This is a genomic window from Uruburuella testudinis (assembly GCF_022870865.1).
Classification (GTDB): Bacteria; Pseudomonadota; Gammaproteobacteria; order Burkholderiales; family Neisseriaceae; genus Neisseria; species Neisseria testudinis.
The window spans coordinates 2,125,317-2,356,002 of record NZ_CP091508.1; the positions used below are offsets into that span (position 1 = coordinate 2,125,317).

General features: G+C 53.5%; 192 protein-coding genes, 4 tRNA genes, 3 rRNA genes, 1 other RNA gene and 3 pseudogenes (1 of these 203 running past the window's edge). 86 read left to right on the top strand and 117 right to left on the bottom strand.

The genetic code is table 11. The features are described 5' to 3' along the window. Positions 1-47: 47 nt before the first annotated feature. Positions 48-548: a DUF1841 family protein gene (locus LVJ83_RS09790; protein WP_244784315.1), complete on the bottom strand. Its 501-nt coding sequence runs from the start codon at positions 546-548 to the stop codon at positions 48-50. 385 nt (positions 549-933) lie between these two features. Between LVJ83_RS09790 and ssrA the strand changes: the two genes are divergently transcribed. Next, positions 934-1,295: a transfer-messenger RNA gene (gene ssrA, locus LVJ83_RS09795) on the top strand. A 109-nt stretch (positions 1,296-1,404) separates the two neighbouring features. On the opposite strand, the gene LVJ83_RS09800 is transcribed toward ssrA, so the two are convergent. From LVJ83_RS09800 to LVJ83_RS09815, 4 genes are all read right to left on the bottom strand, one after another. Further along, positions 1,405-1,689, bottom strand: a complete 285-nt coding sequence (locus tag LVJ83_RS09800) for a hypothetical protein (protein ID WP_244784316.1) — start codon at positions 1,687-1,689, stop codon at positions 1,405-1,407. 50 nt (positions 1,690-1,739) lie between these two features. Beyond that, on the bottom strand, positions 1,740-2,033 hold the full coding sequence (locus LVJ83_RS09805; RefSeq protein WP_244784317.1) for a type II toxin-antitoxin system RelE family toxin: 294 nt from the start codon (positions 2,031-2,033) through the stop codon (positions 1,740-1,742). After that, positions 2,023-2,265 (bottom strand): type II toxin-antitoxin system Phd/YefM family antitoxin, encoded by a 243-nt coding sequence (locus LVJ83_RS09810; protein ID WP_244784318.1) that lies wholly within the window; start codon positions 2,263-2,265, stop codon positions 2,023-2,025. The genes LVJ83_RS09805 and LVJ83_RS09810 overlap by 11 nt, the downstream gene beginning before the upstream one ends. A 109-nt stretch (positions 2,266-2,374) precedes the next feature. Next, entirely contained in the window at positions 2,375-6,877 is a 4,503-nt protein-coding gene (locus LVJ83_RS09815; RefSeq protein ID WP_244784319.1) for an ADP-ribosyltransferase-containing protein, read from the bottom strand. A gap of 302 nt (positions 6,878-7,179) precedes the next feature. Between LVJ83_RS09815 and LVJ83_RS09820 the strand changes: the two are divergent. Both LVJ83_RS09820 and adhP read left to right on the top strand, forming a co-directional pair. After that, a pseudogene (locus LVJ83_RS09820) lies at positions 7,180-7,777 on the top strand (IS5 family transposase). A 422-nt stretch (positions 7,778-8,199) separates the two neighbouring features. Further along, positions 8,200-9,234 carry an alcohol dehydrogenase AdhP gene (gene adhP / locus LVJ83_RS09825; RefSeq protein WP_244784320.1) on the top strand — a complete coding sequence of 345 codons (1,035 nt, stop codon included), beginning with the start codon at positions 8,200-8,202 and terminating at the stop codon, positions 9,232-9,234. Between the two features lie 284 nt (positions 9,235-9,518). Here the strand turns inward: adhP and LVJ83_RS09830 are convergent, their stop codons facing one another. Then, entirely contained in the window at positions 9,519-10,385 is an 867-nt protein-coding gene (locus LVJ83_RS09830; RefSeq protein ID WP_244784321.1) for a phosphoribosylaminoimidazolesuccinocarboxamide synthase, read from the bottom strand. Between the two features lie 495 nt (positions 10,386-10,880). Here LVJ83_RS09830 and LVJ83_RS09835 point away from each other — a divergent pair, with 495 nt between their 5' ends. The 3 genes from LVJ83_RS09835 to LVJ83_RS09845 are packed head-to-tail and all read left to right on the top strand — an operon-like array spanning position 10,881 to position 12,562. Beyond that, positions 10,881-11,240 carry a hypothetical protein gene (locus LVJ83_RS09835; protein ID WP_244784322.1) on the top strand — a complete coding sequence of 120 codons (360 nt, stop codon included), beginning with the start codon at positions 10,881-10,883 and terminating at the stop codon, positions 11,238-11,240. Beyond that, positions 11,233-12,273: a hypothetical protein gene (locus tag LVJ83_RS09840; protein WP_244784323.1), complete on the top strand. Its 1,041-nt coding sequence runs from the start codon at positions 11,233-11,235 to the stop codon at positions 12,271-12,273. The genes LVJ83_RS09835 and LVJ83_RS09840 overlap by 8 nt, the downstream gene beginning before the upstream one ends. 4 nt (positions 12,274-12,277) lie before the next feature. Beyond that, a complete protein-coding gene (locus tag LVJ83_RS09845; protein WP_244784324.1) occupies positions 12,278-12,562 on the top strand; it encodes a hypothetical protein in 285 nt (94 codons plus the stop codon). Between the two features lie 90 nt (positions 12,563-12,652). On the opposite strand, the gene LVJ83_RS09850 is transcribed toward LVJ83_RS09845, so the two are convergent. Further along, positions 12,653-12,808 carry a hypothetical protein gene (locus tag LVJ83_RS09850; RefSeq protein ID WP_244784325.1) on the bottom strand — a complete coding sequence of 52 codons (156 nt, stop codon included), beginning with the start codon at positions 12,806-12,808 and terminating at the stop codon, positions 12,653-12,655. Positions 12,809-12,928: 120 nt separating this feature from the next. Between LVJ83_RS09850 and LVJ83_RS09855 the strand changes: the two are divergent. After that, positions 12,929-13,786, top strand: a pseudogene (locus LVJ83_RS09855) (IS982 family transposase); the annotation flags it as partial. 795 nt (positions 13,787-14,581) lie between these two features. After that, positions 14,582-15,916, top strand: coding sequence for a sodium-dependent transporter (locus tag LVJ83_RS09860; protein ID WP_244784326.1), 1,335 nt, complete (start codon positions 14,582-14,584; stop codon positions 15,914-15,916). A 357-nt stretch (positions 15,917-16,273) separates the two neighbouring features. Here the strand turns inward: LVJ83_RS09860 and LVJ83_RS09865 are convergent, their stop codons facing one another. Then, complete coding sequence (locus LVJ83_RS09865; RefSeq protein WP_244784327.1) at positions 16,274-16,519, bottom strand: hypothetical protein; 246 nt, start codon at positions 16,517-16,519, stop codon at positions 16,274-16,276. Between the two features lie 201 nt (positions 16,520-16,720). Here LVJ83_RS09865 and LVJ83_RS09870 point away from each other — a divergent pair, with 201 nt between their 5' ends. Beyond that, complete coding sequence (locus LVJ83_RS09870) at positions 16,721-17,104, top strand: isochorismatase family protein (protein ID WP_244784328.1); 384 nt, start codon at positions 16,721-16,723, stop codon at positions 17,102-17,104. Between the two features lie 507 nt (positions 17,105-17,611). On the opposite strand, the gene pta is transcribed toward LVJ83_RS09870, so the two are convergent. Continuing rightward, positions 17,612-19,120 (bottom strand): phosphate acetyltransferase, encoded by a 1,509-nt coding sequence (gene pta / locus LVJ83_RS09875; RefSeq protein WP_244784329.1) that lies wholly within the window; start codon positions 19,118-19,120, stop codon positions 17,612-17,614. A 528-nt stretch (positions 19,121-19,648) separates the two neighbouring features. Continuing rightward, positions 19,649-20,443, bottom strand: coding sequence for a Cof-type HAD-IIB family hydrolase (locus LVJ83_RS09880; protein ID WP_244784330.1), 795 nt, complete (start codon positions 20,441-20,443; stop codon positions 19,649-19,651). Positions 20,444-20,793: 350 nt separating this feature from the next. Here LVJ83_RS09880 and nhaA point away from each other — a divergent pair, with 350 nt between their 5' ends. Further along, positions 20,794-21,945 carry a Na+/H+ antiporter NhaA gene (gene nhaA / locus LVJ83_RS09885; RefSeq protein ID WP_244784331.1) on the top strand — a complete coding sequence of 384 codons (1,152 nt, stop codon included), beginning with the start codon at positions 20,794-20,796 and terminating at the stop codon, positions 21,943-21,945. Between the two features lie 159 nt (positions 21,946-22,104). Here the strand turns inward: nhaA and LVJ83_RS09890 are convergent, their stop codons facing one another. The 8 genes from LVJ83_RS09890 to ribF all read right to left on the bottom strand — a co-directional run bounded on the left by LVJ83_RS09890 (position 22,105) and on the right by ribF (position 32,818). Continuing rightward, positions 22,105-23,634: a helicase HerA-like domain-containing protein gene (locus LVJ83_RS09890; protein WP_244784332.1), complete on the bottom strand. Its 1,530-nt coding sequence runs from the start codon at positions 23,632-23,634 to the stop codon at positions 22,105-22,107. Between the two features lie 115 nt (positions 23,635-23,749). Continuing rightward, positions 23,750-24,127: an SMU1112c/YaeR family gloxylase I-like metalloprotein gene (gene gloA2, locus LVJ83_RS09895; protein ID WP_244784333.1), complete on the bottom strand. Its 378-nt coding sequence runs from the start codon at positions 24,125-24,127 to the stop codon at positions 23,750-23,752. Between the two features lie 306 nt (positions 24,128-24,433). Further along, positions 24,434-26,089 carry an electron transfer flavoprotein-ubiquinone oxidoreductase gene (locus LVJ83_RS09900; RefSeq protein ID WP_244784334.1) on the bottom strand — a complete coding sequence of 552 codons (1,656 nt, stop codon included), beginning with the start codon at positions 26,087-26,089 and terminating at the stop codon, positions 24,434-24,436. Positions 26,090-26,396: 307 nt separating this feature from the next. Continuing rightward, positions 26,397-26,882 carry a dihydrofolate reductase gene (locus LVJ83_RS09905; RefSeq protein ID WP_244784335.1) on the bottom strand — a complete coding sequence of 162 codons (486 nt, stop codon included), beginning with the start codon at positions 26,880-26,882 and terminating at the stop codon, positions 26,397-26,399. A gap of 262 nt (positions 26,883-27,144) precedes the next feature. Next, a complete protein-coding gene (ispH, locus tag LVJ83_RS09910) occupies positions 27,145-28,083 on the bottom strand; it encodes a 4-hydroxy-3-methylbut-2-enyl diphosphate reductase (protein WP_244784336.1) in 939 nt (312 codons plus the stop codon). A gap of 55 nt (positions 28,084-28,138) precedes the next feature. Continuing rightward, positions 28,139-28,630 carry a signal peptidase II gene (lspA, locus tag LVJ83_RS09915; protein ID WP_244784337.1) on the bottom strand — a complete coding sequence of 164 codons (492 nt, stop codon included), beginning with the start codon at positions 28,628-28,630 and terminating at the stop codon, positions 28,139-28,141. Positions 28,631-28,933: 303 nt separating this feature from the next. Further along, on the bottom strand, positions 28,934-31,714 hold the full coding sequence (gene ileS / locus LVJ83_RS09920; protein ID WP_244784338.1) for an isoleucine--tRNA ligase: 2,781 nt from the start codon (positions 31,712-31,714) through the stop codon (positions 28,934-28,936). A gap of 174 nt (positions 31,715-31,888) precedes the next feature. Next, positions 31,889-32,818 (bottom strand): bifunctional riboflavin kinase/FAD synthetase, encoded by a 930-nt coding sequence (gene ribF / locus LVJ83_RS09925; protein WP_244784339.1) that lies wholly within the window; start codon positions 32,816-32,818, stop codon positions 31,889-31,891. A 277-nt stretch (positions 32,819-33,095) separates the two neighbouring features. Here ribF and LVJ83_RS09930 point away from each other — a divergent pair, with 277 nt between their 5' ends. After that, positions 33,096-33,842, top strand: a complete 747-nt coding sequence (locus LVJ83_RS09930; RefSeq protein ID WP_244784340.1) for an amino acid ABC transporter permease — start codon at positions 33,096-33,098, stop codon at positions 33,840-33,842. 490 nt (positions 33,843-34,332) lie between these two features. Here the strand turns inward: LVJ83_RS09930 and LVJ83_RS09935 are convergent, their stop codons facing one another. The 3 genes from LVJ83_RS09935 to LVJ83_RS09945 are packed head-to-tail and all read right to left on the bottom strand — an operon-like array spanning position 34,333 to position 38,907. Beyond that, positions 34,333-35,724 carry a TolC family protein gene (locus LVJ83_RS09935; protein ID WP_244784341.1) on the bottom strand — a complete coding sequence of 464 codons (1,392 nt, stop codon included), beginning with the start codon at positions 35,722-35,724 and terminating at the stop codon, positions 34,333-34,335. A 56-nt stretch (positions 35,725-35,780) separates the two neighbouring features. Continuing rightward, positions 35,781-37,718 (bottom strand): MacB family efflux pump subunit, encoded by a 1,938-nt coding sequence (locus LVJ83_RS09940; RefSeq protein ID WP_244784342.1) that lies wholly within the window; start codon positions 37,716-37,718, stop codon positions 35,781-35,783. Between the two features lie 13 nt (positions 37,719-37,731). Next, positions 37,732-38,907, bottom strand: coding sequence for an efflux RND transporter periplasmic adaptor subunit (locus LVJ83_RS09945; RefSeq protein WP_244784343.1), 1,176 nt, complete (start codon positions 38,905-38,907; stop codon positions 37,732-37,734). A gap of 416 nt (positions 38,908-39,323) precedes the next feature. Here LVJ83_RS09945 and LVJ83_RS09950 point away from each other — a divergent pair, with 416 nt between their 5' ends. From LVJ83_RS09950 to LVJ83_RS09960, 3 genes are all read left to right on the top strand, one after another. Beyond that, entirely contained in the window at positions 39,324-39,728 is a 405-nt protein-coding gene (locus LVJ83_RS09950; RefSeq protein ID WP_244784344.1) for a type IV pilin protein, read from the top strand. Positions 39,729-39,810: 82 nt separating this feature from the next. Continuing rightward, positions 39,811-40,281 carry a type IV pilin protein gene (locus tag LVJ83_RS09955; protein ID WP_244784345.1) on the top strand — a complete coding sequence of 157 codons (471 nt, stop codon included), beginning with the start codon at positions 39,811-39,813 and terminating at the stop codon, positions 40,279-40,281. Positions 40,282-40,668: 387 nt separating this feature from the next. After that, positions 40,669-41,559: an EamA family transporter gene (locus tag LVJ83_RS09960; protein ID WP_244784346.1), complete on the top strand. Its 891-nt coding sequence runs from the start codon at positions 40,669-40,671 to the stop codon at positions 41,557-41,559. Positions 41,560-41,611: 52 nt separating this feature from the next. Here LVJ83_RS09960 and LVJ83_RS09965 read toward each other — a convergent pair whose 3' ends face one another. The 6 genes from LVJ83_RS09965 to puuE all read right to left on the bottom strand — a co-directional run bounded on the left by LVJ83_RS09965 (position 41,612) and on the right by puuE (position 46,457). Next, a complete protein-coding gene (locus LVJ83_RS09965; protein ID WP_244784347.1) occupies positions 41,612-42,118 on the bottom strand; it encodes an ureidoglycolate lyase in 507 nt (168 codons plus the stop codon). A 95-nt stretch (positions 42,119-42,213) separates the two neighbouring features. Continuing rightward, the gene (locus LVJ83_RS09970; RefSeq protein ID WP_244784348.1) at positions 42,214-42,822 is read right to left on the bottom strand and encodes a LysE family translocator; all 609 of its coding nucleotides are present in this window, start codon (positions 42,820-42,822) and stop codon (positions 42,214-42,216) included. After that, complete coding sequence (gene alc, locus LVJ83_RS09975; RefSeq protein WP_244784349.1) at positions 42,819-43,862, bottom strand: allantoicase; 1,044 nt, start codon at positions 43,860-43,862, stop codon at positions 42,819-42,821. Before alc ends, LVJ83_RS09970 begins: the two co-directional genes overlap by 4 nt. 229 nt (positions 43,863-44,091) lie before the next feature. Further along, a complete protein-coding gene (locus tag LVJ83_RS09980; RefSeq protein WP_244784350.1) occupies positions 44,092-44,694 on the bottom strand; it encodes a DapH/DapD/GlmU-related protein in 603 nt (200 codons plus the stop codon). Between the two features lie 114 nt (positions 44,695-44,808). Continuing rightward, the gene (uraD, locus tag LVJ83_RS09985) at positions 44,809-45,324 is read right to left on the bottom strand and encodes a 2-oxo-4-hydroxy-4-carboxy-5-ureidoimidazoline decarboxylase (protein ID WP_244784351.1); all 516 of its coding nucleotides are present in this window, start codon (positions 45,322-45,324) and stop codon (positions 44,809-44,811) included. Positions 45,325-45,533: 209 nt separating this feature from the next. Continuing rightward, entirely contained in the window at positions 45,534-46,457 is a 924-nt protein-coding gene (puuE, locus tag LVJ83_RS09990; protein WP_244784352.1) for an allantoinase PuuE, read from the bottom strand. A 209-nt stretch (positions 46,458-46,666) separates the two neighbouring features. Here puuE and uraH point away from each other — a divergent pair, with 209 nt between their 5' ends. Then, the gene (gene uraH, locus LVJ83_RS09995; protein ID WP_244784353.1) at positions 46,667-47,020 is read left to right on the top strand and encodes a hydroxyisourate hydrolase; all 354 of its coding nucleotides are present in this window, start codon (positions 46,667-46,669) and stop codon (positions 47,018-47,020) included. Positions 47,021-47,311: 291 nt separating this feature from the next. Further along, positions 47,312-48,523 carry a urate hydroxylase PuuD gene (locus tag LVJ83_RS10000; RefSeq protein WP_244784354.1) on the top strand — a complete coding sequence of 404 codons (1,212 nt, stop codon included), beginning with the start codon at positions 47,312-47,314 and terminating at the stop codon, positions 48,521-48,523. A gap of 494 nt (positions 48,524-49,017) precedes the next feature. Here LVJ83_RS10000 and LVJ83_RS10005 read toward each other — a convergent pair whose 3' ends face one another. After that, a complete protein-coding gene (locus tag LVJ83_RS10005; protein ID WP_244784355.1) occupies positions 49,018-50,010 on the bottom strand; it encodes a Fe(3+) ABC transporter substrate-binding protein in 993 nt (330 codons plus the stop codon). Between the two features lie 398 nt (positions 50,011-50,408). Between LVJ83_RS10005 and LVJ83_RS10010 the strand changes: the two genes are divergently transcribed. From LVJ83_RS10010 to rng, 5 genes are all read left to right on the top strand, one after another. Then, positions 50,409-52,019, top strand: coding sequence for an ABC transporter permease (locus tag LVJ83_RS10010; protein ID WP_244784356.1), 1,611 nt, complete (start codon positions 50,409-50,411; stop codon positions 52,017-52,019). After that, a complete protein-coding gene (locus LVJ83_RS10015) occupies positions 52,016-53,056 on the top strand; it encodes an ABC transporter ATP-binding protein (RefSeq protein WP_244784357.1) in 1,041 nt (346 codons plus the stop codon). The genes LVJ83_RS10010 and LVJ83_RS10015 overlap by 4 nt, the downstream gene beginning before the upstream one ends. Before the next feature lie 69 nt (positions 53,057-53,125). Next, a complete protein-coding gene (locus tag LVJ83_RS10020; protein ID WP_244784358.1) occupies positions 53,126-53,974 on the top strand; it encodes an SDR family NAD(P)-dependent oxidoreductase in 849 nt (282 codons plus the stop codon). A 190-nt stretch (positions 53,975-54,164) separates the two neighbouring features. Next, positions 54,165-54,770 (top strand): Maf family protein, encoded by a 606-nt coding sequence (locus tag LVJ83_RS10025; RefSeq protein ID WP_244784359.1) that lies wholly within the window; start codon positions 54,165-54,167, stop codon positions 54,768-54,770. A gap of 480 nt (positions 54,771-55,250) precedes the next feature. Further along, positions 55,251-56,744: a ribonuclease G gene (rng, locus tag LVJ83_RS10030; protein WP_244784360.1), complete on the top strand. Its 1,494-nt coding sequence runs from the start codon at positions 55,251-55,253 to the stop codon at positions 56,742-56,744. An 80-nt stretch (positions 56,745-56,824) separates the two neighbouring features. On the opposite strand, the gene LVJ83_RS10035 is transcribed toward rng, so the two are convergent. The 5 genes from LVJ83_RS10035 to LVJ83_RS10055 form a co-directional block, all read right to left on the bottom strand. Then, positions 56,825-59,002, bottom strand: a complete 2,178-nt coding sequence (locus LVJ83_RS10035; RefSeq protein WP_244784361.1) for a malate synthase G — start codon at positions 59,000-59,002, stop codon at positions 56,825-56,827. Between the two features lie 229 nt (positions 59,003-59,231). Further along, a complete protein-coding gene (gene glcF, locus LVJ83_RS10040) occupies positions 59,232-60,455 on the bottom strand; it encodes a glycolate oxidase subunit GlcF (RefSeq protein ID WP_244784362.1) in 1,224 nt (407 codons plus the stop codon). Between the two features lie 79 nt (positions 60,456-60,534). Beyond that, positions 60,535-61,617 (bottom strand): glycolate oxidase subunit GlcE, encoded by a 1,083-nt coding sequence (glcE, locus tag LVJ83_RS10045; RefSeq protein WP_244784363.1) that lies wholly within the window; start codon positions 61,615-61,617, stop codon positions 60,535-60,537. Beyond that, positions 61,602-61,922, bottom strand: coding sequence for a DUF817 family protein (locus tag LVJ83_RS10050; protein WP_280515236.1), 321 nt, complete (start codon positions 61,920-61,922; stop codon positions 61,602-61,604). Before LVJ83_RS10050 ends, glcE begins: the two co-directional genes overlap by 16 nt. A gap of 206 nt (positions 61,923-62,128) precedes the next feature. Then, on the bottom strand, positions 62,129-63,613 hold the full coding sequence (locus tag LVJ83_RS10055; RefSeq protein ID WP_244784365.1) for an FAD-linked oxidase C-terminal domain-containing protein: 1,485 nt from the start codon (positions 63,611-63,613) through the stop codon (positions 62,129-62,131). Positions 63,614-63,807: 194 nt separating this feature from the next. On the opposite strand from LVJ83_RS10055, the gene tkt reads away from it, so the two are divergent. Together tkt and LVJ83_RS10065 are read left to right on the top strand one after the other, a co-directional pair. Beyond that, positions 63,808-65,793, top strand: a complete 1,986-nt coding sequence (tkt, locus tag LVJ83_RS10060) for a transketolase (RefSeq protein ID WP_244784366.1) — start codon at positions 63,808-63,810, stop codon at positions 65,791-65,793. A 258-nt stretch (positions 65,794-66,051) separates the two neighbouring features. After that, positions 66,052-66,615 carry a DUF2062 domain-containing protein gene (locus LVJ83_RS10065; RefSeq protein WP_244784367.1) on the top strand — a complete coding sequence of 188 codons (564 nt, stop codon included), beginning with the start codon at positions 66,052-66,054 and terminating at the stop codon, positions 66,613-66,615. Between the two features lie 437 nt (positions 66,616-67,052). Here the strand turns inward: LVJ83_RS10065 and LVJ83_RS10070 are convergent, their stop codons facing one another. Continuing rightward, a complete protein-coding gene (locus tag LVJ83_RS10070; RefSeq protein ID WP_244784368.1) occupies positions 67,053-67,916 on the bottom strand; it encodes an alpha/beta hydrolase family protein in 864 nt (287 codons plus the stop codon). Between the two features lie 215 nt (positions 67,917-68,131). On the opposite strand from LVJ83_RS10070, the gene LVJ83_RS10075 reads away from it, so the two are divergent. Further along, the gene (locus LVJ83_RS10075; RefSeq protein ID WP_244784369.1) at positions 68,132-68,302 is read left to right on the top strand and encodes a hypothetical protein; all 171 of its coding nucleotides are present in this window, start codon (positions 68,132-68,134) and stop codon (positions 68,300-68,302) included. Positions 68,303-68,469: 167 nt separating this feature from the next. Here the strand turns inward: LVJ83_RS10075 and LVJ83_RS10080 are convergent, their stop codons facing one another. The 7 genes from LVJ83_RS10080 to nirK all read right to left on the bottom strand — a co-directional run bounded on the left by LVJ83_RS10080 (position 68,470) and on the right by nirK (position 75,899). Further along, positions 68,470-69,048, bottom strand: a complete 579-nt coding sequence (locus LVJ83_RS10080; protein ID WP_244784370.1) for an SCP2 domain-containing protein — start codon at positions 69,046-69,048, stop codon at positions 68,470-68,472. Between the two features lie 29 nt (positions 69,049-69,077). After that, positions 69,078-69,857 carry a Rossmann-fold NAD(P)-binding domain-containing protein gene (locus LVJ83_RS10085; RefSeq protein ID WP_244784371.1) on the bottom strand — a complete coding sequence of 260 codons (780 nt, stop codon included), beginning with the start codon at positions 69,855-69,857 and terminating at the stop codon, positions 69,078-69,080. Then, complete coding sequence (locus LVJ83_RS10090) at positions 69,854-70,456, bottom strand: LOG family protein (protein WP_244784372.1); 603 nt, start codon at positions 70,454-70,456, stop codon at positions 69,854-69,856. Before LVJ83_RS10090 ends, LVJ83_RS10085 begins: the two co-directional genes overlap by 4 nt. Before the next feature lie 170 nt (positions 70,457-70,626). Beyond that, the gene (gene pheA / locus LVJ83_RS10095) at positions 70,627-71,709 is read right to left on the bottom strand and encodes a prephenate dehydratase (protein ID WP_425316000.1); all 1,083 of its coding nucleotides are present in this window, start codon (positions 71,707-71,709) and stop codon (positions 70,627-70,629) included. 131 nt (positions 71,710-71,840) lie between these two features. Beyond that, positions 71,841-73,070 carry a multidrug effflux MFS transporter gene (locus LVJ83_RS10100; protein WP_244787735.1) on the bottom strand — a complete coding sequence of 410 codons (1,230 nt, stop codon included), beginning with the start codon at positions 73,068-73,070 and terminating at the stop codon, positions 71,841-71,843. Between the two features lie 314 nt (positions 73,071-73,384). Continuing rightward, complete coding sequence (locus LVJ83_RS10105) at positions 73,385-74,140, bottom strand: formylglycine-generating enzyme family protein (RefSeq protein WP_244784374.1); 756 nt, start codon at positions 74,138-74,140, stop codon at positions 73,385-73,387. 265 nt (positions 74,141-74,405) lie between these two features. Then, on the bottom strand, positions 74,406-75,899 hold the full coding sequence (gene nirK / locus LVJ83_RS10110; RefSeq protein WP_244784375.1) for a copper-containing nitrite reductase: 1,494 nt from the start codon (positions 75,897-75,899) through the stop codon (positions 74,406-74,408). 383 nt (positions 75,900-76,282) lie between these two features. Here nirK and LVJ83_RS10115 point away from each other — a divergent pair, with 383 nt between their 5' ends. Together LVJ83_RS10115 and LVJ83_RS10120 are read left to right on the top strand one after the other, a co-directional pair. Beyond that, positions 76,283-78,526, top strand: a complete 2,244-nt coding sequence (locus tag LVJ83_RS10115) for a nitric-oxide reductase large subunit (RefSeq protein ID WP_244784376.1) — start codon at positions 76,283-76,285, stop codon at positions 78,524-78,526. A 312-nt stretch (positions 78,527-78,838) separates the two neighbouring features. Beyond that, on the top strand, positions 78,839-79,738 hold the full coding sequence (locus LVJ83_RS10120; RefSeq protein ID WP_244784377.1) for a mechanosensitive ion channel family protein: 900 nt from the start codon (positions 78,839-78,841) through the stop codon (positions 79,736-79,738). Positions 79,739-79,894: 156 nt separating this feature from the next. Here the strand turns inward: LVJ83_RS10120 and trhA are convergent, their stop codons facing one another. From trhA to LVJ83_RS10135, 3 genes are all read right to left on the bottom strand, one after another. Then, positions 79,895-80,521 (bottom strand): PAQR family membrane homeostasis protein TrhA, encoded by a 627-nt coding sequence (gene trhA / locus LVJ83_RS10125; protein ID WP_244784378.1) that lies wholly within the window; start codon positions 80,519-80,521, stop codon positions 79,895-79,897. A gap of 482 nt (positions 80,522-81,003) precedes the next feature. After that, on the bottom strand, positions 81,004-82,491 hold the full coding sequence (locus tag LVJ83_RS10130; protein WP_244784379.1) for a nucleobase:cation symporter-2 family protein: 1,488 nt from the start codon (positions 82,489-82,491) through the stop codon (positions 81,004-81,006). Between the two features lie 547 nt (positions 82,492-83,038). Further along, on the bottom strand, positions 83,039-84,358 hold the full coding sequence (locus tag LVJ83_RS10135; RefSeq protein ID WP_244784380.1) for a DUF445 domain-containing protein: 1,320 nt from the start codon (positions 84,356-84,358) through the stop codon (positions 83,039-83,041). A 618-nt stretch (positions 84,359-84,976) separates the two neighbouring features. Between LVJ83_RS10135 and LVJ83_RS10140 the strand changes: the two genes are divergently transcribed. Beyond that, on the top strand, positions 84,977-86,086 hold the full coding sequence (locus LVJ83_RS10140; protein WP_244784381.1) for an endonuclease/exonuclease/phosphatase family protein: 1,110 nt from the start codon (positions 84,977-84,979) through the stop codon (positions 86,084-86,086). 635 nt (positions 86,087-86,721) lie between these two features. Here the strand turns inward: LVJ83_RS10140 and LVJ83_RS10145 are convergent. The 5 genes from LVJ83_RS10145 to LVJ83_RS10165 all read right to left on the bottom strand — a co-directional run bounded on the left by LVJ83_RS10145 (position 86,722) and on the right by LVJ83_RS10165 (position 89,659). Beyond that, entirely contained in the window at positions 86,722-87,234 is a 513-nt protein-coding gene (locus tag LVJ83_RS10145; RefSeq protein ID WP_244784382.1) for a TPM domain-containing protein, read from the bottom strand. Positions 87,235-87,236: 2 nt separating this feature from the next. Continuing rightward, entirely contained in the window at positions 87,237-88,127 is an 891-nt protein-coding gene (locus LVJ83_RS10150) for a TPM domain-containing protein (protein ID WP_244784383.1), read from the bottom strand. A 164-nt stretch (positions 88,128-88,291) separates the two neighbouring features. Continuing rightward, positions 88,292-88,615: a YnfA family protein gene (locus LVJ83_RS10155; RefSeq protein ID WP_244784384.1), complete on the bottom strand. Its 324-nt coding sequence runs from the start codon at positions 88,613-88,615 to the stop codon at positions 88,292-88,294. 72 nt (positions 88,616-88,687) lie between these two features. Continuing rightward, complete coding sequence (locus LVJ83_RS10160) at positions 88,688-89,278, bottom strand: LemA family protein (RefSeq protein ID WP_244784385.1); 591 nt, start codon at positions 89,276-89,278, stop codon at positions 88,688-88,690. Between the two features lie 228 nt (positions 89,279-89,506). Next, positions 89,507-89,659 carry a hypothetical protein gene (locus tag LVJ83_RS10165; RefSeq protein WP_244784386.1) on the bottom strand — a complete coding sequence of 51 codons (153 nt, stop codon included), beginning with the start codon at positions 89,657-89,659 and terminating at the stop codon, positions 89,507-89,509. A 309-nt stretch (positions 89,660-89,968) separates the two neighbouring features. Between LVJ83_RS10165 and rfbD the strand changes: the two genes are divergently transcribed. From rfbD to LVJ83_RS10210, 9 genes are all read left to right on the top strand, one after another. Further along, positions 89,969-90,838 (top strand): dTDP-4-dehydrorhamnose reductase, encoded by an 870-nt coding sequence (rfbD, locus tag LVJ83_RS10170; RefSeq protein WP_244784387.1) that lies wholly within the window; start codon positions 89,969-89,971, stop codon positions 90,836-90,838. 719 nt (positions 90,839-91,557) lie between these two features. After that, on the top strand, positions 91,558-92,682 hold the full coding sequence (locus LVJ83_RS10175; protein WP_244784388.1) for an ABC transporter ATP-binding protein: 1,125 nt from the start codon (positions 91,558-91,560) through the stop codon (positions 92,680-92,682). Between the two features lie 12 nt (positions 92,683-92,694). Then, positions 92,695-93,672, top strand: a complete 978-nt coding sequence (locus LVJ83_RS10180; RefSeq protein WP_244784389.1) for an ABC transporter permease subunit — start codon at positions 92,695-92,697, stop codon at positions 93,670-93,672. Further along, complete coding sequence (locus tag LVJ83_RS10185; protein ID WP_244784390.1) at positions 93,673-94,566, top strand: ABC transporter permease subunit; 894 nt, start codon at positions 93,673-93,675, stop codon at positions 94,564-94,566. It abuts the gene before it with no gap. Positions 94,567-94,711: 145 nt separating this feature from the next. Beyond that, a complete protein-coding gene (locus tag LVJ83_RS10190; RefSeq protein WP_244784391.1) occupies positions 94,712-96,016 on the top strand; it encodes an NAD(P)/FAD-dependent oxidoreductase in 1,305 nt (434 codons plus the stop codon). Positions 96,017-96,184: 168 nt separating this feature from the next. Further along, the gene (locus tag LVJ83_RS10195; protein WP_244784392.1) at positions 96,185-96,949 is read left to right on the top strand and encodes a BUD32 family EKC/KEOPS complex subunit; all 765 of its coding nucleotides are present in this window, start codon (positions 96,185-96,187) and stop codon (positions 96,947-96,949) included. 183 nt (positions 96,950-97,132) lie between these two features. Continuing rightward, positions 97,133-97,339, top strand: a complete 207-nt coding sequence (locus tag LVJ83_RS10200) for a dioxygenase (RefSeq protein ID WP_244784393.1) — start codon at positions 97,133-97,135, stop codon at positions 97,337-97,339. Continuing rightward, the gene (locus tag LVJ83_RS10205) at positions 97,336-97,722 is read left to right on the top strand and encodes a VanZ family protein (protein WP_244784394.1); all 387 of its coding nucleotides are present in this window, start codon (positions 97,336-97,338) and stop codon (positions 97,720-97,722) included. The genes LVJ83_RS10200 and LVJ83_RS10205 overlap by 4 nt, the downstream gene beginning before the upstream one ends. Positions 97,723-97,955: 233 nt before the next feature. Beyond that, positions 97,956-99,263 carry an aminopeptidase P N-terminal domain-containing protein gene (locus LVJ83_RS10210; protein ID WP_244784395.1) on the top strand — a complete coding sequence of 436 codons (1,308 nt, stop codon included), beginning with the start codon at positions 97,956-97,958 and terminating at the stop codon, positions 99,261-99,263. Positions 99,264-99,844: 581 nt separating this feature from the next. Here the strand turns inward: LVJ83_RS10210 and LVJ83_RS10215 are convergent. Continuing rightward, positions 99,845-100,714 carry a LysR family transcriptional regulator gene (locus LVJ83_RS10215; RefSeq protein WP_244784396.1) on the bottom strand — a complete coding sequence of 290 codons (870 nt, stop codon included), beginning with the start codon at positions 100,712-100,714 and terminating at the stop codon, positions 99,845-99,847. Between the two features lie 228 nt (positions 100,715-100,942). On the opposite strand from LVJ83_RS10215, the gene LVJ83_RS10220 reads away from it, so the two are divergent. The 3 genes from LVJ83_RS10220 (at position 100,943) to LVJ83_RS10230 (ending at position 104,260) form a co-directional block, all read left to right on the top strand. Continuing rightward, entirely contained in the window at positions 100,943-102,040 is a 1,098-nt protein-coding gene (locus tag LVJ83_RS10220) for an SMP-30/gluconolactonase/LRE family protein (protein WP_244784397.1), read from the top strand. Positions 102,041-102,228: 188 nt separating this feature from the next. Further along, entirely contained in the window at positions 102,229-103,242 is a 1,014-nt protein-coding gene (locus LVJ83_RS10225; protein WP_244784398.1) for an NAD(P)H-dependent flavin oxidoreductase, read from the top strand. Between the two features lie 94 nt (positions 103,243-103,336). Next, on the top strand, positions 103,337-104,260 hold the full coding sequence (locus LVJ83_RS10230) for an alpha/beta hydrolase (RefSeq protein ID WP_034616210.1): 924 nt from the start codon (positions 103,337-103,339) through the stop codon (positions 104,258-104,260). A gap of 74 nt (positions 104,261-104,334) precedes the next feature. Here LVJ83_RS10230 and LVJ83_RS10235 read toward each other — a convergent pair whose 3' ends face one another. Together LVJ83_RS10235 and LVJ83_RS10240 are read right to left on the bottom strand one after the other, a co-directional pair. Next, positions 104,335-105,048, bottom strand: coding sequence for a pirin family protein (locus LVJ83_RS10235; RefSeq protein ID WP_244784400.1), 714 nt, complete (start codon positions 105,046-105,048; stop codon positions 104,335-104,337). A gap of 146 nt (positions 105,049-105,194) precedes the next feature. Continuing rightward, positions 105,195-105,524: a DMT family transporter gene (locus LVJ83_RS10240; RefSeq protein WP_425316001.1), complete on the bottom strand. Its 330-nt coding sequence runs from the start codon at positions 105,522-105,524 to the stop codon at positions 105,195-105,197. 185 nt (positions 105,525-105,709) lie between these two features. Here LVJ83_RS10240 and LVJ83_RS10245 point away from each other — a divergent pair, with 185 nt between their 5' ends. The 6 genes from LVJ83_RS10245 (at position 105,710) to LVJ83_RS10270 (ending at position 109,407) form a co-directional block, all read left to right on the top strand. Next, positions 105,710-106,141 carry a MarR family winged helix-turn-helix transcriptional regulator gene (locus tag LVJ83_RS10245; RefSeq protein ID WP_244784404.1) on the top strand — a complete coding sequence of 144 codons (432 nt, stop codon included), beginning with the start codon at positions 105,710-105,712 and terminating at the stop codon, positions 106,139-106,141. Between the two features lie 33 nt (positions 106,142-106,174). Next, positions 106,175-106,498, top strand: coding sequence for a DMT family transporter (locus tag LVJ83_RS10250; RefSeq protein ID WP_034616198.1), 324 nt, complete (start codon positions 106,175-106,177; stop codon positions 106,496-106,498). A 330-nt stretch (positions 106,499-106,828) separates the two neighbouring features. Continuing rightward, positions 106,829-107,146 (top strand): ArsR/SmtB family transcription factor, encoded by a 318-nt coding sequence (locus LVJ83_RS10255; protein ID WP_244784406.1) that lies wholly within the window; start codon positions 106,829-106,831, stop codon positions 107,144-107,146. Between the two features lie 92 nt (positions 107,147-107,238). Beyond that, positions 107,239-107,925, top strand: a complete 687-nt coding sequence (locus LVJ83_RS10260; protein ID WP_244784408.1) for a DsbA family oxidoreductase — start codon at positions 107,239-107,241, stop codon at positions 107,923-107,925. Further along, entirely contained in the window at positions 107,916-108,593 is a 678-nt protein-coding gene (locus LVJ83_RS10265) for an alpha/beta hydrolase (protein WP_034616188.1), read from the top strand. Before LVJ83_RS10260 ends, LVJ83_RS10265 begins: the two co-directional genes overlap by 10 nt. A gap of 157 nt (positions 108,594-108,750) precedes the next feature. Then, on the top strand, positions 108,751-109,407 hold the full coding sequence (locus LVJ83_RS10270; protein ID WP_244784410.1) for an FMN-binding negative transcriptional regulator: 657 nt from the start codon (positions 108,751-108,753) through the stop codon (positions 109,405-109,407). 173 nt (positions 109,408-109,580) lie between these two features. Here the strand turns inward: LVJ83_RS10270 and LVJ83_RS10275 are convergent, their stop codons facing one another. Further along, complete coding sequence (locus LVJ83_RS10275) at positions 109,581-110,489, bottom strand: LysR family transcriptional regulator (RefSeq protein WP_034616183.1); 909 nt, start codon at positions 110,487-110,489, stop codon at positions 109,581-109,583. Positions 110,490-110,595: 106 nt separating this feature from the next. Between LVJ83_RS10275 and LVJ83_RS10280 the strand changes: the two genes are divergently transcribed. The 3 genes from LVJ83_RS10280 (at position 110,596) to LVJ83_RS10290 (ending at position 113,780) form a co-directional block, all read left to right on the top strand. Continuing rightward, entirely contained in the window at positions 110,596-111,417 is an 822-nt protein-coding gene (locus LVJ83_RS10280; RefSeq protein ID WP_034616180.1) for an SDR family NAD(P)-dependent oxidoreductase, read from the top strand. Positions 111,418-111,479: 62 nt separating this feature from the next. Continuing rightward, positions 111,480-112,325 carry an SDR family NAD(P)-dependent oxidoreductase gene (locus LVJ83_RS10285; RefSeq protein ID WP_244784412.1) on the top strand — a complete coding sequence of 282 codons (846 nt, stop codon included), beginning with the start codon at positions 111,480-111,482 and terminating at the stop codon, positions 112,323-112,325. Between the two features lie 39 nt (positions 112,326-112,364). Then, the gene (locus LVJ83_RS10290; protein WP_244784414.1) at positions 112,365-113,780 is read left to right on the top strand and encodes an aldehyde dehydrogenase family protein; all 1,416 of its coding nucleotides are present in this window, start codon (positions 112,365-112,367) and stop codon (positions 113,778-113,780) included. A gap of 101 nt (positions 113,781-113,881) precedes the next feature. On the opposite strand, the gene LVJ83_RS10295 is transcribed toward LVJ83_RS10290, so the two are convergent. Beyond that, entirely contained in the window at positions 113,882-114,808 is a 927-nt protein-coding gene (locus LVJ83_RS10295) for a LysR family transcriptional regulator (RefSeq protein ID WP_244784416.1), read from the bottom strand. A 136-nt stretch (positions 114,809-114,944) separates the two neighbouring features. Here LVJ83_RS10295 and LVJ83_RS10300 point away from each other — a divergent pair, with 136 nt between their 5' ends. Then, the gene (locus tag LVJ83_RS10300; protein ID WP_200883617.1) at positions 114,945-116,120 is read left to right on the top strand and encodes a mandelate racemase/muconate lactonizing enzyme family protein; all 1,176 of its coding nucleotides are present in this window, start codon (positions 114,945-114,947) and stop codon (positions 116,118-116,120) included. An 86-nt stretch (positions 116,121-116,206) separates the two neighbouring features. Here the strand turns inward: LVJ83_RS10300 and LVJ83_RS10305 are convergent, their stop codons facing one another. The 3 genes from LVJ83_RS10305 to LVJ83_RS10315 are packed head-to-tail and all read right to left on the bottom strand — an operon-like array spanning position 116,207 to position 118,536. Further along, positions 116,207-116,788: an NAD(P)H-dependent oxidoreductase gene (locus tag LVJ83_RS10305; RefSeq protein WP_034616161.1), complete on the bottom strand. Its 582-nt coding sequence runs from the start codon at positions 116,786-116,788 to the stop codon at positions 116,207-116,209. Between the two features lie 6 nt (positions 116,789-116,794). Further along, positions 116,795-117,451, bottom strand: coding sequence for a nitroreductase family protein (locus LVJ83_RS10310; RefSeq protein WP_034616460.1), 657 nt, complete (start codon positions 117,449-117,451; stop codon positions 116,795-116,797). 20 nt (positions 117,452-117,471) lie between these two features. Then, positions 117,472-118,536, bottom strand: a complete 1,065-nt coding sequence (locus tag LVJ83_RS10315; protein ID WP_244784418.1) for an alpha/beta hydrolase — start codon at positions 118,534-118,536, stop codon at positions 117,472-117,474. 118 nt (positions 118,537-118,654) lie between these two features. Here LVJ83_RS10315 and LVJ83_RS10320 point away from each other — a divergent pair, with 118 nt between their 5' ends. Then, entirely contained in the window at positions 118,655-119,545 is an 891-nt protein-coding gene (locus tag LVJ83_RS10320) for a LysR family transcriptional regulator (RefSeq protein ID WP_244784420.1), read from the top strand. A 594-nt stretch (positions 119,546-120,139) separates the two neighbouring features. On the opposite strand, the gene LVJ83_RS10325 is transcribed toward LVJ83_RS10320, so the two are convergent. Beyond that, complete coding sequence (locus LVJ83_RS10325; RefSeq protein WP_244784422.1) at positions 120,140-121,969, bottom strand: monovalent cation:proton antiporter-2 (CPA2) family protein; 1,830 nt, start codon at positions 121,967-121,969, stop codon at positions 120,140-120,142. Positions 121,970-122,251: 282 nt separating this feature from the next. Beyond that, positions 122,252-122,572 (bottom strand): thioredoxin family protein, encoded by a 321-nt coding sequence (locus LVJ83_RS10330; RefSeq protein ID WP_244784424.1) that lies wholly within the window; start codon positions 122,570-122,572, stop codon positions 122,252-122,254. 292 nt (positions 122,573-122,864) lie between these two features. On the opposite strand from LVJ83_RS10330, the gene LVJ83_RS10335 reads away from it, so the two are divergent. Continuing rightward, the gene (locus LVJ83_RS10335) at positions 122,865-124,109 is read left to right on the top strand and encodes a mechanosensitive ion channel family protein (RefSeq protein ID WP_244784426.1); all 1,245 of its coding nucleotides are present in this window, start codon (positions 122,865-122,867) and stop codon (positions 124,107-124,109) included. A gap of 367 nt (positions 124,110-124,476) precedes the next feature. Here the strand turns inward: LVJ83_RS10335 and LVJ83_RS10340 are convergent, their stop codons facing one another. From LVJ83_RS10340 to LVJ83_RS10355, 4 genes are all read right to left on the bottom strand, one after another. Beyond that, on the bottom strand, positions 124,477-124,770 hold the full coding sequence (locus tag LVJ83_RS10340; protein ID WP_244784428.1) for a DUF3861 domain-containing protein: 294 nt from the start codon (positions 124,768-124,770) through the stop codon (positions 124,477-124,479). 124 nt (positions 124,771-124,894) lie between these two features. After that, positions 124,895-125,620, bottom strand: coding sequence for an amino acid ABC transporter ATP-binding protein (locus LVJ83_RS10345; protein WP_244784430.1), 726 nt, complete (start codon positions 125,618-125,620; stop codon positions 124,895-124,897). Positions 125,621-125,654: 34 nt separating this feature from the next. After that, positions 125,655-126,434, bottom strand: coding sequence for a 16S rRNA (adenine(1518)-N(6)/adenine(1519)-N(6))-dimethyltransferase RsmA (gene rsmA / locus LVJ83_RS10350; RefSeq protein ID WP_244784431.1), 780 nt, complete (start codon positions 126,432-126,434; stop codon positions 125,655-125,657). A gap of 77 nt (positions 126,435-126,511) precedes the next feature. Further along, positions 126,512-126,925, bottom strand: a complete 414-nt coding sequence (locus tag LVJ83_RS10355; protein ID WP_244784433.1) for a YqaA family protein — start codon at positions 126,923-126,925, stop codon at positions 126,512-126,514. 237 nt (positions 126,926-127,162) lie between these two features. On the opposite strand from LVJ83_RS10355, the gene LVJ83_RS10360 reads away from it, so the two are divergent. Beyond that, on the top strand, positions 127,163-128,152 hold the full coding sequence (locus LVJ83_RS10360) for an ABC transporter substrate-binding protein (protein ID WP_244784435.1): 990 nt from the start codon (positions 127,163-127,165) through the stop codon (positions 128,150-128,152). 775 nt (positions 128,153-128,927) lie between these two features. Here LVJ83_RS10360 and LVJ83_RS10365 read toward each other — a convergent pair. Continuing rightward, positions 128,928-129,398: a c-type cytochrome gene (locus LVJ83_RS10365; RefSeq protein WP_244787737.1), complete on the bottom strand. Its 471-nt coding sequence runs from the start codon at positions 129,396-129,398 to the stop codon at positions 128,928-128,930. Between the two features lie 104 nt (positions 129,399-129,502). Between LVJ83_RS10365 and LVJ83_RS10370 the strand changes: the two genes are divergently transcribed. The 6 genes and pseudogenes from LVJ83_RS10370 to hflX all read left to right on the top strand — a co-directional run bounded on the left by LVJ83_RS10370 (position 129,503) and on the right by hflX (position 135,520). Next, on the top strand, positions 129,503-130,330 hold the full coding sequence (locus LVJ83_RS10370; RefSeq protein WP_244784437.1) for an SDR family oxidoreductase: 828 nt from the start codon (positions 129,503-129,505) through the stop codon (positions 130,328-130,330). Positions 130,331-130,658: 328 nt separating this feature from the next. Then, positions 130,659-131,126 (top strand): Fur family transcriptional regulator, encoded by a 468-nt coding sequence (locus tag LVJ83_RS10375; RefSeq protein WP_244784439.1) that lies wholly within the window; start codon positions 130,659-130,661, stop codon positions 131,124-131,126. After that, positions 131,117-132,040 carry a CobW family GTP-binding protein gene (locus LVJ83_RS10380; RefSeq protein ID WP_244784440.1) on the top strand — a complete coding sequence of 308 codons (924 nt, stop codon included), beginning with the start codon at positions 131,117-131,119 and terminating at the stop codon, positions 132,038-132,040. The genes LVJ83_RS10375 and LVJ83_RS10380 overlap by 10 nt, the downstream gene beginning before the upstream one ends. A 340-nt stretch (positions 132,041-132,380) precedes the next feature. Further along, complete coding sequence (locus LVJ83_RS10385) at positions 132,381-132,710, top strand: YegP family protein (protein WP_244784442.1); 330 nt, start codon at positions 132,381-132,383, stop codon at positions 132,708-132,710. A 540-nt stretch (positions 132,711-133,250) separates the two neighbouring features. Then, a pseudogene (locus LVJ83_RS10390) lies at positions 133,251-133,991 on the top strand (phosphatidylserine decarboxylase); the annotation flags it as partial. A gap of 413 nt (positions 133,992-134,404) precedes the next feature. Beyond that, positions 134,405-135,520, top strand: coding sequence for a GTPase HflX (hflX, locus tag LVJ83_RS10395; protein ID WP_244787741.1), 1,116 nt, complete (start codon positions 134,405-134,407; stop codon positions 135,518-135,520). 497 nt (positions 135,521-136,017) lie between these two features. Here hflX and LVJ83_RS10400 read toward each other — a convergent pair whose 3' ends face one another. Beyond that, complete coding sequence (locus tag LVJ83_RS10400) at positions 136,018-137,058, bottom strand: zinc-dependent alcohol dehydrogenase family protein (protein ID WP_244784444.1); 1,041 nt, start codon at positions 137,056-137,058, stop codon at positions 136,018-136,020. 403 nt (positions 137,059-137,461) lie between these two features. Between LVJ83_RS10400 and mutY the strand changes: the two genes are divergently transcribed. Continuing rightward, entirely contained in the window at positions 137,462-138,511 is a 1,050-nt protein-coding gene (gene mutY / locus LVJ83_RS10405; RefSeq protein WP_244784446.1) for an A/G-specific adenine glycosylase, read from the top strand. A 68-nt stretch (positions 138,512-138,579) separates the two neighbouring features. Here the strand turns inward: mutY and grxB are convergent, their stop codons facing one another. After that, positions 138,580-139,227 carry a glutaredoxin 2 gene (gene grxB, locus LVJ83_RS10410; protein WP_244784448.1) on the bottom strand — a complete coding sequence of 216 codons (648 nt, stop codon included), beginning with the start codon at positions 139,225-139,227 and terminating at the stop codon, positions 138,580-138,582. Between the two features lie 166 nt (positions 139,228-139,393). Here grxB and LVJ83_RS10415 point away from each other — a divergent pair, with 166 nt between their 5' ends. The 4 genes from LVJ83_RS10415 to LVJ83_RS10430 all read left to right on the top strand — a co-directional run bounded on the left by LVJ83_RS10415 (position 139,394) and on the right by LVJ83_RS10430 (position 144,600). Continuing rightward, positions 139,394-141,607, top strand: coding sequence for a RelA/SpoT family protein (locus LVJ83_RS10415; RefSeq protein WP_244784450.1), 2,214 nt, complete (start codon positions 139,394-139,396; stop codon positions 141,605-141,607). A gap of 168 nt (positions 141,608-141,775) precedes the next feature. Then, positions 141,776-143,278, top strand: a complete 1,503-nt coding sequence (locus tag LVJ83_RS10420) for a hypothetical protein (RefSeq protein WP_244784452.1) — start codon at positions 141,776-141,778, stop codon at positions 143,276-143,278. A 165-nt stretch (positions 143,279-143,443) separates the two neighbouring features. Continuing rightward, the gene (locus tag LVJ83_RS10425) at positions 143,444-143,794 is read left to right on the top strand and encodes a helix-turn-helix domain-containing protein (protein ID WP_244784454.1); all 351 of its coding nucleotides are present in this window, start codon (positions 143,444-143,446) and stop codon (positions 143,792-143,794) included. Further along, a complete protein-coding gene (locus LVJ83_RS10430) occupies positions 143,779-144,600 on the top strand; it encodes an IS3 family transposase (protein WP_244787743.1) in 822 nt (273 codons plus the stop codon). Before LVJ83_RS10425 ends, LVJ83_RS10430 begins: the two co-directional genes overlap by 16 nt. Positions 144,601-144,691: 91 nt before the next feature. Here LVJ83_RS10430 and LVJ83_RS10435 read toward each other — a convergent pair whose 3' ends face one another. Further along, entirely contained in the window at positions 144,692-145,792 is a 1,101-nt protein-coding gene (locus LVJ83_RS10435) for a glycerol dehydrogenase (RefSeq protein ID WP_244784455.1), read from the bottom strand. A 537-nt stretch (positions 145,793-146,329) separates the two neighbouring features. Here LVJ83_RS10435 and LVJ83_RS10440 point away from each other — a divergent pair. After that, complete coding sequence (locus tag LVJ83_RS10440) at positions 146,330-146,605, top strand: hypothetical protein (protein ID WP_244784457.1); 276 nt, start codon at positions 146,330-146,332, stop codon at positions 146,603-146,605. Then, complete coding sequence (locus tag LVJ83_RS10445) at positions 146,602-147,024, top strand: DUF4124 domain-containing protein (RefSeq protein ID WP_342345072.1); 423 nt, start codon at positions 146,602-146,604, stop codon at positions 147,022-147,024. Before LVJ83_RS10440 ends, LVJ83_RS10445 begins: the two co-directional genes overlap by 4 nt. A 570-nt stretch (positions 147,025-147,594) precedes the next feature. On the opposite strand, the gene mpl is transcribed toward LVJ83_RS10445, so the two are convergent. The 4 genes from mpl to rluD form a co-directional block, all read right to left on the bottom strand. Continuing rightward, positions 147,595-148,971 carry a UDP-N-acetylmuramate:L-alanyl-gamma-D-glutamyl-meso-diaminopimelate ligase gene (gene mpl / locus LVJ83_RS10450; protein ID WP_244784459.1) on the bottom strand — a complete coding sequence of 459 codons (1,377 nt, stop codon included), beginning with the start codon at positions 148,969-148,971 and terminating at the stop codon, positions 147,595-147,597. A gap of 108 nt (positions 148,972-149,079) precedes the next feature. After that, the gene (gene brnQ / locus LVJ83_RS10455) at positions 149,080-150,423 is read right to left on the bottom strand and encodes a branched-chain amino acid transport system II carrier protein (RefSeq protein WP_244784460.1); all 1,344 of its coding nucleotides are present in this window, start codon (positions 150,421-150,423) and stop codon (positions 149,080-149,082) included. 399 nt (positions 150,424-150,822) lie between these two features. Next, on the bottom strand, positions 150,823-151,620 hold the full coding sequence (gene pgeF / locus LVJ83_RS10460) for a peptidoglycan editing factor PgeF (RefSeq protein ID WP_244784463.1): 798 nt from the start codon (positions 151,618-151,620) through the stop codon (positions 150,823-150,825). A 415-nt stretch (positions 151,621-152,035) separates the two neighbouring features. Next, the gene (gene rluD, locus LVJ83_RS10465) at positions 152,036-153,157 is read right to left on the bottom strand and encodes a 23S rRNA pseudouridine(1911/1915/1917) synthase RluD (protein WP_244784465.1); all 1,122 of its coding nucleotides are present in this window, start codon (positions 153,155-153,157) and stop codon (positions 152,036-152,038) included. On the opposite strand from rluD, the gene LVJ83_RS10470 reads away from it, so the two are divergent. Beyond that, the gene (locus tag LVJ83_RS10470; protein WP_244784467.1) at positions 153,156-153,959 is read left to right on the top strand and encodes an outer membrane protein assembly factor BamD; all 804 of its coding nucleotides are present in this window, start codon (positions 153,156-153,158) and stop codon (positions 153,957-153,959) included. The two genes, rluD and LVJ83_RS10470, sit on opposite strands and share 2 nt — an antisense overlap. An 81-nt stretch (positions 153,960-154,040) precedes the next feature. On the opposite strand, the gene LVJ83_RS10475 is transcribed toward LVJ83_RS10470, so the two are convergent. The 8 genes from LVJ83_RS10475 to LVJ83_RS10510 all read right to left on the bottom strand — a co-directional run bounded on the left by LVJ83_RS10475 (position 154,041) and on the right by LVJ83_RS10510 (position 161,334). Beyond that, a complete protein-coding gene (locus LVJ83_RS10475; protein WP_244784469.1) occupies positions 154,041-154,580 on the bottom strand; it encodes an IS630 family transposase in 540 nt (179 codons plus the stop codon). Continuing rightward, positions 154,561-154,878, bottom strand: coding sequence for an IS630 transposase-related protein (locus LVJ83_RS10480; protein WP_244784471.1), 318 nt, complete (start codon positions 154,876-154,878; stop codon positions 154,561-154,563). Before LVJ83_RS10480 ends, LVJ83_RS10475 begins: the two co-directional genes overlap by 20 nt. A 464-nt stretch (positions 154,879-155,342) precedes the next feature. Further along, complete coding sequence (locus tag LVJ83_RS10485; RefSeq protein WP_244784473.1) at positions 155,343-155,633, bottom strand: ComEA family DNA-binding protein; 291 nt, start codon at positions 155,631-155,633, stop codon at positions 155,343-155,345. 245 nt (positions 155,634-155,878) lie between these two features. After that, positions 155,879-155,991: ribosomal RNA gene (gene rrf / locus LVJ83_RS10490) — 5S ribosomal RNA — on the bottom strand. 187 nt (positions 155,992-156,178) lie between these two features. Then, positions 156,179-159,072 (bottom strand): 23S ribosomal RNA (locus LVJ83_RS10495). A gap of 457 nt (positions 159,073-159,529) precedes the next feature. Next, positions 159,530-159,605 (bottom strand) — tRNA-Ala (locus LVJ83_RS10500). A gap of 29 nt (positions 159,606-159,634) precedes the next feature. Then, a tRNA-Ile gene (locus LVJ83_RS10505) sits at positions 159,635-159,711 on the bottom strand. An 82-nt stretch (positions 159,712-159,793) separates the two neighbouring features. After that, positions 159,794-161,334, bottom strand: a 16S ribosomal RNA gene (locus LVJ83_RS10510). The 16S, 23S and 5S rRNA genes sit together here with 2 tRNA genes alongside, the layout of an rRNA operon. Before the next feature lie 485 nt (positions 161,335-161,819). On the opposite strand from LVJ83_RS10510, the gene hemB reads away from it, so the two are divergent. Beyond that, a complete protein-coding gene (gene hemB / locus LVJ83_RS10515; protein WP_244784475.1) occupies positions 161,820-162,821 on the top strand; it encodes a porphobilinogen synthase in 1,002 nt (333 codons plus the stop codon). 126 nt (positions 162,822-162,947) lie between these two features. Here hemB and LVJ83_RS10520 read toward each other — a convergent pair whose 3' ends face one another. From LVJ83_RS10520 to LVJ83_RS10560, 9 genes are all read right to left on the bottom strand, one after another. After that, a complete protein-coding gene (locus LVJ83_RS10520; protein WP_244784477.1) occupies positions 162,948-164,033 on the bottom strand; it encodes a pseudouridine synthase in 1,086 nt (361 codons plus the stop codon). Between the two features lie 109 nt (positions 164,034-164,142). Further along, the gene (gene scpB, locus LVJ83_RS10525; RefSeq protein WP_244784479.1) at positions 164,143-164,778 is read right to left on the bottom strand and encodes an SMC-Scp complex subunit ScpB; all 636 of its coding nucleotides are present in this window, start codon (positions 164,776-164,778) and stop codon (positions 164,143-164,145) included. Positions 164,779-164,811: 33 nt separating this feature from the next. Beyond that, the gene (locus LVJ83_RS10530) at positions 164,812-165,147 is read right to left on the bottom strand and encodes a hypothetical protein (RefSeq protein ID WP_244784480.1); all 336 of its coding nucleotides are present in this window, start codon (positions 165,145-165,147) and stop codon (positions 164,812-164,814) included. A gap of 317 nt (positions 165,148-165,464) precedes the next feature. Further along, entirely contained in the window at positions 165,465-166,388 is a 924-nt protein-coding gene (ylqF, locus tag LVJ83_RS10535) for a ribosome biogenesis GTPase YlqF (RefSeq protein WP_244784482.1), read from the bottom strand. A gap of 692 nt (positions 166,389-167,080) precedes the next feature. Continuing rightward, a complete protein-coding gene (gene rapZ / locus LVJ83_RS10540; RefSeq protein WP_244784484.1) occupies positions 167,081-167,935 on the bottom strand; it encodes an RNase adapter RapZ in 855 nt (284 codons plus the stop codon). Further along, positions 167,916-168,878, bottom strand: coding sequence for an HPr(Ser) kinase/phosphatase (gene hprK / locus LVJ83_RS10545; RefSeq protein ID WP_244784486.1), 963 nt, complete (start codon positions 168,876-168,878; stop codon positions 167,916-167,918). Before hprK ends, rapZ begins: the two co-directional genes overlap by 20 nt. 3 nt (positions 168,879-168,881) lie before the next feature. Then, positions 168,882-169,331, bottom strand: coding sequence for a PTS IIA-like nitrogen regulatory protein PtsN (gene ptsN, locus LVJ83_RS10550; protein ID WP_244784487.1), 450 nt, complete (start codon positions 169,329-169,331; stop codon positions 168,882-168,884). A 253-nt stretch (positions 169,332-169,584) separates the two neighbouring features. Beyond that, positions 169,585-170,487 carry a 4-hydroxybenzoate octaprenyltransferase gene (ubiA, locus tag LVJ83_RS10555; protein WP_244784489.1) on the bottom strand — a complete coding sequence of 301 codons (903 nt, stop codon included), beginning with the start codon at positions 170,485-170,487 and terminating at the stop codon, positions 169,585-169,587. Positions 170,488-170,674: 187 nt separating this feature from the next. Continuing rightward, complete coding sequence (locus tag LVJ83_RS10560; RefSeq protein WP_244784490.1) at positions 170,675-171,193, bottom strand: chorismate--pyruvate lyase family protein; 519 nt, start codon at positions 171,191-171,193, stop codon at positions 170,675-170,677. 360 nt (positions 171,194-171,553) lie between these two features. Here LVJ83_RS10560 and LVJ83_RS10565 point away from each other — a divergent pair, with 360 nt between their 5' ends. From LVJ83_RS10565 to ykgO, 3 genes are all read left to right on the top strand, one after another. After that, complete coding sequence (locus LVJ83_RS10565; protein WP_244784492.1) at positions 171,554-172,018, top strand: SixA phosphatase family protein; 465 nt, start codon at positions 171,554-171,556, stop codon at positions 172,016-172,018. A 142-nt stretch (positions 172,019-172,160) separates the two neighbouring features. Beyond that, positions 172,161-172,436, top strand: a complete 276-nt coding sequence (locus LVJ83_RS10570; RefSeq protein WP_244784494.1) for a type B 50S ribosomal protein L31 — start codon at positions 172,161-172,163, stop codon at positions 172,434-172,436. Continuing rightward, positions 172,436-172,561, top strand: coding sequence for a type B 50S ribosomal protein L36 (gene ykgO, locus LVJ83_RS10575; protein WP_002222621.1), 126 nt, complete (start codon positions 172,436-172,438; stop codon positions 172,559-172,561). The genes LVJ83_RS10570 and ykgO overlap by 1 nt, the downstream gene beginning before the upstream one ends. Positions 172,562-172,704: 143 nt before the next feature. Here ykgO and greB read toward each other — a convergent pair whose 3' ends face one another. Then, positions 172,705-173,208 carry a transcription elongation factor GreB gene (gene greB, locus LVJ83_RS10580; protein ID WP_244784496.1) on the bottom strand — a complete coding sequence of 168 codons (504 nt, stop codon included), beginning with the start codon at positions 173,206-173,208 and terminating at the stop codon, positions 172,705-172,707. A gap of 531 nt (positions 173,209-173,739) precedes the next feature. Continuing rightward, positions 173,740-175,122 (bottom strand): nucleobase:cation symporter-2 family protein, encoded by a 1,383-nt coding sequence (locus LVJ83_RS10585; RefSeq protein WP_280515213.1) that lies wholly within the window; start codon positions 175,120-175,122, stop codon positions 173,740-173,742. 249 nt (positions 175,123-175,371) lie between these two features. Here LVJ83_RS10585 and dapA point away from each other — a divergent pair, with 249 nt between their 5' ends. The 8 genes from dapA (at position 175,372) to LVJ83_RS10625 (ending at position 186,518) form a co-directional block, all read left to right on the top strand. After that, positions 175,372-176,247, top strand: coding sequence for a 4-hydroxy-tetrahydrodipicolinate synthase (gene dapA, locus LVJ83_RS10590; RefSeq protein ID WP_244784498.1), 876 nt, complete (start codon positions 175,372-175,374; stop codon positions 176,245-176,247). 17 nt (positions 176,248-176,264) lie between these two features. Then, on the top strand, positions 176,265-177,395 hold the full coding sequence (gene bamC / locus LVJ83_RS10595) for an outer membrane protein assembly factor BamC (RefSeq protein ID WP_244784500.1): 1,131 nt from the start codon (positions 176,265-176,267) through the stop codon (positions 177,393-177,395). A 216-nt stretch (positions 177,396-177,611) separates the two neighbouring features. Next, entirely contained in the window at positions 177,612-178,976 is a 1,365-nt protein-coding gene (locus LVJ83_RS10600) for a sodium-dependent transporter (protein ID WP_244784502.1), read from the top strand. Between the two features lie 237 nt (positions 178,977-179,213). Then, positions 179,214-181,616: a DNA translocase FtsK gene (locus tag LVJ83_RS10605; RefSeq protein ID WP_244784504.1), complete on the top strand. Its 2,403-nt coding sequence runs from the start codon at positions 179,214-179,216 to the stop codon at positions 181,614-181,616. A gap of 54 nt (positions 181,617-181,670) precedes the next feature. Beyond that, positions 181,671-181,907 carry a hypothetical protein gene (locus tag LVJ83_RS10610; protein WP_244784506.1) on the top strand — a complete coding sequence of 79 codons (237 nt, stop codon included), beginning with the start codon at positions 181,671-181,673 and terminating at the stop codon, positions 181,905-181,907. Between the two features lie 475 nt (positions 181,908-182,382). After that, positions 182,383-183,393, top strand: coding sequence for a ferrochelatase (hemH, locus tag LVJ83_RS10615; RefSeq protein ID WP_244784508.1), 1,011 nt, complete (start codon positions 182,383-182,385; stop codon positions 183,391-183,393). A gap of 915 nt (positions 183,394-184,308) precedes the next feature. Beyond that, the gene (locus LVJ83_RS10620) at positions 184,309-185,637 is read left to right on the top strand and encodes a sugar porter family MFS transporter (protein WP_244784509.1); all 1,329 of its coding nucleotides are present in this window, start codon (positions 184,309-184,311) and stop codon (positions 185,635-185,637) included. Further along, positions 185,637-186,518, top strand: coding sequence for a carbohydrate kinase family protein (locus tag LVJ83_RS10625; RefSeq protein WP_244784511.1), 882 nt, complete (start codon positions 185,637-185,639; stop codon positions 186,516-186,518). Before LVJ83_RS10620 ends, LVJ83_RS10625 begins: the two co-directional genes overlap by 1 nt. Positions 186,519-187,024: 506 nt before the next feature. Here the strand turns inward: LVJ83_RS10625 and LVJ83_RS10630 are convergent. The 10 genes from LVJ83_RS10630 to wrbA all read right to left on the bottom strand — a co-directional run bounded on the left by LVJ83_RS10630 (position 187,025) and on the right by wrbA (position 196,296). Beyond that, positions 187,025-187,945 (bottom strand): MetQ/NlpA family ABC transporter substrate-binding protein, encoded by a 921-nt coding sequence (locus LVJ83_RS10630; protein WP_244784513.1) that lies wholly within the window; start codon positions 187,943-187,945, stop codon positions 187,025-187,027. A gap of 71 nt (positions 187,946-188,016) precedes the next feature. Then, complete coding sequence (locus tag LVJ83_RS10635; protein ID WP_244784514.1) at positions 188,017-188,703, bottom strand: methionine ABC transporter permease; 687 nt, start codon at positions 188,701-188,703, stop codon at positions 188,017-188,019. Position 188,704: 1 nt separating this feature from the next. Next, positions 188,705-189,442: a methionine ABC transporter ATP-binding protein gene (locus tag LVJ83_RS10640; RefSeq protein ID WP_244784516.1), complete on the bottom strand. Its 738-nt coding sequence runs from the start codon at positions 189,440-189,442 to the stop codon at positions 188,705-188,707. 256 nt (positions 189,443-189,698) lie between these two features. Further along, on the bottom strand, positions 189,699-190,625 hold the full coding sequence (locus LVJ83_RS10645; RefSeq protein ID WP_244784518.1) for a metal ABC transporter solute-binding protein, Zn/Mn family: 927 nt from the start codon (positions 190,623-190,625) through the stop codon (positions 189,699-189,701). A 234-nt stretch (positions 190,626-190,859) separates the two neighbouring features. Then, positions 190,860-191,735, bottom strand: coding sequence for a metal ABC transporter permease (locus tag LVJ83_RS10650; RefSeq protein WP_244787749.1), 876 nt, complete (start codon positions 191,733-191,735; stop codon positions 190,860-190,862). 51 nt (positions 191,736-191,786) lie between these two features. Further along, on the bottom strand, positions 191,787-192,512 hold the full coding sequence (locus LVJ83_RS10655; protein WP_244784520.1) for a metal ABC transporter ATP-binding protein: 726 nt from the start codon (positions 192,510-192,512) through the stop codon (positions 191,787-191,789). A 1-nt stretch (position 192,513) separates the two neighbouring features. Then, the gene (locus LVJ83_RS10660; RefSeq protein ID WP_244784522.1) at positions 192,514-192,672 is read right to left on the bottom strand and encodes a hypothetical protein; all 159 of its coding nucleotides are present in this window, start codon (positions 192,670-192,672) and stop codon (positions 192,514-192,516) included. 264 nt (positions 192,673-192,936) lie between these two features. Next, complete coding sequence (locus tag LVJ83_RS10665; RefSeq protein ID WP_244784524.1) at positions 192,937-194,454, bottom strand: catalase; 1,518 nt, start codon at positions 194,452-194,454, stop codon at positions 192,937-192,939. A 394-nt stretch (positions 194,455-194,848) separates the two neighbouring features. Beyond that, positions 194,849-195,580, bottom strand: coding sequence for an oxygen-insensitive NADPH nitroreductase (gene nfsA, locus LVJ83_RS10670; RefSeq protein ID WP_244784525.1), 732 nt, complete (start codon positions 195,578-195,580; stop codon positions 194,849-194,851). Between the two features lie 113 nt (positions 195,581-195,693). Then, the gene (gene wrbA, locus LVJ83_RS10675; protein ID WP_244784527.1) at positions 195,694-196,296 is read right to left on the bottom strand and encodes an NAD(P)H:quinone oxidoreductase; all 603 of its coding nucleotides are present in this window, start codon (positions 196,294-196,296) and stop codon (positions 195,694-195,696) included. Positions 196,297-196,344: 48 nt separating this feature from the next. Between wrbA and LVJ83_RS10680 the strand changes: the two genes are divergently transcribed. Next, complete coding sequence (locus LVJ83_RS10680) at positions 196,345-197,601, top strand: YihY family inner membrane protein (RefSeq protein ID WP_244784529.1); 1,257 nt, start codon at positions 196,345-196,347, stop codon at positions 197,599-197,601. A 425-nt stretch (positions 197,602-198,026) separates the two neighbouring features. Here the strand turns inward: LVJ83_RS10680 and LVJ83_RS10685 are convergent, their stop codons facing one another. Beyond that, positions 198,027-199,754: a potassium/proton antiporter gene (locus tag LVJ83_RS10685; RefSeq protein WP_244784530.1), complete on the bottom strand. Its 1,728-nt coding sequence runs from the start codon at positions 199,752-199,754 to the stop codon at positions 198,027-198,029. A gap of 256 nt (positions 199,755-200,010) precedes the next feature. On the opposite strand from LVJ83_RS10685, the gene LVJ83_RS10690 reads away from it, so the two are divergent. The 3 genes from LVJ83_RS10690 (at position 200,011) to rpoH (ending at position 203,782) form a co-directional block, all read left to right on the top strand. Further along, on the top strand, positions 200,011-200,886 hold the full coding sequence (locus tag LVJ83_RS10690) for a DUF808 domain-containing protein (protein ID WP_244784532.1): 876 nt from the start codon (positions 200,011-200,013) through the stop codon (positions 200,884-200,886). A gap of 196 nt (positions 200,887-201,082) precedes the next feature. Continuing rightward, positions 201,083-202,621 carry an apolipoprotein N-acyltransferase gene (lnt, locus tag LVJ83_RS10695; RefSeq protein ID WP_244784533.1) on the top strand — a complete coding sequence of 513 codons (1,539 nt, stop codon included), beginning with the start codon at positions 201,083-201,085 and terminating at the stop codon, positions 202,619-202,621. Positions 202,622-202,921: 300 nt separating this feature from the next. Next, complete coding sequence (gene rpoH, locus LVJ83_RS10700; RefSeq protein ID WP_244787751.1) at positions 202,922-203,782, top strand: RNA polymerase sigma factor RpoH; 861 nt, start codon at positions 202,922-202,924, stop codon at positions 203,780-203,782. A 566-nt stretch (positions 203,783-204,348) separates the two neighbouring features. Here rpoH and serC read toward each other — a convergent pair. Both serC and LVJ83_RS10710 read right to left on the bottom strand, forming a co-directional pair. Next, positions 204,349-205,455, bottom strand: coding sequence for a phosphoserine transaminase (gene serC, locus LVJ83_RS10705; protein WP_244784535.1), 1,107 nt, complete (start codon positions 205,453-205,455; stop codon positions 204,349-204,351). 256 nt (positions 205,456-205,711) lie between these two features. Next, positions 205,712-205,918, bottom strand: coding sequence for a hypothetical protein (locus tag LVJ83_RS10710; protein WP_244784536.1), 207 nt, complete (start codon positions 205,916-205,918; stop codon positions 205,712-205,714). Positions 205,919-205,940: 22 nt separating this feature from the next. On the opposite strand from LVJ83_RS10710, the gene rimP reads away from it, so the two are divergent. From rimP to infB, 3 genes are all read left to right on the top strand, one after another. Continuing rightward, positions 205,941-206,372 (top strand): ribosome maturation factor RimP, encoded by a 432-nt coding sequence (gene rimP, locus LVJ83_RS10715; protein ID WP_244784538.1) that lies wholly within the window; start codon positions 205,941-205,943, stop codon positions 206,370-206,372. Positions 206,373-206,470: 98 nt separating this feature from the next. Further along, positions 206,471-207,982, top strand: a complete 1,512-nt coding sequence (gene nusA / locus LVJ83_RS10720) for a transcription termination factor NusA (protein ID WP_244784540.1) — start codon at positions 206,471-206,473, stop codon at positions 207,980-207,982. After that, on the top strand, positions 207,979-210,747 hold the full coding sequence (gene infB / locus LVJ83_RS10725) for a translation initiation factor IF-2 (protein ID WP_244784542.1): 2,769 nt from the start codon (positions 207,979-207,981) through the stop codon (positions 210,745-210,747). Before nusA ends, infB begins: the two co-directional genes overlap by 4 nt. A gap of 165 nt (positions 210,748-210,912) precedes the next feature. Here infB and LVJ83_RS10730 read toward each other — a convergent pair whose 3' ends face one another. Genes LVJ83_RS10730 through LVJ83_RS10740 form a run of 3 tightly spaced genes read right to left on the bottom strand, consistent with a single transcriptional unit; the run spans position 210,913 to position 217,805 of the window. Beyond that, positions 210,913-216,345, bottom strand: a complete 5,433-nt coding sequence (locus LVJ83_RS10730; RefSeq protein ID WP_244784544.1) for an Ig-like domain-containing protein — start codon at positions 216,343-216,345, stop codon at positions 210,913-210,915. After that, positions 216,330-216,875 (bottom strand): hypothetical protein, encoded by a 546-nt coding sequence (locus tag LVJ83_RS10735; protein WP_244784546.1) that lies wholly within the window; start codon positions 216,873-216,875, stop codon positions 216,330-216,332. The genes LVJ83_RS10730 and LVJ83_RS10735 overlap by 16 nt, the downstream gene beginning before the upstream one ends. Before the next feature lie 36 nt (positions 216,876-216,911). Continuing rightward, positions 216,912-217,805, bottom strand: a complete 894-nt coding sequence (locus LVJ83_RS10740; protein WP_244784547.1) for an OmpA family protein — start codon at positions 217,803-217,805, stop codon at positions 216,912-216,914. 445 nt (positions 217,806-218,250) lie between these two features. On the opposite strand from LVJ83_RS10740, the gene LVJ83_RS10745 reads away from it, so the two are divergent. Then, positions 218,251-218,817: a hypothetical protein gene (locus LVJ83_RS10745; protein ID WP_244784549.1), complete on the top strand. Its 567-nt coding sequence runs from the start codon at positions 218,251-218,253 to the stop codon at positions 218,815-218,817. A 59-nt stretch (positions 218,818-218,876) separates the two neighbouring features. Here the strand turns inward: LVJ83_RS10745 and LVJ83_RS10750 are convergent, their stop codons facing one another. The 11 genes from LVJ83_RS10750 to aspS form a co-directional block, all read right to left on the bottom strand. Continuing rightward, a complete protein-coding gene (locus LVJ83_RS10750; protein WP_244784551.1) occupies positions 218,877-220,106 on the bottom strand; it encodes an HlyD family type I secretion periplasmic adaptor subunit in 1,230 nt (409 codons plus the stop codon). Positions 220,107-220,175: 69 nt separating this feature from the next. Next, on the bottom strand, positions 220,176-222,347 hold the full coding sequence (locus tag LVJ83_RS10755) for a type I secretion system permease/ATPase (protein ID WP_244784553.1): 2,172 nt from the start codon (positions 222,345-222,347) through the stop codon (positions 220,176-220,178). 37 nt (positions 222,348-222,384) lie between these two features. Then, positions 222,385-223,578 carry a TolC family protein gene (locus LVJ83_RS10760; RefSeq protein WP_425316032.1) on the bottom strand — a complete coding sequence of 398 codons (1,194 nt, stop codon included), beginning with the start codon at positions 223,576-223,578 and terminating at the stop codon, positions 222,385-222,387. 459 nt (positions 223,579-224,037) lie between these two features. Further along, entirely contained in the window at positions 224,038-224,610 is a 573-nt protein-coding gene (locus tag LVJ83_RS10765; protein WP_244784557.1) for a 50S ribosomal protein L25/general stress protein Ctc, read from the bottom strand. A 66-nt stretch (positions 224,611-224,676) separates the two neighbouring features. After that, a complete protein-coding gene (locus LVJ83_RS10770) occupies positions 224,677-225,663 on the bottom strand; it encodes a ribose-phosphate pyrophosphokinase (protein WP_244784559.1) in 987 nt (328 codons plus the stop codon). A 189-nt stretch (positions 225,664-225,852) separates the two neighbouring features. Beyond that, positions 225,853-225,928, bottom strand: a tRNA-Gln gene (locus tag LVJ83_RS10775). An 8-nt stretch (positions 225,929-225,936) separates the two neighbouring features. Beyond that, positions 225,937-226,012 (bottom strand) — tRNA-Gln (locus tag LVJ83_RS10780). A 12-nt stretch (positions 226,013-226,024) separates the two neighbouring features. Further along, a complete protein-coding gene (gene ispE / locus LVJ83_RS10785) occupies positions 226,025-226,873 on the bottom strand; it encodes a 4-(cytidine 5'-diphospho)-2-C-methyl-D-erythritol kinase (protein WP_244784561.1) in 849 nt (282 codons plus the stop codon). 6 nt (positions 226,874-226,879) lie between these two features. Next, complete coding sequence (locus LVJ83_RS10790) at positions 226,880-227,479, bottom strand: outer membrane lipoprotein LolB (RefSeq protein WP_425316002.1); 600 nt, start codon at positions 227,477-227,479, stop codon at positions 226,880-226,882. Positions 227,480-227,582: 103 nt separating this feature from the next. Further along, complete coding sequence (locus tag LVJ83_RS10795; protein ID WP_244784563.1) at positions 227,583-229,436, bottom strand: tetratricopeptide repeat protein; 1,854 nt, start codon at positions 229,434-229,436, stop codon at positions 227,583-227,585. A gap of 632 nt (positions 229,437-230,068) precedes the next feature. Then, positions 230,069-230,686, bottom strand: partial view of an aspartate--tRNA ligase gene (gene aspS / locus LVJ83_RS10800; RefSeq protein WP_244784564.1) — the 3' portion only. The gene runs 1,194 nt beyond the window's last position; the window shows 618 of its 1,812 coding nt (coding positions 1,195-1,812); its start codon lies beyond the right edge, outside the window; its stop codon occupies positions 230,069-230,071.

Consider the following 230,686-nt stretch of genomic DNA (forward strand, 5'->3'; position numbering starts at 1 on the left):
GATAATGCGTTTTCAGACGGCCTTGATTCCATGCAACACAGCCCGGCTCAACGCCCGCTGATTTTATCCGACAAACCCACTTCATGCGGATTGATGCGGGCATGCTCTTCCTGCCCCAAGCCCAACGGTTTGCGCAGGCGCGTCATATAGGCATTCACATCCAAGCCCTTGCCGGAGCGCTGCGCCGCCCAAATGGTTTCCGCCAACGCCTCAATCATGTCATGCTCCGCAGCCGTCCAGTCGTCATTGTGTTGCGCACACAGCTGCTGATAAATCGCCCGAATGCCCGGCGGCTGGTCGATGCCCACCTGCTCCTGTATCGAAAGATGCAGCGACATATGCAAAAAAGGATTGCTCTCCCCTTCTTCAGGCGTCCAGGTTTTATCAAGATAATCTTCAATACGCTCAAGATAACGGTGGTATTCAGGGTGCGCCTCGATAATACGCAACGCTTTTTGCTGCAAGCCGTTCAGCTGCAACGGCAACAGACGCTGCTGCCATACCTCGGCAAAAAAGCGGCGCACATCATGTGTGTTTACATCATACATAGTCTTCAATCCGTGTGTATTCCGCCGCCATTATAGCCCAATCGCTCAAGGCCGTCTGAAAACGACACCTCAAGCCACCCCAAGGTGGCCTGATGGTGTCATTGTATGAGGGGATTTTTGCTCCTGAAAATGCAGATGCCGGGCAAAAAGCACCCGACAATCGAATGGTCAGGACACCCTAGGGTGTCCTGACCATTCATATATCATCATCTTTTTTGCGTTAAAAGCACATCTGCTGCGTTAAAAAGCCTCGCAAGATGTCCAATCTTGCTGCGTTTTTTGCCTTGCATCTGCACTTTTATCACAAAAAATCTGAATAATTCTGAATTGTTAGGACACCCTAGCAATCGCACGGCAAAGCGCGTATAATCAAAAATTCCTATCTGGGGGCGACTTGGTTTCGACGGGGGTTGCGAAGCAGATGCGGGCATACCGGGGTCTCAGATTCCCGTAAAACACTGAATTTAAATAGTCGCAAACGACGAAACTTACGCACTGGCCGCTTAAGGCCTGCCGTTGCAGCAGTTGGCCGATGGGCTGCGTAGGGTAAAACCTACAGCAACGTCAATTACATTGGCTGGTTTCGTGTCGGGTTACTTGGCACGGAATAAGATTTAAGGTAACTGGTTTCCAAACAGCCTGTCTGCCGGCGGAATGGAAACAAGATTTCAAATAGACACGACTAAGTATGTAGAACGCTTTGTAGAGGACTTTCGGACGGGGGTTCAATTCCCCCCGCCTCCACCAGTTACAAATTTAAATTCAAATAGTTGCAGAATTTAATACAGAAAATGGCACGTTATTGGCACATTTTCTTTAAAAAATCCCGCTTTAAGGTGGGATTTTTTTATTGTCATCAACGGCATACATGCGGTTGCCGTAGGTCGGTCACCACCCACCCTTTTGACAAGACCTTGCCGCATAGGCGCCGAGCAACGCCAAATGGCCGATCCATGCGCACCACTTCATCGCTCAATGTGTGCGGCACCACTGCGCAAGCGGCCAAGCAGTCGTCATCACGCTGTATCAGCTGTTGGTTGGCAATCAGCTGATTCACCATAGCCACCAGCTTCACCAGCTCGTTGCGCGCTTTTTCCAGCGTTTCTACCTGCCCCGGTTCATAAGGATTTGCATGCGCCATAAAACACCCCTGTTGATTAAACAGGGGTATTGTGGCGGTTTTTTAATCGGTTACTTATCCTTCGCCCGCGCCAAGGCCTGTACATACACCGTGCTTTTATCACGTCTGCCCACCGCCACCACCGTTACCGTAATCAGGCCGTCATCCACCGTGTAAACCAAACGGTAACCGGCTTGGCGCAATTTGATTTTGTAAGCATTCCTCATGCCGTGCAAGGCCGCAGACGGCATATGCGGGTTTTCCAAGCGTTCTGCCAACCTGCGTTTGAACAAGGTTTTGATGCTGTTGTCGAGCTTGTCCCATTCCCGCCGCGCAGAGGGCAGAAAAGCCAATTCATAAGTCATCCAGAGACACCTTCACTGCCTGTTCATCTGAACGCTCCAGCGCCAGCTTTACATCTTCCAAATCTTCCATATACTCCAGCAGCGCCTGATAACGCTCAGCAGAAATCAGATAGGCTTCAGGCTTGTTGTGGTTCAGCACCGCCACGGCACCATCTGCCTGCGCCATTATGGCTGCATAATTGCGCTTAAGCTCTGTCACGCTTACAGCATAATCTGCCAATACTGCTTCCATGATTATTCCTCCTTAAAAGATATTTAATATTACATCAAATTCAGCACCATATCCAACATCTATTTAAATAATGGCCGTCTGAATCTTTTTTCAGACGGCCTGCCTTTACTTAATCCCCCCGCTTGTCATACAGCCGCTGTAAGGCTTCGCGCCGCTTGTCCACCCGCTTAAACAGCACGCCCTTGGCAATATCCGATTGCGTCTTGATATAGCCCGAAGTAAAGCGCAACATCGCATCGCGCTCCTCCCCCATCGCCGCCCGTTCCTCGCGGGTATAGTCGCGCCACATCACCACGGTATTGGCCTTCTTGCCCTTGCTGCCGTAGTCGTGGCGCATTTCCCAGCCCTCTGCCTCATACTTGGCCTGCCGTGAACGCGCCACTTCTTTAAACAGGCCGCGCCCTTTCAGATGCTGGCCTTTGACCGTATTGCCCAAGCTGCCGCGCATGGCACGGCCAAGCTCTTTGTTCAGTATATCCAGCGCCGTATCGCCCGTCATATACTTCTGATACAGACGCGGCAAGTAAGTATCCTTAAAGCGCTCGCGGCTCGCCTCACTCAACATCTGTAGCGCCACCAAATCATCACTCTGCTGTGTTAACACCTCGCGCATTGCCCCCGCCAATTCCTGCAATTCAGGCGATATTTCCAGCCCCGGCGGCAATTCTTTTTCCAACACGTCTGAAAGCAGTTTGCGCTCCTCTGCCGTCAGCTTCACGCCCGCATCGGCCATTTCCTTCGCCGTGCGCCCGGCTACATTCAACTGCGCCCGGTAATCGCGCATCATCTGTTTAAACTCAAGCGGCGATGTATCGGCCAGCTTGATTTTGGCAAATACCGGTTTCAGCAATTCGGCCATTTTGTTGTAGGCCTTCACACCCCCCTGCAATTCATCCTGTTCGTTAAGCCAGCGGCGCTCTTGTGGGGATAAGCCGGCGCCGCGGCTGAGTTTGGCGCCGCTTTCGTATGTGGGATTGCTTTTCCGGTAGCCCTGCAAATTCTTTTCTGTTAGAATCTTTTTCATACCCGTGGGCTGCAAGAGACGCCCGGGCAATAAAAGCCCGGAACGACTTGCCAGCAGACGGGTTTTTTCTTTGTCGATATACTGCAATTTGCCATCATCACGCCAATTGGCAAAGGTCGTCAGCGGATTGTATTTACCGCTGCTATACGGTTTGGTAGTCGTGTCTGCCTCCATATCATAAGCATTTACCAATACATGCGCTTCCAGCGTATCCGCTTTCGGCTCGAGAATAATCCGTACCACATTACCGGCCACCGTTTCAGGCGCAACAAACACCAAACGGCCTTGTTCTGTCACGCTGTCAAAAACCATAGACGGATTATCCAGCCATTCAGGCACTTTCTTCCATGCGGCAGCATCCATGTTTTTATGTTTGTCGGCGTTCACCTTGCTGTTTACCAACACCACCGGCTTATCACCATAACCCAGCATATCCAACAAATCCGAGCGGTCAAGTACGCGCACTTGGTCGCGGAATGTTTTCCCTGCAAATAAATCATCAATACGCCGCTCATATTTAGCCTGCGTATCCTCGCTGCGGCTATATCGTGCTTCCCCACTAAGGCCGTCTGAAACCCCACTGTCTACCTGCTCCAGCGTCTTCATCCAACCGTAAATATCCGCATCGCTGATGCTGTTGCGCTGCACCCCCATCACCTTGGCCAGAACACTGCGCAAATGGTTGGCCAAGCGGGCAAGATAACCGCCCAAGCCTTGCCGCATCGCCGCCGGCACTTTCACGCCGTTGCGCGCTTCAAATGCCGCATAGTCGCCCGTTTGGTGCGCCGCAAACAAATCAGCCGCCGCCTCTTCCACCGCCGCCAGCTTGTTTCGGGCTGCGCCGTCTTTCTGACCTTGGCGCTGTTTCATGATGTTGTCGGCGGCCTGCTTGATGACCGCATTGCCGTTATAAGCGGCCGCAAACAGTTGCCGCCACTTGGCGAAGCCGTCGACATCAATACGCTGATGCCCCAGCTCATGCCAAGCCACAAATTGCGCCGTGCGCTTGTTTGGCAGGGCTTCGGCAATCAGGGTAATCTTCTGCGTTTGCGGATCATACCAGCCCTGCGCATCGGCCAAATCCTGCGCATTGTCAGGCCGTGCCGCATCATCACGCGCCACAATCTCGATATGGCGCAGGTTGTTTTTGCCCACCGCCTGCGCTACCGCTTGGCGGGTTTGCTTGATTTGCTCACGGCTTGCGCGTAAAGTATCAGATGTATCAGGCGCTCCCATTCCGTCACGAGAACGTATAGGGTCGGAACTGCGTAGGTTAGGCTGCGTCGCACCCCGCACCTTTTCCACCGCCTGATTCTCAAAATCATTAAATGCCGTCAGCAGCCAAGTATTACTGCCCTCGCGCTTTGTCAGTTGAACGGTATTACCGTCTTTCTTGACTTCCAGCCTTACCGATTTTCCGCTTTCAATTCTGCGTGTTGTTTTACCCTCTGCAATCGTTTCAACCGCATCACGGGTAAGCATCTGAATCACTTCATCATAGCTCATGCCGTCAACGGCCATACGCTTGTCGACAATATGCGACAAACCCATTGCACCTTTTGTTTTGCCATTTGCCAAACGATTGCCGGTATCTCCCCACACAAAATCCACCCAGCCAATATCATTACGGTACATCGCCCGTTTCACATCGGCACGTTCGGTCATGGCGCGGTTCATCGCTTCGCGGCCGCGGCGGATATTGGCCGCTGTGTCTTTCATGGCGCTGCGTGAATAGCGGATATCGTTGTTGTTGCGGCTGAAATCACCTTTGTTTCCTGTTGCAGATTTGATTTGATTGCGCAAACCCACCACATAATGTGTGCTGCCGTCATCTTGCTGGGCAATGATACCGCTTGCCCCCACTGCCTTTTCCAAAGCAAGGTAAGCATTCTCGATTTCCACGCCGCTGTTAATCAGGTTGCCGACAAAATCAACATCATTGCTTGATCCGTCAAGCTCCATTTCCACCGCTTCATTCAGCACGGCATTGTAGCCGTCATAGTCCACATCGCCGTAATTGCTAAGAAAATCCCTACCCTTAGGGTCTAGCACTTTCAACACCGCTTTCACATTGGCTTTTGTCAGCGTCCATTTATCTGCGCTCAGCTCGTGCTGAATATTCAGGTAAACGGCCATCGACTTTCCCGAACCCTGTTGGTAGTTTTCAGTGAATAGCGCATCATCGGTAAAGTAAAAGCCCTGCCCGTCTGCTGTGCCTTGTGTTCCCACATAATCGTAAGAAAACTCGCTGAAATCGTTCGGTGTGCCGTGATACACCACCAGCGGTTCACCCGTGCGCGGATTAAGCACTTTCGGAAATTTCTTGCCGCGCTTCAGACTTTCCCAATCGCCAAACCAAGCCTTAAATTCAGGCGTGCGCACTTGCACCCATTGCTCATAGGCCAGTTCGGTTTCGCCGTGCTCTTTGGCATATGCATACATCCGCTCACCGCCGTTTTCTTTAGCGGTTGCCTCAAAGCTGCTTGTGCTCTCGCCGCCCTCTGCCAGGCTGCCGCCACGGCTGAACATGACCGAGTGATAAAGCGCTTCTTGCTCTTCATTGCTCAGCTCTTCGCCGTCATCCAAATAATCAGGCTCATCGAGGCCGTCTGAATCTTCATTTAATCCGTCTTGCTCTTCAGCGCTTCCCGCGTCTTCGCCAGCGCCTGTTTCATCACCGCTGCTGCCTGCGGGTTGTTGTCGAGCTTGCGAATCAGGCTCATCAGGCCGCTTTGCCGATTCGGCTGCTTGGCCGAATAATCCGCTTTGGCCGGGCGCTTCGTTTTGTTGTCGGTAGTCATGTTCTGCCTTTCTTAAAAGTTGTTGCCTGTCGGGTGCGCTATTGTCGCCAAACACATCGGCCTGATTGGGGCTGCCTTGGGCGCCCAGCAAATCGTAATAGTGCTTCAACAGTGTGGCAATCGCCTTGGCGCTGCGTTTATGCTCATCCAAAAACGCCACCAAGTCACGGGCAACGGGGCTTAAATCATCTTCAAACATGCCCTGTTGCGCCAAATAATCGGCCACGCTGCCGCCGCTCTCGCGGATTTCGTTCAGCTTTTCCACCGCCGCCACAATATCGGCGGCAATATCGGCATCATGCATATCGCCCGATGCGATGTGGCCGCGTGCTTTGGCAATGGTCGGTGCGGCCTGCATCATGGCGTTTACCATATTGCGGGCGCCTTGGTCGGTGCTTTCCACCATGCGGCTTAAGGCCGGGCTGTTGCCGTAGGCGCGGTAAAGCATGGCATTGTGCAAGCGGCGGATTCCGTCTTGGCTCAACAAGCCTTGTGCATCCACCATCTGCGCCTGCACCGTGGTCGGCATCTGCCCTACAAACTGGCGGATAAAACCGCGGTTGGCCGGGGTGTTGAGTTCGCCGCTTTCAGACGGCGTGAAGCTGCCGAAATCGGGCAGGCGGTCGGCATCTGCCCGCGCTTGCTCCAGCGCGCTCATGCCCAAGCCGCCACCCTCATTTGAGGCCACCGCCGCCTTGGCAATGTCCACATCTTCATCCAGCTTGCGAATCAATACCGGCTTATCCATCGCTGCCACTTGTGCGGGGTCGAGGCCGAATTGTGACATCTGCGATAAAGAAATTACCGTCTTGATTGTGCGTATCGGCAACCACCGCCAAGTGTACCGGGGCTGAAACAAAGGCCGTCTGAATGTTCAGACGGCCTTTGTTTCCCGCAATGGCTGGCCAGCTATTTTTCACCGGTCATCTGTTCCCACAAATTGCCAGCGTCTTCGCCCACGTTTGAGGTATTTTTCGTCTAAGCTGATTTCGAACATAGAGATTAGGGCATATCCCCAATCTCATTTTCTCTTCATCAATGATAAAATATCGCCTATATTTTTGATAATTTATTGGCTGATATAAACAAATGACCAGAAGAGCACTAACAGACAACCTTTGGAACCAGCTGCAAACAACCATGCGCGAACATGGCTGCCATCGTTGGGAAAATGATCGGGAAGTCATGGAAGCAATATTATGGAAGCTTCGCACAGGCGCGCCCTGGCGTGATATTCCTGAAACATTTTGCCCATGGGAAACAGCATATAACCGCTTTAACTGCTGGTCTAAAAATGGATTGTGGAACAATTTTTTCTGGATTACGAAAAGAAATTGATGAAGAATGGGTATTCGCCGACGGAAGCTATGTACGGTGTCATCAGCATGCACGTGGAGAGCTGGGCATGGTGAAGAAAGAGCAATTAGACGAAATCACGGCAGAGCAACTGCAAAAATACATTTATCAGTTGATGCGGATAGATATCCGTTCGATTTTAAAATCACTGGGGGTGAAATCCGCGACAGTCAAATTGCAAGCAGACTGATTGAGATGGTGGCGGCAGGAAATTATTTTATTGCGAATAAAGCTATATGATTCACGAGCGATGGGAGAAAAAAATAAGGCAGTCAATTTCAAGCTGATGCTGTATCTGGCATGTACCATTATTCACGCTAAATTAAATTGAGGATACGCTTTAACAGATCCCACCCACACCAGTTACAAATTTAAATTCAAATGGTTACAGAATTTAAATCAGAAAGAGTACATTTTCCTTCATCCCGCCGCGTGTGCGGGATTTTTTATTCTCCACATATCTGCCCCTCTATACTGGTTCACAAAATAAGCTGATAAAGCCGCATACCGGCACGCCCCGTGTCTGCGTAGCATCTTCAGCTTGCCACCCTGATCAACTTACGCTTCTGAACCGGTGCGACACACCGATTATATGTTACTGCATAACATTAATGCCTTCTTTTGATTTGCCTTTTACTTTTACTATTTTCAATTGGAGCAAGTATTTTAATTGGCTATACTGTAAAAGCAATATGCTATTCATTGCATAGCTTCAGTTTATCAACATCCATAAATATTATAAGGAGTAGTGATATGAAAGCAGCAGTCGTGAATCAAGCCTGTACGGGCGTGGAAGTGGTTGAAAAAGACATTCCCGAAGTCGGCGCCGGCGAGGCGCTGGTCGAAGTTGAATATTGCGGTGTATGCCACACCGATTTGCACGTGGCCGCCGGTGATTACGGCAAGCAGCCGGGGCGTATTCTCGGCCATGAGGGCATTGGTGTGGTGAAAGAAGTAGCACCGGATGTAACCAGCCTGAAAGTGGGCGACCGCGTGAGTATTGCTTGGCTGTTTGAGAGCTGCGGCCATTGCGAATATTGCAACAGCGGCCGTGAAACCCTTTGCCGCACGGTAAAAAATGCGGGCTACACCGTTGATGGCGGCATGGCCGAATATTGTCTGGTAACTGCCGATTATGCGGTCAAAGTGCCCGAAGGCCTTGATCCGGCTCAGGCCAGCTCGATTACCTGCGCAGGCGTGACCACTTACAAAGCCACCAAAGTTTCCGGCGTGCGCGCCGGCCAATGGATTGCCATGTATGGCGCCGGCGGTTTGGGCAATCTGGCGGTGCAATACGCAGCGAAAGTGTTCAACGCCCGCGTTATCGCCATCGACATCAACGATGACAAACTGGCTTTGGCCAAGGAGGTCGGCGCAGAAGTAACCATCAATGCTGCCAATGAAAATGCAGCCGAGCGCATTAAAGAAATCACCGACGGCGGCGCTCATGCGGCCGTGGTTACTGCCGTATCGAAAGATGCGTTTAACAGCGCCATCGATTGCGTGCGTGCCGGCGGCCGTGTTGTAGCCGTGGGCTTGCCGGTGGAAACCATGGATCTTTCTATTCCGCGCACCGTTTTAGACGGCATCGAAGTGGTCGGCTCGCTGGTGGGCACCCGTCAGGATTTGGCCGAAGCTTTCGATTTCGGCGCCCGCGGCTTGGTGGTGCCGGTGGTACAAACCCGTGCGCTGGATGAAGTGGGCGACATTTTTGAAGAAATGTATGCTGGTAAAATCCAGGGGCGTATGGTATTGGATATGAAAAAATCCTGCGGCCACAATCATTAATGGTTTCAAGCGATAACTGGGCAACAGGCATTTGTGGCGGTATGGTTCTGAAGCAGCTGTTTGGTAAAATGCTTCAATATCCCACGCCAGCAATGCTTGATGCTTGACGATATCAAACAAAGGCCGTCTGAAAGCTGATGATGCTTTCAGACGGCCTTTGTTTGATGGTTTTACTGCCCGCCAGGGTGTGCTGACCATTCAGAATAACTCAGATTTTTTGTGATAAAAGTGCAGACACCAGGCAAAAAGCACCCGTCAATCGAATAGCTAGGGCACTCTAGAAATCATGATTTCCCGGTCAGCAAATCCAGCGCTTCCTGATATTTTTCCACAGTTTTCCGAATCACTTCGGCAGGCACTTTGGGGGCGGGAGCCTGCTTGTTCCAGCCGCTTTGTTCCAGCCAATCGCGCACGAATTGCTTGTCGAAAGATGGCGGGTTGGTGCCGACCCGATATTGGTCTGCCGGCCAAAAACGGCTTGAATCGGGAGTCAACACTTCATCCATCAAGGTTAAAGTGCCGTTTTCATCAAGGCCGAACTCGAATTTGGTATCGCAAATAATGATGCCGCGGGTTTGGGCATAGGCGGCTGCTTCCGTGTAAAGCTCAATTGCTTTGGCACGCACTTCTTCGGCCAAATCCCGGCCGATAATCCGGCTGCATTGTTCAAAGCTGATGTTTTCATCGTGATCGCCCACCGCAGCTTTGGTAGAGGGAGTAAAAATCACTTCCGGCAGCTGTTGCGCTTCCTGCATGCCTTCGGGCAGGCTGATACCGCACACGGTGCCGGTTTGCCGATAATCTTTCCAGCCGCTGCCGGCCAGATAGCCGCGCACGATGGCTTCTACTTTAACCGGCGTGAGCTTTTTGGCCACGACCGCGCGCTTTGCAAGCACTTCAGCTTCCTGCGGCGGCAGCACGTCATCAACGCTGTCGCCGGTAAAGTGGTTGGGCATGATGTGGTTGAGCTTCTGAAACCAGAAATTGGAAATTTGGGTAAGTATTTCGCCCTTGCCGGGAATCGGGTCGTCAAGAATCACATCAAACGCCGACAAACGGTCTGAAGCAACCATCAGCATGCGTTTATCGTCGATTTCGTATAAATCACGAACTTTTCCAGAATAGATTTTTTTCAGGCTGATGTCAGACATAATCGCTCTCTCGGCTCAATCGCAAAGCGTTTATTTTAACCGAATTCCATTGAAATGGGCAGATTGTTAGAAGATTCGGCAAGTTTATCTGCCGGCAAGTTCAAAGTATTGGCCATATACTTTTCCTGTGTATTTTTTGGATTTTATGCAGCATCAAGCCGCCTTTATACCCATGCACAAAAATAGCCTAACGGCGTTGGCTCGCCTCAGCTCGAAGAAAAGCGGTTTCGTTGAGGCACTAAGGTATTAAGTCCACCGGCTCACGCTCTTGTTCGCTTACTTGATGAATCAGTATGACTGAGCGCTTGGTAAAATACTTTTTCAGCACAAATACCCAATCACTCAACCATTCCGGCGCAAACCGGAATAGCGTTAACCGAACGATTTCTGCTGCTTTAGCAGAAATTTTGCAAACGCTTCTTACTGGCTGCGGAAAATGCGGCTGCTGTTTTCCCGTCCCGGCTGTAGTGTTTCACGTGGTTGCTGCATCCGTTGTTGTTGCATGCGCTGGCGGTTTTGGTTTTGCAACTGTTCGCGGCGCTGTTGGCTCTGGCGTTGCATTTGCTCGCGACGCTGCTCATTTTGCCGTTGCATTTGCTCACGGCGCTGTTCACCCTGACGCTGTATTTGCTCGCGGCGCTGCTCGTTTTGACAGCGGGTTTGTTCGTTGCGCTGATTGTTTTGGTGCTGCTGCTCGGCACGCCGGCGTTCGCGCAACTGCTCGCGGCGTTCATCGGCTTGGCGTTGCTGTTCAAAGCGCCGGCGCTGCTGCATCTGCTCGCGTTGGCGCTCATTTTGGCGGCGCAACTCTTCCGCACGACGGCGGTTTTGGTCGCGCTGCTGGTTATTGAGTGATGGTGTATTTGATATTGCTTCCGAGAGCGGCCAAAAAGCGGCTAAATCAATTAGAAAAGATTTAGCGGGTGCACATAGAGCTTTAGAAGCTGTTGATATTCAGTCAATGCTGGCTGATGTTGAGGCTCGAAGAGATGCAAAAGGCACGCTAACCGATTTTGCGCTTACATTCTCCTCTGATGAGGCATATCAAAAAATGTTTGTGGAGGCTGCTGATATTTATGTTTTAGAAAGAGATGAAAATGGTAAAGTTATTTCTAATAGCATAGATAAAAATGGAAAAGATGTCTCTAAATACCACAAATTAACCGATGAGGAAAAACAAAACCTGCAAGCCGGAGCAGGCGGAAAAATTACTGTATTCAATAATGGTATTTTTACCGACATTAATTCTGCTGCCCAATATGCCGACCAACATAATCAAGATGCACAATATTTTATTTATTTCCCGCAAACCAGTAATGCTTTTGCCGAAATGATGGTGGCCGGATATATGAAATTTATGGAAAATGATTTGATGGGTTTAACCAATGCCACACAGGAAACCAAAGCCATTATGGCTCAATATGGGCAGGAAGGCGTACACTTCGACGGCCATAGCCGCGGTGCGATGACAACGGGTAATGCTTTGGAATCGTTAGCCAAAGATCAGTCCCTGTTAAGTCGCCTACCCAGCTTGACGGTGCACTTTGTCGGCCCCGCCTATAACTCAAGCAAAGCAGATAGATTGCTTTCTACCCTGCAAGGCCGCGAAAATATGTCGCCCACGCAAGCTGCAGCTGCTGAATTAAAGTATCAGTCACATAAATATGATCCTGTTGGCGGCATTATCGGTGGAAATAGGCCGACAGGCGGTAATGCAGAAAATGGAAAACAATGGTATCAGGAATGGATAGGATTAGGTGGTTCTGCAACGGTGCATAGTTGTTATGGAAAAGGAGGCAGATTATGTAAAGAAAAAGATTATTGGTCAAATTCAAGCAATAAACTTCCAGAATGGAAACCTACTAGTTTTAACAAAGAAAAAGAGTAATAATATGCGTAATTATTTAATAATGTCTTTTGTAAGTTTTTTAATCGCTGGTTGTGGCACATATCCATGGGAACATGATTATTGGAAATTAAATAATCAATCAGTCCCATATCCAAAATTAAAGTCTGATATGTTAAGCTGCGGTTTTGCTAATACAGCAAATAACACAAGCATATCAGATAATACATACATTAAAAACGCTAAATGCATGGAAAAAAAAGGTTATTTATTTAATGGCAAGCGCACTTGTGATAAAAGTGTTTATAAAGATTTACCCGCATGTAAATAATAAAATAGGCCATCTGAAACTGAATTACTAATCATTTCAGACGGCCTCATTCTTTAACAATCCAGCCAAATCAGCAGCAACAGCCGCGCATTAAATGCCGCCAACACCCTGATTACCGGCGCCCTCGGCGGCCAAACCGATATACAGGTTGCCGCCAACACCCTGTCGCCGTATGCCGCAGCCGCCATCGGCAACACCTTCGGCCACGGAGAAAACCCAAACGAAGCCGCACAAATGGTCGGCCACTTCCTCTTGGGCGCCACCTTAAGCTACGTGAGTTCGGGATAAGAAAATTCCAAAAAAGAGAAGCCGACTTGTAGTAAGCTGCTGTTTGCACACAAACAAAAAACCACAAGAAGGCCTCTCATGGATTATCTTACCGAACTTTTCTGTCTCGTGGACGATTTTTGCAAAACATTCGAACCGAAATTTAATCAACAACGCATTTCACACCAAGCAAACAAAAAAATCCGACAGCGCAAAGCCTCCGTCAGCACAGCAGAAATCATGACCGTTTGGATTGATTTCCACCAAATCCGCTATCGCCATTTCAAAACCTATTATCTCTTCCAAATCAAACGCATGCTCAGCCAGGCATTTCCCAATATGCCCTCCTACAACCGCTTTGTCGAATTGGCACAACGCACCATCATCCCCTTTTCCGCCTTTCTCAAAACACAAATGGGCCAATGCAGCGGCATCAGCTTTGTCGACTCCACCGCTTTAGCCGTTTGCCATAACCGCCGCATCCCGACCCACCGTGTTTTTGCAGGCAGCGCCCGGCGCGGTAAAAGCAGTATGGGTTGGTTCTACGGCTTCAAACTCCATGCCCTTATCAACCATCAAGGCGCACTTGTCGATGTCCGGTTAACCCCGGGTAACGTCAACGACCGCCATGCTTGGAAAGATATGGCGGCCTCATTGTGGAGCATTGTTGTCGGCGATAAGGGCTATTTGGGTAAGGAGCTGACTCAATGGCTGCAAAGCGAATATGGCATTCATTTGGTAACGGGGAAGAAAAAGAATATGAAACAACAGGATAAAACACCTTTTGAGCCGGGGTTGCTGCAAAAGCGCGGTGTGATCGAGTCGGTATTTGATGAGTTGAAAAACCTTTGCCAAATAGAACATACACGGCACCGTTCTTATACAGGTTTCTTGCTGAATTTGATTTCGGACTTGGTTGCGTATTGCTTGATGCCGTTTAAGCCGGGGGTAAAAATCAATGTCGCCGGCTTGCCCGCTAGGGGGGTAGGAAACGTGCTGGATTATCCCGAACTCACGTTAAATAATGCAAAAAAGCCCTGCTGTTTCCGGCAGGGCTTGGTGCTTATTTCCAGCTTTCCAAATTCAGCAACCGTTTGGCCGCCGGTGGTGAGGCGGGGTCTTCAAGATAGGCTGTCATGGCTTCATGGGAAGTGCAGGCAATCAGGTATTTATCCTGTTCTTCATCGCTTCAGCCTGAAAAATACTGCCTGTTCTTCAGGTGTGAGCAGGTTGTCCCACTCGTCTTGCCAAATATCGGCGAAGTTTTCCGTAGTCATGACCATCCTTTCAAGCTTTTAATACCCCAGTCTTCAGCCTTCTCAACTGCATCAGAATCAACATAGCGTATCCGACTTCCTTCGATTGACCATACAAAGCATTATTTGATCCATTTCAGTATATCGGTAAAAGAAATATCGGTAAAAGAGCAAGCCGGCTTGCGTGGTTATTGCATTCCTACAAAATTTTTATGAAAGTTTTTATATCAAGATAATGCCGTCTGAAAACAATATAAATACACAAAATTACTTTATATTGCATTTTTACACTATAAATAATGCCCGATTCAACACAAAGCGCTTATTTAACATTACTCGCTTATCCGCCGGCTTGCTTGTTTTCGCGCCATCAATATTACAATTTTCCTGCATGTTTGCTACAATCTGCCACGATTATTTATGCTCCGCCGGCCTGTGTATCGGCGGTTTTGTCATTTTCACCGCCTGAAACTGTCGGCTTTTATGTGATTGGTTTATGAAATCTGCTTCGTGGTCTTCTAAAATCGGCTTTATCCTTTCTGCTGCCGGTTCGGCCATCGGCCTGGGGGCCATTTGGAAATTTCCCTACACCGCCGGCACCAACGGCGGTGCGGTATTTTTTATCTTATTTTTACTGTTCACTTTATTAATTGGCTTGCCGGTGCTGCTGGCAGAATTTTATATCGGCAGAAAGAGCGGCAGAAATGCGGTTGACGCATTTAAAGTGCTGGCTCCGGGGAGCATGTGGCCATGGGTAGGCCGCATGGGCGTGGCGGCATGTTTTGTGTTGTTGTCTTTCTACAGCGTGGTAGGCGGCTGGGTGCTGGCTTATGTGGTACATGCGTTCAGCGGTGCAGTGCATCCGCATGCTGATTTCGGGCAATTGTTTGCCGACACCATTGCGAATCCCGTTGGCGCCGTTTTATATCAGGCTTTATTTATGCTGGTTACGGTGGCGGTGGTGCAAGGCGGTATTGCCAACGGCATTGAAAAAGCCAGCCGCTATCTGATGCCGGCACTGTTTGTGCTGTTTATCCTGCTGGTAGTACGTTCGCTCACTTTACCGGGCGCTATGGCGGGAGTATCGTTTTTACTCAAGCCGCAATGGCAATATCTCAACCCTCAAACTATGCTGATTGCACTCGGGCAGGCTTTTTTCGCGCTCAGTATCGGTGTGTCGGCAATGATTACTTATTCGGCTTATCTCGGTGACGACCAAGATGTTTTCCGCTCGGCCAACAGCGTGATGTGGCTGAATTTGCTGGTTTCACTGCTGGCAGGGCTGGTGATTTTTCCGGCGGTATTTGCTTTCGGCTTTGCGCCGGATCAAGGGCCCGGATTGATTTTTGTGGTCTTACCGGCAGTATTCCAGCATATTCCGTTTGGGCAGGTGTTGTTTGCCGTATTTATGCTGCTGGTGCTGTTTGCCACGCTCACTTCTGCTTTTGCCATGCTGGAAACGGTGATTGCGGCGGCCATCCACAATCATGAAGCCCGCCGCCGGCCGGCTGTGCGGCTGGTTGGGTTGGCCATTTTTATTGTCGGCATTCCTTCCGCACTTTCGTTTGGCATAGGAAAAGATTGGACAATCTTCGGTAAAACCGTATTTGACCTGTGGGATTATCTGATTACTGCTTGGATTATGCCTGTGGGTGCACTGTGCGTGGCGGTGTTTGTGGCATGGGTGCAGCAAAAAGATGCCGTGCTCGGGCATATGCGGCGCGGCAGCAATGTGTCTGCATCCATACCGCAGCTGTGGTATATGGCTTTGCGCTATCTGGCGCCGATTGCCATTTTATTGGTGTTTGCCAACACGCTCGGTTGGATTTAGGCTCTGTTGATATTTATATACATTCAAGACTTTGATCTATAAAAGGTTTTTTAGCTAAAACAAACACCTTTCTCTATTCAAGCCATTATTCCGATTGAGGCCGTCTGAATACCGTATATCGTTCAGACGGCCTGATTTCATCGATATAAACCACAAACATCATTATGCTTTCTTCATTTAATTCCACAAATCATAATGACTGGAATTAATAAATATTCACAAATGATATTGTTCTATTATTTAGAAATAATGATTAGTACAATATCCGTCCTGCTGATAAGATACCGATTATCTATAATAAAAGCCGATTATCAAAGCGCTTATACAAACGGATTATCCCATTACGTCATACTCAGCTTAAAAAGCGCCTGAATCCAATACCGCAGATTGTGCACTCATACCGCGCAATGCCGGATTTTGCAGCCGATAAACCAAAACCTTAGCATCTGCGAAACCTGCCTTGCTTGGCACAATGCCCTGCCCGGATTGATTCAAGATTCCCAAAATAATACCGACACAAGGGATTGCACCATGACCATTATTGCCGTTGACCTCCAACCCCAGTGCAGGTTTTCCTGCCATGCCGCCAACGACACGCTCCACGTCCACCAGCCGGAACAGATTGTGGCAGAATTAAACCGCCAGGCCGGCTTTGCCCGACAACGGCTTTTAATCAGTAATATTTCATCCACCCGGCACACGCTGTGCGGTGGTTTTGAGCATAGCAGCCCTGTTTCGGGCCGGCATTATTCCATTTTTCATTCGGCAGCCGGATGGGTAAACCAGGCCGAGCAATGCCGCGGCTTGCATTTTCTACCCGGCTTGCCCTGCCCTGCCGACTATCATCACGAAATCGAAACAGAAGGCGATGAAAATTACAGCGCCTGCTTTCACGATATCGGTCAAAGCCGCAGCACCGGTCTGCTCGAATGGCTGTTTGCCCAAAACACCGGCACCATCATCATCGGCGGCTTGGCAACCGAACATGCCGTGCGCAAAACTGCCTGTCAGCTGAAATGGTATGGCGACGGTTGGAATGTTATCGTCAACCTGGCCGCCTGTCGCGGCTACACACCGGAAGGCATCATCCATGCTGTATACAGCATGCGCCAGGCGGGCGTGATTGTAATCAACAACAGCAGCGAACTGCCCGCCGTTATCGCGTCGCCTGCCGCCATCGTGATATAAATGGCAAAGTGAAGTAACAAATTGGTGTGATAAACATCTTTTCAAAAAACAGCCTACCCGCGTTGGTTTGCCTTGTTATACCCAGTCACCAAGTAAGCGAACAAGGTGTCGAGCCGAAAACAATATACACGCATAGGGCCGGTTGACTTAGCGCTCAGCGCCTTAGGGTATCCTAGGGTGTCCGGACCATTCAGAATTATTCAGATTTTTTGTGATAAAAGCACAGATTCAAAGCAAAAAACGCAGCAAGATTGGGCATCTTGCGAGGCTTTTTAACGCAGCAGATGTGCTTTTAGCGCAAAAAAGATGATGATATATGACACATCAGGACACCCTAGCAAAACCGCTCCTCTTCAAGTTCAGGCGAATCAATGCCATTAGGTTATTTTGGTGAATGGGTATAAATTGGACAGTTGTGTTTTCAGCATGCCAATCATTCAATTTAAAGGCCGTCTGAAACCCTTTTGATGAAAAGGTTTCAGACGGCCTTGATGGTGTTTGGCCTGTTTAAGCCATTTGCACAGCCTGAATGGCAGTCAGCGCAATGGTGTAGACGATATCGTCTACCAAAGCACCGCGTGACAAATCATTTACCGGTTTGCGCAAGCCTTGCAGCATCGGGCCGACGCTCAACACATTGGCATTACGCTGCACCGCTTTATACGTGCAATTGCCGGTATTCAAATCAGGGAACACCAACACGGTTGCCTGGCCGGCCACTTTGCTGTCGGGTGCTTTGGATTTGCCGACACTGGGCACGGTTGCCGCATCATATTGCAGCGGGCCGTCAACCGCCAGATCAGGTCGTTTTTGCTGCACCAGCGCCGTAGCCTGTGCCACTTTTTCCACGGCCGGACCGCTGCCTGAAGTGCCGGTTGAGTAAGAAATCATCGCCACTTTCGGTTCGATACCGAACGCTTTGGCCGAATCAGCCGATTGAATGGCAATATCAGCCAATTGTTCGGCGGTCGGCTCGGGATTCACGGCGCAATCGCCGTATACCAGCACCTGATTGGGCAGCAGCATGAAAAACACGCTCGACACCAGGCTGGCACCCGGGGCGGTTTTAATCAATTGCAATGCCGGGCGGATGGTATTGGCGGTGGTGTGAACGGCGCCGGACACCAAGCCGTCGACATCGTTTTGCGCCATCATCATGGTGCCCAATACTACGGTGTCTTGCAGCTGCTCGCGCGCCTGCTCGGGTGTCAGGCCTTTGCTTTTGCGCAATTCGCACATCGGCGCCACATATTGCTCGACCAAGTCGGCCGGATCAATGATTTCCAGCGAATCGGGCAAAACAATATGGCGCTCTTTGGCAACCGCTTCCACTTCAGCACGCGGTGCCAGCAACACGCAGCGGGCAATGCCTTTTTCGTGGCAGATGGCGGCCGCCTGCACAGTGCGCGGTTCTGCGCCTTCGGGCAATACGATACGCTTGTTGGCATTGCGGGCAGCATCCATCATATTCACACGGAATTGTGCCGGCGACATACGGCCGCCCGGTTTTTTCAGCAGCAAATCGGTGTTGGTGATTTTTTTGCTGGAGCCGAAATACACCAAGCCGGTTTTCTCGGCGATGGTGGCGCCGGCGCCGCTATCGGCACCATCCAATACAAAGCCCACCGCTGTTCCGGGAGAGTTGACATAAGCCTGTTTGGCCAGATTCAAACGATTGGATACATGCTCGACATCATCGGTGTCGGTATAAACGGCAAATACTACGCTGGCATCAAATGATAATGCGACATCCAGATTTTTAGCAGACAGAATCACGCGTTCGGGATCGGGCTTGGCACCTTTGATTACCACGTTTTCTGCATTCAGAGCGGCCACACAGGTTACCAGCGAATCGAGCCAATCGTCGCTTTTGCCGGCGCATACCAATTTTTCGGCCTCACCCGCTTCATCAAACGCGCGAAATACTGCCGAACGGGGCAATGCGCCCGCTACGGCCTGAGTTACCGCCCAACCGTCTGCCTGAGTAGAAACAGGTACTACTAATACATTAGCCATAATTTATCCTTTAATAAACCGGGTGGAAAGATTTTTCTCATTATATCATTGCTGAATAGACATTTTACACTAGGGCATCCTAACCATTCATATATCATTATCTTTTTTGCGCTAAAAGCACATCTGCTGCGTTAAAAAGCCTCGCAAGATGCCCAATCTTGCTGTGTTTTTTGCCTGGCATCTGTATTTTTATCACAAAAAATCTAAGTAATTCTGAATGGTTGGGATGCCCTAGGGCATCCTAACCATTCGATTGACAGGTGCTTTTTGCCTGAATATTGCCGCACGATAAGCGGCGAACAACCACTAAGCTTTGCCTAATCAACCTTGCAAGCGCCGTTGCGGGCGTTTGCAGAATTTGAATATACAATAGAATGCGCGGTTTGTTGCTTTTTCAGCAGAAAATATTGATTTCTATCTTAATAAATCAAATCATGAGGCCGTCTGAAACAAACACAGCAATATTTCAGACGGCCTCATCTTACTCAATCATCAAACAGGGCTTTGGGCTGTGTGCAATGCAATGTTTCAATCAATCACACCCAGCGCTTTCAAGCCGTTGAGTACGCCGTCTTCTTCCACCGTCGGGCATTCATAATCGGCAACCGCTTTCAATGCGGGATGGCCATTGCCCATGGCCACGCCGAAGCCCACGCTCTGCATCATTTCGATATCGTTCAAGCCGTCGCCGAAAGCCATAACATCTTTCATATCGATACCGAGCTTGGCGACAGCAGTGCTGATTCCGCGCGCTTTTGAGCCTTGTTTATCCAGCATGTCTACCGAGCGCTCGTGCCAACGCACGGTTTTATAACCGTGCCGGTGCGCTTCGGCATTCACTTGATCATCTTGCGCCGGCGGGTAAAATGCCAGCATTTGATACACTTCATGCTGCCGGTAATAATCCTTGTCGATCGGGTGTTCGGGCAAAATCTTAGACATTGCTTCTTCCACATAATCCAAAGACTCCGATACGGCAATGGTTTGCTCTGAAACAAACGCATAAGGAATCTGGCAATTTTCTAAAAAAACGCACATTTCGGCGATTTTTTCCCGCTCTAACGGGTGTTTCTCCAATACTTCGCCACGATAGCGGATATATTGGCCGTTGATGGTTACCAGCAAGTCCATCCCCGCTTCCTCAATAACCTGCCACACTTTTTCAGGTATCGCAGCAGGCGTGCGGCCGGTGGCGATGGCGGTGATGATGCCCTTGGCTTTCAATGCCCGCATGGCTTCTGCAACTGATGGGCGCAGGGTGTCGGTATGTTTGCGGTAAAGGGTGTCGTCGATATCGAAAAATATGATTTTCGGGTTATGCATAAATCTCTTTCATGGTTGAGCGGCAAATAAAATGCAGACAAACCATCAGATGCACTGCTGCTTAAACGGCATGCCGGCATCTGTGTTTGTGCAATACACAGCTTTCATTATAGCGCCATACAATTTCGTCTTCATCAAACCGGCCATTGATTTGACGTAAATTCAATCGAAATCAATTTCCGCGCCGGCAACCCGCATTCAGCTTTGCAAACAAACCGTTAACTTTTATCGTCGGCAGCAATGCCTTAATTTGGGCGGAGTGGCGGGGCGTTGCATTGTTGGAACCTTCAAATTTTGATAATATTCAAAAGCTAACATGCACCCACAAGACCATAGATAAGGATAATTTAATGAATGTAGTGATACAAAAATTCGGCGCTTTTTTCCGTGCCGAACCCGCAGCCGGTATCGTGCTGATGATTGCCGCACTTTTAGGTATCATCGTGGCCAATTCCCCTTTGTCGGGGAAATATTTCGATATACTCGGCAGCTATGTGGCCGGCATGAGCATATCGCATTGGGTAAACGACGGGCTGATGGCGGTATTTTTTCTGTTTGTCGGCCTTGAAGTCAAACGCGAGCTGCTGCAAGGAGAATTAGACACCAATGCCAAACGGCTGCTGCCCGGCCTGGCCGCTTTTGCCGGCCTGGTGGTGCCAGCGCTGATTTATCTGCTGTTTAACAGCGGCGATGCAGAAGCCTCGAAAGGCTGGGCGATACCTGCCGCCACCGATATTGCCTTTGCGCTGGGCGTGCTGGCGCTTTTGGGCAGCCGCGTGCCGCTGTCGTTAAAAATATTTTTGACGGCGCTGGCGATTATGGACGATTTGGCGGCCATTGTGATTATTGCGCTTTTCTATACCGCCAATCTGGCGCCGATTTATCTGCTGCTGGCGGCGGTGGTGCTGGCGGCGCTGTTTATGATGAACAAACGCGGCGTGCTCAAAAGCTGGCCTTATCTGCTGGCCGGCCTGCTGTTGTGGTTTTTGGTATTAAAATCCGGCATTCACGCCACCTTAGCCGGTGTGTTGCTGGCATTTGCCATTCCGCTGCGTACACCTGAAGCAGCCGGCGAACCGCTACTGCTGAAATGGGAACATGCCCTGGCAAACTGGGTGGCTTTTTTGGTGGTGCCGATCTTCGGCTTTGCCAATGCCGGCGTGTCGTTTGCCGGCTTCAGCATGGATGTGTTTACCCAACCGGTGGTGCTCGGCATTGCGCTCGGCCTGTTTTTAGGCAAGCAAATCGGTATTTTCGGCCTGGTGTGGGGTGCAGTAAAACTGGGCTGGGCATCGTTGCCTGAAGGCGCCGGCTGGTTGCAGGTTTACGGCACAGCGCTGTTGTGCGGTATCGGCTTTACCATGAGCCTGTTTATCAGCCTGCTGGCCTTTACCAGCCCCGAACTGCAAGATTACAGCAAAGTCGGCGTATTTTTAGGCTCGGCGCTGGCCGGTATACTCGGCTATTTGGTGCTGCGTTTCGCACCTGCGGCAAAAGCCTGAAACTGCCTGTGATATCCATTCACACAAACAACCTGACTGCCGGCCCGCCTTATTCACTTGCTTTTGTGAATGAGCATGATTCATCATGAAAGATTTGCCGGCAAATACAAAGGCCGTCTGAAACATTTTTTCAGACGGCCTTTGTATCAATGGAGTTATCTATTTCAGCATATTCTTAATCACGCCCATCACACTGCGCGAAATGGCGCGGGTAACCTGTTTGTTGATCTGATCGCCGACAGAATCGGCCAAATCATAAGCCATGCCTTGATTGGCTTTTTTGCGGCCGCCAAACAACCCGCCGAGAAAACCGCCGACCAAGCCTGATTGGGCGCTGTCCTCGGCTTTCTCGGCATTTTGCGGTTTTCCGCCGGCGGTTGCCGCTGTATCGGCTTCAGCCGCTTCGGCGGCTTGTTGCGCTTCCAAGTCATTCAAGGCTTCAAAAGCAGAATAATTGTCGACCATATCTTTATAATGGCGGTAGAGAATATCGCTTTGGAATTTGCTGTCGCGTTCGGCTGCGGGAAGCGGTGTGAGGTCGGATTGCGGCGGCAGCACCAAAGCCCGCTCCACCGGCGCAGGCATGCCTTTTTCATCTAAAAACGAAACCAGCGCCTCCCCCACGCCTAATTCTGCAATGGCTTCAACCACATTGACCGCCGGGTTGCTGCGAAATGTTTCGGCAGCGGCTTTCACGGCTTTCTGATCGCGCGGGGTAAAGGCGCGCAAGGCATGCTGCACCCGATTGCCGAGCTGGCCCAAAATGCTGTCGGGCAAATCAAGCGGATTTTGGGTCACAAAATATACGCCCACACCTTTTGAGCGGATCAGGCGCACCACTTGCTCGATTTGTTCGATCAAGGCTTTGGGGGCATTATCAAACAACAAGTGCGCTTCATCAAAAAACATCACAAATTTGGGTTGTTCGGGGTCGCCCACTTCAGGCAGCATTTGAAACAGCTCCGCCAGCATCCACAGCAAAAAAGCGCTATACATGCGCGGGCTGCGCATCAGCTTTTCCGAATTGAGGATATTAATCACGCCCTTGCCGGCCTCAGTCTGCATCCAGTCGTCGAGATTCAGTGCCGGCTCGCCAAACAAATCGGCGGCGCCCTCGTTTTCCAACGTGAGCAACTGCCGCTGAATGGCGCCCACACTGGCGGCGGATACATTGCCGTATTGGCTGCGGTATTCGGCGGCATGCTCGGCCACATGCTTGAGCAGGCCGCGCAAGTCTTTCAAATCAATCAGGTGCCAGCCGTTATCATCGGCCACGCGGAACACCAAATTCAACAAGCCCTCTTGCGTGTTGTTGAGATTCATCAGCCGCGCCAACAGCATCGGCCCCATTTCGGAAATGGTTACCCGCAGCGGAATACCACTTTGGCCGAACACATCCCAAAAGCGCACCGGAAAGCCTTGCAGCCAGCCGCCGCCCAAACCGAATTCGGCAATACGCTCGCCGATTTTGCCGCTGTCGGCACCGGCATTGGCCATGCCCGACAAATCACCTTTCACATCGGCCAGAAACACCGGCACGCCCTCATTGCTGAAAGCTTCGGCCATACGGCGCAGGGTAACGGTTTTACCGGTGCCGGTGGCGCCGGCAATCAGGCCGTGGCGGTTGGCCATTTTGCCCTGAATCTCAAGGGTGCGCCCGCCCGCGCGGGCAATTGGAAAAGTAGGCATGCTGGGTTCCTTTGCTGGGTTGATGTTGGGATGCGGTATTGTACTGACGAATTAAAATACTGTGCAAACAATGGTGTGGGAAAGGCCGTCTGAAAGGTAGAAATGCCACAACCGGCTATTCCTGATAAAACTCCAGCGGCAAATTATCGGGATCGCGGGTAAAGAAAAACGGCTTGCCGGTGAATTCATCGATGCGGATAGCCTCGCATATCAGCCCTTTTTGCTCAAGCAAACTTTTTTGAGCGGCCACATCTGCCACCGCAAATGCCAAATGGCGCAATCCGCAGGCTTCAGGCCGGCTCGGGCGTGCCGGCGGTTGGGGAAAAGAAAACAATTCCAGCACATAATGGCCGCCAATACCCAAATCAAGCTTCCATGACTCGCGCTCGGCACGGTAATGCTCGGCCAATACGGTCAAACCGAGTATTTCGGTGTAAAACTGTTTGGATGCTGCATAATTCGAACAAATAATGGCAATATGGTGGATACGCATTAAACAAGCCGTCTGAATAATAAAAAAGTATGATACCCGGCCCCAAATACCCAACCCAAAGCGCAAACAATTGCTGCCCGGCTTAATTATTTATGGCGGCGTGTCAGCTTAGTTCTGCCGCCACGGATAATCAGTTAATGCCCATTCACAAAAATAATCTAACGGTGTTAGGGTGTCCTGACAATTCAGAATTATTCTGAATTGTCAGGACACCCTAGCTCGCCTTGCTATACCTGTGTATTGTCTTCGCCTCGCCGCCTTGTTCGCTGACTTTTGTGAAGGGGCATAACTGCCTTTTTGCGGCCTTTACATCGCGCCGTAATTCGGCCCGCTGCCGCCTTCGGGGCACACCCAGTTGATGTTTTGGGTGGGGTCTTTGATATCGCAGGTTTTACAGTGCACGCAGTTTTGCGCATTAATCTGCAATTGCGGCCTGCCCTCAGCTTCAACGATTTCATATACCGCCGCCGGACAATAGCGCGTTTCGGGCGAAGCATATTCGCTTAGATTGATATCGAGCATGGTTTGCGGGTTGGCCAGCTTCAAATGGCCGGGCTGGCTTTCTTCATGGCTTAAATTGGCGAGAAACACGCTGCTCAAACGGTCGAAAGTGAGCACATTATCGGGCTTCGGGTAATCTATCGGCCGCCAGCCGGCCGCTTTGCGCAAAGCGCTGTGGTCACTGCCGTGGTGTTTGACGGTCCACGGTGCTTTGCCTTTGAGCACATATTGCTCCAACGCCGTATACGCCATCGCCGGCAGCAGCCCCCATTTAAACGCGGGGCGGATATTGCGCACTTCATGCAGCTCTTGATACAGCCAGCTGCGCTCAAACAAATCTTGGTAAAGCACGGCTTCGGGATTACCGGCCAACGATTCGGCATCATCGGCCAACACGCCGAATACCGCTTCGGCCGCCAACATGCCCGATTTCATGGCGGTGTGGATGCCTTTAATCCGCGGCACATTCAAAAAGCCCGCGCTGTCGCCCGCCAACACGCCGCCCCCAAACGAGAGCTTGGGCAGGCTTTGCAAACCGCCTTCGCTGAGCGCGCGCGCGCCGTAAGCGATACGGCGGCCGCCTTCAAAGGTTTGACGGATGTGCGGATGGGTTTTGAAACGTTGAAACTCTTCAAACGGCGAAAGATACGGGTTTTGGTAATCCAGCCCCACCACAAAGCCCACCGCCACCTGGTTGTTGTCGAGGTGGTAGATAAACGAACCGCCGTAGGTTTTGCTGTCGAGCGGCCAGCCGGTGCTGTGCACCACCAGGCCGGGGCGGCAGCGGCCTTCGGGCACTTCCCAAATTTCTTTGATGCCCAGGCCGTAAGTTTGCGGCTGGCTGTTGCGGTCAAGCGCAAATTGCTTGATAACCTGCTTGGTCAGCGAGCCGCGGCAGCCTTCGGCAAAAATGGTTTGCTGCGCCCACAATTCCATGCCGGGCTGGTAATTGTCGCCGGGCGTACCGTCGCTGTTTAAGCCCATATCGCCGGTGGCAATGCCTTTTACCGATCCGTCTTCATGATACAGCACTTCGGCGGCGGCAAATCCGGGGTAAATTTCCACACCCAGGTTTTCGGCCTGCTCGGCCAGCCAGCGGGTAAGCTGCCCGAGGCTGATGATGTAGTTGCCGTGGTTTTGAAAGCTGGGCGGCGTCATCAGCTTCACGGCTTTTTGCCGGGTCAGGTATAACACGCTGTCTTCGGTTACGCTGCGGCTAAGCGGTGCACCCTGAGCCTGCCAGTCGGGCAGAAGCTCGGTCAGCGCTTTGGGATCGATAACGGCGCCGGACAAAATATGCGCGCCCACTTCGGAGCCTTTTTCCACCACGCACACGCTGGTTTCGCGCTCGGCTTTGGCAGCGAGCTGCTTTAATTTGATGGCGGCGGCAAGCCCTGCCGGGCCGGCACCGACGATAACGACATCATATTGCATGCTGTCGCGCTGAATGGTTTCGGTCATGGTTGGTTCCTGAATATTTATTGTCATATGCATATTATTTACAGCAAAACCGCACTATCGTTTTCAGACGGCCTGATAAAGGTTCGGCGCTTCAAAAATGCGCCGTTATTATTGATATCCGTTTATGGTGGCTTTTGGTGCCGATTATACAGTAGAGACGGGGTGCTGAAAAATACCGCCCAAATCTGTTGCTTTGGCTGTAGGCCCCGGCTTTTGCCCGGCTGCTTTATCGGTATTTTCGGGCAGGCTTTCGCCACCGGCGGCCGGGTTGCAGGCCACCGCTTGAGGCCGTCTGAACATATTCTGCTTATTTGCGTACATAGTGCACAAACGCATATGCGGTGCCGTTGCTGCTGATATGTGCTTCCCGCCCGGCTTCCTGCCAGGCATCCCGCGTGATGGTCGGGAAAAAGGCATCGCCGGGCACCATCAGTTTCACTTCGGTAATCCGCAAATCGGTAGCCAGCGGCATGGTTTCGGCATAAATCTGCGCACCGCCCATAATGATGACTTCGCGCGCATCGCTGCACATTTTCAAGGCCGTCTGAATACTGTCGGCCGGCTCTGCGCCTTCGGCCGCATAATCGGGGCGGCGGCTGATCACAATATTGCGCCGTCCGGGCAGCGGCTTGCGCGGCAGCGATTCCCAAGTTTTCCGCCCCATCAACACCGGCTTTTCCAGCGTATAGCGTTTGAAAAACGCAAAATCTTCAGGAATATGCCAAGGCATTTGGTTGTCGGCACCGATACAGCCATTTTCGGCTACGGCGGCAATCAAGGTAATTTTTTGCATAATGTATTCTGTTGGTTGGGGTAAGTATGTTTTCAGACGGCCACTGCCACCTGCGCCTGTAACCGCTATGGCTGTTCGACTTCATTATCTTGCTTCGTCGGTTTGCTTTGCCTGCACCGCTTCGTGTGATGATTCATCCCCATTCACAACAATCACCCAACGGCGTGGACGCGCCATCTTGTTCGCTGACGGTTGTGAATGAGCTGAACAGCGATAATAAAAACATCAGGCCGTCTGAAACTTTTCAGACGGCCTGATGTTTTTATTCTTTACGCAAAGCCTTGGGCAACACAAACACGATGCTCTCTTCTGCGCCCTCGCCTTCGCGCACGGTATCGAAGCCCCAGGCATCAATGGCGGCAATCACTTCCTGCACCAACACTTCCGGCGCCGATGCACCTGCGGTCACGCCCACTTTGCGTTTGCCTGCAAACCACTCCGGCTGCAAATAGCCGGCATTGTCGACCATATAAGCATCCACCCCGCGCAAGGCGGCCACTTCGCGCAGGCGGTTGCTGTTGGAAGAATTGGGCGAGCCGACCACAATCACGATATCGCACTCTTTGGCCAATTCTTTCACCGCCTCCTGGCGGTTGGTGGTGGCATAGCAGATGTCTTCTTTATGCGGGCTGCGGATATTGGGAAAACGCGCTTTCAGGGCTTCGATAATGTCGCGGGTTTCGTCTACAGAAAGCGTGGTCTGGCTGACATGCGAGAGCTTGTCGGGGTCGGCCACTTGCAGCCCGGCCACATCGGCCACGGTTTCCACCAGCAGCATTGCGCCGTCTGAAAGCTGCCCCATCGTGCCTTCTACCTCCGGGTGGCCTTTGTGGCCGATCATGATGATTTGATAGCCTTGGGTATTGAGCCGTGCCACTTCTTTGTGCACTTTGGTAACCAGCGGGCAAGTGGCGTCAAACACTTGAAAACCGCGTTCGGCAGCTTCTTCCTGCACCGCTTTGGAAACGCCGTGTGCCGAATAAACCAGCGTGGCGCCGGGCGGCACATCGGCCAGATCTTCGATAAACACCGCGCCTTTTTCGCGCAGGTTATCCACCACAAATTTGTTGTGCACCACTTCATGGCGCACATAAATCGGCGCGCCAAACTCTTCCAGCGCGCGCTCGACGATGCTGATGGCGCGGTCGACACCGGCGCAAAAGCCGCGCGGATTGGCCAGCATAATGGTTTTACTGTTCATAATTTATCGTTTGATTCATCGTGTTGTGTGTTGTTGTGTGCGCGAAAAACCCTATTCAGACGGCCTTGTCTTTCTTATGCTTGAAGCCGTCAACCACCAGCAATACCGCGCCCACGCAGATAAAGCTGTCGGCCACGTTAAACGCGGGATAATACCAATTCTGCCAGTAAAACAATAGAAAATCCACCACATGGCCGTGCAGCATGCGGTCGATCACATTGCCGATGGCGCCGCCGATAATCATTGCTGCGCCGGTTTTGCCCCAGCAGCCGAAATCATCTTTCGCAATCGCACGCGCCAAATAAAAACAAATCACTGCCGCCAGCGCCAAAAAGAAATATTTCTGCCAGCCGCCGGCATCGGCCAAAAAGCTGAACGCCGCACCGGTGTTGTACACCAGCGTTAAATCAAAGAAATCGGGAATAATATTCAAGCGCTCGGCAAAGGCAAAGTTTTTCAACACCGCCACTTTGGTGATTTGATCAAGCACAATCGCGGCCAGCGCCAGCAGCCAGAATTTGGTTTTGGAAGTGTTTCGAATGCTCATAAACGTTCAGACGGCCTCTTATCAGTTAAGCGGTGCATTTTACCTGATTCGCACCGGCATGGGGCGGATACCCGTTTAAAAAAACCGCCTCACCGCATCGGCTTGCCTGTGCCCGAAGTGAACCGGCTCCATATGCGTACTGTTTTCAGCACGCCGCCTGGTCGGCTGACTTTTGTGGATGAGATTACTTTTGCGAACGAGTATGATGTTTCAATAGAAGCATAACTTTTTAATGAATATTGATTCCGGCATAAAAAGGCCGTCTGAAAGCCCTATCTTTCAGACGGCCTCATGATGATCCGCTCAAGCGTAATGACGGGTTTCACCTGAGCCGTCAACATTGTCGGCGCAGCGGGCGCAAACGGTCGGGTGTCCGGCAACCGAACCGACGTCGTCGGTGTAGTGCCAGCAGCGCTCGCATTTTTTGCCGCCGCTCACGGTGGCGGTGACGGCCAATTCGTCTCCTTTGACAACGCTTGCTTTGGAAACCAGCAGGGCAAAGCGCAATTCCTCGCCCAGCGCTTTGAGGTAGCCGGCCAAATCTTCGGGCGCGGCAATGTCCACTTCGGCCTGCAAAGACGACCCGACTGATTTGTCGGCACGCAAGGGCTCGATGGCGGCGGTAACGGCTTCGCGCACTTCGCGCACGGCCTGCCATTTTTTCACCAATTCGGCTTCGCTTTTCTCATTCATCGACGGGAATTCGTGCCAAGTGTGGAACAACACGCTGTCTTCTTCGCCGCCGCCGATGAGATCCCACGCTTCTTCGCCGGTGAAGCAGAGAATCGGCGAAATCAGCAGCACCAGGCTGCGGGTGATGTGGTAAAGCGCGGTTTGGGCGCTGCGGCGGGCGGGGCTGTCGGCTTTGGTGGTGTAGAGGCGGTCTTTGAGAATATCAAGGTAAAACGCACCTAAATCTTCCGAACAAAATGCCACGATGTCTTTAACTGCAAAGTGGAAGGCATAGCGCGGGTAGTAATCGCCGGCCAGGCGCTCTTGCAATTGGCGAGCCAACACCAACGCATAGCGGTCGATTTCTACCATCTGCTCTTGCGGCACGGCATGTTCGATGGGCGAGAAATCGCTCAAGTTGGCAAACAGAAAGCTCAGGGTGTTGCGGATGCGGCGATAGCTTTCGGTTACGCGTTTTAAAATTTCTTTAGAAATCGCCAATTCGCCGCTGTAATCGGTAGAAGCGGTCCACAAGCGCAGAATATCGGCGCCAAATTCGTTATACACTTCTTGCGGTGCCACCACGTTGCCGAGCGATTTCGACATTTTGCGGCCGTTTTGATCGACCACGAAACCGTGGGTGAGCAATTGCTTGTAGGGTGCGCGGCCGACTGCGGCGCAGCCGATCAGCATTGATGATTGGAACCAGCCGCGATGCTGGTCGCTGCCTTCGAGATACAAATCGGCAGGCCAAGCCAGCTCTTCGCGCTGTTTCAATACGGAAAAGTGGGTGCTGCCGGAATCAAACCACACATCCAGCGTGTCGTTGAGCTTTTCATAATCGGCGGCTTCGCTGCCCAGCAATTCTTCGGCATTGAGCGCAAACCAGGCTTCAATGCCTTTTTCTTCGATGCGTTTGGCCACTTGTTCGAGCAATTCGGCGCTGTTCGGGTGTAATTCGCCGGTTTCTTTGTGCGCGAAAAACGTCATCGGCGTGCCCCAATAGCGTTGGCGGCTCACTACCCAATCGGGGCGGCCTTCAATCATCGCTTCGAGGCGGGCGCGCCCCCAGGCGGGGAAGAATTCAGTGTCGTTCACGGCTTTCATGGCATTGTTGCGCAAGGTTTTGCCATCGGTGCCGGGTTTGTCCATGCCGATAAACCATTGGCCGGTGGCGCGGTAAATCAGCGGGGTTTTGTGGCGCCAGCAATGGGCGTAGCTGTGTTCGATTTTGGTGAAAGACAGCAGTTTGCCCGCCTCTTCCAGCCAATCGGTAATCACGGGGTTGGCTTCCCACACGGTCAGGCCGGCCACACGCGGCACATCGCTGCGGTAGCGGCCTTCGCTGTTTACCGGGTTATCCAGCTCGATGCCGTATTTGAGGCAGACGAAATAGTCTTCCAGGCCGTGCGCGGGCGCGGTGTGTACCAAGCCGGTGCCGGCCTCGGTGGTCACGTGTTCGCCGTTGAGCATGGGAATATCGCGCTCGAGGAAAGGATGGTGCAGATGCAGATTTTCCAATTTGCCGCCATCGGTTTCGGCCAACACGGCCGCACCCTCGAAACCGTAGCGTTTGAGCGCTTCTTCGGCCAAATCTTTGGCCAATACCAACTTGCCTTTGGGGGTGTCGATCAATTGATACACCAGCTCTTCGCCGGCGCTGACCGCCTGGCTGGCGGGCAATGTCCACGGGGTCGTGGTCCAAATCACGGCGAAAGCATCGCCGCTGATTTCGCTCAAACCGAATGCTTCGGCCAAGGCGGCATTGTCTTGAAACAAATAGGCCACATCGATGGCGGACGAAACTTTATCTTTATATTCCACTTCGGCTTCGGCCAGCGAAGAGCCGCAATCCAAGCAGAATTGCACCGGTTTTTCACCGCGGTAGAGATAGCCGGCCTTGTAGATTTCGCCGAGCGCGCGCACAGTATCGGCTTCGGTTTTGAAATCCATGGTGAGGTAGGGATGATCCCAGTCGCCCATCACGCCCAAGCGGATAAAGTCTTTTTTCTGGCGCGCAATCTGCTCTTTGGCATACTCGCGGCACAATTCGCGGAACCGCGCGGCGGGAATGTCTTTGCCGTGCAGCTTTTCCACCATCAGTTCGATGGGCAGGCCGTGGCAGTCCCAACCGGGCACATAAGGCGCATCGAAGCCGGCCAGCGTTTTGCTGCGCAGAATGATGTCTTTCAGAATTTTGTTGGCGGCATGACCGATATGAATGTCGCCGTTGGCATAGGGCGGGCCGTCGTGCAAAATGAATTTCGGCCGGCCTTTGGCGATTTCACGCAGCTTTTGGTAGCGTTTGAGCTCATACCAGCTTTTCAGCCAGCCGCCTTCACGCTTGGCCAAGTTGCCGCGCATGGGAAACGGGCTTTCGAGCAGGTTTACGGTTTTGCTGTAATCGGTCATGTTGTTTTTCTCGTGCTTCGTTGGTATGGTTTCAGACGGCCTGGTTATAGATAAAGGCCGTCTGAAATATTGTATTATCTTTAATTGGTATATTGTAGCGGAATCGGGCTTATTTTATAAGGCTTTTTAAGACTTTCAGACGGCCTTTATCTATAACCAGGCCGTCTGAAAGATTTACGCCTCCGCCCAATTGCGCGCGGCATCCATATCTGCCCAAATCTGCTGCTTGAGCGCTTCGATGCTGTCGAATTTTTCTTCATCGCGCAATTTGTGCAAAAAGCGTACACGGATACGCTGCCCGTATAAATCCCCATCAAAATCAAACAGGTGCACTTCCAACTTCTGCCTGCGCGTGGCCGATACGGTGGGATTGAAGCCGAAGCTGGCCACGCCGCGTTTGCGGCCGAATGCGCCCTCTGCTTCCACCACAAACACACCGCTTAACGCATAGTGGTGCTGTGCCAATTGCACATTGGCAGTCGGGCAGCCGATGGTGCGCCCCAGTTTGGCACCGTGTTTCACATGGCCGCTGAGCAGATAATCATGACCGAGCAGCTTTTGTGCATAGGCCAAATTGCCGTCTGAAAGCGCTTGACGGATGGCGGTGCTGCTGGCGCGGATGTTTTCCACCATCACCGAAGGCGTGCGCTCGGTTATCATACCGCGGTGGTTTTGCAGCATCTCGAAATCGCCCTCGCGCCCGGCGCCGAAACGGAAATCGTCGCCAATCAGCAGATATTGGGTATTAAGATGTTTACACAACAAGCGCTCGATAAATTCCTGCGCGGCAATATCGGCAAACGCCTGATTGAAACGCAGCACCCACACTGCATCCAGGCAGCCGGTGTCGCGCAGAAGCTGTAATTTGCTGCGTAAGGGGCTTAAGCGGTAGGGCTGCTCGCGACCAAACTTGCGGGCGAAAAATTCCTGCGGCTGCGGTTCGAACACCACCGCCACCGCCGCCAGGCCGCGGCTTTTGGCCTCTTGTTGCAAACGTTGCAAAATATGGCGGTGGCCGAGATGCACACCGTCGAAATTGCCGATGGTTACCGCGGCGCCTTGCGGAAAATGGGGGGCTTGCGTTTGCCCGAACCAAACTTTCATGAGCAGTTTGTCTGTATTTTTAGAATAATGGCGCATTGTAAACGCAATCGGCAGGCGGCGAAACCTTTAGGGCTCTGATGTATCGTTTATGTGGGGATTTTTGTGCCTGAAAATACCCAACCGCTGCAATCTGCAGCAACAGGCCGTCTGAAACGCCGTATTTTCAGACGGCCTGCCCGCGCCAGATTGTAAATAAAAATTTCATCAAGTGTGTTTTATTGTAAAATACGCAGTTTTCCCCAACTGCCTTTCCGCCAACTTTTTTCAAGAGCCGCACATGGATTTTCGTTTCGACATCATTTATGAATACCGCCAAATGTTTTTCTACGGCGCACTCACCACCCTGGGGCTGACGGTGGCTGCCACGCTGGGCGGCACCGTGTTGGGATTGTTCGGCGCGCTGGCACGCATTATCCGCTTTGAAAAAGGCAACGCATTTACCCATGCGCTGGCCTGGCTGCTGCGTACCGCTTCGTTGGTTTATGTTACCTTGTTCCGCGGCACGCCCTTGTTTGTGCAGATTTTCATCTGGTATTTCATTTGGGCGGTGGCGCTGATCAACCCGGCCGACGGCTGGCTGATCAGCGGTGATCTGGCGGTGGAGCTGCGCCGCAACTACGGCGCTCTAATCGCCGGCACACTGGCGCTGACGGTTAACGCCGGTGCTTATATCACCGAAATCGTCCGCGCCGGCATTCAGTCGATCGACCGTGGCCAAATCGAAGCCGCCCGCTCGCTCGGCCTCACCTATCCGCAGGCCATGCGCCATGTGATTCTGCCGCAGGCCTTCCGCCGTATGCTGCCGCCGCTGGCCAACGAGTTTATTACGCTGCTGAAAGACAGCTCGCTGCTCTCCGCCATCGCCGTGGCCGAGCTGGCCTATGTGCAGCGCACCATTTCCGGCCGCTATTCGATTTATGAAGAGCCGCTCTACACCATCGCACTGATTTACCTGGCCATGACCATGTGCCTGAGCTGGCTGTTTTCATGGCTGGAAAAACGCTACAACACCGCGCAACGTTAAGGTGTTCTGATGTGTCGTTTATGAGGGCATTTTTGTTTCTGGAAATGCAGATGCCAGGCACAAGCACCCATAAATCGACACATCACAGAGCTCTCTAATAGAGCACTCTAATGCCGTCTGAACAATAACAGGCCGTCTGAAAAATGTTTCAGACGGCCTGTTATTGTTCAGATTTGATAAATCATCCCCATTCATAAAAACCAACTGGGTCGAATACTTGTATCCGACAAATGGTTTGATATTCTTGTGATTTCAAATGATTTCAGCCGTCTGAAAGCGTCGGCTTCAAGCATCCGACCAGCAGGGTATCGCGCGGGTTCTGCTCACAAAAACCCTAAGTGTGCAAAGGCCGTCTGAAAGAAAATGTTTTCAGACGGCCTTGTTTGCAGCAGTGGTTTTTATTTTTATGTAAACAGCAGCTTGCTACAAATCAGCGGCTCTTGTTGGCATTTTTACCCCGAACTCACGTTAAGTTATTTTTGCGAATGGATCAATCGGTTTTCGGCGTATAGCGCCCGGCCATGGCTTTATAGACCATATTTTCATAACGCAACGCTTCGTAGCGCTGGTTGAGCACGGTTTGGGCGGAGCTGTATTCGCTGTTGAGCGCTTCGAGCCAGTCTTTCAGCTCGTTTTTACCGTATTGGTAGCGCACTCGGTAGTAGCGGCTGTTTTTCTGATCGAGCGTATAGCGGGTTTGCACATTGGCCAGGGTTTCTTGCGCGCGCCGGTATTGCAGATAATTGGTGTTCACTTCATTCAGCGCGGTGGTTAAGGCTTGCTCAAAGCTTAATTTGGCGCTGTCGAAATTGGCTTCGGCGTTTTTGTCTTCCCACTTCAGCGTCTGCCAATTAAGAAACGGCAGGTTGATTTGCGCGGAACCGCCCAACAAGGGGATATCAAACGCGGTTCGTGCTTTGTTTGAAGACGTACTCAAGCTGGCGCCCAAGGTGATGCCGGGATACCAGCTGCGTTTTTGTGCATCCACGCTGCGCAAGGCCGATTGCAGGCGGTATTCGGCGGCGCGCAAATCGGGGCGGTTGGCCAGCACCGAAATCGGCACGTTGAGATCAACCCCTTTTACCGGCAATAAACGGTATCCGCCGGGGTCCGCGGCCATCGCCTCATCCGGTTTGAGGTTGAGCAGGTTGCGCAGGGTCTGTATCAGCGCATCGCGGCTGTTTTGCAGTGAAAGCAAGTTGTTTTGTGCGGCCAGCAGTGATTGGCCGGCTTGGGTTGGCTCGACGGACGATACTTTGCCGTAGCGGTATTTGGCCTGTGCGATGCGGTCGATTTCCTGATACTGCTTGATAGATTTTTCAGTTAAATCAATGGCTTCATTGATATAGGCAATATTGAAATAAGCATCGGCCACATTGTTGATCAGGGTCAGGCGGGTGTTGGCCAAATCTTGGCGGGTGGCCTGATATTCCCACACTTGCGCATCGGCTTGGGCGTTGAGTTTTTGCCACAAATCCAGCTCGTAGCTCAAACCGAGCTGGCTGCTGAAGGTGTTGTTGCTGTGCCCGCTTTTCAGATTTTGTGAAGTGGAGGCACCCAACGAGCCGTTAAAATTCGGCACCAGATTGGCGCCCAGAATATTGGCTTGATAGAGTGCTTTGTTGACATTAATGGCGGCTTGGCGCAAATCTGTGTTGTTGGTCAGCGCCTGGGTAATCAATGCGTTTAATTCGCTGCTTTGGTAAATCTGCCACCAGTCGCCGTTAATATCATAACGTTCGGCAGTTTCGGTGGCCGGCATCACTTGGCCGGTGGCTTCCAGGCTGAGGCTTGCATCGGCTTGATGGTTGACCGCACAGCCGCTCAATACGGCAACCGCAGCCAAGCTTGAGGCCGTCTGAAAAAAAGAAGTTGCTTTCATTTGGTTTCCTGAATTTTTTCAGACGGCCTAAAATCCGGCAGGCCGTCTGAAAACGTTTAATCGTGTGCCAATGCATCAATCGGGTTCAGTTGCGAAGCGCGTTTGGCCGGCATAAAGCCGAAAGCTACGCCGATAACGGTTGAGCAGGCCACGGCCGCAACAATCGATAAGGTCGAAAACGACATGGCAAAGCTGCTGGCAAAAGCATTAAACAGCAAGCTGATGGCATACGACAGCAACACACCCACCAGGCCGCCGATCAGGCAGATCAACACCGCTTCAATCAAAAACTGCTGCAAGATGTTGAGCTGGCGTGCGCCAATCGCCATACGCACGCCGATTTCTTTGGTGCGCTCAGTCACCGACACCAGCATGATGTTCATCACGCCGATACCGCCTACAATCAATGAAATCAAGGCAATACAGGAAATCAGCAGGGTCATGGTGTCGGTGGTGCTTTCAATGGTTTGCTTGATGCTGTCGGTGTTGCGCATAAAGAAATCTTCGCTGCCGTGGCGGGCAATCAGCAGGTCTTTTAAATTTTGCTCGGCCACTTGCGAACCGACATCGTCTTTTACTTTTACGGTAATCGAGCTGATATAGCGCTCGCCGGTAATTTTCTGCATCACGGTGGTGTAAGGCGCCCAAAGCTGCAATTGGTCGCTGCTGCCGAAGCCGCTGTTATCGGTTACCGTAATGCCGATAACCTGCAACGGCCGTTTTTGAAATAAAATGGTTTGCCCCAAGGGGTTGGTGCCTTGGCCGAAAAGCTGCTTTTGGGTGTTTTCATCAATCACCACCACTTGCGCCGCATTTTTGACATCGGCCGCATCGTAAAACCGCCCTTCTTTCAGCTTGATACCGCGCACATCAAAATATTGGTCGCCGGCGCCGTAAAGCTGGGCGGTCAGGTCGGTGCTGCGGTAAGTGAGCGTGCCGCTGCCCGAAGTCATCGGGGTGGCGCTCTCCACATAGCTTTGTTTGGAAATCACTTCGGCATCGTTGATGGTGAGCGTTTTGATGCGGCCGGAACGCCGGTCGCCAAAGCCCCGCCCGGGGTAGATGCTGATGGTGTTGGTGCCCATTGCATTGATGTCTTCCAGAATTTTTTCTTGCGAACCGCGCCCCAATGCCACCACCGACACCACCGATGCGATGCCGATAATAATGCCGAGCATGGTCAACAGCGAGCGCATTTTGTGTGCCAAAATCGCCTGCACCGACATTCGGAACGATTCCAACGCCTGATCTTTATAAAAAGACCAGGAAATATGCTCTTGAATGCTTTCTACCCGGCTGGGCTTGATTTCGGTGTTTTTACTGCTGTCGGCAATGATTTCGCCATCGCGCAGCTCAATCACCCGGTTGGCATTGGCGGCAATGCCCGGGTCGTGGGTGACCAAAATCACGGTATGCCCCTGTGCATGCAAATCATGAATAATCTGCATCACATTGGCACCGCTTTCGGTATCGAGCGCACCGGTCGGCTCGTCGGCAAGAATGATTTCGCCGCCGTTCATCAGTGCGCGGGCAATACTTACCCGCTGCTGCTGGCCGCCTGAAAGCTCGCTGGGTTTGTTGGCTTCTTTGCCCGCCAAGCCCAAATCGTGCAGCAGCTGATCGGCGCGTTTCACACGCTCGTCATGCTCCACGCCGGCATAAACCGAGGGCAGCGCCACATTGTCGCGGGCATTCAGGGCGCTGAGCAGATTATAGCGCTGAAAGATAAAGCCGAAACGTTTGCGGCGCAAACCGGCCAGCTCATCGGCTTCCATTGCTGCGGTTTCGGTGCCGTCGATCCGGTAGGAGCCGGAAGTGGCGGTGTCGAGGCAGCCGAGGATGTTCATCAGCGTGGACTTGCCCGAGCCGGATTGGCCGATAATGGCCACAAAATCGCCTTTTTCGATGGTGAGGCTGATGTCTTTCAACACATGCACCCGGCTGTCGCCGCTGCCGAAATAGCGGTTGATGTTTTTACATTCGATTAAACTCATGATGCGGCCTTGTCTACATCGGCGGGCGGCCCATGCCGCGGCCTACTGAATTGCTGGCGGCTCCGGCGGCCAATTCGGAAACAATCACTTTTTCCCCTTCGCTCAAGCCTGATTTGACTTCGGTAGACATGCCGTCGCTCAAGCCGGTGGTAACGGTTTTTTCGGTTACGGCGTTTTTCTCACCCAAAACACGCACATATTTTTTGCCGCCCTGCTGCTTGATGGCCAGCGTGGGCACCGACAACACTTTCTCCGCTTGGTTAATCACAATGGTATTTTCGGTGGTCATGCCGATATAGAGCGATTGGTCTTCATTCGGCACAAAAGCACGGGCATAGTAATAAATGGCCGATTCGGTGGTGTCGGTGCTGGTGGTGTAGCTGCCTTTCGACATGGTGGTCAGCCCCGGATCGATAGAATCAAGCGTGGTTTCGCGCACTCGGTCGGGTTGCGACAAGGTGGTGAAGCTGACCGGCAAACCGGCTTTCACTTTATTGGCATCGCCCTCGGCAATCTGCATCTTATTCAGCATTTGGCTCAAGTCGGCAATCTGCACGATGGTCGGCGTGGTTTGGTTGGCGTTTACGGTTTGCCCCTGCTCCACCACAATCGATACCACGGTGCCGTCCATCGGCGCGGTGATGCGGGTGTAGCCCAAATCAGCCTCGGCCGTGTTGATGGCGATTTGGGTTTGTTTGATAGAAGATTTCAACTGCGCCACCGAAGCCTTGGCCGACGCTAATGTGTTTTCCGCATCTTCCAGCTCTTGTTTCGAAGTGGCATCTGCGGCCCACAAGGCTTGTTCGCGCTTGTGTTTGATGTCGGCCGATTTCAGGGCGATTTGCGCTGAAACCAGCTGCGCCTGATAGGTTTCCAGTTGTGCTTTATTGGTATTGAGCGTATTTACCTGCGTGGTGGAATCAATATCGGCAATCATATCGCCCTGCTTGACCTGCTGGCCGATTTTCACATACAGCTTTTTAATCTGACCGGAAGCCTGCGCGCCCACGTCTACCAGCTGGGCGGCGGAAATCTCGCCGGTGGCGCTCACAGTTTGGCGTATATCGCTGCGTGTTACCGGCTCGGTAAGATAAGTGACTTCGTTTTTCGGCTTCAACCACCACCATAAACCCAAAGCCACGGCAAGCACCAGCAGCAGGATGATTATCCACTTAATCGCTTTTTTCATGATATTCGAAATACCTTATTATGTTTTCAATCCGTTTACCGTCTTTTTTTCAGACGGCCTGTGTTGTTAAATATTAAATAGTTGTACCGCAAAACGAGCGGAAGTGTACTGCAATTCAATGGCACCGCCAAGCGGCAAACCTTGAAACAAAACGCATAAGCAATTGTTATCAAAGCATATTCAAGCTTTAACTTTTACATGAAATTGGCAATCGGTTAACAATTTCCACCGCAGACCATCAGCAATCTTACAGGCAGCTTGGGCACAAGTGCGTTTTATCGCAAAATCCAACCTCTCGAAACATCCGGCACGCGGAGCGCCGGAATTAGGCTACAATGCCGCCCTTATTATTGATTTTGGCTGCGGTGGGGGGGGGCACCAAGATACCCTAACGCTGCCGTATCCCGCAAACGTTCATGAAACATCTCCAACAAGGCTTCACTTTGGCCGAATTAATGATTGTGGTGCTGGTGCTGGCTATTTTGGCCACCATCGCCTACCCCAGTTACGACACCTACATACGCAACGCCCGTATGGAAAACGCCCGTGCCGATTTGCTGGCCAACGCCCAAATGTTGGAGCGCTTTTATGCACAAAACCACACCTTTCCCACCCACAGCGCCGATAACGATTTTCAATTGAAAACCAACGAATATTTCGACATCGCCCTAATTCCCCAAAGCGCCTCTGCCGCCGCACGCGGCTATACGCTGCAAGCCACGCCCAACGAGCGCAACCGCAACGAAGCCCACACCTTGCGCTTGGACGATAACGGCGTGCTGACTGTCTGCAATGCAAACAACCATTGCCAAACCAAATAATACCCAATTCAAATCTGCTTTACACCGAATATTGTTGCCGTCATAATTCCGCATGATATCAACATAAAACAACGGGGATCATATGTTTCAACCACTATTCAGGCAGCAAGGCTTTACTTTGCTGCAACTGCTGCTTGCCGTCGCTCTGTTGGCCATTCTCGCCACCGCCGCTTGGCCGGCTTATGAAAAGCATATCCGCCGCACCGAATTACAGGCGGCGCGCACGGCTTTATTGGAAAACGCCCATTTTATGGAACGTTTTTACCAGCAGCACCGCTCTTTCAAACAAACCTCCACCACCTGGCCCGCACTGCCCGTCGGCGCTACCGATGCCTTCTGCATCCGCCCGCAAGGCCTTGCCCGCGGTGCGCTGGACGGAAAATTCACCTTAAAAGCCGTAGCCTTTAATCAAAACCGGGAACCGCGCACCATCAAAATCAACGAAGCCCTAACCACCATCATCTGCGAAACCACCACCAGCAGTTGCGATGACGACAATAGCTACTTTACAGGCGGCAGCACCGTGGATAAAAAATGCACGGTATTCAGATAAATCGATAGCCGTTCAGCTTCATCATTCTGCTTCGTTCTCCCGCCTGAGCTCGAAGAGGAGCGGTTTTGCCAGGGTGTCCTGATGTGTCGATTTACGGGTGCTTTTTGCCCTTCATAAATCGACACATCAGGATCCTAGGGCATTGAAACGCCAAACTCACCGGCTCCGCGTTTGTGGCCGTCTGAAAGCCAACGGCTGCACATCACCGGTTGTCTGCCATCCCTATCCAAAAAAAACAGCCCGCCTACATAATCTCATTTGCCGGCTTATGTTCAAATGGTTATCAACAGACTCCCGTTTCCGCTCATGCAAACGCGCCCCAAGCGTATTTGTTTGCCCGCCGCAGCAAACACAGGCACAATCACAACACTTTACCAAGGAAAAACCATGAACCTGAAAGACAGCCTGCTGGCGCTGACCGTGATTGCGGTGTGGGGCGTTAATTTCTTTTTTATGAAAATCGCGCTCGATGAAGTGTCGCCCATGGTATTGGGCATGCTGCGTTTTGCCTTGATTTTGCTGCCGGCGGTTTTTCTGCTCAAACGCCCGGCCGTGCCGTGGTATTGGCTGGCGGCTTATGGTGCCACCATCAGTTTCGGCCAATTCAGCCTGATGTTTACTGCATTATCGTTGGGCATGCCCACCGGTTTGGCGGCGCTGCTGCTGCAAGGTCAGGTGTTTTTTACCGTATTTCTGGCTGCCGTTTTTTTCCGCGAGCCGGTGCAGCCCAACCATTTGCTGGGCATTGTGGGCGCAGCAGCAGGCTTGCTGCTGATCGGCGTAGGGCAATATCGGGGTTCGGTGCCGCTGCTGGCGATGTGGCCGGTTTTAGGTGCGGCGGCCTGCTGGGCCGCGGGCAATATCGTGGTGAAATACATCGGCAGAGTAAATGCGCTGTCGCTGGTGGTGTGGGGCAATATTTCGGCGCTGCTGCTGTTTGGCGTGTGCGCATTTTGGTTTTACGGCGCAGAAGGCGTGCAGGCACAATTAGCGGGATTGAGTTGGCGCGGTATCGCCGGGGTGGTGTTTCTGGCTTATGTGGCCAGCTTGGTCGGCTATGCCGGCTGGGGCGGGCTGCTTTCACGCTATCCGGCCGCCCAAATCACACCCTTAGCCTTGCTCGTGCCCGTGGTGGCCTTGCTGGTTGCCCGGGTGTGGCTCAATGAAGAGATGAACGGCTGGCATTGGAGCGGTGTTATCGTAGTGATGGCGGCTTTGCTGATACATGTGTTCGGCGGCAGATATCGAGGCCGTCTGAAAACCGGTTTGCCGAAATAGGACTCACTCTTTAAACGGGTATTTTGCATGGAGCCGCCGGGCAGCAACAGAATTATTCCGGCAAACCGGCAATCTGCCAGCTTTGTTCGAAAAAAACTTCATCGCAATTGGCCGCCGTGCCCGCCCTGTCGACCACAATAAATTCCCCGCGTGTACCAAAGCTCATCAACGGATGGTGCCAAGTGCCCAAATGATAATTCACGCCCTGATGCCCTGCCGCATAAAATGCACGCATCTTGGTGGTGTCGGGCCGGCCGTTTGCTCCATCAGGTGCCACCACCACGATAAACGGTGTGCGGTTAAACGGAATCCACGCCTGCGAACCGAGCGGATGGCGCTCCAGCATGGCAATTTTGAGCGGCGCGTGAAAGGCATCGCCGCGCGCCAGACTGATCACCGGCCGGCCGTCGGCACCGTCGATCTGCACATCGGCCAAGCGGTGGTAGCGTTCGGTGGTGCCGTTGTTGATGTGAAACCAATGGCTGCCTTCGATTTCAAGCACATCGCCAAAGGGCGCAAATGCCGCCTTGGTCAGTGGTTCGATATGTAAAACATTCATTTTTTTCCTTTTCATTCCAGGCCATCTGAAACCCCTTCGTAAAAGCAAGCTGACAACAAAGCGGCAATGTTTGTGTGAATGGATTTCAGACGGCCTTATCCCAGCGCCCGATACAGCAGCCACAGCGCAATCGCCACCAACATGCTGCCGAACACGCGGCCTTGTGTCTGCACCGCGGCATCGGAAGCGAATTTTTCTGCAATCCACGCCCCGCCGTAAGCCCAAGTAAAATGGGTCAGCAGATTAAGCGCCAGCAAAGCCGCACTCAATGAAAGCACCTGATACGGCAACGGCTCATCGGGGTTGAGAAATTGCGAATACATGGTCAGAATGATGGTGATGCCTTTCACATTCAGCGCCTGCGAAATCACGCCGTCAATAAAGCGCAAAGGCTTTGCCGCCTGCTTTTTCGCCACATGGGTGCGCCGCAGCATTTTGATGCCCAGCCACGCCACATAAGCCGCACCGGCCAGTTGCACCGCCAGCATCACCGCAGGATAGCGCTGCACCACCGCCGCCAGCCCGAAGCCGGCCAACAGCGCATAAGCGCTATAGACCAAATCCAGCCCGAGTATAAACGGCACCGACTGCCGGAAACCGTTGGCCGCACCGCAAACCGCACACAACACATTACCCGGCCCGGCGCTGAACACCAGCGGAAACACCACGCCCAGCCACAATAAAAATTCCGCCCACGAGCTCATGCTTCAGACGGCCTGCCCCAGATACGCAAACGGCTCACGCCGCCGTCGGGATGGATGTTTAATTTCACGTGCGTTACCGCGCCGATATCGTTTAAATCGGCTTGCCCGTAAAAATGCTGTTTGTCCATTTCGGTTTTTTGCTGCGGCAGCAAAGTCTGCCAAAACATCGCCTGCGTGGGCAGCGATTCATCGGTGCCGAAAGTGACATCGGCGGCCTGAATACTGATGCTGTCGGGATAATTGCCTTTAAAATGGGCAGTATCCACCTCGATTTTTTCCACCTGTGTGCGGCAGCCCAATTCGATGATGCACCATTCGTTGCCCGGCACGCGGCGGCGGGCGGTTTCCCAGCCGTCGCCCATATTTACCCCGCGCCCCGGCATATTCAGGCGGAACGGCACGCCGTAATGCGCATTGCTCACCGCCACGATGCGCCCGCCGTTGGCCACGGCGGAAGTTTCGTAAAGCTCATCCTGCGGCAAAGCGCGCCAATCCACTTTCGGCAAACCATACACGCGCAGCCGCGCCACGCCGCCATCGGGATAAATATTCAGGCGCACATGCGTCCACTCGCGGTTATCGTCGACCGCCGTAAAGCAATGCGAATCGCCCTGCAAAGCCACCGACGGCACAATGGTCTGCCATTTTGTGTTTTCAGACGGCATGCCCTCGCAACGGCAGGCTTCCAGCGAAGCGGCGGGCGGAAAATTGCCGGTAAAATGGCTGGTATCGATGTCTACGCCGCGAATCACACCCGGCAGGCCGAGTTTCACCACCGCATAGTCATAACCTTCATAACGCTTGCGGCGCGTTTCCCAACCGTCCATCCATTTACCGTGATCGTCAAACTTGCCCACCACAAACACCGGCGGCGCACTTTGCAACATGCGCTCGGCGGCGGCAAACCATTGGTCGGAGCAATTCAATACTTCCGCACCGAAATCGGCGGCGGCCAGATTCACAAAACGGGTGGCGAAATCGGGCAGCTCAACTGCTTTGGCCTGCACGATGTGGCCGTCGGGCAAATACGTTTGCGACATGACATTTCCTTTTGATGATGCGCCGGCCATACCGGCAAATAAACAGATCAAGATAAGCTTTCGGCCTGCGTGGGCTTAATCACAACCCAACGAAGCCGGCCGACTTGAAATCCGCGTCGAATCAAGCTGCCAAGGCTTTCTGGTCATTCGGCTTACAGGTGCTGCTGCCCCTGAAAGCGCATCGGCTGTGTTAAAAAATAATGATATGAATTGTAGAATATTCCAACAGCTATAGCGGATTTTGCTCCACCAAAGCCAAGCGGGCAACAACGGCACCTGCCGCCAGCAAAGTGCCCGGCGATAACACGGCATTGGCGCCGATGCGGGCATCATCACCCACCAAGGCGCCGAATTTTTCACAATGGGTTGCTATTTTTTCTCCGCGATAAGTCACACTAATCTTTTTATCGCTTCGCTCGTTGTAATGATTGGCCGTGATGGCGCCGGCTTCAAAATTCGCTCGGCTGCCGATAATGCTGTCGCCGATAAAATTCAAATGCGCCACCGCGCTGCCGGGCATCAAAATGCTGCTTTTCACTTCGCAAGCAATGCCCACTTTAGCGCCTTCCCCCAAATAAACACCGCCGCGAATATAGCTGTTGGCGCCTACCAAACAGCCTGCGCCGATAATGGCGGGTGCCTTGATAACAGCATGGCGGCCGATGCGGGCCAAATGATGCACTGCCACGCCCTCTTGCACCCGATAGCCTTCATCCAGCCTATCCAACAACGGATACAGCGTGTGCGCCAAGGCCGCAGTCACTTCCCACGGCAGTGCGTTGAGCTCGAGCGGGAAGTCGGCAGGAACCCGGATAAAATCAGCAATCATCATTTTCTGCACCCTGTTTACCGTTGGTTTCAGACGGCCTGATATAAGCGTTAAACTGAATCATCATACAAAGCAGCAAATCCAATACAGCACCAACAGTATGATTAAATTAAACGGTTATATTTGAACCAAATCCTGCAAGCGCAGTAAGCCGATGCGGTAAATCTGGCGCAAACTTTCCTGCTGCTCTTGCGCCGGCGTCAAGCCGATGCGGCGGCGGAATTCGGCAATAATGCTTTGGCGGTCGTGACCGCGCACGGCAAGAATAAACGGAAAGCCGAATTTTTCACCATAGCGCGCGTTTAAATCGGTGAGCTCGGCAAACTCTTGCGGCGAACACTGATTCAGCCCGGCGCCGGCCTGCTCCTGCGTAGATTCGGCTGTGAGCGCGCCGGCCACCGCCAGCTTGCCGCCCAATTCGGGGTGGGCGCGAATCAGCTTCAATTGTGCCGCTTCGCCTGCCGCTTCGATTTGCGCCACCATTGCGGCGTGCAGCGCCGCCACATCGGCAAACGGCCGTGCCGCCGCGGTCTGTTCGGCCACCCACGGCGAATGTTCGAAAATCGCGCCGAGTGCGGTGGTAAAATCGGCGCGGTGCATGTGATTCAGCTCAGATAATAAAATTTTGTTCATTGCGCTTCCGGCAGATGGTTTTCAGACGGCCTTATTATCGACATATAGTGGAATAAAGCAAGCAGTGATACAAGTCAACAAGCCGCAAACAATACAGCTGATAGAAACGGCAATTTAATCACTGTATTTTTTCAAATCAATCCGACTGTTTTAAAAGAGCACTGAATATTCATTTCACTATTATGCCATAAGGCCGTCTGAAACTTTGATTAACCTTGATACGGATGTGTTTGCAGCCAATGACGGGCAATCTGCGCCCGCGTCGGCACCCACACACGCTCATGGCTTTGAATATAATCCAAAAACTTCACCAGCCCCAAAAAGCGCCCGGGGCGGCCGATCAAGCGGCAGTGCAGCCCCACATTCAACATTTTCGGGCAGGTTTCGCCTTCGGCATACAACACGTCAAAGGCATCTTTCAGATAATGGAAAAAATCATTGCCGTTCACAAAACCATGGCCGTTGGCAAAGCGCATATCGTTGCTGTCGAGCGTGTAGGGAATCACCAATTGCGGGTGAATGCTGCCGTCGCTTTTTTCAACCGACTGCCAAAAAGGCAGATCATCGCCGTAATAATCAGAATGATATAAAAACTGCCCTTCTTCCGCCACCAGCCGCGCCGTATTGGGGCTGTCGCGGCCGGTATACCAACCCTCGGGATGGCGGCCCAACAGCTTGGTAAACAGCGCCACGCATTGCTGCATATGGGCGCGCTCTTCTTCTTCGGGTTTGTTTTGATAATGAATCCAGCGGTAGCCGTGGCAGGCCAGCTCGTGGCCGCCGTCGATAAAGGCCTGCGCCACTTCGGGATGCCGCTCCAACGCCATGCCCACGCCGAAAATCGTGAGCGGCAGGCCGCGCCGTTCAAATTCGTTCAAAATACGCCACACACCGGCGCGCGAGCCGTATTCGTAAACCGATTCCATGCTCATGTGGCGGTCGGGATAGGCCGCCGCGCCGATGATTTCAGACAAAAACTGCTCCGAGGCCGCATCGCCGTGGAGCACGCAGTTTTCGCCGCCTTCTTCGTAGTTCAACACAAACTGCACGGCAATTTTGGCCTCGCCCGGCCATTGCGCATGCACGGGATGGCGGCCGTAGCCGACCAAATCGCGGGGGTAATTCGAATTCATCTGCCTACTTTCAGACGGCCAAGCCGCCAAATAAATTGTTGACAATTATGCGCAACAGCATGCAGAATTGTCAACATCAAAATAATGCCGCATTGCCGATTACATCAGCACAAAAGCCTGATGACACTTTATCATGTAAACTATATCAGGCCTTAAGCCAACAATTTTTAACGCGGCCGCTCAAAAACACAACCCCTCAGGACATCATCATGGGCAAACTTTCCACTCACGTTTTAGACACCATGCACGGCAAACCCGCGCAAGGCGTGCTCATCCGCCTCTACCGGCTCGACAACGGCAGCCGCGAGCTGCTGAAAACCGCCGCCACCAACGCCGACGGCCGTTGCGACGAGCCGCTGCTGCAAGGCGAAACCATGCAAAAAGGGCGCTACGAGCTGGTTTTTGCCGCCGGCGCTTATTTTGCCGCACTCGGTATCCACGGCGGCGAACCGCGCTTTTTAGATGAAATTCCCATCCGCTTCGGCATTGCCTCTGCCGATGAAAACTACCATGTGCCGCTGGTGATGACACCGTGGACATACGCCACCTACCGCGGCAGTTGAAGCGGCTGCGTTCAGACGGCCTGAATTGCCCGGGCCGTCTGAATGCGTTTGCGCCCTTTATATATATATAGTGAAATAAAAAGAAGTGATACAAAACAGCAAGCCGCAGCAACGCCGTCGCACTTTTTGATTCATTTCACCATATCTGTTCAAAAATAACCCAACCGCACAGCCCCGCCCAAAAGCATGCCCACTATTCAGTTTGCGGGCGCACAATCTTCGCTCTGCTACGGTTATTTTGAACAGGCATCAACCCTTATTGCTTGAAACCCCGAATAAAAAGGACACATCATGAGTGCCTATCTGATGGATTTGACCAACCTGCTGTTGCGCTGGCTGCACGTAATTGCCGCCATTGCCTGGGTGGGCGAATCGATTTATTTTGTTATGCTCGACAACAGCCTGAAAAAACCGCAAGCCGAAGCCGACCGCAGCAAAGGCGTGGCGGGCGAAATGTGGGCGGTGCACGGCGGCGGCTTTTACCACAACCAAAAATACCAGACCAGCCCCGAAAAGCTGCCCGACGATTTGCATTGGTCGTTTTGGAAATCCTACACCACCTGGCTCTCCGGCTTCGCCCTTTTCTGCGCGATGTATCTGAGCAATCCGGCCATGAACTTAGTCAACCCTTCGGCCGGCTGGGCTTGGGCGGCCAAAATGAGCAGCGGAGAAGCGGTGTTTATGGCTTTGCTGTTTTTATTCGGCGGCTGGCTGGTTTACAACCGGCTGTGCAAGCTCATCAGCCCCAATATGACCCGCGACGGCCTGCTGAGTGTGGCGGTGGCAGTGATGATGGTGGCAGTCAGCTTTCTGGCCACGCATATTTTCGCCGGCAAAGCCGCGTTTCTGATTATCGGCGCGGTGATGGCTACCTGCATGAGCGCCAATGTGTTTTTCTGGATTATTCCCGGCCAGCGGCGCATGGTGGCGGCCATGAAAGCCGGCGAAGCACCCAACCCGCTCGACGGCAAACGCGGCAAACAGCGCTCGGTGCACAACACTTATTTCACCCTGCCGGTGGTGTTTCTGATGCTTTCCAACCACTATGCCGTGACCTACGGCGCTGAATGGTCGTGGCTGATTGCGGTGTTGTTTATTTTTGCCGGCGCCGCCATCCGCCAATTTTTTGTGGTGATGCACCAAGGTAAAAAGCAATACGGCTATTGGGCGTTCGGCATCGTGTGCCTGCTGCTCGCCGCCCTGCTGGCCGCCCCTAAAAAACCTGCCGAATCGCCGGGCGCCACCGAGGGCAGCCCCGCAGTCAGCATCGAACAGGTTTTGGCGATTTCCCAACAGCGCTGCGCCGTCTGCCATGCCGCCCAACCCGACCGCCAATTCGGCTTCGCCGCCCCGCCCTTGGGCATGAAGTTGGAAACCGCCGAAGAAATCCGCATGGCGGCCGACAAATTCAAACAACGCGTGGCCAACCACACCATGCCCATCGGCAACCTGACCGGCATGACCGAAGAAGAGCGGGCGCTGATTGCACGCTGGCAGCCATAAGCATTGCCGTTGCGAAAGGCCGTCTGAAACCGCACGTTCACAGCGTTCAGACGGCCTTAATCTATCGGCAAACGTTTAACCAGCGCCGCCGTCAACCAACACCTTCGGCATCGCTGTTCGTGGTATTGGTGAGCAACATGGTCGCGCGGGCTCTGTCTACGGAAAAATACACAATACCCATTCACAAAAATAAGCCAACCACATTGGCTCGCCTTGCCGCCGCGTTTTTTATTCATTTCACGATAAGTGATAACGGCTGTATCTGCCAACACTAGGGTGCCCGGACAATTCGATTTACGGGTGTATTTTGCCCCTGAAAATGCATCTGCTGCGTTAAAAAGCCTCACAAGATGTGCAAATCTTGCTGCGTTTTTTGCCTGGCATCTGCATTTTCAGGAACAAAAATCCCCTCATAAACAACACATCAGGACACCCTAAAACAGGCCGTCTGAAAATATTTCAGACGGCCTGTTGCTGCATCACACTCACAACGATTAGCGGTAACCTGCCTTGCGCATCAGCATCACGGCACGCTTCTGGTTGCTGCCGGCCACGGAAACGTTAATCACGTCTTGCTTGAAGCTGCCCCATTTGGCCACTTTCGGATCAGGCTTGATTTTCGGGTTGGCCGGATATTCATGATTGAGGTCGGCAAACAGATTCTGCGCCTCGCTGCCGCTGAGCCATTCGATGAATTTTTGCGCTTCTGCCGGGTGTTTGCTGAACTTGGCCACACCGGCGCCCGATACGTTTACATGGGTGCCTTTGGCTTTTTGATCGGCAAAGAAAATACCGATGGGCAGATTGGGCTGTTTGTCCATCAGGCGGCCATAATAATAGGTGTTGGCAATGCCCACATCGCAACGGCCGGCGCCGATGGCTTCCAGCATGGCGGTATCGTTGGCAAACGGCGCCACTGCCAAGTTGTTGACCCAGCCTTTCACGATTTGCTCGGTTTTTGCTGCGCCCTGGTTGGCAATCATGGTGCCCACCAGCGATTGGTTATACACATTGCCGGATGTACGCAGGCACAGGCGGCCTTTCCATTTCGGATCGGCCAAATCGGCATAAGTGGAAAGCTCGGCCGGCTTCACTTTATCGGTGTTGTAAAAAATGGTGCGGGCGCGCACAGATAAGCCGTACCACTGGTTTTTCGGGTCGCGCAGGTGGGCGGGAATATTGGCCTTGAGGGTGGCCGACTGAATCGGGCGCAGCAAGCCCATTTGGGTGGCCTGCCATAAATTGCCGCCGTCAACGGTAATCAAGACATCGGCCGGGGTGTTGCTGCCCTCGGCTTTCATTTTTTCCATCAGCGGGCCGGCTTTATCGCTGACCAGCTTGATTTTGGTGCCGGTTTTCTTTTCATACTCGGCCACAATCGGCTTGAGCAGATTGTCGGCACGCGAAGAATACACCACCAGCTCATCGGCAAACACAGGCGCCGCCATCATCACGGCCACAGATGCGGCCAAGGTTTTTTTCATCATTTTGTTTTCCTTTGCAATCGGGTTTCGGATACTGCCTGACACGCGGATTCTAAACCAACAATCTTATAATAACAATATAAATTATCATTTACTTTGAAATAGCGTGTATTCTTTCTTGCCATCATCTGCAATCAAAACGATAATAAGCGCTTTAATCGATTGATGTGCAGGGGGCGTTAGGGTGTCCCGACTATTCGATTCAGAGTGCATTTTGCCCCAAAAGCGCATCTGCTGCGTTAAAAATCCTCGCAAGATGTTTATCTTGCTGCGTTTTTTCTTTGCATCTGCATTTTTAGGAACAAAAATCCCCCTCGTAAACGAATGGTCAGGACACCCCGGGCAACAAACCAAATTTGCCAGCCAAAACCGCACCCCTTACCGACAGGCCGTCTGAACCCATGAATGTTGCTTTTTCCGCCTTTCCCGCCCGCATGTGGCTGCTGTTGTGCATTGCCCTGGTGCTGGTTCCGCTTACTGTCATCATGGCGGCCTTAGGTGATTTCGACGCCGAAATCTGGGCGTTTCTGCTCGAATTCCAATTGCCCGAGCTGATCAAAAATACTTTGCTGCTGGCGGCCGGTGTGGGTGTCGGCGTGGCTTTTTTGGGCACATCCGCGGCCTGGCTCACCACCATGCACGAGTTTCCGCTGCGGCGTTTTTTCTTTTGGGCGATGATGCTGCCGCTGGCAGTGCCCGCTTATGTATTGGCCTTTACCCAGCTTGGTTTGTTTGACTATACCGGCCCCATCAATACTTGGTTGCGCACACATTACGGCATAGAGCATGCCTTGCCGGAAGTGCGCAACGGCTTCGGGCTGACCGCAGTGATGAGCCTCACGTTTTACCCGTATGTGTATCTGCTGGCGCGCAATGCGTTTGCGGGCATGGGGCAACGGGCGCTGGAAGCAGGCGCTTCGCTGGGCTTGTCGCCCGGGCAGGCGTTTTTCAAAGTGGCGTTGCCGATGGCGCGGCCGTGGATTGCCGGCGGCACGGTATTGGCGCTGATGGAAACGCTGGCCGACTTCGGCACGGTATCGGTGTTCGGCTACGACACTTTCACCACCGCCATTTATCAGGCCTGGTTTGACTTTTTCTCACTCGAAACCGCCAAACAATTGGCCGCGCTGCTGGTGACGGCGGTGTTTGTGCTGTTGGCGCTGGAACAACTCAGCCGCGGCCGCCGCCGTTACCATCAGGCCGGCAAAGCGCAGCGGCAGCGGCGCAAACCGCTTTCAGGCCGTCTGAAATGGCTGGCAACGGCTTATTGCGGCCTGATTTTAGCGGCAGCATTTTTTATTCCGCTGCTGCAATTATTGTGGTGGGCTTACGATACTTGGCACGACGGTTTCAACACTTCATTGTGGCTGCAAGCCTGGCATTCGTTTGCCGCCTCGCTGCTGGCCGCGCTGCTGGTGGCCGCCGCGGCTCTGCTGCTGGCACTGGCCAAACGCGCCGACAAAAGCCGTTTTGCCGCCGTGGCCGCGCGCATCGCCACGCTGGGCTACGCCATTCCCGGCACGGTATTGGCGGTGGGCGTGTTTGTGCCGGTGGCGTGGCTGGATAATGTGCTCATCGAATCGCTGCACCTGCCCGAAGGCACCACCGGCATATTGAAAGGCACGCTGGCGGTGATGCTGGCAGCGTATTTAATCCGTTTTCTGGCGGTGGGTTATGCGGCAATAGAAGCCGGATTGGAGCGCATCAGCCCGGCCCAGGCCGAAGCGGCGCGCTCGTTGGGCTGCACCGGCTCCGGCGTATTGCGGCGTGTGTATCTGCCGCTCTTGAAAGGCGCGCTGGGCACGGCGGTGTTGATGGCGTTTGTCGACATGATGAAAGAAATGCCCATCACGCTGATGACGCGCCCGTATGACTGGGACACGCTGGCCGTGCGCGTGTATGCCTTTACGGCTGAAGGCCAATACGCCAACGCCGCCCTGCCCGCCTTATTGATTGTACTCACCGGCCTGGTGCCTGTGATTTTGTTTTCGCGCTCGGAGCCGAACCGATGATTTTAGAAATAAACAATGTTCATCTCTCTTTTGATACGGCGGCCATTCTGCAAGGTCTCAACCTCACCCTGCAACAAGGTGAAACCGCCTGCCTGCTCGGTCATTCCGGCTGCGGCAAAACCACCGCCCTGCGCGCCATTGCCGGATTTGAGCAGCCCGACAGCGGCCTGATTGCGCTGCGGCAGCGTATTCTTTCAGACGGCCAAAGCTTTATCCCGCCGCACTTGCGCCGCATCGGCATGGTGTTTCAAGATTACGCCTTGTTTCCGCATCTGAATGTGGCCGACAACATCGCCTTCGGCCTAAACCGCCAACCTGCCGCCCGCCGACGCGCCCGTGTCGCCGAATTATTGCAACTGGTGGGTCTGCCCGATTACGGCCGTCATTATCCGCACCAACTCTCCGGCGGCCAGCAGCAACGCGTGGCGCTGGCCCGTGCGCTCGCCCCCAAACCCGATTTGATTTTGCTCGACGAGCCGTTTTCCAATCTCGATGCCGATTTGCGCACCCGCTTGTCTAAAGAAGTGCGCGCGCTGCTCAAGCAGGAAAACACCAGCGCCATTCTGGTTACCCACGACCAGCAGGAAGCCTTTGCCATGGCCGACAAAATCGGCATCATGGCAGCAGGCCGTCTGCAACAATGGGACACGCCCTACAATCTCTACCACCATCCCGCCACCCGCGACATCGCTGCCTTTATCGGCCAAGGCGTATTGCTGCGCGGGCAGATAAGCGGCAGCAACTGCGTGCGCCTGGCAGTGGGCGAATTCTGCGGCACCGTGCCGCACCACTGCCAAAGCTGCCGCGAAGTGGATGTGCTGCTGCGCCCCGATGATGTGGTGCACGATGATGCCAGCCCGTTTCAAGCCGAGGTGTCGGATAAAGATTTCAAAGGCAGCTATTTTATCTACACGCTCAAGCTCGACAGCGGCGAAACCGTGCTCGCCCACGTGCCCGGCCACCACGACCACCCCATCGGCAGCCGCATCGGTATCCGGCTGGAGTTGGAAAATCTGATTGCATTTCCGCGCACTTAACAGCCTAATCGTTTCAGACGGCCTGAATATATGATACAAAGGCCGTCTGAAAACCTTAGGCACAATCCTATGAACACCATTCTGATTACCGGCTGCTCCAGCGGCATCGGCTACGACACCGCCAAACAGCTGCACGCACTGGGCTGGCGTGTATTTGCCTCCTGCCGCCGTGCCGAAGATGTGGCGCGCCTGCACAGCGAGGGCCTCACCGACGCACTCTGCCTCGACGTCACCGACAGCGCCCAAATCGAAGCGGCTTTTGCACACATTCTCAGCGCCACCGGCGGCCGGCTCGATGCGCTGTTTTGCAACGCCGGCTACGGCCAAGTGGGCGCAGTCGAAGACATCCCGCGCATTGCCCTGCACCAGCAGTTCGACACCAACGTATTCGGCGCGTGGGAATGCATTACCCACGCCATGAAAACCTTCCGCCGCCAAGGGCACGGGCGCATTTTGGTCAACAGCAGCATTCTGGGCTTTGCCGCCATGCCCTGGCGCGGTGCCTACAACAGCAGCAAATTCGCCCTCGAAGGCCTGTGCGACACCTTGCGCCACGAAACCCACGGCAGCCGTATTTTTGTGAGCCTGGTCGAGCCCGGGCCGATTGCCACCCGTTTCCGCCCCAACGCCTTGGAAAAATTCCGCCAATATATCGATATCGGCGCCAGCATCCACGCCGACAGCTACCGCGCCCAGCTCAACCGCCTCGAAGCCAAAGGCGATGCCGCGCCGTTTACCATGAGTTCGCCCGATTGCGCCGCCGTATGCGTGAAAGCGCTCACCGCCGCCAAGCCCAAACCGCGCTACCGCGTTACCCTGCCCACACAGGTGTTTTGGTATTTGAAACGGCTGCTGCCCACACGCTGGCTCGATGCGGTGCAACGGGCTGCGGTGAGCGGGCAAGGCAACAATCATTAATGCCGCCTGTGAATGGGTATGACTGCTTGCAGCAACCCACTTTGGCGATATCAAAGCAGCGCATCATCAAGCCGATGAACGGCATTTGCACCCTCTTGCGCACACCCGCTTGCGCTTATCCGCTTGTGATGCATTGATTTGAGTTTTACCATATCTCATAACTTATCTTGAACTCACGTTAAAAAACCCCATGCAAACACTCTACCTTGCTTCCGGCAGCCCGCGCCGCCGCCAAATTCTCGAAAACCTCGGCTACACGATTATCCGCCTGAGCGCCGACATTGATGAAACGCCCCACCCAAGCGAGCCGGCCGGCGATTACGTCATCCGCATGGCGCGTGAAAAAAACGCCGCCGCCTTAGCGCAATGGCAGAAGGCGCACGAGGGCGCGCCGGCATACCCCGTGCTCACCGCCGACACCACGGTGGCCTTAAACAACTGCATTCTCGGCAAACCCGAATCCGCCGCCGATGCCCGCAACATGCTGCAACAACTGTCGGGCAGCGTGCATCAAGTGCTCACCGCCGTGTGCGTGCATTGGCAGGGGCAAACTTCAAGTGTCGTACAGCAAAGCGATGTACGCTTTAAAAACTTGAGCACCGCCGAAATCGATGCCTACATCAACAGCGGCGAGCCGGCAGACAAAGCCGGTGCTTACGGCATACAAGGCCTCGGCGGCATCTTTGTGGCCGATTTGCACGGCAGTTTCACCGGCGTGATGGGGCTGCCTGTTTATGAAACTGTCGGCCTGCTGGCATCATTCGGCCTAAACGTGCCGCCGTTTCAGACGGCCTGATCTGTGCGTTTGACAGGCATTATTTTTGCAGACGGCGTTTGCCCGTCGGATAATCTGAAGCCTGATAATCCGTAATCCGTGTAGGCCGTCTGAAACCGAAACATTTTTTTCCACACCCGTTTTCAGACGGCCTTATATTGGTTCAGGCCGTCTGAAATCAAAAATACCCATTCACAAAAATAACCTAACAGCGTTGGCTCGCCGTCTTGTTCGCTGACTTTTGTGAATGAGTATCAACCCCACAACCGCCACGGCTTTTCGGGTTGGCATCAAGCCTTGATTTCGCGTATAGTAGGCAGATTTCAAAATCTTACCGGCCATGCTGTTTTCCGGCCGCCGGCGCCTGTATTGCCTTCGGCCCGCCGCCTTGCTCACTTGCTTTTGTGAACGGATATGCGCGCCTTGAAAATATTTTTGCCATCCGCTTTCGCCGTTTGAGAACCGATGGCAAAACTATTTTAAAAATTTCAGGATGTTAATATGTTATCCGGTATTCCCCTGCCCAAAGACATCGTGCGCCCGCCCGAAACCGTGCTGGTCAACATCACGCCGCAGGAAACGCGCGTGGCCATGCTCGAAGAAAACAACATCTGCGAGCTGCACATCGAGCGCAACAGCGGCCACGGCCTGGTGGGCAATATCTATCTGGGCGTGGTGCGGCGCGTTTTGCCCGGCATGCAGAGCGCGTTTATCGATATCGGGCTGGAGCGCGCAGCGTTTCTGCACATTGTCGATGTGCTCGAACAGCGCCAAAACCCCGATGAAACGCAGCGCATCGAACATATGCTGTTTGAAGGGCAGTCGGTGCTGGTGCAAGTGATTAAAGACCCGATTAACACCAAAGGCGCGCGCCTTTCCACACAGATTTCGCTGGCCGGGCGCTTTCTCGTGCACCTGCCGCAAGACGACCACATCGGCATTTCGCAACGCATCGAAGACGAAAACGAGCGCAACAGCCTGCGCGGGCGGCTCAACAACCTGCTGCCGGCCGATGCCAGCCACGGCTACATCATCCGCACCAGCGCCGAAACCGCCACCGATGCCGAATTGCAGGCCGATATCGACTACCTCACCAAAGTGTGGGCGAATATCCGCCACCAATCCAAAACCCGCCCGCCCGAAACGCTGCTCTATCAAGATCTGCCGCTCTCATTGCGCGTGTTGCGCGATATGTTTAACGACAACACCCGCGAAATTTTGGTCGATTCTAAAGAAAACCACCAGCGCATGCGCGAATTTGCCGAGCAATACGTGCAGGGCGCGGTCGATAAAATCCAGCTTTTCAAAGGCGACCGCCCGCTGTTTGAAACCCACAACATCGAGCAGGAAATCAACCGCGCCCTGCAACCGCGCGTCAACCTCAATTTCGGCAGCTATCTGATTATCGAAGCCACCGAAGCCATGACCACCATCGATGTGAACACCGGCGGCTTTGTGGGCGCCCGCAATTTTGATGAAACCATTTTCAAAACCAACCTCGAAGCCTGCCACACCATCGCCCGCGAGCTGCGCCTGCGCAACCTCGGCGGCATCATCATCATCGACTTTATCGATATGACGCTCGACGCTCACCGCGAAGCCGTGTTGCAGGAGCTGGCCAAAGCGTTGGGCTTCGACCGCACCCGCGTTACCCTCAACGGCTTCACCAGCCTCGGCTTGGTCGAGCTCACCCGCAAGCGCACCCGCGAAAACCTCAACCACGTATTGTGCGAGCCCTGCCCCACCTGTCAAGGCAGAGGCCATCTGAAAACCGCTCAAACCGTGTGCTACGAAATCCAGCGCGAAATCGTGCGCGAAGCCCGCCGCTACGATGCCCAAAGCTTCCGCATCCTGGCCGCGCCCAATGTGATTGATCTGTTTCTCGACGAAGAATCACAATCGCTGGCCATGCTGATTGATTTTATCGGCAAACCGATTTCACTGGCGGTGGAAACGGCTTATACGCAGGAGCAATACGATATTGTGTTGCTGTGATACCCATTCACCACCATCCCAAATCAATAAAAAAGGCCGTCTGAAACCCTGTTTCAGACGGCCTTTGCTATGCAGAATAATTACTGCGCTTTAGCCACTTTACGCCAATGGTGCAGCAGCGGCTCGGTATAGCCGTTGGGCTGTTGCGTGCCGCGGAACACCAAATCGCAGGCGGCTAGGAAAGCGGGGGAGGAATCGAAACGACCAACCATCGGCGTGTAGAAAGGATCGCCTTCGTTTTGGCCGTCGACCACACCGGCCATGCGCGCCAGCGTTTCGCGCACTTGCGCTTCGCTGACCACGCCGTGGAGCAGCCAGTTGGCGATGTGTTGGCTGGAAATACGCAGCGTGGCGCGGTCTTCCATCAGGCCGACGTTATGGATATCGGGCACTTTCGAGCAACCCACGCCCTGCTCGATCCAGCGCACCACATAGCCGAGAATGCCCTGGCAGTTGTTGTCGAGTTCTTGCTGAATGTCTTCGGCCGACCAATCGCGCTGTGCATCCAGCGGAATGGTGAGCAAATCATCAAGATAGGCTTTCGGCTCTTGCGCCAGCAATTCTTTTTGCACGTCAAACACATTGACCTGATGATAATGCAGCGCATGCAGGGTGGCGCCGGTGGGCGACGGCACCCAAGCGGTGGTGGCACCTGATTTGGGGTGGCCGATTTTCTGCTTGAGCATTTCGGCCATCATGTCGGGCATCGCCCACATGCCTTTGCCGATTTGCGCTTTGCCGGGCAGGCCGCATTGCAGGCCGACTTGCACGTTGTTCAATTCATAAGCCTGAATCCATTTGCTCGCCTTCATGTCGCCCTTGCGCACCATCGCGCCGGCCAGCATCGAGGTGTGCATTTCATCGCCGGTGCGGTCGAGGAAGCCGGTGTTGATAAACACCACGCGTTCGCGCGCTTCGTAAATACAGGCGGCCAAGTTCACCGAAGTGCGGCGTTCTTCGTCCATAATGCCCATTTTGAGAGTATTCTTCGGCAGCTTGGTCAGCACTTCGATAAATTCAAACAAGTTGTTGGCAAACCGCACTTCTTCAGGGCCGTGCATTTTCGGTTTCACGATATACACCGAGCCGGAGCGGCTGTTGGTGTTTTCGCTGCGCTCCAGATCGAAAGGTGCAATCAGCGCGGTCATCACGCCGTCGAGTATGCCTTCGGGCACTTCGTTGCCGTGTTTGTCCAACACCGCCGGCGTGGTCATCAGGTGGCCGACATTGCGGATAAACAGCAGCGAGCGGCCGGGCAGCTTGAAGGTGCCGCTGCCGTCGGGCGCGGTGTATTCGCGGTCGGGATTGAGCGCGCGGGTGAAGGTTTGGCCGCCTTTGCTCACTTCTTCCGCCAGCGTGCCGTTCATCAGGCCGAGCCAGTTGGCATACACCAGCGCTTTGTCTTCGCCGTCTACGGCGGTTACCGAGTCTTCACAGTCCATAATGGTGGAAAGTGCGGCTTCGAGAATCACGTCTTTCACGCCCGCCGGGTCTTGTGCGCCGATGGGGCTGTTTTTATCGATTAAGATATCAATGTGCAGGCCGTTGTGTAAAAACAATAACGATGTCGGCGCATCGGCACTGCCGTTGTAGCCTGCAAATAATTCGGGCGCGGCCAAGCCGGTTTCGCTACCGTCTTTCAGTTTGGCGTTCAGACGGCCTGACACCACCTGATAAGCCACGACGTCTTTATGGCTGCCGGCGGCCAGCGGAATGCTGTAGTCCAACACATCGCGGGCAAACGCAATCACGGCATCGCCGCGCACGGGGTTATACCCTTTGCCCGGTGCCAAATCACCGCTCTGATCGATCGCGTCGGTGCCGTACAGCGCATCATAAAGGCTGCCCCAGCGGGCGTTGGCGGCGTTGAGCGCATAGCGGGCGTTGTTAATCGGCACTACCAGCTGCGGCCCGGCCTGCTCGGCCAGCTCGCGGTCGACGTTTTCGGTGGATACTTTAAATTCAAGTGGTGTATCAACCAGATATTCCTGCTCGTTCAGAAATGTTTTGTAGGCAGCCAAATCGACAACCGGGCCGGGGTTGTTGCGGTGCCATTGGTCGATCTGCATCTGAATGCGGTCGCGCTTTTCGAGCAAATCGCGGTTGAGCGGTGCAAATTTGTGCACCAAATCAGAGAAGCCCTGCCAGAATTCGGCCGATTGCACGTGCGGATGCTTGGCCAGTACTTCGTTTTCGATAAATTGATATAAATGATTGTCCACCTGCAAATCAGCGGCGGCGGTGTAGCTGTATGCCATCTTGAAGTTCTCCTGTGTTCTTTTTTTCTCATACGCCCCCACTGAATCGTGAAAGCCTGACACGAAAATACCACTATTTGCCTGAATAATCCATAGCCCGAAAGCGACTTTTCAGCAACATGCCGTCTGAAAAAACATTTTTTCCAACAATGGGTTTCACACGGCTACAGAAAATTTGCCATAGAATAACGGCTCTACTTCGAAACACAGCCGGGTTATGCCGATACGATTACATCAATGCATCGAGATACTCAATCCAATGCATCACCGGCGTGGCCGTGCCGCTGCCCAAATGGGCGATGCAGCCGATATTGGCCGATAAAACCACATCAGGTTTGAGCGCGTTCAGACGGCCTAATTTGTTGTCGCGCAATTGTTGCGACAATTCGGGCTGGAAAAAAGAATATGTGCCTGCCGAGCCGCAACACAAATGCGCGTCTTGCGGCAGCAGCACGGTCATGCCCAATTCGGCAAACAAAGCTTCCACGCTGCCTTTGAGCTGCTGGCCGTGTTGCAATGTGCAGGGCGGATGGTAGGCCAGCGTTTGCGGGGGCGCATCGGTTTTCATTTTGGTGCGGATGTGCGCCGCTTCGCCGGCCAGTATTTCGACAATGTCTTTTGCGGCGGCACTGATTCGGGCGGCTTTGTCTGCATATTGCGGGTCATGGCGCAAATGGCGGCCGTATTCTTTCACGGTTGCACCGCAGCCCGAAGCGTTGATTAACACCGCCTCCGCACCCGCTTCCAGCAGCGGCCACCAAGCATCGATATTGCGGCGCATATCATTGAGGCTTTTTTCTTGCACACTCATGTGCAGATTGACCGCACCGCAGCAGCCGGCATTTTGCGGGCGCAGCAGCTGGATACCGAGCTTGTCGAGCACACGCAAAGTGGCGTTGTTGATATTGGGCGACATGCCCGGCTGCACACAGCCTTCGAGCATCACCATTTTGCGCCCGTGCACGGCTTGCGGCACCTGCCCTGCCGCTTTTTTGGCCATCACTTTGCCGCGGAGCGCCTGCGGCAGCAACGGCCGCAGCGCTTGCGCCAGGCGGTAGCTGTGTTCGAAAACGCTGCGGTTGAGCATCAGCCGGCGCAAAGTTTCGCGTTTGAAGGTTTCCAGCGGCGGCCGGCCGAGCTGTTTTTCGATTTCGTGGCGGCCGATATCCGCCAGATGGCCATACTGCACCCCCGACGGACAGGTGGTTTCGCAGCTGCGGCAGGTGAGGCAGCGGTCGAGGTGAAGCTGCATCTGCGGCGTGGCGTTCATGCCTTCGAGCAGTTGCTTGATTTGGTAAATGCGCCCGCGCGGGCCGTCGAGCTCATCGCCGGTGAGCTGGTAGGTGGGGCAGGTGGCGGTGCAAAAGCCGCAATGCACGCAGTTGCGCAAAATCTCGTCGGCCACTTTGCCCTCGGGCGTGTTTTTAATAAAATCAGCCAAATTGGTTTGCATGGTGGTGTTCTTTTAAAGTGGGTATTCAGTTATCTTGATGAATTCTCTTTAACTTTTTCCCAAACCGTTTCAGACGGCCTTAAAAATCGGGATACATTCTGCCCGGGTTGAAAATACCGCTCGGGTCGAAGTGCTGTTTCAAGCGCCGGTTAATCGCCAGCACGGCCTCGGGCAGCGGCGTGAACACGGTTTCGCCTGCCGCCGCCCGGCCGCGGAACAAAGTGGCATGGCCGCCGGCGTTTTGTGCCAACGCGCGCATTTCTTGCGCCGCCGCACCGCTGCGATACCAGCGCAGGCCGCCGCCCCACTCCATCGCCGCCAAGCCCTCGGCCACCGCCACCGGCGCGGTATCGGGCACAGAAATGCGCCACAGCCGCTCGCCCTCGGCCAAGCTAAACTCAGGCCGCGCCTGTTCGCGCACCAAACGCCACCAGTCGCGCGAAACGGCTTCATCCATACGCTCGCCGCCGAGCAGGCCGACAGCGGTTTGCACACCGGCTTCGGTGCCGCATAGGCGCAGGCTCAAGATGCCGTCTGCCCAAAAACCGGCGGTAAGCGGAAAAGGCTGCCCCATCAGCGCATTGAGCTTGGGCACGGCTTCGGCGGCGCTGCTTTCAAATTGCAGGGTGGCCTCTGCAAACGGCTGCGGCAACACTTTCAGCGACACTTCAGTCATTACGCCCAACGTGCCGAGCGAACCGGCCAACAGCCGCGCCACATCATAACCGGCCACGTTTTTCACCACCGTGCCGCCAAAATGCAGATATCCGCCCTTGCCGTCGAGCAGCCGCGCGCCGAGCACAAAATCTTTTACCGCGCCCGCATGCGCCCGCCGCGGCCCGGCCAAACCTGCCGCCACCGCACCGCCGATGGTGGCGCCGCTGCCGAAATGCGGCGGCTCAAACGGCAATACTTGGCGGCTTTCGGCCAAGGCCGCTTCAATTTCGGCCAGCGGCGTACCGGCACGGGCGGTGATAACCAGCTCGGCGGGGTCGTAAGCCACGATGCCGCTGTGTTCGCGGGTATCCAACATCTCGGCATTATCGGGCCGCGCCGCCTCGCCGTAAAAATCTTTCGTGCCGCCGCCGCGTATAGTGAGCGGAATATGGTCGCGGGCAGCATTCAGAATCTGCTCGCGCATTCGGGTCAGGGTATGTTCCATAATATCGTTTTCTTTTCAGACGGCCTCAATCTTTTTGAAACCGCAATGGTGTGTTTGATGTGTTGTAAATTCGCCACGATGGTAAAAGTCATCATCACCGGCATCGACCACGCGCTCCATTTGCTGATATGCGCCGCCGACCACGCGCCGATTTGGTTGGGATACTGCCAAATGCCGGCAAAGATGCTGATATTTTCCGCCGGCCAGATAAAAAAGCCGATCAACACAAAAGCCGGCAGCAGCGGCATTTTGTGTTTGCGGTCATCAGGCTTGAAATACACGGTGGTGCGCGCATACAGCCCCAGCGCGAAAGCCGCCGCCCACTAAAACATCTGCCAACCCAGCAATATCACACGCGCTTATCGCTCAAAACTTAAGATTCGCGGGCAGAGCCTGCGCTATATTCATTTTTGCAGCCTAGGGTATCCTGACAATTTGATTTATAGGTGTATTTTGCCCCTGAAAATCCCTCCATAAACGAATGGCCATGACACCCAAGGCCGTCTGAAAACTAAAACCGTTCCAATTCGGGAAACTTCATCGCCCCGCGCGGAATATGCATACGCCCGTATTCGGCACAGCGGTTTTTGGTGGGAATGGCTTTATCGGCGTTCAACAGGCCGCTGGGGTCGAACGCGAATTTCACGCCCCAAAACGCCTCACGTTCGGCTTCGGAAAACTGCACACACATGCCGTTGATTTTTTCAATGCCCACACCGTGTTCGCCGGTGATGGTGCCGCCGAGGCGCACACATTCTTCCAAAATATCGGCGCCAAACGCTTCGGCCTGCGGCCATTGCCCCGCGGCAGAATCAAACAGAATCAGCGGGTGCATATTGCCGTCGCCGGCATGAAACACATTGATGCACTGAAGCCCGTATTTTTCTTCCATTTTGGCGATGCTGCGCAACAGCGTGCTGATGTAGCGGCGCGGCACGGTGCCGTCCATGCAGTAATAATCGGGCGCCATTTGCGCGGCGGCGGGAAAGGCATTTTTTCGCCCCGACCAAAACGCCAGCCGCTCGATTTCATTGCGCGACACTTGAATCCGAATCGCACCGCTTTGCTCGAATACGGCAATCATGCGCGCGATTTCTTCGGCCACTTCTTCGGGCGTGCCGTCTGATTCGCACAATAAAATCGCTTCGGCGCGGGTGTCGTAGCCGATTTTCAGGTAGCTGTCGATGGCGCGGGTGGCGGGGCCGTCCATCATTTCCAGCCCGGCGGGGATAATACCGGCGGCAATCACGGCGGCAACGGCATCACCCGCTTTGCCCATATCATCAAAGCTGGCCATAATCACCTGCGCCGTGCGCGGCTTGGGCACGAGTTTTACCACCACTTCGGTCACCACCGCAAACATACCCTCGCTGCCGACAAACACGGTGAGCAAATCCAACCCCGGCGCATCATAGCCCCCGCCGCCCAATTCAATCACGCTGCCATCCATGGTCACCGCACGCACTTTCAACACATTGTTGACGGTCAGCCCGTATTTCAAACAATGCACGCCGCCGGAATTTTCGTTGACATTACCGCCGATGCTGCATGCCAGCTGGCTCGACGGGTCGGGCGCATAATAAAGCTCGTGCGGCGCCGCAGCCTCAGAAATCGCCAGATTGCGCACGCCCGGCTGCACCGTGGCCGTGCGCGCCTGCGGATTGACGTTGAGGATATTGTTCAGCTTGGCGGTCGACAACACAATGCCGCCGGGCGTGGGCATCGCGCTGCCCGCCAGCCCCGTGCCCGCACCGCGCGGCACCACCGGCACGCCCAAGCGCATACAGGTTTTCAACACGGTTTGCACTTGCGCCTCATCAGCCGGCAGCACCACGCCCAACGGCAGTTGCGTAAACGCCGCCAGCGCATCACATTCATACGGCGTGATTTCAGATAATTCGGTCAGAAAGTGCAGCCCTTGCCATTCCTGCCGCAAAGTGGCCAGCAAAGTTTCCCGTTGCGCCTCAGAAAGCGGCGCGCGCGCTTGCGGTTCCATACGTTTCCTTATATGGGTTGGACGGCCGTCTGAAAAGGCTTCAGACGGCCTGTTGAAACTGAGTGTAATCATAACAGCTTTTAACCATCGGATACAGCCGCCCTCAGGCCGTCTGAAGACGGTTTGCAGCTTGAAAGACAAACCGAATCAGGCGATAATCGGCATCTCTACCCTCCAAATAAAAAGGTATCCCAATGGCTTCTCAACTGGCAAACGCCATCCGCTTCCTCTCCGCCGACGCTGTACAAAAAGCCAATTCCGGCCACCCCGGTGCGCCGATGGGCATGGCCGAGATGGCCGAAGTGTTGTGGACGCAGTTTTTAAACCACAACCCCGCCAACCCCAAATTCTACAACCGTGACCGTTTTGTCTTGTCCAACGGCCACGCCTCGATGATTCTCTACAGCCTGCTGCACCTCACCGGCTACAATGTTTCTATTGATGATTTGAAAAACTTCCGCCAATTACACAGCAAAACACCCGGCCACCCCGAATACGGCTACACCGACGGTGTGGAAACCACCACCGGCCCTCTGGGACAAGGCATTGCCAATGCGGTGGGTTTTGCGCTGGCCGAAAAACTGCTGGCCGAAGAGTTTAATAAAGACGGCCTGAATATTGTCGACCACCACACTTATGTTTTTATGGGCGACGGCTGCCTGATGGAAGGCGTGTCGCACGAAGCCTGCTCGCTCGCCGGCACGCTGGGCTTGGGCAAACTGGTGGTTTTGTATGATGACAACAACATCTCCATCGACGGTAAGGTAGACGGCTGGTTTACCGAAAACATTCCCGGGCGCTTCGAAAGCTACGGCTGGCATGTGGTGCCGAACGTCAACGGCCACGACACCGCTGCACTGAAAGCCGCCATCGAAGCCGCCCGCGCCGAAACCGGCAAACCCTCCATCATCTGCTGCAAAACCCTTATCGGTAAAGGCGCAGCCACTAAAGAAGGCAGCCACAAAACCCACGGCGCACCGCTGGGCGCGGAAGAATTGGAAGCCACGCGCAAACATTTGGGCTGGAATTACGGCGCGTTTGAAGTGCCGCAAGAAGTGTATGACGGCTGGAATGCCAAAGAAAAGGGCGCCAAACTGGAAAACGAGTGGAACGAGCTGTTTGCGCAATACCAAGCCAAATTCCCCGCCGAAGCCGCCGAATTCACCCGCCGCATGGATAAAAAGCTGCCCGACAATTTCGAGCAACACGTTCAGACGGCCTTGAAAGCCGTGTGCGACAAAGCTGAAAAAATCGCCACCCGCAAAGCCAGTCAAAACAGCATCGAAATTCTGGCTGAAGTATTGCCCGAATTTGTCGGCGGTTCGGCTGATTTGACCCCGTCCAACCTCACCGACTGGTCAAACAGCGTCGCCGTTACCCCCCACAGCGGCGGCAACTATATCCACTACGGCGTGCGCGAATTCGGCATGGCGGCCATTATGAACGGCCTCTCCCTGCACGGCGGCGTGAAGCCTTTCGGCGCCACCTTCCTGATGTTCAGCGAATACTGCCGCAACGCCCTGCGCATGGCCGCGCTGATGAAAACCAACCCGATTTTCGTGTTTACCCACGATTCTATCGGTCTTGGCGAAGACGGCCCCACCCACCAGCCGGTCGAGCAAACCGCTACCCTGCGCCTGATTCCCAACATGGCCGTATGGCGCCCGTGCGACACCGCCGAATCGCTGATTGCCTGGAGCGAGGCCGCCAAAGCCGCCGACCACCCGAGCTGCCTGATTTTCAGCCGCCAAAACCTGCCGTTTATCGCCCGCAGCGAACAACAGCTTGCCGACATCAAACGCGGCGGCTACGTGATTCGCGCAGCTGAAGGCGGCGAGGCACAAGCCGTGATTATCGCCACCGGCTCCGAAGTAGAATTGGCCTTAAACGCGCAAACCGTGTTGGCCGAACAAGGCGTGTTTGTGAACGTGGTGTCGATGCCCTCTACCAATGTGTTTGACCAACAGGATGGCGAATACCAAAGCAGCGTATTGCCGCAAAACCTGCCGCGCATCGCTGTAGAAGCCGGCGTGACCGACGGCTGGTACAAATATGTGGGCTTAAACGGCGCGGTTATCGGCCTCAACCGTTTCGGCGAATCGGCACCGGCGGAAGAATTGTTTAAAGAATTCGGCTTCACCGTCGACCACGTGGTGGAAGTGGTAAAAAATGTTTTATAATTAATCTTTAAATATCAATTATTTAAATATCAACAAAGGCCGTCTGAAAAGTTTCAGACGGCCTTTGCTTGCTGTATTTTTATCTGCATCGGCTTGTGCGCTATCCCCGTTTGGCAACAAACCGGCTCCGTCATCTGTTTGCCCGCAAAGTAAAAACCCGCAAAAGCGCCGCTTTTCCGCCTCGGCACCCCCCGTAATCTGCTAAATTTCATTACAATAACCCTCAGACAACAACCACAAAACCCTGCCGAAATACACATGCTCAAACGCTGGAAACACAAGCTCCCCACCCGTGAAAAAATTTTCGCCTCACGCTTTTTCAAACCCTTCGCCCATTTGTTTGACAAGCCCGAATACTGGGCCTTCAAGCGCGACAAAGTGGCGCTTTCGGTAGCCATCGGCCTGTTTTGCGGCATGCTGCCCGCGCCCACACAATTTTGCTTTGCGCTGGTGTTGGCTTACTTTTTACGCACCCATCTGCCCATCGCTCTGTTCAGCACCCTCTACACCAACCCGCTCACACTGATTCCGCTGTATGTGGCCGCCTACAAACTCGGCAGCTGGCTGCTCTACGGCAGCATGCCGCTGACCGAGCTGGTGATGCCGGCGCTGGACGATGCCGGTTTTTGGCAGCAAGCCGCCGCCTGGGCCGCCCGCTTCGGCGCACCGCTGGCCGCCGGAGTATTAACCATCGGCGCCCTGCTGGCATTGGCCGGCTATGTGCTGGTGCAACTGATTTGGCGCTGGCGCATCCACCGCCGCCAAAACGTGCGCAAACAGCGTGCCGCCGCACGGATCAGCCCTCAGCGCCATGAGCCTTAAAATATCGTGTTATGCACTGAAAAATTTCCGATAGCAAACAGGCAAAACCAAAATACGCCGCCCATGATGAGAGGCCGTCTGAACCTTTTTCAGACGGCCTCTCATCTTGTTTATAACCGTTTAACTTCATCATCATACAAAATATCAAACACTTGTATCCGACAAATGGTTTGATGTTCTTGTGATTGCAAATGATTTTGGCCGTCTGAAAAATGTCAGATTTGAGAATCCGGCCTATAGGGTATGGCGTGGGTTCTGTTCACGAAAACTCTAAACGTGCAAAAGGCCGTCTGAAACTTTTCAGACGGCCTGTCATTATATTTTATAGCTGTTTGACTTCATCGTCATACACAGCAGCCAGCCCGCGTTTTCCTCATTAAAAAAATGCACGGCAGGCCATCCTGCTCTACCGTGCATCTCCATCTTGCCGGCACATCTCAGGCATGTTTGCCCAGCCATTCGACCGCCAGCGCCCACAACTGCTGCGATTGGCGGCTGAAAAATTTCATATGGCCGATATGCCGCAAGCCGTAATCGGCGGGCTGCAACAGCAACCGTTCAGACGGCATGGCGCTGAACACGGCCATCATTTCCTTAACATTCTTTTCAGTAGCAATATCATCATCCGGCGCATGCAGCCACAACGAGGGCATCGCCAGCGTGTCGTAAAGATGTGTGTGCACCGTTTTGCCCAGTGCCATTTTCACATAGCCGCTGCCGTTACACCATTCGCTCCATTCGCGGGCAACCCCGCGCGGCAGCGTTTCGCCCATGCCCAACCATTGATTGCGGGCGCAGCCGAACACGGCATTGGAAAGCGGCATAAACACACGCATAAAAAACGCCGCCTTAGCGCGAAACGGCATCGCCATATTGCGCACCGAGCCGGAAGAGCAGGCCACGTTAAACACTGATTTCAAGCCGCCGGCATTGGGCATCAGCCCGATCAGCTGACCGCCGGCGCTGTGGCCGATCAGATGGTGGGAAACACCGGGAAAGAGCTGCTGCAATTCATCGAGCACCGCCGGCATATCGTTTTGCCCCCAGCTCACCAGCGATGCCTGCGAATCTTTCACCGCGCCGTGCAGCGAGCCACCCAAACCTTGATTGTCGAACGTGATTACCGCATAGCCTGCCGCGGCCAGATATTCGGCAAACGGGCGGTAAAAGCGGCGCAACATGCCGGTCGCCGGCGCCAGCATCACGGCCGCACGCACTTCACCGGGCGGGTAAAACACCGTTGCCGCCAGCACGCCGCCGTTGGCGGTGTTGATGGCAATATCTTCTGTCTGTGCGCTCATTGGCGGCTCCTTGTTTGCGGGGTGGTCGGGCTTTGCGGTTTCATACCCATCCATAAAAATAACCTAACGGCGTTGGCTCGCCTTGCCGTGCGTGCTGTCTTCGGCTCGCCGCCTTGTTCGCTTACTTTTATGAATAGGATTACTATAAAACAGATCGCCGGGATCCGGCAACTTGGCTGCCAGGGTGTCCTAACCATTCGTTTAGGAGGGGATTTTTGCCCCTGAAAATGCAGATGCCAGGCAAAAAACGCAGCAAGATTGAACATCTTGCGAGGCTTTTTGACGCAGCAGAGGCGTTTTCAGGGGCAAAATACACCCGTAAATCGAATGGTCAGGACACCCTAAAGCAAACACACCAAAACGATATCATGCTAAAGGCCGTCTGAACAAAAAGCTTCAGACGGCCTTTAGCATGATTCTATTCAATCTGCGTGGCGAATGCATCAACAAATAGTCTCAATAAATAATCGATAGTGAAATTGAGCAAAAAAGTGATACAAAGCAGCAATCCGCAAACAATACAACAAGGCAGCAACGCCGCATCACTTTTTATTCATTTCATCATTTGCGGCGGCGGTGATGATGCCCATTTGTCCATCCGCGCCTGCAAGCGGGCAACATCGTCGCGCAGGCGGTCGACTTCGGCGGTCCAGGCTTCAAACTCTTCACGGGTAATCACCGGCGCTTCCGGCTCGCGGGCGTAGTCGCCCAGCTGCCCCATCAGGCTTTGGCCGATTTGCTTCAATGTTTGCGCCACCTGCGCGGTGCGTGCGCTGATGCCGCCGGCAACGGCATCGCCAAACAAACGGCTCAAATCGTCGTTGGCATAATAACGCAGGCTGCCCAACAGCGGCAGCAAGGCCAAAGCCAGGGCGGTATCGCCTGCCAGCGCCACATCGCCCACGCCCGGCGTTTGCCCTTGCAGCACTTTTTGCAGCGCCGAATGCTGAAACGTGATTTCCGCATCGGCGGCGCGCTCGCTGGCTTCGAGAAAACCCTCGGCGTTAAAACGGCCTTTGATGTGCAACCCGGCGGCGTTCACGGCCACAACGATACCGTTATATCCCGCCAGCACGGCCTGGGTTTCGCGGTTTTGCTGAATCAGGTGGTTGATTATGGGCAGGGCAAGCATATGCGGCTCCTAGCGGCCGTCTGAATGTTTCAGACGGCCTGTATTGTAAAATCATCAAAAGCAGTGGTCACGGTTTTGCCGCCGCTGCGGTCGGCCATATCGAAAGCAGCTTCGGGCAGGCCGAGTTTGGCCGCTTCGGCACGGTAAAACTGATGTTTGGGCGGGTGTTGCGGCTCCACGATATTGCGGACGCGGATGCCGCCCGGCGTGCAGGCCGCCTGATACAGCGCGGCCACTGCCCAACCACGGTGCAGCATATTTACCGGACGGTGCGCACCAGCGATGCTGCTGCGTTTGAGCAGGCTGGTCAGCGGATGGCGTTGGGCGCAATAAAGGCCGCCCAGCCGCAAAATATCAATATGGGGCACGCCGCTTTGCAACAACAGCTGCTCTGCGGCCATAATGTTGACAGCGCCGGCAGTGGCCGGCTGCGGCGGGCTGTGTTCGTCGCACACCCGTTCGCCGTCGCCATACACGCTGATGCTGCCCGCATACACAATATGCTGCACGCCAAACTGCTGTGCCAGCGCCAGCCAGCCGCCGATAACGGCGGGATAATCGTTTAGCGCAGAAGGCGGCAACAGGCAGATCCACACGGGTTTATCCGCCCAATGCTGCTGCCAAAAGGCTTCTTGAAAAACCCCGACACGGTTCAAATCGGCGGTATCAAGCGCGACGGGCAGGTTGATGTCGTCCGATGTCAGCCTGCGTTTGAGCGCGGCCACGCGGCTGCCTTGTTCAAACAGCTTTTCCGCCAGCGGCCGGCCTAAATAGCCCATGCCCAAAATGGCGGCATCGGGCGCATTCATGATGTGCTTTCGGCAGCATTCTGCCAGCTCGGGGTTACCCATTTTTGCGCTTCAACAAAGCGGTAGGCTGCCATTTCCTGCAACAGTTGCGCCGGGGTTTCGGCCACACACAACAGGCTCATATTGGCTTGCGGCATAAAGCCGGCGTCGGCGGTTTGCTGCATCATCGCCAGCAGCGCATCGAAAAAGCCGTTGATGTTCAACACGCCCACAGGCTTGTCGTGCAGCCTCAATTGCGCCTGCGAGAGCACTTCAAACAATTCTTCGTAAGTGCCCAAGCCGCCGGGCATGGCGATAAAGGCATCGGCCAGCGCAATCATCTGATTTTTGCGGGTGGTCATGTCGGGCGTTTCAATCAGCCGGGTCAGGCCGGTGTGGGCCACTTCTTTTTCACGCAAAAAAGTGGGAATCACGCCGATTACCTCGCCGCCGGCCTGCATGGCCGCATCGGCCACGGTGCCCATCAGGCCGATTTTGCCGCCGCCATACACCACGCGGCTGCCGCGGGCGGCAATGGCTTTGCCCATATCGCAGGCGGCTTGATAATAGGCCGGGGTATTGCCGAGATTGGAGCCACAATATACAACGATGTTTTTCATGCTGCTTACACTCTGATTACGGTTTGTTAATGGCTATGGCCGTTGCACTGAAGCATCCTACTTTATTATCCCGCCCGGCCGCCACACTGCCTTCGGCCTGCTGCCTCGTATGATGATTCAGTGCAACCGCTGTATTTATTCTGTTGATAACGGCAAAGGCCGTCTGAACACTACAATACGGCCTGCGGATATGCGCCGATAATTTTCACAAATGAAGCGCGTTCGTTCAGCGCCGACAATGCCGCCTGCACCCTCGGTTCGCTTTCATGACCTTCGATGTCGATAAAGAAAAGGTAGTCCCACAAGCCCGAACGGCTGGGGCGGCTCTCGAATTTGGTCATCGAAATGCCTTGCTCGGTAAACGGCCGCAACAGCGCATTAACTGCGCCGGCTTTATTGGGGGTAGACACCACCATCGAGGTTTTGTCGCGGCCGGTGGCGGTGGTATCTTGATGGCCGAGCACCAAAAAGCGGGTGGTGTTATTGGGCTCGTCTTCGATATTGTCGGCCACTTTGGCCAACCGGTAAAGCTCGGCGGCGGTTTGGCCGGCAATCGCGGCCACTGATGTATCGTCGCTCTCGGCAGCCATGCGGGCGGCTTCGGCATTGCTCGACACGGAAATACGCATGGCATCGGGCAGGTTGCGGCTCAGCCATTCATGGCATTGCGCCAGCGCCTGTGCATGAGCATACACCCGGGTGATGCCGTGCATATCGTTGCTGCTTTTGCGCAGCAAATGATGATGAATGCGCAACACCACTTCGCCGCAGGCGCGCAACGGCGAGGTAGACAATAAATCCAGCGTCCGCCCTACCGACCCTTCGGTAGAATTTTCCACCGGCGCCACCACATAATCGGCCTGGCGCGCTTCCACCAGGCGGAAGCCTTCGTCTACCGTGTTGCAGGCCAATGTGAGGGCGGCATGGCCGAAATGTTTGATGGCCGCCTGCTGTGTAAAGGTGCCGGCGGGGCCGAGATAGGCAATTGTGAGCGGGCGTTCTACCGCCAGACATTCGCTCATCACCTCGCGAAACAGCCGTGCCACCGCCTCGCCCGGCAAGGGGCCGGGGTTTAATGCCTGAATACGGCGCAAGACTTCGGCCTCGCGCTCAGGCCGGTAAACCGCACCGGTGCCTTTCAATTCGCCGATGGCACGTGCGTGCGCGGCACGTTCGTTGAGCAGGCGCAACACAGCAAGGTCGATTTCATCAATGGCTTGGCGGTGCGGCAACAGTTTATCATCGGCAGACATGGCATTCCTTTTATTGGATTGGCTTTTAATGGGAATAAGCGGGCATTTTATCATTAAAGAAAGGCCGTCTGAACGTTTGATTTTGCAAATCGGCGTTCAGACGGCCTCAAGCTGGTTTTTCAAACACACGGTTAATGAAATCCGCTGCGGCGCGAAGGCTGCCAGGCTTGCCGTGAAAATGCCAGCAGCAACACAATACCGCACACGGTAGAGGCCAGCATCATGCCCGCCATTACCTGCGGCGTGCCGTTGTGCAGCCAAGTGGTGAGCATGCCCACAGCCGCGCCAATCAGCGATTGGCACACCCCCAGCACCGCATTGGCGCTGCCGCCTTCGGCCTTGAAATAGCCCATAAAGCAGGCCTGTGTGTTGGCGGTAATCAAGCCTTGCGTGCCCACCGACAGCATCACGCAGCCCACCAGCCACCAAAGCGGTGGCTGGCCTTGCAGCAGCACCGCCGCCAGCATCAGCACATTGGCGGCAAACTGGATAATGATGCCCCATTTTAAAATATCTTGCGCATCGCTGCCGGTTTTCAACTTCCAGGCCGTTATCCGGTTAAACGTGCCCATGGTAATGATGTTCAGGCCGAAAATCCAGGCATACGCGTGCGCCGACACGCCGTAAAGGTTCATATACACAAACGATGATTCGGTTAAAAACACAAACATCGATGAAAAGCTGAATGCCTGAAAAAACAAAAAACCCAGCGCCGGCGTGGTGCGCAGCACTTGCCGGTAGCGCCCGGCCACTTTACCGAAAATGCCGCGGCCGATTTTATCGGTGTGCACCGGCTTGGCCAAAAAGCGGTAAAGCAAGCCCCACACCACCAAGGCATACACGGCTAAGAAAGCAAAAATCAGCCGCCAGCCGCCCAAAGCCTGCAAGGCCGCGCCCAACATCGGTGCCACCAGCGGCGCCGCCATCATGATGATGCCGATTAATGCAAACATCTGCGCCGCCTGCCGCCCTTCATAATTGTCGCGCACAACCGCGCCCACCACCACCACGGTCATGCCGGCGCCAAATGCCTGCACCATCCGCAGCAGCAACAATTGCTCAACCGAATGAATCAGCGTTAAGCCGATTACGCTGGCGATATACACCAACAGGCCGCTCAACGCCACCACGCGGCGCCCTTTGATATCGGAAATCGAACCGCCCACCAGCTGCCCCGCCGCCACGCCGAACATAAATGTGCTCAAACTTTGCTCGATACGGTGGATATTGGCGCCGAGCGCCTCGGCCATCGAGGGAATCGCCGGCAGATAGGCATCAACGGAAAACGGCATAATGGCCACCAGCAGCGCCAATAAAGTGGCCATCTGCTTGTCGCTCAGCGTTTGCGGGGCTTGGGTCATGGTGTCTTTCAAAAACGGCAAGCCGCCCGAAGGCGGCCGCATCAACAGAAACATATTTAGAAACTGCTTGAATTATACGCGTTTTTCAGACGGCCTGAAAGCATGTTGATCAACACCGGAGGCGGGCCGTTTGATGCCTATTCATAGAAATCCCGCATAAACGAATGGTCAGAACATCCTAGCTCGCCTTGCCGTCTTTACAGCTTACTTTTATAAACGTATACATGAATATGAACGGCTGTATTCAAAAAAAAAGGCGATACGTTTGACCGTACCGCCCAAGCTGCTTTGGTTAATGGAGAGAGCAGGAAACTTTATTGAGCGCAGCGAAAACCCAAGTTGTTGAGCACAAATTTGGCTTGCAGGCTGGTGCGGATGCCGTAGCGCATAAAAGCGGCATAATCGCTCGGGTCGGCCGTGCCGATGGCGGCGCCGCTGCAAAACATATTGGCATCGGCGCTGCCGGAAGCAAGCAGGCTGCTGTTGAAATCTTCAGTCCACTCCCAAATCAGGCCGTGCATATCGGATACGCCCCAATAATTGGGCCGGTCTTTGCCGACATCACGCAAACCTTTGCTGCTGCCCTCGGCATACCAATTAAGAATGGTGCGGGTGTAGCCGGCTTCGTTGGTGCCGTTTTTACGGGTGGCGGAAGCCATGCCTGCATATTCCCATTCATCGATGGTGGGCAAACGTTTGCCCCGGGCGCTGCAATAGGCGTGGGCGGCAAACCACGATACATTGGTTACCGGTTTGTTTAAATCAGCCGCTGCCGGTGCATAGCTGCCGCCGCTTTTCACCCACTGGCGCAAATAACCTGCCTCTGCTTGGCGGCTGCTGATTTTGCCGCGCTGCCATTGCGGATTTTTTTGCACAAACGCGGCAAATTCACGGTTGGTAACCGGCAGTTTGTCGAGCCGGAAAGGCTTCACCGAAACCATGGGAGTGTCTTTTTTCAAATACAGCGGACGGTAGCTGCCGGCGCTGATTTTGGCCATTTCGGCCGCTGCTGCGCCGCCGGCAAAAACCATGCCGAAAATGAAACATTGTGTGATGGTGCGGGTGTTCATGTTGCGCCCTTTTGGTGGTGGCTGTCGTTATGGTCGGCATCTCGGTTGCATCCGGCTCACTCTGTTTGCCTGCGCATGCAAAAAGCAAGCGGATAAGGCGGCAGGCCGGATACCATACAAGTTATACTGCTGTCGGTTTATGCTTTCAAACTGCTGTTCAGACGGCCTCTTGATGAAGCGCTTGCCACGACAGGCCGTCTGAAAAACATTCATCAATATCAGAAAAGGCCGTCTGAACCGGTTGACGTTCAGACGGCCTGCACGCTTATTTGGCGTTGCGCTCTGCGGCTACTTCGGCAGGCGAAACCTGACCGCCGTTGTTGCCCCAGCTGTTCAGAATATAAGTGAGCACATTGGCGGCTTGGTCGTCGTTGAGAGCCACAGACGGCATCACGCTGTTATATTCCTTGCCGTTTACGGTAATCTTGCCGCTCACGCCGCGCAAAATGGCATGAATGCCGCGCTTGGTGTCGGCCGCCAGATAATCCGACTTGGCCAGCGGCGGGAACGCGCCTTCCACACCTTGACCGCTGGCTTGGTGGCAGGCCAGGCAGTTGGCTTCATACACGGCTTTGCCCAGCTTGATTTGCTCTTCCTTATTGGTGGCTTTGGCCGGGCCCTCTTCTACCCGCTGTGCTTCACTGGCAGTAAGCGGCACGGTTTGGATAGCACCGCCTTCAGGCTGGTAAACAGTGTCGCTGATTTTGCCGGAGAACACCGCTTTATCTTCATCGCCTTCCACCACCAGCTGACCCAATGCGCCTTTGTTGAAGGCACGGAAAATCGAGTGGTCGACCAGCGTGTAGCTGCCCGGCACATCCAGTTTGAAGTCGACAATGGCCGCGCCGCCGGCAGGAATCAGCGTGGTTTGAATATTTTTATTGATCAAATCGCCGCCTTCAACATGCACGTTATCGAAAATTTCACCGATTACGTGGAAAGACGACACCAGATTCGGGCCGCCGTTGCCCACATACATGCGCACGGTTTCGCCGACTTTGGCTTTCAGCGCATTATCGCCGGCAATCGCGCCGACATGGCCGTTGAACACCACATAATCGGGTTGTTCTTTAATGGCTTTTTCCATGTCGAACGGTTGCAGGCCGCGTTCGCCGTATTGGCCTTTGGTGTAGAAATCGCCCTGCACCACATAAAATTCTTTATCTACTTTAGGCAAACCTTCTTTAGGCTCGACCAAAATCAGGCCGTACATACCGTTGGCGATGTGCATACCCACCGGCGCGGTGGCGCAGTGGTAGATATAAAGACCCGGTTGCAGCGCTTTGAAGCTGAAAGTTGAAGTGTGGCCGGGCGCGGTAAACGATGCGGCCGCACCGCCGCCGGGGCCGGTGGCTGCGTGAAAGTCGATATTATGCGGCACGGTGGAATCGGGGCGGTTGGAAAACTGCACTTCGACCTGGTCGCCTTCGCGCACGCGGATAAACTGACCCGGCACATCGCCGCCGAAGGTCCAGTATTTATAGTCGACACCGTCGGCCATCTGCATCACTTTTTCAACCACTTCGATTTTCACCACCACTTTGGCGGCATGATCGCGGTCAAGCGGCGGCGGTACTTCGGGCGCGTGGGTCATCACCGCATCAATCACCGGCAACTCGCCTTGCGGCTCCTGATTTTGGGCGCTCTGTTCGGCAGCAGAAGCCTGCGCCGGCTCTGCCGGTTTTTCCGCAGCCTGTTGGCCGCAGGCGGACATCACAAATGCTGAGGCAATTAAGGCGGCTAAGGTTTGGCGTTTCATGGTGTGGTTCCTTATTGGTTTACTGTTGGAGGTGCTGCTTTACTGTTTTTTACGATTATGGTGTAACTGTGTGTTGTCGTTTTTGATTCAGGTCAATTAATTCATAAAATATACATCTTTTCATAACATATACTGCTTTAGTCGTAGTAGAAATCCGCCTGAAGTAATAGCTTCAGCAGCGTTATTTCCCCAACCGCAACACCGGGTTAGCAAAGGTTAAGCTGCTTCCTGCCCGAGTGTTGCATTCTAAACACAAGCAAGATAAGCACTTATCAAAAAGGCCGTCTGAAAAGCTGTTCTTTCAAAAAAAGCCGTGATACAATCTTTAACATTCATATAAGATGAATTTTAAACCACCCAATAACCCTTTTCAGGAGCACAAAATGGGACAGTATAAAAAGCTTTGGTGCGCGCTGATTGCCGTGCTGACGATTACTTTTTCCCTACTCGGCTACTTAGGTGTCGAGGTTTACCGCAAAGCACCGCCTTTCCCGCAGCAATATGTTTCAAGCTCGGGCGCAGTGGTGTTAACAAAAGAAGACATTCTCGCCGGCCAATCGGCCTGGCAATCTACCGGCGGTATGGAGCTGGGCTCGATTCTCGGCCACGGCGCCTACCAAGCACCCGACTGGACGGCCGATTGGCTGCACCGCGAATTGACGGCCTGGCTGGAAATCACCGCCCAAGCCGAACACGGCAAGCCTTATGATGAGCTGGATAATGTTGCCAAAGCCGACCTGCGCGCACGCCTGAGCGATGAATACCGCAATCAGAGCCGCATGGGCGATGACGGCAAAGTGGTGTTGTCCGACACCCGCATCAAGGCGATTGAAAGTATTGCGCCCTACTACATCACGCTGTATGGCGATGATCCTGCCATGATTACCACCCGTGAACACTTCGCCATGAAAAACGGCACGTTGCCGAGCGAAGAAGCGCGCCAAAAGCTCACCAATTTCTTCTTTTGGACCTCATGGGTCGCCTCTACCAACCGCCCCGATCATGATGCTACCTACACGAATAACTGGCCGCACGAGCCTTTAATCAACAACGTGCCCACGCCGGAAAACTATATGTGGTCGTTTGCATCGCTTGTGTTCCTGCTGTTGGGCATCGGCCTGCTGGTTTGGGGTTTCTCGTTCCTGAGCAGCAAAGAGCCGCATGAGTTGACCGGCCCCGGCGAAGACCCGATTTCAAAAGTGGTGCTGACGCCGTCGCAAAAAGCCTTGGGCAAATATGTGTTTCTGACAGTGGCGCTGTTTGTGGTGCAAGTGCTGCTCGGCGGCATCACGGCCCACTACACTGTGGAAGGCCAGCAGTTTTACGGCATCAACCTTTCCGAGTGGTTCCCCTATGCCTTGGTACGCACCTGGCACATTCAGTCGGCCATTTTCTGGATTGCCACCGGCTTTCTGACCGCCGGCCTGTTTCTGGCGCCGATTGTTAACGGCGGCAAAGACCCGAAATACCAAGCTTTGGGCGTCAACCTGCTGTATATCGCCCTGTTTATCGTGGTGGGCGGCTCTTACGCCGGCAACTTCTTTGCCCTGAGCCACATCATGCCGGCCAACCTCAACTTCTGGTTCGGCCACCAAGGTTACGAATACCTCGACCTTGGCCGTTTCTGGCAGATTCTGCTGTTTGTCGGCCTGCTGTTGTGGCTGTTTTTGATGTTGCGCTGCACCGTGTCTGCCTTTAAAGACAAATCCACCGATAAAAACCTGCTGGCTATTTTTGTGGCCTCTATGATCGGCGTGGGCGTGTTCTACGGCCCCGGCCTGATGTATGGCGAACATTCGAGCCTGACTGTGATGGAATACTGGCGCTGGTGGGTGGTGCATTTGTGGGTGGAAGGCTTCTTTGAAGTATTTGCCACTGCTGCGCTGGCCTTTATTTTCTACAGCATGGGTTTGGTAACCAAAAAAATGGCAACCGTGGCCTCTTTGGTGGCAGCCAGCCTGTTTATGGTCGGCGGCGTGCCCGGCACTTTCCACCATCTGTATTTTTCAGGCACCACCACACCGGTGATGGCGGTGGGCGCATCATTCTCTGCGCTAGAAGTGGTTCCGCTGATTTTGCTGGGCCGTGAGGCTTACGAACATTGGTCTTACCAAAATGCCGCACCGTGGGCCAAACGCCTGCGCTGGCCGCTGATGTGTTTTGTGGCGGTGGCTTTCTGGAACATGATCGGTGCCGGCGTATTCGGCTTCCTGATCAACCCGCCGATTTCACTCTTTTACCTGCAAGGCCTCAACACCACTGCCGTGCACGCGCATGCCGCTCTGTTTGGTGTCTACGGCTTCTTAGCACTGGGCTTCGTTTTGCTGGTGGCCCGCTACATCCGACCCGACGTGCAGTTTGACGACAAGCTGATGACTTGGGGCTTCTGGCTGCTCAATATCGGCCTGACTCTGATGATTGTCATCAGCCTGCTGCCGGTGGGTGTGATTCAAGCCTACGCCAGCATTTCGCAAGGCTTGTGGTATGCCCGCAGCGAAGGCTTTATGCAACAAGAGCTGCTCGACACCTTGCGCTGGGTACGCACCATTGCCGACCTCATCTTTATCGGCGGCGCCTGCTGCGTGGCTTGGCAGGCCACCAAAATGGTCTTCAGCCGCAATAAATAAACTGAATAAATAAACCGTAGTGCAATCAAACCCGAGGCCGTCTGAAAACAGTTTTTCAGACGGCCTCGGGTTTTGGCGCCAGGGTGTTCTGATAATCCAGAATTATTCATATTTTTTATGATAAAAGTACAGATTCCGGGCAAAAAACACAGCAAGATTTGGCATTTTGCGAGGCTTCTTAACGCAACAGGTGCGTTTTCAGGAGCAAAAAGCACCGGTAAATCGAATTTGTCGGGATACCCTACACAATGCAGATAGCGGCTGATTTCACTATAATAGCCCTTTCTCTATCTCATCAAAAAGTAACAGCCTATGCAAAAGCAGGAAACTTTACTGCCGGCCACCCGTGCGTTGGACACTTGGCGCACGCATCTGTGGGAAACCCTGCCCGATATCATATCGGCGCTGATTGTGCTGGCAGTTTTTTACGTATTGGCACGCCTGCTGAGCCGGGCGGCCGTGCGGGTGTATGCGCGCCTGTTTCCCGACAACAAAATCGGCAAGCTCATCGGCTCGCTGGTATACGGGCTAATCTGTTTTTCTGGCATCGTGCTGGCGCTGGAAATTTTAAATCTGGCCGGCTTTATCACCCACATGCTGGCCGGCGCCGGCATTGTGGGCATTATTGCGGGTTTTGCGTTTAAAGACATTGCCTCCAATGCCTTTGCCGGCTTTTTGCTCAAATCGCAACACCCGTTTGAAGTGGGGCAATGGGTCAGCATCAACAACTGCGTGGGCACTGTGCGGGAAATCGGGCTGGTTACCACCGCGATTCAAACCATCGAAGGGCAAGTGGCTTACGTGCCGAACCAACTGGTGTATAACGGCGTGTTTGTCAATTACTCGGCGCCGGGCAAATGGCGGATTACCTTATCCGCCGGCGTTTCTTACGGCGATGATCTGGCGCATGTGCAAAGTGTGGCCGCTGCGGCGGTAAAAAGCATGGATTGCGTGGCCGACAAAGACGATATCGCGGTTTATTTTACTGAAATCGGCGATTCGGCTTATCAGTTTCAAATTTGGTTTTGGATTGATTTCGAACGCTACCAGCATTATATGCAGGCCAAAAGCGACGTGATTATGCAGTTGAAAAAAGCCTTTGCCGAGGCAGACATTGAGATTGCGTATAACGTGACCACGCTCGATTTCGGCGTGAAAGGCGGCGTCAATCTGTTTGACCGGCCGGTGCAGGTGCGGCAGAGCGCATCATAATACTCGCAACTGCTGCACCGATTGCAACATTAAGGCTTTATCAATAACACAGAAATACAAACTTGCCCCCTTGGTGGCCCGCAATATATCAGGCCGTCTGAAAACATTGTATTCAGACGGCCTGCATGATTAACAACATTAACAACTTAAAAAATCTTAAATCACATAAAGATACACACAAATAAACTGCGCCAAACTGCCGCCGAGCACAAACAAATGCCAAATGCCGTGGCCGTATTTGATTTTTTCATCATTGATAAACCAATAAATACCGCCGCTGTAAAGCAGGCCGCCGAGCACCAGCCAGAAAAGCCCCCAACCCGACATGGTTTTCAGCAGCGGATACATGGCCACCACCACCAGCCAGCCCATCACCACATACAGCACCATCGACAACAAGCGCCGCTCGCTCTTGCGGCCGATGGTCAGCTCTTGCACGATGCCGAAGAGCGCCAGCCCCCACGACACGCCAAACAGCGACCAACCCCAGGCGCCGTGCAGGGTGACCAAGGTAAACGGCGTATAACTGCCGGCAATCAGCAGATAAATCGCGCAATGATCCACTTTCTGCAACACCCCTTTGGCCGCCGGGTGGCGCACGCTGTGGTAAATGGTGGAGCCGACATAAAGCACAATCAGGCAGGTGCCGTAAGCCGCCGAGCTGATGATTTTATACAAATCCTGCGTTTGCGCCGCATTAACCAGCAGCAACACGGTGCCGATAACGGCCAATACCGCACCGACCAAATGGCTGTAAGCATTAAAACGCTCGCCTGGATACATAAACCCTTCCTGTTCAAAAATCATTCTCATATAAACAGCAGGCAGTTTACGCTATTTTTTCCGATTAAAGGCCGTCTGAAAGATAAAATCAGGTTAGGGTGTCCTGATGTATTGTTTACGAGGAGATTTTTATTCCTGGAAATGCAGGTGCCAGGCAAAAAACGCAGTAAGATTGACCATCTTGTGAGGTTTTTTTAACGCAGCAGATACGTTTTCAGGGGCAAAATACACCCATAAATCGACACATCAGGACACCCTAGAGACTGTTGCACTCGCGTTTACCGGCGTTTTATACCCATTCACAAAAATAACCTAACAGCGTTGGCTCGCCTTGCCGTACTATCTGTACTGTCTTCGGCTCGCCGCCTTGTTAGCTTACTTTTGTGAATGGGTATTACACATAAAAAACAGACGGCAAAAACCTACCATGCCGTCTGAAGCCTCAGCCATCAACAAAAACTGTGTTTACGCCAAAACCTGCATCAACCCGCATCCGCCTGCTTGGCCGCTTCCGCCGCCGCTTCGGCATCGCCGTTGGCGCCGTTGAAAAACACGTTTAACACCAGTGCGCAAATCGAAGCCAACACAATGCCCGATTCAATCAAAGGATGGACAGAATGCGGAATCCATTGCGAATATTTCGGCGCCACCAAAGGAATCATGCCCACGCCGATCGACACGGCCACAATCAGGCTGTTGTAATGATTGTGTTTGAAATCCACATTGGCCAAAATACGGATACCCGTGGCCGCCACCATGCCGAACATCACAATACCCGCACCGCCCAGCACCACAGTGGGAATCGACTCCACCAGCGCGCTCATTTTCGGCAGCAGCCCCAACACCAGCAGAATCAGGCCGCCGGCGATGCAGACATAGCGGCTGCGCACGCCCGTTACCGCAACCAGGCCGACATTTTGCGAAAAGCTGGTATAAGGGAAAGCATTGAAAATGCCGCCGATTAAAGTGCCCAAACCATCGGTGCGCAAACCGCGGGTCAAATCTTCACGCGCCACTTTGCGGCCGGTCATCTCGCCCAAAGCCAAAAACATGCCGGTCGACTCAATCATCACCACAATCATCACCAAAGTCATGGTAATAATCATAATCGGGTCGAATTTGGGCATGCCGAAATGAAACGGCAGCACCACGTCGAACCACTTGGCCGAAGCCACCTTGTCGAAATGCATCAACCCCATGGCCGTGGCCGCCAAACACCCCACCACAATGCCGAGCAACACCGAAATATTGGCCAAAAAACCACGGGTAAATTTCACAATACACAAAATCACCAGCATCACCAGCGCCGAAATCCCCATGCCCTGCAAAGTGGCATAACGCGGATTATCCAAGGTAGGCGCCAGCTTCAGGCCTTCAGGCACTTGCGAACCCACTGCACCTGTTGCCGCATCCAGCCAGGCCGCATGCACCGGGTCGACGATTTGCGGCGCCGTCGGGCCGAAAGGGTTGCCGAAAATCCAGTTGATGCCCACCCGCATCAGGCTGATGCCGATTACCGTGATGATGGTGCCGGTTACCACCGGCGGAAAAAATTTCAACATCCGGCTCACCAGCGGCGCCAACAGCATCGCCAAAATACCGGCGCCGATAATCGAGCCGAACACATATTGCGCACCGATATGGCCGGGGTTGGCATTACCCATTGCCACCATCGGCCCCACCGCCGCAAACGTTACCCCCATCATCACCGGCAGCTTGATGCCGAACCAGCGCGTGGCGCCCGCCGATTGAATCAGAGTAACAATGCCGCAGCAAAACAAATCGGCCGAAATCAGCAAAGCCACTTCTTGCGGCGTGAGCTGCAAAGCCCGCCCGACAATCAGCGGCACCGCCACCGCCCCGGCATACATCATCAACACATGTTGCAAGCCCAACGCAAATAATCTGCTGTTGGGCAGGCGCTCATCCACCGGATGAACATTTTCCTGAGAATAACCTGAGGCCTGCATTTACTGCTCCTGATTTTTGATTTTCTTGACAGCATTTATATCAGAATGATTTCAAAAATTCTATAAATATTTTGATAAAAAATCGATTAAACAATCTAATTAAAATTTAATCATATGATTTTAAAATAAATTAATTTTTAATAATTTTAACATTGTCAACAAGATATTGACGATTGTAAACAAAATGCCGTCTGAAAACGGTGAAGTGCGGTTTCAGACGGCCTTGTTTTGATGAAATTGCCCGGTAACGGTTGGCAACGCAGACGCAGCGTAAGCTCCGCCCGCGAACTTCCCGCTTGAGTTCAACTCAGGCGAACCAACACCGTTCGCTTATTTTTGTGAATGGGTTAAAAAAAAGAGATTCACGAATACATCGGCTGTTGCAGTTAGGAAAGATTAAATTTGCAATTGAAAAGCCGAATCCTGCAGTCGACAAACCCCGGTTGTCGGCAGCAGCTTAAAAAATATCACACCAGATGATTGATAATACTACGTTTTTTAAGCCATCGTATACTTTCAGACGGCCTGAAATCAACCCGTGCCGCCGTTAAAACAACCAGCCCGACACCACATAAATCACCAGCCCCACCAAGCCGCCGACCAAGGTGCCGTTGATGCGGATAAACTGCAAATCCCTGCCCACACTCAATTCGAGTTTATCCACCATTTCGCGGCTGTCCCAAGCCTTGACTTTATCCGACACAAACAGCGCGGCACGGTCTTTGTATGCCATCACAAAATCACGCACCATCAACGACAGGCGCACATCGAGGCGGCGCATAAACTGCGGATATTGCGCCGCCTGTGCCAGCATATGATCCAGCAGCTTGTTTAATTGCACCAGCCACACAGAATCGCTTTTCTGCACATCCGCCGCCGTCCAGGCCTGCAAACTGCGCCAGCCGCGCGCCAGGCTTTGCTGCACCGCCGGCGACTGCGCCAGCTGCATCTTGCCCTGCTCCAAGCGCTTGTGCCACAGGCGCGAATGTTGCAGCGCTTCGGCAATACGGTCGAGCTGGCTGTCGAAACCTTGGCGGATGCGGTGTTCGGGGTCGTTTAAAGCCGCCGCCAGATAATCATCGGCCCAATCCAGCGCCTTCGCTGCCACCCAGCCGTCGACGCGGTCAACCAACGTGCCTTTGAGCGAAGCTTTAATTTTTTCCCACGCACTGGGCGCATCGCTTTCAATACGCGCCGCCCATTCGTGCAGATTCTGCTCCAGCAGTGCGCGCGTTTCCGGGTCTTGCAGCCAGCGGCGTGCCTGTTTCATCAAAGCCAACAACAAGGTTTCATGCAGGCCTTGTGATTTGAGCACCGCCAGCGCATCGGCCAGCGTTTTGCCGATTTTGTCGCCGCTATACTGTTCGGCCAGCATCATGCCGCCGAAACGCGCTACCTGCTCGGGTTTGGCCACATGAAACAGCGCCGGCAGCTGCTGCGCCAGCCACGGCAGCCAGCGCTCGCGGGTTTCGGCGGCCGCCAGCCGCTTTAATAATTTGGCGCTCGGTGCCGCCTGATACACGCGCAACGCAATCGGCCGCCCCTGCAAAAAGTTGTTTTCGATAAACCGCCCCAGCTCATCGGCGATGCGGTGCTGGTTGCGCGGCAAAATGGCGGTGTGCGGAATCGGCAGGCCGAGCGGCCGGCGGAACAATGCAGTTACCGCAAACCAATCGGCCAGCGCCCCCACCATCGCCGCTTCGGCAAAAGCTTTCACATAGCCCAATGCGGGGTATTGCTTCACATACAGTGCCGACACCACAAACAAACCGCAAGCCAGCAGCAGCAGGCCGGTTGCCAAACGGCGGCTTTTGCTCAAACGCGCGCGTGCCGCACGGGTGCGCGCTTCGGCAGAAAGAATGTGCATAAGGTTCTCTTTAATTTCAACAAGCCGTCTGAATTATATAGCGAACAAACCCGATTATCCTACTGCATAACAATTGCCCCGCCTTGCCTGCCCGCCGCAGTTGCCGGCACCGGCATTGCCTATTTTTTAATCATTTTAAAATTATCGTAACAAAATATCGGCTTAGGCGGTTTATCCACAAACCGTACACAGCCGCATAAACACATTGCGTGGGCAAACCTCAATATTGCCTAAATTTTAAGCATAAAAATTTTTGCTTTTCCATTCAATCACCCACCCGATTTATCCACAGGCCATACACAGAGCTGTACCCGACCGGCGTGTATATTGCGCTTATCAAACAGCCTGCGGCAACAAAAAATACCGGCATCAGCACAATCGGCACCACTTTTGCTTTCAGACGGCCTGATTGCCTGCTTTTTAAGCAATGGTATTTTCCCGTTAAACTTCAAGCCCCAAAGCTGCTTATCCACACCTGATGCACAAGGCCGTGAACAAGCGGCAGGGATAATTAACCGCCGCCTTTCCTGCGCAACGGCAGCCGCTGTGGTCAGGATTACATTGCCGTGACACACCGAATCAGCTAAGATAAGTTTTCTTTACATTTCCTTAACCGATATGCCCGACCTGACCACAAGCGACTGGCTGCTGCTGGCGCTGCTCGCCCTGCCGATTGTTGCCACGCTGCTGCCGCTGGTCAACCACGACCACTGGCTGTTTCGCGTGTTTGACTTTCCGCGCCTGCAAATTGCCGCCGTGAGCCTGCTGTGTGTGGTGTTGAATTACTGTTTCCAGCAAAACGAATACTGGCTGTTTACCCTTTTCGAAGTGCTCAATTTCGCCTGCTTTGCCTACCAGCTCAAAGAAATCGCAGCCTACACGCGCCTGAGCCGCCCCGAAGTGCTGCAATACCGCGGCGAAGACAACGGCAACACCATTTCCCTGCTCACCAGCAATGTGCTCACACCCAACCGCCGTGCCGATTTGCTGCTGGCACAAGTGCGCCGCCTCGCCCCCGATGTAGTGCTGACGCTGGAAAGCGACGGCTGGTGGGAGGCGCAACTGGCGCCGCTGGAGCATGAACTGGCCTATCGCTACACCGTAAAAATACCGCTCGACAATCTTTACGGTATGCATCTTTACAGCCGCCTGCCGCTGCGAAACGCACAAGTGCGCCATTGGGTGGCCGAAGACATTCCCTCCATCAACGCCGAGCTCCAACTGCGCTCGGGCGCCTGGATACGCATTTACTGCCTGCACCCGATGCCGCCCAGCCCCACCGAAGCCGACACCGCCACCGATCGTGATGCCGAGCTTTTGCTGGTCGGCCGGGAAATCGAACACCACGACCATTCGGTGTTGGTGTTTGGCGACCTCAACGATGTGGCTTGGTCGCGCACTTCACGTTTGTTCCAAAAAATCAGCGGCCTGCTCGACCCGCGCAAAGGCCGCGGCCTTTACAACACCTTTCATGCGAAATATCCGTTTTTACGCTGGCCGCTCGACCATATTTTTCACAGCAACGATTTTATGATGACCGACATCAAAGTGCTGCCCTCTATCGGCTCCGACCATTTTCCCATTTACGGAAAATTCCAGTTTTCCCCCGCCGCCGAGGCCCTGCAAGAAGAAACCGAAGCCGATGCAGACGATCAACAGGAAGCCGAAGAAAAAATCGCCGAAGCCGCCCCTTTGAAAGAAGTGGTGCGGCAGAAATATCGTCATTAGGCTATTCGGCTATTCAGAATAACCCAGATTTTTGGGGAAACAGTGCAGCTTTCAAGCAAAAACCGCAGCATGTGCTGTTAAACGCAAAAAAATAATGATAAATAAAGGTATTCTTGCGCCTGATGCCGGATAGCTGAGCATTGTTTGCCCGATTGACTAAAGGCCGCCTGAAAAGCTGATGCCGTTTCAGACGGCCTTGCTTTAATCGGGTGTTGCAACACATACGCAATGGGTTAAACCCACAATGCTATGGTTAGATTCAAATAAATTTCCCACGGCCAAATAAGTAAAGATTATCAATGCGCACGGGCAAACTTTACCGCATAGTACTTTTGTGCGCGTCAGATGATAACCGGCCGGTCAGATGGGTGGAAATTAAGTTGTCCGGCAGCATGCGGTTGGCGCTTCAGCGTGCAGCTGCCTCCCCCGGCCCAACGGGAAGGTCAGTGTGGGGGCAACGCAGCGAAGGGTTTTATAATCAAATGAATAAAAATACCGTCTTAAAGCCTGCTGACCATCACTGCCCCATTTCGCTTTCTTGTCATAAATTTATTTAAATTCAACCACATCAACAAACAAAGGCCGTCTGAAAAAATATTTCAGACGGCCTTGACCATGGTTGTCAAGATGACCAATCAGCGGAACACCACTTCGTCAGACAATTCGTTATCCGCCGCCGGTGTGCTGCGCGGAAAGTGGCGCACCAGAATATCGTTAACTTCTTGCAGGCCGTTTGCCAGGCCGGGCACAAACTCGTCGCGCTTAAAGCCGCTCAATATGGTTTCGCAAGCATGCTGCCATTCTTCACTATCCACTTTGGCGGCAATGCCGCGGTCGGCAACAATTTCCACCGCATGATCGGCAAACGACACATACACCAGCACGCCGCTGTTGTGTTCGGTATCCCACACGCCCAATTCGCCGAACCACTGCCAGGCGCGGGTGCGGGTATCGAGCCGCTTCAGCACGGCTTCGGTGCTGTAGCGCGATTCGATCACAAAGCGGATTTGGCCGGTGTGTTTTTGCTCCGACAAACCGATGTCGCGGCTGATACGCTGCAAACCGGCAGTCGGAAAATAACGCTCCACCCGGCCGCGCGGATGCAGCCAATGCTGCCATAAGCGTTTGAATTTATTTTGCTCTTGCATGATTACCAACCTCCTGATGCGCCGCCGCCGCCAAAGCTGCCGCCACCGCCGCTGAAACCGCCGCCACCGCCGAAACCGCCGCCGCTGCTCCAACCGCCGCCGCGGGAGCTGCCGAAGCCGCCGCCGCCCAAGCCGCCACCGCCGCCGGAAATAAATGCCCCGCTGCCCAACAGAAAGGTAATAACGGTGCCGACAAGAGCCGCAATAATAGCGGCTATCAGCCCCCAACCCAACAGCATCACCAGGCCGAACACAGCGCCGCCGGTCAGCAGGCTGCCCAAGCTGCGGCCGAACACGGCTTTCAAAAATGCACCCACAAAAAACGGCAACACCAACAACATCATCCAACCGTCTATACCATCGCCCTCAGAACCGCTGCGTTGCTCAGGCGCAGGCAGCGCTTCGCCGGCAATCAGTTTTTCAATCTGGCTGACGGCTGCGTAAATGCCTTCATCGGTTTTGCCTTGTTGCAGATACGGGCGCAACACATCATCCAAAATCCGCTTGGCATACACATCGGGTATCGCGCCTTCCAGCCCGCGCCCGACGGCCAGATGGGTTTTGCGTTCATCGCGCACCAGCAGCAGCAATACGCCGTCGCTCACATCTCTGCGCCCCGGCTCGTATTGCTGCATGGCGCGGGTGGCGTAGTCAAACGGCGTTTCCGGCGCAATCGCGGGCACGGTCAGCACGATAATCTGGCTGCCTTTTTCACGGCTGTATTGTGTGAGGTGGCTGTTGAGCTGTACCCGCGCTTCGGGCTGCATCATCTGCGCACCATCCATCACCGGCGCAGTCAGCGGTGGAATGACGGCCAAATCGGCTGCAAACAGGCACATGCCGGTCAGCAGCATGGCCGCAAACGCGCCGCAACGTTGGATAATCGATAACATGCGTTTCCTTATGTATCATTGAATGTATCTTTGAAACCCGCTTTCAGACGGCCTCAAGCATCGAAAGGCCGTCTGAAAAGGGCGTCTGATGCCCATTCACAAATGTAAGCTAGTAAGGCGGGCCAACGCCGTTAGATTATTTTGTGAATGGGTATGAACGCTGTTTATGCACGGGCGCCCGCCATAATCACCGCCATACCCGCCAGGCACAACGCCGCACCGAGAATGTCGGTCGAAGTGGGCCGCACACCGTCTGCCAGCCACAACCATAATAAGGCCATACACACATACACACCGCCGTAAGCCGCATACACCCGGCCGCTGGCGGTCGGATGCAGCGTCAGCAGCCAGGCAAACAGCGCCAGGCTGGCCGCCGCAGGCAACAGCAACCATACCGGTGCCTGCTGGCGCAGCCACAAATACGGCAGATAACAGCCGATGATTTCCGCCAAGGCGGTGGCGGCAAACAGCAATAAAGTTTTCAGCATAATTCTGTGTTTCAGACGGCCTTTTTTCAGACGGCCTTATTTATGTTGAAAAGGCCGTCTGAAACGCTTTCGTTAAAACTCAACCTTGGGTGCGTTGGATACGGCCGCTTCGTTTTCCACACTGAAATTTGCGCGTGCTTTCATGCCAAAAATTTTGGCAGTGAGGTTTTGCGGAAACTGGCGCAGAGTGGTGTTGTAGGTTTGCACCGCTTTGATGTAATTGTTGCGCGCCAGCGAAATACGGTTTTCCGTGCCTTCCAGCTGCGCCTGCAAATCGCGGAAATTCTGATCGGCTTTCAACTGCGGATAGTTTTCAGAAACCACCAGCAAGCGCGACAAGGCACTGCTAAGCTCACCCTGCGCTTGCTGAAACTGCTGCAACTTTTGCGGGTCGGCCGCATCATCGGCGCTGATCTGAACGCTGCCCACTTTGCTGCGCGCTTCCGTAACCTGGGTAAACACCTGCTCCTCATGCGTGGCGTAACCTTTTACGGTATTGACCAGATTCGGAATCAAATCGGCACGGCGCTGATATTGGTTCAACACTTCCGACCAAGCCGCATTGGCCGCTTCGTCTTGCGACTGCATGGTGTTGTAGCCGCAACCGCTCAAAGCAAATAATGAGGTAAACACGGCCACAACGGCCAACCATTTTTTCAACATGAAATATACTCCGTAAAAGTCATCATCAAACCGCTCCAGCCGCCGGCCGCTGCAAAAACACTTCAGGCCGTCTGAAACAGATTTTGCGAGTATAGCCCAAAGCTGCCGCCGCGCAAAACAGCCGGCGACAAACGGTTGCCGCCTGCTTTTGCCGCCTGCCGGTAAAATATGCAGTCATATCTATTCAAAATAACCCAAATGCACCGGCCGGCTGATGTTTTCGAATGATCAAAACACCCTTGGGGTGTTCTGACCACTCGATTTACGGATGCTTTTAGCTCCTGAAAACGCATCTGCTGCGTTAAAAAGCCTCGCAAGATGTCCAATCTTGCTGCGTTTTTTGCCCGGCATCTGCATTTCCAGAAGCAAAAATCCCCTCATAAACGAATGATCAAAACACCCCGGCCAAATAAAACACTCGCTTTTTGCACTACCATTTTCAGACGGCCTGTTTCATAATAGGGTTACAGCCGGTTACAGCCGTTGAGCCCTTGCAGGCCAAACACAGCTTTCCGACAATCTGCCCGCCATAGGGGTTTAGTGTTCCCCCAAACGCAGATGTCGGAAAAAACCGCAACCAACACCAGCACCTGACGAGCATTTTTAACACAGCAGCTATGCTTTTAACGCAAAAAGATGATATATAAATAGTCGGGATGCCCTAAACAAAACCCTGAAGGAAATGATTGAATGAGAATTCTGCTTACCGGTTCCAAAGGCCAACTCGGCCGCTGCATCAAAGACCGCCTGCCCGAAGATTGGGAGCTGATTGCCGCCGATTCGGCCACCCTCGACATTACCGATGCCGAAGCCGTGCTCAATATGGCGCACAATTTCCAGCCCGACGCCATCATCAACGCCGCCGCCTACACCGCTGTCGACAAAGCCCAAAGCGAGCCTGAAAAAGCCTTTGCAGTCAATGGCCGTGCCGTACACAATCTGGCTGCCGCCGCCCGCGCCGTGCAGGCCAAATTTATCCACATTTCCACCGATTATGTGTTTGACGGCCACAGCAAAGTGCCTTACAGCGAAACCGCCGCCCCGGCACCGCAAAGCGTTTACGGCCAATCGAAGCTGGCGGGCGAGCTGCTGGCACTGGCCGCCAACCCCGAAAGCCTGATTATGCGCACCGCTTGGGTGTTCAGCGAATACGGCAGCAATTTTGTCAAAACCATGCTCGCCGCAGCTGCCGAGCGCGATGAATTATATGTTGTCGACGACCAAACCGGCTGCCCCACCTATGCCGGCGATCTGGCTCAAACCATTATCGACATGCTCTGCAAACAGCCTTTTCCGCGCGGCATCTACCATTATGGCGGCAGCCGCTCGGCCAGCTGGCATGCCTTTGCCCAAGCCGTTTTTCAAGCAGCGCAGCAGCATCATGCCGGCTTTAACAGCCCGCGCCTGCACGCCATTGCCGGCAGCGACTACCCCACGCCGGCACCGCGCCCGGCCTACAGCGTGCTCGATTGCAACAAAATCCAATCTGAATTCGGCATCGGCGCTTCCGACTGGCAAAAAGCATTGGGCGGTGTGGTGGCGAAAATACTGTCTGCTTAAATGCCGTCATGCAGGTCTGAATACCTTTCACAAAAATCAGCCAATAAGGCAGCGATCTGAAGGCAGCACACACATACGGGGCTGGTTGACTTGGCGCTTAATGCCTTGTCCTCTTCGAGCTCCGGCGGGTCAACGCCGTTAGCTTATTTTGCGAACAAGTATCAGGCCGTCTGAAAGATAGCGATTGCCCATCGGCAGTTTCCATCTTTCAGACGGCCTGAAACGTTTTCATTTAATAATGCGAGTTCGGAATAAGAAAATGCCGAAAAAGAGCCGCCGATTTACAGCAAGCTATTGTTTACATACAAACAAAAACCACAAGAAGACTATCGTTCAATTCAAATAAATTGATGGCAGAAAACCGAGCCAAGATCATTCATGCGCACGGGCAGGCATGGCGGCACAATATTTTGCCTTTGATACAAGCCGGCCCGTCGCACACTTCTGTTCCGGCCCATATCAAGGTATCCGAGTATCCGAACATCAATTTAGCGATACGTTTTCAGGGGCAAAATCCACCCATCAATCGAAGTTGAAACATCCCAATCCCCGATACTGCCAATTTTATATTGCCCCGGCAAGGCATCGCCTAATATAATTACAGGTTTACAGCAAAAAACCGATTCGTGCTGTCCGTGCGCTTTTCTGCCATCAAACAGCTTTATCATGATCGGCAACACCCCGTTTTACCGCATTCCACCCTTACCGGAGTATCCGCCATGACTGCCTCCACCGCGTCTTCAGCCAAACCTTATCTGCAAATTCAGGGGTTGGTGAAAAAGTTTGGTGACAATTACGCTGTCGACCACATCGACCTCGACATCGAACAACACGAAATCTTCGCCCTTTTGGGCAGCTCCGGCAGCGGCAAATCCACGCTGCTGCGCATGCTTGCCGGCATGGAAACGCCCAATCAAGGCAAAATCATTCTCGACGGGCAAGACATCACCGCCATGGCGCCTTATGAGCGGCCGATTAACATGATGTTTCAGAGCTATGCCCTGTTTCCGCACATGACGGTGGAGCAAAACATCGCCTTCGGCCTCAAGCAAGACAAAATGCCCAAGGCCGAAATTGATGCGCGCGTAGAAGAAATGCTGCGCCTGGTGCAGATGAGCAAATTTGCCAAACGCAAGCCGCACCAGCTTTCAGGCGGCCAGCAGCAACGCGTAGCCTTGGCCCGCAGCCTGGCCAAACGCCCGAAAATCCTGCTGCTCGACGAACCGCTGGGCGCGCTCGATAAAAAATTGCGCCAACAAACCCAGCTTGAGCTGGTAAACACGCTCGAACAAGTGGGCGTGACCTGCATCATGGTTACCCACGACCAAGAAGAAGCCATGACCATGGCCACCCGCGTGGCGATTATGTCGGAAGGCCAGTTGCAGCAGGTGGGCACGCCGAGCGATGTGTATGATTTCCCCAACAGCCGTTTTACCGCCGAATTTATCGGTGAAACCAATATTTTTGAAGGCACGGTAATAGAAGACCATGCCGACTACGCCATCATCCAATGCCCCGAGCTAGAAGCGCCGGTACGCATCGACCACGGTTTGGGCGGCCCCACCGAGCAAGACCTGTGGATCAGCATCCGCCCCGAAGACATTGATTTATACAAAGAAAAACCGGAAAGTATGGGCAACTACAACTGGGCGCAAGGCACTGTGGAAGAAATCGCCTATCTGGGCAGCTTTGCCATTTATCATGTCAAGCTGGCCAACGGCCGCATTGTGAAAAGCCAGGTGCCCGCACCTTATTGGTATGTGCGCAACATCACCCCGCCCACCTGGGAAGAAACCGTGTATATCAATTGGCCGGAAAACCAGCCGACTCCGCTGCTGCGTTAAGAAAGACACACCATGACCTTCACCAAACTGAAACGCTCTTTTTCAGCCAAGCCGCGCAAAGGCCTGGTGGTGGGCATTCCTTATGCCTGGCTGCTGGTTTTGTTTTTGATACCGTTTGTGATTGTGTTTAAAATCAGCTTTGCCGAGCAGGAAATCGCCATTCCGCCCTATTCGCAGCTGGTCACCACTGATCCCGACATGGGGCGGTTGCACATCGCGCTCAGCTATCAAAACTATGCCGATATCTTTCAAAACTTCTGGTCTTCCCTCGGCCAGATGCTCAACCCGTTTGCCGACGGGCGCGGCAGCAACATTTATCTGCTCACCTATTGGCTGTCGATTAAAACCGCGCTGACCACCACGCTCATCTGTCTGCTGTTGGGCTATCCGATTGCCTACGCCATTTCACGCGCTAATCCTTCCATCCGCAACGGCCTGCTGCTGGCCATTATGCTGCCGTTTTGGACCTCGTTTCTGCTGCGCGTGTATGCCTGGATGGGCTTGCTCGGCCACAACGGCATCATCAATAATTTTTTGCAGGAATACGGCATCATCAGCCAGCCTTTAGATTTGTTTTACAACGCTTTTTCGCTGAACCTGGTGATGGTATATGCCTATCTGCCGTTTATGATTCTGCCGCTCTACACCCAATTGGTGAAACTCGACGGGCGCCTGCTCGAAGCCGCTTCTGATTTGGGCGCCGGCCCGATCAAAGCGTTTCTCACCATCACGCTGCCGCTTTCCAAAACCGGCATCATCGCCGGCTCGATGCTGGTATTCGTGCCCGCGGTTGGTGAATTTGTGATTCCCGAGCTGGTAGGCGGCCCGGAAAACCTGATGATCGGTAAAGTGTTGTGGCAGGCATTCTTCGATCAAAACAACTGGCCGCTGGCCTCTGCCGTAGCAGTAGTGATGGTGGCGCTGCTGGTGATTCCGATCGCCCTGTTCCACCGCTACGAAAACCGTGAAATTGAAGAAGGAGGCCGCTAAATGTCGAATCACAAGCTTTCCTGGTTTTTAAAGCTGATGCTGTTTATCGGCTTGGCCTTTTTGTATATCCCCTTATTTGTGCTAGTAATTTATTCGTTTAACGAATCTAAGCTGGTGACCGTTTGGGGCGGTTTTTCCACCAAATGGTACGGCGCGCTGCTGCAAAACAGCACCATTCTCGAAGCAGCTTGGTTGTCGCTGCGCATCGCTCTGGTGTCATCGTTTGCCGCCGTAGTATTGGGCACCCTCGCCGGCTACGCGCTGGCACGCATCAAGCGCTTTCGCGGCAGCACGCTGTTTGCCGGCATGGTGTCTGCACCGATGGTGATGCCCGATGTGATTACCGGCTTATCGATGCTGCTGCTGATTATTCAGGTGCAGATGTTTTTGCAAAGCAGCGAATTATTGAGCTGGCTCTATTTCGACCGCGGCTTTTTCACCATTTTCCTCGGCCACACCACCCTGTGCATGGCCTACATTACCGTGGTCATCCGCTCGCGCCTGACCGAACTCGACCAATCGCTGGAAGAAGCGGCCATGGATTTGGGCGCCCGGCCGCTGAAAATTTTCTTTGTGATCACCCTGCCGCTGATTGCCCCGGCCATCGCCTCGGGCTTTCTGCTCGGCATCACGCTCTCGCTTGATGACTTGGTGATTACCTCCTTCCTCTCCGGCCCCGGCTCGTCGACACTGCCGCAAGTGATTTTCTCGAAAATCAAACTCGGCCTCGACCCGCAGATGAATGTGCTGGCCACGATTCTGATTGCCATTGTCGGCACGCTGGTCATTCTCATCAATTATTACATGATGCGCCAGGCCACCCGCCGCGAACGCGAAGCTGCCGAAGCCTACCGTCAGGAAAAACTGGCGCTGGAGCAGGCCGGCCAATCTTAACGGCAAACCGCACAACGGCTGCGCTATACCGCAGCCGTTTTTTTATTTTTTTAACCGGATAAAACCTTTTCTGATGCTTGCATTTCAGACGGCCTGAAATGATAGGCGTATAATCAAAGGCCGTCTGAAAAAACATTCGCTTTTTATGCAAACCCCATTTTTCCAAAACCGCATCGCTTCTTATTATCACAGCAGCATCAACACCGATGACAGCTACCCCGCCCTGAAAGGCCGTCTGAAAACCGACACCTGCATCATCGGCGGCGGCCTCTCGGGCTTGTGTACCGCCCTACCGCTGGCCGAACAAGGCCATGATGTAGCGGTTATCGAAGCGGCACGCATCGGCTACGGCGCCTCCGGGCGCAGCGGCGGCCAAGTTATCAGCGACTACGCCTGCGGCATCGGCGAAATCGAACGTCAGCTCGGCCTGGAGCAGGCACAATGGTTTTGGCAGCAATCACTGGATGCCGTCGAGCTGGTTGACGAGCGCATATGCAAATACCATATCGAATGCGACTGGACGCGCGGCTATGCCACCGTGGCCATCCGCCCCAAGCATCTCGATGCCTTGGTCGACTGGCAGCAACACGCCCAACAACACTACGGTGTTAAACATTTCGAGCTGTGGGACAGCAACCGCCTACAACAACACCTCAGCAGCGAACGCTACCGCGGCGCCCTCTACGACCCGCGCTCCGGCCACCTGCACCCGCTCAACTACACACTCGGCATTGCCCGCGCCGCCGCCGCCGCAGGCGCCCGTCTCTACGAGCACACCCCGTTTGTACGCCTTACGCCCAAAGGCAGCAACGGCTACATCGTATACACACCTCAAGCCAGTATCGAGTGCAAGCAAGTTGTGTTTGCCATGAACACCTTTACCGGCCTCAACCGCAGCCGCACCGTGCGCCCGCTCACCCGCAAAGCCATGCCCGTCAGCACTTTCATCATCGCCACCGAGCCACTGGGCGAAGCCGCGCACAGCCTGATACGCAACAATATGGCCATTTGCGACAACCGCCATATTCTCGACTACTACCGCCTCAGCGCCGACGGCCGCCTGCTTTTCGGCGGCAAAGACAGCGAGCTGATACACGATGCCCGCCGCATGGCCAAAGCCGTACGCCGCGACATGCTCAAAGTCTTTCCGCAGCTGGAAAAAGCCCGCATCGATTATGCCTGGGGCGGCGATTGCGACATCACCCTCAACCTGGCGCCGCATTTCGGCCGCCTCAACAACCGGCTCTACTTCATGCAAGGCTATTCCGGCCACGGCATGGCGCTGACCGGTATTGCCGGGCTGGCCGCTGCCGAAGCCATTCTCGGCGACAGCAGCCGCCTCAACCGTTTTGAAAACCTGCACCACCGCAACATCATCGGCGGCCGCTACCTGCACATACCCGCCTCGGTTATCGGTGCCGCCTATTACCGCATCAGAGATGCCCGCTAGAGTGTTCTGATGTGTCGTTTATGAGGGGATTTTTGTTCCTGAAAATGCTGATGCCGGGCAAAAAATGCAGCAAGCTTGAATAAACATCTTACGAGACTTTTTAACGCAGCAGATGCGCTTGCAGGAGCAAAACACCTGTAAATTCCACTGTCAGGATACCCTTAGCTTATGACCGACTATTCCTTCGTCCTGCAACAACTGCTTGCCGCCCAAACCGGCACCATCTGCCGGCACACCCTGTCCGACGGGCAAACCGTGTGGGTACGCAAAACCGGCAAAAGCATCCCGCCGTGGCGCTACGCCCTGCTGGGCATCATCGCCCGCAGCCTGCATCTGGGTGCACTGCAACCCGTGCCCAATCTGGGCGGCAGCACCGCCATCGCCATCGAAGCCGCCCGCCTGCGTGCACTGGCCGAACACAACATCCGCACTCCGCGCCTATTGGCCGAATCTTCAGACGGCCTCATGTTTACCCATATCGGCGAATACACCCTGCTGCACCATATCGAATACAGCCCCGAACGCCTCCATTATTGGCTGCAAGGCCTGGAAGCCATCGGCAATGTGCACTGCCACGGCGAATACCTGAGCCAGGCATTCGCCCGCAACATCATCATCTGCAACGACAACACCATCGGCTTTATCGACTTTGAAGACGACCCCGGCCAATATATGCCGCTGATCCGCTGCCAAAGCCGCGACTACCTCTGCTATCTGCATTCCACCGCCATCTGGCTGCAAAAACACCGGCTGCTCGAGCCCGCCGCCAGGCTGTGGCAGCAACATCTCGCCCAACTGCCCGCCGATATGCCGCCCGACATTCTCAAAGCCAGCCGGCCGATACGCTGGATGCGCCATCTGAAAGCCCGTTTTTGGGGCAGCGACACCCTGCGCCTGGCCGCCCTCGCCGCATTTTTCGAACAGGCCCGATAAAGCGCAAGCCCGACCTGTTGGCCGATATTCAGCTGCAACGGCCATACCGCAGCCAATACACTCAAGACAAAGCAACAAAGCAGCACGGCTGTATATTTGCACAGGCCGTCTGAAACATCTGTATCCGCCCGCACAAACACGCTAAAATAAGGCCTTATTTATTTCAGACGGCCTCTTCTTATCATGTCGGAACTGCTCAACCTGATCCAAACCGAATCTGCCGGCATTGTGGCCGAAACCCTTGATTTCTGGCTGTATGAGTGCAGCATCGATGAAGCGCCCGATGCCGCCGAAGTGGCGCAATGGCGCGATATCCTCAGCGCGCGCGGCGGCAAGTTTGCCCGGCTGGCACAAATCTGCCAAACCTGGCTGGATGAAGAAACCCCATGAACATACCCACCAATAAATTTACCCTGCTGGCGCTGCTTTGGTTTGGCGCAGGAGTGTATTCACTGGTTTTCCGCGAAGCCGAAAGCGGCGCACCGCCGTTTGCCCATTTCGACAAAATCGCCCATTTCGCGCTTTTTTTCGGCCAATTCTGGCTGATTGCCAAAGCCCTGATGCAAGCACGCCAAGCCATACCGTATACCGCCCTGCTCGCCTGCGCCGTGCTCTTTGCCGCCGGCAGCGAAACCGCACAGGCGCTGTTTACCCAAACCCGCCAAGGCAGCGCGGCCGATGCATTGGCCGATATCGCCGGCGCCGCATCGGCCTTATGGCTGGCACACAAAGTGACCGCAGCCAAACTGTTGCCAAAAGCAAAGCAACCTTAAAAAAACCTTATAGCCGTTCAACCGAACCCTGCTTCACTGCCCCGCCCTGCCATGCAGCCCGACTGCTTTCAGCCCGCCCCGCAGAATGATTCAGCTGAACAGCCATAGTGGAATAAAAAAGAAGCGATACAAGGCAGCAACGCCGTAACACTTTTTTATTCATTTCACGATATCAAACCAGGCCGTCGGAACACACAATCATTCAGACGGCCTGACCAACCCGAGAGAATATTATGCACCCCTACACCCTCCGCCGCGAACAGGTATTACAGCAAATCGGCAACGACGGCCTCGCCGTATTATTCGCCGCCCCCGAACAACGCCGCAGCAACGACACCGAATTTCCATTCCGTCAAGACAGCTATTTTCACTACCTGAGCGGCTTTCCCGAGCCTGAAGCCGTTATCTTGCTCGATGGCGCAGCCGGCACCGCCACCCTCTACTGCCGCGACAAAGACCCGCTGATGGAAACCTGGAACGGCTTTCGCTACGGCGCCGAAGCCGCCCGCGACACCTTCGGCTTCGATGCCGCCTACAGCATCAGCGAGTGGCCGCAACACATCGGCAAAGCCATCCTCAACAAACGCCGCCTGTTTGCGCTGTGGGGCCAATATCCCGAACACGACCGCGTGTTGATGCAGCATTGGCATACCGTGCAGCAAACCGCCGGCCAGCGCATGCTTGCCGAATACAGCCGCGCACCCGACAGCCTTGCCGATCTGGCCGCGCTGCTCAACCCGATGCGCCTGATCAAAGACGCACACGAAATCAGCCTGCTCAAACAAGCCGGCCACATCAGCGCATTAGCCCACATCCGCGCCATGCAGAAAACCCGCCCCGGCCTCAGCGAGCTGCAAATCGAAGCTGAGCTGCTGCACGAATTCATGCGCCACGGCGCACGCCATCCCGCCTACAACAGCATCGTTGCCGGCGGCAAAAACGCCTGCTGTCTGCATTATGTGGAAAACAAAGACATCCTGCACGACAACGCGCTGCTGCTGATTGATGCCGGTGCGGAATACCAAATGTATGCCGGTGACATCACCCGCACCTTTCCCGTCAACGGCCGTTTCAGCCCGGCTCAAAAAGCCGTTTACGAAATCGTATTGGCCGCCAACCAAGCCGCCATCGAAGCCGTGCGCCCGGGCGCCTCATGGGCCGACATCCACCATCTGGCACTGCGCATTCTGGTGCAGGGTCTGATCGATTTGAAACTGCTGCAAGGCAGTGTTGAGGGCAATATCGAAAGCCAGGCCTACAAACGCTTTTACATGCACGGCCTCGGCCATTGGGTAGGCCTCGACGTGCATGATGTCGGCGGCCGCTGGCACAACGAACAACCGCGCCTGCTGCAAGCCGGCATGTGCACCACCATCGAGCCGGGGCTATACATCAGCGCCGCCCCCGACATCAGCGCCGAATTCCACAACATCGGCATCCGCATCGAAGACAATATCTTGGTTACCGAAACCGGCCACGAAAACTACACCGCAGAAGCGCCGAAACAGATTGCCGAAATTGAAGCGCTGATGGGCGGCTGAAGTGGAGCCCTCTTGCATCAACACAAGCTGACGATACTATAGATTCGGCAATTTTAATTCTAAAAATCTTTTGTTAATTTCTTTTTAAAACAATTAGATTGATTTAAAAAATTCAGTTATTTAATTGCCGTTTCTATAGGGTGTCCCGACCATTCAGAATGGTTCAGATTTTTTTTGTGATAAAAGTGCAGATGCCAGTCAACAAACGCAGCAAGATTGGGCATTTTGCGAGGCGTTTTTAACGCAGCAGATGCGTATTCAAGGGCAAAATACACCCATAAATCGACACATCAAAACACCCTAGCTCGCCTTGCCGCGCGCTTATGTCTTAGGCCTGTCTGCTTAATTGAACAGTCGATACCAACAAGTCCCACCATCTCTTGAGGCCGTCTGAAAACCATGTAGCGTTTCAGACGGCCTCACACTATCCCATCACACAGTTGCTGCACCGAATACCCATTCACAAACATAACCTGACAGCATTGGCTCGGCCTGCCATACGTGTGTCCCGTCTTCAGCCTACCGCCCGGTTTGTTGATGCTTGAATTCAAATAAATTGACGACAAGAAAGTGGACGAATATTATCCACCTGCATTTTCCAAACAAAACCCCAAAAACGCTTGAATCAAACTTGAGGCGTGGCGGTGGGCGGGGTAGAGCAGGTGCACGGGGTGGCTGGGTTGCGGGTGGTCGGGCAGCACTTCCACCAGGCCGGCGTCGCGGATGAGGCGTTCGGCGATGTAATCGGGCAATTGGCCAATCACCAGCCCTTTTTGGGTGATGTGTGCGAGGGCGTAGCTGTCGTTGGCGCCGAAACGGCACGGCAGGGTAACGCTTTGCCCGCCCAACTGCCACTGCATGGTTTTCTGGCCGTTGGTCGCCCAGCCGGCGCAGGGGAAATGCGCCAAATCCGCCGGTTCGCGCGGCTCGCCCAACCGTGCCAACAGCGCAGGGGTGGCCACCAGTTTGGCACGCAGCGGCATCAGCTCGCGGGCGATTACGCTGTCGGTGTGCAAATCGCCGACCCGAAACGCCACGTCGATGCCGTCTTCCACCAAATCCAACACCCGATCGGTCACCAGGCAATGCACCTCAACTTGCGGATGCTGCTGCTGAAACGCGCTCACCCAATCCCACACCGGCTCGAAACCGGACGGGGTCGAAATCCGCAGCTTGCCGCTCAATTGCTGCTGTGTATCGCCCAACGCCCGCTCTGCCTGCAACAGATTATCTATGCTCAAATACACGTCTTCATACAGCTTTTGCCCGAGCATGGTCGGCTTCACGCCGGTTTTAAAGCGGTCGAACAGCTGTGTATTCAGCGATTTTTCCAAGGCTTTTAATTGCCGGCTGATGGTGGCAATCGGCACATCAAGCTGCTGGCTGGCTTTGGACAAACTGCCTGCTTGCACCACGGCGACAAATAAGCGTATCGCGTTTAAATCCATCATCACACCTGTGGGTTGACTTGCACAAGAAAGTGTTGAAGAAGATGTTGAGAGGAAATCATGCCTCTCGCAGACGTTATTACGATGCAAAAATATAAGCTGAATTTATAGATTTTGCCGATATTTTTGTTTTCCGAAAATGAAAACGATATTTTCATTTTTCACCATTTATCAATCATTTTTGAAATCTTATAATATCCTTTTCTTTTTAACAAACACAAGGTTATTTTGATGAAACTCACTGTTAAACACACGATGGCCGCCCTCATACTGAGTGCGGCCTTAATGAATACTGCCTGTAACTCGATAGCCGACACCATGCATAACAACAACCCCAAACAAACCCATGATTTAACAAAAGCCGCATCGGTCACAGCATTACATTACATCAACGGCATACAAAGCCCGGAAGATTTAGTTGCCGTTCCCGATTCGAAATGGATCATTGCCAGCGGCATGGCGCCCAAAAGCGGTTTGCATCTGATTGACAGCCAAAACAAAACTGCACAAAAATGGATTGCGCCAAAAGCCTCATCGCCGTCAGCGTTATACCCCGATAGCGAACCACAGCCGCAGCCCGATAAACTTCAGGCGCACGGCATCAGTTTGCGTGAAATCGGCGGCGGCAAGGCACATCTTTATGTGGTTAATCATTATGGTGCAGACAGTTCCGCCCCCACCCGTGAAACCATTGAAATTTTTGAAGTTGATATGAACGCCGACAAACCGACGCTAGCTTGGCTCGGCAATGTGCGCTTGCCAAACGGCTTGGCCGGCAACAGCGTTGTGGCAGGGGCAGACGGCGCTATTTACACAACGGTCATGACTCATCCGGCGCACACGCTGGAGGATATGTTCGGCGGAAAGCCCACCGGAGCGGTTTATCGCTGGACACCCCAAACCCGCCGCTTTGAAAAATTACAAGGCACAGAGTTGAACGGCAATAACGGCATCGAGCTTTCTCAAGACGGAAAATATATTTATGTTGCGCATATGCAAGGGGTAAGCCAATTCACCACTGCCAACCCGGCTAAGCGTGTGGCCACAAACACCTTAAATTATGGCTTGGCAGACAATTTGCACTGGCACGGCAATGTCTTAATCACCGCCGGCTCTATGCTGCAAGACTGTCATCAAGGCATTCGCCCCGACTGCTTGAAAGATTTTCATATTACCCAAATCAACCCTGAAAATCTCACCCTCAAGCCGGTGATGAAAGGCCGCTATACTACTGAATTTAGTGGGGTTTCTACCGTATTGCCGGTGGGCAACACGTATTGGCTCGGCTCTTTTTATCGAAATAAAGCCGCTTATTTTACAGTAAAGTAAAACAGGCAGCCGCTTAAAGCATATTCCATGTTCAAGCGGTCAATCGTGCACCCCCGTTGCCATTTTGACCGCTTACTTGGCTTTATATTTCCAAAAATGAAAACCAACTTTCCATTTTCCAGCATTCATTTTAGCTTTTTGAAAATATACAATACGTTCATTCCAACTATTTCATACAGGTAAACATCATGCAAAACAACCGTATCACCCAAATTCTCGGCATTCAATATCCTATCGTGCAAGGCCCGATGAGCTGGATGACCGACGCCAAATTTGTCGCTGCCGTTTCCAATGCCGGCGGTTTGGGCATGCTGGGCCCCAACGCCGGCTTGATGAAAGCGCCGAAAACCACCGAAGCCTTGCTGAGCACCATGCGTGCCGAAATCCGCAAAACCAAAGCCTTAACCGATAAGCCTTTCGGCATGCCGATTATTTTGTCTTATGATTTCAGCACCATGGGCGCCTTGGTCGATTTGATTATCGAAGAGGGCGTGCAAGTTGCCCTTATCAATCAGTTGGACGGCATCGACTACCGCCCTTTTATGCAAAAATTCAAAGCCGCCGGGGTTAAGACCATTTTCCGTGCCGGCACGCCCACCCCGCAAAACGCCCGTGAAGCGGAACAGCTCGGCGCCGATATTGTGGTGGCAACCGGCTTTGACGAAGGCGGCACCGTGCCCTCACAAGTGATCGGCACCTTTTCCATCGTGCCGCAAATCGCCGATGCGATCAGCATTCCCGTGATGGCGGCCGGCGGCATTGCTGATGTGCGCGGCGTGCGTGCCAGCCTTGCCTTGGGTGCCGAAGGCGTGTTTGTCGGCACAGTGTTACTGCCCACCGTTGAAAACCGCATGGCAGAAAGCGTGAAACAGCGCATTGTCGACAGCAGCGCACAAGATTTACTGCTCTACCGCACTCAGCCCGCTTATTACCGCTCTTTGCCCACCCGATTGGCGCATGAATTGGTGGCGATGGACAACCGCGGCGCCAGCCGTGACGAATTGCTCGAAGCGTCTAAAGGCGGTTACGGCATGCGCTTGGGTATGCTCGAAGAAGGGCGTGCCGACGAGGGCTATATCTCGGTCGGCAACGGCATCAGCTATATCCATGAAATCCGCAGCGTGCAAGCGGTGATCAACGATTTGATGCAGGACTTTGCCGCCGCCCAAACCACACAGCACATCACCCACCATGCGGCTTAAACAGCAAACATCAAGGCCGTCTGAAACCGCACTTTGGCTTTCAGACGGCCTCAAGCAAACAACTTAACCCTAACCGACATCAAAGAAAACAAATATGAAAAACATATTCGCAAGCAGCCTGCTGGCATTGAGCCTGGCGATTGCCGGCATAACACCGATACAAACCGCCCTTGCCAACCCGGTGAACACCCCGCAAATTGAAACCATCAAAAGCCAAGACGGCTTGAATTTATATCTGCAAAAAGACTACCCGCAGACAAAACCCAAAGCGGTGGTGATTATCGTACACGGCTTAGCCAGCCATTCGGGCGTATTTGATGACGTTGTTAAGCAATTGAATCAAAACCGGTTTGCCGTATACCGTTTCGACCAGCACGGCCACGGAAAATCCGAAGGCAGAGACCGCCCGATCAACGGCTTTTCCGGCATGGTTGCCGATCTGGATGCAGTCATCAAAAAAGCCAAAAAAGAAAACCCCGGCACCCCGATTTATCTCATCGGGCACAGCATGGGCGGACACCTCGCCGCCTTATACGGCACCCGATACCCCGAAGCAGTGAACGGCTATATTCTGGCTGCCGGCCTTTTGCGTTATAACCAAATGAATTTCGGCCATCTGCCCCGCCCCGAAGACCCGAACAGCACCGTTTCCTGCACACAGGCCGCCCTCCAAACGCTCAATCTGCCGACATCGAAACCCAGCGAAGGGCTGAGCCTGCCGAACGACCCGCTGATGTTGCAAGATTGCTCGGTTGCCATGATTAATGCCTTTGACGGCGGCTTGAAATATTTGCGTGAAAACAGCTATCAATTCCGTGATCCCGTGCTGCTGCTCAACGGTGATGCCGATTTGTATGTTTTACCGCAAGATGCCATTGATTTTTACGGGCAAACCAATTCGACCGATAAAAGCCTCAGGCTCTATAGCCACATCGGCCATCTGCTGTTTTTGGAAAACGGCGGCGATATTGTGACCCGCGATATCATCGACTGGCTGAACCGCCGCACCCATCAATAAAACATCAAGGCCGTCTGAAACCGCACTTTTGATGTGAAACGGTTTTCAGACGGCCTTAACTTACCGGCAAACGCTTAACCGGCGCTGTCTACCAATACCAATTCGGCATCGCTGCGGGCGGTGATGGTGAGCAGTGTTTCGTCGTGAATGGCGGCGCCGTCGCGTGCGGCCAGCGCCACGCCGTTCACGGTGATGTCGCCCGCCGCCGGCACCAGATAGCCGTAACGCGAGGCATCGCTAAAGCGATACGTCAGGCTTTCGCCGGCTTTCAAGGTTGCCCCCGCCACACGGGCATCGGTGCGGATCGGCAACACTGCGCCATCGGCCAAATCGTTTTCTATACCGCTGGCCAAGATCACAAACTGCCCGGCACGGTCGCTTTTCGGAAACGGCTGCGTGCCCCACGCCGGCGCGCCGCCACGCTGTTCGGGCAAAATCCAGATTTGGAAAATCTGCGTGGCTTCGTCTTCCAGATTGTATTCCGAATGGCGGATGCCGCTGCCGGCGCTCATCACCTGCACATCGCCCGCTTCGGTGCGGCCTTGGTTGCCGAGGCTGTCTTGATGCGAAATCGCCCCCTTGCGCACATACGTGATGATTTCCATATCGGCATGGGGGTGCGGCGCAAAACCGCTGCCGGCGGCGATGGTGTCATCGTTCCACACCCGCAGATTGCCCCAGTGCATACGCTGCGGGTCGTCATATTCGGCGAATGAAAAATGGTGTTTGGCATCAAGCCAGCCGTGGTTGGCGGCACCGAGTTGCGAAAACGGACGGTGTTCGATCATAGAAGTTCCTTTGCTGATGAATTGATTTATCGTGCAAGCAGTATAAATTGAACAAATCAGCAAATAAATCCCCCAAACAGAATGCCATCATTTCCTAATAAGAAACTTTTAGGCCGTCTGAAAAGCCGTTCAGACGGCCTCAAACATCAATGCGCGCCCATACTCGAAAACGCATTCAGCACCACCACGCCCGCCAAAATCAGCCCGATGCCGAAAATCCCCGCCGCATCGGCTTTCTGACCGAAAAACACGAGGCTGACCAACACCGTCAACACCAGCCCAACCCCTGCCCAAACCGCATAAGCCGTGCCGAGCGGAATGGCTTTTAATGCCAGCACCAAAAAGTAAAACGCCAAACCAAAGCCGATCACCACCCCGACAGACGGCCATAATCTGCTGAAACCGTCACTTAATTTCAACATCGAAGAGCCGAAAACCTCGCTGACAATCGCCAGCGCCAAAAACAACCCATGCATCAAAACACCTCAGCCAAACAACAAAAACGGCATTGTAGCCAAACGCCGGCGGCTTGTGCAGTCTTGTTTTTAAAGATTTTTTGTGCGCAAAGTGCGGTTTTGCCGCACCGCAAACCGCCCTTGAAAACAGTCTGAAAACTGACTACAATACCAAGCCGGTCAATTTTCAGACTAAAGGCGTTCACATGCATCACATGGATCAACTCGGCGCGCTGATGGCGCAAATCAGCCGACAATACGACCGCTGGGCGAAGCAGCACGGCATCAATTACAACATCTTGGCAGTGTTCTACACCCTCGCCGTGCAAGGGCCGTGTACGCAGAAACAGATCGGCGAAAGCTGGCAGCTGCCCAAACAAACCGTGTTTTCCGTCTGCCGGCAACTGCACGCACAAGGCTATCTCAGCTTCGGCCTAAGCAGCCGCGACAAGCGCGAAAAAACCCTGCATTTCACCGCACACGGCGCCGCCTTCGCCCTGCCGATTGTCGAACAAATGCAGGCCATGGAGCGGCAGCTGTTCGAAAACTTCGGCGAACAAGCCGGCACACGGCTGATTGAAGAAATGCACCGCTTCACCGATGTCTTGGCGCAAACCATGTTCGCCGACCACCAATAATCAATCACCTTCACACAAAAAAAGGAACACACCATGGGTTGGATTTACCTGATTATCGCCGGCTGCCTCGAAATCGGCTGGCCGCTGGGCTTGAAACTGGCACAACAAGACGGCTGGCGCTGGCAAGGCGCGCTGTTGGCAGTGGCGTTTATGGCCGCCAGCGGCTTTCTGCTGTTTTTGGCACAAAAAACCATTCCGATGGGCACCGCCTACGCCGTCTGGACCGGCATCGGCGCCGTCGGCGCCTTCGTGGTCGGCGTACTGTTTTTAGGCGACGCCTCCACCCTCGGCAGATGGCTCGGCGCCCTGCTGATCGTCTCCGGCGTGGTGGTGATGAAACTCAGCAGCGGCCATTGAAATAACCTTAGGCCGTCTGAAACCGCACTTTGATGGCTTTTCAGACGGCCTGATTTCTGTTTCGGCACCTATGATTGCTTACAAAAACGAAACATATCAGCAAAGCACGTTCCGCAGCATGGCAAAATGCCGCCCTTACTCAAAATAAGCCTGCGTCCGTGGGGCTGCCTTGCAAACCGTATACTTGGCGGATTGCCGATATAAAAGCCATCTGAAACCGCACTTTAATGGCTATTCAGACGGCCTGTTTTTTTTCGCACGCAAAAAGAATTGACAAATCTAGATTTATAGATATAATAGCCGGCAATTCAACGCATGAGAAGCAGATTAATGACCACAGACATCACCGACATCTTTAAAACCCTGTCCAACGAATACCGCTGGCAGATGCTGCAATGGCTGAAAGCGCCGCAGGTGCATTTTTCAGGGGCGGAATTCAGCGCCGACGCGCTCGACGACAATGGCGGGGTGTGCGTGGTGGCGGTGACGATTAAATCGGGGCTGGCGCAGTCGGTGGTGTCGGGCTATCTCAATGCCTTGAAACAGGCGGGGCTGGTGAGTGCCAGACGTTCGGGCAAGTGGACGTATTACCGCTATAACGCCGAAGCCGCCGCCGATTTTTTGGCACGTTTGCAGCAGCAGCTGTAAAACCCCAGGCTGTCCTAAATGCCGTTGCGGCATTTTTTAAACTTGCAACACATCTATCATTCTAGATTTTAGAATCAATAAAGGAAACCAATATGAAAATCGAAATGTATTCCGATTATGCCTGCCCGTTTTGCTATATCGGCAAACGCCAGTTAGAACAAGCCCTTGCGCAGTTTGAACACGCCGATGACGTGGAAATCGTGCATAAAGCGTTTGAGCTGTATCCGCACGCCGGCGACAGCGTGAGCAACACCACTCAAGGGCGGATTGAGCGCAAATACGGCAAAAGCCCGACAGGCGCAATGCAGATGATTCGCGGCATCGAAGCCATGGCGGCGAAAGCCGGGCTGGCGATGAATTATGAAAACGTGCAAAACACCAACACCTTCAACGCCCACCGTTTGACCAAATTGGCGCACAGCCTCGGCAAAGGCGATGCGATGAACGAGCGTTTGTTTCAGGCGTATTTTATTGAAAATCTGCCCTTGGCAAACCGTGACAACTTAATCCGCTTGGCCGAAGCGGTCGGCATTGCGCGCGAACAGGTGGAAAACATGCTCGATTCCGATGCTTTCGCCGCCGAAACCCGTGCCGATTTGGCGCAGGCACAGCAAGTGGGCGTACAGGCGGTGCCGTTTTTTGTGGTCGACGGCCAAGTGTCGTTGGCGGGTTCGCAACCTGCCGCCCACTTTTTATCGGTGTTGAACCAAGTTTGGGCCGATTCGGCACAGCCGTTGCTGCAAGAAGGCGCTGCCTGCGGAGTGGACGGATGCCGTTAATCCCCCGCGCCGAACCGCTGCTGATCACGCCGCCCGCCGCCACTGCTTGCGTGATTTTTCTGCACGGGCTGACCGGCAGCGGCTTCGATTTCAAACCCGTGGCCGAACGTTTGGCGCTCCGCTTGCCGCACACCCGCTTTGTGCTGCCGCACGCGCCCGTCCGCACGGTCACATGGGCGGGCAATCAGGCGGTGTCGGCATGGTATGACTTGCCGGGCAGCCATCTTCGCCAGAGCAATTTTTTGCAAAACGAAGATGAAGCCGGCTTGTCGGCAGCCACCGCCTATCTGCACCACTTGATCGACGAACAAATCGCACAAGGCATCGACAGCCGCCGCCTCTTTATCGGCGGTTTCTCGCAGGGCTGTGCGCTGAGTTTATTGGCAGGGCTGCGATATTCCGCCCCACTCGGCGGCATTTTCGGCTTATCGGGCTACCTGCCGCTGGCGGCGCAATGGCCGCAATGCCACCCCGCCAACCGCCACACGCCGATTTTTGTCGGGCATGGCGAGCAAGACCAAACCATCACCCTCGCCCAAATCAGCAAAGGCTACGCCCTGCTGGCGCAAGAACGGGATTTCAGCTTTCAGCGCTACCCCATCGGCCACCAAATTTCAGCCGCCGAAATCGATGACTTAGCGGCCTGGTTGGCGGCACGCTCGGCATAACGCCGTCAATCCCTTCAGGCAAACAAAGGCCGTCTGAAACCGCACTTGGCAATGGTTTTCAGACGGCCTTGCCATGCCGTTTCAATTCATCAGCCATTCCCTGCTTGCCGGCCAAGCATTTGTTTTTTAAACTCAGTGTGACCACACAGGAGGCGTTATGTACAACCCGTCCACATTCCGACAAACCGACTTCGGCGAGCTTCGCCGTTTTATGCACGCCCACCCTTTGGCCACGCTGGTTGCCCGCACCGAAGCGGGGTTGGATGCCGCCCATGTTCCGCTGCTTTGGGCGGACAACGGCACCGATTACGGCTGTTTGCGCGGCCATTTTTCGCGCGGCAATCCGATTTGGAAACAGGCGCTCGGCGGGCAAAACTGGCTGGCGGTTTTCCAAGATGCCGGCCATTACATCAGCCCGAATGATTATCCGAGCAAACAGCGCGACCACAAAGCCGTGCCGACTTGGAATTTTCAGGCGGTGCATGCGCAAGGCAAATTAACCCTGATTGAAGATTCGGCGGCAGTCAAAGCCCTGTTAGCCGCCCAAACCGCGCAGCACGAACCCGACAACGGCACGGCGTGGCAGCTGAGCGACGCCCCCGACGATTACATTCATGCGCAAAGCAAAGGCGTTGTCTGCTTTGAGCTGACGATTGAAAAGTTGGAAGGAAAATATAAATTAAGCCAAAACCAACGTGCCGAAAACCGCCAAGGCGTAATCAACGGGCTACAGCAACTGGGCACACCCGCCGCCCGCCGCATGGCCGAACAAGTGGCGCAATATCAGCCGCACGACCCTGAAAAACAACGCTGAAATAAGCGCACGTTAACCCCGAATCAGCAGGCCGTCTGAAAAACCAATTCAGACGGCCTGACATTCAATCATCACCGCACTTCAAGCGCTATACTGAAACAAATAAAAAATGCGACGGCGTTTATATATGACCGCCGCCCATCTTATTGATGCCGTCTGAAAAATGCGCCAATTCAGGTCGTCTGAAACACCGACCGCACTTCTTTAACCAAGTCGATAAAAGCACGCAGGCCGGCGCTGATGTGGCGTTGGCGCGGGTAATACAAACACAGCCCGGCGTATTTCGGCGTCCATTCGCCCAGCAGCTGCACCAGCCTGCCGTCCGCCAGATAATCACGCACATAGCCTTCATACACAAACGCAATGCCGATGCCGCTCAGCGCCGCTTCCGCCATCAGCAGCGGGCTGTCGAGGGTGAGCGGGCCGGCGGCATCAATCAAAATCTGCTCGCCGCCGTGCTCGAATTCCCAACGAAACAGCTTGCCGCTGGTGAAGCGGTAGCGGATACAGGCGTGTTGGTATAAATCATACGGCGTTTGCGGGCGGCCGTGTTTTGCCAGATAGTCGGGCGAACACACCGCCATAATCTGAATGTCGGCCCCGAGCGGAATCGACACCATGTCTTGCGGCACGGCTTCGGCGAGGCGGAAGCCGGCATCGAAGCCGTCGGCGACAATGTCGATCAAGCGCCCGTCGCTCACCAAATCAATCTGCATATGCGGATAGCGGCGCAGGTATTCGATAATCACCGGCTGCAACATTTCCTGCGCCGCCCGTTCGGCGGTGTTGATACGCAAAGTGCCGGCAAGCGTGCTGTTGGCATCGCCGGCCTCCACCATCGCCGCTTCGATTTCAGCCAATGCCGGTTTGATGCGCTCGATAAATTTCTGCCCCGCCGCCGACAGGGTCACGCTGCGGGTGGTGCGGTTAAACAGGCGCACGCCCAATTTTGCCTCCAGCTGGCCGACCGCATGGCTGAGCGCCGAGGGCGACATCTCCAGCGCCGTCGCCGCCGCCCGAAAGCCGCCCTGCTGCGCCACCGCCATCACTATCTGTAATTCAACCAAGCTGGTTTTTGCCATTGTTCTATTTCCTACACTAATTTGTTCTTATTTTAGCATATTATCATTGATATTCTCATCAATTATACTGTGTGCATGGTTGATATTTCATCAGAGGAGCAACAGCATGACACCAAAAATTTGGCTGATTACCGGCGCATCGCGCGGCTTCGGCAACATCTGGGCGCAAGCCGCCCTTGCCCGCGGCGATAAAGTCGCCGCCACCGCCCGCAACATCAACGCGCTGGACGAATTGAAACAGACCTACGGCGAAACCTTTTTACCGCTGGCATTAGACGTTACCGACCGTGAAGCGGTGTTTGCCGCCGTTAAAGCCGCCCAACACCATTTCGGCCGTTTGGACGTGGTGTTGTCGAATGCCGGCTTCGGCTATATGGCGGCGGTGGAAGAAGCGGAAATGGCCGATGTGCGGGCCACATTTGAAACCAATGTATTCGGCACGCTGTCGCTGATTCAGGCGGCACTGCCGATTTTGCGGGCGCAAGGCAGCGGCCATATTCTGGCGGTCAGCAGCGTGGCCGGCTTGGTGGCAATGCCGACATCGGGCATTTACGAAGCCGCCAAATTTGCGGTGGAAGGCATGGTGGAAGCGTTGGCGGCGGAAGTGGCGCAGTTCGGCATCCGCACCACCTTGATCGAGCCGGGCGGCTATGCCACCGATTTTCTGAGCGGCACGTCGTTAAAAACCGCCCCGGCACTGGCGGCTTACGACCCGCTGCGTGCCGAACTTGCCACCATGCTCACCGCCGACCGGCTCGGCATACCGCAAGCCAGTGCAGCGGCGATTCTGCAAGTGGTCGATGCGCCCAACCCGCCGCTGCGGCTGATTTTGGGCGACCTGCTGCCGTTGGTGAAAGACGTCTACGCCAAACGCATCGAAACTTGGGAAGCCTGGGACAACGTTTCCCGTGCGGCATTGGGCAGATAAGCGCTTTCAGACGGCCTAATGCCGTCTGAAAAGCCATATTTCAGTTTATTTGAGGCATTATCATGACACAAAAATACTTTATCACCGGCGCATCAGGCGGCTTGGGCATCGAATTGGTTAAAAAAGCCCTCAACCAAGGTCACACCGTGGTGGCGGCAGTACGCAAACCGGCTGCGTTGGCGGCCTTAGCCGAACAATACGGCAAACGCTTGATTATCGAACAGTTGGACGTGACCCGCCTCGACACCCTCGCCGCAGCCGCCGCCAAACACCCCGACACCGACGTGCTGATCAACAATGCCGGCGGGGCGATTTTGGGGGCGATGGAAGAATTGAGCGACGAGCAGGTGCAGCAGCAGTTGAACCTGAACCTGCTGGCGCCGATTTACCTCACCCGTGCATTTTTACCGGCGATGCGTGCCAAAAAACACGGCGTGATTGTCTACATCACCAGCGTCGGCGGGCGGGTATCGTTTGCCGGCGGCGCCATGTATCACACCGCCAAATTCGGCTTGGAAGGCTTTGCCGAAACCATGGCGCAAGAGTTGGCAGACTTCGGCATCAACACCTTGATTGTCGAACCCGGTTCGATGCAAACCGATTTTATTCACAATCTGAACTGGTCTGAAGAATCCGAAGCCTACCGCGACAGCGCCGTCGGGCAAATGCGCCGTTATATCCGGCAATACGGCTCGGACAACATCGCCGGCGATCCGGTGAAAATCGCCGCCGTCATTGATGATTTAATCCGAATGCCGCAGCCGCCGCTGCGCACCGCACTGGGCACAGACACCTTCAGCACCCTGCAACAGGCCTACAGCCGCCAGCTCGACGAGCTCGAAGCACAGCAGGACTTGGCAAAATCAGTGGCGTTTGAGGGCAAAACCGGCTTTACCCCGAATGCCTGATGATTCGATGCCGTCTGAACGCATATTAGGACAAACCTCATGAAAATACTCGACAAAATCTATATCAACGGCGAATTTGTGACCCCGCACGGCACCGACACGCTGACCCTGAACAGCCCGCTGAACGGCGAACCGCTGACCCAAGTGCGGTTGGCCGACGGGCTTGACACCGTCAATGCGGTTGCCGCCGCCAAAGCCGCCCTGAAAACCTTTTCCCAAACCACAAAAGAAACACGTATCGGCCATCTGAAAAGCATGCATGCGGTGCTGAAACGCCGCCGCAACGAGCTGATCAGCGTGATGATCGAAGAATACGGCTGTCCGCTGCGATTCACCACGCTGCTGATCGACGGTGCGATTGATGATTTCAACAACATGGCCGAACTGCTCGAGCACTACGATTTCACCCCGCGCGTGGGCGATTCGCAAGTGCGGTTGCAGCCGGTGGGCGTGGTCGGCGTGATTGTGCCGTGGAATTCCAGCAACGGCTTTATCGCCACCAAAGTATCGGCCGCCATCGCCGCCGGCTGCACCTGCGTGGTCAAACCGAGCGAGCTGAGCGCCCGCCAAACTGCACTGATGATGGAATGCTTTCACGAAGCCGGGCTGCCCAAAGGCGTGGTAAATATCCTCAACGGCACCGGCGCACTGGTCGGCACAGAAATCACCGAAAACCCCGACATCGCCAAAATCACCTTCACCGGCTCCACCGCCGTCGGCAAAATCATCGCCGCCGGCGCAGTGGAAACCATGAAACGGGTGACGCTGGAGCTGGGCGGCAAATCAGCCAACATCATCTTGGACGATGCCGATTTCGCCGCTGCCATTCCGCAAGCCCTGTCTGCCTGTTACATCAACAGCGGTCAAGCCTGTATTGCCGCCACCCGCCTGCTGGTACCGGCATCGCGTTTAGACGAGGTTAACCGCCTCATCAGCGCAGCCGTCGGCGCCATCAAAGTCGGCAACCCCGCCGAAGCCGACACCGCCGTCGGGCCGATGGTGAGCCAAACGCAATATGCGCGGGTGCAAGACTATATCCGTCTCGGTATTGAAGAGGGCGCCACGCTGCTCGCCGGCGGTTTGGGCAAACCTGAAGGCTTGGAAGACGGCAATTTTGTCAAAGCCACTGTGTTTACCGATGTGCGCAACGATATGCGCATTGCACAAGAAGAAATTTTCGGGCCGGTGTTGTGCGTTATCCCCTATCAGGACGAAGCCGATGCGGTTGCCATTGCCAACGACAGCCCCTACGGCTTGGCTGCCTACATCACCGCCGCCGACAAACAGCGTGCCTACCGCCTCGCTGCGCAAATCGATGCCGGCCGGGTGTGCATCAACGGCGCTTTCCACGACCCGCTCGCCCCGTTCGGCGGCTTCAAACAATCCGGCTACGGGCGTGAATTCGGCGTATATGGCCTTGACGCCTATCTGGAACCGAAAGCGATTATCGGCTGAGGCAAAACCGCACTTGTGAAACCTTGTGCGCTCACACAGGCCGTCTGAAACCCGTCTTTGATCAAAGTGCGATTTCAGACGGCCTCAATCTTGCCCGTTTGTCAGAATACCCCAGCCTGCTGTGCGGCAAAGCTTTGCCATAACTGTTCCACCGCCGCCGGCAATTCGGTTTGGGCGCGGTAGAGGCGGATATCGAGCGGCAGCCACAAGCTCGGGTCGTCGCCGGCGGGGGCGATCCGGCCGTTTGCCACATCTTGCTGCGCCAAGCTTTGCGGCAGCCACGCCACACCTTCGCCGCCGTTGACCATCGCCAGCAGAGTGGCCGCCAAATCGGCGGTGAACACCCGCACCAAGTGCGGTTCCACCCGACGGAAAGCGGCGGAATCGGCGATGATGCGGCCGATGCCTGATTCGTTGCTGAACGAGAGATAGGGGATTTTTTCCGCCCCGCCGATACGCCATTGCGGGCGGCCGGCGGCGATTTTGCTGTAGGGAATCAGGCGCTCACGCCCCAAGCAAAGATGGGCAAAGCGGTTTTCCGTCAAGCGGCTGTGCATACCGGCGTGATAATGGCACAACAAAAATTGCGCTTCGCCTTGCAGCAGGCTGCGTTCGCAGGCGTGGTAGGTGTCGGACAGCAGCCGGAATGCGCCCGCCTGCGCCAGTTGGTGGTTGCGGCGCAGCAGCTCGGGGAAAAACGAAAACGAAAGCGCATGGGTGGCGGCAATCACCACCTGCGGCGGTTTGTTGTCGGCAATCGCCAGCGCTTCATCACGCAATTTGCCGACCGCCTGAATCACCTCGGGCGCATGGCGGCAAAAATAGTCGCCGGCGGGGGTGAGCGCCACATGGCGGCGGTTGCGCGCAAACAGCGGCGTGCCCACCCATGCTTCCAGCGCCTGAATGCGGCGGCTGAATGCCGATTGGGTGACATAACGCGCGGCGGCGGCTTGTGAAAAATGGCGTTTTTCGGCCAGCGCCAAACAATCTTGAAGCCAGGCCAGCTCTAGGTTATGAGAATTTTGCATCACAGCATTCCTTATCAACATTGGACGGATACGCCGCACCATCTTAATATTTGTGCAACCCGCAGTAAATATGCCGTCTGAAATTTGCTGTATTCAACCTCATAACGATGCAAATCTTGCATCACGCAACGCCATCATGGAGGCCGCTATGCGTATTGTCGACATTCTCGAAATCACCAAACCGATCGCATCCCCGATTCGGAATGCTTATATTGATTTTTCCCAAATGACCAGCAGCCTGGTGGCCGTGGTGACCGATGTGGTGATCGACGGGCGCCGTGTGGTCGGCTACGGTTTCAACTCCAACGGCCGCTACGGCCAAGGCGGGCTGATTCGCGACCGTTTCCGCAACCGCATTTTGCAGGCCGATCCCGACAGCCTGTTGAACGACCAAGGCGACAACCTCGATCCGCACCGCATTTGGGCGGCAATGATGACCAATGAAAAACCGGGCGGCCACGGCGAGCGCTCGGTGGCGGTCGGCACGCTCGATATGGCGGTGTGGGACGCCGTGGCAAAAATCGCACAAAAACCGCTCTTTCACCTGCTGGCGGAGCGTGAAGGCATTCAAGCCAACCCGCGCGTGTTTGTGTATGCCGCCGGCGGCTATTACTACCCCGGCAAAGACTTGAAAGCCTTGCAGCAAGAGATGCGCGGCTACCTCAACCGCGGCTACAACGTGGTCAAAATGAAAATCGGCGGCGCCTCATTAGAAGAAGACCGGCGCCGCATCGAAGCGGTGTTGCAGGAAATCGGCAGCGAAGCCCGTTTGGCAGTCGACGCCAACGGCCGCTTTGATTTGGAAACCGCCATTGCCTACGCCAAACTGCTGCGCGAATACCCGCTGTTTTGGTATGAAGAAGCCGGCGACCCGCTCGATTACGCGCTTCAGGCCACACTGGCGGAATTCTATCCCGGCACCATGGCCACCGGCGAAAACCTGTTTTCGCACCACGAAGCCCGCAACCTGCTGCGCTACGGCGGCATGCGCCCCGATCGGGACTACCTGCAATTCGACTGCGCCCTCTCCTACGGCTTGGTCGAATACCTGCGCACGCTCGAAGTGGTCAAACAAGCCGGCTGGTCGCCCTCACGCTGCATTCCGCACGGCGGCCACCAAATGTCGCTCAACCTCGCCGCCGGACTGGGCTTGGGCGGCAACGAAAGCTACCCCGACCTGTTCCAACCCTACGGCGGCTTCCCCGACAGCGTGCAAGTGGAAGACGGCCACATCGTGATGCCGGAGCTGCCGGGCATCGGTTTTGAAGGCAAAGCCGATTTGATCAAAGTCATGCGCGAATTGGCGGAATAAGCGCTGCCGTCGGCTGCCGTGATAAAAGGCCGTCTGAAACCCATCAAAGTGCGGTTTCAGACGGCCTGTTTGATTGCGCCGACACGTTAAAAATGCTTGTCGATATGTTTGGCAAAATCCGCTAAATCCTGTTTGATGGTCGGGTTTTTCACCACGTCGTAGCAGGCGAAGCTCGGCAGGGCGTGCATGGCGAAGAAGCGGTATACGCAGTGCACGGGGAACAGTAAATCGTCGAGGCTTTTGCCTTGAAACAGGTATTCCGCAGGGTTGCCGAATGCTTCGGCTGGGGCGTTGAAGGTGGCGCAGAGCATATAATGTTTGTCGTGCATCAGCCCGCCGGTGCCGTAGTTTTGCTTCGGTGCGGCGGCGGAGCGGCCGTCGGTGTCGCAAAACACACCGGCCATGCCGGCGGTGTACACCTCGTCGATGTATTTTTTGCACGACCACGGCACCATCATCCAATTGGAAGGAAATTGCAGCAACACGGCGTCTGCCCATTGGTGTTTGGCCACTTCCGCTTCAACATCGTAATCGGATACCTTGGCATACCGCACTTCATAACCTTTCGCCTGCAAGGTGGCGGCGGCGGTTTCAATCAGCGATTGTGTCAGCCGCCCCGGGGAAAACGAATAAGGCTGATGGCCGTTGATTATCAATATTTTTTTCATCTTTTATTACCCTTCAGACGGATGGGCAAACGACTGCCCGTCATTCCACGATACGGTGTATGCCAGCGGCAGGCGGCTGCTCAAACGCGGGGGTTTGGCGGCTTTGCCGATGGCGAGAAACATCACCGGCACATAGCGGTTGCGATCGAGGCCGAGCGCGTCAAGCACTTGTCGGCGCTCGAATCCGCCGATGGCGTTGCTGTCGTAACCGAACGCTTTTGCCACCAGCATCAGCTGCATCACCGCCAGATTGACATCCATAATGCCCTGCTCGCGAATACCTTGTTCGCCCAAATGCCGCTGCCAGCGCTGCATAAAGGCGAGGTTGTTTTGTTTGACCGCCTCCGGCATATAGCCCGCCGCTACGTTTTGGCGCTGAATGGTTTCGCCATAGTCAAAATGCTGCATGTCGCTGAGCGCCAAGATCATCGCCGAGGCGGTGTCGAGCTGGTGTTGGTTGAACATCAGCAGCCCGTTTAATTTAGCTTTGGCGGCTTCGCTTTCCACCACCACAAAACGCCACGGTTGCAGGTTGATGCTGGAAGGCGCAAGCATCGCCAGCCGCAACATCTCCTCCATGTCGGCACGGGGGATTTTCACATCGGGGTCAAAGCCTTTCACCGAATGGCGTGCCTGAATCACATCAAGCAAACGGGTTGCCATTTGATTTTGCTGCTGCAACATTACAAATTCTCCCCAAAAAACACCGTCAGTTTGTCCACCGCCTGATTGACATCATCCAAGTTGTCGTACATCGACATATGGTTCGCCCCTTTAATCAAAAACAGCTCTTTTTCAGTCGAACCCGCCTGCTCGAACACTTGGCGGCTCTGCCACAGGGAGCCGGATTGGTCGCCCGAAATCACCAGCAGCGGCTGAGTGAGCAGTTTGTCTGCCGAATTAAGCGCATCAAAGGTGATCAGATTGCCCAAGCTGCTCATCGTCATTTGGTTTTGTGCGGTCGGATATCGGCCGCGCGGGGTCAGATAATATTCGTAAGCCGCTGCCAAATCCGGCGGTGTGTCGGCGTTGACCGGCTCCAGATACGGAATGGTTTTCACCGCCGCTCCTTGCGCTTCCAGATTGCGCTGCGCCGCCACCGCACTTAACAACTCGGCTTGTGCAGCGGCGCTCATCGGCGTGCCGTCCCAAGCGGTGTTGTAGCGCACAAAGGCACTGACCGTGGCTAAGGCTTTGATGCGTTTGTCGTTAATCGCCGCATTGGCTGAAAACCCGCCGCTGGCGCAAATACCCAATACGCCGATACGCTCGGCATCGACAAACGGCAGCGTGGCCAGATAATCCAGCGTGGCGCTGAAATCGCCCACCCGTTTATACGGGTCGTTCAGATGGCGCGGCAGACCGCCGCTTTCGCCTTGGTGCGAGGCGTCAAACGCAATCGCCACATAGCCTTTTTGCGCCAACAGTTTGGCATACAGCCCCGAGGCCTGCTCTTTCACGCCGCCGCCCGGATGGCCGACAATCACCGCCGGATAGCGTTTGCTGCGGTCGAAGTGGTCGGGGTAATAAATATTCGCCGCCATTCGTATGTCGCCGTTCAAATAATGCACTTTCTGCCTATTTTCTGCCAACGAGAGGCGGTGCGCCCGTGAATACACCTGCTCGGCTTCGCTTTGTGCCTGTGCCGCGGGCAGCTTGGCGACATCATCGCCGGCCAGCGCCGGCACACTGAACGCGGCCAGCGCGGTGAGGGTGAAAAGTGCGGTTTGGGTGAATGCTTTGTTCATCCTTATGGCTCCTGAGTGGATTAATATTCGCCGCTATTGTATAAACCGCCCATTTGCTTGACTAGATAGGCAAATCTGCATACATTGGTGAAAACAAATCACCAATAAGCCGAACACCATGCCCGAAAACCTCAACGACTTGCGCACCTTTTTATCGGTCGCCGAAACCGCCAGTTTCACCAAAACCGCCGCCCGACTGGGCGTGTCGCGCTCCGCCGTCAGCCACAGCATCCGCCAGCTCGAAAGCCGCATGGGGATCAAACTGTTTCACCGCACCACCCGCAGCATCGCCACCACCGAAGCCGGCGAAACGCTGTATCAACAATTGCAGCCGCTGTTTGACGACATCGACCACAAAATCAGCGCAACCCTGTCGGCACAAAAACAACTGCGCGGCAGCCTGCGCATCAACGGCATAGAGCACGCCGTGTCGTTTGTGTTGTGGGAAAAATTGCAGCAATTCGTGCGCCGTTTTCCCGATATTGCGCTCGAAATCGCCACCGAAATCCGCTTTGTCGACATCGTCGCCGAACGCTTCGACGCCGGCATCCGCATGGGCGACAACGTCGCCAAAGACATGATTGCCGTGCGGGTGTCGCCCGATATCGACATGTGCGTCGCCGCCAGCCCCGACTATTTAAACCGCCACGGCACGCCGCATACCCCGCAAGATCTAACCGCCCACCAATGCATCAAACTGCGCCTGCCCACCCACGGCGGCATTTTGGATTGGGAATTCAGCGAACCGACCAGCCGCGCGCTTATCACCATCAGCCCGCAAGGCCGCTTCACCGCCAACACCCCCGCGCTGATGGAACAAGCCGCACTCGCCGGCTGGGGGCTGGTGTGGGCGCCGCGCTTCTCCGTGCGCCGCCAACTCGCCGCCGGCGAACTGCACAGCGTACTCGACGACTGGGCCGCCACCCTGCCCGGCTACTACCTCTACTACCCCAACCGCCGCACCCACTCCCCACTGCTCAACGCACTGGTCGACGTATTGCGCGAATAATGCCGATAAAAAACAGGCCGTCTGAAACAGCACTTCACAGCGAAATGCTTTTCAGACGGCCTGATAATTGATACGGGATTGAAATGATGATTAAAAAGACAGCATTTATTCAAAATTAAAAATATACTTTAAAAAATCAAGTTTTACTTGAAACGCTGATCATCATTAAAAAAAACAACTCAAAGGCACGCCAAATGCCGATAAAAACAGGCCGTCTGAAACCGCACTGCACAGTGAAATACTTTTCAGACGGCCTGATAATTGATACGGGATTGAAATGATGATTAAAAAGACCGTATTTATTCAAAATTAAAAATATGCTTTAAAAAATGAAGTTTTACTTGAAACGCTGATCATCATTAAAAAAAACAACTCAAAGGCACGCCAAATGCCGATAAAAACAGGCCGTCTGCAACCGCATTTTAAATACTTTTCAGACGGCCTAAATCATGATAATTAAATAATAATCCCGCTGCCTCCGTATTTATACAGCTTTCAGTTTAGCGCTAAAAAACATACCGAAAACCCGGGCGGTTGCGCTTCTCGAAACCATTTTATGAGCTCATAACAGACGCACCACAAACCCAAGTGCCATCAATATTCCGGTTTTTCCACCACTTCGCCGCGCAGGGCGGCTTGGATGGCTTGTTGGGTTTTGCGGTCTTCGGCTTTGGCGATTTGCAGCATTTCTTTGTTTTGGAAACGGGCGATGTTGGGGGCGTAGGCCTTCGACATTTCCGATACGCTTTGGCGGTCGAAGTGGAAATACACATCGCTGACTTCTTCCGCTTTGCCGGCCGGCATGCCCAAGGCTTCGAGTGCGCGGCGGCCGGTGCGCACCGCTGAATCAAAGGTTTCGCGAATGATTTCATCCGCCCCCGCCTGATAAACTTGGAAGGTGTGCAGGCGGTCGTAGCTGCGGGCGATGATGTGGATATCGGGGTTGGTTTGTTTGGCAAACTCGATAATTTGCAGGGTTTGCGGCTGGTTGTCGATGGCCACCACCAGCAGGCGCGCTTTTTCCAGCCCGGCGGCCAGCAGCAGCTCGGGGCGTGAGGCGTCGCCGAAATAGGTTTTGTTGCGGTATTGGTTCATGCCGGCCACGGTGGTCGGGTCGCGGTCGATGATGGTCAGCTCGTGGCCGCTCATGCGCAATACGTCGGACACTATTTGGCCGAAACGCCCCATGCCGATGATGATGACCGGGTTTTGTTCGTCGATTTCATCGTCTTGCAGGCCGTCTGAAACGGTTTGCAGGCGCGGTTCCAGCCATTTGCCGTAAGCAATCAGGCACAGCGGCGTGAGCACCATCGACAGCACCACCACGGCGGTCATATTGGCATGCACCACTGCATCAATCACCCCTTGCGAAGCGGCGGCGGCAAACAGCACAAAGGCAAATTCGCCGCCCTGCGCCATCAATACGGCACGTTCGGCCGCTTGCCGGCGGCTGCTTTTCGCCAGCCGCGCCACGCCGTAAATCACCGCTGCCTTGGCCGCCATCAGCGCCAACACGCCCGACACAATCAGCACCCAGTTTTGCGCCACTACCTGCAAATCAAGCGACATGCCGACGCCGAGGAAAAACAGCCCCAGCAGCAGGCCGCGAAACGGCTCAATATCGGCCTCCAGCTGGTGGCGGAACGCTGATTCCGACAGCAACACTCCGGCGATAAATGCGCCCATCGCCATCGACAGCCCGCTCTCTTCCATCAGCAAAGCCGCGCCCAACACCACCAACAGCGCCGCCGCCGTCATCACCTCGCGCGCTTTTGATTTTGCCAACAGCTGAAACAGCGGATTAAGCAGCCAGCGCCCTGCCGCCACCAGCACCGCCACCGCCGAGAGCGCAATGCCGATGCTCTGCCACAGCGGTTTCGCCGCCGCCTCTACCGCACTTGGCGGCGCCAAAAACGCCACCACCGCCAGCAGCGGCACAATCAGCAAGTCTTCAAACAGCAAAATCGACACAATCTGCTGGCCGCTTTTGCTGGAAAGCTCGTTGCGTTCGCCCAACACCTGCATCACAATCGCGGTGGAGGTGAGCACAAAACCCGACGCGCTCACAAACGACACCTGCCAGCTGAAGCCGAACAATATGCCCACCAGCGTTAACGCCGCCGCAGCCAGCACCACCTGCATACTGCCCAAGCCGAAAATCTGGCGGCGCAAGGTCCACAAATGCGACGGTTTCATTTCCAAGCCGATGATAAACAAAAACATCACCACCCCCAGCTCCGCCACATGAATAATCGCCTGCGGGTCGTTAAACAGCCCCAGCCCGAACGGGCCGATCGCCAGCCCCGCCGCCAGATAACCGAGCACCGAGCCCAAGCCGATGCGTTTGAACAGCGGCACCGCCACCACCGCCGCGCCGAGCAGAATCACCGTACTGACCAGTTGTGTTGCATTTTCCGCTGCCATGGCATACTCCGAATCAAAATCATTGAGGCCGCCTGAAACCGCACTTGGTGTCAAAAGCGGTTTTCAGACGGCATGAATAAAAAGTTATCATATTACTGCATGATGATACCCGATTGACGGCGTGCTATGCAGCTGTTTTTTAGATGCCGTTTGCAGGTTGGGGGGATTTGAGGCCGTCTGAACAGTATTGCACGGTGAAGTGCGGTTTCAGACGGCCTCAATAAAAATATAGAAAGAGAAAGATATAGAAAAATGCAGCGGCTCAAACCGCCGGTGTGCCGGTTAGATTTGCCGCACCCAGATGGCCAAGGCATCTTGCAATTCCTGCAAACGGATAAAGCGCGCCGCCCGCCACACTTCTTTGCCGTCGGCAAACAGCATCACCAGCGGCACGGTGAGCGCATGAAAGCGCCCCGCCATTTCCGGCATTTCGGCAATATCCGCAGTCGCAGCCGCCACTTGCGGCCAATCTTGCAGCAAGCGCGCCACTTTCGGCTGCACCGCATGGCACACGCCGCAATGCGGTGCTTTGATATACAGCAATGCCAGCCGGTGGTCGGCAAGGTGGCGCTCGATGTCTGCCGGTGTGGATAAGGGCTTCATGCGCATATGCCCACCCGCCCCGCCCGCAAAGGCCGCTTACGCCGTATCGTCATCTTATCCGCCTTATTTTGAATATCATCCGCTACCGATTCTAATCAAAGCAGGGCGTCCTGACAATTCAAATATCATCATCTTTTTTTGCGCTAAAAACACATCTGCTGCGTGAAAAATACTTGCAAGATGTTGCCGGAATAAACAGATGCCGTCTGAAAATTTCAGACGGCATGAGGCAATCATCATTCATGTTACAATGTCCTCTCTTTGAAACGCTCAAGAAAGGATATTCCGCCCTATGCGCGAACAATTGCTCCAATGGCTGATCCGCCAAGGCTACCCGCACAGCGATTTTATTGTGAACTTGGTGATGATTGCGCTGATTATCCTCACCACTTTATTGCTGCATGCCGCGATTCATTACGGCATTTTCCGTTTTATCGGCAAAAAGCTGGCCGAATCGAAGCTGATATTTTTCAATGTGTTGGCCGAACAGCGGCTGTTTACCCACTTGGCGCTGACCATTCAGGGCGTGTTGCTGGCGGTGCAGTTGCGCATTTGGCTGCCGGCGAGCGAATGGCGCGAAGGGCTGATTACCCTTACCCAGATTTGGTGTCTGATATTCGGCCTGCTGGCTGTTTTTGCGCTGCTCGACACCTTGCAGACTTATTTGTTCCGCCGCAATCTGGGCCAACATTTCCCCGTGCGCGGGCTGGTGCAGACCGTCAAGCTGATTGCCTCTATCGGCATCGCCATTTTATTGGTGTCGCTGCTGCTCGGCCAATCGCCCCTGATTCTGCTCAGCGGCTTGGGCGCGATGACGGCGGTGTTGATGCTGGTGTTTAAAGATCCGATTTTGGGGCTGGTGGCCGGCATCCAGCTTTCCGCCAACCGCATGCTCAATATCGGCGACTGGCTCGAAATGCCCAAATACGGCGCCGACGGCAGCGTCACCGATATCGGCCTGACCACCGTTAAAGTGCAAAACTGGGACAACACCGTCACCACTCTGCCCACTTATGCGCTGATTTCCGATTCGTTTAAAAACTGGCGTGCCATGAGCGAATCAGGCGGCCGCCGCATCAAACGCGCCGTGTATCTCGACAGCAACAGCGTGCATTTTTTAAACGGGCAGGAAATCGCCCACTTACGCCAAAGCCGCCTGCTCACCGATTACCTCGACAGCCGCCAGCAATCGATACGTGAGTTTAACGAAAGCCACCAAATCGACAACCAGAGCTACCTCAACGGCCGCCACCTGACCAACCTCGGCACCTTCCGCGCCTATTTGCAGCAATACTTGGAACACAGCCGTCATATCCGCAAAGACATGACGCTGATGGTGCGCCAGCTCGATGCCGGCGACAAAGGCATTCCGCTGGAAATCTACTGCTTCACCAACACCGTGGTGTGGGCCGAATACGAAGGCATACAGGCCGATATTTTCGACCACATCTTTGCCGTGGCCGGCGAATTTGGCCTGCGCATCTACCAAGCGCCGAGCGGCTATGATATGCAGGTGATGGGTTCGGGCAAGGATTAATTTTATTTCCCGCTAGGGTGTCATGACCATTCAGAATTATTCAGATTTTTTGTGATGAAAGTACAGATGCCAGGCAAAAAACGTAGCAGATGTGCTTTGAACGCAAAAAGATGATGATATATGACACATCAGGACACCCTAAGCCGCATCACAAACAACAGGCCGTCTGAAACCTTATCGCGTTTCAGACGGCCTGTTGTTGATAAGCCATAGTAAAATAAAAGAAAACCTGATACACACTCACAAAAATAACCTGACGGCTGCCCCGCCTTGTCAGCTTACTTTTGCAAATGCGCATGACAAAAAGATAATAAACTTCAAATCGTGCGCAGGGCGTGTGGCGCAGCCGCGCATGCGGTTTAAGCGGCTATGCCGTTTTTTTACCCTTTACAATCTGCATGATTTCCAACAGATGCGGGCGCAATTGGGCAAACAAAGGGTGGTTTTTATTTTCCAACATCACTTCGCTCATCAACTTCAAACCCAGCGTAAAGCGCTGCGCCATTTCCGGTGTCATATCTTCACGCCGGCCCATCATCTCCAGAATCGAAAAAATATTGTCGTGGTTCGGCGCATCAAACACCAGCGGCGCCTGCTCGACGGCATGACCGTCGGCATCGGCAAGATATTCAAGGGTAACGCGGTATTGGTGTTGTTTCATACGGCATGCTCTTTCAAGTATCATCTCAGGCAGATATCATATACTTTGTGATTGAAAAAAACAAACTGACCACAGGCCGTCTGAAAACTTATTGCGGTTTCAGATGGCCTGTTGCTGCTTATTATCAATGCATGACCTGCTGTAAAAACTGGCGCGCCCTTTCGGTTTGCGGGCGGGTAAAAAATGCTTCAGGCTCGCTGTCTTCCACAATCCGGCCGTGGTCGACAAAAATCACTCGGTCGGCCACTTCACGGGCAAACCCCATTTCGTGGGTAACGCACATCATGGTCATGCCGCTTAAGGCCAAATCTTTCATCACTTTGAGCACTTCGCCCACCATTTCCGGGTCGAGCGCCGAAGTGGGTTCGTCAAACAGCATCACGCGCGGCTCCATCGCCAAGCCGCGGGCAATGGCCACGCGCTGCTGCTGGCCGCCCGAAAGCTGGCCGGGCATGGCATCTTTTTTATGTGCCAAACCCACGCGTTCGAGCAGCTCCATGGCTTTCTTCTCCGCGGCGGCGCGGCTGAGTTTTTTTACTTTCATCGGCGAGAGCACGATGTTTTCCAACACGCTCAAGTGCGGGTAAAGGTTGAAGCTTTGAAACACAAAGCCCACTTCGGCGCGCACTTTGTTTAAATCGGTTTTGGCATCGGCCACATTCATGCCGTCTACCCAGATTTCGCCCTGCTGAATCGGTTCGAGCTGGTTAACGGTGCGGATAAGCGTGGATTTGCCGCTGCCCGAAGGCCCGCACACCACCACCACTTCACCCTGTTTCACTTCCAGATTCACATCGTTGAGCACGTGCAAATCTTTGAAGTGTTTGTGTACATTTTTGAATTTAATCATTTTTTATTCCGATATTTTGGCAACAAAACAGTATTCAGACGGCCTTGTCGGCCAAATAATTGCTCAACACCACATACAATTCAGGCGCGATGTGCTCGGCGCGGTCTTGTGGGTTGATGCCCACCGCCGCCAAATCTGCATCATCGGCGATGTCTTTCAGATTGTTGCGGATGGTTTTACGGCGCTGGTGAAAAGCGGCTTTCACCAGCTTGCCGAAATGCGCAAAATCCTGCGCCGTGCCGATGCGGCCCGGGCTCGGAATCATACGCACCACAGCAGAATCGACTTTCGGCGCAGGGTCAAACGATTCGGGCGGTACCTCCAGCAGCAGCTCCATCTCGAAAAAATATTGCAGCATCACGCTCAAACGGCCGTAATCGTTGGTTTTCGGCACTGCCACCATGCGCTCCACCACTTCTTTTTGCAGCATAAAGTGCATGTCTGCCACTTCATCGGCCACTTCGCTCAGGCGGAACAACAACGGCGTGGAAATATTGTAGGGCAAATTGCCGACAATTTTCTTTTTGCCGGCCACGCTGCGAAAATCAAATTGCAGCACATCGCCTTCGTGTATCACCAATTTATCGGCAAACGGCAGCGTTTTCAGGCGCTTGATGATGTCGCGGTCGATTTCGCACACGTGCAACACCTGCAATTTTTTCGCCAGCGGCTCGGTAATCGCCGCCAGGCCGGGGCCGATTTCCACCACCACATCATCGGGTTGCGGACGCACGGCGTTGACGATATCGCTGATGATGCGCGTGTCTTGCAAAAAATTCTGCCCGAAACGCTTGCGGGCCTTATGCTCTTTCATGGGTTTGAATCTCAAATTTCAAGCGCGTATTGTAACCGAATTTACCGAGGCCGTCTGAACAAGCTGCACACACCGCTTCAGCCGAAAATGCCTTTCACACCCGCCAGCAGCACGCCGTAGCGCACAAATTTGCCCGCCGTCAGCATCAGCGCGCTTTTCCAGAAATTCAGCCGCAGCCAGCCCGCCGCAATCGGCAAACCGTCGCCCACCACCGGCAGCCATGCCAGCAGCAGCGCCCACACGCCCCAGCGGCGCAACCGGCGCAATATTTTTTCAGACGGCTGTTTTTTCGGCGGAATCAGCCGTCCCATGCCGTAAGAAATCATGCTGCCCAAGCTGTTGAACACGCCGGCTGTCAGCCACGCGCCCGCCCAAGCGTGCGGATATTGGTGCACAAACACGGCAAACGCCGCCTCTGAAGTGCCCGGCAGAATGGTGGCCGAGGTAAACGCTGAAGCTGCCAGCGCCAGATATTGCCAAAATAAATCCATGTATTTTCCCAAGCGGCAGCCGTCTGAAAGCAATTAGCCCGTTCGTTTCGCAAACCGCCGGCAAAACGCCATCTTGCTGCGTATTTTTCTGAATGCAGCGTATTTAAACAGCGTTTGCGTGTTTGTTTTAAAATTTTGATGCGGGTTAGTGCAAATACACTTCGCCACCGCATGCAGCATGAGTTTGCTTTTTTGATTATGATAAAAGTTTTTATCACCCTCATTCAGGATAGTTCAATGCGTATTGCCTTACCCACCCTCGCCGCCGCAACCGCCGCCCTGCTGGCCGCCTGTTCGCCCGGGCAACAACAAACCGCTGCCCCCGCCGCCGATATGAAAACCGTGGCCATAACGCAGATTGTCGAACACCCCGCGCTGGACGATACCCGCCAAGGCATCATCAAAGGCTTGGCCGAAGCCGGTTTTAAAGAGGGTGAAAACCTGCGCATCGATTACCAAAGCGCCCAAGGCAGCACGGCTACGGCGGGCCAGATTGCCAAAAAATTCGCCGCCGACAAGCCCGATGCGATTGTGGCCATTTCCACGCCCAGCGCCCAATCGGTGGTGGCCGCCACCAAAAGCGTGCCGGTGATTTTCACCGACATCATCGACCCCGTGGCCGCCAAGCTGATACCGAGTATGGATGCGCCTTCGGGCACTAATGTAACCGGCATGTCTGACTATATTCCGTTTGCGCCGCAATTCGAAATGATGCAGAAGCTGCTGCCCGAAATCAAGCGCATCGGCTATGTATACAGCCCTGGGGAAAATAATTCCACCACCATGCTGGCGCACATGAAAGCTTATCTGGCGCCAAAAAACATCGAAGTGGTGGCCGTGGCCGCTCCGCGCACCACCGATGTGGGCGCAGCCGTGCGCAGCCTGAAAGGCAAAGTCGACCTGCTGTATACCTCGTTTGACAACGGCGTGGTTTCCGCCTATGAAGCCGTTTACAAAGCCGGCACCGAAATCAAGCTGCCGCTGGTGGCCGCCGACACCGGCACGGTCAAACGTGGGGCCGCCGCCGCTTACGGCCCTGATTTCCACGACCTCGGCGTGCAAACCGGCCACATTGTGGCACGGGTATTGAAAGGCGAGCAACCCGGCAGCATCAAGCCCGAACACCCGCAAGGCGGCACCGTTGCCGTCAACCCGAAAGCCGCCGAAGCGCAAGGCTTTACCGTTCCTGAAGCGCTGATTCAGGAAGCGTCCGAAGTGGTGCGCTGATCACGCCCGATAGAAGCGGCCGCACCGATAATGCCCGTTGGTCAAAGTCATCCGCCGCATCGGCGTACCGGCCTGCTTTATCAACAGCTCAGTGATAGTCAAATTCAAATAAATTGACGACAGGAAACTTGAAGATAATTCATGCGCATGGGCAGACGTTACAGCACAGCACTTTAATATAACGTGCGTTCGGGATTAAGATAATCCATGAGATATAAAATCCTTCATGGCTTTACCCCTACCCTAACCCTCCCCCGTTGGACAGGGGAGGAAACGAAACCATAATGCCTGCCTATTAGCTTTGTTCAACAACCGGTTGTCAGATACTTGCATCCGACAACCGGTTTGATATTCTTGTGATTCCAAATAATTTCAGCCGTCTGAAAAGCGTCGGATTCAAGAGTCCGAGCTACAGGGTGTATAACATTGATGGGTTCTGCTCACGAAACCCCTGCGCGTGCAAAGGCCGTCTGAAGGAAAATACTTTCAGACGGCCTTACCTGTTTGCAGAATAATATCCATTGATAAAAGTAAGCAAATAAGGCGAGCTGACGCAATCAGGTTATTTTGCGAATGGGTATAAGCAAGCATAGATTCAGATACTTGTATCCGACAAATCATTCGATATTCTTGTGATTCCAAATAATTTCAGCCGTCTGAAAATGCCGGATACAAGAATCCGACCCACATGATGTATAGGTTCTGCTCGCAAAACCCCTGCGCGCGCAAAGGCCGTCTGAACACTTTCAGACGGCCTTTTCCATATCCGTGCCGGTTATTTCGGGCGGCGGAACGAATCATGACAAGCCTTGCAGCTTGCCCCGGCATCACCGTAGGCCACTTTGATGGCTTCCAAATTGCCGCTTTGCGCCTGCGTGTTCAGCTCGGCCACAGCCGCATGGAATGTTTCTTCGGCAGCTTTGAATTCTTCCGGTTTTTCCCACACCGCCGGCAAGGCATCGCCGTCTTGCGGTTTACCGTCAACCAAAGCATCGCGCTCGAAATGCGCAAACGGCTTTTTACTTTCTTCGGCAAACGCGGCGGCGGCGGTTTTGAATTTTTCCACTTCGTAAGGCTCTTCACCTTTTACCATCTTGCCCATGCTGCTGAAATTGGGCATCATGGCTTTAAAAGCCGTGGTGCGCTCTTCCGAATTCGGGCCTTTGCCCGCACCTGCCGCCGAACCGCCGCAGGCCGACAAAGCCAACACGGCCGCAGAAGCCGCCACAGCCAATGTGGTCTTGATGTTTATCATGGTTTGGTTTCCTTGTGGTTTATATTTGAGTGTTGTAGGCTTATCATAACCGAAACTTCCGTAAAGACTATGTTAAGAAAAGCAAGGAGAATAAAATGGCTATTTTAATCACCGGCGCATCAGCCGGCTTCGGCGCGGCCATGTGCCGCACTTTGGTGCGTGCGGGTTATCAGGTTATCGGCGCGGCGCGGCGCTTGGAAAAACTCGAACAGCTCAAACTGGAGCTGGGCGAAGCTTTTCACCCGCTGCAAATGGACGTGGCCGATCCGGCCGCCATTGATGAAGCGCTGAAACATATTCCCGAGCATTTCAGCGAAATCGACGGCTTAATCAACAATGCCGGCCTGGCGCTCGGCCTCGACGGCGCCGACAAAGCCGATTTTGCCGACTGGCAGACCATGATTCAAACCAACATCATCGGCCTCACCTACCTCACCCGCCAAATTCTGCCGCAAATGGTGGCCCGGCAAAGCGGCTACATCATCAACCTCGGCTCGATTGCGGGCACTTACCCCTATCCCGGCGGCAATGTCTACGGCGCCACCAAAGCCTATGTGCGCCAATTCAGCCTCAATCTGCGCGCCGATCTGGCCGGCACCGGCGTGCGCGTGAGCAACATCGAGCCGGGTTTGTGCGGCGACACCGAGTTTTCCAACGTGCGCTTTAAAGGCGACGACGAGCGCGCCGCCCAACTATATGAAAACGTGCAGCCCGTGCGCCCGCAAGACATTGCCGACACGGTGTTGTGGCTGTATCAGCGCCCGGCACACATGAATGTGAACAGCATCGAAATCATGCCCACCGCCCAAAGCTTCGGCGCCCTGCCCGTCAGCCGCCAAACCCCGCCGCCCGAAGCCGCGCCGGCAGAATTCGAAAAACAAAGCACCTCGCTGTTTCAAAAAATCAAAGGCTGGTTCAAATAAAGCTGCTAAAGCTGGTTCAAATAAGGCGCATGAAGCTCCTAGGGTGTCCTGACCATTCGATTTATGGAGGGATTTTTGTTCCTGAAAATGCAGGTGCCAGGCAAAAAAACGCAGCAAGATTGGGCATCTTGCGAGGCTTTTTAACACAGCAGATGTGCTTTTAGCACAAAAAAGATGATGATATATGAATTGTCAGGATACCCTAGGCCGTCTGAAAACCGAACGCAGGTTTTCAGACGGCCTGAAACCTTTTAGCCTGCTGCAAATCAAGTTATACTATAACAATCAACACAGGCCGTCTGAAAAGGCTGCACTTTTTGGAAACAGCATGCAAAACATCAAACAAAAAATTCTCAACCAAGCCCGCCGCGACGGCGTACAGGTTACCGCGCTGCGCGAACAGGTGTTGGACATCATCCTGCAACAGAGCGGCGTAATCAAAGCCTATACCGTGCTCTCGCACATGCAGCAGGAAAGCGAAGGCGTTGTCGCCCCGCCCACCGCCTATCGCGCCCTTGATTTTTGGGCCGATCAAGGCGTGCTGCACAAAGTGGCGGCGGTCAACGGCTATGTATTGTGCAGCCACGCGCAACACGATTGCGGCGAACATTGCCATCACCACGATGAAGCCGCCCACCACAGCGCCTTTATTTTGGTGTGCACCGAATGCGGCGCGGTAGACGAGCAAACCCTCAGCAGCGAATGGGCCGCCCTCTGCGCCGGCGTGGCCGCCAGCGGTTTCGCCCTCAAAGAAGAACATGTGGTATTAACAGGAATCTGCAAACAATGTCAGTAAAAAAAACCAAAGTGCATCTGATTTCCGGCTTTTTGGGCACCGGTAAAACCACCGCCCTCAAAAGCCTGATGGCGCAAAAAAATCCCGCTGAAAAATGGGTGATTATCGTCAATGAATTCGGCGAAATCGGCATCGACGGCGCCGTATTGAGCGACAACGGCATTCCCGTAGCCGAAATCGCCGGCGGCTGCCTCTGCTGCGTGGCCGGCCCGCAAATGAGCAGCACCGTTACCAAAATGCTGCGCGACATGGCGCCCGACCGGCTGATGATCGAAGCCAGCGGCTTAGCGCACGCCGCCAGCGTGATTGACGAATTGAAAGCCCCGCCGCTAGACAAATCGCTCGAAATTGCCGCCGTGTTTACCGTGGTTGATCCGCGCCAGTTTACCGACCCCGATTACGCCTTGCAGGCTTTGTATAAAGACCAAATCGGCGTGTGCGATGTTTTGGTGGCCAGCAAAACAGATTTGTGCCCCCCCGAAACCTTGGCCGCATTCCGCGAAAAAGCCGCCGCCCTCTTCCCCCCCAAAGCGCTGGTGGCGGAAGTGGAAAACGCGCAGATGAAAATCGAATGGCTCGATATTCCCGTGGTAGAAAAATCGCGCTACCGCCTCAAAGCCCTGCCCGACAACACCATGGGCTTTCAGTCGCAAGGCTTCACTTTTCCCGCCGGCCGTGATTTTGACGGCGAGCGGCTCACGCACTTTTTCAACGACCTGCCCGCCATGGCCGAAGGCCTGGTGCGCGCCAAAGGCGTGTTTCAAGTGATGGGCACATGGGTATGGCTCAACTGGGTCGACGGCCAATGGGGCGCCAACCAAGTATCGTGGCGGCGCGACAGCCGCTTCGAGCTGATTGCCAAATCATTTGATGCCGACTTAATCGAGCAGAAATTAAACGCTGCACTCGAATAAACCAATCTTGAGAGCGTTCTAACCATTCAGAATGATTCAGATTTTTTGTGCAGATGCCGGGTAAAAAAACGCAGCAAGTGCATTTTCAAGCGTAAAAAGCACCCGTCAACCAAACAATCAAAGCGCCCTGACACCACAGGCCGTCTGAAAATTTTCAGACGGCCTGAATTTTAATGAGAATGAATGTTGACAAGCGCCTATGCTGTTTCTATAGTGGCTGCGGCACCACCTTTTTCCGGCGTTGGCAGATATTTCATCTTACGGCAGTTTTTGGCATCCACCGTGAGCGTGATACCGGCACAGCCCGGCCTTCCGCAGTTTTTATACAGAGGAATCGGCAATGGCAACATTCGAACTGACACGCAGCGACAACGGCGAATTTCACTTTAACTTTCTCGACAACAACGAAAAAACCATTTTGCGCAGCGAACAATACGGCAGCAAAGCCGCCGCACAAAACGGCATAGAATCGGTGCGCAGCAATGCCGGCAACGATGAACGCTATGAATACAGAGAAAGCAGCGCCGGCAAATTTTATTTCAACCTCAAAGCCGCCAACGGCCAGATTGTCGGCACCAGCATGATGTATGACGACGATGCCGCGCGCCGCACAGCAGCCGCCACCGTAAAAAGCAGCGCCGCTCAGGCCGGAGTGATTGAAGATTTATAAACCGCCCGCACAAGCGCTGCAAACACCATAAAGGCCGTCTGAAACCACTTTTCAGACGGCCTTGGGTGTCATGAAACGTCGTTTATGAGGAGATTTTTGCTCCTGAAAATGCAGAATCAAAGGCAAAAAACGCAGCAAGGTTGGCCATCTTGCGGGGCTTTTTAACGCAGCAGATGTGCTTTTAGCGCAAAAAAGATGATGATATATGAATAGTCAGGACACCCTAGGGTGTCCTGACTATTTGTTTATGAGGAGATTTTTGCCCCTGAAAATGCAGATGCCAGGCAAAAAACGCAGCAAGATTGGCCATCTTGCGAGGCTTTTTAACGCAGCAGATGCGTTTCAGGGGCAAAAAGCACCCGTAAATCGAATGGTCCGGACACCCTAGCGCCACAAACATTACAAAGGCCGTCTGAAACCGCTTTTCAGACGGCCGGATGCTTTTATCTTTTATCAGTTAGGGCAGCATATCGTAACACGGGCAGGTTTGTTATAATCGGCTCGTTACCCTCCACATACCGTAAGGACAGCCAGATGCCTATGCCCCGTTTTTACCCGCACCCGATTATCGCCCGCGAAGGCTGGCCTTTCATCATCGCCGGCTTGCTGCTGAGCCTGATTGTCAGCGCCTGCGCCGGCTGGTGGTCGCTGCCGTTTTGGGTATTCACCGCATTTGCCCTGCAATTTTTCCGCGACCCTTCGCGCCCGATTCCGCAAGATGCCGATGCCGTATTGTGCCCGGCCGACGGCCGCATCGTGGTGGTGGAAAAAGCCCGAGATCCTTACCGCAATACCGAAGCGCTCAAAATCAGCGTGTTTATGAACGTTTTCAACGTGCATTCGCAACGCTCGCCGATTGACGGCACCGTTACCGCCGTAGAATACAACGCCGGCAAATTCGTCAACGCCGCGCTCGACAAAGCCAGCACCGAAAACGAACGCAACGCTGTGCTGGCCACCACCCGCAGCGGCCGCGAAATCACTTTCGTGCAAGTGGCCGGCCTGGTGGCGCGCCGCATTCTCTGCTACACCCGTGTCGGCGACCCGCTGGTGCGCGGCGAACGCTACGGCTTTATCCGCTTCGGTTCGCGTGTAGACGTTTACCTGCCCGTTGATGCGCAGGCGCAAGTCGCCATCGGCGACAAAGTCAGCGCCAGCAGCACCATACTCGCCCGCCTGCCGCTCGCCGCCGCCGTGCCCGAAGCGCCCGCTGCCGAGCATCCGCCCGAACAGCAAAACGCCGCGCCGATTGCCGCCCCCACCGCCGAAGCGGTAGGCGAATATACCAATCTGCCCGAAACGCAAACCGAAACGGCCGAGCCGATAAAACCTGCGGCCGATACGGCGGCGCCCGAAACCATCGACAGCCCCACCGCCGAGCCGGTCGGCGAACATCCGCCCTTGCAAAACGAAGAGCAGAGCGAAGAGCAGATAGTGGCCGAGTCTGCCGCCAAAGTAAAAAAAGCCGTGAAACGACAACACGGCAAGCCATAATCCTGATAAAAACGGTTTTCAGACGGCCTGAAAACCGTTTTTGCTTACAGACAAAGCAGGTATAACCACCTGCAAACACTGCATCCCGCCGAATACCCAACCGGGCCGTCTGAAAACCTGCCGTTGCCAAAGGAAACCCCTTGAGCCGTAAAACCACTTTATTCCACATCGACAAATCATTGGAACAACCCGAACGGGTGATGCTTGTGAGCGTGATGTTGAGCGCCGACTACGCCGGAGCCAACGAAACGCGCGAACGCGCCTTTCAGGCCGCGCAAGACGAAGCCGCCGATCTGGTACGCGCCACCGGCGGCGAATTGGTACACATCGAAACCGCCAAACGCGACAAAGCACACGCAGCGCTGTTTGTCGGCACCGGCAAGGCCGAAGAGCTGGCCGCCGCCGTGGCGCAACACAACATCGAGCTGGCGGTATTCAACCACGAGCTCACCCCCACACAGGAGCGCAATCTCGAAAAAGCGCTGCAATGCCGCGTGCTCGATCGCGTGGGGCTGATTTTGGCCATTTTCGCCCAACGCGCCCAATCACAAGAAGGCAGGCTGCAAGTAGAATTGGCACAACTCACCCACTTGAGCGGCCGGCTGGTGCGCGGTTACGGCCATCTGCAAAGCCAAAAAGGCGGCATCGGCCTCAAAGGGCCGGGCGAAACCCAGCTCGAAACCGACCGCCGCCTGATTAATGTAAAAATCACCGCCCTCAAGCGCCAATTGCAACAGGTGCAGAAGCAGCGAGCCACCCGCCGCAAATCGCGCATGAGCGGCAGCATGCAGACCTTTGCGCTGGTGGGCTACACCAATGCCGGCAAATCCAGCCTGTTTAACCGCCTCACCAAAGCCGAGGTAGTCGCAAAAGACCAATTATTCGCCACCCTCGACACCACCGCCCGCCGCCTGTATCTGAATCACGAAACCAGCGTGATTCTCACCGACACCGTGGGCTTTGTGCGCGATTTGCCGCACAAGCTGGTATCGGCGTTTTCAGCCACGCTGGAAGAAACTGCACTGGCCGACGTGCTGCTGCATGTGGTCGACAGCAGCCACCCCGATTTCGAGCGGCAGATGGATGATGTCGACACCGTGCTCGAAGAAATCGGCGCGCATGACGTGCCGCAACTGATTGTTTACAACAAAATCGACCTGCCTTCGGAAGCCCCCCGTCAAGCCGGCATTTTGCGCAATGCGCAGGGCAAAGCGGTGGCGGTCAACATTTCCGTTACCGCCAACCTGGGCTTGGATGCGCTGCGCGAGGCAATGATTGAGCGGGCGCAGGAAAATCGGGGGGCAGCAAACCAATAAAAACCGCGCCGGCAGCCTAGGGTGTCCTAATGTGTCGTTTATGAGGGAATTTTTATTTCTGGAAATGCAGATGCAAAGGCAAAAAACGCAGCAAGATTGGGCATCTTGCAAGGCTTTTTAACGCAGCCGATGTGCGTTTAGCGCCAAAAATATGATGATATATGACACATCAGGCTATCCTAAGGTGTCTTGATGTGTCGTTTACTGCAGCGGCTTGAATATCATAATCTGCCGACACCCGAAAGGCCGTCTGAAACATTTCAGACGGCCTTGACACACAGTTTTTTTGTACGCAGCACCCACGCGATACACCTATAGGGCGGATTCTTGAATCCGACATTTTTCAGGCGGCTAAAATCATTTGGAATCACAAGCGGGCCAAGAGCCCACGCTACGGTTGCGTTGCCAACCGTTACCGGCAATTCCAGTAAAACAAGGCCGTCTGAAACCATACTTCGCAGTTTTCAGACGGCCTTTCGCATCGCAAAATCATCAGGTTATTCGTTGACCAGCACTACTTTCATGGCGCCGTTTTCGGCTGCATGTTTGAACACCTCGTAAGCTTCGTCCAGCTCGCTCAGTTTGAAGCGGTGGGTCAGCATTTTGGTAAAATCGACCGAACTGGTGGAAATGGCTTTCAACAGCATCTCGGTGGTGTTGGAATTCACCAGGCCGGTGGAGATGGCGAGGTTTTTAATCCACAAACGCTCCAAGTTGAAATCAACCGGTTTGCCGTGCACCCCCACTACCGCAATATGGCCGCCGGGCTTGACGATGTCCTGACACATGGCCCACGTGGCCGGAACGCCCACGGCTTCGATGGCGCAGTCAACGCCGTCTTCGCCCGCAATTTCGTGCACTTTGGCCGCCACATCGCCGTTGCTCGGATTGATGGTGTGGGTGGCCCCCAGCTCTTTGGCCATTTTCAAGCGGTTTTCATCCATATCGCACACGATGATGGCCGCCGGGCTGTAAAATTGCGCGGTCAGCAACACGCCCATGCCCACGGGGCCGGCGCCGGCGATAAACACGGTGTCGCCCGGTTTCACATCGCCATATTGCACGCCGATTTCATGGCCGGTGGGCAACACGTCGCTCAACAGCAATGCGATTTCATCGTTGACATTTTCCGGCAGCGGAATCAGGCTGTTGTCTGCAAACGGCGTGCGCACATACTCGGCCTGCGTGCCGTCTATCATATAGCCGAGAATCCAACCGCCGTTGCGGCAGTGTGAATAAAGCTGTTTTTTGCAGTTGTCGCATGAGCAGCATTTACTTACGCAAGAGATAATAACCTTGTCTCCCACTTTGATGTTTTTAACCGCATCGCCCACTTCTTCAACGATGCCCACGCCTTCGTGGCCGAGAATGCGGCCGTCGGCCACTTCGGGATTTTTGCCTTTCCAAATACCCAAATCGGTACCGCAGATGGTGGTTTTAACGATTTTCACCACCGCATCGGTCGGCTCGGTGATTTGCGGCTTGGGTTTGTCTTCCAGGCGGATATCGTTGGCTGCGTGATAAACCATGGCTTTCATTGTTGTTTCCTTTCTCTAATTCTGAACCTTTTATTTGTTGTGTTTTTTCCTGCTGACACAGTGTAGGGTGCGCCGGCCGCCAAAGTCAAATTACTTTTCTATTTCAATTTGTTATAACATATCACACAAACTTTGCGGCCGCCTGAACGGCTGTTTTTCAGACGGCCTTGATGCAACTGCCAATGGGTATGAAAAAGGATTGTTGTTTCTGAAAATACAGATGCCGGGCAAACATACCGCAAAATCGGCAGGGCATTTTGCGAGGTTTTGCACGCAGCCGATGCGTTTTTGGTATTAACAAAGATGATTTATAAAAAGATGATTTATAAATGGCCGGCATGCCTTTGCTGCCACAAATACCGGTTTGGGGCTAAAATACGCTCTTTTGCACCGACACACCGCCATGCCCCACACTGATTTTTCCGCCCGCCTGATTGCCTGGCAACACCGCCACGGCCGCCACCATCTGCCCTGGCAGGTGCGCGAACCTTATCTGGTGTGGCTGTCGGAAATCATGTTGCAGCAAACGCAAGTGGCCACAGTGCTGGATTATTATCCGCGCTTCACCACCCGCTTTCCCACCGTGCAGGCATTGGCGGCCGCGCCGCAAGACGAGGTTTTAAGCCTGTGGCAGGGCTTGGGCTATTACAGCCGCGCCCGTAATCTGCATAAAGCCGCGCAGCAGGTGGTTAGCGGATTCGGCGGTGTGTTTCCCTCAAGCCGCCGCGAATTGGAAACGCTTTGCGGTGTGGGTCGCAGCACCGCCGCCGCGATTGCCGCCTTTGCCTTTCATCAGCGCGAAGCCATTCTCGACGGCAATGTTAAGCGTGTGCTCTGCCGCGTGTTCGCCCGCGACGGCAACCCGGCCGACAAAAAATTTGAAAACCAATTATGGGCGTTGGCCGAAAGCCTGTTGCCGTCTGAACAGGAAAACATGCCCGCCTATACGCAGGGGCTGATGGATTTGGGCGCCACCGTGTGCAAACGCAGCAAGCCCTTGTGCGGCAAATGCCCGATGGCGGAAATCTGCCAGGCTAAAGCACAAAACCGCACCGCCGTGCTGCCGCGCAAAAAAGCCGCCGTCGAAGTGAAAACGCTGCCGCTCTATTGGCTGCTGCTGCGCAATGCCGAGGGCGCGCTGCTGCTGCAAAAACGCCCGCAGCACGGTATTTGGGGCGGGCTGTATTGCGTGCCGTGTTTTGAAAAACTGCAAGATTTATATGATTTTGCCGCACGTTACGGCATGGTTGCAGACAACCTTGCCGAAAGCGCCGCCCTCACCCACCGCCTCACCCACCGTTTGCTGCTGATTACCCCGTTGGCAGCAAAAACCCACAGGCCGTCTGAAAACGGTTCAGACGGCCTGTGGGTTATGCCGCAGCATTGGGCAGATTACGGCCTGCCCAAGCCGTTACACGATTATCTCAACCAACCGCAACCGGCCTTGTTTTAAGCATCGCGGTTGATACCAAAGGCCGTCTGAAACCTTTCAGACGGCCTTTGGCACTTTTCCGATGCTGCTTACAGCGCCCGGTCGAAATACAGCGGCACCTTACTTTGCTCACTCATTTTTTGCACGTATGCCAATACTTTGGGCGGCATTTCCAAACCGCGCACCATCGTCAGATTGCGCAACACCGGAAACACGATAATATCTTCCATCCCCAATTCTGCGCTTAAAGCATCGGGCGAACACACCAGCGTTTCCAGCTCGGCCAGCCCGGCAGCCGCACGTTTGAGATATTGCCCGGTTTTGCTCAAATTGGTTTGAAAATTGCCGATGGTTTTTTCTTTTTTGCCCACAAAATAATCAATCGCACTTTGCGTGGCAAATTCAGGCAAACCGAGCATCACATCGCGCGGCTGCACAAGCTTGTTGTAATACTCGCTGATTTGGTCAAACCACGCCTGCACTTGCGGGCGGATTTCTGCTTTCAGACGGCCTTTACCGGCATATTCATCAATAAAGCGCACAATATCCAAGCTCTCACCCATATGCGAGCCGTCGGGCTTTTGCAAAATCGGCACCTGTTTTGCCCCGATCAGGCCGATGGGGGTTGCCTCATCATCATTGAGCAACACCACCTCTTCCACCGCGACATCACGCAGGCCGAAAATCATGCGCGCACGCACGCAAAACGGGCAATGGTCATAAATATAAAGCTTCATGGCTTTTCCTCACAATTAAGTGCGACTACCTTAGCACTTTAGGCCGTCTGAAACAATCCCGCGCGCCAATCAAACCGTTATCAGTAAAGCAGTAAAAGTTATCAAACCGCCGGTGCAAATTTGCTACAATAGCCTCTGTCCATCAGCCTTATCGGAAACCGCAATTATGGCCAGCATTAGACAAGCGCCCAGCAGCATCGCCCCCAATCTGGAAAACTACCGCCAATGGTTTGACCGCTACAGCGGCCGGCTGCCTGAAAAAGATGCCAAACTGCTGCGTAACGCGCTGATGCTGGCCGAAGCCTACTACCCCGCCGATGCCGTTACCCCCAGCGGCGAACCGCTGTTGGGCAACCTGATGGGCGCCGCCGAAATGGTGGCCGAAATGGATTTGCTGCCCGATGCCATCGCCGCCACGCTGCTGACCGATATTTCAAGCTATTGCAGCAACTGGCAGGAGCAGGTCGGCAGCCAATGCAACGCCACCGTTGCCTCACTGGTCAAAGGCATCGACGAAGTGCAAAAGCTCACCCATTTTGCCAAAGTCGACAACCTCGCCACCCCCGAAGAGCGCGCCGAACAAGCCGAAACCATGCGCAAAATGCTGCTGGCGATGGTAAGCGACATCCGCGTGGTCTTAATCAAACTCGCCCTGCGCACCCGCACCATGCAATTTGTCGGCACCCAGCCCGACAGCCCCGAAAAACGCACGCTGGCCAAAGAAACGCTGGATATTTTCGCCCCGCTGGCCAACCGCCTCGGTGTATGGCAGCTCAAATGGCAGCTCGAAGATTTGGGCTTCCGCCACCAAAACCCCGAAGAATACAAAAAAATCGCCCGCCTGCTCGATGAAAAACGCACCGAGCGGCTCGAATACATCGAAAACTTTCTGCAAAACCTGCGCACCGAGCTAGACAAATACGGCATCCACTACGATGTGGCCGGCCGCCCCAAACACATCTATTCCATTTATAAAAAAATGGTCAAAAAAAAGCTCGATTTCCAAGGGCTTTACGACATCCGCGCCGTGCGCATTCTGGTCGACACCATTCCCGAGTGCTACACCACATTGGGGCTGGTACACAGCCTGTGGCAGCCGATTCCCGGCGAATTCGACGACTACATCGCCCAACCCAAAGGCAACGGCTATAAAAGCCTGCACACCGTCGTGGTCGGCCCCGAAGACAAAGGCGTAGAAGTGCAAATCCGCACCTTCGACATGCACCAATTCAACGAATTCGGCGTGGCCGCCCACTGGCGCTACAAAGAAGGCGGCAAAGGCGACAGCGCCTACGAGCAGAAAATCGCCTGGCTGCGGCAACTGCTCGACTGGCGCGAAAACATGGCCGACAGCGACAAAGAAGACCTCGCCGGCGCCTTTCGCACCGAATTATTTAACGACACCATTTACGTGCTCACACCCCACGGCAAAGTATTGTCGCTGCCCATCGGCGCCACCCCCATCGACTTTGCCTACGCCCTGCACAGCAGCATCGGCGACCGCTGCCGCGGCGCCAAAGTAGAAGGCCAGATTGTGCCGCTTTCCACCCCGCTCGAAAACGGCCAGCGCGTGGAAATCATCACTGCCAAAGAAGGCTCGCCCTCCGTCAACTGGCTCTACGAAGGCTGGGTAAAAAGCAACAAAGCCATCAGCAAAATCCGCGCCTTTATCCGCCAGCAAAATGCCGATGCCGTGCGCGAAAACGGCCGCAGCCAGTTTGAAAAACAAATCGCCAAAATCTCGCCCAAGCCCAATCTGCAAGACTTGGCCGAAAAACTCGGCTACAAAAAAATCGACGAGCTCTACACCGCCGTCGGCCAAGGCGAAATCTCACCGCGCGCCATTCAAAAAGCCTGCGGCACACTAAACGAACCGCCCCCCGAGCCGGTGAGCGAAAGCAACATCGTCAAGCAGTCGAAAATCAAAAAAGGCGGCAAAAACGGCGTACTCATCGATGGCGAAGACGGCCTCTTTACCACCCTGGCCAGATGCTGCAAACCCGCCCCGCCCGACGACATCATCGGCTTTGTTACCCGCGAGCGCGGCATTTCGGTGCACCGTCAAAACTGCCCTTCATTCCGCCACCTGGCCGAGCAATCGCCCGACAAAGTGCTGCCCGCCGCCTGGGCAGGCCTGCAAGAAGGCCAAGTGTTTGCCGTGGATATCGAAATCCGCGCCCAAGACCGCAGCGGCCTGCTGCGCGATGTCTCCGACGCGCTGGCCCGCAACAAGCTCAACGTTACCGCCGTGCAAACCCAATCGCGCGATTTGGAAGCCAGCATGCGCTTTACGCTGGAAGTCAGACAGGTTAACGACCTGCCGCGCGTTTTGGCCGGCTTGGCCGAAGTCAAAGGCGTATTGAGCGTTACACGGCTGTAAACGGCAAAAATAAACACAGGCCGTCTGAAAGATTTCAGACGGCCTGTGTTTATTTTTGCTACTGCACGTTTTGACCGGCGTTTGTTTTTCCCACCAATCTTACCGCTTCAGCAACCTAGCTCCCTCCCCTGTGGGGGAGGGCTGGGGAGAGGGCGGCAAACCGCAGGTTTGCTTCATCGCGCTATCATCATTTTCAGACGGCCTGACCGTTATGCAAGCCTTACGGCTTGTGCCCTCTCCCTAACCCTCTCCCACGGGAGAGGGAATTCGGTTGCTGTTGTGTTTGCCGTTACGCGTTTTTTACCGTTGCGTGTTTTTACCGTTGCGGTGTTCGGGGCGGCGTTTGTTTTCCCGCCAATCTTTTACTGCTTCAGCCACCTAACTCCCTCCCCTGTGGGGGAGGGCTGGGGAGAGGGCGGCAAACCGCAGGTTTGCTTTATTGTGCATTCCGCCATCATTTCAGACGGCCTGACCGTTATGCAAGCCTTGCGGCTTGTGCCACTCTCCCTAACCCTCTCCCACGGGAGAGGGAACTCGGTTACTGTTGTTTTTGCCGTTGCGCGTTTTTTACCGTTGCGTGTTTTTACCGTTGCGTGTTTTTACCGTTGCGTGTTTTTACCGTTGCGGTGTTCGAGGCGGCGTTTGTTTTTCCGCCAATCTTACCGCTTCAGCAACCTGGCTCCCTCCCCTGTGGGGGAGGGTTGGGGAGAGGGCGGCAAACCGCAGGTTTGCTTCATCGCGTATTCTGTCATCATCATTTTCAGACGGCCTGACCATTATTCAAGCCTTACGGCTTGTGCCCTCGCCCTAACCCTCTCCCACGGGAGAGGGAATTCGGTTACTGTTGTGTTTGCCGTTACGCGTTTTTTGCCGTCGTGTGTTTTTGCCATTGTGCATTTTTCCTGGCGTTTGTTTTTCCGCCAATCTTACCGCTTCAGCAACCTGGCTCCCTCCCCTGTGGGGGAGGGTTGGGGAGAGGGCGGCAAACCGCAGGTTTGCTTCATCGCGTATTCTGTCATCATCATTTTCAGACGGCCTGACCGTTATGCAAGCCTTACGGCTTGTGCCCTCTCCCTACCCCTCTCCCACGGGAGAGGGAATTCGGTTGCTGTTGTGTTTGCCGTTACGCGTTTTTTGCCGTCGTGTGTTTTTGCCATTGTGCATTTTTCCTGGCGTTTGTTTTTCCGTCAATCTTACCGCTTCAGCCACTTGACTCCCTCCCCTGTGGGGGAGGGTTGGGGAGAGGGCGGCAAACCGCAGGTTTGCATCATTCCGCCTTCCGCCATCATCATTTTCAGACGGCCTGACCATTATTCAAGCCTTGCGGCTTGTGCCCTCTCCCTAACCCTCTCCCACGGGAGAGGGAATTCGGTTACTGTTGTGTTTGCCGTTACGCGTTTTTTTACCGTTGTGTGTTTTTGCCGTTGCGCATTTTGGCCGGCGTTATTTTCCCGCCAACCTTACCGCTTCAGCAACCTGGCTCCCTCCCCAGCGGGGGAGGGTTGGGGAGAGGGCGGCAAACCGCAGGTTTGCTTCATCGCGTATTCCGTCATCATCATTTTCAGACGGCCTGTTTCTGCGTCCACTTCAGCTGCCTCGCCAACATCTCGGTGTATACCGGGCAATCTTTATTGTGCAAAACGCCCATACCCATTCACAAAAATAACCTAACAGCGTTGGCTCGCCTTACGTGTGTACTGTCTTCGGATCGCCGCCTTATCAGCTTATTTGGGAAATAAACAGGCTGTTATCAAACAGTCAGAGGCCGTCTGAACATATGAACTGTACCCCAAAAGTTGGACACCCCCACCAACCCATGAAAGGTACAGTTTTCTTATGTCCAAATACAGCCTACACTTCAAACATCAGGCCGTGATGCGTTATTATGCACTCAGAAGCCAACAACGCACCGCAGACGAGCTTCAAATATCCCGAACCCACTTACGCCGATGGATTGCCGCCTACGAGCGAGCAGGCATCCACGCGCTGGAGCACCCTCAAAGCACCATGTCCAAACAACGCAAAAACCCCTTTATTACCGACAAACCCGATGCCGAAAAAACACAGGCAGAGCTATTAGAAGAAGTCGCCTACCTCAGAGCGGAGAACGCCTATCTAAAAAAGCTCGATGCGCTGATGAAGAGCGCAAACCCAACCGAGAAAAAGCCCGCATCATCGAAGCATTAAAAACAGAACACCCGCTGAAATATCTTTGCGAATCTGCCGAACTGTCACACAGCAGCTTCTACTTCAGCAGAAAAAGCAACCAAAAGCCCGACAAAGATCAGGCAGATATGGAAGCAGTATACGCCGTTTACCAGCAGCACAAAGGCTGTTACGGACAAAGGCGCATTGCCGCCGCACTGTCATGGAACACCAAGAAAGCAGCGCGGCTGATGAAAAAAATGAATTTGAAAGCCATCGTCAGAGCCAAGCGAAAATACCACCCGCCGGCGATGGGCGAAACATCCGAGAATCTGTTGAAGCGCAACTTTAACGCCAACACACCCGACGAGAAATGGCTGACCGATGTCACCGAATTCAAATGCGACGGTCAAAAGCTGTATCTGTCGCCGATACTCGATTTGTATAACCGCGAAATCCGCAGCTATCACCTGTCGCGCCGCCCGAACAGCGAAATGGTAACGACCATGCTGTCACAGGCAGTAGCGCAGCTGGGCGCACGCAAACCGATGCTGCACTCCGACCAGGGCGTATTGTATCGTTGCCATGCGTATCGTGAGCAATTGGCAGAGGCAGGCATCACCCAAAGCATGTCGCGCAAAGGCAATTGCTGGGATAATGCGCCGATGGAGAGTTTTTTCGCAATATTGAAGACGGAATGTTTCTACAACCGGACTTTTGCTTCGATAGAGGAATTGGAGGCGGAAATACATGACTATATCCGCTACTACAACTATGAGCGATTGAGTTTGAATTTGAAAAAACTGAGCCCTGTGGCATACAGAACTCAGTTTGCAACCGCCGCTTGAAGCGTGATTGATTCAGCGGTTTGAAAATGTCCAATATTTTGGGGGGCAGTTCACGTGTTCAGACGGCCTCTGACGGATTCAAATACTGAATTTAATCTTGATATTGCTGCAATAGTTTGTCGGCCGCCACAATGGCATCGTAAACCATATCCGGCGTTACTTTAAACGGCTCGTTGTGGATGGTTTCGCCTTCTGCGCAGGAAAGTTCGGCCACTTGGCGCCATTCTGCTTCTTTGAATTCTTTCAAACCCAAATCGGCCAGCGTGAGCGGCAAGCCCACGGCTTTGATGATGCCGATCACTTCTTCCAACTCTTCCGACGGCACGCCTTCCATCACCAGCTGTGTAACCAAGCCGAACGCTACTTTTTCGCCGTGCATGGCTCCGTGCAAATCGTGAACGGCGGTCATGCCGTTATGAATAGCGTGTGCCGCCGCCAAACCGCCCGATTCGGCACCGACACCGCTCATATAGATGGTGGCTTCAATGGTGCGTTCCAGCGCAGGCGTGACGGCTTTGGCTGCCACCGCGCTCATTGCTTGCGGGGCGTAATCGCGGATGGTTTCATAACACATTTTGGCAATGCCCAAACCGGCCAGGCTGGGCTGCATCAGCACCAGATTGATGCCGTTGGTTTGGTAGCAGGTGCGTGCCTCAAAATAGGTGGCCAAACCGTCGCCCACGCCGGCAGCAAAGAAACGTGCCGGTTCGGCAGCCAAAAGCTTGGTATCGGCCAATACGGCATTGGGGTTGTTGGGCAGAAACAGATAACGGTTAAACGAACCGTCGGCATTGTAGACCACGGTCAGGGCGGTACACGGCGCATCGGTGGAAGCCAGGGTGGGGAAAATCACCACCGGCGCATTTTTGTAGTAAGCTACGGCTTTGGCGGTATCGAGCGTTTTACCGCCGCCAATGCCGACCACAAACTGGCAGCCGCCTTTATCATATTCGGCTTGCTGGCGGTTGATTTCTTCATCAGAAGATTCGCCGCCAAACACGGTAAACACAGCCTTAACTTCGTTTTCAGCCAAACTCTCACGGGCGTCGGCTTGAGCTTTTTCGGCGATAAACGGGTCGCAAATAATCAGGCCGGCCTTGCCGTATTGCTTGAGGTGTTTGCCCAAATCGCTGAGTAACCCCGCTTGGATTAAGAATTTCATCGGAGAGGTAATTGATTTAACAGCAGCCATTTTATTTCCTTTCAGATTTTGAAGATGTGTGAGAACTTCCTGACCATTCGATTGACGAATATTTTGTTCCTGAAAACGCATCTGCTACGTTAAAAATTTCACAAAACGCCATCTATGTTTCGAATGGATATGAAACTTTATTACGGATAATATACGCCTGTATCCCGCAACAATATTTGCGCTATATCAAGCAGCCAACAATGTATTAACATCTTATTGAGAGGCCGTCTGAAAGCTAGGGTGTCCGGACAATTTGTTTATGAGGGGATTTTTGTTCCTGAAAATGCAGATGCCAGGCAAAAAACGCAGCAAGATTGGGTATCTTGCGAGGCTTTTTAACGCAGCAGATGCGTTTTTCAGGAGCAAAAAGCTCCCATAAATCGAATTATCAGGACACCCAAAGGAACTAATATTGGAAACTGAAAAAATTTATTATACTGCTGTGATTTTGATTTCTGCGCTTTCCATTTTGCTCAGCCCTTTTTTCTATATCAGGCAGGGCAAAAGGCCTGTGCAAGGGCACACGGTTAAACGGCAGTGGAAAGCCGTATTGGCCGGCAACATCATTACTGCTTTAATTTTATTGACGGTTTGGTGGCTGTGGCTGCGCTAGGGTGTTCTGATGTGTCGTTTATAAGGGGATTTTTGCGTCTGAAAATGCAGATGCCAGACAAAAAATGCAGCAAAATCAAGCCGCTTCGTCAGGTTTTTAACGTAGCAGCTGCGTTTTCAAGCACAAAATATACCCGTAAATCAAACAATCAAGAAACCCTCTCATTACTGTTATGCAATCAAATGAAGGAAAAATCATGAAAGCCTTGATCACCATTCTGCTGCTCAGCGCCAGCCTGCCGGTTTTTTCAGCAACAGTGTATGAATGCACCGACAGCAACGGCCGCCGCACCTACACTCAAAACCCTGACGGCAACTGCCGCGCCAGCAAACTGGGCACGCCGAGCGTGTATACCTCCGCACCGGCATACACCGCCCCAGCCGCCACCGCCGCACCCGACCTTCCGCCCCCCTCTGCCGGCAGCGATATTGCCGCCGCCCGGCAACAACTTGAACAGGCTCGAAAAAATCTGGAAGAAGGCAAAAAAGTGCGCTATGGCAATGAGCGTAATTATGTGCGCTACCAACAACGGATTGCCGCTTTAGAACAAGCCGTCAGCGAAGCGCAGCAACAACTGGATGCGGCACAACAAGGCAGCAACCATAATGGGGTGCATTAAATTCTGACTTTCCCGGCCTTGGCAAAATTTGCACCGCCCTCTTGCAATAAACCTGTCAAGCCCGATAAACAAATAATACCCATTCATAAAAGCAAGCTGACAAAGTGGCGAGCCGAAGACCGTATCATGCACACGGGGCTGGTTGGCTTGTCGCTTCAGCGCCTTAGCGAAACCAATCCTCTTTGAGCTCGGGCGGACTAATGGAGTCAGGTTGCTTTAGTGAATGGGTATTATTCTGAAAACAAGGCCGTCTGAAAACATTTTCTTTCAGACGGCCTTTGCATGCACAAGGTATTCGTGAGCAAAACCCACGCCCTACACCCTGTAGGTCAGATTCTTGAATCCGACACTTTTCAGGCGGCTAAAATCATTTGAAATCACAAGAATATCAAATCATTTACCGGATATAAATCTCCGACCTGCACTTACTCATGCCGTCAGGTTGTTTTTGTGAATGGGTATAATGCCTATTTTACAGGCAATGCCTAGATTGAGTTAAGGCCGTCTGAAACCACATACAGCGTTTCAGACGGCCTCTTAATGAATGATTAAACATTACCGGCAAGCGGATTATTGGAGTGCATGCAATAATTTTTCATGAATGCCGCCAAACCCACCGTTACTCATCACCAAAATATGGTCGCCGTTTGCGGCCGACTCGGCAATGGTGCGCACAAAGCTGTCAAAATCTTTGCCGACATGCAATTTGCCGCCCAAAGGCGCCAGCGCTTCGGCCACATCCCAATCCACACCGCCGGCATAACAGAACACTTCATCGGCATCTGCCAAACTCTGCGGCAGGGCGGCTTTCATGGTGCCGAGTTTCATGGTATTGGAGCGCGGCTCCAACACCGCCAAAATGCGGGCAGCGCCCACTTTTTGGCGCAGCCCTGCCACAGTGGTGGCAATGGCGGTAGGATGGTGGGCGAAATCGTCATATACGGTAATGCCGTTGATTTTGCCTTTGGTTTCCATGCGGCGTTTCACATTTTTAAATGCGCCCAACGCCTCGCACGCAGTGGCAATATTCACGCCCACATGTCGTGCGGCAGCAATAACGGCCAAGGCATTCATGCGGTTGTGGCCGCCGATAAGATCCCATGCCACATGCCCGACTTGGATGCCGTTGAGCATAACATCAAATGAGCCGTCGGCAGCCACACCCGCCACCTGCCAGCCGTCGCTGTTGCCGAAAAATTCCACCGGTGTCCAGCAGCCTTGGTCTAAGGTATCGCGCAAACTTTGTTCGGTGCCGTTGCTGATGATCAGGCCTTCGCCGGGTATAGCGCGCACCAAATGGTGAAATTGGGTTTGAATGGCCGCCAAATCGGCAAAAATATCGGCATGGTCGAATTCGAGATTATTGAGTATGCAGGTGCGTGGGCGGTAATGCACGAATTTGCTGCGCTTATCGAAAAAGGCCGTATCGTATTCATCGGCCTCAATCACAAAAAACGGCGATTGGCTGTGGGCATCTTGGCGCGGGGTTTGCGGCAAGCGCGCTGATACGCTGAAATTCTGCGGCACGCCGCCAATCAGAAAACCCGGTGCCAAACCGGCATATTCCAACACCCATGCCAACATGCTGGCGGTGGTGGTTTTACCGTGCGTGCCCGCCACAGCCAGCACCCAACGGCTGTGCAATACGTTTTCCGCCAACCATTGCGGCCCCGAAATATAGGGCAGGCCGCGATTTAAAACTGCCTCAACCACCGCCATGCCGCGCTTGGCCACGTTGCCGATCACATACACATCGGCCTGAAACGCATCCAATTGCTCGGCATCAAAACCTTCATGCACGTCAATGCCGAGCGCTTCAAGCTGAGTGCTCATCGGCGGATACATTTTGGCATCGCAACCGCTTACTTTAAAGCCGGCCTCTTGAGCAATCGCCGCCACACCGCCCATAAAAGTGCCGCCGATGCCGATAATGTGGATGTGTTTCATGTTGTGTGTTTGGTTCGTCAAAACAAAACGGCATTATAGCCGAATATAAACAGGCCGTCTGAAACCGGTAGCAATGCTTTCAGACGGCCTGTCGATTATATTGACCGATCAGGCTTTTTTCTTGCTGGCAACATTCAAAATACAGCCCAGAATAAAACCTGCCGAAGCCGGCACCAACCAGCCCAGGCCGATATTGTATAACGGCAGGCTGTTGTTGATGGCCGCGGCGGTGGCTTCGCTGAAGCCGAATGCGGTTTTATATGCATCCAGCAAGCCCACAACCAGCGTGGCGAAAATAGTGCATACATAAACCAAACGGCTGCCGCCGAAAAATTTATCTAAAAAGGCCAGCAAAATAATCACCACGGTGAGCGGATACAGCAGCATCAGCATCGGAATCGAAAAGCTGATAATGCCGGCCAAACCTTTGTTGGCCAATGCGCAGGAAATCAGCGTGAAGATAATGGCAAAGTTGCGGTAAGACACGCGCGGCCAGATGCGGTTGAAATATTCGGCACATGAAGTAATCAAGCCCACCGAAGTGGTTAGGCAGGCCAAAAACACAATGGCCGCCAGCAGCACATTGCCGCCGATACCGAAATAATGCTGCGCCGTTTGCGACAACACCGCCGCACCGGTATCCAAAATACCGAACAGGCTCACACTGCTGGCGCCCATGTAGGCAATCAGCGCATACACCACCGCCAGACACACCGCTGCCAATATGCCTGCACGAATGGTCAGGCCGGTCAGCGTTTTTGTGTCGCTCACGCCGCGGGCGCGAATGGCATCAATCACAATAATGGCAAACACCAATGAAGCCAGCGCATCCATGGTGTTGTAGCCTTCAAGAAAGCCTTTTACCAGCGGCTGCGTCACAAACTCAGCTTGCGCAGGCTGCAACGCACCCATCGGCGACAACACCGCCGCGCCGACCAGCACCGCGATGCACAACAGCAACATCGGGGTCAGCACCTTGCCGATGCGGTCGATCAATTTACCCGGCGACATTGCCAGCCAATACGAAATGGCAAAAAACACCAAGCTGAAGATGGCCAATGCCCATGATTTCTGCGCGGCAGCCTCCGCCCCCAAAAACGGCACAATACCGATTTCAAAAGACACCGTGGCGGTGCGCGGAATCGCAAACAGCGGGCCGATCGACAAATACAGCAATACAGCAAACAACACGCCGTATAAAGGGGTTACCCGCGAAGCCAGCTCTTGCACATCGCGCGAACCGGAATAGCCGATAGCCGCCACACCCAAAAGCGGCAAGCCTGCACCGGTCAGCATAAAGCCCAGCATGGCCGATACGATATTGTCGCCCGCCTGCTGGCCCATGGCCGCCGGGAAAATCAGGTTCCCCGCGCCGAAAAACAAAGCAAACAGCATCAGGCCGGTGGCCCAAAACAGCGATTTTTGTGTGGACGGATGAGCGGAAGTCGTCATGCGCATACCTTTTTGTTGGTTTTATTAAACAAATGCCGCAGTTGTGCCGAAAATCAGGCCAACACAGCCGGCAACAGAAACTTTCGGCCTTTGGCCGCAGCCTCTAGATTACCGTTTCAAGCGATGAAATATAGCAGATTTTTTACTGCCGTTGACAGTTTCTTTACTTTGACAGCTGAAGGCCTTAACTTCTGCATGACAATACGAGCATTAAACCAATGATTTAATGTGAAAAGAAAGATTTACACCCATTCAAAAAAAGTAAGCGGACAAGACGGCGGGGTCGAAGACAGCACACACGTACGGGGTCGGTTGACTTGGCGCTTCAGCGCCTTAGCGACCCCGGTCCTCTTCGAGCACAGACAAGCCAGCGCCGTTAGCTCATTTTTGTGAATGGCATCAGACGGCCTCATCGGCCAGCCATACCATGCTCACCATGCGCCCGGTTTGGCCGTCGCGGCGATACGAAAAAAAGCTGTCCCGTTCCAATACCGTACAACGCGTACCGCCGTAAATCTGCGTGACCCCTTCGCGCCTCAGCAGCAAACGCGCCAATGCATAAATATCAGCCAGATATTTGCCGGCGCCAATCGGCTCGAATGCCGCTTCGGCTTGCGGCAGCGGGCGGCAAAAGGCATCATAAACATCTTGCCCGACTTCAAACGCATCCGGCCCGATAGCCGGCCCGAAATAGGCCATGATTTCCGATGCAGGCACGCCCATGGCCGATATCGTATTTTGCAGCACGCCGCCGGCCAACCCCCGCCAGCCCGCATGAGCCGCACCCACCACGGTGCCGGCATTGTCACAAAACAACACCGGCAGACAATCGGCAGTCATCACTGCACAAGCCGCCAAACCGCTGTCATCAACGCTGGCATCCGCATCCAAAGGCTCCGTCAGGCTGTCGCACGCCCGTACCACATCCGCACTGTGCGTCTGGTTCAAATAAGCCACCGGCACGCCTGTCTGCTTTGCGACAATGGCACGATTGTGTGCCACCAGCTCGGGCTTGTCCCCCACATGCATACCGACATTCATCGCGGCAAACGCTTTCTCTTCACTAACACCGCCCTTGCGGGTGCTGATTAAGGTTTTGACATTGGCCGGTGCCGGCCAATCGGCAGATAAAAATGGCGATACATCTTGGCTCAGGCCGATGGCTGCGTTTAAATTCAAATTAAGTGTTTGGCTCATGCCCATTCCTTTTTTCAGACGGCCTTTTTTTCAGACGGCCAATGATATTCTGAAGTGATTTTTATGCCACAGACACAGGCTTCAACGTAAAACCGGCGCAATACAGCACCTCAAAACATGAGCGCTGTTGAAACTGCTATCGCTGATTCAGCTAGAATCATCATACGAGGCGGCAAGCCGAAACCAGTACAAGGAGTGCGGCAAGACAGCTCAGTAGGATAATTTCAGTTGAACGGCTAGGGTGTCCTGACAATTCGTTTATGGAGGGATTTTTGTTCCCGGAAATGCAAGCGCAAGGCAAAAACGCAGCAAGATTGGACATTTTTCGAGGCTTTTTAACGCAGCAGGTGTGCTTTTAGCACCAAAAAGATGATGACATATGACACATCAGGACACCCTAGACAATCATTTACGTTCAATCACGCACATACATCACCTCCACATCATAATCATCATCGTCCCAATCGTCGTCGTCACCGCCGCCCACTTTGTCCTGCCATTCCACTTCGTTGCTTAACGAGGAATCCAGCCCGGCCTCTAAACGTAAAACTGATAATAAATGATACATATCGGCCGGAATCGGCGCTTCAAACGCTACGGCTTCCCCGCTTTGCGGATGCACAAAGCTCAAACGGTAAGCATGCAGCGCCTGCCGCGCCAATCCTTTTACCGCTTCTTTTACTGCATCAGAACAGGCATGGCGCGGGTTGCCGTATACCGGGTCTGCCGCCAACGGATGATTGGCTTCACGCATATGCACACGGATTTGATGGGTGCGCCCTGTTTCCAGCGCACACTCGATATAACTGTGCGCCAAATAACGCTCCAGCACCTTTACATGAGTGACCGCAGGCTTACCACCGAATTTTACCACTGCCATTTTCAAACGGTTATGCGGATCTCGGCCGATCAAGGTATCGATTTTGCCGTCAAACGGCACAATTCCATTGGCAATCGCACGATAAATCCGCTTAACCGTGCGTGCCTGAAGCTGCTGTACCAAATGATTTTGCGCCGGTAAGTTTTTGGCCACCACCATCAAGCCGCTGGTTTCTTTATCCAAACGATGTACAATACCCGCTCGCGGCACCTGGCTCAAAGCCGGACAATGAGCCAGCAGACCATTAAGCAGCGTACCCGTCCAATTGCCGGCCGCCGGATGAACGACCAATCCGGCCGGCTTGTTGAGCACAATAACCGTATCGTCTTCGTAAACAATGTCCAAGTCCATCGTTTCGGGCGTAAAAGCCAGATTTTCTTCGCTCTGCCGCACGGTGACACACAAATCCTCACCGCCGATAACTTTGTCTTTCGGCTGCGCAGGTTTATCATTCACCAACACCGCCCCCTCTTTAATCCAACCGGTCAGGCGGCTGCGGGAATAATCAGGCAACAATTTTGCCAGCGCCGCATCCAAGCGCATACCTGCCAAATCAACAGGAACAGTTAAATTTATGCAACTTTCTGCATTAAGGACTGCCGAAAACTCCAAATCATCGTTATAATCAGCAGCATTGTCAAAGGAAGTGTTTTGCATGAAAAAAATTCTTTTAGTAGTAACCTTAGGTTTCGCCCTGAGCGGTTGTGCCAACACCGGCACCGTCGATAAAGACGCCCAAATCACCCAAGATTGGACAGTGGACCGTCTCTACACCGAAGCGCAAGACGAATTAAACAGCAACAATTATACGCGAGCCATCAAGTTATACGAAATATTGGAATCACGGTTCCCCAACGGCCGCCACGCGCAACAAGCCCAACTGGATACCGCTTATGCTTACTATAAAGATGACGAGCCGGAAAAAGCCTTGGCTGCAATCGAGCGGTTCCAACGCATTTACCCGCAACACCCGAATATGGATTATGCCCTATACCTGAAAGGCTTGGTATTGTTTAATGAAGACCAGTCATTCTTAAACAAACTGGCTTCGCAAGACTGGTCCGACCGCGACCCTAAAGCCAACCGTGACGCTTATCATGCATTTGCCCAATTGGTGGAACGCTACCCCGACAGCCGCTATGCACCGGATGCCAGCGAACGCATGGCCAAACTTGTTGATGCTTTGGGCGGCAATGAAATCGCCGTTGCCCGCTACTATATCAATCGCGGCGCCTATCTCGCAGCAGCCAACCGCGCACAAAAAGTGGTCGAACAATATCAAAACACCCGCTTTGTGGAAGAAGCTCTGGCCATTATGGAGTTATCATACACCCGTATGAACAAACCGCAATTGGCCGAAGATACCCGTCGCATTCTGGCGCAAAACTTCCCCAACAGCCCATATCTCCAAAAACCGTGGCAAGCCAACAGCATGCCTTGGTGGCGCTACTGGAAATAAAATAGCAATTTAAGGTTAGGCCGTCTGAAACTGAATCAGTTTCAGACGGCCTTTGGCTTTATTTTTACATAGTCGAAGAAATTAAAAACTGTCACAAATCCACAAGAAATAGAAAAACAGCGTATCCAGACAATCTATCCTCCAATCTTTCCGTTTCCGCTTAATCCAAGCCCAAGTTTGCTCAATCGGATTTAGGTCGGGGCTGTAGGGAGGCAGCCAAAGAATCGTATGCCCCGCTTTTTCAATCAAGTCTTGAATATCCTGTCTTTTATGAAATGTGGCATTATCCATCACGATCACGCTGCTTGGGGGCAGTTCTGGCAGCAGTAGCATTTCAACCCAGTGATGGAAAACGGTACTGTCAATGCTGCAATTATAAAGACCTACCGAAAATAATCGGTTATCGTGAATCGCGCCAATAGCATTGGTGGTGTTTTTCAATTGCCGGTTGTCAGTGCCGTAACACTTTTCGCCTTTCGTTGCGTATCCATAGGGACGGTAATCGTTGGATTTGAAGCCACTTTCGTCAAGATAGATAATCGGTCTGCCATCTTGTTCGTAACGTGCGCGTTGCTTACTGAAACAACGGCGTTTTGCTTTATCAGCCCGAGGATGTTTCAAGGTCTTTTTTTTGAGTCATCTTCAACCGTTTCAATGCAATGCCGATTGCCCGTTGCGTGCAGTTAAAGCGGACGGCTCTCTCTCTTTGATAATGGTCGGGATACTGCGCTACATCTTGGCGTAACTTTTCCATATCGATTTTGGAGTGACGGGTGGTTACTATTTTTCGCTCCGGCTGCTTCTTCCAGTTTTGTATGGTGCTTTTACTGATGTTGAATTCAGCGGCTAAAGCTCGATAGGTTTCACCTGATTCGAGCTTTGCTAATATCATTTGTCGATAATCTTTTGAGTAGGCCATGGTTTTTCTATTGTACTAGTTTTGTTTTTCTTTGACTATATTAAGGCCGTCTGAAACATTCAAACAACCTTAGTAAAGCCCCTTAATAACAGCAAACCGCAGCCAAAGCTCCCCCCCGCAATAAGCAGATTACTATCGAAGCCACTTCCTGATATTCCTGTCTAATCGTGCCCATTCCACCAACACCAAACCATCAGCAGCTATCCGACATGCAGGCTGCAGCCCGATGCAGTAAAAGCCTTCAAGACACTTTCAGACGGCATCGTTCAAGCAACGGAGCCGGTTTAACCGCGGTTTGAATAAATGGTATCAAACGTATCGCAATCATTGAAACGAAATAAGCCAAGGTGCCGCGGCAGCAACCCGGCGGGCACCGCCGCCAACACCCGGTATTGTGCAGCCGCCATTCCCCCCTAAAGCAAAGGCCGCCCGAACGGGCAGCCTTCAAACAGCTAAACGCAGCATCACGGCTTCTTAAGCGCAGGCTTGGCCTTCTTCGCCGCCGCCCCCGATACCGAAGCCTCATCCTTCAGACGGTTGTAAATACCGTCTCCGATCCCCTTCACGTTCTTCAGCTCCTCCACACTTTTGAAGTTGCCGTTGCGGCTGCGGTACTCTACAATCGCCGCCGCTTTCGAGGGGCCGATGCCCGGCAGGGCTTTGAGCTCTTCTTCCCCGGCGGTGTTGATGTTGACCGCCGCCAGCGAGAAGCCGGTGCTTATCAGCGCCAGTGCGCCCCAAATCAGTTTTTTCATATTGTTTTCCTTCGTAATGTTGTTCGGCCTTCACCGGCAGCCTCTGCTGCATGCCGGCATTTGTTTATGATAAGGGTATTTTTTGATGCGTTCAAATATTTTTACTGCATTAACGGTTATGTGCCCGAATATTGCGCCGGTTTGTCGCAATCGGGCAACAGCAAGAGCTGCTGGGGCCGTCTGCCCGCCAACCATCCACAGAATAAAGCCCCGATACGTTTCCGTATCGGGGCTCTTGAATGGGTGTCTGGCAGTGACCTACTTTCACATGGGTATCCACACTATCATCGGCGCTGAGTCGTTTCACGGTCCTGTTCGGGATGGGAAGGCGTGGGACCAACTCGCTATGGCCGCCAGACTTAAACTGTACAAATTGCTAAAGCCGTCGCAACATGGTCTCCCATCTTGCTTTATCAACATGAACCGGGGCGCGCTCTGGGCGCTGCGCCCGCTTCCAACAAGGGTAATGTGTATCGCATGTCCGTACTGCTGTACGGCTCATGACTTCAGTAAGCTTTATCATCATTCGAAGTTCTTCAAATGATAGAGTCAAGCCTCACGAGCAATTAGTATCGGTTAGCTTCACGCGTTGCCGCGCTTCCACACCCGACCTATCAACGTCCTGGTCTCGAACGACTCTTTAGGGTGGTTAAACCACCAGGGAAGTCTCATCTTCAGGCGAGTTTCGCGCTTAGATGCTTTCAGCGCTTATCTCTTCCGAACTTAGCTACCCGGCTATGCCACTGGCGTGACAACCGGTACACCAGAGGTTCGTCCACTCCGGTCCTCTCGTACTAGGAGCAGCCCCCGTCAAACTTCCAACGCCCACTGCAGATAGGGACCAAACTGTCTCACGACGTTTTAAACCCAGCTCACGTACCACTTTAAATGGCGAACAGCCATACCCTTGGGACCGACTACAGCCCCAGGATGTGATGAGCCGACATCGAGGTGCCAAACTCCGCCGTCGATATGAACTCTTGGGCGGAATCAGCCTGTTATCCCCGGAGTACCTTTTATCCGTTGAGCGATGGCCCTTCCATTCAGAACCACCGGATCACTATGTCCTGCTTTCGCACCTGCTCGACTTGTCGGTCTCGCAGTTAAGCTACCTTTTGCCATTGCACTATCAGCCCGATTTCCGACCGGACCTAGGTAACCTTCGAACTCCTCCGTTACTCTTTGGGAGGAGACCGCCCCAGTCAAACTGCCTACCATGCACGGTCCCCGATCCGGATAACGGACCTGGGTTAGAACCTCAAAGTCACCAGGGTGGTATTTCAAGGACGGCTCCACCAAGACTAGCGTCTCGGCTTCTAAGCCTCCCACCTATCCTACACAAGTGACTTCAAAGTCCAATGCAAAGCTACAGTAAAGGTTCACGGGGTCTTTCCGTCTAGCAGCGGGGAGATTGCATCTTCACAACCATTTCAACTTCGCTGAGTCTCAGGAGGAGACAGTGTGGCCATCGTTACGCCATTCGTGCGGGTCGGAACTTACCCGACAAGGAATTTCGCTACCTTAGGACCGTTATAGTTACGGCCGCCGTTTACTGGGGCTTCGATCCGATGCTCTCACATCTTCAATTAACCTTCCAGCACCGGGCAGGCGTCACACCCTATACGTCCACTTTCGTGTTAGCAGAGTGCTGTGTTTTTAATAAACAGTCGCAGCCACCGATTCTCTGCGACCCTCCAATGCTTACAGAGCTAGTCTTTCACATCAGAGGGCATACCTTCTCCCGAAGTTACGGTATCAATTTGCCGAGTTCCTTCTCCTGAGTTCTCTCAAGCGCCTTAGAATTCTCATCCTACCCACCTGTGTCGGTTTGCGGTACGGTTCTGATTTAGCTGAAGCTTAGTGGCTTTTCCTGGAAGCGTGGTATCTGTCACTTCGCATCCGTAGATGCTCGTTATCACTTCTCGGTGTTATGAAAGTCCGGATTTGCCTAAACTTTCCACCTACCGGCTTGAACGGCCTATTCCAACAGACCGCTGACATAACCTTCTCCGTCCCCACATCGCACTAAATCAAAGTACGGGAATATTAACCCGTTTCCCATCGACTACGCATTTCTGCCTCGCCTTAGGGGCCGACTCACCCTACGCCGATGAACGTTGCGTAGGAAACCTTGGGTTTTCGGCGAGCGGGCTTTTCACCCGCTTTATCGCTACTCATGTCAACATTCGCACTTCTGATACCTCCAGCAACCTTCTCAAGTCACCTTCTTCGGCCTACAGAACGCTCCCCTACCATGCTAATCTAAATTAGCATCCGCAGCTTCGGTTATAGATTTGAGCCCCGTTACATCTTCCGCGCAGGACGACTCGACCAGTGAGCTATTACGCTTTCTTTAAATGATGGCTGCTTCTAAGCCAACATCCTGGCTGTCTGGGCCTTCCCACTTCGTTTACCACTTAATCTATCATTTGGGACCTTAGCTGGCGGTCTGGGTTGTTTCCCTCTTGACAACGGACGTTAGCACCCGCTGTCTGTCTCCCGAGGAACCACTTGATGGTATTCTTAGTTTGCCATGGGTTGGTAAGTTGCAATAACCCCCTAGCCATAACAGTGCTTTACCCCCATCAGTGTCTTGCTCGAGGCACTACCTAAATAGTTTTCGGGGAGAACCAGCTATCTCCGAGTTTGTTTAGCCTTTCACCCCTATCCACAGCTCATCCCCGCATTTTGCAACATGCGTGGGTTCGGACCTCCAGTGCGTGTTACCGCACCTTCATCCTGGCCATGGATAGATCACTCGGTTTCGGGTCTACACCCAGCAACTCGTCGCCCTATTAAGACTCGGTTTCCCTACGCCTCCCCTATCCGGTTAAGCTCGCTACTGAATGTAAGTCGTTGACCCATTATACAAAAGGTACGCAGTCACACCTCTAGGGTGCTCCCACTGTTTGTATGCATCAGGTTTCAGGTTCTGTTTCACTCCCCTCCCGGGGTTCTTTTCGCCTTTCCCTCACGGTACTGGTTCACTATCGGTCGATGATGAGTATTTAGCCTTGGAGGATGGTCCCCCCATCTTCAAACAGGATTTCTCGTGTCCCGCCCTACTTGTCGTATACCTAGTACCATACTTGAAATTTCGAATACGGGGCTTTCACCCACTATGGCCAAGCTTCCCAGCTTGTTCTTCTATCTCAAGTATTATCGTATACAGGCTCCTCCGCTTTCGCTCGCCACTACTTGCGGAATCTCGGTTGATTTCTTTTCCTCCGGGTACTTAGATGGTTCAGTTCTCCGGGTTCGCTTCTCTCAAGCTATGTATTCACTTGAGGATACCGTACAGAATACGGTGGGTTTCCCCATTCGGACATCGCGGGATCTTTGCTTTATTGCCAGCTCCCCCGCGCTTTTCGCAGGCTTACACGTCCTTCTTCGCCTATCATCGCCAAGGCATCCACCTGATGCACTTATTCACTTGACTCTATCATTTCAAGAACCTCATTGACTTCGCCCAACCTCCCGTTGACTAGGGGACCGGACTTGAGGTGCCTACTTTGATAAAGCTTACTGCTTTGTTGTGTGATTCACTCTGCCTTTTGTGTTTCAGAGTGAATCCGATACAATCATCACCCAAATTTTTGTGCTCCGATTGCTGCTGGGCTGTCGCCGGATATACCGGCTCTGCTTTTGCTGAAACGCATTCCGTTGCAACGGTTTGCGCTTCCAATCGAAACAACATTGTCTTTGTTTGTTGATTTCGGCTTTCCAATTTGTTAAAGATCGATGCGTCTGCCGCCGCGGATTTTGCCCGGGCTTCAGAATAACTTCGCAAATCAAAATGAGCTGGCCATTATAACAGCCGCTTTCGCTCTGTCAATTAAAATAAGAAGCTGCCGCTTCTTTTTCCTTTTCCAACTCGCTTTGATTTGGGAAGCTTTTGGTGGAGGCAAACGGGATCGAACCGATGACCCCCTGCTTGCAAAGCAGGTGCTCTACCAACTGAGCTATGCCCCCAGTACCGGCCGTGCGGTGCTACTTCTGTTTGGTGGGTCTGGGAGGACTTGAACCTCCGACCCCACGCTTATCAAGCGTGTGCTCTAACCAGCTGAGCTACAAACCCAAGGCCTTTGCTTCTTTAATTCTGCATCTCTTCTACAGTTTACCGATAAGTGTGAATACGACAACGCCTCTTCTTTCTCTAGAAAGGAGGTGATCCAGCCGCAGGTTCCCCTACGGCTACCTTGTTACGACTTCACCCCAGTCATGAAGCATACCGTGTTAAGCGGGCTCCCGAAGGTTACCCTACCCAATTCTGGTATCCCCCACTCCCATGGTGTGACGGGCGGTGTGTACAAGACCCGGGAACGTATTCACCGCAGTATGCTGACCTGCGATTACTAGCGATTCCGACTTCATGCACTCGAGTTGCAGAGTGCAATCCGGACTACGATCGGTTTTCTGGGATTGGCTCCACCTCGCGGCTTGGCTACCCTCTGTACCGACCATTGTATGACGTGTGAAGCCCTGGTCATAAGGGCCATGAGGACTTGACGTCATCCCCACCTTCCTCCGGTTTGTCACCGGCAGTCTCATTAGAGTGCCCAACTTAATGATGGCAACTAATGACAAGGGTTGCGCTCGTTGCGGGACTTAACCCAACATCTCACGACACGAGCTGACGACAGCCATGCAGCACCTGTGTTACGGCTCCCGAAGGCACAACTCCGTCTCTGGAGTCTTCCGTACATGTCAAGACCAGGTAAGGTTCTTCGCGTTGCATCGAATTAATCCACATCATCCACCGCTTGTGCGGGTCCCCGTCAATTCCTTTGAGTTTTAATCTTGCGACCGTACTCCCCAGGCGGTCAATTTCACGCGTTAGCTACGCTACTAAGGCATCATGTACCCCAACAGCTAATTGACATCGTTTAGGGCGTGGACTACCAGGGTATCTAATCCTGTTTGCTACCCACGCTTTCGAGCATGAACGTCAGTGTTATCCCAGGGGGCTGCCTTCGCCATCGGTATTCCTCCACATCTCTACGCATTTCACTGCTACACGTGGAATTCTACCCCCCTCTGACACACTCTAGTTACCCAGTTCAAAACGCAGTTCCCAGGTTGAGCCCGGGGCTTTCACATCTTGCTTAAATAACCGTCTGCGCTCGCTTTACGCCCAGTAATTCCGATTAACGCTCGCACCCTACGTATTACCGCGGCTGCTGGCACGTAGTTAGCCGGTGCTTATTCTTCAGGTACCGTCATCACCACCGAGTATTAGCCGGCGGCTTTTCTTCCCTGACAAAAGTACTTTACAACCCGAAGGCCTTCTTCATACACGCGGCATGGCTGGATCAGGCTTGCGCCCATTGTCCAAAATTCCCCACTGCTGCCTCCCGTAGGAGTCTGGGCCGTGTCTCAGTCCCAGTGTGGCGGATCATCCTCTCAGACCCGCTACTGATCGTCGCCTTGGTGGGCTCTTACCCCACCAACTAGCTAATCAGACATCGGCCGCTCAAATAGCGCAAGGCCCTAAGGTCCCCTGCTTTCCTCCTCAGAGAATATGCGGTATTAGCCATCCTTTCGGACAGTTATCCCCCACTACTCGGTACGTTCCGATGCGTTACTCACCCGTTCGCCACTCGCCATCAAAAGAGCAAGCTCTTCTATGCTGCCGTCCGACTTGCATGTGTAAAGCATGCCGCCAGCGTTCAATCTGAGCCAGGATCAAACTCTTATGTTTAATCTCTAACTTTTTTTAACTTCTGGTCTGCTTCAAAGAAATAAACGAAGATATGTTAAAACATTTCTTGTCTATCTTTTTCAACAGTGTGAGGCGTCACCGCACTCACACTTATCGGTAATCTGTTTGTTAAAGAGCAAGAACGAAATTATACAACACCCAATCTTCTTGTCAACCGCAGAATCTAAAAACTTTATCTATAAAGCCTTCTCAATCCCACCGTCCGTGCTATAATTATCAGTTCGTTTCGTCACCGCCGAAGCAGCGAAGAACCGAACTATACCCCCTCCCCCAAACACCGTCAACCAAAATGCCGGAAGTTTTTTTACCCAAAACCGGCATCACCTTGTTTTAGATGCGCATTTTGTTTCAACGCTTTTAGATTCCAACACTTTCAGCGTCTCGAAAACAGCACTTTGCTTTTATTACTATTGTTCCAGGCGTACAATATCCCTCTTGATTAAATGTCCGAACAGGTTATTTGAATGAACTTCCCACCGCGTCATATTTATTCAACCCGTATGCGCCGCATGCGTAAAGATGATTTTTCCCGCCGCCTGATGCGCGAACATATCTTAACGGCAAACGACTTGATTTATCCGGTATTTGTTTTAGAAGGACAGAATCAGGAAGAAGCCGTGCAGTCTATGCCGGGGGTTAAACGCCAAAGCTTGGACAAGCTGCTTTATACTGCTGAAGAAGCGCTAAATCTCGGCATTCCGATGCTGGCGCTCTTTCCTGTGGTTACTCAAAACAAAACCGAAACTGCCGAAGAGGCTTTTAATCCCGAAGGCTTAGTGCCGACAACCGTACGGCAATTACGCGAAGCATTCCCTGAGTTGGGGATTATGACAGATGTGGCACTCGACCCCTACACCACTCACGGACAAGACGGTTTGATTGATTCAAACGGCTATGTTTTAAACGATGAAACCATCGCGGTGTTGGTTAAACAGGCTTTATGCCATGCAGAAGCAGGTGCGCAGGTGGTAGCGCCGTCGGACATGATGGACGGTCGGATTGCCGCCATCCGCTCGGCTTTGGAGGATGCGGGCCACATCCATACCCGCATTATGGCTTATTCGGCCAAATATGCCTCAGCTTTTTACGGGCCTTTCCGCGATGCGGTCGGCAGCGCTGCCAACTTAGGTAAAGCCGATAAATACACTTACCAGATGGATCCGGCCAACAGTGATGAAGCCCTGCATGAAGTGGCTTTGGATTTGCAGGAAGGTGCAGACATGGTGATGGTTAAACCCGGTCTGCCTTATTTGGACGTTATTCGCCGGGTCAAAGATGAATTCGGCGTGCCAACGTATGCTTATCAGGTATCGGGGGAATATGCGATGTTGCAGGCGGCCATTCAAAACGGCTGGCTGGATGGCGATAAGGTGATTTTGGAAAGCCTACTGGCCTTCAAGCGTGCGGGTTCAGACGGCATTCTGACTTATTTTGCCATAGAGGCGGCAAAACAGCTGCGCAAATAACGGCTGCTCCGCATTGATATCTTTGAGGCCGTCTGAACTTTCAAACTGGTTTGTGAAAGTTCAGATGGCCTCAAAGATTTATCAACCCGTTTATTACATTCGGTTTAACAAAACACGCTAAATATTTTAAACTTTACGGCGGCGCTCGCCCGGCAGCGGCATATCCGCCCACTTCATGATATTGGCCACTTCTGCGGGATTTAATTCATAAAACTGACCGCGTTTGAGGCGGTTGGGCAGGCCGATCGGGCCGAAACCGACACGCACGAGACGGCTCACGGTTAAGCCTTGGCTTTCAAAAATGCGGCGCACTTCGCGATTGCGGCCTTCTTTAATCACCACGTTATACCATTTGTTTGCGCCCTCGCCGCCCTGCTCATAGATACGTTCAACCTTGGCCAGGCCGTCATCGAGCATCACACCTTCTTCGGTGAGCATTTTCATCTGTTCGGTGCTCATTTCGCCCAACACGCGCACGGCGTATTCGCGCTCCACTTCAAAGCTCGGGTGGGCAAAACGCTGCACCAGCTCGCCCGAAGTGGTGAGAATCAGCAGGCCGCTGGTATTGATATCAAGGCGGCCGATGGCCACCCAACGGCTGCTGGCGGCTTGCGGCAGACGGTCGAAAATGCTGACACGGCCTTGCGGATCATCGCGCGACACGATTTCGCCTTCCTGTTTGTAATAAAGAATGATGCGCGGCAGGCGATCGGCCCATTTCAGGTTGATATTCTGCCCTTTTACCTGCACATGATCGCCCGGCGCTACTTTATCGCCAAGCTGAGCCACTTTGCCGTTTACCTTGACCATGCCTTGGGTAATCCAATCTTCCATTTCACGACGGGAGCCGACGCCCGATGCGGCCAGCACTTTTTGCAGGCGCTCAGGCCCGATGTATTCGCTGTCGACACGCTTGTCTTTCAAATCACGCGCGCGCTCTTGAATTTTTTGGTTCGGCGCACGCACAATCAGTTTTTTGGCGCGAGTGGCACGGTTTTTCGGTGCGGCTTGTTCTTGTGCAGCAGCTTGACCGGCTGATTTATTGCCTGATTTACCGGTTTGCGCAAACGGCGGTTTGCCGGTTTTTACAGTTTTTTTGGCATCGGTTTTCAGGCCGTCTGAATGTTTGCGGGGTGCTTTTTTGGCGGCAGGCTTTTTGCTGCTGCCGCCATCGCGGAATTCGCGTTTGCTGGTGGGTTGTTTGCTTGTCATTTCAGTTCTCCTAACACATTTTCCAAGCGGGAAAACGGTTCTTCTGCGGCTTGCGCGGCAGGATGGTTAAAGTGCACGGCTACCCGTGCGGGGTATTTTTCAGACGGCCTCAGTTTAACAAAGATGAGCCCTCTTCTGTATAACTTTCCACAATTTCGGCCGCTTGCGTATCCGCCGCTTCCTCTTCCGCTTCAGACGGCATCTCCATCAAATCAGGCAACACCAATTCGCCCAGCTCGGTCAGCGGCGGCAGTTCGGTCAAATCACTGAGTTGCAAATCACTGAGAAAGGCTTCGGTGGTTGCCCATAAAGCAGGGCGGCCGACAGTGTCACGGTGGCCGATGGCCTCAATCCAGCCACGGTCTTGCAGGGTTTGCATCACATTGCTGGAAACAGCCACGCCGCGTATACCTTCGATGTCGCCACGCGTAACCGGCTGCTGGTAAGCGATAATCGCCAGCGTTTCCATGACTGCACGCGAATAACGTGGTGTGCGCTGCTCCTGCAGGCTGCCCAAACGCTCAAATGCACGTGCATCGATTTGAAACCGCCAGCCTTCATGGGTATGCACCAATTGCAGCGCACGGTTGTGCCAGCGGGCTTTCAGGGTAGAAAGCACATCAATCAGCTTATCGGCAGAAAGCGGCGGCACACACAATTCACGCATGGCTTTTTCGCTCAACGGCTCGATTTGGGTCATCAACGCAGCTTCAATCAGCGCGTCAGGGGCAAGTTTGTCGTTCATGGTTTTTATCGGGTTTTCAGACGGCCTTATTGATTAAAGGCCGTCTGAAACAGGGTTAATCGGTTTATTCAACACACTGAAACCGCGCTTTTCCGCTTCAGCCTGATTTTGTGTATCAATAGTGTAAACATTGATACTGCCCGTACCGCCGCCACACACCGCCGGAAAAGCCACGCCTTCAAGCCGGCTTTTTTCGGCATGGTAAATGCGGATGCCTTTCAATTCGTTCTGCATCGTTTCAGGCAGCACACCCGCACCTTCACATTGGCGCGAACCATCATGCTTATACACTTGAATGGTTTGGCCGTCTGAAAGATGGGCGCAGGCGGCGAGCAGGCTGCATAATATAGAGATAATCAATGCTTTCATGATGTGTCCTTATCCGGCTTTTCAAACAGCGTTTCAGACGGCCTTCCAATCCGCCATCCGAGGCCGTCTGAAAATATTTCATGCCCATTTACAAAAATAACCTAACGGCATTGGCTAGGGTGTCCGGATAATTTGTTTATGAGGGGATTTTTGTTCCTGAAAATGCAGATGCCAGGCAAAAAACGCAGCAAGATTGGACATCTTGCGAGGCTTTTTAACGCAGCAGATGCGTTTTCAGGGGCAAAATACACCCGTAAATCGGATTGTCCGGACACCCTAGCCTTGCCGTCTTGTTCACTTACTTTTGTGAATAACTATCAGCCTTTGCGGGCGGCTTTTCTGGCTTCGCGTTCGGCCTTCAGCACAGCTTCGTTTTGGCGGGCTTTTTTCAGCCAAGCTTCCCATTGGTGCGGGGTTTCCAATGTGATGCGGCCGATTTGGCCGTCGCGGAAATCGGTAAGAGTGTTTTCGGCCGCTTTTTGGTGGTTGATGCGCCCACCGGGCAGCAAGGCACCGCGTTTGCGGCCTATCCATTCGAGCCAGTCGCTGTCTTGCCAGTGGCTGCTGGCATCTTTGTCGGCCTGATAACGCGCTTGCAGTAAGGCCAGATAATGGCGGCGCAGATAGTCGAGCAGCTCCAGCGCCACCACTTCTTCATCCAGCGCGTTGCGACCGACGGCCCCGCTGGCGGCCAGATTGTAGCCGCTTTCTTCAACGATGATTTTCGGCCACAACATGCCCGGGGTGTCGTAAAGCCAGAAGTCATCGGCCAGAAACAGGCGCTGTTCGGCTTTGGTGATGCCGGGCTCGTTGCCTGTTTTGGCGGATTTCTTGCCGAGCATGCCGTTAATCAGCGTGGATTTTCCCACATTGGGAATACCGCAAATCAATACGCGCAAGGGCTTTTCGATGCCTTTTCGGTGCGGCACCAGCTTACGGCAGGCTTCAATCATTTTGGCGGCGGCGCTGCGGTCGGAAGCATCGAGTGCGATGGCGTTGGTGTTGGGGCGGCTTTGGAATTCGGCCAGCCAGATATCGGTGCGCTCCGCATCAGCCAAGTCTTGTTTGTTGAGGATTTTCAGCTTGGGTTTATCGGCGGAAAGTTTTGCCAACAGCGGGTTTTCACTTGATGCCGGCAGGCGTGCATCAAGCACTTCAATCACCATATCCACGCTTTTTAAGCGTTCGATAATGGCTTTTTTGGCCTTGTGCATGTGGCCGGGATACCATTGGATTGCCATATTGTTCTCTTTATGGTTGCATTATCGGGCATTAGGGTATCCTGACAACGCACATATCATCATTTTTTTTGCGCTAAAAGCACATCTGCTGCATTAAAAATACTCGCAAAATGTCCACAATCTTGTGTACTTTTATCACAAAAAATCTAAATCATTCTGAATCATCAAAACACCCTAGAGAAAAAAGCCGTCTGAACGCTGCTTTTTCCGCCCACTTTGTTCGCAGGCCGGTTTATTCAGCCAACTTCGCGGTTAGGGTATTTTCAAACTGCTGCCGGTGCTGCACATCGGTAAACGCATGATCAGAACCGGCAGGCAGATACCTTTCTCCGTCCGGATAATCAGAAAGCCTTTTATCTTAGCCACGCCGTCAATCCGGTGATACCAATCAGGGCATCGCCATTCTGGCTTTCACAATAAACACCCTCTGCCTGCAAAACCAAATGATTATTTTGTCTATCGCCAGCCTCGGCAAACAGGTTTTTAGACCCATTCACAAAAATCCCCTAACAGCGTTGGCTCACTTTATCGGCTTACTTTTGTGACTGGATATCATAACGTAATCAGGCAGCCGGTAAAAGGCTGCCTGAAATCATGACGGCATTATAGCAGATTGTTTTCTTTTGGTCTTTTTTAACATTTCAGACGGCCTGCTGCTTACCTGTTGCTTACTTAGGCCGTCTGAAAGCGGCTCAACGCCCGGCCAAATTTTGCGCTTGGCGGTGGCGCACCAGTAATTCATATTTTCCGGCCAATTGTTCGGCCAGCTTTTCCACCATATACACCGAACGGTGCTGTCCGCCAGTGCAGCCGATACCGATGGTAACATAGCTGCGGCTTTCTACCTGCATGCGCGGCAGCCAGCGGTTTAGAAAGCTGCCGATGTCTGCCAGCATTTCCTGCGCCAGCGGCTGATCATCCAAATAATTTTGAATCGCTTGATCCATGCCGTTAAAGGGGCGTAATTCAGGATCGTAATACGGGTTGGGCAGGCTGCGCATGTCAAACATAAAATCAACATTGGTAGGCACGCCGTATTTGAAACCGAACGACTCCAATATCACCAGCAAGCCCTTGCTTTCCAGCTTCAGCCACTGCTGCACGCTATAGCGCAATTGCTGAGCATTCATTTTAGACGTATCGATACAATAAGCGATTTCGCGTAAGGGCGAGAGCCATTCGCGCTCTTTATGCAGGCTTTCCAGCAAAGTCAGATTCTGGCCCGACAAAGGGTGGCCGCGGCGGGTTTCGGAGAAACGGCGCACCAACACGCCCTCTTCCGCTTCCAGAAACAACACCTCCACATCATGCCCTTGCCGGCGCAGCGCGCTGATTTGGATTTGCGCTTCTTGGATATCGATGCGCGAACGGATATCGACACTAACGCCCAACTGTTCCACTTCTTCTTGGTCGATATGATGCGACACCAGCGCGGGCAGCAGATTTAACGGCAGGTTATCTACGCAATAATAGCCCAAATCTTCCAAAAGCTTGAGCGCAACCGATTTTCCCGAGCCGGAAAGGCCGCTAATCAATACGATTTTCATGGTTGAGTCCGTCTTCCTTCAGCATGGTTTGATGGCGTTCGAGGAATTCTTTGGTGCTGTCTTTTCCGCGCAACTGCAAAATATAATTGCGCACCGCAGCTTCAACCAGCACGGCCAAGTTGCGGCCGACGGCAACAGGCAGCGTTACCGAGCGGATGCTGACATTCAGAATAGATTCGGTTTCGGTGCGGATACTCAAACGGTCGAGCTGTTTCATATACTCATCGTCAGCCGCAACCAAATTAATGATTAATTGCAAGATTTTTTTCGGACGGATAGAAGTTTCACCGAAAATATGGCGCACATTGAGCACACCCAAACCGCGTACTTCCAAAAAATCACGCAGCATCGGCGGGCAGCGACCGTCGAGCGTTTCCGGGCCGGTGCGGTAAAGCTCCACTGCATCATCGGCTACCAGACTGTGGCCGCGCGAAATCAGCTCCAACGCCAACTCGCTCTTGCCCAAGCCCGACTGGCCGGTAATCAGCACGCCGATTTCAAACACATCGAGAAACACCCCGTGTTTCACCGTTGAAACCGCCAGCCGGCGTTGCAAATAAATCCGCAACACATCCATCAGATAAGGGCTTTCCAGCTTTGAGGTGAGCAGCGGCACATTATGGGTATGGCAGTAGTCGCGCAAAATCGGCGATACCGGCAGGCCGTTGGCCACAATCACCAGCGACATCGGAAAGTCAAATAATTGGTCGAAGTTATAGCTGATTTCGCCCGCCTCCATGCGCTGGAGGTATTCCACTTCGGCCACGCCCAACACCTGCACCTGATTGGGGTGGATAAAATTCAAATGGCCGACCAGCGCCAAAACGGGCTTGTCGGCCTCTACACCGATACGGTTGTCGGCGCCTGCCGTGCCGGCCGCCCAAGCCAGTTGCAGTTTGTGCTGATTGTCTTGATAAAGGCGGCGGACAGATACACTCGGCATAAATTACTCTTCAGTCAGCAAGCGTTGCACTTCTTCCGGCGTGGCCGCAGCGGCCAGCGCTTCACGCACGGCTTTTTGCGAAAATTTGCCGGCCAGTTTTGACAACACTTCCAGATGCTCGCCGGTGGCGTTTTCAGGCACCAGCAACACAAAAATCAACGACACCGGCTTGCCGTCGGGCGCATCAAACGCCACCGGCTCTTTGGTGCGGATAAATGCGCCCACGGCTTTTTTTACCGAAGCATGGCGGCCGTGCGGAATGGCCACGCCCTGCCCTAAGCCTGTGGTGCCGAGCTTTTCACGGGCAAACAGGCATTCGAATACATCCGCGCGCGCCAAGCCCGCTTCATTTTCCAGCAACAGGCCGGCTTGCTCGAATACACGTTTTTTACTGCTGACTTCCAGGTCCAACATAATGTGAGACACCGGTAAAATTTGGCCGATCAGGCTCATAGAACATCTCTTTAACGAGGGTAAGCAAAACAGTTGCCGATTGTACCCACTGTTGTATCAAATCTCAATCCTTGCGCGGCATTTTACATTTCAGACAGCCACCGCAAATCTTAAAATACCTATACATATCAATTAATTAAATTACAAGCACAACCTTACATAAGGCCGCCTGAAACCCGAAGGGGTGATGATAAAAAGTTCCCCCATGCACATAAAAAATCAAAATACACCGTGCAGCGGGCACATACCGAGTTCAACTTATCCACAGATAATGCGCCACAATGGCAAAAAACCAGGCCAAACCGATGCGGTTGTTTTCAAGAAACACACGAAAGCAAGCCCAGCGGTCGCGCGTTTTAATCACCTGATATTGCTGCCACTGCCAATACACCACCAGCGGCAACACCAGCCAATACGGCCATGATGCGCCGATTTGCCAGCCCAGCACCATCATCAGCACGGTAAACCAAAAATGGCACAACATAACTGCCGACACATCGTGATGCCCAAACGTAATCGCCGATGTTTTGATGCCGATTTTCAAATCGTCTTCTTTATCTGCCATGGCATAAATGGTGTCGTAAGCCAGCGTCCACAACACATTGGCCGCAAAAATCAGCCACGCCAGCGGTGGCACGCTGTCGGTCACGGCGGCAAACGCCATCGGTATGCCAAACGAAAATGCCAACCCCAAATAAAACTGCGGCAACGGAAAAAAACGTTTGGTAAACGGATAGGTTATCGCCAGAAACAAAGCCGGCAGGCTCATCAGCCAAGTGAGGCGGTTGAGCGGCAGTAAGCACAACGCCGCCAACAAACACAAAATCAGCAGCAGCAACAGCGCCTCTGATTTGGTGACCAAACCTTGCGCAAACGGGCGCTGATTGGTGCGCGCCACCGCGCCGTCGATGTCGCGGTCGGCAAAATCATTGACCACACAGCCGGCGCTGCGCATCAGAAACGTGCCCAAGGTAAACGCCAATAAAATGGTGAAATCGGGCAAGCCTTCCGAAGCAATCCACAAGGCCCAAAATGTCGGCCACAGCAGCAGCAGCGTGCCGATCGGTTTTTCCATCCGCATCAGCCGGCCGTACACACACAGCCGCCCCACCACATAACGGGGTAGAAATTTAAGCAGTAATCGTTTGATATTCATCTATAATATTATTACGCATTTATGATTGACCGAGGCCGTCTGAAAGTTTTCAGACGGCCTCGAATTATAATCGAATTTGCTCAAAATTTAATGTTGCGTATACATTTTAAAAAATCGCCTGACAGCACCGAGATGCGCCGACCGGCTTTTCAAACCGCCATTATTTGTTTTTACTGCCAACAGCTTATCAATTAGCATCAACAAGGTAATTTTTCAGCGCCGGTAAAAAGCACTCTACCAATCCTAGGGCTTCGCCATGCAGCTTGAAAAACGAGCGACGCGCCGCAAACGCCGTGCCGCCGAACCCGGACAAATCCGTTGCCGCATCCGGCACCGCATATTCAAATGCCGAACGGGACAACGGCAGCGAGCCGTCAAACAAACGCTCGCCCAAAGGCCGGGTGCCGCAATCAAGCAGCGTGCGCCAATGCTCCGCCGAATGTGCACACAAACTGCGCGCCCAAACCACCGGCGTATCGTTCACACACAACAATACATCACGCGCAAACCACTCCGGCGCATCGCCCAAACCATCGGCGAGCCAAACATCTCCGCCAACCGCGCCCAAATGCAGCAGGCGCACGGAAAACCCGTGCCCCAGCGCGCGCAGTGCCACAGTCAGCGAAGGCGCCTGCATCAATGCGGCCGCACCCTCCGTCTCAAGCAAAGGCGGCAATGCCTGCCGCCAAGGTATTAAAACATTCATGCGCCGCATTATATAGGCCGTCTGAAAAGCGCGCTATAATCTTTCACTCGTTCGACAAACAATCCGGCTGCATTGCTTTATCGTCTCTCAATAGAGAGACGGCAATTAAATAACTGCATTTTTTCAATCAATCTAATTTGTTTAAAAAGAGAAATGAATAAAAGATTTTTAGCATTAAAATGATCGGGTGTATAAAACATTCTAGCTTTTATAAACCGACATTATTTTTTAGAATTCGAGCGGGCATGATATTCGGATCGGAAAAGCGGTTGCACGGTGCTTAAGATAGTACACACCGCCCAAACTGCTGTCACGAGCGCATCCCGCCAACATACCGACACCCCGCACAGGAGCCGCAATATGAACCTGATTCTCTGGCGCCACGCCGAAGCTGAATACGGCCCGCCCGATTTAGCGCGCCAACTCACCGAAAAAGGCCGCCGCCAAGCCAGCACCGCTGCCGCCTGGCTGCGCAACCGCCTGCCGCAAGACACACAGGTATGGGTTTCGCAAGCCGCACGCAGCCGCCAGACCGCTGATTATCTGGTGCAGGATTACACCATTCTCGCCACTCTCAACCCCGACATCTATGCCCGCACCCTGCCGCGGCTATTGGAAACAGCTCCCCGCAACGGCACGCTGGTAATTGTCGGCCACCAGCCATGGTTAGGCCAATTAAGCGCATTTCTGCTCAACGGCGATTGGGGCGGCGATGCTTATTGGTCCTATAAAAAAGGCGGCTTTTGGTGGTTTCAGCTCAAACAAGACCATAACGGCTTCCATGCCAAGCTCAAAGCCGTGTTAACGCCGGAGATGTTGGCATAACGGCCGCGCACAACACCGAATCGGCATCAGCCCGGAAACAATATGTGAAAAGAATATGTGAAAAAGCCAACAGCGCAACAGTTGATAATAATTCTTGAATGCGCTATAATTGTTACATTATAACATTTCACAAGGAGTTTTTATGAAACCGAATACCCATCCCGAAAACTACCGCACGGTGCTGTTTTTCGACAGCGGCGCCGATGAGGGCTGGCTGATCCGTTCGTGCGCCAACACCCACGGCAAAACCATGCAGTGGCGCGACGGCAACGAATATCCCGTATTTATGCTTGATACTTCGTCTGCTTCACACCCCGTTTACACCGGCAAACAGCGTGAATACAACACCGAAGGGCGCGCCAGCAAATTCAACCAGCGCTATCAAAGTATGCTCGGCTCATTTAAAAAGGAAAAATAATGCAGGTATTGTCATCTTTAAAAACCGCCAAACAACGCCATCGCGACTGCCAAATCGTGCGCCGCAAAGGCAAGGTTTATGTGATTTGCAAAAGCAATCCGCGTTTTAAAGCACGCCAGCGCTGAGTGCAAACATCTCTTCATAAACAAATGATCAGGATACCCTAGGCATCCTGACCATTCATATATCATTATCTTTTTAACACAGCAGAACAAAGGCCGTCTGAATCATTTAAGCTTTCAGACGGCCTGGTTTCAGCCGAAACCCGCTATTCGATTTTGAGATACGCTACCGATAAAATCTCAATCACCTCGCGCCCGTCCGGGCCGTGGAGCACCACCTCGTCGCCTTCACGCGCTTTCATCAGGCAACGTGCCAACGGCGACACCCATGAGATTTTGTTGCGGGCGGTATCGATTTCATCCACGCCCACAATTTTCACCGTCTGCTCGCTGCCATCGCCGCGCAGCAGCGCCACCGTGGCGCTGAAAAACACCTGATCGGTGGGCTCGCGCGCTTCCGGGTCGACCACCACCGCCGCTTCCAGCCGTTTGGTGAGAAAGCGGATGCGGCGGTCGATTTCGCGCATCCGCCGCTTGCCGTAAAGATAATCGCCGTTTTCGCTGCGGTCGCCGTTGCCCGCCGCCCAGTTGACAATCTGCACGATTTCCGGGCGCTCTTTGTGCACCAATTGATAAAGCTCGTCTTTCAGCGCCTGCCAGCCGCCGGGCGTGATGTAGTTTTTAGGGGGAGATTGCGGAGTGTCGCTCATGATGCCGGATGCCGTCTGAAAAAAAAAGAAGAGGCTTATTCTACTGCTTTTGCTGCATGATACCAATGCAAAAAAAGCAAACGGCCTGTGTCGGGTTGCTTTGCCTTTCCGGCTGATACCCTTCACAAAAATAACCTAACGGCGTTGGCCTGCCTGAGCGCGAAGAGGATCGGTTTCGCTAGGGTGTCCTGACCATTCGTTCATGAGGGGATTTTTGTTCCTGGAAACGCAGATGCAAGGCAAAAAACGCAGCAAGATTGGACATCTTGCGAGGCTTTTTAACACAGCAGATGCGTTTTCAGGGGCAAAATACACCCATAAATCGACACATCAGGACACCCCAAGGTGTTGAAGCGCCCGCACTCATTGTACTGTCTTCAGCCCACCGTCTGGTTCGCTAACTTTTGTGAATGACCATGGCTTTGTGCACATAAACATAATAGCCGGCTTAACAGCATCTGTAAAAGTTTGAGGCCGTCTGAAACATTTCAGACGGCCTCAAACCGGATACATTATTGATACTTCGATTATTTATTCCAAATCACCGCTCACATAAACTTTGCCGCCGCTTTTATCTTCCGGCAACACCAAGTTCAGCACCACGGCCATGATGCCGCCGGCTGAAATCGAATTTTGAAACAACACCGGCAGGTTTTTAAACACTTCCGGCTCAAACGCCACGCCGAGTCCGAGGCCTACCGAAGTGGCGGCAATCACCGCTTCGCGGCGGCGGATGCCGTTGCTCACCAAAATGCGCACGCCCGCAATCGCAATCAGGCCGAACATCAATACCATCGCACCGCCGAGCACCGGGCTGGGAATGGTGGTAAATACCCGCCCGATAACGGGAAACAGCCCCAACAGCACCAAAATCACAGCAATATACTTGCCCACATGGCGCGAAGCCACGCCGGTCATCTGAATCACGCCGTTATTTTGCGCAAACGTGGTCAGGGGCAGCGAACCCAATGCGGTGGCAATCACCGACACCAGGCCGTCGGCCATCACGCCGCCTTTCAGACGGCCGGTATATTCCTCACCTTCAATCGGGCGGTCCGACACCATTGCCGTGGCCGTTAAATCGCCCACCGCCTCAAACACGCTCAACAAATAAATCGCACCGGCCACAATAAAAGCATGCCAGTCAAACGCGAAACCGTATTTAAACGGCACGGGAATGGTAATCAACGGCAGATTTTGCAGCGCTGAAAAATCCACCTTGCCCATCAGCAAAGCCACAATATAGCCCGCCACCAAGCCCACGGCGATACCGCTCATGCGCAACAGCGGGTTTTTCAGGCAGTTGAACACCAATACAATCAACAGCACCAATGAAGCCAGCCCCAGATTTTCCATCGACCCGAAGGTGCCGTCGGCCTTGGCGCCGAAACCGCCGCCAAAATCGGTGATGCCCACATGAATCAAGCTCAAACCGATCAGCATCACCACCACACCGCTCACCGTGGGCGTAATCACTTTTTTCAAATAAGGCAGCAGCCAGGCGGAGAAGCACACCAGAAACGCGCCCACAAACGACACCCCCAGCAGCGTGGAAATCATAGCATTTTCATCCATACCGCCCTCTTTCATGCCCATGCCCAGCGCAATCATCACGGTTACAAACGAAAAATTCACCGACTGAATCGACAACATGCCCGAGCCGACAGGGCCGAAGCGGTTCACCTGCAAATAAGTGCCGATGCCCGAAGCCACCATCGCCATCGACACCAGATAAGCCGTCATTTCTACCGGCAATTGCAACGCCCCGCCCACAATCAGCGCCGGCGTAATCATCGGCACGAAAATCGCCAATAAGTGTGTAACCGCGCTTAAGAGCGCATTCATAAACGGCGGCTTGTCTTCAAGCCGGTAAACCAAATCGGGCGCATCGGCGGTTTTCGGGGGCATGGCCATGGCGGTTTCCTTATTCAATTAAAGTGCTAAAAAATGTAAGCCAAGATTGTATACAATTAACGCCGGCTTTTCAATTTCCACACATGCTTTCATACACTTTAACACCGCCCTGCCCGCCCCTGTTCAGACGGCCTCCGCCCGCTTTGCAAAGCTTTGCAGGCCGTCTGAAACCAATATTTCACACAAACCGTAAAGTAAGCTACAATCACAAGCAATTTTCTGAATATTTCGAGAAATAAAGGTTTAACCATGTTACAAGGCAGCCTGGTCGCCCTGATTACGCCGATGAATCAAGACGGCAGCGTAAATTTCGAGCAACTCGAATCTTTAATCGACTGGCACATCGAAAGCGGCACCAACGGCATCGTCGCCGTCGGCACCACCGGTGAGAGCGCCACCCTGGCAGTAGACGAGCATCTGGCCGTGATCGAAGCCACCGTCAAGCATGTCGGCAAACGCATTCCCGTGATTGCCGGCACCGGCGCCAACAACACTGCCGAAGCCATCGAGCTTTCCAAAGCCGCCGAGCGGTTGGGCGCCGACTACACCCTGTCTGTCGTGCCCTATTACAACAAACCCTCGCAAGAAGGCATCTACCGCCACTTCAAAGCCATCGCCGAAGCCACCTCGATTCCGATGATTGTGTATAACGTGCCCGGCCGCACCGTGGTCAACATGAACAACGACACCATTCTGCGCCTGGCCGAAATCCCCAATATCGTCGGCGTGAAAGAAGCCAGCGGCGACATCGGTCGCGAAACCGACCTGATCAACCGCGTGCCCGAAGGCTTTGCCGTATATTCCGGCGACGACCCCACCGGCATGGCCTTTATGTTTTGCGGCGGTCACGGCGTGATTACCGTTGCCGCCAACGCCGCGCCCAAATTGTTTGCCGATATGTGCCGCGAGGCGCTCGCAGGCAACCTCGCCGCCGCCCGCGCACTCAATGCACAACTGATTCCGGTGTATGATGTGATGTTCTGCGAGCCCAGCCCCGCCGCGCCCAAATGGGCCGCCGCCGCCCTCGGCCATTGCAGCCCGCATGTCCGCCTGCCGATTATTGAACTTTCCGCCGACGGCCAAGACAAAGTACGCAGCGCACTTGCCGCCGCCAAACTGATTTAAACCACAGGAAAAACTGTATGAACCATATGAAACCGGCCGTAATCGCCATCGCCATGCTCGGCCTGGCCGCCTGTTCCAGCAATAAAGAACAACCCCTGCTCGACTACCAAACCCAAAACCGCAAAGTCGTAGACTTGGAAGTGCCGCCCGATCTGACCAACCCCAACCAGGGCAACCTGTATCAGATTCCTGCCGGCAGCGGTGCCGTGCGCGCCAGCGACATCAACCGCACCCAAGCCGTGCAGCAGCCTGCCAACCAGGCCGTGCTGCAAAATGTGAAAGGCGTGCACATGGAGCGCGACGGCAGCCAGCGCTGGCTGGTGGTCGACGGCAAAACACCTGCTGAAATCTGGCCGCTGCTGAAAGTGTTCTGGCAGGAAAACGGCTTCGACATCCAATCTGAAGAGCCCGCCATCGGCCAAATGGAAACCGAATGGGCGGAAAACCGCGCCAAAATCCCGCAAGACAGCCTGCGCAATCTGTTTGAAAAAGTCGGACTCGGCGGCATTTATTCCACCAGCGAGCGCGACAAATTCATCATCCGCATCGAACAAGGCCGCAACGGCAACACCGATGTATTCTTCGCCCACAAAGGCATGCAGGAAGTTTACGGCGACCGCAACCAAGACACCACCATGTGGCAGCCGCGTCCGAACGACCCCAACCTCGAAGCCGCTTTCCTCGCCCGCTTCATGCAATATCTGGGCGCAGACAACCAACAGGTTGAAAACGAGCTGACCAAAACCGCCCAATCCGACCGCCCCGCCGGCAGCGCGGAGCTGGCGCGCATCGACGGCAACAGCGTGCTGGTGAGCGGTGATTACGAACGCAACTGGCGCCGCACCGCGCTGGCGCTCGACCGCATCGGCCTGACCGTGCTCGGTCAGAATACCGAACGCCACGCCTTCCTGGTTCAGCCTGCTCCGCAAGAAGGCCAAGCCGTTGCCAATAAAAAACCCGGCCTGTTCAAACGCCTGCTGGGCAAGGGCAAAACCGAAACAGCCCCCGCAGTGGCACCTGAAATCATTGTGCATGTCGAGCCGGTTAGCGGCGGCTCGCGCATCAGCCTGCTCAACCGCGACGGCAGCGCCTATGCCGGCCGCGATGCCTCTACTTGGCTGAGCCGCCTGCACACCGAATTGCGTTGATTGTTTTCCTGTCAAGCAGCCCCAGATACAAATCGGGGCTGTTTTTCTTGCTCAGGCCGTCTGAAAACTTTCAGACGGCCTGATTTATCAGATATATCCACTTTTAAAAATAAAATTAATAGTGATATTCACTGGTTTCATTTTTTTGCTTTTGGTCAAATCACGCAGCAGCAACGGCGTATAATATTGCGCTTTCTTATCAGATTAACAAATAAAATGTCTACTCCCATGCCCCGTCAAACATGGTCTAACCGTTTGACCTATATCCTCACCGTGGCCGGCGCCACCGTGGGTTTCGGCGCCACTTGGCGCTTTCCTTATTTGGTCGGCGAAAACGGCGGCGGCGCCTATGTGCTGCTGTTTTGCGCCGCCATGCTGGTTATCGGTATTCCGATGATTTTGGTAGAAAATGTTATCGGCCGCCGCAAAGGCATGAATGCGCTGGATGCGTTCGGCGGTTCGCTCAACGGCAAACCGGTGCCGAAAATCTGGAAAACGGTGGGCTGGCTCGGCCTGGCCGGCGCATTCGGCATCATGGCTTATTATATGGTGCTGGGCGGCTGGGTCATCAGCTATATCGTCAACATTATCGGCGGCGGTTTGCCGCTTGCCGCACCGATAAACGGCGGCGCCACCCGGGCTTTTTTTATGGAACATATCGAAAACAGCCCTTGGCAAATCGCATTTTATACCTTGCTGTTTGTGCTGGTGAACCACTGGATTTTGGTTAAAGGTGTCATCGGCGGTATTGAAAAAGCGGCCAAATATCTGATGCCTTTGCTGTTTGTGTTTTTGATTTTTATGGTCATCCGCAACCTTACCCTGCCCGGCGCGATGGAGGGGGTTACGTTTTATCTGAAACCGGATTTCAGTAAAATCACGCCGCAGCTGTTTGTGTTTGTGTTGGGGCAGGTGTTTTTTGCCCTGAGTTTGGGCTTCGGGGTGATGATTACCTTGTCAAGTTATCTCGATAAAAAAGAAAATCTGGTGCAAACCGCCGTTATTACGGCACTGACCAACACCTTGATTGCGGTGTTGGCGGGCTTTATGATTTTCCCATCCCTGTTCAGCTTCGGCGTTGCCCCTGATTCGGGGCCGACACTGGTGTTTCAGAGCCTGCCGATTGTGTTTTCCCATATGTGGGCAGGGCCTGTGTTTGCGGTGGTGTTTTTCTCGCTGCTGCTGATTGCGGCGCTCACCACATCGCTGACCATTTATGAAGTGCTGATTACCGCGTTGCAGGAAAAAACCCGCATGCGCCGCCGGGCAGCCATCACCCTTGTGTTGGGGCTGATTTTCCTGCTCGGCAACCTGCCTTCGATTTTAAGCTACGGGCCATGGCGGCAGATACGTTTTTTCGGCAACAATATTTTCGACAGCTTTGATTATCTGAGCGGCAATATTCTGTTTATGCTCACCGCACTGGGCTCGGCGCTGTTTGTCGGCTTTGTGATGAAAGAGGAAGCCAAAGACGAATTGCTTCATCACGGCAACCACCGCACAGTAACCTTTTGGTTTGCCTATGTGAAATATGTTGTTCCCATTGTGATTGCCGCTATTTTCATCAGCAATCTGCTGTAAATATCTTGAGGCCGTCTGAAAGCCATACAAAAATAAGCCGGCAACGTAATGCCTGGACACCCTAGCGGCTTATTTTTTGTATGGCTTTCAGACGGCCTTTCCCCTATCCCGCGCATAATATTGTATAATTTCACGCTTTTAGCGCCTATTAACAGATACACTCGGCGCATCCTGAAATTTTTATCCGATGCCGCAAACCGCCGCCTGTTTTTCAGACGGCCTTCCACACAGAATATTATGGCTACCAAATCTCCTAAAGCATCTGCGAAAAGCCCGACCAAACCCACGCCCAAAGCCAACGCCAAAACCGTGGCCGATACCAAGCTGCCGCGCCGCCCCAAAGGGGTGGTGAAAAACGATGCCAAAGCAAACCGCCCCGCCCATGTCGTCAACTTGGTCAACGATACCTTATGGCTGCTCGGTTTGGTGGCCACACTCTATATGGCGCTCTCACTTGCCAGCTTTACCATGGACGACCCGGCTTGGTCGCGCAGCGTACCCGCCGGCGACGAGGTGCACAATCTCGGCGGCCTGTTCGGCGCTTACTTTTCAGATATCGGCTATTATCTTTTCGGCCTTTCTTTCTGGTGGTGGGTGATTGCCGCCTGTGTGTTTCTGTATAAAAACTTCCGTCCGCTGCAAACTGAAGAGCGCAAGCCCTACAACCATACCGTTGCCGCCGTGGGGTTGGCGGTATTGTTATTGTGCAGCCCGATTTTGGAAGTTTTTGCCTTTCAAAACCAACTGGCCGAAGCGCTGCCGGTCGGCGCCGGCGGCCTGCTGGGTGCGTTTGCCGCACAAGGGTTGAGCTGGCTGTTGGGAACCTCAGGCAGCCTATTGATTTTATTGGTGATTCTGCTGCTGGCGCTTTCACTGCTGGCGCAAGTATCGTGGCTCGACATTCTGGAAAGCACCGGCGCCAAGCTGGAATGGCTGTGGATGAAATTGATGCGCAAAGAACACAAATACATCAAAGAGCTGCCCGATGCCAAAACCACCCGCCGTATGGTGCGCGAAGCCAAAAACATTACCGCCGAGCCGGTAGAAAAAATCGAGGGCAGCAGCAGTAACCGCAAAGCCGTAGCCGTGTCTGTGGCGCCGCCGCCCGCTCCGGTGCAGCCGACTTTGTTTGACGACAAAGGCAATGCCGCCGAACCGCTGCCGCCGGGCGAATACAGCAAACCATCTTTAGCCCTGCTGCGCCAGCCGCAAGGCGAAGCGCCGACCATCAATCCTGATGTATTACAGCAAACTGCCGAACGCATCGAAGCCAAACTGGCCGAGTTCGGCATCGGCGTGCAAGTGGTTTCTGCCACCGCCGGCCCGGTGATTACCCGCTTTGAAATCGAGCCGGCACAAGGCGTGAAAGGCAGCCAGATTGTCGGGCTGGCCAAAGATTTGGCGCGTTCGATGTCGTTGCAGGCCGTGCGCGTGGTGGAAACCATTGCCGGTAAAAACACCATGGGCATCGAGTTGCCCAACGAGCGCCGCCAAGATGTGATGCTGAGCGAAATCCTCTCTGCCAAAGTATTTACCGATGCCAAATCCAAGCTCACCGTAGCGTTGGGGAAAGACATCGCCGGGGTGCCGGTGGTGGGCGATTTGGCAAAAATGCCGCACTTGCTGGTAGCGGGCATGACCGGCTCGGGCAAATCGGTGGGGGTTAACGGCATGATTATGTCGATGCTGTTTAAAGCCACGCCCGAAGAAGTGCGCTTTATCATGATCGACCCGAAAATGCTCGAGCTGAGTATTTACGACGGCATTCCGCACCTGCTCTGCCCGGTAGTCACCGATATGCGCGAAGCCGGTCAGGCGCTCAATTGGTGCGTGGCCGAGATGGAAAAACGCTACCGCCTGCTCTCACATGCAGGCGTGCGCAATATCGACGGCTTCAACCAAAAAGTGAAACAGGCCAAAGAAGCCGGCAAGCCGCTGCTCAACCCGTTCAGCCTCAACCCCGACGACCCCGAGCCGTTGGAAACGCTGCCGCTGATTGTGGTGGTGATTGACGAATTGGCCGACCTGATGATGACCGAGCGCAAATCGGTGGAACAGCAAATCGCCCGACTGGCGCAAAAAGCGCGTGCCGCCGGCATTCATATGATCGTCGCCACGCAGCGCCCGAGCGTAGACGTGGTTACCGGCCTGATTAAAGCCAACATCCCCACCCGCATGGCCTTTACCGTGCAAAGCAAAATCGACAGCCGCACCATTCTCGACCAAATGGGCGCAGACGAGCTGCTGAAATACGGCGATTCGCTGTTTCTGCAACCGGGCAACGCCGAGCCGACCCGTTTGCAGGGCGCGTTTGTGTCGGATGACGAAGTGCACCAAATTGTTGCCCACATCAAGCGCCAATCGCCCGCCAACTATATTGAAGGTCTGCTCAGCGGCGAAGCGGCGTTGGAAACCACCAATGTGGTCAACCCCAATGCCAACAGCGATGAATTGTTTGATCAAGCCGTAGCCTTTGTTTTAGAAACCCGCAAAACTTCAATTTCCTCATTGCAACGCCAACTGCGCGTGGGCTACAACCGCGCCGCCAACCTGATGCAGGCTTTGGAAGATGCGGGCATCGTCTCTCCCGCCGATGTCGGCGGCAGCCGCCGTATTCTGGCGCAGAAAGACAATCTGTAAATATTCACCACAGGCCGTCTGAAAGCTTTCAGACGGCCTTTCCAATCAATATTGATGATTGCAAATTACCGGATACCGACAGATGCACGGCATTCGTTTATCCAAGCAAATAAGGTTGCTGAAGCGGCAAGATTGGCAGGAAAAACAAACGCCGGCCAGAACGCGCAACGACAAGCACAACGGCAACCTAGGATGTCCGGACAATTTGTTTATGAGGGGATTTTTGCCCCTGAAAATGCAGATGCCAGGCAAAAAACACAGCAAGATTGGACATCTTGCGAGGCTTTTTAACGCAGCAGATGCGTTTTCAGGGGCAAAATACACCCGTAAATCGAATTGTCCGGACACCCTAGCGCCCTCTCCTGTGAAAAAGAGGGTTAGGGAGAGGGCATAAGCCGCGAGGTTTGAATAACGGTCAGGCCGTCTGAAAATGATGGTGATGGCAAAATGCGTGGTGAAGCAAACCTGTGGTTTGCCGTCCTCTCCCCAACCCTCCCCCGCAGGGGAGGGAGCCAGAGTATCCTGATGTATCATCTATCATCATCTTTTTTGCACTAAAAAGTACCCATAAATCGAATGATCAGGACACCCTGGGTTGCTGAAACGGTAAGATTGGCGGAAAAATAAACGCCGGTAAAAAAAACACGCAACGGCAAAACAACGGCAGCCGAGTTCCTCTCCCGCGGAACCAGGATAGCCTGACCGTTTCCCCTTCTTCACAAAATCACGTAAGATGCCGTCTGAAAAGATTGCCAGGATAACCATCATGCCCCACTTTCTGCCCGAGCCCGCCCGCCCCTTTACCCCGCAAAACCGCAGCGCCGTGTTGCTGCTCAACCTCGGCACCCCCGAAGCGCCCACCGCCCAAGCCGTTCGCCCCTACCTGCACGATTTTCTTTCCGACCCGCGCGTTGTCGAGCTGCCCAAACTATTGTGGCAACCCATTTTACGCGGCCTGGTGCTGACCTTCAGACCAAAAAAAAGCGCCCACGGCTATCAAAAAGTGTGGCTGCCCGAAGGCTCGCCGCTGGCCGTATTTACCGAACGCCAAGCCGCCGCCCTCGCCAAAGCCCTGCCCGATGTTGCCGTATGCCACGCCATGACTTACGGCGAACCGGCTGTTAAGCGCATTATTGCCGAACTGAAAGCCCAAGGCATCAACCAACTGCTGGTGCTGCCGCTGTATCCGCAATACGCCGCTTCAAGCACAGGCGCCGCGCTGGACAAAGTGTTTGAAGTATTGCTGCAACAACGCAACCAAATGAGCATCCGCACGATAACACGCTTCTACAACGATGCCGGCTATATCGCCGCCATGAAGCAGCAAATCGAAGCCTATTGGGCGGAACACGGCCGCGGCGACAAACTGATGCTGAGTTTTCACGGCATCCCCCAAGCCAACGAAGACAAAGGCGACCCTTATTCATACGAATGCCGCCAAACCGCCACACTGCTGGCCGCCGCACTGGGTTTAAGCGAAAACGATTACATCGTCTCTTTCCAAAGCCGCTTCGGCAAAGCCAAATGGATAGAACCGAGCACGCAAACCCTGTTTGACGAACTGCCCAAACAAGGCATCACCAAGCTGGATGTCTTCTGCCCCGGTTTTGTCAGCGACTGTCTCGAAACCATGGAAGAAATCGCCATTACCGGGCGCGAACAATTTCACGCTGCCGGCGGCACACAATACCACTACATCCCCTGCCTCAACACCAACGAAGCCTGGCTGGAAGCCTTAACCTCATTGGCGCGGCAGCACTTGCAAGGCTGGATGTAAACCAAGCGGGCAATTTCTTTACGGCGCCCGGCTGTCGTTTTATCAGCTTTTGTCTGCTGCCACCCATCATCAATATTTCAAGCCATAATATTTCAGGCCGTCTGAACCATTTCCGTTCAGACGGCCTGAAGTTTTTAACATATAAACATATAGCCGTTATCAGGCTGAATAAGATCTCATGCCCATTCACAGGCCGTCTGAAAAATATTTCATCACCTATTGATCACAGTAAGCCGGCTCAAGGCAATACGGTCAGGTTGGTTTGATTCGTGGCATATCATTAAGGTGTCCTGACCATTCGATTTATGGGTGTATTTTGCCTCTGAAAACGCAGCTGCTGCGTTAAAAAGCCTCGCAAGATGCCCAATCTTGCTGCGTTTTGCGCCTTGCATCTGCACTTTTATCGCAAAAAATCTGAATCATTCTGAATGGTCAGGACCCTAGGGCCTTTCTCGACCCGCTGCCACAGTAAGAATACAACCTCACCATGAACAATAACTACATCTCTGCTACTTTAGACAACCTCACCGCTATCTCATCACAACAAGTGCTCATTACCCGATTGGCCTAAGCATGGTGCAGCACGCTTTGTTTTTACATGTATTTCCCACAGATTTTTGCCATTCGTCAAATTTATATTCACGCCCGTCCGTATAATAGCGCCAGAAAAGCCCACAGCCATATAATATTTTTAACAGAATTATTGTGTTTTATTACAGGCAAAACTAATAAACCTACACATTATCTGAATACAAACGGCTTAAAAACAGAACAAACTACCCCGCTTACCAGCTGTCCCAGCCATCACCAACGAGGAAAACAGGCCGGTAAAGCGATACAACGCAGTCAAATGATTTTTGCAAACAGGCAGCAACCCGCATTTATTTCTCAACTTGTGTACACAAAGGATGCTTTATGAACCAGTCTAAACTTCTTTTCTGGTCGATTACCGTCGCGCTGGCAGGTTTTCTGTTCGGCTTTGACACCGTTGTCATCTCCGGCGCAGACCAAGCGCTGCAAAAAATGTGGGGCAGCTCCAGCCTGTTTCACGGCGTGGTGGTGATGTCGTCCGCGCTGTGGGGCACGGTTATCGGCGCACTTTTCGGCAGCATTCCCACCGATAAATTAGGCCGCAAAAAAACCCTGATTTGCATCGGCTTTCTCTATATTGTCGGCGCCTTGGGCTCTGCACTGGTCTCCGACCCGTGGCTGTTTGCCGCCTTCCGTTTCCTCGGCGGCTTGGGCGTGGGGGCATCCACCATTGCCGCGCCGGCCTATGTGTCGGAAATTGCGCCGCCTGAAAAACGCGGCCGTTTGGTGGCGATGTATCAATTCAATATCGTATTCGGTATTTTGATGGCCTACCTTTCCAACTTTATGTTTACCAGCTTGGATTTGGGCGAAAACACTTGGCGCTGGATGCTCGGTATCCAAGTGGTGCCGGCAGTGCTCTACACGCTGATGGTGATGAGTGTGCCGATGTCGCCGCGCTGGCTGATGATGAAAGGCCGCTTCGACGAAGCGCGTGCGGTGTTGCTGCAAATCAACCCCGACGCCAATCTTGATGAAATGATGAGCGCAGCCAAAGCCGACAGCGAACACAAAAAAGAAAGCCTGTGGCTGAAAAAATACCGCACACCGGTGCTGCTGGCCTTTTTGATTGCCTTTTTCAACCAAGTGTCCGGCATCAATGCTTTCCTTTACTATGCCCCGCGTATTTTTGAAATCGCCGGCTTGGAAAAAAGCGCGGCCATGCTCAGCAGCGTGGGTATCGGCGTTGTCAACCTGATTTTCACCTTTGTCGGCCTGGCGCTGATTGATAAATTCGGCCGCCGCCAGCTGATGTATATCGGCTCATTCGGCTACATTATTTCGCTCGGCCTGGTATCGCTGGCTTTCTTCCAACACTGGCAGGGCATGGCCGTACCGCTGTTTTTCTTCCTGTTTATCGCCGCCCACGCCATCGGCCAAGGCACCGTGATTTGGGTGTTTATTTCCGAAATTTTCCCCAGCTATCTGCGCGCCCAAGGCCAATCATTGGGCAGCTCCACCCACTGGGTGTTAGCCGCCGCCATTCCCGCCGCCATCCCCTTCCTGTTTGACAGCATCGGCGCCGCTTGGGTATTTGTGGTCTTTACCGCCATGATGGTCTTGCAATTGCTGTTTGTCATGTTTATGATGCCCGAAACCAAAGGCGTGCCGCTTGAAGAATTGTCTCAATCACTGATTAAGGAAGATGCATAATGAAAGTAACCAGTTTCGGCGAAGTGCTGTGGGATGATTTTCCCGACGGCAAAGTATTGGGTGGCGCCCCGCTCAACGTGCTCGTCCGCCTTCGCTCACTCGGCGTCGACGGCAGCATCATCAGCCGTCGCGGCGATGATGCCGACGGCGAAGAATTGTTGCGCCAGATTGAAAGCAAAAACGTCGGCACCGAGCTTTTGCAAATCGATCAAAAACAGGCCACCAGCCTGGTGAAAGTGAAGCTCGACAGCAAAGGCAGTGCCTCTTACGACATTGTTTACCCCTGCGCGTGGGACCGCATCGAGGTGCAGCAGGAAGCGCTTGAGCGCGTGGCCGATTCCGACGCCTTCATTTACGGCAGCCTTTCCACCCGCGATGAAGTTTCCCGCGCCACGCTTGAAAAACTGGTCGAGCAGGCTAAATTTAAAATTTTCGATGTTAATCTGCGCCCGCCGCATTACGATACCGGCCGCCTGCTCGAAATGATGAAAACCGCCGATTTAATCAAGCTCAACGATGATGAGCTGCACGAGTTGGCCAAAACATACGGTTCGAAATACAACTCGCTGGAGCAAAACATCCGCTTTTTGGCAGAGCTGAGCGGCACACCGAGAATGTGCGTAACCCTCGGCTGCCACGGCGCCATCTACTATCAAGAAGGCCTGCTTTACCATCACAGCGGCTTTCGTGTAGACGTGGCAGACACCGTCGGCTCGGGCGACAGCTTCCTCGCCGGCCTGACCTACAAGCTGCTGAATAATGCCGCACCGCAAGAAGCCGTAACCTTTGCCTGCGCACTGGGCGCACTGGTGGCTTCACACCACGGCGCCACACCGGAAATCAGTCTGCAACAAATCGAAAGCTTTATGAATCCGGCCTGATGTTTCAGACGGCCTCAAAAAAACGGTATCCGAATAAGATACCGTTTTTTATCGGGTATGATGCCCATTCATAAAAAATCAATTTATACCGATTCACAAAAGTAAGCCAACAAGGCAGTGAGCCGAATACAGCACAGTTAGTTTTCCGTAAGCCAAACCCACGCTGCCATGCTGCTCACCATCATCGCCCGCAGCAATGCCGAATGGGTGTTGATCGACAAGGGCCGGTTAAGCGTTTTCCGATATATTCAGGCCGTCTGAAAACAGTGAAAATGCAGTTTCAGACGGCCTGGCTTGAATGAAATTGCCGATAACGGCTGACAATGCAGATGTAGCATGAGCTCAGCCCGTGAACCTTCTGTTTGAGTTAAACCCATTCACAAAAGTAATCCGGCTGCATTGACCTGCCTTATCTTACTTTTTGTGAATCTGCTTCAATCGATAATGCTCATTTAATGCCCACAAAAAATGCCTTCTCAATAGAAGGCATTTTTGATTTGCACCGATTATTGTGCTGAAGCGGCAGAGGCGGTAGCCGAAGCTTCAGAAGCGGCACCGACGGCAGCACCTTCGCCCCATACAGCCGGATATTTGTAGCCGGCGAAACGTTTGTGGGCATAAGCTTTGAATTCATCCGAATTATACGCTTCGGTAACATCTTTCAACCATTGGCTGTCTTGATCGGCGGTTTTCACGGCAGACCAGTTAACATAAGCGAAGCTCGGTTCTTGAAACAGCGCTTCGGTCAGCTTCATGCCGCTGCTCATGGCGTAGTTGCCGTTCACAATGGCAAAATCGACATCGGCACGGCTGCGCGGCAGCTGCGCGGCTTCCAGCTCAACAATTTTGATGTTTTTCAAATTTTCGGCAATATCGGCTTTTGAGGCAGTGAGCGGGTTAACGCCTTCTTTCAGGGTAATCCAGCCCAGCTCGTTGAGCATCACCAAGGCACGGGCGAAGTTGGAAGGGTCGTTCGGTGCAGAAACGCTGGCGCCCTCTTTCACTTCATCCAGCGATTTGAGCTTGCCGGGATACAGGCCCAAAGGCGCAGTCGGCACTTGGAAAGCTTCGGTAATGTCCAGATTATGCTCTTTTTTGAAATCATCCAGATACGGTTTGTGCTGGAAGACGTTGATGTCCAACTCGCCCTCGGCCAAGGCCAGGTTGGGGCGCACGTAATCGGTGAATTCTACCAATTTTACGGTATAGCCTTTTTTAGCCAGCGCCGGCTGGATTTGGTCTTTGACCATATCGCCGAAATCGCCCACGGTGGTGCCGAAAACGATTTCTTTTTTCTCAGCACCGGCGGCAGCCGAAGCATCTGAAGCGGCCGCAGGCGCAGCAGTTTCTGTTTGGCCGCCGCAAGCAGCCAATGTTAGCGCCAGCGCAGCGGCAGAGAAGGTTTTCAATAATGTGTTGACTTGCATGGAACGGCTCCTTCGTTAAAAAAATGTTCGTCAGGCCGTCTGAACGGTTTTCAGACGGCCTCAAATACGGTTCAACGTTTATCCAGCTTGCGGGCGATAAAGTTACCCAAACTTTGAATAATCACCACCAATAATACCAAAACAGCAACAATAAAAATAATTACCTCGGTTTGATAGCGGTAATAGCCGTAGCGGATGGCCAAATCGCCCAATCCGCCGCCACCGATCATGCCCGCGGCGGCGCTGTAGGAAAGCAGGCCGATGGCCAGCACTGTAATGCTCGACACCATACCAGCGCGCGCTTCGTTGAGCAGCACTTTGCGGATAATCGTTAGCGGTGTTGCGCCCATGCTGGTCGCCGCTTCAATCACGCCGCGCGGCACTTCACGCAGGTTTTGCTCAACCAGGCGGGCAAAGTAAAACAGGCCGGACACGCTCAACACCAGCGAAGCGGCCACGGGCCCGATGGTGCTGCCCACAATCGCACGGGTGGCGGGAATCATGGCAATCATCAGAATCACAAACGGAAAGGCACGCATCAGGTTGACCAGATTATCAAGCACCAGATTCACCGGCCGGTTGTAATGCAGCTGGCGGTTGGCGGTAACAAACAGCCATACCCCCAGTAAGGTGCCGAACACGGTCGCAAACGTGGTGCTCAAGCCCACCATAATAAAGGTTTCCCATATGGCCTGCACGATTTCGCCGCGCATACCGCTGATGGTGCTGACGGCTTGTGCCAAGGTTAAATCCGCCATTTCAATCCTCCTGAATCAGTTCGCGCCCGATTTCGGATTGGGCATAGATTTGATTGTCGCGCACTTCAACCACTTCCAAAAGCTTGCCTTGATGCAGCAGAGCCGTGCGGTCGCACAGGCGGCGGATAACGCTCATTTCGTGCGTTACGATAACAATCGTAACATTAAATCGCTGATTAATGTCTTGCAGGCATTCGAGCACGCTGCGGGTGGTGGCCGGATCAAGCGCGGAAGTCGGCTCATCGGCCAATATCACGCTGGGGCTGGGTGCAAGCGCGCGGGCGATGCCCACCCGCTGTTTCTGGCCGCCGGAAAGCTGGGCGGGGTAATGTGCAGCACGGTCTTCCAAACCGACAATTTCCAGGCATTCGGCCACGCGCTGTTGGATTTTCGCGACATTCCAACCGGCGATTTCAAGCGGAAAGGCCACATTCTCGGCCACGGTACGGTTGCTCAGCAGGTTGAATTGCTGGAACACCATACCGATGTTTTGGCGGGCACGGCGCAAATCGGCGGCATTGAGCGCGGTCAGCTCCTGATGACCCACGGTTACTTTGCCGCTGTCGGGGCGCTCCAGTAAGTTAATCAGGCGCAGCAGCGTCGATTTACCCGCGCCCGAATAGCCCATCAGGCCGAAAATTTCACCCTGCTCGATGGTGAGGCTGATGGGCTCTACGGCCGTAAACCACGATTTATCGCGGTGTTGGTAACGTTTGGTGACGTTGTCCAGAATAATCATTTCGGTTCCAAAATACAACAAAGCCCGATGTGCGACACAGCGGGCTGAACGGTTCATGAGGCTATGATTTATGTATAGCCGCACGCTTTAGCTGTTTTCGCGCCCGCAAGCTGTGTCAAATCGGCGCATCAATAATAGCTGCTTACCTTACTGCAAATCGCTACCACAGTCAAGTTTTGTAAACCAAGAAATAAGGCCGTCTGAACGGCGCAGCGGCTTTTGCCAACCGTTCAGACGGCCTTTTCCCCAACCGGGTTTATTTCATGGCGTCGCTCAACACCCGCACGTTGTAGCGATACATATTCACGTAAGTATCTGCCGGCGCACCGCTGCCCAAAGCATCGGAATACAGCTTGCCGCTCACTTTGGCGCCGGTTTCTTTGGCGATACGGTCGACCATGCGCGTGTCTTTGATGTTTTCGGCAAACACCGCTTTAATGCCTTCGCGCTTGATTTGGCGGATAATCGCCGCTACCTGCTTGGCCGAAGGCTCAGCCTCGCTGCTCACACTTTGCGGTGCGATAAAACGGATATTGTAGCGCTTGCCCATATAGTTGAACGCATCGTGGCCGGTAAGCACTTTGCGTTTGTCTGCTGCAATGGCGTTAAATTGCGCACGCGCATAGCTGTCGAGCTTTTTCAATTCGCCTTGGTAAGCATTAAAACGCTGCCGGTAATAGCCTGCGCCTTCCGGGTCGGCTTTAATCAGCGCTACGGCCACATTCGATGCATATTTCTGCATCAACACCGGGTCGGTCCATACATGCGGGTCGAATTCGCCGTGGTCATGGCCATGGTCGTGACCATGGTCATGGCTGTGATCGTGACCGTCGCCGTGGTGATGGCCGTGTTCCAGCGCCGGCAAAGGTTTGATGCCTTCCGCAGCCTCGGCATAAGCCACTTTGCTCTGCTTCACGGCGCGTTGCAATTCGGCTTTTTCCAAGCCCAAACCGTTGAGCAGCACCAGCTTGGCTGCGCGGATTTTTTTCACATCGGCGCTGGTCATATGGTAGGCATGGCTGTCTTGATTCGCGCCCACCAGGTTTTGCACCGCCACCCGCTCGCCGCCGATTTGCTGGGTAACATCGCCCAAAATGCTGAAGCTGGTTACCACCGGCATCGGCGCGGCATGCAGCGCGCCCGAACACAAAGCGGCCAATACCGCTACTTTCCAATGTTTCATCTTCCACTCCTTTTGATATAACATAACAAATTAATGCTTTGAAAAAACCTGTTTACCAGGGTGTCCTGACCATTCGTTTATGAGGGGATTTTTGCTCCTGGAAATGCAGATGCCGGGCAAAAACCGCGGCAAGATTGGACACCTTGCGAGGCTTTTCAACACAGCAGATGCGTTTTTAGGAATGAAAACACCCATAAATGAATGGTTAGGATACCCTAACAGGCCGTCTGAAAACTATACGGCGTGGTGTTTGCGCCTGCGCAGCCACTTAGGCAGCACACCGCCTTCCCAGCCAAAAAACACCGACAACAGATAAAATACACCGCACCACAAAATAATCGCGGGGCCCGACGGAATTTCTACATAATATGAAAACAGCAGGCCGCCGAAGCCGCACACCAGCGCCACCGCCACCGCCATCAACATCAACGCGCCCATGCTTTTCGCCCACAAGCGGGCGGAAATGGCCGGCAGCATCATCAACCCCACCGACATCAATGTGCCCAAGGCCTGAAAGCCGGCCACCAGATTCATCACCACCAGCACCAAAAACAAAATATGCCAAAAACCGCCTTTACCGCCCACTGCCTGCAAAAACAGCGGATCGATGCTTTCCAGCACCAGCGGCCGGAAAATCACCGCCAGAGCCACAATGGTTACACTGGCCACGCCCGCCACCAATTGCAAGGCCGGCAAATCCACCGCCAACACCGAGCCGAACAGCAAATGCAGCAAATCGACACTGTTGCCGCTTTTGCTGACCAACACCACGCCGACTGCCAGGCTGCTCAGATAAAAAGCGGCAAAATTGGCATCTTCTTTCAAACCGGTAAAGCGGCTGGCCAAACCGGCCAGCAGCGCCATCAGCATGCCGGCGGCAAAACCGCCCAAACTCATGGCCGGCAGGCTCAAGCCGGCAAACATATAGCCGATGGCCGCCCCCGGCAACACCGCATGGCTGAGCGCATCGCCCACCAGGCTCATGCGGCGCATCACCAGAAACACGCCCACCGGCGCGGCGCTCAAAGCCAAAAACACCACCGATGCCAGCGCATAGCGCATAAAGTCAAACTCGGCAAACGGGGCGATTATTAATTCGTATGGATTCATCATTCAGGCAAACACGGCCGCGCTGTTTTTTTCAGACGGCCTCAATAAAATTCAGGCAGCACACCAATCACTGCGCTCGTGCTGCTGCATCGCATGGTTGGCGCGGGCGAGCAAATCATCCACCAACACCATCTCAGTGGTGCCGGCGGCAATTTTTTCGCGCGCCACCAGCACGGTATTGGGGAAATACGCCCGCACCTGTTCATAATCGTGCAACACCGCAATCACCGCCTGCCCTTCCTGATTGCAGCGGCGCAACACTTCGAGCAGCGCATACGTGGTTTGGGCATCAACGGCATTAAACGGCTCATCCAGCAGCAACACCCGGGCATCTTGCGCCAGCATGCGGGCAAACAACACCCGTTGAAACTGGCCGTTGGAAAGATGGGCAATCTGGCGCTCGGCAAAATCGCCCATATCCACCCGCGCCAGCGCCCGCTGCACACGTTCGCGCTGACGGGCATTCACACGCCCGAAAAAGCCGATTTCATACCACAATCCCATCGCCGCCAGCTCAAACACCGTCATCGGCTGGCTGCGGTCGATATCGCTCTGCTGGGGCAGATAAGCGATGTCGCGCCGCTGCAAACCCTGCCACAACACCTGCCCGGTATCGGCTTGCAGCAAGCCCATCATTGCTTTGAGCAGCGTTGACTTGCCGGCACCGTTGGGGCCGAAAATCGCCCACATTTCGCCATCGCCGAAATCCATATTCAAATGGTGGACGGCGGGGCGGCGCTGATAGCTGACGGTCAGGTTGTCGATCACAATACCCATATCAGCCCGCCGCCCAAAAATAAACGCCCCACAGCAACGCCAGCGCCATCAGCGCAATCAGCAGACGTTGGGGCAAACCGGTTAATAAAATCGAATTCATGGCTTGAAAAGGTTTCAGACGGCATGTTCTAAGATACCCTAGGGTGTCCTGAGAGCTCATTAAGGCCGTCTGAAAAATAAAATAATGTTAAATGATACTATATAACATTCTAATTGTAAAACCTTTAAAAGGCCGCCTGAAATTATGTTTCAGACGGCCTTGATCGGCTTAAATAAATAATGCACTATTCCGCCGGACGGCCGCCCCATTCAGGCCGACGGTCGCAGATATGGCTGATCAGCCATTCGCCGATATCGCCCCACATAGTCATTTTGCTTCCTTTCATGAATGGTTATCAAACGGCCGAATACGCCTTAACGGGCATTACAGCAAACCGGGCTGACCCAGCGCCGGATCGCTTTCGCGGGCGGCCAGTGCATCGGCCACGCTCAAGCCCAAGGCTTTGGCCACGCCTTCGCCGTAAGCCGGATGGCAGGCATTGCAGTTGCGGATATGACGGTATTTGATAAAGTCCGGCGCATCGCCCATGGCAGCGGCGGTGTTGTCAAACAAGGCCTGCTGCTGCTCGGGCTTCATCAGGTTAAACAAAGCGCGCGGCTGGCTGAAATAATCATCGTCGTCTTCACGGAAATTCCAATGTGCGGCATCACCGTTGATTTTCAACGGCGGCTCGGCATATTGCGCCTGCTCCTGCCATTGGCCGAAACTGTTGGGCTCGTAATGCGGCGCGCTGCCATAGTTGCCGTCGACACGGCCCTGGCCGTCACGATGATTGCTGTGCACCGGGCAGCGGGCGGCATTAACCGGAATCTGATGATGGTTCACCCCCAAGCGGTAACGCTGCGCATCGGCATAGTTAAACAGGCGTGCCTGCAACATTTTATCGGGCGACACGCTGATGCCGGGCACCACATTGCTCGGCGCAAAAGCGGCTTGCTCGACATCGAGGAAGAAGTTTTCCGGATTGCGGTTGAGCTCGAACTCGCCCACTTCAATCAGCGGATAATCGCCTTTGGGCCACACTTTGGTGAGGTCAAACGGATGATAAGGCACTTTTTCAGCATCGGTTTCGGGCATAATCTGCACATACATTTTCCATTTCGGAAATTCGCCACGCTCGATCGCCTCATACAAATCGCGCTGGTTGCTTTCGCGGTCTTGCCCCACCACTTCAGCTGCTTCGGCATCGGTAATATTTTCAATGCCTTGCTGCGTGCGGAAGTGGAATTTCACCCAAAAACGCTCGTTCTGATCATTGATAAAACTGTAGGTATGCGAACCGAAGCCGTGCATATGGCGGAAGCTTTTCGGAATACCGCGGTCGCTCATCACGATGGTGACTTGATGAAAGGCTTCCGGCAGCAGCGTCCAAAAATCCCAGTTGTTGGTGGCGCTGCGCATATTGGTGCGCGGGTCGCGTTTGACTGCCTTATTCAAATCGGGAAACTTGCGCGGATCACGCAAAAAGAACACCGGTGTGTTGTTGCCGACCATATCCCAGTTGCCCTCTTCGGTGTAAAACTTCAGCGCAAAACCGCGGATATCGCGCTCGGCATCGGCCGCACCGCGCTCGCCGGCCACGGTGGTGAAACGGGCAAACATTTCGGTTTTTTTGCCGATTTGGCTGAAAATTTTGGCGCGGGTGTATTGTGTGATGTCGTGGGTGACGGTGAAGGTGCCGAATGCACCGCTGCCTTTGGCATGCATGCGGCGCTCGGGAATCACTTCGCGCACAAAATTGGCCAGCTTTTCATTCAACCACAAATCCTGTGCCAGCAAGGGGCCGCGTGCACCGGCAGTGAGGCTGTTTTGGTTATCGACCACAGGGGCGCCGAAGTTGGTGGTCAGATGGCTGACCGGGCATTTTTTGTCTTGGCTCATGGTATTGCTCCTTTATTGGGTTTTGATTGGGTACGGGATTGACTATACAGAACAATTTAAACTATTAAAACTATACATACGATTTAATTTTATTATATATCGATTATTGCCTATCATTTCGGCATCCATCGGCCGTATGCCGCCAAACCGCAGCGCCATCATTCTGCACACTCCCACCGTTACTGTTGTTATGATTGCTTCCAACTGCCCGCATACGGCTTGTCTAAAACGCTTGCCGCACAACAGACACCCGATCAATCAGGCTTATCCGAAGCATTTTAAAAATAACATATTCCCGCCGCCGATATTTTTTCCGGCCGTGAAAAAGCGTGTAAAGGCCGTCTGAAAAGGCTTTTCAGCTTTTTCAGACGGCCTTTGCAGGGGTATCGCAGGTTTATTTTTTTGCGAAACCCTGTTTTTGCAAAAACGGCAAAATATCGGGGCGCACTTCGCGGCATAATGTGGCGCGGATTTGCGCTTCCCAATCCAAATCGAGATTGCTGCGGCGCTGGTAATAATCTTTGATAACCGCGTTGTATTCGATAAAACGCTCGATATTGAGCGCCTGATATTGGTTTTCAGACACCATGCATTCCAGCGGCAGGCGCGGACGGTAGAGCGGGTCTTGATCGGGATGACCGAGACACATACCAAACAGCGGCATCACATATTCGGGCAAATCAAGCAATTCGGCCACGCGGCGGACATCATTGCGCAAGCTGCCGATATACACCGCGCCCAAATCCAGCGATTCGGCGGCCAGCATGATGTTTTGCGCCATAATGCCCGCATCGATGGCGCCGATTAAGGTCACTTCCGTCCAATCGGTTTGCGCATCGGGCGCGATTTGTTTGTGTTTGGCAAAATCCATGCAAAACACCAAAAATTCGGCGCAGGTTTCGATATAGTGCTGATCAGCGCCGACTTCGCGCAAGCCTTTACGCAGACCCTCGTCGCTTACCCGGATAATATGCACGGTTTGCAAAAAGCTGGAAGACGAAGCCGCCCTGCCCGCTTCCAGCACCGCATCTAATTGCTCGGGCGCAATCGGCGCGCCGGTAAATTTGCGGATGGAGCGGTGAGCCAGCGCAGTTTCCAACACAGACTTGCCGGATAAAACAGCCATAGTCGAATCCTTTTTACCATTATCAACTTTATCATTATCAACCCATCATGTTTTCAGACGGCCTCTATAAATCTATAAATATAGTATTCAAAGGCCGTCTGAAAACATCAACATCAAGCCAGCTTCAACGCCAATTCGGCCAAACGGCGGCCTTGCGCAAACGCGATTTGCTGCTCGTCGCGGCTCAATTCGGGCCGACTCTCGCTGCCGGACACATGCGAGGCACCATAAGGTGTGCCGCCGCTTTGAGTATGGCTCAGCGCGGCTTCGCTAAACGGCACGCCGCTGATGACCATGCCGTGGTGCAACAGCGGCAGCATCATGCTCAAAAGTGTTGATTCTTGGCCGCCGTGCAGGCTGGCGGTGCTGGTAAATACACAGGCGGGCTTGCCGATTAATTCGCCCGACAGCCATTGGGCGATGGTGCCGTCGAGAAAATATTTCACCGCCGCCGCCATATTGCCAAAACGCGTCGGGCTGCCCAGCGCCAACCCGGCACAACGTTGCAAATCTTCGGCACGGGCATACGGTGCGCCTTCGGCAGGAATGTCATGCTCGACCGCCTCGCACACGGCCGATACTTTCGGCACCGTGCGCAATACCGCTTCACAGCCGTTCACGCTGTCGATACCGCGGGCGATTTGGCGGGCAATATTCAGCGTGCCGCCGTGTTGGGAATAGTATAAAACAAGAATATTCAGGGAATTTTGGCTCATTGCTGGGTTTCCGTTACAATGTTGGCATGGTTCAAACAAAGGAAGATTATGCCGAATCTGAGCTGGTGGCAAGATGCACGTGAATCACGTGCCGCCGGATTTGCCCTGTTTTTATTCAAACGCTTTAACGAAGTGCGTGTGCCGCAGGTGTCGGCCAGCCTGACGTTTACCACGCTGCTGGCGCTGGTGCCGGTGTTTACGGTGACGGTGGTGCTGGTTTCGGCCTTTCCGGTGTTTGACGATTTTTCAGCTTCTTTCGTCCACTTTATCAATCAAACCATCGTGCCGCAGGGCGCCGGCACCATTTTCAGCTATATGGAGGAATTTAAAGGCAAAGCCAGCAATCTGACCGCCATCGGTGCGCTGATGCTGCTGGTTACCTCGCTGATGCTGATCCGCACCATCGACCAAACCTTCAACCTGATTTGGCATGTGAAAACCGAGCGGCCGCTGTGGACGCAGTTTTTGGTGTATTGGGCGCTGCTGACGTTCGGCCCGATTGCCATCGGCGTGAGCGCTTCTTCGTGGGCGCTGCTGCTCAAATACAGCCAGTTTAACGAATATTTTCCGGTGTTGGCGCAGGTTACCCAAATCGTTACATCGATTATTTTCAGCACCATTTTGCTGTGGATGCTCTACCGCTTGGTGCCCAACCGCTTCGTACCCGCCAAGCATGCGCTTTTCGGCGCATCGGTTACCGCCGTGCTGCTCGAAATCGCCCGCCACGGTTTTGCCTGGTATGTGAGCACGTTTAACGGCTACACGCTGATTTACGGCGCATTTGCCGCCATTCCGTTTTTCTTGCTGTGGCTGAATCTTTTGTGGATGCTGGTGCTCACCGGCGCGGTGTTTACCGCCGCTCTTTCCTACTGGCACGGCGAAGCCTTCCGCCGCAGCTTTGATGCCCGCGGTCGTTTCGACGATGTGTTGAAAATCCTGCTGCTGCTCGATGATGCCCAACAAAACGGCACCGCCATGAAAGTGCAGGATTTCCGCGGCCACATCAATATGGGCTACGATGAATTGGGCGAGCTGCTGGAAAAGCTGGCGCGGCACGGCTATGTGTATCAGGGCAAGCAGGGCTGGGTGTTGAAAACCCATGCGGAAAACATCGAAATCGCCGATTTGTTCAAAATTTTTGTTTACCGCCCCACCCGCTACAACCAAGACCATGTCAATGATTCGGTGGAGCAGATTATGCACCCCTGCCTCGAAGCCATGAATATTTCGCTGGCTGAATTCAGCGTGCATGCCAAAGAAAATTGGCACAAGCGCCAAACCGAACCCGACAATCCGCCCGAGTAATACTCGCCCAAAAGAAACCCTAGGGTATTCTGATGTGTCATATATCATTCTCTTTTTATCACAAAAAATCTGAATTATTCTGAATGGTCAGGACACCCTAGATTTGCATTTCAAGCAAGCGTAGTCGGATACTTGCACCCGACAAATGATTCTATATTCTTTTGATTCTAAAGGATTTCAGCCGTCTGAAAATATCAGATTCAAGCAGCCGACCGTTGCTATGTTGTATAGGTTCTACCCACAGAAACCCTGCACGTGCAAAGGCCGTCTGAAAGAAAATGCTTTCAGACGGCATCACCTGCTTCCAGAGGCATATTCATATCGGAAAGCAATCCTATCCGAAAAAACACTGAGGCCGTCTGAAATATGTTCAGACGGCCTCACATAACGCTTTATGCAGAGCGCCATGGTTTTGCCCAAGCCCTTTAACTCGGCACTTTCAAGCCCAACCATTTCATCGAGCCGTCTTTGTCGGTTTCCTTAACCGTAAGCACAAAGCCGCCGATATGAATGCGGTCGCCCTCCACCGGCACACCTTCAAAGCGCTTTTTAAACAATTGGCGCAAGGTCAGATTGCTTTCCGCCTCATCAAGCTGCAAGCCGTAAGCCATGGCCAAATCGCCGGCTAAGCTGGAAGGGTTGACCACAAATTCGCCGAAAAAACTTTGGCTCAGGCTCATGCTGCTGCCGGTTTCGGCAAAGCGCTTGGCCAAAGTTTCCACCTGATGTTCCGGCACGATATACCAGGCCACATCGCCCGCTTTCAAACGCGTATCCAAACCCAACTCCTCGCGCTTGTGGTTGCGGATAAGCGCAAAACAGCGTGTGGCGAGCAAATCCAAATCATGCGCCACTTCATCGGGGTGCATGCCCTCCACATCGGAATCAGCCACCACTTCATAAGCCAGCAGCGGCACCGAAGCGCTTTCCGACAGCCAGATTTCGCGGCTGTCTTTCGGCTCGGGCTTGGGCGGCACCGACACCCGCAGCCAATGCGCCACCATCGGAATGGTTGCACCCTGAATCAGCAGCGACAAAATCACCACCGCAAAAGCCACATCAAACAACAGCCGCGCATTGGGCACGCCCATCATCAGCGGCATCATCGCCAGCGTAATCGGCACCGCCCCGCGCAAACCCACCCAGCTGATATAGGCCAGCTCGCGCTTGTTGTAATGAAACTTCCAAATGCTGCTGACCACCGCCAGCGGGCGCGCCACCAGCATCAGAAAAGCGGCCAGCACCAAAGCATCCAAACCGTGTTCCCACAGCCGTGTCGGCGTAACCAGCAGACCCAACACCACAAACATGCTCGCTTGCGCCAGCCACGCCAACCCGTCCATCACCCGCAACACATGCTCGGTGGCATGACTGTGCTGGTTGCCGATAAACACGCCGGTGAGGTATACCGCCAAAAAACCGCTGCCGCCGATTAAATTGGTAAAAGCAAACATCAGCAGGCCGCCTGAAACAATCATCAGCGCATACAGGCCTTCAGCCAGATTGAGGCGGCGCATCAGCCGCGACAACACTTTGCCGCCGACAAAACCCATCGCCAGGCCGAAGCCGAGCTGCTGCACCAGCATCCACAAAAAGCTCGCCACTCCCGATTTTTCGGGGTTCATGGTCAAAGCAATCAGCGCGGTAACCAGAAAAATCGCCATCGGGTCATTGGCACCGGATTCGATCTCAAGTGTGGCCTGCACCCGCTCGTTGAGGCGCACGCCGCTGTTGCGCAACAGGCTGAACACCGCACCGGCATCGGTTGAGCCGACGATGGCCGCCATCAACACGCCGAAACGCCAGTCCAGCCCCATATAAAAAGTGGCAAATATTCCCAATAACGCCACCGTGGCAATCACACCCCAGCTGGCCAGCACCGAAGCGGGCTTGAGGGCGATGCGGAAACTTTCAAAACGGGTGCGCAGACCGCCGTCGAGCAGAATCACCGCCAACGCCAGCTGGCCGATCACCGTGGCGGTAAAAAAATTGTCGAACTCAATACCGCCGATGCCCTCTTCGCCCGCCAGCATGCCCACGCCGAGAAACATCAGCAACAGCGGCAAACCGAGCCGCGCGGATAGTGTGGTGGAAATAACGCTGAGAAACAGCAACAAGCCGCCCAATAAAAATAAACTGTTTATGCCGTCCATACTGCCTTCTTGATGTAATTATTGAGACATTTAAGCAAATTCGCCGCATTTTAACACAAAACCACCTGTTGCCCTTGCGCAACACCCACAGTTTGCATCTTTTTTCAAGCCTTCTCACCCGCATGGCAGGCAGAACCGCAAACGTCTGTATCATCAGGCCGTTTGAAAATTTATCTGTTTTGCGATTTCCGTTATAATGCGCGTCTGCATCATGCCGGAGCCCGAGCCGGCATCTTTATTATTGAAGGAACATTTTATGGCTTTTGCCTCGCTTTTTACCCTGCTCGACGATATTACCGCTGTTTTGGACGATGTAGCGATGATGACCAAAGTGGCCGCCAAAAAAACCGCCGGCGTAGTCGGTGATGATTTGGCACTCAATGCCAACCAAGTCACCGGCGTACAAGCCGACCGGGAGCTGCCGATTGTGTGGGCGGTGGCCAAAGGCTCATTGGTCAACAAAGCCGTTTTGGTGCCGTTGGCGCTGGTTTTATCGGTGTTTTTGCCCCAGCTGATTACACCGCTGCTGATGATCGGCGGCGCATTTTTATGCTTCGAAGGCGTGGAAAAACTGCTGCATAAATTCTTAAACCGCCAGGTGGCGCACGATCAGCACGCAGCCAGCGATGAAATCGTTGATGAAAAAACCAAAATCAAAGGTGCCATCCGCACCGATTTCATATTGTCGGCCGAAATCATCATTATCGCGCTGGGCGTGGTCAGCGCCTACAGCATACTCACCAAATCACTGGTATTGGCCTGCATCGGCATCGGCATCACTTTTGTTGTTTACGGCTTGGTCGGCGGCATCGTCAAAATGGATGATCTCGGCTTTTGGCTGATGAACAGACAAAGCGCGCTGCCGCGGACGCTGGGCAGAGGCATTATCGCCTTTATGCCGTGGTTTATGCGCGCTTTGAGCATCGTCGGCACCTTGGCGATGTTTCTGGTCGGCGGCGGCATCATTGCCCACAACATGGGCTTTGTACACGACTTTTTACACGCCCGCCATTGGGACAGCGGCTTGAGCGGCAATCTGGCCAATCTGATTATCGGCCTGATTACCGGCGCCCTGGTCTGCGCCGTGGTGCTGCCGCTGATGAAGCTTTTGGGCAAAAAAGAACCCCATTAACCGCCGCATCAACCACATCCGTTTCGAAAAACAAGCCGGCCGTCAGGCAAACCGGAAGCAACACATAAAACAGCACATCCGGTTAGGGTGTTCCAGGCAAAAACACACAGCCGGGTTATTTTTTCGAATGGGTATCAGGTATAATCAAGGCCGTCTGAAACATTTCAGACGGCCTTATTGTTAACGACTGCCCACCATGACCGCTTTGCAAAAAACCGGCACCGCCCGGCAACAGCCCCTGCTTTATTGGCCACTGCTGCTGATTGCCGCCGCCACCCCGCTTACCTTTGCCCCTTATTACCAATTCTGGCTGATGCCGGTTTTATTTGCCGCCCTTATCCGCCTGATCGAGCGGCGTCCCGAGCACGCGGTGCGCAGCGCCTATCTTTTCGGGCTGGTGGCCTATACGGCGCAGTTTTACTGGATACACACCGCCTTGCACGATGTATCGGGCTTGCCCAATCTTTATGCCATACCGCTCACCTTGCTGCTGCCGGCCTTTCTCGCTCTCTACCCCGCCGCCTGTTTTTGGTTGTGGGAAAAATTTACCCTGCCCCGAGTGCTGCACATCGGCGTTGTCTTGCCGCTGCTCTGGACGCTCACCGAATTCGCCCGCGAACGCCTGCTGACCGGTTTCGGCTGGGGCGCACTGGGCTACTCGCAAATCACCGATGCCAGCCCGCTAGCCGGCCTGGCACCCTTAGGCGGCATCCATCTGGTTACTCTGGCCACAGCCTGCCTGGGCGCATGGCTGGCCTTGGCCGCCAAGCGCACCATTTCAATGCGGCAGCGCGCCTGCATCGCCGCAGCCGCTATCCTCTTGCTGCTCGCCGGCTACACCGCCCGCCACACCGAATTCACCCGACCTGACGGCAGCAGCGCCAGCGTAGCCTTGGCACAAGGCAATATCGAGCAAACGCTGAAATGGAATGAAGACCAAATCACCCCCACCATACAGCACTATTACGATCAGGTTGCCGCCACCCATGCCGACATCGTGATTTTGCCCGAAACCGCCATCCCCGTGATGCGGCAACGCCTGCCCGAAGGCCTCATCAACCAGTTTGCCGACCAAGCCCGGCGCAACGGCAGTGCCTTGGCCATCGGCATTGCCCAATTTACCGACGACGGCAGCGGCTATGAAAACGCCGTCATCAACCTGGCCGACTACCACCCGGAGGCCAGCCACATACCGTATTATGCCAAAAATCACTTGGTGCCTTTCGGCGAATACAAACCACTGCCCATGCTGACCGAACCGCTTTATCAATTGATGAACATGCCGCTGGCCGATTTCAAACGCGGCGGCAAAGGGCAGGCACCGTTTCAGATGGCCAATCAAAAAGTCGCCTTCAATATCTGTTATGAAGACGGCTTCGGCGACGAGCTCATCGCCTCAGCCAAACAATCCAGCCTGCTGGCCAACGCCAGCAACATGGCTTGGTACGGCACATCCAACGCCATGTTTCAACACCTGCAACAATCACAAGCCCGCGCACTTGAATTGGGGCGTTATATGGTGCGTGCCACCAACACCGGCGCCACCGCCATCATCAACCCGCAGGGCTATATTGTGAGCGAGGCCGCGCCCGACACTTCGATGGTGCTCGAAGGCCGCATCGAAGGCTACAGCGGCGAAACACCTTATATGAAGCTCGGCAGCTCCTGGCCTTTAATCATCTTACTCGCCTCACTCACCGCCGCACTTTACCTCTGGGGCAAACGTAAGCGCTAACCTTTTCAGACGGCCTCAAACACAGCAAAGGCCGTCTGAAATAAAATCTGAACAAAAAAACGCTATAATGTTTTTATTGCCGAACTTATTCCGAGCAAACCACTCAAATATTAAAAATAAATCAATTATAAAAATGTACAAAATTTAACCTATTATGTATTGAACCCATACACGGAACTTCAGTCTAATAGCAAAACGCACCCGCAAGTGTTAAACTTACACGCTTGTGTGCTGACAATATTACGGAGCCGCCGTTTCGCAACGGCCGCCCGCCACAAAAAGGAAAGCCAAACAATGTCAATGAATCAAGCCTTTGCATTACCCGTACCGACCGGCCACGGCAGCTTGGAGCAATACATTCATACCGTAAACAGCATTCCCATGCTCACGCCGGAAGAAGAAACTTCTCTGGCCGAGCGCCAACAAACCGGCGATCTCGAAGCCGCCAAAAAACTGATTCTTTCCCACCTGCGCGTGGTGGTATCCATCGCCCGCGGCTACGACGGCTACGGCCTCAACCAAGCCGACCTGATTCAGGAAGGCAACATCGGCCTGATGAAAGCCGTCAAACGCTTCGAGCCCACCCGCGGCGCCCGCCTGTTTTCATTCGCCGTGCACTGGATTAAAGCCGAAATCCACGAATTCATCTTGCGCAACTGGCGCTTGGTACGCGTGGCCACCACCAAACCGCAGCGCAAACTTTTCTTCAACCTGCGCAGCATGCGTAAAAGCCTTTCTGCCTTGTCGCCAAAAGAAGCTCAAGACATCGCCGACGATTTGGGCGTCAAACTTTCCGAAGTGATGGAAATGGAACAACGCATGACCGGCCGCGACATCGGCATTATGGCCGACAGCAACGATGACGAAGACAGCTTCGCCCCCATCGACTGGCTGGCCGACAACAACACCGAGCCCACCCAGCAAATCGCCCAAAAAGCGCATTACGCCCTGCAAACCGAAGGCCTGCAAAACGCGCTGGCCAAACTCGACGACCGCAGCCGCCGCATCGTAGAAACCCGCTGGCTGCAAGACGACGGCGGCCTGACCCTGCATGAATTGGCCGCAGAATACGGCGTATCCGCCGAGCGCATCCGCCAAATTGAAGCCAAAGCCATGCAGAAACTGCGCGGTTTTCTGGCTGAGGAAGCCGAAGCGGTTTAAAGCGTAAAGCCGCCCGCCAACCAAGGCCGTCTGAAATTTCAGACGGCCTTTTTAACGGTTAGACATCCGGCTTGTTGCTGAAAAAAGTATTGCAGCCGGAGACAACAAACGCAGCATAAGTCCGGCCCCAAAATTCCGCTTGGCTGGCGGTTTGCGGGTATTTTTTTTCGCGGGCAGAGCAGAGCCCACCGCAACAGCTGCTTTACGGCCTGCACGGCATCAAACCAGCCGAAACCCGGCATGGTTGACAGAACAACGCCGACAAAGCCCAGCTGCCTGAATGTTCAGATTGTTTTTTTAACATAAACACCATTCAAAATAATACCCATTTCAAAAAGCAAGCTGCCAGCCTCAACCTATAATGGAATGAAGCAAGAAGTGATACCAGGCAGCAAGCCGCAGGCAGTACAATCAGCACGACAAGGCGCAGCAACGCGGCCATAGCACTTTTTATTCATTTCACCATACCTTATGTGCCTGCTGTTCCACCTTGATATTGCATTTAAACAAACAGGCCGTCTGAAAGCCATATAGGTTTTCAGACGGCCTGTTTGTTTCTACCCCGATTAACCGTAGCGGCGCTGGAATTCCTGCATAAAGTCAATCAATGCTTCCACACCTTGCAAGGTCATCGCATTGTAGATGCTGGCGCGCATACCGCCCATGGATTTATAACCGCGCAAAAGCTGCAAACCGCGGGTGGTGGATTCTTGTGCAAACAATTCATCCAACTCTTTGCTGCCGGTGTGGAAAACCACATTCATCTTAGAGCGCGCACCCGGATGCACCCGGTTAATATAGAAACCGCCGCTGTTATCAATGGCCTCATACAACGTTTTGGCCTTGAGCGTATTGATAATTTCCATATGCTCCACACCGCCTTGCGATTGCAGCCAGCGGAACACCAAGCCGGAAATGTAAATCGGATAAGTGGCCGGTGTGTTATACATGCCCTGTTTGTTAATGTGTGATTTGTAGTTCCACACATCGGGAACGCGGTCAGAACAGCGCTCCAGCAAATCTTCGCGGATAATCACAATAGTTGCGCCCGAAGGACCAATGTTTTTTTGTGCACCGGCATAAATCATGCCGAAATCGCTGACATTAATCTTGCGCGACAGAATCTCGCTCGACATATCACACACCAACGGCGGCATATCATCGCCCAATTTCGGCACTTCACGGTATTGCAGGCCGTGCACGGTTTCATTAATCACAAAATGCACAAATGCCGAACTTTTATCAATATCCCAAGCAGACACCGGCGGCAGATTGGTGTAATTGAATTGCTCGCCGCCATGCGCCGCCAAATGAATTTCCGCATCCGACAATTTGCCCATCTGGCTGTGGGCGATACGGCTCCAGTTGCCCGTTACCACCGAATCCACACGCTTGAAACCATTGGCCAGATTCATCACCGCCATATTGAATTGCGAGCTGGCACCACCCTGTAAAAACAACACCTTGTAATTATCGGGAATATCCATCAGCTGACGCAGATCCTGCTCGGCATGATACAGAATGCTCATAAACACATCCGAACGGTGGCTCATGGTCATCACCGAAAAGCCGGTGCCGTTGTAATCAAACATTTCGCTCTGCGCCGTGCGCAATACCGATTCGGGCAAAATGGCAGGGCCGGCTGAAAAATTATAAATAGGAGTGGGGGTCATGATGGTGTGCCTTATCAACAGTTAAAACCGTGCCGTCCTCAATGCATCGCAGGCGCGCCGGTTTGCAGAAATATACATAAATTAACGCATGATTCTAGACCTCGCAACCGCTTTCCGCAAGCCATCAAGCGATATTTTTCAGACGGCCTCTCAAAATGCCTGCCAGTGATTTTATATTATTCAACTCTAAAAAATCGAAAAATAAATGCTTATTCCCTAAAATATTAAATTTTTCAAATAAAAATCACCAATTATTTCAAAAAAGCCCGAAAAGCCGCCCCACCGGCAAAACCGCAACAGCCCGCCATAACCGCCCCCGCAAGCCGATATTTTTCAGGCGGCCCGAGTACCCGCTGCGCCGCCCGCCCCAACCCATAGATGCAAATACTTTTCTTTGACGGATAAACAGGTTATAATTAAGAAATTTTTCAATTTCCAAAAAGAAAAATGGCCACAGGGCCATTTTTTTGTTTTCGTGGAGTAAAATGGATATTCAAACCATTCTAGACAAAACCCTGCCCGGCCTCGGTTACGAGCTTGTCGATTTCGAGCTGACCGCCCAAGGCGATTTGCGCGTATTCATCGACAAAACAGGCGGCATTACCGTGGAAGACTGTGCCACCGTCAGCAACCATTTAAGCCGCCTTTTTATGGTGGAAGACATCGATTACAAACGCCTGGAAATTTCCAGCCCCGGCCTTGACCGCCCCCTCAAAAAAGCCGCCGATTTCGTGCGCTTTTCCGGCCAGCAGGCCAAAATCAAAACCCGCCTGCCGGTTGAGGGCCAAAAAAACTTTATCGGCCGCATCGAAGGCTGTGAAAACGATATCGTGCGCATCAGCTTCGACGGCAAAACCGCTGAAATAGAATTGGGCAATATCGACAAAGCCCGCCTGCGTCCCGAATTTAAATTTTAAGCGCTTTTCGAAATAACGGCAGCAAGCGCACAGCAAGTTATTTAAAAAAACACCTAAAAAATACCGACAAATTATTAAATTAACGGAGAATCCTGACCATGAGTCGTGAAATGTTACAACTGGCCGAAGCGTTGGCCAGCGAAAAAAACGTAGACACCGAAGTGGTTTTCGATGCCCTTGAGTTTGCATTAAGCACCGCAGCCAAGAAAAAAGCCGACCGCGAGCATATGGATGTGCGCGTAGAAATCGACCGCGACAGCGGCGAATACCGCACCTTCCGCCGCTGGCTGATTGTGGCCGACGAAGACTACACCTACCCCGATGTTGAAAAAACCATCGAGGAAATTCAAGAAGAAATTCCCGGCACCACCATTCAAATCGGCGAATATCATGAAGAGCAGCTGGAAAACGAAGGCTTCGGCCGCCAGGCTGCCCAAACCGCCAAGCAAATCATTCTGCAACGCATCCGCGATGCCGAGCGCGAACAGATTCTGGAAGAGTTTCTGTCGCGCAAAGAAGATATCGTGATGGGCACGGTAAAACGCGTAGAACGCCACGGCACCGTCATTGAAATCGGCAAGCTCGATGCACTGCTGCCGCGCGACCAAATGATTCCGCGTGAAAACTTCCGCAACGGCGACCGCGTGCGTGCGCTCTTTCTGCGTGTTGACGAAATCGGCAATACCGGCCGCAAGCAAGTGGTTTTGAGCCGTACCTCGCGCGATTTTCTGGTGAAGCTTTTCGCCATGGAAGTGCCTGAAATCGAAGACGGCTTGCTGGAAATCAAAGAAGCTGCGCGCGATCCCGGCCAACGCGCCAAAATCGCCGTAAAATCCAACGACAGCCGCATCGATCCGCAAGGCACCTGCATCGGTGTGCGCGGTTCGCGCGTCAACGCCGTAACCAACGAGCTTTCCGGCGAGCGTATCGATGTGGTGTTATGGTCGCCCGAAACCGCCCAATTTGTTATCAACGCCCTGTCGCCGGCCGAAGTAACCCGTATTCTGATTGATGAAGACAAACACGCTGTTGACGTCATCGTTGCCGAAGACCAATTGGCATTGGCCATCGGCCGGGGCGGCCAAAACGTGCGCTTGGCCGCCGACCTGACCGGCTGGCAGCTTAACATCATGACTGTGGAAGAAGCTGAAGAGCGCCATGAAGCCGAAGATGCCGCCATCCGCAATCTGTTTGTCGAACACTTGAATGTTGACGGCGAAACTGCCGACATTCTGGTACAGGAAGGCTTCGCCACCCTGGAAGAAGTTGCTTATGTGCCCGCCAGCGAGCTGCTGGATATCGACGGTTTCGATGAAACCATTGTAGAAGCCCTGCGCAACCGCGCCCGCGATGCCATTCTCACCATCGCCATCGCCTCTGAAGAAAAATTGGAAGATGTAGATGACGACATGCGCAACCTCGACGGCATCGACCAAGACATGCTGCGTGATTTGGCGCAAGCCGGCATCACCACCCGCGATGACTTGGCCGAGCTGGCCGTAGACGAGTTGATTGAAATTACCGGTGTAAGCGACGAAGAAGCCAGAAAAGTGATTCTGGCTGCCCGCGAACACTGGTTCACCGAAGAAAACCAAGGGGGTAATGAATGAGTAATACCACAGTAGAACAATTTGCCGCCGAACTGAAACGACCCGTCGACGACTTGCTGAAACAGCTGAAAAGCGCCGGTTTAAACAAAAGTTCCGGCAGCGACAGCATCACCTCCGACGATAAAAAACTGCTGCTTGCCTATCTGCAAAAATCACACGGCAGCGAAGGCGGCACCATCAGCATCGGCCGCAAAAAAGCCGAAGTCAGCACGGTGGGCGGTGTGCAGGTAGAAACCCGCCGCCGCAGCCGTAAAGTGGTTGTCCCCTCTACCGAAGCACTGGCCGCAGAAGCCAAGGCCAAGTTGGAAGCCGAACAAGCCGAAGCCCGCCGGATAGAAGAGGAAGCACAAGCCGCCGCCGAACGCGAAGCCGCCGAAAAAGCCGCAGCTGAAAAAGCCAAAGCAGAAGCCGAAGCAGCCAAACTGAAAAATGCTCAAGCCGAGCCTGCCGCTGCCGCTCCTGAAGCTGTCAAACCTGCCGCAAAAGTCACCAAACCTCAGGCTGCCAAAGAAAAACCGGCGCCCAAAACCGCAGCACCGGCCACACCCAAGCCGGTTGTGAGCGCAGAAGAGCAGGCGGCACGCGATGAAGAAGCCCGCCGTGCCGCTGCTTTACGCGCCCATCAAGAAGCCTTGTTGCGCGAAAAACAAGAGCGCCAGGCACGTCGCGAAGCCGTGAAACTGCAAGCCCAACAAGATGCCAAAGCGGCTAAAGAAGCCAAATCATCCGAGCAGCGTTCAGCCAAACCGACCGAGCAAAAACCTTTGGTTGCAGCCGCTGCCACACCTTCTGCGGCCGCAGCGCCGGCACCTGCCCGCGCCAAGAAAGAAGAACGCAGCGGCCGTGATGATGCCGACAACCGCAACCGCGGTGCCAAAGGCAAGGGCAAAGGCCGCGAACGCGGCAGTCGTGATGATGACCGCGGCCGCGGTGGTAAAAAAGGCAAAAAGCAGCTCAAACTCGAGCCGAACCAGCATGCCTTCCAAGCGCCGACCGAACCCGTTATCCACGAAGTTTTGGTACCGGAAACCATTACCGTGGCCGAGCTTGCACATAAAATGGCTGTAAAAGCCGTTGAAGTTATCAAAGTGCTGATGAAAATGGGCATGATGGTAACCATCAACCAAGCGCTCGACCAAGACACTGCGCTGATTGTGGTCGAAGAAATGGGCCATATCGGTAAAGCCGCACAGGCCGACGATCCTGAAGCGTTCCTCAGCGGCGACGAAACCGTCGGCAGCGGCGAACACGAATCGATTTCCCGCCCGCCAGTGGTAACGGTTATGGGTCACGTCGATCACGGTAAAACCTCTTTGCTCGACTACATCCGTCGTGCCAAAGTGGTGCAAGGCGAGGCCGGCGGCATTACCCAGCACATCGGTGCCTATCATGTGGAAACCCCGCGCGGGGTAATTACCTTCCTCGACACCCCCGGCCACGAAGCGTTTACCGCCATGCGGGCACGCGGTGCGAAAGCCACAGATATCGTGATTCTGGTGGTGGCTGCCGATGACGGCGTAATGCCGCAAACCATCGAGGCGATTGCCCATGCCAAGGCTGCCGGCGTGCCCATGGTGGTGGCTGTTAATAAAATCGACAAAGAAGCGGCCAACCCCGAGCGCATCCGCCAAGAGCTGACCGCGCACGAAGTTGTGCCCGACGAATGGGGCGGTGATGTGCAGTTTATCGATGTTTCTGCCAAAAAAGGCCTCAACATCGATGCGCTGCTCGAAGCCGTGCTGCTCGAAGCCGAAGTATTGGAGCTCAAAGCGCCTGTTACCGCTCCGGCCAAAGGCATTATTGTCGAAGCCCGCCTCGACAAAGGCCGCGGCGCCGTGTCTACCCTGTTGGTGCAAAGCGGCACGCTGCGCAAAGGCGACATGCTGCTTGCCGGCACCACATTCGGTAAAATCCGCGCCATGCTCGATGAAAACGGCAAAGCAATCGACGAAGCCGGCCCCTCTATCCCGGTAGAAATCCTCGGCTTGTCTGATGTACCCAATGCCGGTGAAGATGCCATGGTGTTGGCCGATGAGAAAAAAGCCCGCGAAATCGCTCTGTTCCGCCAAGGCAAATACCGTGATGTCCGCCTGGCCAAACAGCAGGCGGCCAAGCTGGAGAACATGTTCAGCAACATGGGCGACAACCAGGCACAATCATTGTCGGTAATTATCAAAGCCGACGTACAAGGCTCTTACGAAGCATTGGCCGGCAGCCTGAAAAAACTGTCTAACGATGAAGTGAAAGTCAGCGTATTGCACAGCGGCGTAGGCGGCATTACCGAATCGGATGTCAACCTGGCAATTGCTTCGGGCGCCTTCATCATCGGCTTTAACGTGCGTGCCGATGGCTCTGCCCGCAAATTGGCCGAAAGCGAAGATGTCGAAATCCGCTACTACAATATCATCTATGATGCCATCGATGATGTAAAAGCGGCCATGAGCGGCATGCTGGCACCGGAAGAAAAAGAACAGATTATCGGCACCGCCGAAATCCGTCAGGTTATCAGCGTGTCCAAAGTGGGCAATATTGCCGGCTGCATGGTAACCGACGGCATCGTGAAACGCGATGCCCACCTGCGCCTGATTCGCAACAATGTGGTTATCCACACCGGCGAGTTGTCTTCTCTGAAGCGCTTTAAAGACGATGTGAAAGAAGTGCGCATGGGCTACGAATGCGGTCTGATGCTGAAAAACTACAACGAAATTATCGAAGGCGACCAATTGGAATTCTTCGAAATCGTTGAAGTTGCCCGCTCTTTGTAACAAACCGGCAGTTTACTGACCTTGAGGCCGTCTGAAAGAAAATTTTCAGACGGCCTTTTCTTTTTTATCGTGCATCTGCTGATTTACACCCATTCACATTACATAAAAATAACCGGTATGCTTGCAAAGAAGCATACCGGTTTTACTTGATGATGATTTAAAATACTAAATCACATTCACCGTATCCTGAACCCAAACTTGATAGGAAGTGCCACTCGGTGTTGTGGTATAAACATGATAAGCAGTATCCTGATAAGTAACCGTTCCTGAAGAAGTGGTGGTCCAAAGATCAGCCGTATCACCTGCATCACCTTTCACAATCAAGGCATTAACTGCCGCAGCAGCGCCATCAGCCGTTACCGCAGAAAAGTTAGCAAGCACATCGCTGGCTGCAATGGTAACGCGATTGTTACCATTGCCGGTTAAATCAACTTTCTCAAAAGTTTTCAAACGATTCAGATTCAGCGTTTGATTGACACCCTCAAAGATAAAAGCATCATAGCCGGCACCGCCATTAACCGTACCGCCACTCAAATTGCCTCCTTGAACCAATTTAACGATATCATTGCCGGCATCCAGATTGACTGTACCACCGGACATATTGGCACCATTACCGATGGTAAAGGTATCATCATCGGTACCTAAACTCACCGTACCGCCGCTAAATCTGCCCCACTGCCCGGCAAAGCTGTGATTATAGGTGGTATCGGCACTGATAATGTATTGGTCTGAGCCGGCGCCCATATTGATACTGCCGTCGGTCATACCGCCCAAATGCACCGTATCATCACCTGCACCGCTGTTCAGATGTACCCATTGCTTCTGGAAGCTGGAGTTTTGTAAGTCAAACACATCATCACCGGAGCCGGAGTTGATGGTGCCGACTAAAAACTCCACACCATAGCCATCAGTGGTTTTCATCAGGTTATTCCCGTCACCCAAACTCACCTTCACATTAGTGTCTGTATCATAGTCGAACTGATTACGGGTATTATCATTCCGGGTGGCAATAAACGAAAGGATATCATCCCCAGAACCAAACCTCAGTTGGGCATTATTATGAATATTGCCTAATTCCACGCGGTTGTTACCTTCACCCATATCCACAATCGAATTAGTGCGGAGGCGGTCATACACAATCAAGGTATCATCACCCTCACCCATATTGACTCTGGCATTATATTGCACGCCGCCATCATAGCTCGCAGGGCTGCCGATGGCCACAAAGTCTGCACCGGCACCTGTTTCTAATCTGCCGCCACGGATATTTTTCGTTAAGAAGATAAAATCATTATCCGGAGTAGTTAAAGGCGGACGGTTCAATTCAACTGAATAAGTCGTTTCATTCCAGGTATCTGATAATATACCGTCTCTGACAATCGGCGCACGATTGATTTCTTCTGCCGTTTTACCATTGATATTGTATTCAGTGGTTTTCACAACAGAACCTTCAACCAAAGTGCCTCGTTCAATCGCAATTTTGCCGGTTGTAGCATTCAGAGCCATTCCGGTCGCCAAAACACCTGATGTAACTGCCCAACTACCATTGGTTTTTGTCACGACCAAGGTTGACTGCGTGGTACTGCCTGTTAATGTATAATCAATGGTCATGCTCGAACCATCATGCATCGTTGTACCGGCTGCTACAGTTTCACGCGCATCATCAGAAATTCTGCCCGGTTCGATAAACAAATCACCAAGATAATCATTGCTGCTCACATCCATATATACCATCGGCTCAGGTGTCGTGGTATCCACAATCACTTTTTTCACCTCAGTGTAAGCAACATTATCAGAAGCATCGGCAACCTTGGCACGATATTCATACACACCGTCAGGCACAGCATCTCGCACTCCGCTGCTCAAATCCACCCAAACATCGCCCTGTTTGATTTGATAGGTTACCTGACTGCCTGTTTCGTTTCCGGTAACACCCAATACAAAGGTGTTATCTGTACTGATGGCATCTCCATCAACACCGCTATCCTCATACTCAGTGAGTACAAGCTCGCCGGGTTTGGGCGGCACAGTATCCACATAGAGTATTGAATCATCAGCCGTTTGACCGTTCACATCGGTGGCGGTGGCTTTGATGTCGCCGGCCGGTACCGTACCTTCGCTGTCAATACTCCAGCTGCCGTCCTCACCAACCACAACGCTGCCGATGGTTTGACCGTCTGTGTCGGTCAATACCACGGTGCTGCCGGGTTCGGCGGTGCCGGATACGCTGATGCTGCCGTCGGTATCCTCGGTAATGCCGGTAATGGCTACGGCCGGAGCGGTTTCGTCGGTATAGGTTTCGGTGGCGCTGCCTTCCTGACCATTTACATCGGTAGCGGTGGCGGTCAGTTCGCCGGCCGCTACCGTACCTTCGCTGTCGATACTCCAGTTGCCGTCTGAACCGACCACAACGCTGCCGATGGTTTGACCGTCTGTGTCGGTCAATACCACGGTGCTGCCGGGTTCGGCGGTACCGGATACGCTGATGCTGCCGTCGTCTTTCTCGGTAATGCCGGTAATGGCTACGGCCGGAGCGGTTTCGTCGGCATAGGTTTCGGTGGCGCTGCCTTCCTGACCGTTCACATCGGTGGCGGTGGCTTTGATGTCGCCGGCCGGTACCGTACCTTCGCTGTCGATGCTCCAGTTGCCGTCTGAACCGACTACTGCACTGCCGATGGCTTTGCCGTCTTTGTCGGTCAATACCACGGTGCTGCCGGGTTCGGCGGTGCCGGATACGCTGATGCTGCCGTCGTCTTTCTCGGTAATGCCGGTAATGGCTACGGCCGGAGCGGTTTCGTCGGCATAGGTTTCGGTGGCGCTGCCTTCCTGACCGTTTACATCGGTAGCGGTGGCTTTGATGTCGCCGGCCGCTACCGTACCTTCGCTGCCGATACTCCAGTTGCCGTCCTCACCAACCACAACACTGCCGATGGTTTGACCGTCTGTGTCGGTCAATACCACGGTGCTGCCGGGTTCGGCGGTACCGGATACGCTGATGCTGCCGTCGTCTTTCTCGGTAATGCCGGTAATGGCTACGGCCGGAGCGGTTTCGTCGGCATAGGTTTCGGTGGCGCTGCCTTCCTGACCGTTCACATCGGTGGCGGTGGCGGTCAGTTCGCCGGCCGCTACCGTACCTTCGCTGTCGATACTCCAGTTGCCGTCTGAACCGACTACTGCGCTGCCGATCTCTGTGCCGTCTTTGTCGGTCAATACCACGGTGCTGCCGGGTTCGGCGGTACCGGATACGCTGATGCTGCCGTCGTCTTTCTCGGTAATGCCGGTAATGGCTACGGCCGGAGCGGTGCTGTCGGTATAGGTTTCGGTGGCGCTGCCTTCCTGACCGTTTACATCGGTGGCGGTGGCTTTGATGTCACCGGCCGCTACCGTACCTTCGCTGTCAATGCTCCAGTTGCCGTCTGAACCGACTACTGCGCTGCCGATCTCTGTGCCGTCTTTGTCGGTCAATACCACGGTGCTGCCGGGTTCGGCGGTGCCGGATACGCTGATGCTGCCGTCGGGTTTTTCAGCCACATCGTCAATGGCTACGGCCGGAGCGGTGCTGTCGTTATAGGTTTCGGTGGCAGTACCTTCCTGACCGTTCACATCGGTGGCGGTGGCTTTGATGTCGCCGGCCGCTACCGTACCTTCGCTGTCGATACTCCAGTTGCCGTCTGAACCGACTACTGCGCTGCCGATGGTTTGACCGTCTGTGTCGGTCAATACCACGGTACTGCCCGGCTCGGCGGTGCCGGATACGCTGATGCTGCCGTCGGTATCCTCGGTAATGCCGGTAATGGCTACGGCCGGAGCGGTTTCGTCGGCATAGGTTTCGGTGGCGCTGCCTTCCTGACCGTTTGCATCGGTGGCGGTGGCGGTCAGTTCGCCGGCCGCTACCGTACCTTCGCTGTCGATGCTCCAGTTGCCGTCTGAACCGACTACTGCGCTGCCGATTTCTGTGCCGTCTTTGTCGGTCAATACCACGGTGCTGCCGGCTTCGGCGGTGCCGGATACGCTGATGCTGCCGTCGTCTTTCTCGGTAATGCCGGTAATGGCTACGGCCGGAGCGGTTTCGTCGGCATAGGTTTCGGTGGCGCTGCCTTCCTGACCGTTCACATCGGTAGCGGTGGCTTTGATGTCGCCGGCCGGTACCGTACCTTCGCTGTCGATGCTCCAGTTGCCGTCTGAACCGACTACTGCACTGCCGATGGTTTGACCGTCTTTGTCAGTCAATACCACGGTACTGCCCGGCTCGGCGGTGCCGGATACGCTGATGCTGCCGTCGGGTTTTTCAGCCACATCGTCAATGGCTACGGCCGGAGCGGTTTCGTCGGCATAAGTTTTGGTGGCGCTGCCTTCCTGACCGTTCACATCGGTAGCGGTGGCGGTCAGTTCGCCGGCCGGTACCGTACCTTCGCTGTCGATACTCCAGTTGCCGTCTGAACCGACTACTGCGCTGCCGATGGTTTGACCGTCTTTGTCGGTCAATACCACGGTACTGCCCGGCTCGGCGGTGCCGGATACGCTGATGCTGCCGTCGGTATCCTCGGTAATGCCGGTAATGGCTACGGCCGGAGCGGTTTCGTCGGCATAGGTTTCGGTGGCGCTGCCTTCCTGACCGTTCACATCGGTAGCGGTGGCTTTGATGTCGCCGGCCGGTACCGTACCTTCGCTGTCGATACTCCAGCTGCCGTCTGAACCGACTACTGCACTGCCGATCTCTTTGCCGTCTGTGTCGGTCAATACCACGGTGCTGCCGGGTTCGGCGGTGCCGGATACGCTGATGCTGCCGTCGGTATCCTCGGTAATGCCGGTAATGGCTACGGCCGGAGCGGTGCTTTCACTATAGGTTTCGGTGGCTTTCTCGCCCTCATTGCCGTTGACGTCGGTTGCAACCGCGCTCACTTCGCCTTCGGGTTGAACGGCATCGGCTTCGACACTGTATTTGCCCTCTGTATCGGCAACGGCGGTGCCGGTGCTGCCGTCCGGCCAGGTAACGGTAACGGTCGAACCGGGTTCGGCCGTGCCGACGGCGGTCGGTTTGCCGTCGTTGTCGTCATCGCTGAGACTTACTGTCGGGGCGGCCGGGCCGCTTTCGTCGCTATAGGTTTCGGTGGCTTTCTCGCCCTCATTGCCGTTGACGTCGGTTGCAACCGCGCTCACTTCGCCTTCGGGTTGGACGGTGTCGGCTTCGACACTGTATTTGCCTTCTGCATCGGCAACGGCGGTGCTGGTGCTGCCGTCCGGCCAGGTAACGGTGACGGTCGAACCGGGTTCGGCCGTGCCTGCGGCGGTCGGTTTGCCGTCGTTGTCGTTATCGCTGAGGCTGATGCTCGGTGCGGCCGGAGCAGTGCTGTCGCTATAGGTTTCGGTGGTTTTATCACCCTCATTGCCGTTAACGTCGGTCGCTACCGCACTCACTTCGCCTTCGGGTTGGACGGTGTCGGCTTCGACACTGTATTTGCCTTCTGCATCGGCAGCGGTGGTGCTGGTGCTGCCGTCCGGCCAGGTAACGGTGACGGTCGAACCGGGTTCGGCAGTGCCTGCGGCGGTCGGTTTGCCGTCGTTGTCGTCATCGCTGATAGTTAGAGTGGTACGCACCGGCTGAGACGGGGGGGGGGGGGGGGAGGAGTTGTCATATCGCTGCCTGAAGAGCCTGCAACGGCAGCAATGGCGGCAATCGGCAGCAATGCCAACAGCCACATCGGGTTAAATACCCATAATGGATTAACTACTGCTTCTCCGCCCAATGCCTGTCCGGCAAAAACCTCTTCCGCCAATAAGCTGATTGCTTCATTTGTTTGGCCGCTCTCAGGCACATAGGGATAAAAATGACCGTTTTCGTGTTGCCCCACTACGAGGTTGGACACACCGTCTTCGGCATAATAATTTTCGATAATTAAATCGGGTTCATCTATGTTTGAGCCTTCAAATGTAATCTGCAAATCTTTGCCGACGCGCTTAACTGTAATATTCTCCGGGCCGAAACCTGTGGCTTCGTCAATTAATTCGTAGTTGACATCGGCCTGCGCTTGTACGCGCACAGCACCGGTGCCGGCGGTATTAAATTGCAGGGTATCCAATGTTTCTTTGGCATTGTTGATTTTTAAGGTAATTTTGTGATCCGACATAATAAATATCTCCAGAAATAATGTGTTGGTTTAATTTTATTGCTGTTGGTTGGTATAAAGTTTCACCACAACCCGGCGGTTGGGCTGATTACATGTTTGCACTTGAGCAGCAGTAGCTTGATTGGCACAGTGGCTGACCACCGGTTCGGCGGCGCCCTTACCTTCTGCATAAATCAATGAAGCAGACACACCGTTTTGCATCAGCAGTTGTTTGACCGCATCTGCCCGTTGTTTGGAAAGCTGCTGATTGTAGGCTTCAGTGCCTTGGGGATCGGTATGGCCGATCACTTCAATTTTTTTAATGCCCACAGGATATTCGCGGATATCCGCAGCGATATTGGCAATCTGTTTGCGGCCGTCGGGAATAATATCGGCGGCTTGCGAGCGGTCGAATGGAAACAAAGCTGATGCGCCTAATGTGTATTGACGGGGTGCGCTGCGGGGCGCACAGGTATTTTGTTTGTCGACACGCGACAAGGTGTTGGCTTGATGTTTGCTGTTTTTCAGCTCCGCCTGGGCGGTTGCTTTATCTACAGCCATCAGCTGCGCTTGGCCGGCCTGGTTTACACTGACACGAAAATAAGATAATTGGCCGCGCGGCAGATTGTAGAAATTGCCACGGGCGGCTTCATTGGCAGAACTGTTGCCCTGCCCTGTAACGAATGCGCCCAAACGTTGGGGTTGGGCGCAAACCACTGCTTGGGAGTAGCCGTTTTGCTGTAAGGAGGTTTGATATTCGCCATTGATAACAATGTTAACGGCGGTATGAGAATCACCGGATTGATCGCGGTAAAAAACCAAACCTGCATCATTATCGCCAACCCAGCTATCTATCGGCTGATCATTAAAGTTGTGCCACTTTTCTTTGGGATGCGCGCCTGCGCAAGCACTTAAGATCAGTGAAACAGCGATTACCCCAAAAGTTTTCATTTTTGCTGCCATGTTTATCCAACTCCCATAATGTTGATTTCATCAAAACCAAATATCGGCGCCTGAAAAACTTGTTTGCCCCTGATACATCACATATGGGCAAGCATTAACAGAACGCACCTTATAGTAACTATATATAATTTGGTTTATATGAAATTATTTCCAATACTATCTTTAATCAATATGAATATTAAAAATATGCCTTAACAATAAAAATCAATAAGTGCAAATACTCTATAAATAAATGTATTTAATCATTTTTTTCTAGGAACTTTTACAATAAAAATACACAACCCGCTAAATCTATGAAATCTAATGCAGTTATTAAAATACCCTTATCGCTCAATATAAATTTTTATTTTATTGAATTTTTCCATTTAACTTTTACAAAATCTATTTTTAAATATTTTCGATAAAAATAATTTATGATTGATTTTTCAATTATTTGTGGCATTTTGATAACACTATTCAAATAATTCTCAGACGGCATGTTTCAGACGGCATGTTTCAGACGGCATGTTTCAGACGGCATGTTTCAGACGGCATGTTTCAGACGGCATGTTTCAGACGGCATGTTTCAGACGGCATGTTTCAGACGGCATGTTTCAGACGGCATGTTTCAGACGGCATGTTTCAGACGGCATGTTTCAGACGGCATGTTTCAGACGGCATGTTTCAGACGGCATGTTTCAGACGGCATGTTTCAGACGGCATGTTTCAGACGGCATGTTTCAGACGGCATGTTTCAGACGGCATGTTTCAGACGGCATGTTTCAGACGGCATGTTTCAGACGGCATGTTTCAGACGGCATGTTTCAGACGGCATGTTTCAGACGGCATGTTTCAGACGGCATGTTTCAGACGGCATGTTTCAGACGGCATGTTTCAGACGGCATGTTTCAGACGGCATGTTTCAGACGGCATGTTTCAGACGGCATGTTTCAGACGGCATGTTTCAGACGGCATGTTTCAGACGGCATGTTTCAGACGGCATGTTTCAGACGGCATGTAAAAAACCCCGCAGCTTCGCTGCGGGGTTTTTTACATGCCGTTTCTCTGTGCTTGTGCGGTTTAACGTTCGCGCAAGGCTTGTTTCATGCGGGTAATCGGTTTGATCAGGTATTGGAATACAGTTTTCTCGCCGGTTTTCACATCAACGGTAGCCACCATGCCGGGGATAATCGGCATGTTTTGGCCGTTTTTATCTTTCAGGCTGTTGCTGTCGGTTTGCACCAAAATGCGGTAATACACCTGATTGGGGTCGAGCTTCAAATCATTGGTGCGCGGCTGGCTGTTATTGCTCATGGTATCGGGGCTGATCAGGGTAACTTTGCCGTCGAGTCCGCCGTAAATGGCATAATCATAGGCGCTGATTTTCACAACTGCGGGCAGGCCTGGGCTCATAAAGGCAACATCTTGCGGGCGGATATAGGCTTCCACCAGCAATTTATCGTCTAAGGGGACGATGGTGAGGATATCCTGCCCTACGTTGACCACGCCGCCTACGGTATTGATTTCGATATTTTTCACAATACCGCGCATGGGGGCGCGAATCAGTGAGCGGTCGACCGGGTCGGCGCGCATGGCCATGTTTTCTTTGGCTTGAGCCAGCTCCGATTCGGCCTGCACCAGCTCATTATTGGCATCGGCCATATAGCGGTTGCGGCGCTCGGCCATTTGCAGGGCCAAGTCGCTGGATTGGCGCTGCATACGCAATAGCTCCACTTCGGAAACCACGCCGTGCGCCACCATTGGGGCGGTGATGCTGATTTCTTTATCCAACGCGGCTTTGCTGATGCTGAGGCCGTGGATGGCTTCGGTAACGGCGCGCCGACGGGCAACAAAGGCGGCATGTTCGCGCTGTTTCAACTCGTTGCTGATGCCTTTCGGGAAAGCCAGCTCGCTGCCGTATGCCTCTGCTTTGAGGCGAGCCACCATGGCTTCAAGGTTGTGTACTTTGGCTTCGCTTTCGCGCAATACGGCGGAGCTTCGGGTGTCGTCAAGCTTCAGCAGAATCTGGTCTTTTTCAACGATATCGCCTTCCCTCACTTTCATTTCAGTGATGATGCCGGGATCGAGGCTTTGCACAACTTGCTCGCGGCTGCTGGGAATAACGTTGCCCTGCCCGCGGGTAACTTCTTCAATCGGGCTGTTGTATGCCCATATCACAAAAACCACTAAAAAGACAAAAAACAGGATAATCACCCAAAATTGGCCGCTGTGTTTCTCTTTTTGCAATGCGGCATTCAGGTCGTTGATGAGTGCCATGTCTTTCGGTTTGACGTTGTTTTCACTGCTCATAATGGTTTATACCTTGTTAAGGTTTGGTTAGAGGCCGTCTGAAAGCGGCTTTTATCGGGTTGACTGATTTTAATTAACCGCGGCGGCATTGGCCGGCGGCGGGGCATCGCTGCTGTGGCTTTTATTTTCATTTTGCAGCAATTTTTGCAATACCAAGTCTCGCGGTCCGTCCATCACCACTTTGCCGTTATCCATCACGATAATGCGGTTGACGATTTGCAGCACTTGCGGGCGGTGGGTAACCAATACCATGGTTTTATCTCTGCCCCATTGAGCCAGCGCCTGTAAAGACATTTGTTCGGTGGCCTGATCAAGCCCGGTGGTCGGTTCGTCAAGCAGCACTACCCGCGGGTTACGCAAAGTCATGCGTGCCAGTGCGATAATTTGCTTTTGACCGCCCGACAAGCCCAAGCCGTCTTCACCCAGCGGCATATCGAGGCCGCGCGGATGGTTGCGGATGATTTTATCCAAGCCGAAACGCTTGAGCGCCACCAGCAAATCTTGATCGCTCGAATAGCCGTCGATGCGCGCCAAATCCATATTCTCCCGCAAAGTGCCTAAAAACAGGCGCGGCGATTGGCTGAGCAACATCACTTGGTTGCGCAGAAAGTTGGGATCAAGCTGGCGCATATCGACACCGTCCAGCGTAATATTGCCTTCTGCCGCATCATAAAGGCCACCGGCCAATTTCAACATGGTACTTTTGCCGCTGCCTATGCGCCCCAATACGCCTACTTTTTCTCCGGGGCGGATGCTCAGCTTCAAGCTGCTGACGGCGGCATTACTGTCTTGCTGATATTTGAACGACACATTTTCAAAGTTGATACCGCCCTGAACATGATCCAACGTGATGTACTTGCGCTCGGGGTTGCGCTCCACCGGCCGCTCGACAATATTGTTTACCCCTTCCAAGGCCAGTTTTGCCTGTTGAAAACGGGTGGCCAGGCCGGCTACTTGAGCCAGCGGCGACAAAGCGCGGCCGGAAAGAATCACTGCTGCAATCAAAGCGCCCATGGTAATGCGGTCGGCCGGGTTTTCGGCATGAATCAGATAAGTGCCGAGCAACACCAGGCCTACTGTGTTCAGCTGCTGCATACCCACTGCAAAGTTAATCATAAAATTGCTGGTATCCCGCACTTTGATGGATGATGCTGAAGTTTTGGCGGTATATTCATCCCAGCGTTGCTGCGCCCAGGTGGTGGCATTATTGGTTTTCAGGGTTTCGATGCCTTCAATGGCTTCCACCGCCAAGCCCGAGCGTTGAGATGATTCTTTCATCGATTCATTAATATGGCGGGAAAGCGGTCGCTGTACCAAAAAGCCGACAATCAACACAATGGGGATAATCGTGAGCGGCACCAACGCCAGCTTACCACCGACAATACCGATCACGGTGATGAAGAGCAACAAAAACGGCAAATCCACCAAAGTGAGCAAGCTGGCGCTGGTCATAAATTCGCGCACCGATTCAAATTCGCGCAGGTTATTGGCGTATGAGCCGGCAGATGCCGGGCGGTCGGCCAAACGCAGCGCCATCACTCGGCGGAACAGCGCCGAGCTGATAATCAGGTCGGCTTTTTTACCGGCAATATCGGTTAAATGCCCGCGAATGAGTTTGGCGACAAATTCGAAGGCAATCGCCAACACAACGCCGATGCTCAATACCCAAAGTGTTTCATAAGCCTGATTGGGAATTACGCGGTCATAAACGTTCATCACATACAGCGAGCTGACCAAGGCCAGAAAATTGATGATGACTGTGGCCAGCACCACTTGGTAATAATAGCTTCGGAAACGCCAAATCACTTTCCAAAACCATGATTTGGGCAAAGCATATTCCGGTAAATCAGAGCGCACATCAGAGACCATTTTGGGTTTGATAAACCAACAATAGCCTAAATACAATATCGATAACTGTTGATAATCCAACTCTTGCGCCAAACCGTCGGCCTGGCGAATATGATATTTGCGCGCCCGGCCGGCACCTTCTATTTTGGTGATGACGGCCGCCTCTTCATTGTGCAGAATCACCACTACCGGCACGGCCAATGAGGGAATGTCTTCCAGGCTGCGTTTTGACAGCGTGTTTTCAAAACCGTGGCTGCGCAATACTTCGGTAAGCGAGTGAAAATTGACGTTGAGTTTCTTATCCCGCACCACTTCCGCTGAAAGTGCTGCCTCTGAAACCGGCGCGCCCAGCAGCCGGGTAGCCAACGCAATGTGTTCGATAATAGATTTCATAATAATGGTTCAATCATAAAGTAATGTGTTGTTTTATTTACTGGCTGACGCCCGCCCAGTTGGCCATCTGAGACTGCGCCGTCAAATAATCCAACGCCGCATCTCTAAAATCATTGCGTGCGGTAACATGTTCTTGCTCAATACCGGCCAATTCGTTATAGGCACCCAAAACATCGGTCAGCGTCCGGCGGGCAATTTTAAACTGAAGCTCGTAAGCTTTTACCACTTCTTTTTGCGCCACAATATGCTGCGCCGTAATATCGGCCCGCTGCTCGCTCTGTGCCATATCGATTTGCGCAGTACGGGATTTTTCAGCTACTTCGCGTAGAATCTGCTCGGACTTGGAATCAGCCGCAATCAGTGCCTGCGCATTTTTATCCACATTATGACGGGCGGCGATATCCAAAACATTCCACGACATATTGACATACAGCTCGCGGGTGTCTTTACTGGCATTGCCTTCCAGATTAACCGACGGCATCCGCGCTGCTTTCGAAACATCCAACTCCGCATTGACGCTTTCGCGCTCGGCCTGCTGAGCCAGATAAGAAGGGTTCAAACCGTTGTCGCTGCTTTTAAACCGGCGCACCAGCGATTCGGCAGAATCGCTGAGGAAAGGATCTTGCAAATCATCAGCACTAACCGGCACGGAAGTGTATTTCGACAAACGGCTCAATGCCAGCTCCATGGTTCGGCGCAGCTGGGAAATGGTGGTTTGAACCTGCAAGTGGCGTGCCCGCGCTTCAATCAGCTCAGATCGGCGGCCGCCGTCATATTTCACAATCACATCCAAATCTTTCAGCAAATGATTGTGGCGGTTCAAGCTTTGCAGATTAACTTGCAAGGATTCCTTTGCCCGCAGCGCCGTCATATACAGCTTGCCGATTTCGCTGCCTAATTGCTCTTGAGTTTCAAAATATTTGTATTTATAGTAGATTTCTTTTTGCTTGTCGCGGCGCACGGAGGCGCTGATACCGCCCCAAGAGTAGAGATTCAGCGTGCCGCGTACCCCCAGGCCGTCATCCATATCGTTGCTTTCATATTTATGCTTTTGCGCAACAACTTGAGTGCCGGTAAGCGTAAGCACTGGGTAATGCCCTGCCCGCGTGGCTTTGGTGGTGCTTTTGGCTGAATTTTCATTGGCCCTGGCTTCAAGCAGCGATGGATCTGATACCAGAGCGCTTTTTAAAATATCTTTAAGCTCTTGCGCCAAAAGCGGTTGGGTGCCCAGAAAAAACACGATTGAAACGGTTGATAACCTTCTGAATAAACCGCATGGATTGAATGAGGGCTTTCGCATATTTTTCACAAGTGAGTATTTAAGTATTATTTATTAAGTGTGGCTTTGCCGGAAATCTTGTATAAGCCATGCCGTTGTTGTATCAATCGGCAAACAGGCTATAAAATTAATTTAGCATAACACTTTCTTTACCTTTTTTCAGCAAATCCATGACAAAAGGTAGCAATACCGGCTTAAAGTGTATTAATTAACACACTATCACTTTAATTACTATATTTTCAAGCGCTTTGCCGTTTTAATGAATATATAGCCGTTAAAAAAATCAATTGACCAGGCTCTTTGCCTGCTTATTGAATCAGCATTCGCACCAAAATAGAAATCCCACTGGTTACAGTGGGATTTCTATTACATCTGAATATTGCACGCAATATAGATTTTAATTACTGACGATTAGCGTTTTTTACCGGTTACTGTTGCAACGGCCAAGTTGGTATTGCGTTTCAGAGAAACGCTTTCCACGCCTTCGGGAAATTTAATATCAGACAAGTGCAAGATATCACCGGCAACAACCGAGCCGCAATCCAATTCCAATACGGCAGGAATATTCTTCGGCAGAGCAAGTACTTCAACCGTAGTGGCCAACATAGACACACGGCCGCCTTGCAATTTTACCGCCTGAGAAGATTCAGCATTCACAATGTGCAGAGGCACGCGGATTTTCAACGGCTTATCGGCATCTACCACTTGAAAATCAATATGTTGAACTTCTTGACGGAACGGGTGCATTTGGAAATCGCGCACAATCACGTCTTGGGTTTTACCGTCGAGCGAGAGTTTGATCAAGGCAGTGTGGAAAGTTTCTTTTTCCAATGCGTAGTACACGGTTTTGTGGTCTACAGCGATAGCAACCGGTTTTTGATCCTCACCATAAAGCACGGCGGGGGTTTGGCCTTCGCGACGCAGGCGGCGGCTCGCACCAGTGCCCTGAGCTTCGCGAACGGTGGCTTGAATTTCGTATGACATAATAAAATACTCCAATTAGATAAAAAGTGTCGTCATCAGCCGCGACCAGCTTAAGACGACTGGGTTTTACGGCAGAAACACACTGCCGCTTGTCAGCACATCTTCATTGAAAAGATATGAGACAGATTCTTCATTGCTGATACGGCGCACCGTTTCAGCCAGCAAGCCGGCAATGGTTACCTGGCGGATGCGTTCGCAACTACGGGCAGCCTCCGACAACGGAATGGTGTCGGTCACCACCACTTGGTCAATATCAGATGACGCAATGCGCGAAACCGCTTCACCTGAAAATACAGGATGGGTAGCATAAGCCAACACACGGGAAGCCCCGCGTGCTTTTAAAGCAGAGGCGGCCTTGCACAAGGTATTGGCAGTATCAATCATATCGTCGACAATCAGGCAGGTTCGATCTTGTACATCGCCGATAATATTCATGACTTCGGCCACATTGGCTTTGGGGCGGCGTTTATCGATAATCGCCAAATCTACATTCAACACTTTCGCCACTGCCCGTGCACGCACTACGCCGCCGATATCAGGGCTGACTACCGTCAGGTTTTCGATACGCTGCTGCTGGATATCGTTAATCAAAATCGGGGTGGCATAAATATTATCCACCGGAATATCGAAAAAGCCCTGAATCTGGTCGGCATGCAAATCCACAGTCAGCACGCGGTCAATACCGGCTGAATACAGCATATTGGCTACGAGCTTGGCCGAAATCGGCACGCGCACCGAACGCGGGCGACGGTCTTGGCGGGCATAACCAAAATAAGGAATCGCAGCGGTAATACGACCGGCTGAAGCGCGTTTGAGCGCATCGGCCATGGTCAGGATTTCCATCAGGTTATCATTGGTCGGCGCACAAGTTGGCTGTAAAATAAACACATCACGCCCGCGCACATTTTCGAGCAGCTCAATGGCCACTTCGCCGTCTGAAAATTGGCTGACGGAAGCATCGCCCAACCTGATATCCAAATGTTTCACAACTTTTTGCGCCAGCTCGGGGTTGGCATTACCGGTAAACACCATCAAACTATCATATGCTGCCATATCTTCTTCACCTGGATTGGTAGGTTGGTTTTGCTCAGAAAACATCACGCTTCCTTCAGCTCTAGACTTGCATCGGAACCGCCATTATACGCACTCTGCCCCATCATCAAAAGCCCTGAATGCTTTTATCGGAAAAAGTGTCGTGAAAACGTAATAAAAGCGTGCAAGTGAACTTACACGCTTTTATTTTGGCTGGGGAGGAAGGATTCGAACCTTCGCATGCTGGAATCAAAATCCAGTGTCTTAACCGCTTGACGACTCCCCAAAAAGGGTTGGCTGGGGAGGAAGGATTCGAACCTTCGCATGCTGGAATCAAAATCCAGTGTCTTAACCGCTTGACGACTCCCCAACACTTCAAACCTTAAATATCAAGCAACGGGTGTCGGGCCAAGCCTTCTACGCAATATGCTTTATATTCATTTGAAATCCGACTGTATACCGCTTGCGCATCCTTTTGCATCTGAAAGCTGATAAACAAACAGGCGCCGGAACCGGTCATCAACGGGCTGCCATACTGCTTCAACTTTTCATAGACCTGCAAAACTTCGGGATACGCTTCCAAAACCACTGCCTGCATATCATTTCTAAACGGCTGTACTGTTTGGAAAGTCGGCATTATGCTGGATTTGGAATCACGCGTCAAGCCCTCGTGCGAAAAAATTACGCTGGTGGCGACATGAACCGGGGGCCTCACCACCACATACCATTGCTTCGGTATGGCGATTTCGCGCAATTGCTCGCCCACACCTTGGGCAAAAGCATTTTTGCCGAAAATAAAAAACGGCACATCCGCACCGAGTTTCAAGCCGATGGTCATCAGGGTTTCCCGGCTCAGCCCGCATTGCCATAAATGATTCAGTGCCAGCAGCACTGTTGCGGCATCGGAGCTGCCGCCGCCCAGCCCTCCGCCCATCGGAATTCGTTTTTCCAGCCAAATATCTGCCCCCTTGGCACCGCCGGTGTATGACTGCAAAGCCGTCGCTGCTCGAAAACTTAAATCCTGTTCGGGCAATACGCCTTGTGTGGGCGTGTGCAGTATAATTTTATCGTCATCACGTACCGCCAGATAAACGGTGTCATACAAACTAATCAAGCAGAATATGCTTTCCAGATTATGGTATCCGTCACTGCGTCGCCCGGTAATTCGCAAATCCAGATTAAGTTTGGCTGGCGCAGCAAAGGCTTGCGCATGCGTAGGAACAGGATTCATAACGGCTTACCCGCGCGCTGCGCATTGTTCGGGCGCAGCGGTATCGACAGCCGTTGCCGCCATTTGGTCGAATACCAGCCTCAAACTTAATTTCGGGCTTTCCAGCAGCAATATCCGCGGCGAACCATCAGCCTTCAGCGTGCGCGATATTGTCCACTCAAACTGCTGCAACCGGCCGTCGGGCAGCACTTGGTGCGGCGCATTGCGCACCCACTGCCCGTTTGCCCACACATTCAGATATTGCACCGGCAAAGCAAAGCCCAACAGCTGCTCGCTCAAGGCTTCGGCACTGCCTGCCTGATAAACCTGCCCTTTACTGTCTACCGCCAGCACCCCCCGACGGTCTTGACAAAGCTGCCCCAAAGTATTGCCCAGCGGTGTATTGACATTAATGGTTTGTACGTTATTTTGATAAGTCCAATCAAAATTAGCATACGAGCCTTTTTCGTTCATTTTAACCGCCAAGCGCCCTTGGGCAGCAAAATCAGCCATATCGGCCTGCGGCTGCCAGCTTTCACTGCCGGCCAAACGCGTTTGCGCACAAGCAGCCAATAAAACAACGGCACTGCCCAACAATAATTTTGAAAAAATCGGTTTGACTTTCAACGATGGTTCCTTTGTTTTTCAGACGGCCTGATATAGTTAAAGGCCGTCTGAATGCATTATCATGACTATCTTCACATTTCAAACAAGCTTTCAGACGGCCTGTTTATTTTTGTACGCTCCGCGCGGGCGCCGGCTTCGCACCCAAACGCTGCATGGTGCGCTTGAGCAGATTGACGTTGCCTTCACTTTGCAAACCTTGTGCAAATACTGCCTCAGCCTGCCGTTGCTCGCCCAAATGCCACAACACCTCACCCAAATGTGCGGCCACTTCGGCATCGGGATATTTTTCAAATGCATATTGCAGATAAGGTAAAGCGGCGGCGGCATCGCCTTTGAGATAATATGCCCAACCGATGCTGTCGTTAATCGCCGGTGATTCAGGTTCCAACTGATAGGCCGCCTGAATCAATCCGAATGCTTCATCCATATCGAATGCCGGCAGCAGCAGCATAGTATAGCCCAAGGCATTCATACCGCCCGCGTTATTGGGATTGATTTCCAGATAGCGGCGCAAATCGGCAATCGCTTTTTGCGGCTGTTGCAGTTTGTCGGCATACACCATCGCCCGCTGGTAGAGAATATCGGCCAATTGCGCTTGCCCGTCCGGCTGTTTGGCCGCAGCGGCAGCCAGCGCATCCAGTTCGGCCAAAGCTTGCTTGGGGTTGTCGTGTTTGGCCAGCACAAACAGGTAAACCCGCTGCAAATCCTGAGCACCGAAAAAGCGTCCTTGCTGCTCCGGCAGCCGTTGCGCGCGGCGGGCCTGAGCCAGCGCATCACGCCAATTACCCTGTTCGGCATCTATTGAGGCACGCAATACGGCTTTATCAAACACATAATCTGCCGCGGTGATTTTATCCGTCCATGCTCGCGCCGGTGCAAATGCCTTGGCATCTGCATTGCGCATAGCCCCAATAACGGCGGCACGGCTTTGCTGCTCTTGCGTGCCATATGTGTAGGCTTTATCCAAATAACCGTTGACCACCTGCAAATCATCTTGACGCGCCACCGACAGCAACGCCGCCTGGATATATAAATCGGCATTGGGATTTTGCCCCAATAAAGCTTGCAGGCGGCTGTAGGCGCGGTCAATCTGCCCTGAAGCAACCAGACTGCTGATTTCAAGCTCCTGCCAAACAGGAGAAAGATTTTGCGTGTTGGTTTCATTAAAAAAACGGTTCAGCATCTCCGGGCGGCGCTGTGCCACCAAACGCAAAGTCAATTCGGTGGGCGGTAAAATTTCCGCATCCAAACGCGCCAACCTCTGCAGCGCCTTGACCGCATCTTTTTCTTTGCCCCGTTGGGCGCTAAAAATCACATCAGCAATGGCTGCTTCCGGCATTTCCTGATATTTTGCCGCCGCTTTATGCACCCCGCGCCCGACCTCTTTCGCCAGATCCGGCTGCTGCACGCCCATTTGCGATAACAGCAAGAACATACGCCCCACTTGGGCATCGTTTGCATGCTCCAGCACTGCATTCAAATTTCGGGCAGTGTAATCGGTATCACCGGATACCAACGCACGCGTCCACGCCATACGTTTTTGCGCCTCGCCCGGCTCCGGCTCGATTTCGCGCCATTTCTGGTAAATGGCCTCCGCCTGCCCGTAAGCATGCAGCGACACTGCCATATCCATAGCGCGTTCGGCCACTTCAGGGTCTTTGGTGCGATCCAGCATCACCATATAAGTTGCCAAGGCCGTACCCGCTTCGCCTTTTTGCAAAGCCATCTCGCCGCCCAACAACGTAAACACATCATTGGCACGCTCGACAATCACACTGCGGCGCGCATATTCTGATGCACGCTCTTCATCACTGTAGCGGCCGGGCTTGCTGATGGTTTTCCAGCCCTCGGGCAATGTTGCGGTTTCTGCATCAGCCGTTGCCGCATAAACATTGCCCGTGTAAAACAGCAGCAAAGCCAAAACCATCGGGCGGACGCGGGTTTTCCAAACAAACATAAAACACCCCTTAAATATTCGGGTTTTATCAATCAATCAGATGTGTCGGCAAACACATCAAACAGCAAACCGCCAATCGGCCTGCGCAACATGCGCTACTTTATCACAAGCCCTGAATTTTGTTGATGCTGCCTCTTCACGGCCTCCAGACATTTACCACACCTTATTGGCTGTTTACAATTTATTTCACATCTAGGGTGTCCGGACAATTCGATTTACGGGTATATTTTGCCCCTGAAAACGCATCTGCTGCGTTAAAAAGCCTCGCGAGATGTCCAATCTTGCTGCGTTTTTTTGCCTGGCATCTGCATTTTCAGAAACAAAAATCCCCTCATAAACAAATTGTCCGGACACCCTAGGGCATCCTGCCCCTTCATATATCATCATCTTCTTTACGCTCAAAGAGGGCTGCTTTTGCCCAAACATGGCGCGCTCAATCAACCCGCGCCGGCACCGCTTCCAAGCTGCCGCTTTGTAAAATGATTCAGTTGAACGGCTATCATGCCGGCCTCAAAAGATACGCCGTATGCATTACCCCGCTTATGGCACATCTCAAAGTTATCCAATCGAATTAAAAATGGCCGTCTGAAACTGCTTGAGTTTCAGACGGCCATTTTTAATTCAGGCAAATATCATGATGCTTCTTTATTTTCCGCGGCTTTCTGGCGCAAACGCAAGCCCAGTTCGCGCAATTGTTTGTCGTCCACATGATTGGGCGCATCGACCAGCAAATCTTGCGCACGCTGGGTTTTCGGGAACGCAATCACATCACGGATCGATTCCGCACCGGCCATCAGCGTCACCAAACGGTCGAGGCCGAAAGCCAAACCGCCGTGCGGGGGAGCGCCGAATTTGAGGTTGTCGAGCAGGAAGCCGAATTTGTTTTGCTGCTCTTCCGGGCTGATTTTCAATGCAGCAAACACTTTGGCCTGCACATCAGCACGGTGGATACGGATAGAACCGCCGCCGATTTCCCAACCGTTCAATACCATATCATAAGCGCGGGCAAGACAATTTTCAGGGTCGCTGTCCATCAGATCTTCATGGCCGGGTTTCGGCGACGTAAAGGGATGGTGCATGGCAGCGTAGCGGTCGTTTTCTTCGTCGTATTCAAACATCGGAAAATCCACCACCCACAGCGGGCGCCATTCGTCGGTAAAGTAACCGTTGGCCGCGCCGTGCTCGTGTCCGATTTTGATGCGCAAAGCGCCGATGGCTTCGTTAACCACTTTGGCTTTGTCGGCGCCGAA

What these genes read in the sequence shown, in the direction of transcription:
- LVJ83_RS09940 (WP_244784342.1), bottom strand. Translation starts at nt 37,718, where the DNA reads ATGAGTTTAATCGAATGTAAAAACATCAACCGCTATTTCGGCAGCGGC.
- LVJ83_RS10605 (WP_244784504.1), top strand. Translation starts at nt 179,214, where the DNA reads ATGGCTACCAAATCTCCTAAAGCATCTGCGAAAAGCCCGACCAAACCC.
- glcF (WP_244784362.1), bottom strand. Translation starts at nt 60,455, where the DNA reads ATGCAAACCAATTTGGCTGATTTTATTAAAAACACGCCCGAGGGCAAA.
- rluD (WP_244784465.1), bottom strand. Translation starts at nt 153,157, where the DNA reads ATGCAAAACACTTCCTTTGACAATGCTGCTGATTATAACGATGATTTG.
- ylqF (WP_244784482.1), bottom strand. Translation starts at nt 166,388, where the DNA reads ATGGCAATCCAATGGTATCCCGGCCACATGCACAAGGCCAAAAAAGCC.
- LVJ83_RS10660 (WP_244784522.1), bottom strand. Translation starts at nt 192,672, where the DNA reads ATGAGCTCTCAGGACACCCTAGGGTATCTTAGAACATGCCGTCTGAAA.
- LVJ83_RS10155 (WP_244784384.1), bottom strand. Translation starts at nt 88,615, where the DNA reads ATGCTGAAAACTTTATTGCTGTTTGCCGCCACCGCCTTGGCGGAAATC.
- LVJ83_RS09860 (WP_244784326.1), top strand. Translation starts at nt 14,582, where the DNA reads ATGAAATCTGCTTCGTGGTCTTCTAAAATCGGCTTTATCCTTTCTGCT.
- LVJ83_RS10520 (WP_244784477.1), bottom strand. Translation starts at nt 164,033, where the DNA reads ATGACAAGCAAACAACCCACCAGCAAACGCGAATTCCGCGATGGCGGC.
- pgeF (WP_244784463.1), bottom strand. Translation starts at nt 151,620, where the DNA reads ATGAGCCAAACACTTAATTTGAATTTAAACGCAGCCATCGGCCTGAGC.
- LVJ83_RS09980 (WP_244784350.1), bottom strand. Translation starts at nt 44,694, where the DNA reads ATGATGATTGCTGATTTTATCCGGGTTCCTGCCGACTTCCCGCTCGAG.
- LVJ83_RS10620 (WP_244784509.1), top strand. Translation starts at nt 184,309, where the DNA reads ATGAACCAGTCTAAACTTCTTTTCTGGTCGATTACCGTCGCGCTGGCA.
- LVJ83_RS10630 (WP_244784513.1), bottom strand. Translation starts at nt 187,945, where the DNA reads ATGCAAGTCAACACATTATTGAAAACCTTCTCTGCCGCTGCGCTGGCG.
- LVJ83_RS10230 (WP_034616210.1), top strand. Translation starts at nt 103,337, where the DNA reads ATGAAAAACATATTCGCAAGCAGCCTGCTGGCATTGAGCCTGGCGATT.
- LVJ83_RS10485 (WP_244784473.1), bottom strand. Translation starts at nt 155,633, where the DNA reads ATGAAAAAACTGATTTGGGGCGCACTGGCGCTGATAAGCACCGGCTTC.
- LVJ83_RS10175 (WP_244784388.1), top strand. Translation starts at nt 91,558, where the DNA reads ATGACTGCCTCCACCGCGTCTTCAGCCAAACCTTATCTGCAAATTCAG.
- LVJ83_RS10370 (WP_244784437.1), top strand. Translation starts at nt 129,503, where the DNA reads ATGGCTATTTTAATCACCGGCGCATCAGCCGGCTTCGGCGCGGCCATG.
- uraD (WP_244784351.1), bottom strand. Translation starts at nt 45,324, where the DNA reads ATGAACAAAATTTTATTATCTGAGCTGAATCACATGCACCGCGCCGAT.
- LVJ83_RS10765 (WP_244784557.1), bottom strand. Translation starts at nt 224,610, where the DNA reads ATGTCATACGAAATTCAAGCCACCGTTCGCGAAGCTCAGGGCACTGGT.
- LVJ83_RS10195 (WP_244784392.1), top strand. Translation starts at nt 96,185, where the DNA reads ATGACCGACTATTCCTTCGTCCTGCAACAACTGCTTGCCGCCCAAACC.
- LVJ83_RS09930 (WP_244784340.1), top strand. Translation starts at nt 33,096, where the DNA reads ATGGATTTTCGTTTCGACATCATTTATGAATACCGCCAAATGTTTTTC.
- nfsA (WP_244784525.1), bottom strand. Translation starts at nt 195,580, where the DNA reads ATGGCTGTTTTATCCGGCAAGTCTGTGTTGGAAACTGCGCTGGCTCAC.
- LVJ83_RS10245 (WP_244784404.1), top strand. Translation starts at nt 105,710, where the DNA reads ATGCATCACATGGATCAACTCGGCGCGCTGATGGCGCAAATCAGCCGA.
- LVJ83_RS10770 (WP_244784559.1), bottom strand. Translation starts at nt 225,663, where the DNA reads ATGGCAGCATATGATAGTTTGATGGTGTTTACCGGTAATGCCAACCCC.
- LVJ83_RS09830 (WP_244784321.1), bottom strand. Translation starts at nt 10,385, where the DNA reads ATGTCTGACATCAGCCTGAAAAAAATCTATTCTGGAAAAGTTCGTGAT.
- LVJ83_RS10235 (WP_244784400.1), bottom strand. Translation starts at nt 105,048, where the DNA reads ATGATCGAACACCGTCCGTTTTCGCAACTCGGTGCCGCCAACCACGGC.
- LVJ83_RS10020 (WP_244784358.1), top strand. Translation starts at nt 53,126, where the DNA reads ATGAACACCATTCTGATTACCGGCTGCTCCAGCGGCATCGGCTACGAC.
- LVJ83_RS09815 (WP_244784319.1), bottom strand. Translation starts at nt 6,877, where the DNA reads ATGTCACAATTCGGCCTCGACCCCGCACAAGTGGCAGCGATGGATAAG.
- LVJ83_RS10565 (WP_244784492.1), top strand. Translation starts at nt 171,554, where the DNA reads ATGAACCTGATTCTCTGGCGCCACGCCGAAGCTGAATACGGCCCGCCC.
- LVJ83_RS09805 (WP_244784317.1), bottom strand. Translation starts at nt 2,033, where the DNA reads ATGACTTATGAATTGGCTTTTCTGCCCTCTGCGCGGCGGGAATGGGAC.
- dapA (WP_244784498.1), top strand. Translation starts at nt 175,372, where the DNA reads ATGTTACAAGGCAGCCTGGTCGCCCTGATTACGCCGATGAATCAAGAC.
- LVJ83_RS10120 (WP_244784377.1), top strand. Translation starts at nt 78,839, where the DNA reads ATGCAAAAGCAGGAAACTTTACTGCCGGCCACCCGTGCGTTGGACACT.
- LVJ83_RS09845 (WP_244784324.1), top strand. Translation starts at nt 12,278, where the DNA reads ATGCGTAATTATTTAATAATGTCTTTTGTAAGTTTTTTAATCGCTGGT.
- lnt (WP_244784533.1), top strand. Translation starts at nt 201,083, where the DNA reads ATGACCGCTTTGCAAAAAACCGGCACCGCCCGGCAACAGCCCCTGCTT.
- scpB (WP_244784479.1), bottom strand. Translation starts at nt 164,778, where the DNA reads ATGAACGACAAACTTGCCCCTGACGCGCTGATTGAAGCTGCGTTGATG.
- LVJ83_RS10200 (WP_244784393.1), top strand. Translation starts at nt 97,133, where the DNA reads ATGTCGGAACTGCTCAACCTGATCCAAACCGAATCTGCCGGCATTGTG.
- LVJ83_RS10755 (WP_244784553.1), bottom strand. Translation starts at nt 222,347, where the DNA reads ATGAAATCTATTATCGAACACATTGCGTTGGCTACCCGGCTGCTGGGC.
- LVJ83_RS10330 (WP_244784424.1), bottom strand. Translation starts at nt 122,572, where the DNA reads ATGAAGCCCTTATCCACACCGGCAGACATCGAGCGCCACCTTGCCGAC.
- LVJ83_RS10435 (WP_244784455.1), bottom strand. Translation starts at nt 145,792, where the DNA reads ATGGCTGCTGTTAAATCAATTACCTCTCCGATGAAATTCTTAATCCAA.
- LVJ83_RS10340 (WP_244784428.1), bottom strand. Translation starts at nt 124,770, where the DNA reads ATGAAACAACACCAATACCGCGTTACCCTTGAATATCTTGCCGATGCC.
- LVJ83_RS10280 (WP_034616180.1), top strand. Translation starts at nt 110,596, where the DNA reads ATGACACCAAAAATTTGGCTGATTACCGGCGCATCGCGCGGCTTCGGC.
- LVJ83_RS10415 (WP_244784450.1), top strand. Translation starts at nt 139,394, where the DNA reads ATGGCCAGCATTAGACAAGCGCCCAGCAGCATCGCCCCCAATCTGGAA.
- LVJ83_RS10355 (WP_244784433.1), bottom strand. Translation starts at nt 126,925, where the DNA reads ATGGATTTATTTTGGCAATATCTGGCGCTGGCAGCTTCAGCGTTTACC.
- LVJ83_RS10740 (WP_244784547.1), bottom strand. Translation starts at nt 217,805, where the DNA reads ATGAAAACTTTTGGGGTAATCGCTGTTTCACTGATCTTAAGTGCTTGC.
- adhP (WP_244784320.1), top strand. Translation starts at nt 8,200, where the DNA reads ATGAAAGCAGCAGTCGTGAATCAAGCCTGTACGGGCGTGGAAGTGGTT.
- hemB (WP_244784475.1), top strand. Translation starts at nt 161,820, where the DNA reads ATGAACTTCCCACCGCGTCATATTTATTCAACCCGTATGCGCCGCATG.
- LVJ83_RS10610 (WP_244784506.1), top strand. Translation starts at nt 181,671, where the DNA reads ATGATTGCAAATTACCGGATACCGACAGATGCACGGCATTCGTTTATC.
- trhA (WP_244784378.1), bottom strand. Translation starts at nt 80,521, where the DNA reads ATGTATCCAGGCGAGCGTTTTAATGCTTACAGCCATTTGGTCGGTGCG.
- rimP (WP_244784538.1), top strand. Translation starts at nt 205,941, where the DNA reads ATGGATATTCAAACCATTCTAGACAAAACCCTGCCCGGCCTCGGTTAC.
- LVJ83_RS10115 (WP_244784376.1), top strand. Translation starts at nt 76,283, where the DNA reads ATGGGACAGTATAAAAAGCTTTGGTGCGCGCTGATTGCCGTGCTGACG.
- LVJ83_RS10385 (WP_244784442.1), top strand. Translation starts at nt 132,381, where the DNA reads ATGGCAACATTCGAACTGACACGCAGCGACAACGGCGAATTTCACTTT.
- LVJ83_RS10585 (WP_280515213.1), bottom strand. Translation starts at nt 175,122, where the DNA reads ATGGCCATGCCCCCGAAAACCGCCGATGCGCCCGATTTGGTTTACCGG.
- hflX (WP_244787741.1), top strand. Translation starts at nt 134,405, where the DNA reads ATGCTTGTGAGCGTGATGTTGAGCGCCGACTACGCCGGAGCCAACGAA.
- glcE (WP_244784363.1), bottom strand. Translation starts at nt 61,617, where the DNA reads ATGGAACATACCCTGACCCGAATGCGCGAGCAGATTCTGAATGCTGCC.
- LVJ83_RS09970 (WP_244784348.1), bottom strand. Translation starts at nt 42,822, where the DNA reads ATGAGCTCGTGGGCGGAATTTTTATTGTGGCTGGGCGTGGTGTTTCCG.
- LVJ83_RS10100 (WP_244787735.1), bottom strand. Translation starts at nt 73,070, where the DNA reads ATGACCCAAGCCCCGCAAACGCTGAGCGACAAGCAGATGGCCACTTTA.
- infB (WP_244784542.1), top strand. Translation starts at nt 207,979, where the DNA reads ATGAGTAATACCACAGTAGAACAATTTGCCGCCGAACTGAAACGACCC.
- ispE (WP_244784561.1), bottom strand. Translation starts at nt 226,873, where the DNA reads ATGAATCCTGTTCCTACGCATGCGCAAGCCTTTGCTGCGCCAGCCAAA.
- nhaA (WP_244784331.1), top strand. Translation starts at nt 20,794, where the DNA reads ATGAATGTAGTGATACAAAAATTCGGCGCTTTTTTCCGTGCCGAACCC.
- ribF (WP_244784339.1), bottom strand. Translation starts at nt 32,818, where the DNA reads ATGAAAGTTTGGTTCGGGCAAACGCAAGCCCCCCATTTTCCGCAAGGC.
- hemH (WP_244784508.1), top strand. Translation starts at nt 182,383, where the DNA reads ATGCCCCACTTTCTGCCCGAGCCCGCCCGCCCCTTTACCCCGCAAAAC.
- LVJ83_RS10255 (WP_244784406.1), top strand. Translation starts at nt 106,829, where the DNA reads ATGACCACAGACATCACCGACATCTTTAAAACCCTGTCCAACGAATAC.
- LVJ83_RS09800 (WP_244784316.1), bottom strand. Translation starts at nt 1,689, where the DNA reads ATGGCGCATGCAAATCCTTATGAACCGGGGCAGGTAGAAACGCTGGAA.
- LVJ83_RS10205 (WP_244784394.1), top strand. Translation starts at nt 97,336, where the DNA reads ATGAACATACCCACCAATAAATTTACCCTGCTGGCGCTGCTTTGGTTT.
- alc (WP_244784349.1), bottom strand. Translation starts at nt 43,862, where the DNA reads ATGTCGCAAACGTATTTGCCCGACGGCCACATCGTGCAGGCCAAAGCA.
- LVJ83_RS10025 (WP_244784359.1), top strand. Translation starts at nt 54,165, where the DNA reads ATGCAAACACTCTACCTTGCTTCCGGCAGCCCGCGCCGCCGCCAAATT.
- greB (WP_244784496.1), bottom strand. Translation starts at nt 173,208, where the DNA reads ATGAGCGACACTCCGCAATCTCCCCCTAAAAACTACATCACGCCCGGC.
- LVJ83_RS10015 (WP_244784357.1), top strand. Translation starts at nt 52,016, where the DNA reads ATGATTTTAGAAATAAACAATGTTCATCTCTCTTTTGATACGGCGGCC.
- LVJ83_RS10265 (WP_034616188.1), top strand. Translation starts at nt 107,916, where the DNA reads ATGCCGTTAATCCCCCGCGCCGAACCGCTGCTGATCACGCCGCCCGCC.
- LVJ83_RS10690 (WP_244784532.1), top strand. Translation starts at nt 200,011, where the DNA reads ATGGCTTTTGCCTCGCTTTTTACCCTGCTCGACGATATTACCGCTGTT.
- LVJ83_RS09955 (WP_244784345.1), top strand. Translation starts at nt 39,811, where the DNA reads ATGTTTCAACCACTATTCAGGCAGCAAGGCTTTACTTTGCTGCAACTG.
- grxB (WP_244784448.1), bottom strand. Translation starts at nt 139,227, where the DNA reads ATGAAGCTTTATATTTATGACCATTGCCCGTTTTGCGTGCGTGCGCGC.
- LVJ83_RS10530 (WP_244784480.1), bottom strand. Translation starts at nt 165,147, where the DNA reads ATGAAAGCATTGATTATCTCTATATTATGCAGCCTGCTCGCCGCCTGC.
- LVJ83_RS10360 (WP_244784435.1), top strand. Translation starts at nt 127,163, where the DNA reads ATGCGTATTGCCTTACCCACCCTCGCCGCCGCAACCGCCGCCCTGCTG.
- LVJ83_RS10375 (WP_244784439.1), top strand. Translation starts at nt 130,659, where the DNA reads ATGCAAAACATCAAACAAAAAATTCTCAACCAAGCCCGCCGCGACGGC.
- LVJ83_RS09905 (WP_244784335.1), bottom strand. Translation starts at nt 26,882, where the DNA reads ATGCAAAAAATTACCTTGATTGCCGCCGTAGCCGAAAATGGCTGTATC.
- ubiA (WP_244784489.1), bottom strand. Translation starts at nt 170,487, where the DNA reads ATGAATATCAAACGATTACTGCTTAAATTTCTACCCCGTTATGTGGTG.
- LVJ83_RS09890 (WP_244784332.1), bottom strand. Translation starts at nt 23,634, where the DNA reads ATGCCTACTTTTCCAATTGCCCGCGCGGGCGGGCGCACCCTTGAGATT.
- LVJ83_RS10750 (WP_244784551.1), bottom strand. Translation starts at nt 220,106, where the DNA reads ATGAGCAGTGAAAACAACGTCAAACCGAAAGACATGGCACTCATCAAC.
- LVJ83_RS10570 (WP_244784494.1), top strand. Translation starts at nt 172,161, where the DNA reads ATGAAACCGAATACCCATCCCGAAAACTACCGCACGGTGCTGTTTTTC.
- nusA (WP_244784540.1), top strand. Translation starts at nt 206,471, where the DNA reads ATGAGTCGTGAAATGTTACAACTGGCCGAAGCGTTGGCCAGCGAAAAA.
- LVJ83_RS10185 (WP_244784390.1), top strand. Translation starts at nt 93,673, where the DNA reads ATGTCGAATCACAAGCTTTCCTGGTTTTTAAAGCTGATGCTGTTTATC.
- LVJ83_RS10285 (WP_244784412.1), top strand. Translation starts at nt 111,480, where the DNA reads ATGACACAAAAATACTTTATCACCGGCGCATCAGGCGGCTTGGGCATC.
- LVJ83_RS10735 (WP_244784546.1), bottom strand. Translation starts at nt 216,875, where the DNA reads ATGTCGGATCACAAAATTACCTTAAAAATCAACAATGCCAAAGAAACA.
- LVJ83_RS10680 (WP_244784529.1), top strand. Translation starts at nt 196,345, where the DNA reads ATGCCGAATCTGAGCTGGTGGCAAGATGCACGTGAATCACGTGCCGCC.
- LVJ83_RS10145 (WP_244784382.1), bottom strand. Translation starts at nt 87,234, where the DNA reads ATGCAAGAGCAAAATAAATTCAAACGCTTATGGCAGCATTGGCTGCAT.
- pheA (WP_425316000.1), bottom strand. Translation starts at nt 71,709, where the DNA reads ATGTCTGCCGATGATAAACTGTTGCCGCACCGCCAAGCCATTGATGAA.
- LVJ83_RS10325 (WP_244784422.1), bottom strand. Translation starts at nt 121,969, where the DNA reads ATGGCAGCGGAAAATGCAACACAACTGGTCAGTACGGTGATTCTGCTC.
- puuE (WP_244784352.1), bottom strand. Translation starts at nt 46,457, where the DNA reads ATGAATTCGAATTACCCCCGCGATTTGGTCGGCTACGGCCGCCATCCC.
- LVJ83_RS10225 (WP_244784398.1), top strand. Translation starts at nt 102,229, where the DNA reads ATGCAAAACAACCGTATCACCCAAATTCTCGGCATTCAATATCCTATC.
- LVJ83_RS10645 (WP_244784518.1), bottom strand. Translation starts at nt 190,625, where the DNA reads ATGAAACATTGGAAAGTAGCGGTATTGGCCGCTTTGTGTTCGGGCGCG.
- LVJ83_RS10140 (WP_244784381.1), top strand. Translation starts at nt 84,977, where the DNA reads ATGCCCGACCTGACCACAAGCGACTGGCTGCTGCTGGCGCTGCTCGCC.
- wrbA (WP_244784527.1), bottom strand. Translation starts at nt 196,296, where the DNA reads ATGAGCCAAAATTCCCTGAATATTCTTGTTTTATACTATTCCCAACAC.
- LVJ83_RS10345 (WP_244784430.1), bottom strand. Translation starts at nt 125,620, where the DNA reads ATGATTAAATTCAAAAATGTACACAAACACTTCAAAGATTTGCACGTG.
- LVJ83_RS10380 (WP_244784440.1), top strand. Translation starts at nt 131,117, where the DNA reads ATGTCAGTAAAAAAAACCAAAGTGCATCTGATTTCCGGCTTTTTGGGC.
- LVJ83_RS10635 (WP_244784514.1), bottom strand. Translation starts at nt 188,703, where the DNA reads ATGGCGGATTTAACCTTGGCACAAGCCGTCAGCACCATCAGCGGTATG.
- LVJ83_RS10310 (WP_034616460.1), bottom strand. Translation starts at nt 117,451, where the DNA reads ATGGCAACCCGTTTGCTTGATGTGATTCAGGCACGCCATTCGGTGAAA.
- LVJ83_RS10215 (WP_244784396.1), bottom strand. Translation starts at nt 100,714, where the DNA reads ATGATGGATTTAAACGCGATACGCTTATTTGTCGCCGTGGTGCAAGCA.
- ykgO (WP_002222621.1), top strand. Translation starts at nt 172,436, where the DNA reads ATGCAGGTATTGTCATCTTTAAAAACCGCCAAACAACGCCATCGCGAC.
- LVJ83_RS10480 (WP_244784471.1), bottom strand. Translation starts at nt 154,878, where the DNA reads ATGGCCTACTCAAAAGATTATCGACAAATGATATTAGCAAAGCTCGAA.
- LVJ83_RS10655 (WP_244784520.1), bottom strand. Translation starts at nt 192,512, where the DNA reads ATGGGTATTGTGATCGACAACCTGACCGTCAGCTATCAGCGCCGCCCC.
- ispH (WP_244784336.1), bottom strand. Translation starts at nt 28,083, where the DNA reads ATGAACAGTAAAACCATTATGCTGGCCAATCCGCGCGGCTTTTGCGCC.
- LVJ83_RS09900 (WP_244784334.1), bottom strand. Translation starts at nt 26,089, where the DNA reads ATGACCGAAACCATTCAGCGCGACAGCATGCAATATGATGTCGTTATC.
- LVJ83_RS10685 (WP_244784530.1), bottom strand. Translation starts at nt 199,754, where the DNA reads ATGGACGGCATAAACAGTTTATTTTTATTGGGCGGCTTGTTGCTGTTT.
- mutY (WP_244784446.1), top strand. Translation starts at nt 137,462, where the DNA reads ATGCCCCACACTGATTTTTCCGCCCGCCTGATTGCCTGGCAACACCGC.
- LVJ83_RS10600 (WP_244784502.1), top strand. Translation starts at nt 177,612, where the DNA reads ATGTCTACTCCCATGCCCCGTCAAACATGGTCTAACCGTTTGACCTAT.
- LVJ83_RS10270 (WP_244784410.1), top strand. Translation starts at nt 108,751, where the DNA reads ATGTACAACCCGTCCACATTCCGACAAACCGACTTCGGCGAGCTTCGC.
- LVJ83_RS10295 (WP_244784416.1), bottom strand. Translation starts at nt 114,808, where the DNA reads ATGCAAAATTCTCATAACCTAGAGCTGGCCTGGCTTCAAGATTGTTTG.
- LVJ83_RS10055 (WP_244784365.1), bottom strand. Translation starts at nt 63,613, where the DNA reads ATGGAACCGCAAGCGCGCGCGCCGCTTTCTGAGGCGCAACGGGAAACT.
- LVJ83_RS10165 (WP_244784386.1), bottom strand. Translation starts at nt 89,659, where the DNA reads ATGAGGGGATTTTTGCTTCTGGAAATGCAGATGCCGGGCAAAAAACGC.
- LVJ83_RS10275 (WP_034616183.1), bottom strand. Translation starts at nt 110,489, where the DNA reads ATGGCAAAAACCAGCTTGGTTGAATTACAGATAGTGATGGCGGTGGCG.
- LVJ83_RS10710 (WP_244784536.1), bottom strand. Translation starts at nt 205,918, where the DNA reads ATGGCCCTGTGGCCATTTTTCTTTTTGGAAATTGAAAAATTTCTTAAT.
- LVJ83_RS10035 (WP_244784361.1), bottom strand. Translation starts at nt 59,002, where the DNA reads ATGGCATACAGCTACACCGCCGCCGCTGATTTGCAGGTGGACAATCAT.
- rfbD (WP_244784387.1), top strand. Translation starts at nt 89,969, where the DNA reads ATGAGAATTCTGCTTACCGGTTCCAAAGGCCAACTCGGCCGCTGCATC.
- LVJ83_RS10290 (WP_244784414.1), top strand. Translation starts at nt 112,365, where the DNA reads ATGAAAATACTCGACAAAATCTATATCAACGGCGAATTTGTGACCCCG.
- LVJ83_RS10665 (WP_244784524.1), bottom strand. Translation starts at nt 194,454, where the DNA reads ATGAGCCAAGACAAAAAATGCCCGGTCAGCCATCTGACCACCAACTTC.
- LVJ83_RS10305 (WP_034616161.1), bottom strand. Translation starts at nt 116,788, where the DNA reads ATGAAAAAAATATTGATAATCAACGGCCATCAGCCTTATTCGTTTTCC.
- uraH (WP_244784353.1), top strand. Translation starts at nt 46,667, where the DNA reads ATGGGCAAACTTTCCACTCACGTTTTAGACACCATGCACGGCAAACCC.
- LVJ83_RS10150 (WP_244784383.1), bottom strand. Translation starts at nt 88,127, where the DNA reads ATGTTATCGATTATCCAACGTTGCGGCGCGTTTGCGGCCATGCTGCTG.
- brnQ (WP_244784460.1), bottom strand. Translation starts at nt 150,423, where the DNA reads ATGACGACTTCCGCTCATCCGTCCACACAAAAATCGCTGTTTTGGGCC.
- hprK (WP_244784486.1), bottom strand. Translation starts at nt 168,878, where the DNA reads ATGCCGAGTGTATCTGTCCGCCGCCTTTATCAAGACAATCAGCACAAA.
- LVJ83_RS10160 (WP_244784385.1), bottom strand. Translation starts at nt 89,278, where the DNA reads ATGTTGAAAAAATGGTTGGCCGTTGTGGCCGTGTTTACCTCATTATTT.
- rpoH (WP_244787751.1), top strand. Translation starts at nt 202,922, where the DNA reads ATGAATCAAGCCTTTGCATTACCCGTACCGACCGGCCACGGCAGCTTG.
- LVJ83_RS10000 (WP_244784354.1), top strand. Translation starts at nt 47,312, where the DNA reads ATGAGTGCCTATCTGATGGATTTGACCAACCTGCTGTTGCGCTGGCTG.
- LVJ83_RS10135 (WP_244784380.1), bottom strand. Translation starts at nt 84,358, where the DNA reads ATGCACATTCTTTCTGCCGAAGCGCGCACCCGTGCGGCACGCGCGCGT.
- LVJ83_RS10560 (WP_244784490.1), bottom strand. Translation starts at nt 171,193, where the DNA reads ATGAATGTTTTAATACCTTGGCGGCAGGCATTGCCGCCTTTGCTTGAG.
- LVJ83_RS10650 (WP_244787749.1), bottom strand. Translation starts at nt 191,735, where the DNA reads ATGAATCCATACGAATTAATAATCGCCCCGTTTGCCGAGTTTGACTTT.
- LVJ83_RS10625 (WP_244784511.1), top strand. Translation starts at nt 185,637, where the DNA reads ATGAAAGTAACCAGTTTCGGCGAAGTGCTGTGGGATGATTTTCCCGAC.
- LVJ83_RS10220 (WP_244784397.1), top strand. Translation starts at nt 100,943, where the DNA reads ATGAAACTCACTGTTAAACACACGATGGCCGCCCTCATACTGAGTGCG.
- LVJ83_RS10335 (WP_244784426.1), top strand. Translation starts at nt 122,865, where the DNA reads ATGCGCGAACAATTGCTCCAATGGCTGATCCGCCAAGGCTACCCGCAC.
- LVJ83_RS09810 (WP_244784318.1), bottom strand. Translation starts at nt 2,265, where the DNA reads ATGGAAGCAGTATTGGCAGATTATGCTGTAAGCGTGACAGAGCTTAAG.
- LVJ83_RS10315 (WP_244784418.1), bottom strand. Translation starts at nt 118,536, where the DNA reads ATGAACAAAGCATTCACCCAAACCGCACTTTTCACCCTCACCGCGCTG.
- LVJ83_RS10190 (WP_244784391.1), top strand. Translation starts at nt 94,712, where the DNA reads ATGCAAACCCCATTTTTCCAAAACCGCATCGCTTCTTATTATCACAGC.
- LVJ83_RS10005 (WP_244784355.1), bottom strand. Translation starts at nt 50,010, where the DNA reads ATGATGAAAAAAACCTTGGCCGCATCTGTGGCCGTGATGATGGCGGCG.
- LVJ83_RS09960 (WP_244784346.1), top strand. Translation starts at nt 40,669, where the DNA reads ATGAACCTGAAAGACAGCCTGCTGGCGCTGACCGTGATTGCGGTGTGG.
- LVJ83_RS10320 (WP_244784420.1), top strand. Translation starts at nt 118,655, where the DNA reads ATGCCCGAAAACCTCAACGACTTGCGCACCTTTTTATCGGTCGCCGAA.
- LVJ83_RS10445 (WP_342345072.1), top strand. Translation starts at nt 146,602, where the DNA reads ATGAAAGCCTTGATCACCATTCTGCTGCTCAGCGCCAGCCTGCCGGTT.
- ptsN (WP_244784487.1), bottom strand. Translation starts at nt 169,331, where the DNA reads ATGAGCCTGATCGGCCAAATTTTACCGGTGTCTCACATTATGTTGGAC.
- LVJ83_RS10210 (WP_244784395.1), top strand. Translation starts at nt 97,956, where the DNA reads ATGCACCCCTACACCCTCCGCCGCGAACAGGTATTACAGCAAATCGGC.
- LVJ83_RS10085 (WP_244784371.1), bottom strand. Translation starts at nt 69,857, where the DNA reads ATGAATGCGCCCGATGCCGCCATTTTGGGCATGGGCTATTTAGGCCGG.
- bamC (WP_244784500.1), top strand. Translation starts at nt 176,265, where the DNA reads ATGAACCATATGAAACCGGCCGTAATCGCCATCGCCATGCTCGGCCTG.
- LVJ83_RS10105 (WP_244784374.1), bottom strand. Translation starts at nt 74,140, where the DNA reads ATGAACACCCGCACCATCACACAATGTTTCATTTTCGGCATGGTTTTT.
- LVJ83_RS10640 (WP_244784516.1), bottom strand. Translation starts at nt 189,442, where the DNA reads ATGATTATTCTGGACAACGTCACCAAACGTTACCAACACCGCGATAAA.
- lspA (WP_244784337.1), bottom strand. Translation starts at nt 28,630, where the DNA reads ATGAGCATTCGAAACACTTCCAAAACCAAATTCTGGCTGCTGGCGCTG.
- LVJ83_RS10400 (WP_244784444.1), bottom strand. Translation starts at nt 137,058, where the DNA reads ATGAAAGCCATGGTTTATCACGCAGCCAACGATATCCGCCTGGAAGAC.
- tkt (WP_244784366.1), top strand. Translation starts at nt 63,808, where the DNA reads ATGGCTTCTCAACTGGCAAACGCCATCCGCTTCCTCTCCGCCGACGCT.
- gloA2 (WP_244784333.1), bottom strand. Translation starts at nt 24,127, where the DNA reads ATGCGTATCCACCATATTGCCATTATTTGTTCGAATTATGCAGCATCC.
- LVJ83_RS10080 (WP_244784370.1), bottom strand. Translation starts at nt 69,048, where the DNA reads ATGCTTGCCCTGCCCATAATCAACCACCTGATTCAGCAAAACCGCGAA.
- LVJ83_RS10130 (WP_244784379.1), bottom strand. Translation starts at nt 82,491, where the DNA reads ATGCAGGCCTCAGGTTATTCTCAGGAAAATGTTCATCCGGTGGATGAG.
- LVJ83_RS09790 (WP_244784315.1), bottom strand. Translation starts at nt 548, where the DNA reads ATGTATGATGTAAACACACATGATGTGCGCCGCTTTTTTGCCGAGGTA.
- LVJ83_RS10260 (WP_244784408.1), top strand. Translation starts at nt 107,239, where the DNA reads ATGAAAATCGAAATGTATTCCGATTATGCCTGCCCGTTTTGCTATATC.
- LVJ83_RS09950 (WP_244784344.1), top strand. Translation starts at nt 39,324, where the DNA reads ATGAAACATCTCCAACAAGGCTTCACTTTGGCCGAATTAATGATTGTG.
- rng (WP_244784360.1), top strand. Translation starts at nt 55,251, where the DNA reads ATGTTATCCGGTATTCCCCTGCCCAAAGACATCGTGCGCCCGCCCGAA.
- pta (WP_244784329.1), bottom strand. Translation starts at nt 19,120, where the DNA reads ATGGCTAATGTATTAGTAGTACCTGTTTCTACTCAGGCAGACGGTTGG.
- ileS (WP_244784338.1), bottom strand. Translation starts at nt 31,714, where the DNA reads ATGACCGATTACAGCAAAACCGTAAACCTGCTCGAAAGCCCGTTTCCC.
- LVJ83_RS09945 (WP_244784343.1), bottom strand. Translation starts at nt 38,907, where the DNA reads ATGAAAAAAGCGATTAAGTGGATAATCATCCTGCTGCTGGTGCTTGCC.
- LVJ83_RS10250 (WP_034616198.1), top strand. Translation starts at nt 106,175, where the DNA reads ATGGGTTGGATTTACCTGATTATCGCCGGCTGCCTCGAAATCGGCTGG.
- LVJ83_RS10240 (WP_425316001.1), bottom strand. Translation starts at nt 105,524, where the DNA reads ATGCATGGGTTGTTTTTGGCGCTGGCGATTGTCAGCGAGGTTTTCGGC.
- LVJ83_RS09935 (WP_244784341.1), bottom strand. Translation starts at nt 35,724, where the DNA reads ATGAAAGCAACTTCTTTTTTTCAGACGGCCTCAAGCTTGGCTGCGGTT.
- LVJ83_RS10425 (WP_244784454.1), top strand. Translation starts at nt 143,444, where the DNA reads ATGTCCAAATACAGCCTACACTTCAAACATCAGGCCGTGATGCGTTAT.
- LVJ83_RS10065 (WP_244784367.1), top strand. Translation starts at nt 66,052, where the DNA reads ATGCTCAAACGCTGGAAACACAAGCTCCCCACCCGTGAAAAAATTTTC.
- rapZ (WP_244784484.1), bottom strand. Translation starts at nt 167,935, where the DNA reads ATGAAAATCGTATTGATTAGCGGCCTTTCCGGCTCGGGAAAATCGGTT.
- nirK (WP_244784375.1), bottom strand. Translation starts at nt 75,899, where the DNA reads ATGAAACGCCAAACCTTAGCCGCCTTAATTGCCTCAGCATTTGTGATG.
- LVJ83_RS10090 (WP_244784372.1), bottom strand. Translation starts at nt 70,456, where the DNA reads ATGAAAAACATCGTTGTATATTGTGGCTCCAATCTCGGCAATACCCCG.
- LVJ83_RS10180 (WP_244784389.1), top strand. Translation starts at nt 92,695, where the DNA reads ATGACCTTCACCAAACTGAAACGCTCTTTTTCAGCCAAGCCGCGCAAA.
- LVJ83_RS10795 (WP_244784563.1), bottom strand. Translation starts at nt 229,436, where the DNA reads ATGTTTGTTTGGAAAACCCGCGTCCGCCCGATGGTTTTGGCTTTGCTG.
- LVJ83_RS09880 (WP_244784330.1), bottom strand. Translation starts at nt 20,443, where the DNA reads ATGCATAACCCGAAAATCATATTTTTCGATATCGACGACACCCTTTAC.
- LVJ83_RS10300 (WP_200883617.1), top strand. Translation starts at nt 114,945, where the DNA reads ATGGAGGCCGCTATGCGTATTGTCGACATTCTCGAAATCACCAAACCG.
- mpl (WP_244784459.1), bottom strand. Translation starts at nt 148,971, where the DNA reads ATGAAACACATCCACATTATCGGCATCGGCGGCACTTTTATGGGCGGT.
- LVJ83_RS09965 (WP_244784347.1), bottom strand. Translation starts at nt 42,118, where the DNA reads ATGAATGTTTTACATATCGAACCACTGACCAAGGCGGCATTTGCGCCC.
- LVJ83_RS10070 (WP_244784368.1), bottom strand. Translation starts at nt 67,916, where the DNA reads ATGAGCGCACAGACAGAAGATATTGCCATCAACACCGCCAACGGCGGC.
- LVJ83_RS10470 (WP_244784467.1), top strand. Translation starts at nt 153,156, where the DNA reads ATGAAAAAAATTCTTTTAGTAGTAACCTTAGGTTTCGCCCTGAGCGGT.
- serC (WP_244784535.1), bottom strand. Translation starts at nt 205,455, where the DNA reads ATGACCCCCACTCCTATTTATAATTTTTCAGCCGGCCCTGCCATTTTG.
- rsmA (WP_244784431.1), bottom strand. Translation starts at nt 126,434, where the DNA reads ATGAAAGAGCATAAGGCCCGCAAGCGTTTCGGGCAGAATTTTTTGCAA.
- LVJ83_RS10010 (WP_244784356.1), top strand. Translation starts at nt 50,409, where the DNA reads ATGAATGTTGCTTTTTCCGCCTTTCCCGCCCGCATGTGGCTGCTGTTG.